Raw genomic sequence first — 226,178 nt, 5'->3', positions numbered from 1 at the left:
TTTGAACGGCGAGCGCCGCTCTATAAAGTACTGAATGAAGTCTACTACTTCGAATCCTTGTATGTACAGAATCAGCATGGAGCAGAAGAAACGGAGCAACGAGCGAACTGGTTCCGACAGAGTGTCTGTGAGACACTAGAGATGCTCTCGTAGCGCCACTCTGGAAAACGACTTCTCCTACCCCTATGATTGTGGTCTCTTACACTCATGCGGAAGAGAATGAGGGTTAGAATGGTCTCGACTAGCACATCAGAGGTTCTTTTTCATCTCCACGACTGTCCCGGTCACGACAATTGATTCGTGGCTAGAAAATTCGTGCATGTACTCTCTGACTCGTTCGTAGCCATGCCACTCGTAGAAGGGAACCGCGTGGAGCGTCACTGAGAGGCCGAGTGTTTGAAACCCAGCCTCTCGTGCAGCTCGCTCTAACTCGGTATAGAGTTACATTCCTACCCCTTGCCGAGCCACCGAGGGATGGACGTATACGCCAGTGACTTCGGCGTCGACAGTTGTTTCATACTCCGCAGGTGGTTTGAGCGTCACAAAGCCTAACCCGACGATCTCACTCTCGTCTTCGGCGACAACGAAATGGCTATCGTCTGCCTCGATTTGCGCGACATAGTCTGCAGATTCACACCCTTGGGCCCACGCATTGACTTGTTCTTGGGTGTAGCCGTCTCGCCCGAGTTCTGTGATGAATTCGGAGTGGACATTTCGGACGGCTTCACTGTCTGATGGCTCCGTTTCACGAACATCCATAGGCGAATGTGGAGGTCGACGTTAGAATGGCATCCGATTTGGCAGACGAGTGTGTACGATAGTCAGGCTGTGGTTTAGGTGTGATGATCTATGAATAGTGATGGTCTGAGAGACGTATCTCTTTCTTGGCAACGAGCGATGCTAACCGGTGTATCTACAGATCTCGGACGAGCACGATGTCGTCGACTTCCTGTTCAACGAATTCGACCGTCCGTTCGTCATGTACTTCGAAGCCGTGTTTGTCATAGAACGATCTCCTCACGTCGTTGTCAGCCATAATGCAAGCCAGACATATTCGTGATCTGCCGCCCGAAAACTGTCGAACAATCGGTCCAGGAGGTTAGTCCCCACTCCCTCCCCCCAGTACTCGGGGAGGACGTAGATTCGCCCGACGACTGCATCAGCAGGACCATCGTCACTCGGTCCTACCTGAGCGAATCCAACAACCGTCCCATCATCGACGGCAAGGAACATCGAGGAGTCGTCCCGACCAATGGATTCCACAAGTGATTCTCGGTCGTACCACATGTCGATGATGGCTTCGACCGCCTCTTTCCCGATGATATGATCATGCGCTTGATGCCATGAAGCTCGAGCAACCCGTTGGACCGACTCAATATCCTCAGATGTAGCCTCAAAACCTCCATGCGAACAAATATCAGAGTCAATGTAATATACTGGTACTCAATTAGACAAATTCACGAAGTAGTGAACACGATCTCGATCTCTATGAGTCTCTCATAGTGTGTGCTTGTATGTGCTAGGCCGTTGTTTCCCCTTCTTCAAAGAGTGCTGTAATGATCTTGCGTTCGCTCGCCCGGAGGTGCTGGTGGAGCGTTGGGGCTGAAATCCCGAGCGAATTGGCGACCTCTTCGCCAGTACTCTCACGTGGCCACTCGAAGTACCCTGCATAGTACGCCGCTTTCAAGGTTGCTCGTTGGCGATCGGTCAACTGGTGTATCAGCCGTACGTGCTGCTCCCAGGGTGGCTGAGAAGATTGCTCAACCTCCTGTTTCACTGTGAGGTCGGCGTTCGGGTAGAGCGATTGCACTGCCTTTGTGAGCGCTCGGATATCAGCATCGGCAGGAATTTCGGCGACAAGCGTTCCTGTCCCCTCTGTCGCCGTCGCGTGTTTGATACGAGCGCCCTGTTCGATCAGACGTTGTGAGGCAGTTGATCCCTTCATAAATACGACCTCAAGCAGATTCTTGTCTGACTCGGTACTGATGCAGCGGGCTTTTTTGATGGGTGCGTGCTGGCGTGCTAGCTCGAGAAATTGCTTTACTGTAGCATTCTCCAAGGTGACGTAGTAGAGGAGTTCTTTGTCTGTTGATGGTATAACTTCCTCGAGGATAATTGAACACTGTAAGTCAGCAGATGCAGTGATAAAAAACGCCGCCGTCTCCGTCAAATCAAATTTGAGTTCAGTGTAACTGTCTGTGTGGAGGAGTTTCTTACTCTCTGCAGCGTGAATTGCGTAGCCAATCGTCTTTCCCAATTCCTCGAAGATAGCTTGTTCTCGGTCACTGAATGCGTCAAGCCGAGACGTAAGAACGACCAACACACCGTACTTTGTCGCTCCATAGATGAGTGGCACACATACTACTGAGTGATAGCCTCGGGTAAGCGCTTCATCTCGTATCGACTCCGGAAAGCGTGAATCCGCCTTGATCGACTGGATGAGTTGTATCTCTCCCGTTTGTATCGCTTTGGCAGCGCCACCGGTGGCGGTCTCGGTCGGATCCGCTTTGTCAATCATCTCTACATAAGCCACATCGAGATTAGCGCCTGTGCGGGGGATGATTCCGCCAGTTGGTAACGATCGTTCACCGATGAATGCACCCTGATACAGATCGGACGCGGTGAGTCGTTCACAGACGCGGGTCTCAATCTCGTCACGCGTTGCGGTTTGCACGAGTGTTTGGTTGATTTCACGAATGAGTCGGTTGATCTGATTAAGTGTCTTGAGGCGGTCACGCTGCTGTTCGATAGCGTCTTCGCGCTCTTTCCGTTCCGAAATATCCTCGCCAACAAGGACGATATACTCGAGCTCTCCCTCTGGAGACCAGAGTGGAGCAGCACTCATCGAAACCCAAAACCGCTCCCCGTCTGACCGCTCGAGAATGCCCTCGAAATCATAGACCGGATTACCAGTCTCACGTACCTGGGCTAACAGGCCGTCTTCTGGTGCGATGGGCTCGTTCTTGGAATCATAGAGGGTGAACTCTTCGTTTGGAGAGGAAAGGCTCGTCAACCGATCGACGGATATACTGAGAATCTCCTCAGCTTGTTCATTTGCCCGAATAAATCGTCGCTCTGGTGTAAAAACACCAATTCCGATTGGGCTTGTTTCGAAGAGTCGGTCGGTGAGATCACGTTCTTGCCGGAGCTCTTCTTCTCGCTTCTGTCGTTCAGAGATATCCCTGAAAATCCCCTGAATAACTGTTTTATCACCTAGTTCGGTGACACCGGAGCTGACCTCAACGGGAATTCGATGGCCGTCATCATGGACAACGTGCTGGGTAATACTACGCTGAATCACATCCGTCGAATCATCGTCAACATTGCCGCGCTCAACATGCTCGTGGAAGTTTGATATATACTGCTCAGCCTGCTCCGGTGGATACAACTCCGACTGACGCATTCCACAGAGTTCATCATGTGACTTACCGATGAGCGATACCGCAGCTTGATTTGCGTCCTCGATTATGCCGGTTTCAACATCCGCAACGAAGATCGCGTCAGGAGCGGTTTCGATGAGCTTAGCATACTTTTCTTTAGTATCTTCGAGTTCTTTCTCTCGCTGTTTTCGTTCCGAAATATCGCGGATGATCGCCGTAAAGAGTCGCTGCCCATCGTACTCATGCTCGTAGAACGAGAACGCTAAAGGCAACTCAGACCCGTCTTCGTGCAATCCAATACGTTCGACATGCTTACGGTTCAGTTCCTGTGCATCATCGTGAACGCGTTGATAGAATGATGTGGAATAAGCTTTGCAGTGGCGCTCGGGGAATAATTGCGTCATTGGTTGGCCGATGAACTCATCATCAGACCACCCAAAGAGGCGTTCAGCTGCGTGATTCGCATAGACGATAGTTCCTCCCTGATCAAGGGTAAGAATACCATCGAGCGCGTGTTCGACGAGGTCACGAAAGAAAGTGGTTTCCTCGCCGCTGTGTATCGCGAGCTTCTCTGCATCTTGAGTGTGATTTGGTTGGTGAGTCATAGTGGTATGTGATGACGTAGCGCTGTTCGGTCAAAGAAGTGGAGAGTGAGAACCAGTATAACACTTTGGATGGCTCTATCTACTTGCAGTCTGAAATACGAATGATTACAAAACATTTAGAGGAATGTGAATATTGAACACAAATACTTGTTTCCCTCGCGTTCGTCGTCTCATCTCGAAGACGCCAAATACTATTCGCAAATCTATTTGTGAATCCCTCTCAGGTGGTTCTACTTCCGCTGGATTTACCACTTATTGCTACGAGTCAACTGATGCTCGTTTGAGTTCAAACGATTCAAGCCTGAACCTTTGCAGTCAAGCTTTACCCATAGCAAGCGACATCTCTGCATGAATATTTCACCCGACGTTGACGAACTTATCAGGGATGCGAAGCTCATGGCCCATCTCGCCACGTCGGTCAATGATCGACCACACGTTGCCCCCGTCTGGTACGCATACAACGATGAGACGCTGTCCATCCTTACCGATGGTAAGAAACTCGCGAATATTCAGCAGAACTCGCAGGTCGCAGTCTCCATTGAGAAAAACACTGATGGAGATGCAGAGTGGATGGTTACTCTGTTAGGAACAGCAACAGTGCAAGACGATCCTGCGCGTATCAACGACGCAGCACGGAAAGTATTCGCGAAATATCTTGGTCCTGATGAAGAGACGTGGCCGGAGTACCATCGTCAGGCACTCACCAATGAGCCACCAAACCCACAGATCGAAATCGAGGTCGCGTCTGCAACCGCGACTCAATTCTAACTGTGTCACTTGATCATTCGGAAAGTAGTTGGCACGCGCATTCCTTCGACCTTTTTCGGTTGATTCTTCCGCCCCTCAAAAAGTCGGTTGGCAAGCGCTGCCCCCCATCCCGACCGGAACAACTTCGAGCCTTCCGAGGCGCACCACGACTATCAGTGAGTCGCCCCATGTCGAGAGGGCGGCGACCTGGCCGATTTCACTTTCGCTTATACTCTCAACCGGCAGTTAATCGCCTCAAATCAAGCAAATTCAAGAAATCGATCTCGCTGCCGTCGCACGTTCTACTTCGGTTATAGAACCAATCAGTCATCTTAAAACAAGCCAGATTATCAGAAAACAGACTTCTTTTCCTGCGATGTGAGTTGAACGGTGTCTCAAGTATCTCGAACTGAAGGAGATCGAGTGGACATTGGTACTTCGTTGTCATTTACTGTTGCCCTCAATACGAAACAATCACCCACAATCACTCCTACGGCACTGGTCAGGATTGTGAACTATCTTCGAATGGCGATAATAGGTAATCTGGCTGCCGTAATCCTCACAGTAATGAGTTGGGAAACCGCGTCAGCAATGCGGTTATCTGAATGAATGCTCGATACCACTCGCCGTGATAGTGACCCGATGAGCATTCGCGAGAGTACCGTCGTTAGTGATTCGAACCTGTGTCCCAGTCGTACCACGATCTTGAACCCAAATGTCGAGACGATACTGCCCTGGGTCACCGACAAAGACCTCTGGTTGTACCTGCTCGCCAGGAGCAAGTCGATAGAGTTCTTGAAAGAGAATGGTATTGTTCCACTCTGGTGGGGTCGTACTTGAGCGGAGATACTGGTCAAACGAATACGTCCCCACGGTAACGGAGATTGTTCGTCGCGTCTCTGGCTCCACGTCTCCAGTACACTCAATGATGAGTTTTCCGGAGCTAGAGAGTAGATGTAGTGGGTTGAATGTTGCGAGATAGCCCGCGATTCCTGCGAAACTAGATCCAGCTGCGAAGAGGTAGCCACGACGGTTCATAGTATTCATATCAATTGAAAGAGCAAAATAGTACTGGTCAACACATGGTAATTTCTTTTTAAACGTTACCACAAAACATATGCCACTCTCAATGAAGCGACTGTATCTGGTATTCGACCGTGTATTCTGCATCGAATACCCACCGATAGCACGGATGAACCCAGTCAAAATACTCCCGCCTGAGCTGTTGCACTGATTCGAGTACGTGCCCTTCCGTTCGCCGACGGTCGATCTACCGACGTCCATTCCCATCTAGACTATCACGCTCGATCGGTGTTCGGATGATCGAATTCATCAGCCGATTGTAGGTGAGAACCACTGTTGGACCCTCAGTGAGGCCGATCATGAGCCATTTGCCCCCGTCACTGTCGAGCATTCGTGTGGCGAGCCGCTCAGCAGTGATCTCGTCGTCCCGCGTCTCCTCCAAGACGATCGCAAGCTCGCTGTGGAGCGTATCGAACAGGGGGCATCTCACGGAGCATAGAAGACGCTTCGCTAGAACCTATAAGACACAGACGCCAGTCAAAGCGAAAATGAAGAACACTTCATGTAGATAGCAACGTACTAATCAGTGTCACGATGGCCAGTTTATTTTTGTAGGTGGCAAATGATCTAATTATGGAGGCACACAGCAATGCCCGACCCTACTGACAAACTTCCTCTCAATCATCCTGCCGCAGATCGGCGCTCATTCCTCCAAGCAATGGGAATCACCGCCGGAGTCGGAGCGCTCGGTACATCAAACGTTATCGCGACCTCGTCGAACTCACAATCCATGCAATACGAACTTCCACCCCTCCCGTACGACTACGATGCACTCGAACCGCAAATCGATCAACACATTATGAAGCTCCACCACGACAAGCATCACCAAGGCTATGTCGATGGTGCAAACCAAGCGTTGAAAACACTTTCTCAGATGAGACAAGCGGGTGATTTCGAGGAGGTTAAATCAGTTAAACGTGATCTCTCATTCAACCTTTCCGGGCACGTCAACCACTCTGTGTTCTGGAAAAATATGTCGCCTGATGGTGGTGGCAAGCCAGACGGCGATCTTGCTGGTGCAATCCAATCCGATTTTGGTTCGTTCGACGCATTCAAAGACGAGTTCGCGGCCGCTGCCGAAAACGTTGAAGGCTCCGGCTGGGGAATGCTTGTGTACGATCACCTCGCAGATGAACTTCTCACGATTCAAGCAGAAAATCATAACAATCGCGCCATCCAAGGCGCGACACCATTACTCGTACTTGACGTCTGGGAGCATGCGTACTACCTCCAGTATGAAAACGATCGCGGGAGCTACATCGATGCGTTCTGGCAGGTAGTTAATTGGGATGACGTTACAACACGATATCAACGCGCTCACAATGCCGAACTCTTCGATGGTAGTGAGTGTCAATAGTAATCGATTGATCTGATCAGCAGTGGCTGCCATCTCGCGCAGCCACCATTGTTTCGTGCTACACGGGCATCCAGTAACTGGGTACTTTAGCGTGGATACGCGAGTCAAAATTTTCTGCTGTGACCGCCCGTGGATGGCGGATACGCTCGATACTAAACAGCCGTTCGCGTATCGACGGCTTGAAGCCCGTCGAAGACTATTTTTCGAGCCGACAAATCCTCCAATCATATATAAAGTAACCGACTACTAGCTGTTTTTGAATGGATCGACAGCTGGACTTAGCACCTACTTCAATCACTGAAGATATGTGATCAGATTTTGGCACCGCTGATACTCAATCCGTTCATGAGCCATTTGTGCCGTCATTTTTCGGGCAGTCGCGTAGCAACCCTCTCGGCGTGGATCGCACCGTCTCGGGTCTCAGTCAAGACATCGGCAAGCTTACTGAAGAGTGTATTAAATAGGTCTGTTTCACGGAGCAGACATGGAGATTTCGCTCCGAATTGGTGGAAACAATCGCCAGCCAGAGCGAAAGTAGATACGCTGGGGCTAGTATAGTCTACTAACATGACCGTGTTGAAACCCTCAAGACGTGAGAGGTTCTAGCGGTTGTACTGAATACAGGGCGCGTATCGGTTACCGAGCAATTGGCCTCCTGTGAGGGGTCGAAGTGGTAGACAGAGATGACTCAAATACCACTCAGTGGAGAGGAGGAGACTTTTGTTTTTCTTCGCCAGCTGCGCCGACTCCCGAGATGGACTTCGCTCGTGCGACCATACGCGCCAAACGTGGCTTCTATTGGTATCTATGGTTCGCGGCAGCGAGAAACCACACTGGGGTCACTCTTCGCGATTGCCGTACGTCTCCTCACCCCAACCATAATCGGACGCTTCGTCGTTCCGTTCGAGGTAGTCCTCCAGTACCTCCTGCACAGCCCGGCCGAGATCATCTAACGCGGCATCGATCATCGAAACCGCACTCGAATCGAGCGATTCGGTCGCCTCTCGCTCCCGCCAGTCGTCCGGAATCGTCGGGGCATCGAAGCGAAGACGATCTTCGGTTGGGTCCCAGTAGAAGTCGAACGTCTGGAACAGGCCGAGATCGCTGACAATTTGGATCTGCTCTTCATCGAGATTCGTGTACTCGGTCCACTCGTTGAACCCCTCCTTCCACGCACCCTCCTGAAGTAGATCTTCGATGTCCTCGCGGTAGAAGTCCTCTGATCCCAGCGTCTCTTCCTGCCACTCAAACTCGCGCGGCATCCCTCGGTTCGAGAGATCCGGTGATTCCGGAACCTCTACATCAAGCGTCATACCAATGATTTCACTGGCAAACTAATAAAGCCCCATATCAGTCCCCAACGAGAGACGAGATGCTCTCAACAGAGCAGCCCGTTCCTGGATAGATACTCTGTTTTCAGCGCACTGTATTCGACAGACAGAGATTAGTTTACTAAATAGAAAGGCGCGATCGTGCTGAATACACCCTCTCTATTCAGTACACCATTCCTGTCACGCTCTGAGGACTTCAGCAGAACCGTGTAGGTTAGTATACTATACTAGCCAGTGTGAGCGCCTGTACCAAGGAAAAACGAACGAATGAAAGAGTGACGGAGAGCCGAAAGCGTCAGCGGGAGTCAGTGAGATTCACCGAGGAAGTCCGTCACCCACACATCAGGGCGTGATGGGTGCAGATCGCCCACCTCAAGCAATTCATCAGGGGCAGCAATCCGATGTCCGCACGGATTCGGATAGACCCGCGACGGACTAGACACCGTTACAGGCCCAACAACCCGCTGACAGCGGGGACCACGATACTCTGTCCTCATTGTCCGGCAGTCTTCTCGACCCGCAGCGACCCATCGCACTCACCACAACTGTACTTCTCGGGGTGTTTCACGACCTTGGAACGCTGGTAGCGCGCCAGTTGCTCACCGCAATCCTCGCAAATCATCCACCAGTTCGGCGATCTGAATCGCTCGCAGTGCTGGGTTGTGTCGAGCGCATTGGTCCAGCGGGCGAACGTTCGCCCGTGGTCAGCCTCTCCGAACTCGTGGTACTGCCATGCGTGGATCAACTCGTGGCGGACGGTCGAACACCGACGATGCATACAGCTCTTGGTGAGTCTTGGAATTAGTTTCCTTGGTGAACTCGCTCATGTAGCATTTCTTGAAGTAGAAAACGAGTGTTTGGCTATTGACTTGAGAATAAAGATCTGGAGAGGTTTAGTTCGGAGACTCGGACGTTATTTTCACCGAACAGATTATTATCTCACAAAGAATATTAGGAGTATGTCTATAGAAAATCGGAGACAAACATACAGAATCGGCCTCATCGTCGTAGCGATCATTACTCTTCTGTATAGTATTCTGATTGCAGGTTCGCCACTGCTCTGGCTTGGGTTGGCGTCGGCGGCATTGGCATTCTATCTGGTATGGCGGGCAGTCCGTGCGCTCGAACGAATCGCATTGGCAACAGAACGCATGGAATCACAACGCCGTGATGGTGGTAAGGACTAAGGTCAGTAACTCCATAGAACGGGGAATTGCCGCTAGAGTGATACTTGCGGCCAATATGCAGAGGAATCGTTGACTCCCGATATGTGAGATCTATTTGAACTGGCACCTCCGTTGAAGTACTGTCCGGTATACGCTGATTCTCATTTTCTACCTATCCCAGCGAGCCACCCTGCCAGTGCGAACAGAATGAGGCTCGTTGCAATGGTAATAAGGACAGGCGTTCGCTGAGATGTGCCGATGAGAACGAATAGCGCAAACAAAAGTGAGAGGACACCAACCATGGCGAGAGCACTCGCCACGCCAACTCGCCACCAGGAAAGCGCACGTTCAGATGCGCGTTCACGAAGACGATGAGCGAGAAGAGCGCCGAGTATTCCGAGTCCCATGAGATACAATGCGAACAGGAGGTAATAATTGGCTCCTGCAGATCCGAACGTCACTTCCAAAACGTCAAACCCGACAATGAGGAGGTAACCCGGAATTTGAAGCCATTGGAACTGAACGTTGAGGGCGAGTCCGTAGAGACAGACCATCACCACCGTTGCGACAATTATGTCGCGGATGAAGGTAAGGCGCGGGTTCGTAGAAGCGAGTACTAAGCTCATACGTCAACTTGGCGTTACGAAAGCAAAACGTCATTGTGTGGCACCGATGCCACCGGTTGTCGTGAAGACAGTGAGATATGGTTACTGTCTGTTACCCTCCTCGACACGGAGCGACCCATCACAGCCACTACAGCAGTATTGCTCGGGGTTGTGCACAGTCTTCGAGCGTCGATACCGGGGAACCCGACCACCTCAGTTCTCGCACACCAGCTACCACTTTGGTGTAGCGAAGCGTTCGCAGAGTTTCGAGGTGTCGAGGCAGTCTGTCCATTGGGTGAATGTTGCTCCGTGATCCGCTTCGCCAAACTCGTGATACTGCCAGGCGTGGATGAGTTCATATCGGACTGTCGAACTGAATTGCTCCCAACTGTGGTGTTCGTACGCCGCCCATGTGAGCGCAATCGTGATCTCACCCGTTTTGGGATCGTATTTCGTGACGCCCGCTTGCCGTTGTGCTCGATATGAGAATTCCCAGTCGATCGTTTCGACCGGCAGGTCAGGAAAATGCTCAGTGGCAAAATTCGTTGCGTGCTGTTGTGCTCGGCCGAGCAGGTCTGTCGGTGTCTCCGGTGTATCGTCGGTCGCAGCATCCGCGCTTTCCGTCAGCGTTCGGTGGGCGGTGATCTCCGAGAACGTCACTTGGCGTGCCATGGATAAAAAAGACTGAAGCGTGGATTAGTTCGGCAGTTCTGTCCGTCCAGTTCGCACGCATGGCCAGCACGGGAAGCCATTCAGGCCGTCACACTCGCACTCTGCCGGTTCAGCATCGTCGTCCGCCTCGTCGTCGTCCGATAGGAACGCCGTCAGGGTATCGTCGTCCCTCGCGGTTTCGACGGCGGCCATGTGCTTATAGAAGGCGTTGCGGTGAACGTGATGTGGCAAGTGCAGGCTATCAGTTCTTTGGTCACATCGTCTATGGACACGGTGTACTGGTACTCTGCGGGGTGCTCGTGGCTCTGGTTAGTGACTTCGACCACTCCCGGGGACATCGACGTCAAATGAGAAATGTTCCCACTTGGCACCCGTCTGTGCCGGCCGTCTGTCCACCGTTCGGGCGCGCTTCATTCGGCCCGATTTAGCCACCGAAGATGGAGATCAGAAATTTGCGAAGTGTGTGGGCGAGAGACGGATCAAGGACACGAATGATGGAGCCGATTGATCCGAGAATGAGTCACCCAGAGCTATCTTAAGCATTTGTAGGTCTTACAGATTATCGGCTCTGCTGAAACCCTCATCGATTGATACAAACAGCGTACTTAATTGAGAGCGTATATCTTGTACGGGGTCTTCTCCAGCTTTCGGGTGAGCAGAACGACCAATACAGGTAGAATGTGTCGGTAGATTAGATGAACCGTTTATGCTCACATTTCAAACAACCGGGCGTTGGTTTGGCCTGGCGAACTGGAGAATTCGGGGCTATATCGGCGGCGAGCGGCTTGGATGCCGGCCATAAAAAGGGCCGCGGTAACCGCTACGACAAGTGACTGGATAGTCGGAAGCGCTCCAATCGCTGTCGTAAACGCCGCGACAAATGCCATCGGCTGGTGCGTGTGCAGGATATAAAAGACGGTAGTCGTGCCAGCGAACGCAACTAATGCACTCCCGACCAGACGGAGCCCTGGTTCCGACATCGGTTCGATTGTCGTGGGAGCAATCCCCTGCGCTATCGCCTGGTATGCGACCCAGCCGATCACCAATGCAGCTCCGTAGCTGGTAGCCACCTTCGCCGGCGCGTTGTCCGAGCTGTGAGCGTCGAGAACGAGGAGATACGCAGCAGGTCCGAGTGCGGGGAGAATCGCCCAATAGCCCGAGACGAATGCGATCCCCGCAAGCACGAGGAGGAGAAGTACTCCGTGCCCGCCGGTCCACAGCATACGCTCGTTTGAATTCATGGGTTCATCTTCGTGTTCGTCGTGGATGTACATTACGCACTGGGGCTCTCTATACTACTTTCAGATCGGCGTCAGGCGGTGTGACGAAGATGTAACCAACGGTTTAACGTGCTATGAACTACCATTCTATAGGGAGAGAACAGCGTATGTTCGACCGAATACTTATCCCGACCGACGGTAGTGATCCAGTCAAGCCTGCAGTGGAGATGGCACTCAACCTTGCTGAAGCCCACAATGCAACACTGCATGTACTCTATATTGTTGACCAGCCCACGTCCGTCTCTGGCATGGGGGAAGGGTTCTCTGGCTTAGATGATCTTCTGGATGCGCTTGAAGAAAGAGGCCAGCAGGCAACGAAAGCCATTGTCGAGCAGGCCAGAGAGCGGGATATCGAGACAACAGCAGCAGTTCGTCGCGGGAACCCTCACGACGATATTCTCACGTATGCAGATGACCACGATACCGACGTCATCGTCATGGGGACTCACGGACGGGCTGGCGTCAAACGAGCCCTCCTCGGAAGCGTCACCGAAAAGGTCGTGCGTCACTCGGAGATTCCAGTGTTAACAGTCCACCGGAAGCCTGAAAAATAAGGACCAGACGTTATTCTTCACGATACTGAATTCGCTACCCGGTGAAACCCGGCAGTTAGAGGGGGTTAGTGGAGAGCAGCTTCATCAGCAGTCTCTTTGGGGTCTGAAATCAGCCATTTGAGGGCTGCTGCAACGATGACACAGAGCAGGCTCAATACGATGAAGACGGCAAAACCTCTCGCGTAGCCGAGGAGTCCGTATATGTCCACGAAAAGTCCCATTAGTGGGAGGATGACGAGCGTTCCGCCGCCGCCGATGCCACTGATCCACCCCGATGCCCCACCGACGGCTTCCGGGACGAACTTCGGGACTAGCTCGAACACAGCTGCGTTGGCGAATCCCATCCCGGTTCCGAGTACCATCATCCCGAGGATGGCCGGCCAGAAGCCGGTAGCGACGGTCATGATTGCGCTACCGAGGGCCATAACGCCGAAACTGATTATAGCAACAATTTCGCCGCCGAATCTATCACTGACACTTCCGGCAGGTACCCGGATAAGCGATCCGTAGACGATAAAGATACCCGCGAGAAGCCCCGCTGTGGTGAGTGTGAGTTCGTGGAACTGTTCCCAGTAGGTAGGGAACCAAGCAGAGAGGGAAGTGAACCCACCACCGAAGGAAACTGTGTAGAGGAAGACGAGAATCCACGTTCGGCGGTTTCTCGCGGATGTCTTCAGCGAATCCCACGTGCCACCCGACGGGAAGATATCTTGGCCGAGTTCTTCAGCGATTTCTTGTGATTCCTCTAGAGATTTACCCTTCTTGCGAAGCTGGAAGTAGTACGGATCGACAGCGTACACCACGTAGATCGCGGTGACGACGAGAAGGAATACTAACCAGGTCGAGTATGCCATGGTCAGTCCCCAGATACCGATAAGGACGGGGAGGACGTAGACAATCATCCCGGGACCGATATTGCCGACGCCAGCGAACGCGCCGAGTGCGAACCCCTGTTTATCACTAGGGTACCAGTAGGAAGTTTGTGTGATTCCGGCGGAGAATGTCGCACCACCTGCACCCGCGAGGAAACCGAAGAAAACCAAGATGGGGTACAGACTCATGTCGAAATTCTCTGGATAGGTCAGAAACAGCGTAATAACTAGACCTGTCGTTCCAACAATTGTCGACGCCATGAGGATGAGGAGTGGTTTCCGTCCGCCGACTTCGTCCACCCACGCACCGAACGGGATTCTGAGGATTGCCTTACTAAGGTGCGGTGACCCTAGCAAGAGTCCGTGCAGTACGCCGGCAAGCGCCAAGTGTTCTTCTAATATTGGCCCTGCCGCACCGTAAAAGACAATGGTGGTGAGGCCCGCATAGAAGACGAGCGTGGACATGATGAGCCCGCGTTTGGGCGTCCCCGTAACGTCGTGTTCGTCCGCTAGTTGTCCTGCTTGAGTCATATTACTCAATAGTGATTTGCTGTCGTCTACGATATGCGAACAGACCTTCATCGACATTTTCAGCTATGCGGCATTGCCTTCGCTCGATATTTGGGTATTGTGTCGTCGCCATCTTCGTACAGTTTGTGTCACGGCGACGGCCCCTTGTCTTTGTCGAATTGTTTTTTGAGTATCAATTTTTGAAGACTCGAATTCTGCATTCTCAGTTCCTCACGGGTAGTGATAAACTGCTGTGGATTGGCGTGTTATCAGATATTTAATATTTACCCGCCGGGAGTGTCTAGTTGGCTATAGCTCCCGAATTCAGCAGCTAGGGAAAATTAGTTGATGACATCGTATACCCCATCCACCTCTGTTTATTCACTAATAATGTGTGGCGATGAGCTTGTCCCCACTTCAGACGTGGATCGCACTCTCACCATCTACAATTGAGAAGCAAGAACGGTTTTACTAATGTAGTCGTGGTACCGAGAAGATATGACACATCGACGAACGTATGCGCAACTCGTCTTCGTTGGCCAGCTAGTCCGAGTATATTATGAGTTGAAGAACCGACAAACCAACAAACAGGACAAAGAAGCCCCATTCCATATGAAATTGTTCGCTATGGAGTTGCACTAAGCAGGTGTGGGCATACAGACACGCTACCAGACGACCTCCTCAGTAGGTGTTTGTGGGCTGGTGCTTCGTTTTTGTCAGTGTTCGTGCTCGGGTGTACGAACTATGAAGCAGGTTTTCTAAACAATCTCCTCACAAAAGGTGTCATGCGAAAAATCGCAGAAAGCGTTTTCGCATGCGAGTGAAGAGAGATACTATGGATTTTAAACATTCTCGTCGCTCATTCCTCCGACATAGCCTTTTACTTGCCGCTAGTACTACTCTCGCCGGTTGTAGTGCCCAAACAGCACCGAAAAGTCCCCCACAGAAAATTGAGTTTGACAGAGCTAACTGGACACACCCCTACCACGATGCTGCTAACACAAATCATTCACCAACAAGTAACACACCGGCATTTTCAGTTCTCAGTAAGCAATGGCAAATCAATCAAATTGCATCCTCAGCAGTTGTGTCCATTGATGGTGCCCTCTACACTGTTTTCAAGAAACATTCAGATGAAGCCTTATGCGCATTGAATCAAGCAACCGGAGCGGTACAGTGGACATTCACTCCATCTGTAAAACAAGCGACCAACACTCAAATTGAAGTCCCGACAGTAACGAAGACAACCGTTTATGCAAGTGTACAGTTTCGTCACCAAGGAAAACGCAAGAACTTCGTTTACGCGATCGATCGTCAAGAGGGTACACTCGAATGGAGAACCGAAATCGTCGCTGGAGCACTCATACGCCTCCACCATTCAGGTGTCGCAATTGCCACGAAACAAGCACCCAATACCTTTCTGATCCACGCAATGGATGCGAACACAGGTGATATTCTCTGGGAACTCCCAGAAAATGGCCAGTCGTTTTCAGCCAGTGATCAGCAGACGGGACGACAGCAGTCGATACGCTCCACTGCGATCGTCGGAAACAATCTGTACATCCCCATTACTCGGGGAGATGAGACAGAAATCCAGGTTGTAGATATTGTCTCAGGAGATCGTCAAAAACAGTTCACAGTCCCGGCTTCGGTTGAGTTCACACTCGTCGCAGCAAATGGTCTTCTCTACAGTACGACGCATTCGCTGATTCCAGGGACAACAGTTCCGTCCGGTGTGTATGCGATTGATCCTGAACAAGAACGCCTGGCTTGGACGACAAAGACAACAGAAGATGTCTATTGGCTTGGCGTTTCGAATAGTGTGGTCTATTTTGTTGATGGCGGGGTTCGGAGCGTGGATGCGAAAACTGGGAAAGAGCTGTGGAAAGTTAATTCAGAACAGGTTTTCCCGGCAATTCTCGGAAACACGGTCCCATCATTTGACCCCGCAACAAATCGGATTCAGCTGCGAAAGCAGCGTACCGGTACGTCTGTGACGACGCTCTCGCTTCAGAAGAAAGGCTACATCAACTTCGTCTCATCAGATGAAAATAGCGTGTATATCATCAAAGGTCAAACACTGTATCGGTTTAGCTGATTTGTCAGAGATACTGTGTAGCTGGATTTTATCAAGCAGTAATCGAAGAGATCGAATTACGGAGTGTCCACGTACTTGTGCCGCTCATAGAGATACAGGTAAGGAAGCACGAATCCAATTACGGGAATAATCATCCAGTAATACCAGCCAGATGGATTCCAGTCGGAAACGGCAGTAACATATTGCTTATCGAAGTAGATAATGAGCGGAGAGAGGAGCGTCAAAAAACCGCCAAGCAGGGCAAATGGAGTGGTGATCAACGACGTGTAGGCATCTGGTGGCAGAGCAATTGCAATGAGAGCAATAATTGGGACGAGGGCAGCAAGCATTCCAATTGGAATCCACCACTTGTCGTTGGGAGTGTGCTCGGATGTCGAGACGATCGTTTCGCTCATGGCATAGTAAACGATGCGATCAATTATTGATTTATGTACGACCAGAAGTAGCAATCTGAAACCGATGCTATCGAGGTGAGGATACCTTGAGAGTTGCCAGTAGTTGGATCACACATTCAGTTTCTATGCCGGAAATGGGGCTTTAAAACGTAGTGAGAACACTATCGTTGCTCGTCGCGCTCGTCTTGGAGGTGCTCAACATGCGCTTCTAACCGACCAATCTTCCGTTCCATGCGGTCAAGGCGTTCGTCAACACTACCGCCCGACCGGACTCGAAGAATGAGGTACCCGAGGCCACCGAGGACTCCGAAAAGGATGGCGGCATACACGACTAGCATCAAGACTATAAATAGGAGCTCAAAACCATCAACAAGCTGAAGCAGTATCATTAAGTTAGATATAGTAAGAAAACAATATAACAGTTGGTTCCGCTCTCATCATTGTCGTTGAGCTCTTCACTTTACTACCCGAGTCGGAGCGTCTTAAGCGTCCCGACCGTTTCGTACTCCCATGTCCGAAGACAGTCCCGGGTGATCATCCTAACCATGCCTGTCACGACTGTTCGTAATCACACGACAGACAAGAAGAGAAAATTCAGTACGAGAAACAAAAGATAGTATGACATACTAACATTGGCGAATCAAACTTAAACCTCAAAGATCGACGCGCTACTCTGCAAGCCAACGGTATCACGTGAAAATCTTTCTCGTATCTAATCCTTGTCGCGAGAACTACTTAAACGAGAGTCGATCAGTGACCACCGCCCTCCTTGACGCGGATCGACCCACCACACTTGCTACACCTATACTGCTCGGGATTGCGGACGGTCTTCGAGCGTCGATACCGAGCAGTGCGACCGCCGCAGTCCTCGCAAACAAGCCACCACTTCGGCGCGGTGAATCGCTCACAGTGCTGCGAGGTGTCGAGAACGTCGGTCCAGCGGACGAACGTTCGCCCGTGATCCGCCTCGCCGGGCTCGTGGTACTGCCATGCGTGGATCAACTCGTGGCGAACGGTCTCGCTGAATTGCTCCCAGCCCTGTGAGTCGTAGGCGTCCCACGTGAGCGAGATTGTAATCTCGTCCGTCTGTGGGTCGTATGTCGTCACTCCTGCTGTTCGTTGCGTGCGTTCCGAAATTTCCCAGTCGATGCGTTCGACGGGCAACGCAGGGAAGTGGTCGGCCGCAACCGTTGCGGCGTGCTGGCGGGCACGGTCGAGCAGCCCTGCCCGCGTCGTCGGGGCGGTGTCGTCGCCGACGGCAGTCGTCACGGTCATTTCCGAGAGCGTTCGCTGGGCGGCAACGTCGGAGAAAGTCAATTGGCGTGACATAAATTGAAAGGAGGTGTGAACGGTGATTAGCAGCAGTCGCCGAATTCGCCACCGAGCGCGCGTTTGTCGGTGGATTCCCGTCCTCACTCCTCACACCGCCAGTAGCGATGATCTGCGTTCCTATACTTATCGAAGCCGATATGTGGACCGATCACACGCGGCCCATCGTCGTCGGTGTCCTCCTCGTCCAATAGGAAGGCGTCGAGATGGTCGTCGGCAGCGGCGTTTTGGGTGGCTACCATGTGCTTGTAGAAGGCGTGTCGGTGGACGTGGTGCGGGCAGGTACACGCCATCACGTCGCCGCTCACGTCGTCCAGCGTGACGACGTATTGGTGGTCAGCGGGGGTGTCGTGACTCTCGTTGGCCACTTCGACCATGCCGGGGGCTTGGACCTCGTAGGAGAACTGTTCGGCCTGTGCGCGTTTCTGTGCCGGCTCGTCAACTTCAAGTTCCGTAGTCGGTTTCGTACTCATGGTCTTCTGGATCTCATTCAGGAAGACCAGTGCCGGGTGTTGGCGCACCCGGCGCGTTTCCACACGCCCGAGGGCACCGTTCTTCCCACCATATTGTATACGCCACATGGCCATAAAGGTTGGTATTCACCACATGGCATACACCAACAGGACTATACTTCGGTAGTGTGTACTGTGGCGTATGTCCAAAGACCGCAGTGATTCAGGGCGGTACGTCGAGACGGTGACACTCGCCGACGTACTCGCTATCTTCGAGGAAGTAGAGGGACCAGTAGTGACCTCTGGTGATGTCGCTGATGCCCTCGAGTGTTCCCGCGAGACCGCTCGACGGAAACTTGGGCAACTCGAGGACCAAGGCCGAGTGAAGAGTCGTCAGACTGCTGGACGAGTCGTCTGGTGGCTAGTCGATGAGGATTCGGTGAATGAGGTTGATCCAAATGATCCGATTTTTACGCGGACGACCTACAGCTCTGGAGAGTCCACTGATGCGTCCGAGCACGTGGATGACATCCTCTATGGAAACCGTTCGAGATGAGTCGCCCACTGCCACTATTCGTCGATACAGGAGGGTTGTACGCTACCTTTGACGAGGATGATGTGAATCACGAACAGGCGAATGCTGTGTTCGATGGAATGGAAGAAGGCGAGTATGGGCCGGTATTCACCAGTCGGTATGTGCTTTCGGAGTTTGCGACGTTAATGTTGTACCAGATTGGGTATACAGCGGCTGTTGAGGCGCTTTCGACAGTTCGACAGTCGAAGACGTTCAATATCCTGCCGGTGGGCAAGCAGACGTTCGACGCGGCGTGTGAGGAGTTCGAACGTTTTGACGATCAGCAGATTTCGTTTGTCGATCACACGAGTGCAGTGCTTGCCCGAGAACACGAGATAGAGCATATGTTCGCCTTCGACAGTGACTTTTCGACGATGGGGTTCGAGCGGGTGCCAGTCGATACAGAATCGTAACTCTCCAGAATTCTTTTAGCTGAGCAGTCCCTGTGTTGTGATATGCACCGCTCACATCCGTGCATCAATACGACCGTGCAGTCGATGAGCGGCATCGCTCTATTTTCATAGCTGGTGGCAGGGGTCGTTAGGTCGACCTCACGGAATTGCCAATCAACTACTCACAAGCCACCAGTCTACAATGTCGCAAACATACGACCTTCGCGAACAGATCGAGCAGCTCAAAGCGCTCACAGGGGATGGCACTGAACTCGTCACCGTTACCGTTCCCAACGGCAAGTCGTTGGGCTCGATCCGAGAGCGAATCGCCCAGGAATACGCTAGTGCCGAGAATATCAAATCTGATCAGACACGAGACCACGTCCAGCAAGCGCTCAAGCGCGTCCAGCGGATTCTTCGTCGATACGAAAGCACACCGGAGAATGGACTCGTGGTCTATGCGGGTGTCGTTGGAGGTGAGTTAATCTCGGCTGCCTTCGACGACTTGCCTACTCCAGTTGCTGAGTCTACGTACCGATGTGACGATCACTTCGATCTCTCTCCACTGAATGAAGCAGTAACGCCGAATGAGACCTTTGGACTCATCGTCATCGAACGCGGTGGTGCTGCCATTGGACGACTTGTTGGAGAGCGTATCATCCCGATTCGAACATTCGAAAGCCAAGTGATGGGAAAGTCTAGAGCTGGTGGGCAGTCGGCCCAGCGGTTCGAGCGCGATCGCGAACGACAAGTCCACGAGTTTTTCCAACAGGTCGGTGATATCGCTACCGATGCATTCACTGGTGACGAAGGAACGGTCACCGGCCTTGTCGTTGGTGGCACGCTTGGGACTGCAAAGCGGTTCGTCGCCGACGGCTACCTCGATCATCGGTTGCGCAATCGGCTGCTCGGAACGTACTCGGTCGAGTATGCGACCATGCAAGGGTTAGACCAGCTTGTCAAGAAAGCGGATGAACAACTGCTAGATGCCGAACAACGAGAAGGACGCGAGCAGCTCGATGAATTCTACTCGCGGCTTCGAGACGGAGAGCCTGTTGCGTATGGTATTGAGGAGGTAGAGCAAGCGACCAAGTTCGGAGCGGTCGAGTCGGTGCTCATTGCATCAACAGTGCCGCGAGACCAACAACAAGAGTTGGAAACAGCTATTGAACAGCAAGGTGGTGACGGGTATGTGATTTTGAGTGATACTGAACGCGGATCACAGTTCGTGAATGCCTTCAGTGGTGTTGGGGCACTACTTCGGTTTCCAGTGAAATAAGATCGCTTTCAGTTTCTAATTGTACGATGTCACTCGGGTAGTCACTGACACTGACGGAAATGCACAGCTGTCGAAGTTAGTAGACACAGCTGACGACAATATTCTTGCGGCGATGCGCGAGTCAGAGTTTCCGGCGGTGACCGCTCGGTGGGTGGCGGATACGCTTGAGATTGAGCGACCGTCCGCGCATCGACGGCTTGAGGAGTTGCACGAAAACAGAGAGGTCGAGCGGGGGAAGTTGAGTCCGCGTGTGGTTATCTGGTGGATTCCAGACGATAAGGAATGAAATCTGCTTGTAATCTCGATACCCAATTCGGCAAAATACACTAATCAATACTCAGCTCAAATATTGCAATGAATCGGAGATAAGTCCTTGTCGTTCGGGTTATAGCGAGGGCGGTTTCCAGTGAAAGGTTCCTCAGTGGACGACGGGCAACGCGAGGTGGTCGAAGGACGGTGACTTGGGTTCACACCGGGGCGATGGACACACCGATGAAGAACGCCACTAGGACGATGGTGGTGACGGCTCGGCGCGACATCGGCATCCCTTTGTCCCGTAGTTGCGGGCCGAAACGGTCGCGCACGATCGGCAGTACGAAGGCCCCCGTGGCGAGGATGATACTCCCGCCCACGAGGGCGCGAACAATGTTGCCACCCCCGGTGAGTGTGCCAATCCCACCGAGGATGAGAAACACGCCACTGACCCACGCAACGTAGGGGGCCAGTTGCGCAACGAGGTCATCATCGCCGGTTGACTGGGCAAGATCCTCGAAGGGATCATCCCGTGCCCGCCCCGATGGTGGGCGTCTGCCAGCGGTCGATTGCTCGTTCCGCGTCCCGCACTCGGGACAGAGCTCGGCTTCCTGTTTGATGGCGTTACCACACGAACCGCAGAATACTTCGTCCGCATCCTTCCGTCGTGGCATGCCTTTACCACCCTGCACCATTGCGTTCGAGTTCCGCTCGTGCGTCCTTGATGATTTTTCGCGTGTGGAACGGAACGATAATAAACCCGAGCACATACAGCATTGTCAATAGGAGACAGCCAATTGGCGTCAAATGCCGTCTTTAGCAGGAAAGGGGCTGAACTCGGTGCATTTACCTTTTCCAGGGATCGAAAGTAGTTGCAAACACGATTTTACACGCGGAGATCAGTCCTCCATTGTTATATGCAATTTTAAGGCCGTGATATCGCCTTTCGTACCTCAAAGATCGTCCAAAGAAAGGGGTAGGTACGAAGAGCGAACAAGCAGGTGTGACGAGAGCGTATCCACGGAAACACAAAAATCACTGAAAATCGCAGAATAGTCAGTTTCAGAGTATAAATCAAAACAGACGATGAACGCGATGCACAAACTTTCGAATGGCCGTCTCGGGAAGATCAAGCGCCAACGATCCAAGGACGGCTTGAGTTACAAAGAGACGCGGCTCGTCCTGAAAGCTGATATCGAACTTCCCGGTGAGGTGACGAGCAAGAACACGGACGATAGTCCGACCACAGACACGGTTGCCGGTGAGTAGCGTGGTCGGGACGAACTCACGCCCGAGAGGGCAGCATATCTAACACGAATCCCCACTCAATCGCGGATATGGACGCCTCGAATTGATACAGTTCGGGACTGACTCGGTACGGCTACTCGTGAGTACGGCAGTTGTATCGGCGTCTATCGGCTACAAACCAGCGGGAGGGGGAGAGCTGATACCGGCCACCGCGTTTGTGGTCGGGAATGCGTGATTGGGTCAATCGAGTTAGTTGGCGTCGAACTATGAATGACGATGATGTTTAAGTGACGCGACCCATATTCTCTACTATGGCAGCTGAAATCTCCGATCGTGTCCGTGAGATCGCCGAGGCACGGGGAGTCCCCGAGTCGGAGGTTTTCGAGCAAGCCCTTGAACTTGGAATCGCGGACCTCTGGGAGAACGTCATCCTCGGGAAGTACATCGACGGTGAGCTATCTCGCGAGGAGGCGATCGAACTGGTTGGGCTCGAAAACGTCCAGCAAGCCGATCGCGAAACAGCGGCCGTTGAAGAGGATGTTGACTGGGGTCTCGACGCGTGACGATCGTTGCGGTCGCGGATACCGGCCCACTCATCCACCTTGCAGAAATCGACGCCCTCGATTTGCTGACAGCAATCGACGAGCTACTGATTCCTGAAACAGTGTATGCAGAACTCGAAGAAGGAGGAGTTCCGCCGGAGTTCTCAAACCTTGAGTGGGAACGGATCGAGGTTGCACAACCAGTCGAGCGGGGTGCTGAACTGGATGCAGGCGAACGAGCGGCACTGGCAGTAGCTCTTGAACGAGATGAGATCGTCTTTCTCACCGACGACCTGGCAGCACGAGAGTTCGCTCAGGACCAGAATATCGAAGTCCACGGTTTGATTGGCTTGATTGCACTTGCGTATCATCGAGATGTTGTACCCAGCGATGATGCTGCGTCGCTTATGCGGGCCCTTCAAGCGGAAACAAGTCTCTTCATCACCGACGCGATCGTCGAACGTGGGATCAAACTGCTACAGTCGAATTCCGACTAAACCGCGAATGCAGGTCGTCAGCTCTTCAAGACGGTCCAGCGCTCAGAACAGAATACAGAGCTTGTGAACTTCCGCGAGAAACGCGCTGAGAGCCAGCGAGTCGAGGATAAGTATCTCAACGTCCTCGAGCACGCGAAGAACATCGCCAAAACGAATGACGTGATGGTCGCACGGTTAGGCTATCGCGAGGTTGCGACGCACTATGGCTGTGCGTACAAGAACGACGGCTATCGCGTCAGCCCCAAATCTGCCGCCCGCTCTAATGCCGCCACACTTCGCGTCGATTACGTGTAATCCTCTCGCTGCTTCGAAACCCAATTCGTGATTACCAGCTCACTCGGATCGACCGCCCCACGTTCAAGGCGATCAATCCATGACCGCAATTCCTCACAAACCGCCCTGGATCTAGATACTCATCGACTGCTCGAATGAGCTCTTTCTGCGCATCGTCGAGATACGACAGCGTACTCCGTTGCCGACACTCGATCCCCCGATACTTGTTGATGAGTATTAAAGAAGCGCACTGCAAGGGCGAGAAGGGTTAACTCGCTATGATACCTGATCTCAAGTACGATGATCGACAGCATAGAAAACGAAGTGGAGATGATTGGTCGGCACATAGACATTCTTGAGATGGTTATTAACAATGAACCCATCGGAATTGTCAAAATGTCGAACGAATTAGGCTATGCTCACCATGAGGTCCGTTATTCCCTTAGGGTCCTTGAAGAAGAGAATCTAATCAATCCGACAAACCAAGGCGCAGTGATAACCGATCGGGCGGGCCCGTTCATTGAGGATCTCGATGAGCAGATCAATGATATCAGAGCGAGACTTGATGCGCTAAGAGTTAGCGACTAATAATCAGTGAGTCGGAGCTTCCTCTCAACCTCATAGAGATGGCCTTTCATATAGAGGCGTTCGATAATATCCTTGGCAGCTGGCCGCTCAAGGTCTTCTTCCTCCTTGAGAATCGCATGCGCGTGCTCGTACGTGAGTTCTCCCTCATCCGGGAGTCTTCTCGCGAGTGCGTCGAGCACTTCTTGCGCAAGTGGTGTGAGAGGCGACGTCTCGTTTGGAACCACTGCTATTACAAAATTCACATTCTCGATAAGTAAACCCTCGGGTGACGTTTACTTCGTACCACTGTATAATTCGCTGCGACAAGAGGAATGAGCACACGGCGTGGGAGGATGGGTTGGGTTTTCGACGACTATATCAATTGCTTGATAGACGATCGCCAGCTCAGGAGGTTAACTAGACAGTGCCTTCCGGAAGAACCTCTCTCAGCGAACTGCCTCGGGGTCGACGACTGGCAGCCCGATCATTGCATTCACAGCCATTCGAAACGACCTCAAAGGGGTGAACCTGAGATAGATCGGATGAAATCAGCTTCGACAAAGTATCACGGTGGCAGACGAGGTGCCGATTGAGGCCGTGATTTCGGTCGTTTAGGCACCGAACCCGAGGAAGATCGTCATCGTAATCGCCATGATGATGAACCCGACAACCATCGCGACAGTGGTGTATCCGAGGATGTCCCGAGCCCGAAGTTTTGCGAGCGCAAGCGCCGGCAACGCCCAGAATGGCTGAATCATGTTTGTGAGTTGGTCACCCATCATTTCGATGATGACAGCAGTGTAAAGCGGCATCCCGAGTTCGCGCGTCGTCTCGAGAAGAATCGGCCCTTGGGCGACCCATTGGCCGCCGCCAGACGGGACGAAGACGTTGACGATGCCGGCACTGATGAGGCCGAGTACAGGCCACGTCAAGGGCGACGCGATATTTGCGAAGAAATTCGCAATGGTCGCGGCGAGGGCCGTCCCAGTGAGGAGACCCGCAATGCCGGCGTAGAAGGGGAACTGGAAGAGGATCCCCGCAACGTTTTCGACGCTCTTGTCCATCTGATTGACGAGACGCTTTGGCGTCACCCAAAGGATGATCGCACAGAAGATGAAGAAGGCGTTGATCGTATTGAGGTTGACTGCGCCAAGACCACTTTGGACAACGTCCGTAAGGAAGTAGTAGGCGGGGAAAATGGCGATTACTAACCCGATAACCCGCGAGGCGTTCAGTCGGTCGGCCAAGGTAGCATGTGCAACTCCACCATCGGTGGTGACGGCGGGGCCGGGAGTCTCGTCTTCCGTTGTCTCCAATCCGGCTTTGATCTCATTGTAAACGTTATCCGGTAGTTCCGAGATCTCCTCATTCTTATCGGGATGGAGACTCGCCATGATCACCGGGATAACGAGAAGGAGGAGTACGACGGTGACGATGTTGACGGTGCTCCCGATAGTCGCGCTGAGTGGGATGCCACCCTGTGCATACTTAGGGAACGTCGATGGAATAGCGTTTGGATCTGCCATAATGAGCCCGCTCGACGTCGTGATACCGGAGTGCCAGATCATCAACGCCGTGTATCCTGCTGCGATCAATAGCGGATAGTGTAGTTTGAGACCTTTCTCCTTACCCCGGAATGCGACCTGTCGTGCGATGACTGCACCAACAATCAGGCCGATAGCCCACGATATGAGTCCAGCGATCATCGCGACGAACGCCGTGAGTACGACGGCAGTGAATTGCGAGTTTGGGATATCGGCGAGTCGGCGCAGGAACCGAGACACCGCTGGTGATTTTGCGATTGCATCACCAACCAAAAGAGTCACTGAGAACTGCGCCATGAAGACGAGAAGCGTCCACACGCCACCTACCCAGGCATCCATCACGCCCGTAGGTGACGTACCGACGAGTAACGCCCCCACTGATGCAATAGCAGTAAGAAGTATGACGAGAACGTAGGGGTCGGGAACGTACTCCAAAGCAATGTCAGCAAACATTTCACCTAACCGCTTCACTGGATCTGTTATCGCCATCTCTGTGTTCCGTAAACGGATAAAACATATTTAATTGTTTGCCATGCTGTTGCATCCCACACACGGAGACAGATGGATTAAGTGAGATCAGTCATCTAGGGCCTTCACGCATCATCCTGAGAACGTGTGTTGTATACCGAAAATCGGCTGCGGAACGGCGCCGTGTGATCGTTCGTTCTCTCATACCTTCCCCGACACTGTCAAACAGGCAGAGGGCTAGTCGACTGGAGAAACGATCGGAAGAGGCTCTCTGATCGCAAGCGACGTGACGATTAAGGGCACGATGCGCAGATCTGCGCCAATGAATGACGTGTGCGTGAAGAGAGCTTCCTCGGGAAGCTGGTCGTCGTTCCCTGATCGGGTCTCTCTTGCTTCGAGCTACGCTTCTCGTTCACGAAGTTCGATTCGGCGTATCTTTCCGCTCGATGTCTTGGGGAGGTCGTCAATGAATTCGATCTCTCGTGGGTAAGCATGCTTAGCGAGACGGTTGCGGACAAACTCTCGAATCGAGGCGGCCAACTCATCGTCGGCATCAGTCTCCTCGGTCGTGACGACGTAGGCTTTTACGAGTTCACCCCGAGTCTCGTCGGGTACACCAACGACGGCCGCTTCCGCCACCGCTTCATGTTCAAGGAGCGTGCTCTCGACCTCGAACGGGCCAATCCGGTAGCCCGAGGAGATGATGACGTCGTCTGCGCGGCCGACGAACCAGAGATAGCCGTCCGCGTCTCGTTCGGCGGCATCACCCGTCAAGAAGAGGTTCTCGCCGTCGTGTTCGACCCACGCCGCCGCTGTCTTCCCTGGGGCGTTCCAGTACCCATCAAAGTAGGTTCCTTCCCCGCAGGCGACCGCGAGCTCGCCAACTTCGTCGACGTCAGTCTCCATGCTAGTCTCGGGGTCAACGACGCGAACGTCAAATCCAGGAAGTGGTCGACCCATGCTCCCCGGTTTGACCACCATCTCGCACGCATGATGGTTCCCGGCGACCATCCCACACTCGGTAACGCCGTAGTGATCATGGACCGTTACGCCGAGTTCTTCATCGAACCAGCGCATCACTTCTGGATTGAGTGGTTCGCCCGCGCTGTTCCCCTTTCGAAGCGAGAGGTCGTACGACTTGTGTGCATCACCGCTCGCCATGAGCCCTCGGTAGGCTGTCGGACTGGTGGCGAGGCTCGTGATGCCGTACCGTTCCATCACTGTGTACCACGCATCGGGGTCGAACTTGCCTTCGTAGAGGACGTTCGAGACGCCCATGCTGATGGGTGCAATGCCGGCGGTCAACAGTCCATACATCCAGCCCGGATCGGCCGCTCCCCAGACCGTCTCGCCCTCATGGAGCGCCATCGAACACTGGAGGTAGGGAGAGAGTGCGGCGAGGACGCGGTGAGTGAGTTCACAGCCCTTGGGCGGGCCAGTCGTGCCACTGGTGTACTCTAACGTACAGAGGTTCTCGGCTGACGTCTCGGCCGTCTCGTACGCCGCTGGCTGGTCACCGACGAGCGTCTCATACGCGAAATCCGCATCGTCGACGGCATCGGCGTCGCCATCGCGGTCGATCACGACCACGTTCTCGATTCCTATATCTGCCTCAACGGTGGTGATCTTCTCGCGGTACTCGACCGTCGTGATGACGGTCTTCACGCCTGCGTCGGCCGCACGGACCGCGATCGCGTTCGGACCGAACGCAGTGAACAGCGGTACGTAAACCGCGCCACGTCGCCAGATTCCAAGAAACGTCGGATAAAGTTCGGGAATCCGGGGGATCAGCGTCGCCACTGGCTCGCCGCGTTCGACATCAAGCGCCTCCAGTGCGTTTGCCACCCGCCCGCTTCGTTCGTCAAGGTTGGTGTAGGTCAGCGTCTCGCGTTCACCGTCTGCAGCACCTTCCCAGTGAATCGCCACGCCGTGGCCAACATGCCGACAGACGGTCTCGTGTACGATGTTGAATCGCTCGGGTCCATCCCAGTCGAAGCTATCCCAGACATCGTCCCATGAAAAGGCTGCCCGGAGTGCCTCGTATGTCGTCATTGGTGTGTCCTCCGATAGTTCACGCCAGCTCGTCGACCCACGTCATGACTACCCATACCATGCTACTCCTGCCATAACGACATAAACCTCAGTGTTGAGGCGGCCGTATGTAAGCGTCACTCAGCGAACGTTGGGTCGCGGTCTTCGAGAAATGACAGTGCACCCTCGCGGGCATCCGGCCCCAAGAACAGGTAGCCGAGTCCATTTCGCATGGCGTCGTCTTCACCACTGAAACGCAACGATGCGTTGAGCCAGGTCTTCGTCGTCTCGAGAGATGCCGGTGAGGAGCGCTTGAGTGCTGCCACGATCTCTTCGACAGCATCATCGAGATCGGTGTACTCGACGGCTCTCGCAAACAGCCCCCATTCGACAGCCTCCTCGGCGCTGAGTTCGCGGCCCGTCAGTGTGAGGTCGGCGGCCCGTTGGCGACCGATCAATCGTGCGAGCCGTTTGGCACCATAGAAGGGATACGCACCGATGCGCGTCTCGGGGAGCGCGAAGACGGCATCACGCGGAACCACCGTCAGATCCGCAGAGATTAGGAGTTCGAACCCCCCACCATAGGCCGAACCGTTGGCCTTTGCGATCACTGGAACGGGGGAGCACTCGATCGCGTTGAAGCAGCCGAGTACCGTATCCACGAGTTCACGAGCATCTCGAGGCGTCTCGATCTCTGCAAGCGAACTGATGTCATCACCGGCGCAAAACGCCCGCCCGCGACCGGTAAGCACGATCGCCCGAGCGCCGTCCTCGTCGGCGCGCCGAACGCCGTCGGCGACGGCCGTCCACATCTCGAGGGTCATTGCGTTCAACTTCTCGGGTCGCGCGAGTCGGATGGTGCTCACATTATCTTGTGACTCGTACTGGACCGTATCAGTCATACGTTGACTACCAACATCCCTCTCAATAGATGATCCGTTTTCGGAAAACTGCATCTGCGCCGGGAAATCGCTCGACGGGAGGCAGAATCGATCCCAAAGCGTCGCCGTCACCGGTTCGCCGGGGCGAGCACGTCCATGGTCTCGACGGCCAGTTCATCGTCGACCTGTCTTGGTACGGTCAGCATCGGTCGATCGATGACATCGGCGTCGAGAATGGCGTTAAGTCGGTCGATGGCGGCGTCGGTGTCCCGGCGACGCCGAGCGCATGCACCATCTCGTCGGTCACGGCGTCGCTCGCGCCCTCGCGGTCGCCGTTTCGCCAAGCGGTTGCGATGCGGTCGGCTTCCTCGAAGAAGGCGATGGCCCGCCGATACCCTTCACCACTCCCGATGTAGTACGCAAGGTGTCCGCGAAGCGCGTCGTAAGCCGCTGCCTCATCCGTACTTACTGCCGCTGGTATGTACGGAGCGACGGTGATCTCATTAGGATCCCGTCCGGTGTCCCTCGCCGCATCAGCGATGACTTCGAACGCATCCAAGAGGTGGTCGAAAGGAATGTTGTGTGGGATCCATCCATCACAGACGCGCAGGTCGCCCGCCGGTTGGCAGGACCGAGTGCCGCGTTATACACCGGAAGGTCCACACCAAGTCCGTCACACGTAACAAGTCACCGTCGTAGGTGACGCTGTCGGCGTCACTAAGATAGGCGTGGATGATCTCGCTGTCTCGTGAATTCGTCGAACTGGTTGGTCATAGGCAATTCCGTGGAGGTCTTCAATGGCTTTCGGCGTACTCGGTCCGACCCCGAGTGTGAGCCGTCCCGGCGCTATCCGGTTGACAGTAGCCGCGGCCATTGCGAGCACGGCCGATGATCGGGAGAAGATGTTGACGATGACAGTTCCGAGGTCGATCGTCGCTGTCGCCATGGCAAGTTCAGTGAGCTGAACGAACGCGTCGGTCCCCAGAGTTCGTTGACCCAGACGGAGTTGTAGCCGAGTTCTTCAGCCCGTTTTGCCACCGTCGCTGGTGATTCCGAGGTCACCGCCGGCAGGAGTAGTCCAAGTGCCACCTTGACGATTATCCCTGGTAGCGTGTGACGTTTGCTACCTCGGCGTCGTCAATGTCGGAAAACGAGTTACGGGCAATGACGCGCTTGTGCACCTCATCGGCTCCGTCGACAAACCGGAACTGGCGGACGTTCTCGTAGAAGTCGGCGATGGGCAGATCCTTCCCGATCCCGTTCGCGCCGCAGAACTGCATCGCCGTGTCGATTGCCTCCTGCACGACGTTCGACGTGTAGAGCTTACTCATCGACACCTCGATTCTGGCTTGGTTCCCTGCCGTGATCTGGTCGGCAGCGTGTCTCACCATGCAGCGGGCCGCGTGAAGTTCGGTCTCCGCCTCGGCAATCGCGAATCGAACGCTTTGTTTCTCGGCGATCGGTGACCCAAACGCCTCACGCTCCATGGCGTAGGCCTTCGCCACATCTAATGCACGCTGCGCCATCCCGGAATAGCGCATGCAGTGGGTGAGTCGAGCGGGACCCAGACGCTGCTGGGCGATGGTGAACCCCTCGTTCTCCTCACCCATGAGATTCTCCACGGGCACACGAACGTCTTCGAACCGAATCTCAGCATGACTGGTCCCAAGCATGTCGTCGGCCATATGCGGGATGCCACGCTCGATCTCGACACCAGGCGTGTTCGCGGGGACGAGGATGATTGAACAGCCCGAATAGGGATGCGCGTCGAGGTCGGTACGTGCCATCACGAGGAAGATATCGGCCTCCAACCCGTTCGTCGTCCACCACTTGTGGCCGTTAATGACCCACTCGTCGCCATCTCGTTCGGCCGTCGTCCGGATCATCTTTGGATCCGAGCCGCCGCCCTGCATCGGTTCGGTCATACAGAAGCCTGACCGAATCTCGCCAGCGACCAGCGGACGGAGCCACTCGTCTTTCTGTTCCTCACTCGCGACGAGTTCAAAGGTATGCATGTTCCCCTCGTCTGGAGCGTCGACCCGGATCGCTGGTGGGCCGAGGAGGCTCCGGCCTGCGGCCTCAAACGCTGGAAGGACGTCTCGAAAATCCATGCCCATTCCGCCGTACTCAGTCGAGATCTGTGGTGCGTAGATGTCTCGTTCGCGCGCTTCGGATCTGAGCTCAGCAAGTCCGTCGTCGGATATCGATTCCCGACCGAGGAGATCGCGCTCCGCTGGAATCACGATCTCGTCTACGAACTCGTCGACACGTGCCGCGACCACTTCTGCACGTTCAGAGTCGTCGTACTCCATATTCGTTTATCTTCGTTCTATGCTAAAAGTTCTCTCACATCGGCGATCTGCCCGGCAGTCTACCGAACGGACCGGTTCGGGTCTGTCATCCGTCCCGTCGAGCCGGTCTTAGCGAGCGGTCCAGCCACCGTCGACCGCGAGGCAGGTACCAGTCACGTAGCTTGCAGCGTCGCTTGCAAGGAAGACTACTGGGCCGGCCAACTCTGCGAGATCGGCGAAGCGATCCAAGGGCGTTCGATCGACGATCGACTGTCGGAGCGTGTCGTTCTCGCGCACCTCGGCCGTGAGCTCCGTCGCCACGTATCCTGGAGCAACGACGTTCGCGCGCACATCAGGTGCCCAATCGAGTGCAATGCTCTTCGTGACGCCGACGAGCCCGTGTTTCGATGCGACATACGGATGCTGACGCGGCAAGCCAACCAAGCCACCGACACTCGCGATGTTGATGAGCGACCCCCCGTCGCTTTCCCCCAGGTAAGCAGCCGCCTCCTGCGCACAGCGAAATGCGCCTCGGAGGTTGACGTCAAGGACGAAATCGTAGCCCTCGGGGTCGACGTTTTCGGGGCGACCGAGTGCGGACGCCGGGTTGACGCCGGCATTATTTACGACGACGTCAATGCCGCCGAAGGCGTCAGCCGTCTGCTCGAATAACGCGCGCACGTCATCGTCGTCAGTCACGTCTGTCGGCACGGCAAGCGAGTCGACGCCGTGAGACTCAACGGTCTGGATGGCCGCCTCCACGTCTGATTCCGTCCGCGAGGTGGGGACGACCGTCGCACCGGTGCTCGCCAGACCCTCAGCGATGGCGAGCCCGATCCCTCTCGTTCCGCCGGTGACGACAGCGATGCGCCCCGAGAGATCGAACTGATCAGGGACGTTCATCTGCTCGCCTCCGTAGCCTCGCGATCCCAGTGCTCAGGGTCATTCTCGCGCTCGCGCGTACGGAGCTTCTGTTTTTGGATCTTCCCGGTCGGCGTGTACGGGAACTCATCGACGAATTCGACATACCGCGGAATCTTAAACGGTGCGAGATGGGATTGGCAGGTGGCGATGATCTCCTCTTCGGTCAGTTGATGACCGTCTTTGACTCGGACGAGCGTCTTGACGACCTCCGTATAGAACTCATCAGGACTGGGGATGACCGCCACCTCATCGACCGGATCAAGTGCCTTGATGACGCCCTCGACCTCATAGGAGGAGATGTTCTCGCCACCACGGCGGACGATGTCTTTCTTTCGGTCAAGGAAGTAGACGAAGCCGTCCTCGTCCATCTTTCCGTAGTCGCCCGTGTAGAACCAACCGTCGACCACCGCCTCCGCAGTCTTCTCGGGCTGGCGATGGTAGCCGGCCATGAGCGCCGGACACTGCTGGACAATCTCACCCCTCTCGCCCGTTGAGACGGGCTCTCCGTCGTCGTCGACGATCCGAATCCGCTTCTCCGCCGGCGGCAGTCCGATGCTCCCGATCCGGCGTTTCTCAGGCTCAGTTGGATTGAGCAAGAGGAGCGGATCCTCAGTGAGTGAGTACCCTTCGACGACACGAAGGCCGAATCGCTCTTCGAACGGTTCGATGAGCTCCGGCGGTGTGCCGGCCGAAAACACGAGTTCGACCGGATGGTCGGCATCATCGGGTGACTCGGGCACATTGTCGAGCATCTTGAGCATGCTCCCCATCGCGTTGAACTCCGTCACGCCGTGGTCACGACACCAGTCCCACCACTGTGATGAGGAGAACCGTTCGTAGATGACGACCTCCGCCCCCGCCGCCGCGGCGCCGAGCGTCGAATAGATCTGCGCGTTGGCGTGGAACAGGGGCAAGGCGCTAAAGAGTGTATCCTGGAACATGAACCCCATCCGCTTTTGAAAATCGATGGCGCTGCGCGTCCAGTTCTCGTGTTGGCACTCGACGGCCTTCGGTGGTCCCGTTGTCCCGGAGGTGTAAATGTGGAGGCCGACGGAGCTCTCATCGCCATCGTGTGGGTCGACCGCGGTCAGCTGGTCGGTCGTAAGCACCGACAGTGATTCATAGTCGGGGATGGGGTCGGTCGTCAGAATTCGCGTCACAGATGTCTCTGTCGCTGCTTGCTCGGCGACCTCTATGAGTTCGGGCGTCGTGACGAGGATATCCGGCTGTGAGAGCTCGAGCGAGTGGCGCAGCTCGTTTGGTGTGTACTCCGGATTTGACGGCGCCGTGACGCTGTCGAGGTATGCGTTCGCGAACATGAGAAACAGAAACTCCGGCCGGTTCGGGAGGAAGAGGCCGACCGCATCGCCGGCATCAACGCCGAGCGACGCGAGCATGTTCGCGTATCGTTTCGAGATCTCGGCTGTCTCCTCATAGCTGTAGCGATCGTCGGAAAACGTCAGAAACGGCTTTCCTGGCGTCTTCTCTACGCGAGCGTCAAGCAACTCTTCGATTCGCATTCCTGGATTGACGTACGTGCACCCACCACATGTATATTGCCATTAGTCAACATATGACCAGGCGAGTACTACATCGGACATCGTCATGACAGAAACCATTGCCAAGCAACATGCAGCTCGCCTCACCGTGGCAGCTCCACCAGACCGGTAGTGGGGGTCGTTCCACCGATTTGGTGTGTCGTGTTAACATTCATAATCGCGCAACGCATGGCAGTCATATGATACGCGACCATCGATATGAGACCGCTCGATTTTTGTGGGGCGACGGTGCGCTCGGCCGGCTGGCGGAACTGCTACCGGATGTGGGCGTCGAACGGGCGATGATCGTCTGCGGGGAGAACGTCGGCGCGAACGAGGCGCTGATCGGGCCGATCGTCGACGCGCTCGGTGACCGGCATGCCGGGACGTACGCCGGAGCACGGAGCGACACTCCATTGCAGACGGTGGAGGCGGGCGTCGAGGCGTTCGACCGTCACGATATCGACGGACTCGTGAGCGTCGGGGGTGGAAGCGCCAGCGATACGGCGAAGGCGATCTCCGTTTTCTCCGCCGAGAGCGAGCGGACCCTCCACGAGATGAAGACGCGGACAACCGCCGCTGGGGAGTCGTACATACCTGACCTACCGGCGGAGAAGACGCCGGTCTTTGCGGTGTCGACGACGTTGTCAGCCGCGGAGGTGACGGACATCTTCGGCGTCACCGACGAGGGGGCCGGAGACAAGGCCGTCGTGCTCGACGAGCAGATCCGGCCGCGTGCCTGTATCTACGACTCGGCCGCGACAGCGACGACGCCGCCGGCGATCATCGCCAGTACTGGGATGAACGCGCTCGACCACGCGGTAGAGATTCTCTACTCTGACGGTCATGCCGAGAATCCGTTCTACCAGGCGACCGCCGAGAAGGCCATCGACCTTCTCGTCATGAACCTCCCAGCGGCAGTCAATGAGCGCGACCCCGAGGCACTGGTGGCTGCACAGCTTGGCGCCGGACTCAGCGGCTTCGGCATCGTCGGCGGCATTAGCATCAATCACGGAATCAACCACGCCCTCTGCGCTCGCCACCCCGTCTCACACGGCGACGGCAACAGTATCCTGCTCCCCCACGGCATCCGCTTTACCTTCGACGCGGTTCCCGAGCGGATGCACCGTCTCGCAAGTGCCCTAGGTGTTGAGGTGACCGACCCCAATACGATGCTGGAGGGGATGTGCGAGACGATTCGAGCGCTGCAAGAGGAAATCGGTGTGCCGTGGCGACTCCGCGACGTGGGCGTCGACCGCGACGATTTCGAGGCGATGGCCGCGGTCGCCGCTCACGACTCGGCGATGGCTAATAGTCCGAAACGAGTCACCGAGTCGGACATCGTCGACCTACTTGAAGCGGCCTGGTAACGGCCGCTTGAAGTGGATCTAACCGAGAGCACCGTCTGAATCACGATGGCTTGGATGAGACCGCTGGTAATGAGGTTGTGGACCATTGACTCTTGCTGGCATTTGCGGTGCCGTGAATCGGTTGAGGGAGGGAGCGATGAACGTGATGCACTCTGACGCTTGCCCGTCTTAGTGGACGGGTGTGATTTGATGGGATCGCCAACACTCAGATTTCTTGAAGGAGCGTGTTTCTAAGCTCGTTACCACGCCCGGGAGCCACGGATGGCATCGCGCGCGTACGCCAGGAGCGTCGGCGTTCCCTCGTCCATGGCAGCATAGAGCGGATCGTCGCTGTCGCCCGCGAGATATCTCGCATAGAACATTTCACAGACACCTGCCAGCTTGTACGTTGCGAGTACCTGATAGAAGGTCGGATGTTCGAAGGTAAAACCCATCTGTTCCTCATACCGTTCGATGAGGTCACGACGGCTCAGATATCCATCGCGAGCCGTGAACGCGGGCATCAGCTCCGGGATTAGCGGCTCTGCATCTGGGTCGTCGTGCCAAAATAGCAGCATCCAGCCGAGATCGGAAAGCGGCGCACCCAACGTACAGAGCTCCCAATCGACGACGGCGTTCACGCGAGGCGGCGTTCCCGGCGCGAGAATGACATTGTCGAGCTTGTAGTCGCCGTGGACGAGTGTCTGCTCCGCCGGCTCAGGACAGGCATCGTCGAGCCACGTCTCTACCTCCTCACGGCCTGGTAGTCCCTCCGGGCGGTTCGTCCTGCCGGTTGCCCACTCGAGTTGTTTCCCCCAGCGATCGACCTGACGGCGGAGGTAGCCCTCGGGGCGCCCAAAGTCGCTGAGCCCGACCGACTCATAGTCTAAGTCATGAATTGCGGCAAGTGAATCGACGAGCGTCTGTCCAACCTCCGCGCGCCGCTCAGGAGTCGCGAATCGGTCTGGTTCGACGAGGCGGACGACCTCACCGTCGACCCGCTCCATGAGATAGAACTCACCCCCAATAATGGACTCGTCCTCACAGTAGAGGACCGTCGGCGGGACTGGCACGGCTGTCCCCTGGAGCGCCGCCATGACACGGAACTCGCGACCGACGTCGTGCGCCGTGTCCGCGGTTTCGCCCGGCGGCGGGCGTCGCAGGACGAGTTCCCGATCGTTCCAGGTCACAAAGAGTGTCTCATTCGAGTGGCCTTCCTGATGCCATTCAATAGCATACGTCTTAGACTCACCCAGCTTAGAGGCAAGGTACGCTCGGAGTCGTTGCTCATCCACGAGCCGATCCTCGTAACTTCCGTCCTCGGCCATCGGTCTCAGTTCTCGGACCAGCACCTAATATTCTCGGACCATCTGAGCGACCAAGTGCAAGACGAATGCCGCAATGCAACCATCCTCTAGATACTGCTAATGCCATCTCGAAGTCTGGCCACGATACATGACAGAATTTTCTACGCTCTGTATTGCCGCTGTAAGTATGTCTACTCCGATTTCGAACGCTTCCTCGTCGACGTCGAACCGCGCAGTATGATCTATCAACTCCTCAGTGGACGAGCGAGTGAGGTGAAGGCATACGCCACGTTCCCGATCGAGAAATCGCCAGACGAGTTAGTAGACGCGGCGGAATGGCTGGCGGAGAAGGGCTTTGAAGCGATGAAAATCGGCGCCGGGTTTGGCGTCGCTGAGGACCGCGAGCGCATTACCACAGTGATGGAGAACATCCCTACGGACTTTGGACTCGCCATCGATACCAATACGTCGTATACATACGATGAGGCTCTCACCGTCGCCAAGACAGCGAGTCAACTAGAACTCGAGTGGTTCGAATAGCCCATCTTCCACACAGATATCGAAGGCCAGGCAAAATTAAACTGCCACGTGTCAGTGCCGATTGCAGGCTATCAGACCCACACACCGCACTACCCTGCAGTAAATCACCTCCGCGCAAATGTACTGGAAATCTACCAACCCTCACTCGATTATGTTGGCGGTATCACCAGCGCGATGCGTGTTGCACATCTCGTCGAAGCGTTCAACAAGCGCCTTCTCCCGATGCATTGGGTCTGGCCATCAACTACGCGGCTAGTCTTCACGTCTCTGCGGCCAGTCGCGCCTGTTTGCTCAACGATTTGCTGTCCTTGGCGAAGACGCCGAGGTCCGGGTGAATACGTCGCTGGCCCCATACATCGAGAACCCCGAAGCGATTTATGTCCATAATGGTGGGAACATTCCTGCCCCTGAGGAGCCAGAACTTGGCGTTACACTCGACGAAGATACCCTCGAAGACTACCGTCTCAACTCCGCCGATATTTGATAGAATACTGGCCTGTCCGTTGAGGTATCATCGGTACCATCGTTGAAAACGAGTTTCTGGGAGTTCTCTATCAGGAAATCCGTATCTCCCTCAGTAGCTAACTCTGGCGTTTGAGCCTATCTCGTCCTTTCGTGATCTGCAACCACACGCTTATTCGAGCAGAAATCACATGTCATGGCATGCCACGGATCCCCTACGTTGACCAAGCAGAACTCCCTCTAGAGAATCATTCCTTGCTCGACACCCTCTCCGATGAGCCCGAGTCCATTGCAGATCGCGCCCATTCCTTACGGGGCGAGACCTTGAACGTCTATCGTACGATGACGAACAACGTCGACCTCTTAGAGGCGTTCCAGACGTATGGTTCGGTAGTCTGAGATGAGACCGGTTTGACCACTTGAGAGCGGTAGTTCGTTATTCTGTCTGTCGCGTATCATACTGGCTCAGTGACCGAGTGGTACCAACACGTCCGCGTTGCACTTGATGAGGGGCTAACACCGACGGAGATCAGGGCGATCTCCAGTGGTGACGTCGATCGGTTCGATGCAAGCATTGCGTCCATCATCGACTACACGGAGCGTTTCGTCACGGGATCAGTCGACGATGCGACTCACCAACGGCTCAGTACCTATTACACCGACGAAATCGGCTTGGCATCGGCATGCTCGCAGGGAACTATCTCGGTCTATCTCGCGTACTTGATACACTGCAGGTCGACACCGAGGTTGAGTTCGTCGGATGGGGCTCGAAAATTTGTAAGCAGATCTGCTCAGCACCACGGTAACGGTAAGTGTGACATGGTTACCAGCAACCGACGCTTTCTGGGAAGAGATCCTCTCCAATTTGTCCGCGTGTCACGGCGTTAAACGATAATGTTCACCGCTCGGCTGCGCATCCAGAACGTCGCTCACGGAGAATCCTTAGCACCGGGCATCGACGATATCAAGAATATCGCGTAGATCGTCGACGCGATAGTCGACAGCCGGGCCGTCGTCAGCGCCATACGCGACGGTCTGGAGACCGACATCGGCCGCCCCTGCCATGTCGTGTTTATACCGATCCCCGATCATGAGGGCGCTTGACGGGAGAACGTCGGCCTTCCCCAGTGCCGTCTTGAACATTGCCGGCGCGGGTTTCGTCTGGCCGACCGATTGGGAAGTCGTGATCGAGTCGAACGCGTCTTCAAGGCCGAAACACTCTAAGATAAGCTGCGCTTCGGCACCGTCGATATCGCTGATAATTCCGACGTGGAGATCGGTCGTCGCGAGTCGTTCGACCGTCTCGACGGCTCCGGGATTTGGCCGAAGCGTCTTTCGTTGGACCTGCTCGAACAGCGACCGCCACTCGTTCTGAGGAATGGGTTCGCCGATCACCGCTTCGACGGCGATTCGATACGCAACCTGCGACGAGCGGAACTCCGTCCCCTCCCGTTCGCGGAAGTAGCGGCCGATCTCGGTTCGCCATGTCTCGAGCGCCTCGTTGACAGATGCCAGAAGACCATGCTCACGGGCCAATGCCTCGATGAAACGCCGATGCGATGTGCGTGCCGACTCGATAGCTAAGAGCACGCCGCCGATATCCCAGAACACGGCTGCCCAGTCGGTTGTATTGTCGTTCACGCCCATCGTTAGTGGGCCGCTGGGATGAAACCACCGCCGGTTAACGTATCGAGTAAACTGTCACAGTCGCAAGGATTAATGATGAGGGATACCATCTATCACGGCAGACCATGGTGTCTACGGATCTCACATTACAGCCATTTTACTGGCGCGCAACGAATCTCTTTCCTGAGAAAGAGATCGTCTCTCGGGGTCCAGACGGCAAGACGCGCTACACCTACCAGAAGTTCGGTGACCGAACGCGGGCACTCGCGGGTGCGCTGTCGGCGCTTGGCGTCGAATCGGGCGACCGGGTCGGAACGGTCGGCTGGAACACCCATCGCCACTACGAAGCGTACTTCGCGATCCCGTTGATGGGCGCCCAGCTTCACACGATCAACGCTGTCCTCCCCGACGACCACGTCGAGTACATCGTTAACGACGCTCAGGACGAAGTGCTTCTCGTTGACCCCGGTGAGCCGTTCAAGACGATCGAGCGGCTCTGGGACCGCTTCGACGACGTTCGTGAGGTCATCGTACTTAGCGATGAACATCCCAAGACCGATCTCGATTGCGTCTCTACCGTCGAGGAGCTAGTGGCTGATGCCGATCCACTCGAGTGGCCCGACCTCTCAGAAGACCAGCCGGCGGGCATGTGTTACACGTCTGGAACGACCGGGAAACCGAAAGGCGTCGAGTACACCCAGAAGATGATCTACAGTCATGCGATGATGGTGGCGACACCGTCGGCCATCGGCGTCGACGAGAGCGACGTAATCATGCATGTCGTCCCAATGTATCACGTCAACTCCTGGGAATTTCCGTTCTCTGCGGCGATGGCGGGAGCGAAGCAGGTTTATCCCGGACCATCGCCGGATCCGGCGACGCTCGCTCGCCTCATCGAGGAGGAGGAAGTCACCCTGACCGCCGGCGTGCCGACCGTCTGGATCAACCTGCTCGACTACCTCGACGATCATGACGCCGACATCAGCAGCCTCGATCGCATCGTCGTCGGCGGGAGCGCGGCGCCGAGCGCGGTAATGCGGCGCTTCGAGGACGAGTATGATGTCGTCCTCGAGCATGCGTGGGGAATGACCGAGACGATGAGCATCGGGAGTGTCTCACGTCCGAAGAGCCATATGCACGGATGGAGCCGGGAGAAGCGGTTCGAGAAGCGAGCCAAGCAGGGACTGCTCTCCCCGGGCGTGGAGATGAAACTCGTCGACGATAACGGCGAGGAGCTGCCGTGGGACGGTGAGTCGGTCGGCGAACTGTACGTTCGTGGGCCGACCGTCGTCTCCGAGTACTACAACCGACCGGAGGCGAACGAGGAGGGCTTCGAGGATGGCTGGCTGCGGACTGGCGATATCGCGACGGTCGACGCAGACGGCTATCTCGAACTCGTCGATCGCGCAAAGGACATCATCAAGAGCGGCGGTGAGTGGATCTCCAGCATCGATCTAGAGAATGAGCTCATGGAACACGACGACATCACCGAGGCAGCTGTCATCGCCGTCCCGCACGACCGGTGGCGCGAGCGTCCGGTCGCGTGCATCAAGCCGAAATCAGGGGCGGATCTCACGGCCGACGACGTGCTGGCGTTCCTTGAGGAGTCATATCCGCGTTGGTGGCTCCCGGACAACATCATCTTCGTCGATAGCGTGCCAAAGACCGCGACCGGAAAGTTCGACAAGAAACGGCTCCGCGAGAGCTATGAGGATGCTGACCTCCCCCGTGCCCCTGGAGGGAGCAGTGAGGGGAATGAGAACGTCGGTGACGATGATTGAGATTGAGTCGCCGACCGCCCCGCTTGGCCCGCCGATGAGCGCGTGGGTTACCTATCCGTCGATCTCGCCTTGCGGAACGAGAACCGCGATCCGACTGCATGCTCCCGATAGGTGTGAATGTACTCGCGAATAACGCAATCAGACGTCTACTATGGGTGGTTCGTGGTCGGCGCGTGCTTTCTCGGCTCGCTGGTCGTCTTCGGCATCTCGTACTCGTTCGGCGTCTTCTTCGACCGGATGCTCATCGAGTTCGGCCGCTCTCGTGGCGAGACGTCACTTGTCTTCGGCGTCCAGACGTTCGTGATGTACGTCGGTGCGGCCGTCATCGGAGGCTTCGTCGACCGCTACGGGACTCGACGGCTGCTACTCGGCGCGATGGGGCTGCTCGCAGTCGGCTTAGGTGGCGTCGCCCTCAGCACGTCGTTCGTACAGGTCATGCTCTTCTACGGCGTCGTCACGTCGCTCGGATTGAGCATTGTCTACGTGGTCGCGTTCGCGACCGTCCCCCGGTGGTTCGGCCGGCGCCGGGGTTTCGCCGGCGGTCTCGCCAGTGCGGGGACGGGCGTCGGGATGTTACTTGCCACGCCCGCGGCCTCCACGCTCATCGTCGCCATCGGGTGGCGGTCGACCTATGCGCTCTTCCTGATCGTCGCGCTCGCGCTGCTCGCCATCGCGGTCACGGTCATCGCCGGCGATCCGCACCAGCTCGACATCGACGCGACGGGCGAGTTTCCGGATGGTCTCGTCACCGAGCGCCGGATGACCTCTTGGCGGGATCAGCTCCGCGAGACCGTCGGCGTCGCCCGGACACCGTCGTTCCTCCTCGTGCTGCTCGGGTGGGTCGGCATCTACGCGACGCTCTACGTCGTCTTCGCCCACCTCGTCGTCTACACGACGGATGCCGGCATGGGCCGCAGCGTCGGCGTATGGGCGCTCGGCCTGGTCGGGGGTGCGACGAGCCTCTCCCGACTCGTGATTGGCCTCGTCTCCGATCGGTTCGGCCGGGTTCGCGTGTTCGTCACCTGTTCGGCCGTGATGGGCCTGTCGACGCTTGCGCTGACTGCAACCGGCTCCGCGCTTGGCGTCTACCTGTTCGCACTCGTCTATGGCGCTGCCTATGGCGGGAACGGAGCGTTGCTCTCACCGCTCACCGCCGATCTGTTCGGTGCCGACAACATCAACGTCGTCTTCGGGCTCGTCTCCGTCTCGTTCGCGATCTCCGGGTTGCTCGCCCCGCCGGCCGCGGGCGTCGTCTACGATGCGTTCGCCAGCTACGCTCCGGCGTTCGCGGTGGCGGGGGCGCTCGGTGTGCTTGGGGCCGGACTCGTCGCGGGTGCAAACCGCCTGGAAGCCGCGTAAAACATCCGATCACGAGTGCTCACAACACTGATGAACCCTGCTCTGGCGAGTAGACCTGTCGTTCGCGTGCTGTTCGCTGGGTGAAACGAGATGTCTCTTGCTGTTTGTTCTCGAATTGCGTCCATTGACCTTGTGACCCAACCATCGGATCGTACCCATACGTGTAGGGAACCGTTTTCAGTCCGGTGTCGATTCTGATCCCACCGAAAATATAGAGTATATTATTGAGAACTGCAGCTCCCATTGAGAGTTTCGACATAGGCATGGTTTTGGGTTCTATGGAGATGCAGGTATGCAACAGATCCATCCTCTACACATGAAATCATTTTTCTAATGATTTAAGACTGATTTCGTCATGACTCGAGAGGGATTGCTCAATGCGTTTCCCACGCCATCCCAACGGCGACACCACACTCGCTGCTGCACGAACCAGTAATTCTCGATAAAACTCAGTATCTACTCACTCAGCTCCTCGCTGGCAAGCATCACTCGCTCACGCGAGTGCTTTGCATCGTCCACCACCACATACGACACACTTTGACCAGGCGCACGCGTCAACCCTAAATCAGCCGCCCGCTCCAGTGCCGCCACACTCCGCGTCGATTGTGAATAGTCCTCCCGGTGCTTCGAAACCCGATTCATGATTACCAACTCGCTTGGATCAACCGCCCCACGCTTCAATCGATCAACCCACGACCGCAATTCCTCACAGACCGCTTCCGGATCATGATACTCATCGACTGCTCGAATCAACGCTTTCTGCGCATCGTCGATATACGATGGCGTACTTCGCTGCCGACACTTGATTCCTCTGTACTTGTACTCGTCCTCCCCAGCGACCTTCCCGAAATACTTCGTCAGCGCACCAGCATCCGAATCGCGCAACGGAACGAACGCAATCCAGTCGTAGTGGGCTTCGTGTTCCAGGCGGATTTCCACCTGGTCGGAAATCTCCGATGCAAGCTCAGACAGCGATGTCTGGTCCTTCCCTTCAATCGGTGTCACCCACACGCTATCAACGATGCCGTGCAGAATCCGCTACCCATTTGCTTTGAGTATCATTTTCATCTCCAAGAATTCCAATTCTGGAGCATCACTTCCTGTCCCCTTCTTCGGGAGCGGCTTGTCAACTGTATACACTGAACAATATCAGTATAATTCGAAAATATTTAAATAGCAATCCCGATATTGATTTTACACATCATCCATCTGGTGGACAATCGCCAGATGTCACACGGTGACGCGTAGAAAGAAGAATAACTATGACCTATCCATCACACCGGATATTCGCTCTCAAGCACAACAGTAGGGCGTCTGTCTCCGGAATGCATCTGCCGCTCCTCTGGAATCGCATCCAGGCTGGGGTTGGCAAAGTGCCTGCGTGTGGTGGGTGGGTTATATCGATTCCTGCGCCTCACCCTCACGCTCAGCCTCTCCCTGCCTTCGCCGCATAGGATATGCGCTTCGGAGGCGGCCTTGGGCTGGGTTTCAGGTTTCGATCTTCGTCCGTTCGAAGCTTCGAGGCGAACCCTATTTCCCCAACAGCAGGTCACTATCATGAAATCCTGAGCGTGAGCACAGGTTTCTTGATACACTCTGTCTGTTGACACCGCTTCCAATATGTATCCTATACTGGTGAGCCAATGGAAAGGCTCGCGTTTGGTGACGGAACGCCCCACACCGTAGGCTATCGCCGATCGTGTGGAGGCCAGATCATGAATTGAGGATCTCCCCTCGGTTCACTGGCTCATCGAACTCAACTCCAACCCATAGCGGTACTCGCTATGGAGGTACGCACCTCCCTGAAGACCGACCTGCAACATCGGTCTTGGAGGCAACCGTCTTCGCCCAGTAACCGGCGAAAGCGCTGCCTTCGAGATGGATTCATAGCGTCTTCGTAGAGGCATCGCTGCTCCAGGAAGAGCATTCGCTGTATCGCCCGCAAACCGACTCAATCGACTACACAGCTATGAGACAACCACCCCCAAAACGATCGTCATACGACCAGAGTCAACATACTACCAGCCGGTCACCCCCTAGCCATCATGACCAGATACGCCCAGTTGTTGTGATCCTGCTTGGACTACCTGCGCTCATAGTGTTTGGGTTCATGCTAAGCACTACTCCCGTCCTTGCGGCAATGATCGTGGCCCTCGCTGGTATATCAACACTTTCAGTCGTTGGGCCCTACATCGTCGTCCGACTCGTCACTACAGTGCTTGAGCGACGGGATCCAAGCCGTCGGGTGATACCAAGCATCACTCAGCCAAGCACGAACTCCGAGTCTGATCAAACCGACAACTGAATCACGCATGAAGGAGATGACCGAGCGTGTCCCCGGTGTGAGCGACAAGACGTCACGACCACTATCGATCAGTGACGCAACGTGCGTCTGTGGGCATCACATCGAACTCACGGTCGGCCCTCCCGACGTAGCTGGGTGGATGCGAGCCCACGAAGCCAACGCGGGAGGGAACGGAGGGTGCTAATTATAGCGTTGTAATCACGGGGGTTCGCAGAACCCCCATTTCGGCGGCACCACCACAAGAGATTCACACCGCACTGCCGGTGACACATGGTGGTAGTAGTGTGTTGACTACGGTGGAGTGCGTTTTTTTCTGCGTCATTTTCTGCGAAATGGAGGGGTCGCTCTCGCGATCCCCCTCTATTACAACGGTATAATCGAATCCGGACTATAACAACCAGCTGCAGTAGAATCGGGAATCTCGAGCAGTTATCGCAGCGCGTGAGATCACTCAGTGAGATCCATCTCTCGAAGAAATACAGCAACAGTCCCAGCATGGAGTACGCCGGCGAGTGCACTCCCCATTGCACCAATGATCGGAATACTTGCTAATAGGTGGTTGAGTCCACCCACGACAACGATTACTCCAAATAACGTCCACCCATTCCCAGCTACCAGGTCCCAACTCTGCCGAAGTGCCGATCGAATCGGGTATCCAGCGATGAGCAATCCAGGCAGAGGGAACAAATGCACTGCCAGCACGAACAATAGAATAGCTACTGGCACAAACAGTACAGCGCTGCCGCCTTCGAACTGAATGTCTCCAGTTGCGACCTGAAAGAGCGTGACAACCACCGCATATCGAATAACTGCAGTCGATGTGAGCGGAACATTAAGAAGACGAGCAAGCGCAAAGGCACCAGCACCGATTATAACGAGGAGACCGAGTGCTTCTAATCCGATCGCCCAGGCGAGCCACTGAGTTTTGAGGTCAACAAGCGCCGACAGAGGAACGTTTGCTCGTGAGAGAATCGTAATGACGATTCCATATGAGATCGAAAAGTCTCCTTCCTGAACGCCACTAAAGCCGACCGTCGGAATTGGATCATGTAGCTGAAGCCAATCAATACCGGAGATGATGACACCAGCGATAACAAGTGCAAGGGCTGCAGATGGTATCGATCTGAGACGAGTAAGTGCCATCGTAAAGAGCGATCGAACCGAAATTGGATGTCCTCTCTCCGGAGACACTGTCTCATCAACACCATCAGTCGGCATGGTACTCATGTTTCCTCCAGTGCGTAGAGATGACCATTTCCAACCGCATAGAGTGTCTCACTAACAACCGCCGCTGGCGACCAGGGAAGTCTTTGATCACCTTCCGTAAACCGCCACCGAGTATCGCCGGTAGCAGCATCGATGGCTACGAGTCCATCGTCTTCAGTGGGAACGTATACAACACCGTCAGCAACCGTCGGTGGCGCAAACTGTGGCTCTTGCTCCGGTGCCATTTTACTCCGCCAGCGTTCACTCCCATCGGCAATATCGATAGCGACGAGCCAGTTCTGATCATCACCACGGAAGCCTGCGTACGCGACATCCTCAGCAACAGCCACCGCTCCGTAATCACGATCGAGGCCGCTAGGTTTGTACTGCCAGCGAGTCGATCCATCGTAATTTGCCCCAGCTAACCCACGATCAGTACCGATAACAAGGCAATCAGGAGCAGCGGCGACAGAGAGTGGCCGAAACGAACTGGTACCAATCGAGGACATCGCACTCCCTGTCTCAAGGTTATACCTGATGACCCCTTTACTGAACGATGGGACATAGACGGTGTTATCCCGAACAGCTGGCCGTGCTTCGCCACCAGTTCCATGCCATCGAATATCACCACTGCTAGCATCGATCGCGAGTAAGTCGTTGAGGGCGGTGACAAGTACAGTGCCATCAGCCGCGACAGGAGGGATCTGTTGTTGACCACCGCCAAAGAAGTAAACAGTGTTGTCCAGAGAGGCCTGCCATCTAGTACTTCCAAAATGAATGCCTGCAAATGAACGCCCACCCGTCGGATGGAGACCCTCTGCACCCGATTGTGTTGCAAAAGCGAGTGTCGGGGAGCGGTATGCTTGAGCAGTTATGACAGCTGGTGGTGCTGGATATGAGCGGTCAGCCCGAAAGATTTGCGTGCCGTCGATGGCGTCAACACACAAGAGTTCTTGATCAACGGCATACACACGACCTTCAGCGATAATCGGTGTGGACTTGTACGTAAACCCAAGTCGGGTGTTGAGTGGTCGTTTCCAGCGAACCCGAGGATTCTCCTTGGGACCACTCGCAGTCCGAGAATAGCTTGTTCCGGCTGCATCGTATTGTTCCATTGGCCACTCTCTTTCACTGGGAGTTCGGTTGGTAGTTGGAGGGTGGTCTGCTGTAAGAGGTGAAATTGCAACGACCGACCCAGCCATTGCACCACAGACAGAAAGCATCCGTCTGCGGGAGATATTGTGATCCATACAGTGAACATATTATTCCCTACATAAATAACATACAGAGAAGAATAGAAGAGCACAAAGAGCACAACTATATTCCATTCCGAATCAGATAGGAACGCATGAATTCTACGGAATCCATATCGATCGATGACCGAGAGCTACAGCTCTACATCACCTCGCCAGGGTCGGACTCTTATCCCGGAATACTCCTCGTCCATGCGTGGTGGGGATTCAACGAGTGCTTCAGAAACATCTGTGACCGATTGGCAAGGGAGGGCTTCCTTGTTGTGGCCCTGATCTCTACTACGGGAACGTCGCCTCGACCATTGATGACGCGGATGCCATGTCATCAGAACTCGACGCAACACGAGCCATTGAGGATGTCTTCGCTGCATTCGATTACCTCCGTAATCATCAGCAGCTCGCCAACGGACTCGGAGTGATGGCGGCCTCGATGGGCGTCTACTATGCACTCAGGGTGGTCCAAGATCGACCGAGCGACATCGATGCGACCGTCCTCTTCTACGGAACGAGCGATGGGGATTACGAAGGGACATCGACTACTGTTCTCGGCCACTTTGCAGAGAACGACCAGTTTGAAAGCGAGAGCGATGTCAAAGCACTTCGGGAGCGATTGCAGGCTGGAGACGGCTCGGTTTCCTTCCAGACGTATCCTGATACCGAACACTGGTTCTTCGAATCCGATCGGCCGGAATACGATGAAGACGCCGCCGAGTTAGCTTGGTCCCGAACGGTTGAGTTCCTTCGGGCTGAGCTGTGAGTTGCTACTAAATATGCGCCTTGCCTTCGGCACGACTACTGAAACCTACCATCGACTGAGGGTTCTCAATGTGGCCGTGATTTTTTCTTCCATAGTTATGAAACATCGGAACAAATGCCTCTCTAAAGGTATGATCGTCAGAGAAACGATTTGAGACTGATTTCATCATAACTCGAAAGGAATTGCTCAATGCATTTCTCACGCCACCAAGTTGACCGCGTTGAGGTCAATCACATCCACTTGGAATTCGTTCCGGGTTGTGCCGAAAGTTCACGGTTCATTCACAACAGCAACCTGCACAACAGCGGAATTGAGGATAAGAGATGAGACAATTTAAAAAAGCTGGATTTAACCGCTGGGAGATCAGAGAGTTCGATATGTCATCAATCGAGCTGACAGCAAGTCAGAAGACGATTCTGACTGCCCTCGTAAATCTGCATAGCGAGTCCGAAGACACGGTGAAAGGCGAAGAGATTGCAGACGAAGTCGATCGCAATCCAGGGACGATCCGCAATCAGATGCAATCACTGAAAGCACTCCAACTCGTCGAAGGAGTGCCTGGACCGAAAGGTGGATACAAACCCACAGCAACTGCTTTTAATGCCCTCGATATACAGACGCTGGATGAAGCAGCGAAGGTACCGTTGGTTCACAACGATGAACCAGTAGAGAACGCAAACGTTGATCAGATTTCGCTGAGCAGTGTGCATCATCCAGAGCGCTGCCGTGCGGAGGTACATATCCAAGGATCTCTGAGTGATTTCCACAGTGGTGATGCAGTCCGTGTTGGACCGACCCCACTCTCAAATTTGGTTATCGAGGGCGAACTCGACAGCACGGATACGACAGAGAATATTCTCATCCTCAAAATTCAAGCGATGCAAGCATCGGCCGACGACTCAGACCACTAACGTCGACCGACCCGAGTTTTCATTCAATTACCGCCCCCACAATAAGGAGCCACAAAAGTGTATAACAGAGTACGATAGCGGTTCGCATTTATTGTGATATTATTCTAACTCGTTGCCTGAAGATCAGTAAGTCTCCCCCAAAGTGCTCCGCCTGTAGAGCACACATGTTTCGAACAATCCTTACCGCAGTCCTGGTGGTCTGCGTCATCACTACGTCAGTTGCACCTGCTGTGGGGGTAACCAGCAATTAGGGACCTCTCCAGACGGAGCAGCCGATGAGTGTGCAAGGGTGGCTTGATACCGTTGGGGATCTTCTACACCAGCCCGACCGCGTCCTTGATAATCTGGCACAGGTCACGGAGCATTTCAGCGAGAGTGGCGAGTCTGAAGCTGATGATTAGCTAATGTACGATAATTAAGCGCTAACTTCAGGCTATGACACGGCTCAGCAATCCTAATTACATGTCCCAATCAACTGAATGACTGCAAACTAGGTTCGGTATACTGCCTTAACTCCTGCTCAATATCTGACTCCCGCCACCCAAGTGGCGATAACACACTCACTGCAGCACGAATCAACAACTCCCGATATAATCCAGTATCATACTCGGTTGTCCCCTCGTTTGCTAACGCCACCCGCTCACGCGATCGCTTTGCATCGTCGATCACCACATACGACACACTCTGACCAGGGGCACGCGCTAACCCCAGATCCGCCACTCGCTCCAATGCCGCCACACTCCGCGTCGATTGTGTGTAGTCCTCCCGTTTTTTCGAAACCCGATTCGTGATCACCAACTCATTCGGATCGACCGCCCCACGCTCAAGTCGATCGACCCACGACCGCAGTTCCTCACAAACCGCCTCTGGGTCACGGTACTCATCCAACGCTCGAATCAACGCTTTCTGCGCCTTATCAATATACGATGGCGAACTCCGCTGGCGACACTCGATGCCTCGATACTTGTACTCGTCTTCGCCAGCAACCTTCCCGAAGTACCTCGTCAATGCACCAGCATCCGAATCACGTAACGGCGCAAACGCTATCCAATCGTAGTGGGCTTCGTGTTCAAGCCGAATCTCCACCTGCTTAGAAATCTCCGATACAAGCGCAGACAGCGACGTCTGTTCTTCTCCTTCAATCGGTGTCACCCACACGCTATCGACGATGCCATGCACAATGCGCCATCCGTTCTCCTCGAGTACCCCTCCACAGATGACAAGGAGGGCGCAAATTGCGCCCCCTTCGATGCGGAAACAACGGTTAGCTACTGTGGGGTGTAATTACTCCCGCTTTTTTCACCGAGATTGCGAGATGGAAAAATTCGGGAGAACAGGTCTGGCGTAATTACGCTTCACTTCCGGGTGTTAATTACGACAGTGTAATCTTGGCTGGGACAGTTTCGCTGAGAACCGTGCTCCGGTTGGAGTCTGTTGTGGCCGAACGTGTTTGTTTGAACAGATTGTTCAGCATCGTGTTCTTCGATGAAACGCGTTCTGGACACGGAGGTTCGTCGTGTTCTGGAAGCCGTTGTCGGCACGTCTGACGGCGTGAACTTGGATGTGAGTAACGCCCGGGACGGACGTGAGAGCAGCATCACATTGCAATTCTATTATGGTTCGACTGACGACTCCACTGGGTGCAGGAGTCGGTGACAAGTATGCGTGCAACTGAGCCTTGTGATGGGGCTTCGGCTCCGAAAAGTGATTAGCGAAGTGGTTGTCTCCATTTCGGTGAGGAATAACGGGTCTGCATCAGTGGGATTCTCATGGAGTCATCTTCTAATATACTCGCTCGGCTGTGTTTCACTCCGTCAGGTCAGCACGGTAGACAGGGCGACCGTTCGAGAGGCTCGCCACTTTATGAAATCCTGCGTGCTCAAAAGCAGGAACGAGGCCCATATAGTCCGGTGTTCCCGACGTCCCTATCTCCGCCGGTTCCTCCGGGTATCCTTCCACCGCTGTCCCACCGTTCGCCCGGACGTGAACCTTCACCGCCTTCAGCAGGTGAGTGGAGAGTCCCTGTCCGCGCACGTCCTCGCGTAGATAGAAGCAGGTCTGAGGGCTGGAAGCGGACGGTTCGCAGGCGGAGATAATCAGCAGCGCCGAGCAGTAATTTTCTACTTGCAGTTCCAGAGGTCATACCTCGCGCTCTTTCTCTCCTCGCCGTCTTTCGCGTCGCTGTTGCCGCCGCTTTTTACGGACCTGCCGCCTCGTCTGGCGGACGATACGGCGCGCCAACCGACGGAGCTGCCTTTGGTTGCTCATGATGTCATTCTCCCATCATTTACTACCGGAAGGACACGGATAACCGTAGCGGCCGTGTCACCCCATGATGGGCAGGTACGATTCGTCATGCATAGCCAACCGCGGAATTTAGCTTGACAGTCCAAATTTCGCGGGAGACTGTGCATGACGAATCGTACTGAGCCGACTTCAGGTATATTAATTAGCTCCCTAGTCGGCATCAGTTCCAGGGGATGCTCAAACTCTTCCTTTACCGTGAAGTGACTGGGTTGGGCTATCACAACTCCAGAGAATGGGATTCTGATGCGTGTCTACCGGCAAAATAAGAGGTGTATAGTTCCAGTGGAGAATCCGTAGACTCGACGCTATTCAGAGTGGGCAGCGTGAAAAGAAGGCATGCATCACTGGGCCAAACTCCGAGGTTGTGGTCATATGCGTTCCTGGCAGTAGTTGAGACTGGCCTTCTCAATGCATATAGGATGAGCTACCCGGGATATGTTCAAAACAATCATTATTGAAACATCTGGTAGGATGATGTGCAGATCGAACAATCTTGGGTGTCGATGTCCAGTTTTCCTCTCGTTCGGATAGTTACGTCGTCTGTGGATAATGCGCGCTTTTCTGCCTACAGCCCGTACGCCTCTTATGAGCGATCAGGCCGAGACATGGTTCGGGTTGCCGCGGCGAGCCAAGCCGCTCGTGCAGGCCGGGATTCTCCTCGGCTTGGGACTGGGCGGGTTCTTCGACGGCATCGTCTTACACCAGATTCTCCGGTGGCACCACATGGCCTCCGCCGTCACCGATACGACGACCGTGAGTGGCCTGCGACTGAACGTATTGCTCGACGGGCTCTTCCACGCAGTGACGTACATCTTTACCGTTGTCGGAATCGTCCTGCTGTGGCGGGCGTGGCGAACGCCGAACGTCCCGTCTCGGGCCGGACACTGTTCGGGTCGGCCGTCCTCGGCTGGGGGTTGTTCAACGTCGTCGAGGAGATCATTGACCACCACCTGCTGGGCGTCCACCACGTCTAGCCCGACGGCCCCGGTCCCGTCCTCCTGTGGGACCTCGCGTTCCTCGCGTGGGGCCTGCTGTTCGTCATCGGCGGCTACACCATCGTTTGCGGCGATGACGCCTTAGTCAAATCTCCTGGACGGAACCAGCCACAGGCAGAATCAGAACCTGCACCGGATCCATGAGTTCTGCCGAACGAAGTGACGGAGAATGCAACGCTGTGGTCATGTTCGAATCGGACGTGGAACGAGCGACTCCAATCGATCGCGTGTCGGGGTCACGTCTCCACCCCGTCCTTTTTCGACGTGCCACCCGTGATACTCGGTATGCCGTCCCACACGCCAGAACCATTCCGATACGAGGGTGGAAGCGTCGATCCCGGCGAGACTGAGCACTTCCGGTTCGAAGTTAGCGAGGCGTACGTGAGCGACCCGATCCGCGTCCCCATCACGGTGATCAACGGTGAAGAGGGGGGATCGACTGCGTTCCTTACTGTGGCCGTTCACGGGAACGAACTCAACGGTATCGATGTCCTGCGGCGCGTCGTTGACGACCTCGATCACGACGACCTCGCCGGGACCCTCGTCTGCGTCCACGTCGTGAACGTCCCCGGGTCCAATGTGCAAGAGCGTGCCGTTCCGGCCGAGGACGACCTGAACCGTTCGTTTCCCGGCAGCGAGGACGGAACGACCTCAGAGCGGATCGCCCGCCAGGTGTACGCCAATTTCATAGAGCCGTGTGACTTCGGCATCGACTTCCACACGTCGACGGGTGGACGGACCAACGTAATCCACGCTCGCGGTGACCTCGACGACCCTGAGGCGTCGCGACTGGCGCACGCGTTCGGCACGAATCTCATCGTCGACGGGGCGGGACCACCGAACTCGCTCCGACGCGCCGCGACCGAAGCGGGAACGCCGACGATCGTCGTGGAGATGGGCGAAGCAAACCGGTTCCAAGACGAGGTGATCGAAGACGGTGTCAGGGGCGTCCAGAACGTGCTCGCCGAGTTCGAGCTCCGTCCCGCCGACGCCGTGGAGTGGCCGGGATGGCGATCGATCGTCGATCCCGACAAGCGGGAATGGCTCCGTGCGGACGCGGGCGGGATCGTCGACATGGACGTTTCGAACGCCGATCCCGTCCGCGAGGGCGAGTTCCTCTGCACGATCCGGAATCCCTTCGACCGAGAACTGACGGACGTCGAGGCACCCTTCGCGGGGATTCTCTTCAGCAGGCTCGAAAACCCGGTCGTCTACCCGGGTAGCCCCCTCTGTCACATCGCAGCCGTCGACGACTCGACGCTACGAATCGTCGAGACCACGAGGGGAGCGCGGTGAACGGATGACATCAATGATGGGTCGCGTAATCGACGACCGGACGGAGACAAGCGGCGGCGAGACGGCCCTCATCACTGGTTGTTCGACCGGAATTGGCCGGAAGACGGTTCGCGCCTTCCTAGCGGCGGACTGGACGGTGTATGCGACGGCGCGCGATAGGCACGACCTCGGTGGGCTGGCCGATCGGGGCGCGAAGACCGCCGCTCTCGACGTGACGAACGAGGCGAACGTCACCGCCGTCGTCGATGGTGTGCTCACTGCGGAGGGTCGCATCGACTGCCTCGTGAACAACGCGGGCTACGGGCAACTCGGGGCCGTCGAGGACGTTCCCACATCGGATGTTGTCCGGCAGTTCGACGTCAACGTCTTCGGCCCTCATCGCCTCGTTCGCGCCGTCCTCCCGCACATGCGCTCCCGAGACGCCGGCCGGATCGTGAACGTCTCCAGCGCCGTGGACCGATTCGTCCTGCCAGGGACAGGCGTCTACTGCGGCTCGAAGTTCGCGCTGCGAGCGATGAGCGACGCGCTCCGACAGGAGCTGTACGGGACCGGCGTCGACGTCGTCGTGATCGAACCCTGGCTGACGGCGACGGACTTTTTCGAGCGTGCCGTCGATGAGACTCGTCGGCTCAAGCGATCCCAGCACCATACCGGACTCTATGACCTCCTCGGACGACTGGAAGCCGTCGACGCCGACGTTCCCGGCGTCGCCGATTCGTCCGTGGTCGCGAAAACGATACTTCGCGCGGCGACCGAAGAGAATCCCGACGCCTACTATCTGATGAGCCTCCTGGCGAGGTGCTGGATCGCCGCGGGGAGTCTCCTATCCGATCGTCGCCGGGACGCCGTCACGAACCTCGCCATCAGCCTCCTCGCGGGGGATGGCGAGTCCCGACGGCCCCGGTGATCAGCAGTCCGTCTCGTCGGTAGCTGGCGTCCGCGAAACGATTCACGCGTGTGCTGACGCCCACCAAGGCCGACACCGAGTCATCTCTGCGCAGACGCCGTGACTGTAGTAGGAAACTGGTCCCTCCGGAGGTTCGCCGAACCCGTTGGCGCGAAACAATCTGTTCCGCTCGACGGTCGCCTCGGCGCGACGCAGTGGCCACTGCTCGTGTCGGATCGCGGCGGAGTACACCGTCTCGTCGAGGGTCTCCGTGAAGAACCGGTGTCGCTCGGTGAGGAACCAGGCGAGCGAGTCCGGTTCCACGTCGAGTTCGCCACCGGACGGCCCGTACCGGGCGTCGAAGTGGAGGGGTCGACTCCCCGGATGCCGCCGCCGACACGTTACTCGCTGGCCGCCGTCGACCGGCTGAAGCTCGACGTCTGCGTAGTGATAGGGTGCATGGTAGAACAACCGCGGTAAGGCCGTCCCGAGTATGGACCCCACGTCCACGCTGAAGTAGTAAATGCCGGGGACTCCCCCGCACGTGACTTTCGTGTGGAAGTTGACCTCCGGGATGTCGAAGCCCACTGCGGCGGGGAGGCCGCGCGGTCGTACGTCGACGTTCTCCAGTGCGACAGCCGTGAGCCACGCCCGCCCGTCGAAGGTGTCGACGGACAGCGACCGTGGGAGGTGCGGGGCGACGACGGCCGGATCAATCGCCCAGTTCACGAAGAGCACGCGTTCCATTCCGAGAGTCACCGGGATGACCATGTGATATTTCGGGGCGCGACCGACACGACTGTTCTGCCTACGCACCGCCTCTCCCCGGGACCTCGGCGGACCATCACCGTGCGTTGGTACTGTATAGCGGTTCGCTTCGACTGGTTTCCACGTCAACGCCGGGACTGTAGTAGAGTTCTGGCTGGGTGTTTGGAGATGGGAGGCTGTTCGCTTTAAATAAGGTGTTTTCGTCGACCGCCATCTCTGCGGGGTAGAGTGTCCACCGCTCGTGGTCGACGTCTGTGTAGTGGACGGTTCCATCGGGGGCTTGCGTGTACAGTCGTCGTCGTTCGGTAAGGAATTCTTCGAGGGAGTCGGGCTCGGCCACGAACGGTTCACCCGCCGGCCAGTACGAAGCTTCGAAAGCCGCGGGTCTGTCACCCGGATGGCACCGCCGGCTTACGACGTTAACCTGTCCGTCTGTCCACCGAAAGCGACCCCGTGCATAGTAGTACGGTAGATAGTGGGTGAGGCGAGCACCGAGTACACTAAGAAGTCCCTGCGCGTCCAAGCTGAAAAAATAGATGCCTGGTTCGCCGCCGTAGGTAACGTACGTTCGCACGTTCAACTCAGGAAGGCGAATACCAGTCCACGCCGGAAGGCCACGCGGACGGGTCTTGACGTTGACAAACGGAATAATAGATACCCAGCCGGTGCCGTCGTATTCGTCGACGGCAAGTACATCGGGGAGGTGAGCGGCGAGACGGTCCGTGCTTACGGGCCAGTTTGCAAACAGGAGATGACGCCAGCCGAAGGCGAGGGGAATACTCACGTGCATGGCGTGTCCTCTCGACGGGCGTCCCGGCCCCCGAGTTCAGTCAGTGGTCCATCCTCGTATACGACGACCGTACCTGCGGCGAGATCACCGAGCCGCTGTCGACGCTTGGTAACCGCCATCGACGTTAGACCTACGAGATATGCCACCGGCAACCAATCGACGACCCGGAACACAGTACGGATCGCTGCCGCATGATACGTACAAGGTTCGCCGCTTTCCTTTATCACGGTGATTCGAAACAGTTTCTTCCCGAGCGTCTGGCCGGCCGCTCCTTCCAGGAAGATGTGGTACGGAACCGCGATGAGACCGCTTATCGCTGTGCCGACGGCGATACGCCGTCCGATGGATTGTTTGGACTCATTCCGGAAGGCCGAGATAGCCCCCGCGATCAGGAGAGTATCCGCGATGTACGCGAGTATGCGCCTCCGAATTATCTCTCGGTCAACCGCGTCGGTCCGGGAGAGAGTCATATCCGGAGTTCGGCCTGGCGATTGAAAGATCTTCCTTCACCGTAGGATCCCCTGCCTCATCGTGCGATCATTCTTCGATCCGTCGACGGAGCGAGATAACAACAATACCGCGCCAGACAGCAGTAAAGACTAGCTTTCAATGCATACGGGACGTTGCGAACCTCAATCGTCAGCGGTGTATACACCACTTCGGTGTTCGATTCGATGGACTTCGAGAACGGACTCGTCGTAGTTGACGATGCAAGCGAGACGGTACTGGCCGATGCGGAGTTTCGAGAATGGGCCACACGTAAGGGGCTCAACGAAGTTGTCTGGGTCTCGTCACTCTGAGTCGACGATGGGAAGTCGAAGTCCTCTTTCCTTCATAAGCGCCAGTGGAAATGGCCACCGCGGTGTCCTCGACGAATCCTAAAACTTGCTCCCAGCAGCACGGTGCCGTCTTGCTGTGAACAAGCGGGTTACTTTGCCGCTATAGTAAAGAGCGATGTACTCGTAGACCTCTGTATGTCTGATTTCCAGTCACATGTGACGTTTAAACAACGTACAGAATACAAAACAGACCAACCAACACTCGTCGAAGGCCTCCCAGGCCATGGATTAGTCGCTGCAATCGCAGTCGATCAAATCACACGACAACTCAACCTTGAGCAGTACGGAACAATTCACTCTGAAGAATTTCCGCAGATCACATCCTTTAATGACGGGCGTGTTCAGGATCTTGTTCGTGTCTATCGAGGTGAGGATCCAGCGGTGATGACGCTCCAAAGTGATATTGCGATTCCTCCGTTTAGCTATCAAGCGCTCAGTCAATGTGTCTTGGACGATTTAGCGAATGAATTCAAGCGGGCTATTTTTCTGGTTGGTGCGCCGGCGCAAAATGAAAGCCAAATCGGAGACGTCACAGGGGTCGCAACGACTGACACTGTCGAGGCAGAACTCACCGATATTGGAATACCACTTGCGGAAGAACCAGGTCTCGTTGGTGGGGCAACTGGTGCATTAGTCAATAACTGCTATCATGCCGAGATCCCAGCAGCCGTGCTTATTGTCCACTCGAATCCGTTTTTCCCGGATCCAACCGCTGCCCAAGCGGTTATTGAGACTGCACTGGAACCGCTCGTTGAGTTCGATATCGACACGATTGAACTTGAAGAACAGGCCGATACGATCGAACAACAGCTCCACCAAGTTGCAGAGCAATATCAACAAATGGTGCAAGATCACCAGATCGCACCACCTTCGTCACCAACGCCAAGCATGTATCAGTGATATCTGACGGCGAATCTGCAGGTTTCGGTCCTGAACTGATCGTCCTCAAACTTTTTGGTGGTAAATGCCTGGCGTTGAATACATAGTACTGTGAAGCAGAAATTAAGTTCTCATCAGTACTCATGAGTATTCGGGGGTAAATGACGATGGGGGTAAAAGACCACAGAGCAAACGCGTTTATCGAACGGTTCGAGACGTGTAATCAAGAGACCCTGCATGACGTCTCGATCGAAATTAAAACGGAAAGCAAGAAGCGAGAGAACGCAAAATTTTCTCGTGAACCATATCGAACCACGCAATGCCTTATTTGAGGTAGCAGATACAGCCAACGAATGAACAATGCCTAAGCAGGATTCTATTCGTCGTGTTATTACTAGTAGCAAAGATAAGCAGCTGATCTTCTCACCAAACTCATAAAGAGCAAACACCCACGTTGACTCTACGATCACTTCCAGAACTCGAACAACTGTCGTCCCAGCATCCTATTCATATAACGGTGTGATCTCAATCCGGCCATCTGCACTGACCATCACCAAGTGATCATTTACAGTAAACGTGATGTGGCCATTGCTTCGGGGTGTCCCATCGTACTGGGGCTTAAAGAGCTGATCGAGGGCATCTGGATTCACGCTCCGATAGAGAGCCTGCTCGCTCTCGGTCACATCGATACCTATAGCATCGGCTAATGCATGGGCGAGTGTTGTCGTGAGGGCTGTTGCTCCGGTCTGACCGTAGTAGGTGACGTACCGGCGGGTCGGATCTGGTGTATTGGAGGTCTCTGGAATCATCGGAACTACTCGTATTGGACGGGTTGGTTTGCGGTACTAGTCCTTCGTATAATATATGTTATAGACCGACGGGTTTTCTGCGAACAATGAATAGTGCTGAATGGGTATAAACTCACTGCTGAGCCTGACTAATCGCTCGATTACGGAGGTTGTGAAGCTTCACTTACCGATGTTCGTCTGATATTCCGAATCGACACTCTGTGGCGGTGCAAGAGAGTAACTCTACACTTCCATGTTCGACTGGGGCGATAAACTCCTCAGAGGTTGAGCCACCCATCACGCTGTTATCTGCCTCGACGATTGTAAACTCAAGGCCGAGATCTGTGTGAGTGCGCTCGTATGCTCCTCGGACGTCGTTATACGTCGTATCGAGACTCGTTTCATTCGCATGGAAGCTATAAGCGTCCTTCATCGTGAACTCTTTACAGCGAATCAGCCCGTTGTAAGCGTGATCATCCCGGAATTTCGACTCAATCTGATACACCAACAATGGTAGATCGTCGTACGAACGAATCTGCCCATCCATGAGATGTACCATCCCCTCTTCGTGGCTGGGTGCCAAGCACATCACTTGGCCATCACGATTTTCGAGCGTGAACATCTCGCCTTCGAAGGTTTTCCACCGCCCGCTCTGCTCCCAGCGCTGGCGATGTTGAAGGCCCGGAAGACAGACTTGCTGTCCGCCAATCGAATCCAATCCAGTCTGGAGCCGATGGATCACCTTCTGCCGAACCCGCTGCCCAGCAGGTGTGAATCCCCACAGCCCACTACCAAAGGGTCGAATGAGGCCCGCTCGAACCAGTAGTTGCGTCGTATTTATTCCTCCACCGTGTGTCGCTCGACTCGTGGGGAGGAAAAGGTCGCTACGACGCATCGCACTCACCTCTAGCGATGATGCTGCTTGTGGGTATGTCGTATCGATCAACTGTAGAGAACCAGCTCTTTGTACTATACTCGGATCGGAACGCGCCCACGGGCCGTGCTTGACCCGCAGGAAGTACGTGTACAACGCATCCACTGGAATGTTGAGTAGCTGGGTGAAAAGTGTTTCCTAGCTATGAGAAGCGAAATGGCTAATTCCTGGTACCCCCGAATCAATCTATGCGCAGGCTGTAGTGCGTATTCAGCGTGCCAACAGTCGAACGAGAGCACGTTACAGCATGGAATGTAGTCGGCTCATCACTAACGACAACGCATTTGGTCAGCAGCATTCAATAAGAATGGTATATCGGTCACCACCTGTCTCATTTACGAGGAAGAAACCCCGAACATGACGATCTCAAATTGGCTTGAAGAAGGTTTGCGTGGTGCTATCGCCGCCGTATTTTTCGAAGGAATCCGATGTCGAAACCCAGGAGCAATCGTGAATGCAGTTCTCGCCTTCGCGGCCACCTATTTTCCAGTCGTCGTCGAACATCAGTACGGGGTTACACTCCGACCGTGGCAGCGTGTATACGTGAAGACGGGGATGCTCATGCATGCCGTGGGGATGCTTGGCCCGTACGACGACATATGGTGGTGGGACCACCTCACCCATACTCACTCTGCGACTATCCTTGGTGGATTCATTCATGTGATTTCCCGTCAGCGCGACCGAGATCCTCGTCCCCACGTTCTCGCTGGTGTGTTTGCTATTGGTGTCCTCTGGGAACTCGCGGAGTACGCCATCCACTTTCTCTCGCGCCGGATGGGCCTCGATCCCCTACTAGTGTCTTATGGTAAGAAAGATACTTTTCTTGATATTGTTTTCAACCTCTTTGGTGCGTTCCTCGTGATCGTGTTCGCTGATACCTTCCTTGAAAATCTCACTCAAAGCGACGGTGACTCATAATGAAGGTGATCAGACTCGAACAAAATTACCAGCTACGTATTCGAGAGGCTGGAACTGACGGGTTTCCAGAAGGAGAGTCGTGGAGTTGTTCAGTATCATAAAAGAACGTCTGTGAAATCCGGGTGGTCGTACCGGGGATCTTCGTCCCGCCGAAATGTTGTGCGAAGTAGTTACGGACAGATAGACAGGTAGCTCAAATACACCGAGAAAGGTCGTGAGTTTGGAGAATCGAAATTGGAAAGAGATCGACGGCAGTTGTTCCGAACATAAATCCGACCATCCCATCGAGCAGATTGGCAGCAACACGTCCAATCGTATTCTCAAGGATCCTAACGGCGGAAAGGAGCTCATCCAAAAGCTTCGCAAAGCCGAGAAATAAAGAACTATTACCAAGACAAAGCTTACACCACGTTGAATATATGTAGGGATTAGAAGAATGCAACAAACACGCCGGAGGATTCTCCAAACAGGTACTGGTGGGATCGTAGCCGGTCTCGCTGGCTGCAGCAGTTTTAAACGAACGCTTCTAGGCCATCAGTTGGCTCATCAAATCACGATCGCAAACGTTCGGTACTCACCACTCCGACTGGATCTCACAGTGCGGGATGACTCCGGGAAAATTCTACTAGAAGAACACTTCCGGATCGCCTACGATCATGCCCAGACCAGTAAGCCGTTTCGTGGAACACCAGCGAAGATTCAGATGGACATTAACGGGGAAGAAGATCAAACATACGAGTGGCCCCGACCACAACAGGGCCAGTGCCAGGGAGAAACTGAGTCAACGACAATAGTCTCTTTCATGCCCGAGAAAACGTATGTACAGGGCAATTGTGAGACGATTACAACACGCTGACAAACCATCTCGGAGAATAGCGGATCGTCTACGTTGATCGAATGCTTCCTCCATACGTTGATGCATCTGTGGCGCGTATCTGAGCTATGTGTGGGCGAACCGCGCTCTTCATCAAGCAACAAGACCTCGAAGATCGCTTTGATGCGCAGGTTGTCACTGATGGTGGGTATACACCGCGATACAACATCGCTCCCGGAGAGCCGCTCGAAGTCATTACAAATGAAGCAACTGACGAAATCAATCAGTACCACTGGGGACTGATACCGTTCTGGGCGAATGAATCCGAAGAAGGGATCATCAACGCTCGCTCCGAAACAGCTGGCGAGAAACGTGTCTTTCAGAATGCGTGGAAATCACGGCCGTGTCTTGTCCTCTCATCCGGATTTTACGAATGGCAGCAACAGAATGGTGGCCCAAAACAACCGTATCGTGTGTATCGCGAGGATTCTCCAGCGTTTGCGATGGCTGGCCTCTGGGAAGTCTGGGAAAGAGATGAGCAGGCGATTCCATGTGTGACGATTCTAACGACCGAACCTAACGACGTGATGAAGCCAATCCACAATCGAATGCCCGTTGTACTCCCGAGTGAGGATGAAGATCGGTGGCTCTCCGCCGGACCGGACGAGCGCGAAGCGTTGTGCCAGCCGTATTCTCGTGATGACTTGGCTGCCTACGAGATCTCGACGCGAGTCAACAATCCCAGTCACGACGATCCATCGGTCATTGAACCACAGGAGCACGAACAATCGGGACTTGGTGAATTTACGTCAGAGTGAATGGGTGAGGAAGGAGTAGTGAAAACGGACAGACTGTGCTTCCCAAAAGGCGGTGATTCGAGCGATGCTACCGTCGGTTAGTGAATTGGGCGAAAATGAACCGAGAACCACTTGCACATGAAGAGTAGTTAGTTGAGATTCGGTTGCTCCACTGCCGCCTCTTGCACTAAGGAGACGTGGACAGGCTCGCAATTAATTTCAAATTAGTCTACTCGAGATTAAGTGTGGTCACAATTCTGTGCCAGCAATTGAAGGTCAATTTCCATCTCTGAAGAGACGAACGTCGCATAGCTGTTCTTTGCACAGTCCTGTCCGGTGATTTTCCACTGCACTGTTTGTTCTAAGGCAGGAGTCATATCATCAGTGGCAACTCGCAATTGATACGTTGCCTTTGGCACCTTCATACCGAGTTTCTGAACCACCCCGGGATCCACCAGAACCGATTCCTCCGGCTTGGTCATTGCCAGTATCAATATCGGTCAGCTGTATCCATGCTTCGATATTTTCGTTGGTAGTATTCAAGATATGAATTTGGACTGGAATCCGAGAATTGAGTCCCGACAGTGACTGACACCCTGTTAGAGCAGTTAGCCCTCCAACAGTGACAGTGAGCAGCCGACGGCGAGTGACAGAGGAAACCATATACAGAGATATGGTCATTTAGTAAATATCTTCTGGTGATATTCACTGACAATGTGATGAACCACATTTCTTTGACAACTATTCTGACCTATGAGCAACCAATTGGGTATTATCCTTACCTAGCTAGCGCGGCTAGTGTGATTACTTATACTGATACCAAGTCGGTAGTTATCATTTCACTCTTGATACCAGATGCGCTTACAGCACGAATCCCGTACCTACGGAATCTACTTGGCGGAACAGTGTCAACCCATATGGCTGCACGGAGAGGGACGGGGGTCAACCGCTTGGCCGGTTTTCCATCTTCCACCGCATACACTTCGTACGAGTAGAAGAATGGCTCACGATTTGGCTCCCATTGCACGATGACGTTTTCATTTTCGACAGTGGTTTCGATCCAAGCTGGCGTTGCAGGTGTATCTGGGATGACTGGCGTAATCCAATAAAGTACCGTCGTGAATGGGTCGAGAGTAAGTGTTGCATCCAATCGACCAGCGGTAAGTTCGACTCCTCGTTGAATCGGCCTTGAGACACTCAACTCTTGCAGTTTTCGAATTCGGCGGGCCTCGGCTGGTGTGGGAGATGGGTGAGAAAGTGATCGTCCTGCGGCCGTATACGCGTTCGAGTGATACCGATCAATCTGAAACTGGGCGAGATTCACCGTTTGCCAAGGGATATCGGTTAACGTATACTCGATCTCCCATGAGGACGGCTGATGAGTTATAACGTCGGGGTACACGGTGAAAAGCAATCCAAGATGCGTGTCAGCACTGGTGAGTGCATGAAAGAGATCAGTCTTCGGGAAGTAGTACTCTGAGCCTCTAACAAACGTTCCGTGCCGATTTCCTAGTAGACGCAGAAGTTCATAATAATTGTAGGCAGGGATTTTGAACAGATCGGTCGGTGATCGAGATGTGCGTGTCAGGATTGAACGCCGACCTCCGAATGATTCTTGGATAAGCTGCTGATTTGCGTTGTCGGACGCAGCGAGAAAACGAATATTGTTGGCGCTATACTGCTGGCTCAGCGCGTCATATGCGATACTGACCGCACTAAGCCACGCTGGGAACTGTTCCGTCATCCGGGGTTCATACGGTGTGTTGAACCCGAGTCTCATGTCCGATTCATTGTTGATTATCGAAATACCGTTGAATCGTTCTTGATCGATAAAGAGCGCCATGTCAGCAATTTCCTTTGCCGCGTTGACGATACGCCTGAGATTTGGTTCGGTATCCCCAGTTGATCCCTTTCCGTGGAACGAGATGAAATCACATTTGACCTCCGGTTCATCGCTGAGAAATCGGAGAAAACGCTCCATCAGTGGCGCACCAGCATTTGGATGTTTATGTGGAAAATATGCGATCGTTGGCCCACTGAGCTGGATATCTATGACCCCCGCATCGGTAACTGCCTGTGACGTCGCTCGATAGAGGTCGAGATACGCCTCGAAATCATCCTTCCAAAATGTCGTGACGTTCGGCTCATTCCAGACGTCGAACCACCACTCAGAGATCGATTCACTGAACCGTGGGTCGGCACTCAACTCCGTGAAAAACTGCTGAACAAGTCGCTGCCAGTTCGTAAACGATGTGGGTAGCGTTGTTGGGTTGTCCGAGACTGCCGCTGGAAAGAAACTTAGAACAATATATGGTGTAAGTCCATGAGAAGTGAGTGCTTCAAGTGCATCAAACGTCGTCGAGAAATCGACCGGCCAGATTGGCAGGGGCCAGACCGTCCCACTCCCTCCTGGAGTAGCCGTTTCGTTCGTCCCACTATTTAGGACTCCGAACATTCGAACGGCCTCGATCGTGTCCGGTGAGGCGAACACGTAGTCAAATACTCGCTGAAACTCCGGGGTGAGAAACCAATCAATATCGAACACACCAACGATACCGAACTCCTCTGATCGAAAGGATCTCCGGGAAACGGCGTTATCGCGTGGGAGAACACGGGCTGAGGAAAGTAGCCTCGCGTGGCGAGTCGTCTGTCGTTGGTCGGTCACGGCTCTGGCAGATGCGATGGGAGTGATGGCTATTGTCCTGAGCAACTCACGACGCGTTAGGTGTCTACAGTGTTCATCCCCCATATGATCAGTAGATAGGGTCGAGAGTGATGAGTGTTGCTCGGTTTGAGCGGATTCCAATAGTAGGACACAACGACTGACTCAGACGCTCAATACCCATACTCACGCTGAAGGGCGCTCGCACGGTATCGCGATCTGTGGGAATACGTTGATTCACTTGATGAATGGGAAGCTCGAATCGACGACCAGTATGAAGCTCAAAAAACGATCGCCTTAGACAGTAATATCTCCGAGGAAGAGTTCGAGTCGTACATTCACCCAGAAAACGCCGTTTTGACGCCCGTTCGGCTTCGCGACCAGTCGCCGACAGTTGAATGGCGAGCACTGGATATATCGCTTCCGAGTCACTTACTTCGGCTAATAGAGGATGTCTCGGTACTCGTCAGTCAAGTAGATGAAAAAGAGGTAGTGATTGGCGTCCCTGGCATCCGTGACCACGAAATTGGGATTCCGCCGTTTGGGAAACTTCGCACGTTGAGTGCGACTGCAATTAGCGATGGATTAGCCTCTGAGGAGGTTCGTGACTATCTGACGGAGATGGGATTTGACCTTTCGAAGTATGCTCCAATCGCCGAGCGAGTTATTGGCCCCTATCATATCTCAGAAAAAACAGCACAGGCGATTCGATTAGAATACGCAGGCGCGCTCCGTGCGGACGTTGAATTACTACGGGATGCATTCCGAGTACCTAACCCACAGGTGGCGATTGAAATCAATACGGGAATGTCTCATTGCAACAGTGAATCAGCGGACAGGACATCTAAGACAACAGCTAGTGGAGAACTATTGAGTATCGAGATACTCACCATCAAGCGACTATGTCCAATTTCATTACCCGTTATTTGCACACTGGAGGGTGTTGAATGATAAAAAACACAGGCGGGTCAGATGTTACAGAAGCCGGTGAGATAGGACATAACGTCTCGTTCCGGGAAGCGTTTTGGATTTGGGTGAAAGTCGCGATCTATAGCTTCGACGGTCCTGCAGGCCAAATTGCTGTCATGCATAAGTTACTAGTCGAACAAAAGCGCTGGATTAGCGAGAATCGCTTCCTACACGCAATGAACTATACAATGTTCCTCCCAGGTCCAGAAGCCCAACAGCTCACCATCTACATCGGGTGGCTTCTCCATAAAGCAAAGGGCGGGATTGTTGCTGGCGTATTGTTCGTTATTCCTGGCTTCGCCAGCATCCTTGCACTGAGTATCCTGTATGCAATGTATGGACAAGTGCCAGTGGTCATTGCCCTCTTTTTTGGGCTCAAGGCAGCTGTACTCGCCGTGGTTGTTGAGGCAGTCCTCCGTATCGGGCGGCGTGCGATCAAGAATGTATTGATGGTGAATGTGTCCGCAATCGCATTCGGTGCGATCTTTTTCTTCCAAATTCCGTTCCCAATTATTATCATTGCGGCGGGTGTTTGCGGCTACATTGGTAGCAAGGTGGCCCCCGAGACGTTTGTTGTTATTAACCAACAGGAAGTGATAGATATCGAAACAGAGGGTACTGCACCGGTCATCTCATCCGGCTTCCGCCACCATACCCAGCCATCAACAAGTCGGGCGCTAAAAGTGGCAGCGACGTGGCTTACGATCTGGTTTGCGCCACTCCTTATCTTGATACCCATATTAGGATTCAACTCGGTCTACGTCACTGAGGCGATTTTCTTCAGTCAAACCGCCGTTGTCACGTTCGGCGGTGCGTATGCGGTACTTGCATACATTGCTCAGCAGGCCGTTCAGACGTATGGCTGGCTCGCACCTGGAGAAATGCTCGATGGGCTGGGGATGGCTGAGACCACTCCAGGACCACTCATTCAGGTCGTTCAATTCGTTGGATTCATGGGTGCATATCGTAATCCAGAACCATTCAAACCACTTGTTGCTGGTGTCATTGGCTCATTTATTACCGCTTGGTTCACGTATGCGCCGTGCTTCCTCTGGATATTTCTTGGCGCCCCCTATATCGAATATTTCCGCGGTCATGAATCGCTCACAGGTGCACTTTCAACAATTACCGCCGCAGTTGTTGGCGTGATTCTCAATCTCGCGGTCTGGTTTGCACTGCATGTTCTCTTTGGAACGTTAAACGAACGATCTGCGTATGGGGTGCACTTACTGATTCCTGAGTTCGCAACGCTAAACGTCGCAGCACTACTGATTTCGGTTGGAGCGTTCGGTGCACTTTTTCGGTTCAAGCGGGGGATGCTTCGGACACTGGCTGCCGCAACCATAGTCGGGATGTGCTATCAGTTCTTCCTTGGCTGATCCGGGTTTGCGACTGTATTTGGAACAGAGCGTTTCGGTTCTTTCTCGTCTCTGTTTAGGACAGCTGATAGAGATTATCGACAGAATCGTCCAGCACGCTTGGTCGAGTAGGGCTATCGGTGTCTCAGGTGTATCATCGGTCGCAGCTTTCGCGCTTTCCGTCAGCATTCGCTTGTCGGTTATATCCGAGACCGTCACTTGGCGAGACATGGAGAAAAACAGCTGAAGCGGTGGTTAGTTCGGCAGTTCTCTCCGCCATGTTCTCACACATGGCCAGCACGGAAAGCCACCGAGGCCGTCACAGCCGCACTCTGCCGGTTCGGCATCGTCTTCGTCCGTCTCGTCGGTGTTCTCGTCCTCTTCCGACGGGAACGCCGTCAGGGTATCGTCGTCCCTCGCGGTTTCGACGGCGGCCATGTGCTTACAGAAGGCGTTGCGGTGAACGTGATGCGGACACGTACGGGCCATCAGTTCTTGGGTCACGTCGTCGATGGAGACTGTGTATTGGTGCTCTGCAGGCGTCTCGTGACTTTCATTGGTCACTTCGACCATTCCGGGGGCCTCAACCCGGAACCGGAACTGTTCCCACTGTGCGCGTTTCTGTGCCGTCTCGGCAGCTTCAAGGGTTGCGGATTGTTTTGTACTCGTGGTCTTCTAGCAGGTTTCGGAAGACCGGTGCCGGGTGCTACAACACCCGGCGCGTTTCTACACGCCCAAGGGCACCGTTCTTCCTACCGGGTACTATGTGATACGTGGTATTAAACCTTCCGGTGTACTACGTAGTGTGTGGGTTTAAGATGGTGGATAATGAACTGACGGCTACGATGACAGACGAGAGAGAACGCGATACTCGTGGTCAATTTGCAGAGGAAACGACTGACGACGATATTCTGACGGCGATGCGCGAGTCAGAGTTTCCAGCGGTGACCGCTCGATGGGTGGCGGATACGCTCGACATTGAGCGGCCGTCAGCCCATCGACGGCTTGAAGCACTGCATGAGGATGGAGAAGTTGAGCGAGGGAAGTTGAGTCCGCGGGTTGTTATCTGGTGGATTTCAGAGGAATAGTGAGCCCACTAGCGTGTTTCTCACAGCAACGGACGTTGAGTCCCGAGGCAGCAGTCCTGTTGACCGGTGCATCAGTTGGATTGGGCCGCACTCGCATCGACGATACGACCAAGGAAGAGTACGGTGTCAGTTGGTCGATGTCGGATCAGCAAGTAAAACGGTCGATCGACGGTCATTGTGAACGGATCACGTGCTGCTCCCGTCGCTACGGCCTCGACAGCAGTCGCAGCCGCCGCCTCAGTCCCCTCCTCGTCAACTGCGATGTAGCTCTTGTGGAGTACATCGTCAATTCGGAGGTGTTCACCAGTCTTTGCGGGATCAACCATTCCACTGAAATCAGCATGATTCGAGAACACAACCGGCATCCCGAGTTCAGCGAGCGTCGTTGGGAGTTCAAACGACGATTCAATCGTGAATCGGGGGAGTGAAATCGTGCCCTGCTGCTGATCCATTCCACTTAGCAATGATGTGAGACGATCAACGTCCAGTGATTCCATGAATTCCTCGAACGTTCTCTCTTTGGGAAGGATGACGACCATTCCGACTTCATCGCCGACGTAGGGGAGTTCAATGACCTGATGGCCGTCAACGGTCGCGTAGGGAAACGATTCAGATTGGCGCATCATCGGTACCTCTGCAGTTGTCCCATCAAGCGCAGTGAACGGCTGCGGTGTGGTTCGACCTTTCTCGAACGGTTCTGCCCATGTTGCGCGGAAGTAGATGGCGGTGGTGAGGACGAGGCGGGTGAGGGAATTGAGGGCCCCCTCCGGGAGGAGATCTCTGATTTTGTCTTCAGTCTGATCGGCAACCCATTCGTTGATGGTCTGAGTCGCCTCAGCTGAGTTCTCCTTGAAATCTAAGACGTGGAGTCCAGCGTCGTAGTACGTTTTGAGCGTCGTGAGGAAGTCGTCCCGCCAGGGGTAGTTTTGTTGTCCCCAAATAGCGTTCGCAGTCGTGAGTTGGAATGGGACGTTTTTTTTCGAGTTGGCATCGTCATTGCTCGCGGCTAGTTGGTCTTCGGTTTCGCCGAATGCTGCGTGAAGTGTTGCGTCTTCTAACGAGAATCGGAGTGTCTCGGTCATCTGTTTCTGCGTTTTGCCACGGGCACCAGCATAGGTCATCGCCAGTGCGACCGAGATACTGTAGGGTGAGATGAACTGGTTTGTCGAGGGTTCATCCTGGGCGAGTGACGAAAGGAGCGTTAGTCCGAACTCGGTGTTTCCGCGGGCAAGTGTTCGGATTTGCGTTTGATTTGCAGCGGTCGGATTTGGGTCTTTCTCGCCGGTCACTGTTGGGGCGTTCATAGTGGAGTCGTTTGAGGAGAGTGGTGAAAGACAGCCGGGAAGAAGGGCACTCGCTAGAAGCGCGTTCGAGAGGGCGAGAATTGTACGTCGAGTCGGCGACATATGGAGGCAGATGGCTATCAGTGAAGAAAGGTGTTTGGTAGACTCAAAGAACGATTTGACACTACAGAAAGCACTTACCCAATCTTATCAATTGTATCTCATGCGTTCCCATCCCAGCATCCTCGTTGTCCTTGTCGTTGTTTTTGCTGGCTGTCTGAGTGGCGTCCCATTCAGTTCTAACCCTCCAATGAGCAGTGAGGCATGTAATGGTGCGACATCACCTGCGTTCTATGCTCTTGGAACCCAAGTTGAAAAGAATATCTGGGATACGAAGAGCGTCGTTGTTGGCTTCGAACTTGGCGACAATGCCGACATCCTATTGGTCGCCTACGAGAACGAATCACGTCTCGGTATTCAACCGTATAATAATACGCAAGCAGTCGCTGTTGATGGCCTCCGAATTCCACTTTCGCACCAACTCACCGGCAATCATACGGTTCGTGTTGTGATGTATGGAGACACAAACGAGAATGGGAAGTACGACCCAGATGTTGACACACCCTGTCAACACGATGGGACCATACTCCAAACAGAGAACCGGACGATCAATTTCAGTCGATTTACCGCGAACAGCACGACGAACGCATAAGTCAAATGATTCCTAGCGAAATACCGTCGTCAGAACATAGACGGTGCAATAAAGTCAAAGAGGCCGATTACCATGTTTTCTTCCCATCTCAAAACTGGATTCTAATCCGTGATTCATTGGATTTCAAGACGGGAGAGAGGAGAAAGAAAGAAGCGTCAGCGCGCCGAATATCGAGTAATGAGCATCCTCCCTGAACACGAGGGACACTTGCGCTAGTTGGTGGGTTCCTCGTGTTCATCGGGATTGGCCTGATTACGCCGTCTGTCTGTGCGAGTGTCGGTTTACATGACGCAGAACCAAGTGGGCTGCATCTTACTGGGTTTAGCGGACTGGGGATTCAGTATACGTACACCACTGCTGGTGGAAAAAATGACCTGCAATATTGGGGCTGGCATCATCTATGTGCCGCTCGGCATCGTGCTCGTTATCGCTGGACTGTTCCGGTGAAATTCCTCGCTCAATTCAGTTGGCTTTCTTTGATTGAGAACCAGCGGTATTTCTGTGGGGTTGCGAGGAATTATACGTTCTACCTCCAATTACCTCGCCATTGGTGTACTTGTAATGTCCCTTCTGCCCAGTAAAACCCCGGAGATAGACACTGAGCAAGCCGGAGATATCCAGATTCTCGGGGTTGATGAACAGGACACAGACGTAGTCTTCAACACACTCTCGTCTCAGACTGCTCGAAAACTTCTCGTGGCAATTAACGAAGAGCCAGGAACACCGTCTGAACTCGCAAATCGCCTTGACACGTCAATTCAAACCGTTTCCTACCATCTTGACGCACTTGTCGAGGCGGAGTTGATCCGAGTTGCGGATACGCGATACTCCGAGAAAGGCCGAGAGATGAAGATCTATGCACCAGGCGAGAATCTAGTTGTGCTGGTTGTTGGTACCGAAGAAAGCGCGCATGGGATTCGGTCGTTGCTCAAACGGTTTCTTGGCGCGATTGGTGCACTTGCACTTCTCAGTCTTATCGTCCATTCTGTTGTTGAAGAATTCCCATTCATGGCTCAAACCGCAGCTGGTGGTCAGCCAGAGCCGACCGGGTGGCCGACTGGGATTGCTTTCTTTGTTGGTGGGTTTGTGATTCTTCTAATCGTCTTCTGGTGGCAAGGCTCACAACAGTGACGAAGTGCTCTGAAAGCACAGGAATAGGTGATGACTGAAAATCGATTTTCAGTCTAGCCAATATTCATCTCCTTTCTCAACGAGATACAGGTATGCTGTTTAGTGAAAGCCAATCGCTCATCAAGGGTTCTGATGGAAAAGACCACTTCCAAACGGTTCTCATTGCGATCGGGCTGTTTGTGTGTTCTGCTGGGTTTCTCGCGATGGTAAAACGGTTTGATCTGCCTGTATTCCTATTTCTTCGTTTAGAGTATTTTGCGCTCGGGCTTCTCGTCGGAAGTGCAGGGCTTGCGGTTCATGATCAAAATCTCCATCGTGTCTGGCTGTTCGTCTTTGCATTCGCCGCAGGATTTGGTATCCCCCTTGTGGGAATGGGCATCACTGGCGAAATGCCAGATCTTCCATTCCGAATTATCTGGGCAGGTATTGTTGGCCTTGTTACTGCCGCTATTTTGGGGACAATTGATGGGGCAGTCGGTCTCGGCCTTCGTCGGATATTCGCTAATTCACAACTAAAGAAGAGGTGACAAGCAGGGACGGTAGTAATAGAGGCTGTCATCGTGAGTCGCTTTGACATCCTCCCCGCCCTGAAGGGCGAGGATTCCCACAACGTCGGTCGCTGGTTCGGTGGGAGTTTACGGTTTACACACCGACGAGGTGCTGGCCATGCCAAGTAGCCGTTACTCCTCTCCCGTGAGGGATTCGGAGGTACTTGGTTGTTTAGCGTCGGTACCCAACCGATCCCGAAGGGGTACTTCGAGCCTCGGCCGGGAAGTCCGAATTTGTCCGATTGTCCCGGTATGGGCGCGGATGTGCCGCGTCGGATACCCAGAAAAACGCACGGAGAGCACCGAAGACTGTACCGTACAGTGAAAGTGAACAAAGACGGCGATTCATCCCCGCCCTGAAGGGCGAGGCTTTCTCGCCTGCAATTACGTAATCGCCTCTAATAGTCCATTCCTGTGTCATTGGTGGTCAACCACGACGTATGTCAACATCAATCATGATAAAGATATCTGCCGAATGATTGTAGTAGTCTTCGCATCTGGCTCCGCTGGCTTAGAGGATAACAGGATGAATTCATCCTCTCTATTCAGCACACCATTCCTGTCACGCTCTGAGAGCTTCAGCAGAACCGTGTAGGTTAGTATACTATACTAGCCTGTGTTAGCGCCTGTACCAAGGAAAAACGAACGAATGAAAGAGTGACGGAGAGCCGAAAGCGTCAGGGGAAGTCAGTGAGATTCACCGAGGAAGTCCGTCACCCACACATCAGGGCGTGGTGGGTGCAGATCGCCCACCTCAAGCAATTCGTCGGGAGTGGCGACCCGATGCTCGCATGGACTCAGATAGACTCGCGACGGGCCAGCCACCGTTACAGGCTCAACAACCCGCTGACAGCGAGGACACCAATACTCCGACCTCATAGTCCGGCAGTCTACTCGACGCGGAACGATCCGCCGCACTCACCACAACTGTACTTCTCGGGGTGTTTCACAACGTTCGAGCGTTGGTAGCGCGGAAGTCGCCCACCACAGTCCTCACAGACGATCCACCAGCTCGGCATCTTGAACCACTCGCAGTGGTGTGTTGTGTCGAGGGTGTCCGTCTAGCGGGTGAATGTTGCTCCACGATCCGCTTCACCGAATTCGTTGTACTGCCATGCGTGGATCAGTTCGTGGCGCACGGTTTCGCTAAATTACTCCCAATCGTGGTGTTCGTAGGCCGCCCACGTGAACGTAATCGTAATCGCGTCCGTTGCTGGGTCGTACTTCGTTACCCCTGCCTGCCGTTGCGCTCGATGTGAGACCTCCCAGTCGATCGCTTCAACCGGTAGATTCGGGAAATACTCGGCGACGACGTCTGCCGCATGCTGTTTTACTTGCTCGAGTAGAACCGCTGGTGTCTCGGGAGTATCGTCACTTGCTACATTCGCACTCTCCGTGAGCGTTCGGTGGTCGGTGTCAACGCCAAGAATCTTACAAAACATTCGAGAAGGAAAATGAGTCAATAATCACAGTCGACAATGTCTCTTCACAATTGATTCAGACCACCTCGAACCTCAACGCCGAGGTAGCTCGCTGCTTCCCTAGCGATCATCTCGACTGTCTCCTTGACGAGCTGCCCCTCCTGGCCGTGAATATCCGCATGCCGGAGTGGGGCAACTGTCCACGGGTTAACGTAGCTATCACATGGTAAGCCACCTGCTCTAATAGTCGTTAGGCGTGAATGGGATGGCGATTGACCGGCGGGTTGTTGTCACCATTGCATCCAGTGCTTCCTCGTCGCTGAACAGGTGTGTCGTTCAATACTGATTAGACTTTAGCAAAGAATTTAACAAACGATCTCACATGGTTCAGCCATGGTAGAGATACTCTTTCTCGTCGGACTTGCTGTCGCAATTTTCGTTGGTTTCAATGTTGGCGGTTCGAATACGGGAGTTGCTTTCGGTCCTGCAGTTGGAAGCCAAACTATCTCAAAGCTCGGAGCTGCTGCCCTCATGAGCATTTGTGCGCTTGTTGGTGGATGGACTGTTGGCCGAAACGTCATCAATACAATGGGTGGTGAAATCGTTCCGAGTCGATTTTTCACTCTGGAAGCAAGTATTGCAATTCTCTTTTTCATCGGACTCGCGTTATTCCTCTCGAATATCGTGGGTGTCCCCGCCTCGACTTCGATGACGGGTGTCGGCACGATTGCTGGCCTTGGTCTCGCAACAGATGCGCTGAACTGGGGTGTAATGGGGCGGATTGTCTCGTGGTGGCTCGTCTCTCCGGTGATCGCCTTTTGGGTAAGTGCTATTATTGGTCGATACTGGTACCCCATCCTCCTCGATTGGTTTGCAATCACGCAGAGCAAGGGCGCACTGGTTCAAATCGATCGGTCAGGATGGACTGTCCGGCCAGCACTTGGCCCGAACACAACTATGCGAGAATTTACGGGGACACTGTTGGTCATTGTCGTCGGCTGTTATACTGCGTTCTCGGCTGGTGCATCGAATATGGCGAACGCAATTGCTCCCCTCGTCGGTAGTGGCGCAATGGAGATGAACTATGGCATTCTGATTACAGGGAGTGCCATTGCGGTAGGAGCGTTTACAATTGCTCGACGAACCCTCGATACGATGGGGAATGAACTCACCGATATGCCCTTGCTTGCAGCATTGATCGTCGCAGTTGTGAGTTCCACACTCATCACCATCCTTTCAGAGCTCGGAATCCCCGCTAGTATTGTCATCGTCTCGACAATGAGTATTGTCGGTCTTGGATGGGGCCGTGCCACACGTGTGAAAGAGTATACTCGACGTTCTACAATGATCGAGGAGGGGCCACCAGGAATCACTAGTGGCGCACTTGCTGTAGATACTGCAGACACACCGATGATTGATAAAGCCAGAAGAAAATCGACGAGTGAAGTAGATAACAACCCATACCCAGATATTGATTCACTGTATGAACCATGGACGACTGCCCGCGTTATCACCATGCAGAATATTGTTCCAGGAATTGCAACAGTCTCTGCGTACCTGTTGTTCGAATTCGTTCCCCTCTTTAGTTAGCCCAGTTCTCAGATGAGACCGTCACAGTCGCAGTCCTTTTGCTCACTATCGTCTTCCTCCTCCGAAGGGAAGGCCTCGAGCGTCCCGTCGTCAGTTGCGTAATCGACGGCAGCCATATGCTTGCAGTAGGCGTTGCGGTGGACGTGATGCAGACAGGTGCAGGCCATCAGCTCGCCGATCACGTCGTCGATAGACACGGTGTACCGGTGGTATGCGGGGTTGTCGTGGCTCTCGTTGGTCACTGCGATGAGTCCGGGGGCTTCGATGTCGAAGGAGAAGTGTTCCTGTGTGCGCGTTTTGGTGCCGTCTCGTCAGGGTCGCCTTCTGTGGGTGGGCGTGCTGGAATCATTCACTCCACTGCGATTCTTGTGTTGTCTCGCCTGCCACAACGGAGGAGACGACACAGCGCAGGGAAGCGGTGAATCCAGAACCCAGACGCCTACTGAGACTGGGAGTAAAATGGAGTGATACGAAAGGATCATTCGCTCTGATCGCAATTTCTTTTGAAAGCCAGTATTCATCGTACAATACATCTACTTCCGTGGAAATATATTATTGATTGCCAGTGAGTATCTCTACTATTTCTCTGGAAGCAGCGGGTTCGGTCGCAACAAGCAGATTCATTCCTGGCCTAAGTGTTGTCGCAGGGCTGACCACCGTTTTTTCATCCATGTCTACAACAATTGAGCATCCATCCGGAACTGCGATGTCTCGAATAGCCGTCCCGGCAACCGGGGCATCCTCGGTCACTTGTATCTGCAAGAGTTCAATAATGCCGGTGAGTTCATTCACGGCATCCGGAAGGCTTCCTCCTGTAATTGCACTCACTGTTGCGAGTGCGCCAAGTCCTTCGGGGAAAATGACTTGGTCAACGAACTTTTCGTATTCATCTCGTGCGCTTGGTGAATCAACTCGGAGTACGGTTCTCACGCCTTCCATCTTCGAAGCAACCAAACAGACTGCCAAATTACTACCAATGTCGTCAGTGAGACCGGCAACGACATCAGCACAAGCTAAATCGGCCCTTCCAAGAACATCAGGATCGACAGCCTCTCCATGAAGAACTGTATCAAATCCAGCTTCAAGAAGCAAGTCACATCGTGTTTGATCGCGTTCGATGATGGTGAGATTGTGTCCCTGTTTAACTAGTTGTTCTGCGGTATAATATCCGACATGTCCTCCCCCCAGAAGCACGATTTGAAGAGCGTCATTCGACATCTGTATCTCTCATACCCATAATACAATTTGTATCAATAAATCAATCGTCCATTAATACTCCAAAAAGGATGCTCACATTAGACGTACCATGCAATTAGACAACCGTTCGCCTCTGTGGTAACCGAGTTTTCGTTGTGTATTGCCGACGGCGAGCAACACACGACGGGTCTCACGATACGTTAGTAGGTTATACTAACATAGGAAAAGACGTGAGGTCACCCATGACGCAACCCCTATCTGTGATGTTCGTCAGTTGCATTCTTACCGGCAGCACGTGCAGAACGCGCTTACACCGAAGCGAGAATACGAGACTAGAACCCCATTCGCCCGAAGACTGATAGCAATTCACATGCTCTGTCTATTTAGAACTTGTATGGCGTCTACAGAACACCTGTGTGCCCGGTGTGGTGCTCCGCTTTCAGACGATGCACCGCATGTCTGGTTAACCATTCAAGGTGTTAATCTTGAGTATGAATTGCTTGATGGTGATCTGATTCTGTGTGAAGATTGTTTTGCGGCCTACCGCAACTTCATCAATCAGCCAACACAATATAATAAATAGAGAGATCCAAGAGACGTCCTAGTCAGACTACAGCAATAACAGACCCGTAATTCGGTTTTTCTATCTTCTATTCAGAATCTATCGCCATTCTTTACGCAAAGTAATCTACAGTCATTGCAACGCTATTGCCCAGGTTATGTTCTGGTTTCGGGCATCAATATCAGACACGTAAACTATAGCAAGTCTCCTCCACGAGCCACGGTTATCTTAAGGCACCGATCGCTGCATCCACGTGTTTTATCGGGATTCGCTGTTCGGTGCTCGCTTAGAAGATTGATCGTGTTTCGTCCTCGTCATCCGTGTACACGTCTTCGTTTATGATTGCATGGAGATTGCCGTACGGGATGAATGCAATCAAGTCGTCGTTGTCAGTATATAAATTCACACCAGTCTCTGTCGTTTCGTAGCGCTCACAACTAATCTCCCCCTCTGTCAGGATGGTTCGGTACATCGTTTTTTTATTCGTTCCGACGCTACTAAAGAGTACTCTGCACTGACAGCCGTCGAGTAGCGTTGCGCTGAGTCGGGGAGGCCGTCTCCGTTATTCGACCGTCATTGGTTCGTTACTCATTTCATCCACACATTCCACGAGCGTTCGGTGAACAGTGATATCCGCGACCGTCACTTGCCGTACTATGGAAAAAAGGGCGGAAGCGGTGGTCAGTTCGGCAGTTCCGTCCGACCCGTGCGCACGCACTCCCAGCACGGGAAGCCGTTGAGGCTGTCACAGTCGCACTCTGCCGGTTCGGCATCGTCTTCGTCCGTCTCGTCGGTGTTCTCGTCCTCTTCCGATGGGAATGCCGTCAGAGTCCCGTCATCCGTCGCGGTTTCGACGGCAGCCATGTGCTTATAGAATGCACTCCGGTGGACATGGTGCGGGCAGGTACACGCCATCACGTCGCCGCTCACGTCGTCCAGCGTGACGACGTATTGGTGGTCAGTGGGGGTGTCGTGGCTCTCGTTGGTCACGTCGACCATTTCGGGGGCCTCGACCGGGAACCAGAACTGTTCCCACTGTGCGCGTTTCTGTGCCGTCTCGTCAGCTTCAAGTCCTGGGCTCGGTTTCGTACTCATTGTCTTCTGGGTAGCATTTAGGAAGACCGGTGCCGGGTGGTAGAGCACCCGGCGCGTTTCGACACGCCCGAGGGCACCGGTCTTCCTACCAAGTACTATATGGAATATGTCAGTAAAAATGTCAATATGCAATATAGTGAGACTGCGGTCAGCCGCCATCTCGCAGGTGCCCGTGCTCTCGTGGCTATAATGCGAGTAACCTGGGAATCGTGACGACGAGTCCGGCTACGAGGAAGACCGCCGCTGGGACTGATGCCGAAGGCGGATCGTCGACCCGGACGAGGTGTGTCAAGATGGCCCCGATCATTGTCACGGCGATCAAGAGGCCACCGAAAATACCGAGTATAGGTGCGAACACGAGCCCAGCGAGTAGCCCGAGACCGCCGATAACTTCGACACCGCCAGTCACGACGAGGAACCACTGTGGGTACCCGAACTGATCGAATTGCGTTGTATGGAAGTTAGTACGGAGGAACTTCACGCCACCCGAGGCCAACATGATGAGTCCAAGTAGTCCTTGTACGACGAGGATGGCTGTTTCAATTGTGCTCATAGGCATTTGTGACTAAGGCAGCAGCGGGAATCAGGATGCTCCACCATATATGGGGTCGGCTATATACGGAGAGTCAACTCGCTATACGAGTTGAGGCCAAATAATAGAGTCTCTAACACCGAGTGAGGACTACTCTCGTGAGATAGTTCACGGGACGAGTTCAGCAAATATCGTCGCCTGTGCTTTTCGGAGGTGTTCGCCCACCGTTTCAGGCCCACAGCCGAGTTCTTCGCCGATATCTTTGTATGTGGCTGTTCGTGGATCTCGAAAGTAGCCTAGTTTGAGTGCAACCGTCACCGCCTCCTGTTGGCGTTCGGTCAATTGTTCGAACAGCCGTGTGGTCGATGGATTATACTCACCGATGGCTTCGACAGTGAGGTCGAAAGCCACGGGTATCTCTGTGAGCACCGTCTGAATCGTCTGTTGCTCTCCCAGCAGCGTTACCCGTAGGTCGTCGTCTTCGGTATATGTCATCGGAGTATCGACGACAAGTCCGTGCGTCTGCACGATGGAATGGAACGTTGTAGCAATCTCGCTCCATTTCTGGTGAACGTACGCATAGAGGCTGTTATCCACCTCGGAGATATCATATGCGAGAATATCAGAATGAGCATCCAATAGGGCTTCCGCTCGCTCGCGCTCTCCGTCAAATTGGACGAGAAGCACACCGGTTCCGTCATCGAGCATCCGTATGTGATCCAATGTTCGCCGTTTCACTGCCGAGTCGTCGGCAAACGCTTGCACGGTAGGATCAAATGCAGACTCCATTGGCGTGAGAAGTATTGTCACAAATCTCATGTTAAAGAGAATGATCTGCAGCAGCAAATGGTTTTAGTGAGGCCACTGTGCCTCGATTCTGTCGTCGATCCCGTGGCATTCGATGTCTTGGTAAATGTCCCTATCCAACCAGGCTCTGAGATCAGTTTCCTCCCGTTATCGTCCTGCCCAGCCCGCAGTGCCGACACCGGCCGCGTCTGCGGTAGTAGTACGCGAGCGTTGCCGCCCCGAGTGCGACTCCCCAGATAGGCCACAACAGTACCGGCCCAATGGCTGCCCAGCCATCAGTAAGCGTGAAGAAGGAAGTACCGAGCACCGTTTTGCGTACGAACATTAGGCCGGCCATAGCCACTAAGACGGAGACCAACGAGGCAGGAACGACCGCCAACCAAATGGGAACCCGCTTTCCACCCAAAAGTGGGAGCCAGCGGGGGAAGATCTCGCCCCATGGCTGGATGAGTCCGAGTGTGAGAATCACGCCGCCAACTGCCACCGTGCTAAGTGCTACCCCTGACCAGAGCCCCCCACTGGCCTGGCCCGTGCGAAGGATTTCCTCGGAGATACCTAACGGGATGCCCAGTTCCCACGCTAAACGTGTTGTGGCATACACGAGGGGCACAATGGCTGCGACGGCGGTAGCCCATCTGCCCCACTGGGCCGCCGCGGCTGGCGTCGTCCATCCAGTGTCAGTGTCGGTGCGGCCGCAATTCATACAGGCGTTTCTGCTCCGGCGCTGGTAGGCGACGGCCGCTGCAACCCACAAGAACCCACCGCCAATGAGGACGAACTGGTTCATCACGGGCCAGGGTATGGCGTCGAAGAAGTTCTCTGACGGCCAGCCGAAGGGCGCGCCGATCAGCACAATCGGTACGAGGGCCATGGCGAGGAGTCCGCGGGCATCCGGCACCACCAGCAATAGCACGGCAGCGAAACTCCACGCGATGCCGAGCAGCACTGTCCGCGAGAATCCGCGCCCCCACGTCCGGGCCATCGCAAGACCCACCACCGCACCGACCAGCCCCATCGCAGCGATCACTGGTGCAGCAGTCTCGACCTGTACACCCGCAAGGATAGACAACGCAGCCCCTTCCGGATCGTTCGTAGCCCCGAATGGAAATCCACTACCACCGAACGTCCAGTATATTCCGAGCGCGCCGTATATCAACGACCAAGCGCTGGCTGCATATGCGGCCCACGCTGGCCACCTTAGTAGTGTGTGAGAGACCCTTCTCGCGCTGTTTGCCATCCTGTCGCGGAAGAGGTCAGTCATCAATTGTTTCCTCGTCATCTCTTATCAAAGCTGATCTGGTTTGCACAGCGTGAACCGTGCCTGTGTAGAGATAGTGAACAGTTTCATTCATTATGGTTAGCTCTCTTGTAGACACAAAGAAATCTGGAAAGAGCAAGGAGATGATGCCGAAGTTCTTCGGCAGTTTTTAAGTGATTTACGTTGTTCGTCTTTCTAAGAGATAGTAATCGGAGGATAGAGACCGAGCTTCTTCGCAGAATAATGATTTACCGACAAGCAGAATTCCGCGTATCGACGCCCATCCGTACGAGAAACTACCCATGAGATACGTGACTGTTTTAACAGATCCGGGCGAGCGGAGATTTGTCTCTGCTTTTGCTACTCTGAGTAGAGATGTTGTAGCACGCGAATACTTGTACCATTTCAATTTGTTGCATGACGGGACAGTTGTCCTTCTCTATCAACTTCAGGGGGGATCTCGACCACGCAAGAGCAACATTCGATGCAAGTTCGGCTGTGATACACTCTGATGTTCCGGAGCAGGGAGATGGACTTGCATACCTCCATTGTGAAATGAGAGAGCCACTCACGTCCTTCCTTGCGATACTACACGAATCGGATGTTCTTATGCCTATGCCGGTAAAGTTCCTGAGCGATGACCGCTTACGGGTAAAGTTTATCGGAGAACACAAGCCGCTGCAACGAATTTTGGAGAGGGTGTCTGAGTTCGTTGACATCGAAATCGAACAAACCGGCGAGTATGTGTCTCAAGGTCACCTCGACTCGGTGCTCACTGATCGTCAGCGGGAGATCCTTTCCATAGCCATCGAACATGGGTACTACGAAGTCCCACGACAGGCAACAATACGAGAAATCGCTGACGGGGTAGGGCTAAGTCAGGCAACAGTTGGCGAACACTTCCAGAAAATCGAATCGAGAATTCTCTCTCAAGCCGTGCGATAACTCAACTCATCAACCGAAGCAACGACGTGTTTGTATGGGTTTCAGTTGGAAGTAGGTATCGTAGTTTCAGTACGGTTCAGCAGAACCAAACTCCACTTAGCCGGAGTTGCGTACTTTTTCGGTGCAGTCTACGAAGTGTTCGACGAATTCCGGAATGTCAGTTCGGGCTTTGATTTCATCATAAGAAAGCCAATGCACTGCAGCAACTTCGTCGGAAGCTCGAGGATGGGCATCACCCGCCACGAACTCACAGAGTACAACAATATTGAGACAGCGAGTACCGTCGTCGGTCTCAAACGTTGTACTACAAATATACTCGACATCTCCGATTTCAACATCGACCTCCTCGTTGAGTTCACGGGCAGCCGTTTTCTCAATCGTTTCTGTGCCCCCGGGCGACTGTTCGACTTTGCCTCCTGGAAACGACAATAGACCGGCAGCGTGGTCTTCATTTTCACCGCGTTCGATGAACAGGTACTCATCGTCTTTGACAACGACACCATCAATGTTTACGACGTACCCATATTCTTCAAGCATTATCGACAAGATAGTAACAAGATTTGATAAATATACTGTTTACTTCGTACGTATAGCCAGGGGTTGTGTTTGGCACTAATAGGAGGATCATCATTCGCAGCATCCGCACTTTCCGTGAACGTTCGCTGATTGGTGATATCTGAGACCATCTATTATTGTGTATAGATAAAAACGGAAACGTAGGTTAGTTCAGAAGTTCCCTACGCCTCGTTCTAACACACGGCCAACAAAGGAAGCCGTCGAGGCCATCACAGTCACAGTCTACTGATTCGGAATCGTCTTCGTTGTCCTCCTAAGGGAAGGCGTCGAGCGTCCCGTCGTCGGTTGCAGTTTCGACGACAGTCATGTGCTTACAGTAGGCGGTGCGGTGGACGTGGTGCGGACACGTACAGGCCATTAGATCGTACGTCACGGCATCCAGTATGACAACGTAGAGGTGGCTTCTACCCACATTGATTCAACACTGATCGAAAGAATTTTAGTTTGAGGATCTATAATTTGGCATGGATCGATTTTCTCTCTACCATGTCTCTACGCTCATTGCTGGCGCAGCACTAGGCATTCCTGCATTGATATCTACGACTACTGGTGAGCAAAGTCTCCCATTATTACTTCAGACAATTGGTGGGTGTGGCATGGCGGTTGCGGTGGTTTATGGACTATTTACAAAAGATCCAGCTGAGTTCACTGTTGGGAAGTAGACAGTCTGGACGATCGTCATTAGGATACTACTTATCCTTCTTGCAGGTACTATTCGGTTAGCCAACTGAACTTCAAAGTAGACGATTGAACACGTATACGACGGAGAGCCCGCCGATCAGTGGCGTTCTGACTTGTCGTTGAACACCTCATGCTCGGCAGTCTCGATGACAGATCGACCCTCATTCGTGACTTCGACGTATCGACGCCACAGCCCGGAACTCTCGCAGTAGTTCTCCCGTATGAGGTGATTGATGACCGGAATCAGTTTGATCGGAGCGAGGTCGACCGACAGCTCTTCGAGGATGGGCTGAACCGTACAGGAGCCGACGTTAGCGACGATTTTCAGAACCTCATAGTCCAGCTCCGTCAGGTTGTACTCGGCGAGCTTCGCGTCGATTTCTGAGATCGCCGGCAGTTTCGCCTGGCCCTGACTGGTAATCAAAATCGTGTAGAGCTTCTTGCCGGTGTAGCCGTCCCTGGCTAGATCACCATTCTTCTCGGCTTCTCGAATCAGGTACTCGGTCTCTACGCCGCTCAGACCGAGACCGTCGGCCAGCTCGTCGGTTCGATTGCGACCGGAGTGGACAAACTTGAGCAACTCCTCGTATTTCTCTTCGACCGTCTCGTCCCCTTCGAGTTCGAACCTGTCGTGGATCTCCTCGAGGTCTGGTGCGAACGTCTCACTCATTGCGACCATCCTCCGAAGCGGACTGGGGTTCGTAGCGAAGCAGCGTCGGGAGGAGTCCGCCCTTGACCCCGCGGTTCTCGACGAACTCGTTCCACCGGCTGCTCGGCGTCCACGGTTTCGACAGTTCGACCGCGAGACCTTGCAAATCCGGCTGAGGTTGACCCTCGCCGGGAGTTATCGTATCGGAACGGGATTTCTCCTTCCAGTCCGCCTTCCCGTAGTACGGTGGTTCAGTGACCAGCGAGACCGCCATGGCGACGATCGCAGGTATAAAGATCCCGACCCATGTCTCGTGGGCGTAGGCGCTGAGTCCCCACGGTCCGTACTGCCAGAGCAAGACAGCGATAATTCCGGTGGAGATCCCGTAGAAGGCACCGGAGGCGGACAGTCGCGGCCACGCCAGACCGAGGAGTATGACTGATACCAGCGGAGCGATGAACGACCAGCCGAGGGCGAGCATGAGCGCGGCCGTCTCCTGCCACGTGACCGCCCAGACCCACGCGGTAACGCCGATCAATACCGTGAAGAATCGGCTTGGTCCCATAAGTTCATCAGATGTCGTCGCCTGTCCGACGAGCGGCTCCCACACATCCCGAATTAGGATCGAGACGATGCCAATGATCGCGGTCGAGGCCGTACTCATCAGCGCCGAAATCAGCGCGATGAGGACGAACGCGTCCATCAGCGGTGGCATCTCGAGCAGCAAGACCCCGAATACGCCGCCGGAGTTATAGCCGGCCTCTTTGGGGGCACCGTACGCCGCGACCGCGTACGCTCCAGGCAGTGCGAGCAGCAGCGAGAAGAAGATCGCCGCCAGGACACCGCCCAGCATGGTTCCTTTCTTCGCGGCATCCTCACTGCGGGCGCTCACCAGCCGGATCCAGTAGTATTGATTTCCAATGATCAGCGCGCCCCAGCCGATGAACCACGTAACCGGACTGTTGAACGTCAGTGCAACAGGCTTCATCGCCCCCGTTCCAGAGAGGCTCGTCATCTCGGGCGCGGTTTCGGCCAACCAGGCGGGCGAGCCGAAGTAGACAAACATCCACCCCGCGATGACAATCATCGCGATGCCCCCGATAACGATCTGGATAACGTCGTTCACCGTCACCGCCCACAGTCCGCCGAGGTACATGTAGACGAGCGTGATCAAGAGGATACCGAACGACGTATACAAGTATGAGAAGTCGGTTAATTCGGCCATCACGAGGCCAAGGCCGACGAACTGCGCCGCGACAACCCCGATGATGCCGAGGGCGCTTCCGACTGCGGCGACCATTCGCGTCCGTCGATCGAACCGCTGTTCCATCCACTCAGACGTGGTGTACACCCCGCTCCTTCGGATGTACGGTGCGATCTTCCACCCGAAAATCACGAGGAACACACACCACGTGAGCATGAACAGCGACGCCGGAAGGAGACCGAGATTGATGGCGAACTCCGGCAGAGCCGAGACCTGAGACCCGGCTAACCCGATCGCGGCGAACCCGGCCCCGATCACGAGGTAATTTATCTCTCTGCCCGATACGATGAAATCCGACGTGGACTCGATCCACTTCTCGGTTCTGTAGCCGACGTACAGCATCAGACCGAAAAAAAGGATGACTCCCACCAGCAACGACGCGATTTTGGCGGTATCCAATGCGCTTTCCACCATGCGAGTGATTCGCAAACGGGGTGACTTAATAATTACGTATGTTTTTACCGCCTGGTAATATAATTTAAACGATTTTTCTATGAGTAGTTGTCCAAATAGTATTCACTGATGGAACGATAAAATACAATAGTTTTCTTATTATTTAAATAGTTCTATACTGTGTAAATCATCCGGCAGTACAGATCACGAAGTGCGTTCGGGACTGCTCGCGAGTTTCACGTCGAGTCGACGACGCGGTGTCGCAGCACTCCGATCCCCTCTGCCTCAAGTTCGATCTCGTCCCCGGGTTCGATCCACCGATCTAGTTCGAGGCCACAGCCGTTTCCGACTGTGCCGCTGCCGAGGACGTCACCGGGGTAAAGCGGTTCCGCATGCGAGACGTGTTCGACGATGTCAGCGAACGAGTGGTACATCTCCCCCAGAGAGCCGTCTGACCAAATCTCGCCGTTGATCCGGGCAGACACCGTCAGGTTCTCGACGTCGATTTCGTCAGGAGTGACAAGCACTGGGCCGAGTCCGTTCGCGAAGTCCTTTCCTTTGGCGGGACCGAGCTGTGCTTCCATCTCCCGCAACTGGATATCCCGGGCGCTGAAATCGTTGAAAATCGTGTAACCCGCGATGTACTCCTCGGCTCGTTCGGCCGGGATGTCGCGGCCGCGTTTTCCGATGATCGCGGCGATCTCGAGTTCGTAATCGAGTTTGTCCGAATACGCTGGCCACTCGACGTCGGCTCCCGGCCGGACGACTGTATCCGGGTTGCCCTTGTAGTACACTGGCATCTCGTACCAAGCATCCGGTGGCTCATCGAGGCTGTTACGAACGTGTTCCTCGATGACCATGAAATCGCGAATCGAGTTAGGTCGCGGGAGTGGACTGAGTAACTCTACCTCGTCCCGCCGGTAGCGAAGTCGTGCGCCGTTGGGACCGACCGACGATTCGGTCTTATCTGTAAACTCGACCGCTTCCCGGGCTGCCTCGAACGCCTTATCACCATGGTGCAGGAACGCAAGCATCTCTGAGGGCGCCGTAACCGCTGCGACCTCCGCAGGTCGTCGTTCACCTCGATCAGCCAAGACCGCCCCGTAGCTCGCGGTGACGTCGACCAGCCACTCGTCGTCAACGACGCCGATCCGTTGGACCGGTCCGACTGGCGTCTCAACTTCGAAGCTGGCGAGTTTCATATGTCCTCCTCTACGAACGCGACGGGTCTGACCCACCCGGCACTACCGTTTTTGACGTTCACGGGAAACGTCATGAGCGTTGCCCCTTTCTGAGGGAGTTTTGCCAAGTTGGCCATTTTTTCGATCTGACAGTATTCGGCGTCACGACCGGCGAAGTGCGCTGGCCACAATTCCTCCTCATCACCTGATTCAACGTATCGGTGACCCATCTCAGCGAACGGTTTATCGAAGCCGTACGCATCCGTCCCGATCACCTTTACACCCCGGTTAACTAGATACGTGGTCGCGTCGGCGCTCATGCCGGGAAACTCTGTGAGGTACTCGGGCGTTCCCCAGAGTTCATCGAGCCCGGTTCGGATAAGGACGATATCCTCTCTTCGGAGCGAATGATCGATGGTGTCGAGTTCAGTCTCAATCTCCTCTATACCGATTTCGCTGCCAGGTTCTTTCTCGGTGAAATCTAGAACGATCGCCTTGCCGACGCACCACTCAAGTGGGACCTCGTCGATCGTCCTCGATTCGTCGTCCCCACTGGTCGGACCGTAATGCCACGGAGCATCCATGTGCGTCCCGGCGTGGGTGATTGCGGTGACCTCTTCCCAGGCCAGTCCGATCCCCTCCGGAAAGTCGTCCGCATTAACGTCCTCGAAGCCGATTTCGCGAAGTCTCTCCGCGAGCAACTCCGCGCCGCGGCGATGGTCAAACCGCTCGATAGACGGTGGAAACGGCTCGCTCGGCGAATCTGATTCGAGACCGACGCTCAGATCGACCAGTTTCGTTCGCTCGTCTTGAATTGCCGGCAACATTTCAAACTCATATAGCTGCTCTACATTATTATAGAAGAAGGTAGGGTGAGTTACTTCCCAGTAGGATCAATCACAGCTGAAACCTACGAAGATAATGCAGGTCGCTGACTTGTACGTCACCTCGTCACTGAATTCAATGGCAAAAACATGATAAGTAGCGAGTTGACGACGGCGAAGAGCACTCAACGTCGATTCTATCGTTGAGCAGTGATTTCGCTCATTTTTTCAAGGAGTATATGCGCACTGAGCCAGTCGTTTAGCTGATACAGCATTCGGTGACCACAGCATCTATTGATATAATTCGTGTTGATATAGTACACCATGCAAGTCGCAGTTATCGGTGCAAACGGTGGAATCGGCCGCGAGTTAGTTCCTCGACTTTTGGATGCTGGACACGACCCAATTGGGGTAATACGAGACGAATCATAGTTTGATGCTGTCCGCGAACATGGCGAAGTACACATTTTGGCGATCTCGAAGGGGAGTTTGCGCCGGCACTCCAAGGGGCCGACGCTGTTGTTTGCACAGCTGGCTCCGGCGGGGGAACCGGCTGGGACAAGACGCTTCTGATCGACCTTTGGGGAGCGCGACGGAGTATCGACGCGTGCGTCGAGCATGGAATCGATCGGTTTGTTATGATAAGTTCATACAATGCAGGTGATCCAATGGCTGTGCCGGAGGCAATCCGTCCGTATCTGGTGGCCAAGCGATGTGCTGACGACTATCTCGAATAGTCGCCACTCGATGCCACGATTCTTCGGCCGACAACACTCGCTAGTGAAGAGGAAATAGGGCGTATTTCGGCAACCTTCGAAGATCGTGGCGAGGATGGAGAAGAGATTCCGCGCGCCGACGTCGCTCAGACAGCCGTTGTCTGTCTAGAAAACGAAGTTACAGTCGGCGAAACGGTCAGATTATTCGGCGGCGACACCCCTATTGAGAAGGCGCTCAGTCCTGATGACTGATTGTCATAGACTCTGTCTCGATCCCCCTCATTGATTCTGTGTGACTTCCCAGTCAATCACACCGACCAGCAAGTCCGGAAAGTGCGTAGCTGCGACGACCGCCGCATGGTGTTGTGCGCGGTCGAATAGCTCGCGCTCAGTTGTCGGTGTGTCGTCGTTATCGCTCGCGGTATCCGCGCACTCGGTGAGCGTTCGCTGGGCCACATCGAGCAGCGTCGTTTGGCGTGACAGAAATGAGAAGAGTGAGACGGGGTTAGGCTGGCAGTTCTTTGCGACCCGCACGAACGCACCGCCAATACGGGAAACTATCGAGGCCGTCATAATCGCACTCTGTCGGTTCGGTATCGTCGTCGTCCGTCTTGTCGGTGTTCTCGTCCTCTTCCGATGGGAACGCCATCAGAGTGCCGTCGTCCGCCACGGTTTCGACGGCAGCCATGTGCTTACAGAACGCGCTCGGGTGAACGTGATGCGGACAGGTGTAGGCCATTAGTTCGTCGGTCACATCGTCGATGGAGACTGTGTACTGGTGATCTGCGGGGTTCTCGTGGCCCTCATTGGTGAATTTGATAAGCACGGGAGTAGGTGTATCTGTTCAATATGGAAATGTTATTTTGCCAAATATCGCTTACCACCCTCATATCATATATAGATAGGAATTTGTTAGTCATCTATTTTAGAGATGAATAATTATCAAGAGAGGCAGTTAGACACGCCGTTTGGCCAGCTATGCTCGAGCATCGTAGGGAAAAGGGCAACGGTGAATCCCTACTAGTATTGCGCATATCTGTTAAATTGAATTCACGGCAACGTGGGTTGGGCAGTATTTCTAGCCAGAGTTGAAACTCCGAGACTTCGAGAAGCATGAAAATACGATATAAAATTCACTCAGTCACATGGAGCATAATAGGATGGATATAGGGCTCTATGGACGTATTCAATATGGCTCTGTGCATCGCATTTCCCATAGATATGTGAAATCAATAGCTTCGATACCGTTTGTCCGATCAATATGTGCTAAGAGTTTCTCATACTGCCCGACATCCATCATGTTCTCGGAATCAAAGTTGTGGAAATTGAGAATGGTGCATTGACGGTGGTCAGCAGCAAGACTCACGGCTCGCTTGCAAATATCGAGATTTTGACCTATCGTTCGCGGAAGCACAAGTGGATCAAACCCAGATACACCGGTGGTATTCACATTGCCGGACTGATTCATTCCACCCATGTAGTGGTACTTGCTAATCACGTCGAGCGCGGCTTCGTCAAAATTGTTTCCCGGGTATACTATGAAGTCTGCGCCTTTAAATTCATTGTCAATTAACCACTTCTTATTACGCTTGAGGAGGTTATCCAGCTGCGACGTAGATATTTCGGCGAACGGCTCGTTGGTACTGCCGTGTGCGACGACTTCATCGCCTGCGTTTTGTCGTTCGTGTAATTCCTCGAGCGACATAAAATATGAATCGGCTGTTTTGCTGGGATATACTGGCATTGTGAGGACAGCTGGGAAATCATAGTGATCATGGACTGATGCCGCCTGTTCATAGTAACTCCGGTTACCATCATCCCAGCTTAACACGACATAGCCTATATCGGGTTTTGGGTGGTGTCGCATATCGTCCACCCATGACACTGCGTTGCCATCCGATGCGTTCGTTACCTCGATTTCAATTCATTTAATATTCGTGAGGTCTGGGTCAGCATCACTGGCGGCAAACACACCAGGACACGTTCGAAACCAGCCAGTATCTGGGGGACGATATGTCACAGACCGGAGTTCGAGTACTGCCCAGTTGTCATTGGAATCATATAGGTAGACAAGCAGGGCAACATCGTCGGGATTTTCTGATCGAAATGCCATTGATAGGTCGTGATCGGAGAAATCCACTGGTGATGACAACGTCCGAACGGCTACCACATGGTCGCCCGAGTTTCCAACCAACTTCAGGCTTTGCGAACCTGTGAAATTCTGTGCCGTGTCCGCTGACACTGAACCCTGTACCCGCTTCCAGCGAGATGAATCCTCAAAATTGTCGAACTCTGTTCCGGGTGAACCGAACTTTTTACGGCTGTTGTACTTTGTCCGTAGTGTTTGCTTTGACGTGGTTTTTGTAACCTCGGTAGTGTCCTCCACTGTTGTTATATTCGTCGTAGATGAGACCTGAGTACCTGAAGTTGACTGTGAGGAAGGCTCGTTCTCGGAACAACCAGCGAGTATTCCCGCGGCTACAGTGCCAAATAGATGAAGGAATTGACGACGAGCAGTGGTAGTAGGTTGACTACCCGGCATACTGTCGTTCACCTATCTGTCTAGAATTTTGTAGTAAGTGTAAAGCGAAACTGGGTGCGGGAAGACTATGTGCTCCTCTTGTTAGCAGTGACTGCCATGAGGAAACTTCTCTATTGATTCCTGCTGGTTCCTGTCTATTATCAATAATTTTTAATTTATTTAGTTTGTTCTCTTCTTTCTTTTGACTCATCGCCAAGAAGGACAACCAGATTTGAAGGATTAGTTATGATCCACCTGGCTATAATTTGTGGCTCGTAATCATTGCCTAATAGTATGAAATTAGTGCCGAGTATGCCACCATTTGGCGCGTTTCCACACGCCTGAGGGCACCGGTCTTCCCACCAGGTACTATATAGTTCATGGCATTAAATCCATCGATGTACTACGTAGTACATAGTTTTAAGATGGTGGATAGTGAACTGATGGCTACGATGCCAGACGAGAGAGAGCGCGATACTCGTGGTCAATATGCAGAGGAAACGACTGACGAGGATATTCTCACGACGATACGCGAGTCAGAATTTCCGGCGGTAACCGCTCGGTGGGTGGCGGATACGCTTGGCATTGAGCGGCCGTCCGCGCATCGACGGCTTGAGAAGTTGCATGAGGATGGAGAGGTTAAGCGAGGGAAATTGAGTCCGCGGGTGGTTATTTGGTGGATTCCCAATGAATAGTAAGACGGATTACCCCGCTCAAGAGAGATCCGTAGGCGAAGATTCTACCGTGAAAACAGGCGACAAAGAATGACCGACTTGGACTATCCGGATGCAGTACTCGTCGTGAACGAGGTCATCAACTCTGCCCAGGTTTGTCCCGTTTCAGATCACTTTGTAGAGCCGTTTGAGCATCCGCTCGTTCTCGCTCGTAATCGCCACGGGGTACCGTCGATACTACCGTAGCAAATTTCATGAACATATTGCCATGCCTGTGAGTTGACGATAGACGGCCTAGCGACTACGTTTAACTAAAGAGTTAAGTATATGCTCGTTGTTCATTCAACCGGATGGTTGAACAACTGCCGGACGACCTCGATCTCGACGCGGTCTTCCAGGCGCTGGCACACCCCATCCGTCGGGCCATCCTCGAACAGGTGGCTGACGGGCCGGAGAACGTCAGCGAACTGGCTGAACCGCACGACGTTTCCTTAGCCGCCGTCTCCAAGCACCTCCATGTGCTTGAGGACGCTGGTCTGATCGACAACAGGAAGGACGGTCGAGTTCGGCGCTGCCACCTAAACGCCGCACCACTAAGCGCCGCATTTGGATGGCTTACCCGATACCGTGTCTTCTGGGAAGACCGGTTCGACGCACTGGCCATCCACTTGGTGGAAGATAAAGAATGAATAACAATACTAACACCGCATCGTCCCAGCGAAACCTGATCGTCTCGGAGTTCCTGACGCTCGACGGCGTCATTGAAGCGCCGGAGGAGTGGTCGTTCGCGTTCTTCAGCGAGGAACAGCAGGAGTACAAGCACGACGAACTATTCGCGTCGGGCGCGCTCCTGCTGGGCCGGACGACCTACGAATCATTCGCAGACGCCTGGCCCGACCGGACGGACGAGACGGGCTTCGCCGACCGAATGAACAACCTTCCGAAGTACGTCGTCTCGACGAGTCTCGAGGAAGCCGAGTGGAACAACTCCACGATCATCGACGGTGATGTCGCCGAGGCGGTCGCCGCGCTCAAGCAAGAGGATGGACAGGACATTCTCGTCAACGGGAGCGGCGAACTTGTGAACACGCTGGTGGAACGCGACCTCGTTGACGAGTACCGCCTCATGGTTCACCCGGTGATCCACAGCAGCGACAAGCGCCTCTTCAAGGGCGCGAACGCGCCGACGACGATGAGCCTCGTCGACACGAAGACGTTCAGCTCGGGCGTGGTCGTGCTCACCTACGAGCCGTCCGAGGAGGAGGACGACGAAGAATGACCGACTTCGATCCGACCGAGTACAACATGACGATCCAACGAACGTTCGACGCGCCACGTGAGCGGGTCTGGCAGGCGCTTACGGACCCCGACCAGGTTCGACAATGGTGGGGACCGGAGGGCTTCACGATTTCACGGTGTGAGATGGACGTACGTCCCGGTGGCGTCCATCGTGTCGACATGCGTGCGCCCGATGGCACCACCATCCCGCACGAAGGCGAGATCGAGGAAGTCGTCGAATCCGAGCGGCTCGTGATCCGAAGCCCCTCAACCGAGGACGGCGAAGAGCTCCAGCAGCCCGAGATCCGCAACACGATCACGCTCGTCGATCACGACGACAGGACGGAGCTCACGTTCATAGCCGAAGTCATTACGGCCACGCCTGACATGACCGACTCGCTAGAGGGGATGGAACCGGTCTGGAGTGAGAGCTTGGACTCGCTGGCCACTCACCTCGGGGAGGAGGTCTGAACGATGCGGAAGCTAGTCGCAACCGAATCCGTGTCGCTCGACGGCGTTATGGAATCGCCTGAGGAGTGGTCTCCAGCCTACTCGACCCAGGAGCTAGAGGAAGCAAACGCGGCGGGGATGGCGTCGTCGGACGCGTTACTGTTGGGACGAGTCACCTACGAGGAACTCGCCGCCTTTTGGCCCACGCAACCCGACGACAATCCGATCGCGAAGTTCATCAACAACGTCCCCAAGTACGTCGTCTCGACGACACTCGAGGACGTCGAATGGAACAACTCGACGCTCATCGCCGGGAACGTCGAGGAAGAGATAGACGAGCTGAAGCAACAGGAAGGTGAAGGAATCGGAATCGTCGGCAGCGGCACGCTCGTCCGTTCGCTGTTTGACTATGGCCTCCTCGACGAGCTCGTGCTCAATGTCCATCCCCTGGTACTTGGGGACGGGAAGCGTCTCTTCGATGAAGGCGGCGAACGGACTGCTCTGAATTTGGTCGGTTCGACAATGTACGACTCGGGTGTCGTCTCGCTCACCTACGAGCCGGCGGATGAGGAGGAGGACGCCAAATGACCGACTTCAATCCGACCGAGATCGAAACGATAGAGAGGACTCTCACCTTTCGCCGAACACTCGATGCCCCGTCCGAGAACGTAAGCCAGTCGATCACCGACTATCGGCCCACCGTCGTAGGAGGGCGATCGTCGTGAGTCAAGTGATTCTGGACATGAGCGTATCCCTAGACGGGTATATATCCGCTGAAGGAGTCAGTCCAGAGGAACCGATGGGAGACGGCGGGGAGAAGCTGCACGAGTGGGCTTTCGGCGATGACGAGTTGAACCAGCAGCTCCTCGAAGAGGGCGTGAAATTCCAAGGAGCCGTAATCGCGGGTCGCAGTACTTACGACAATTCGGTTGAGTGGTGGGGCGCAGACGGCCCCACGGGGCCCGTTTGCAATCCCGTATTTGTGGTCACTCACGAACCACCCGCCGACGCTCCTGCCAATGGAGTGTACACCTTTGTCACCGAGGGAATCGAACGCGCCCTCGACCAGGCGAAATCCGCCGCAGACGGGAAGAACGTGGTCATCATGGGTGGTGCCGACCTTGGCCGGCAATTCCTCAACGCAGACCTAATCGACGAGATTTCTATCCACCTGGTTCCCGTGCTGTTCGGTGGCGGGACGCGGCTGTTCGAACCCTTCGATGGAAACCACGTCAACCTCGAGACGGAGAGCGTCATCGAGACGCCTCAATCGATCCACCTGCGATTCGACGTCGGCGATCAATCGAACGAGGGAGACGGGGAATCGGAGAGAACACCATGACGTCTAACACCGAAGGAAAACACGAGCGAGAGACAATGACGCTACCATACACTAAGACCACCCCTATCGCGATGAATGGAGACGAACCATGAGGAAACTCGTCGTCGAAAACAAGGTCACGCTCGACGGGGTCTTCGATAAGCAAGCGGAGTGGCAGATGCAGTTCTGGGAGGACCCCGATGAGCTGGTGTGCCACTCGAAAGACCACATCACCGAGTTCGACACACTCCTGCTGGGACGCGTAACGTACCAGGGGTTGGCCGCTGTCTGGCCATCCATGACGGACGACGTGGGGTACGCCGACTGGATAAACAGCGTCCCCAAGCACGTCGTATCGACGACGCTGGCTACGGACGAGATGGAGTGGAACGCGCGCCTGATTACAGAGAATGTCACCGACGAAGTCGCCGCGCTGAAACGACAGCCCGGTCGGGACATCCTGATGGTCGGGAGTGGAGAGCTGCTGGAGACGTTGATGCAGCAGGATCTGGTCGACGAGTATCGGCTGATGGTTCACCCTGTCGTCCAGGGCAGTGGCAAGCGCCTCTTCGAGAATGCGAACGCGCCGACGACGATGAACCTCGTCGACACGGAGGTGGTCGGCTCGGGTGTCGTCGTGCTCACCTACGAGCCGTCCGAGGAGGTGGACGACGAATGAGCGACGACTCAAACGGCGGCAGTGGATCGCCGAACGCGTCGGACGAGGGACGGAGTATCACCGTGAGCCGCGTCATCGAAGCACCGCCCGAGCGGGTCTACGAGGCCTTCCTCGACCCGGATCAGCTCGCTCAGTGGCTCCCGCCGACCGGCTTCTCCGCCGAGGTTCACCATCTTAAACCCAAGGTGGGCGGGACGTACCGCATGACGTTCACGGGGGAGACCGACGAGCTCGCCGAGTACGGCTCGACCTTCGGCGGCACCTACCTGGAGCTGGTGCCTGGTGAACGCATCGTCTACACCGACGAGTTCGAGACCGACGACCCCGAGATGGCCAGCGAGATGATGGTGACGGTCACCTTCGAGGCGGTTCCCGAGGGAACCGAGGTCACTGCCCGCCAGGAGGGAATCCCCGAGGCCATTCCCCCGAGCGACGCCAACGATGGGTGGAACGACTCGCTTTCGAACCTCGCGGAGCTGGTGGAGGAAGCGTCGTGACCATCGAAACGGTCGACCCGGATCCTGCCCTCCTGCCCGTATTCAACGCGTCACCGGCAACCAGCGGGGAATCGAAGTGATGCTGGAAGACAAGGTCGCAGTGATCTACGGCGCTGGCGGGTCGATCGGCGGCGCCGTCGCCCGCACCTTCGCTCGTGAAGGGGCCAGGGTCTTCCTCGCCGGTCGCACCGAGGCGACGCTCGACGCCGTCGCCGACGACATCCGTTCGCACGGCGGCGAGGCGGACACCGCCATCGTCGATGCCCTGGACAAGCAGGCCGTCGACGAATTCGTCGACGCGGTGGTCGAGGAGACCGGCCGCCTCGACATCTCATTCAACCTCGTCACGTACGGAGACGTCCAGAAACCGTTGATGGAGATCTCGGTCGAGGACTTCACCTACCCGATCACGACTGCGACGCAAACGCAGTTCCTGACGACGAGGACGGCCGCACGGCACATGATCGAGCGAGAATCTGGCGTGATCCTGACGTTCGGTGGCGGGGGGCCCCAGACGCCGCCCAACCTGGGCGGCTTCAAGGTCTCGCTCGACGCCCTGGAGAGCCTTCGCCGGCAGTGGGCGGTCGAACTCGGTCCCCACGGCATCCGTGTCGTCACCCTGAAGACGGGGGGCATCCCCGAGTCGATCCTAGACGACCTCCCCGGGCGTGAGGAGATCGTCGCCGAGACTAGAGCGGATGCACTACTGTCCCACACGGCGACGTTATCCGACGTGGGCGACGTCGCTGCCTTCGTGGCCTCGGATCGCGGTCGCACCATCACAGGCACGCCGGTGAACGTATCGTGCGGGGCGCTGGTGGACTAAGATGACCGACGCTGCCTCCGCACGAGAGCAACCGCAGCCACGAATCGTCGTCGATCTGTCTACGTCGCTGGACGGGTTCATCGCCGGGCCGAACGACGGTCTGGGGAATCCCGTAGGCGACGGTGTCCGCCCCTTTGAGGGTGTGGGCGGTGGGCACGTCGAGCTGAAACGGGCGGGAGTGATCGCTTCCACCGACGTCACCCACCTGCGATACGACGTCGTGAACAGACGTGGAGCAACTGAACACGAAAATTATGGAAAAATAATACAATGAACGACAATACCGACATCGAAATGACCGAATCGAGCCTGACCGTCCGGCGGACGTTCGACGCGCCCCGCGAGCGCGTATGGCGGGCATTCACGGATTCTGACGAACTGCCACAGTGGTTCGTTCCGGAGGGCATGGAGGCGGAGGTTCACGCCCTTGAGCCCGAGCCTGATGGCGCGTTCGCGGTGAGCTGGACGGATGGGGAGAACCGCATCGATAACGAGGGGACCTACGTTGAGGTAGTCGAGAACGAGCGCCTTGTCGCGGTTGAGGAGACCATGGGAGGAGAGCTTCGTCTGGGCTATGAATTTCGGGATGTCGACGACGGTACCGAGGTCGTTATCACCCAAAATTTCCCGGGTTCGGTATCCGACAGTGTCAGTGAGGGCTGGGCAGGCATGCTCGACACCTTAGCCGAGGTGCTCTAAGAAATGAGCGCACGTATCACTGCCCCCGTTGAGACACCGGACGACGAATCAGCGCAGAGGAGACCCACCCTGTCCCATGCATTGTGGCTTAGTCAGGGGTTGCTCGCGCTCGTCTTTGTATTCGTAGGGAGCATGAAATTGATCACCCCGGTCGAGGTGATGCTGGCGTCGATGCCAGTCACGCTGCCAGGCCTGTTCGTGCGGTTCATCGGTATAGCCGAGGTACTCGGCGCGATCGGCCTGCTCCTCCCCGGGATCCTACACATTCGGGAAGGACTGACACCACTGGCCGCCGTCGGGCTGGTGATCATCATGAGTGGGGCGACGGTGCTCACGGTGGTGGGCATGGGTATTGGGCCAGCGCTGTTTCCAGTGGTGTTGGGGCTGCTCGCCGCGTTCGTCGCCTACGGCCGCTGGCGGCTGGCACCGCTCGGGGTCTGAAGTCCAGTAGGTCAGTTCGTCATGCATAGACTTCCACAATATTGAGGCTGCCTGGGTTGATTTCACCGCTCGTATCGTATGTACAGTAAATGCTGAAACTGTTTTATTGAAAATGAGGAACATGCCATCCGTCCAGGTTATAGTCCGATGGAATCGAGGGAGCCACCGAGGGACACGTTCGCAATACTGTTCGTACACCTCGCCGTACTTCTCCACTAAGTGTGGTTCCTCGTACTCAATGATCCGTAGATGTGTGGCCAGCCACAAGACAATTCCGTACCAGAGAACGAGTGCTGATTTGTACAGGAGTGCTTGGCCACCGATACACAGGAGTAATTCGAGATACATTGGGTTTCGCACGTGGGCGTACACGCCACCTGTGACGAGTTCCTCCGGTTCGTCATACGGGGACGGTGTTCCCATCCCCTCAGTCGCAAATCGCCACAGTACTCCGTCGTCATTGTCCGGCAGCCTCCTCGACGCGGAGGGATCCGCCGCAGTCGCCACAACTGAACTTCTCGGGGTGTTTCACGACGTTCGAGCGCTGGTAGCGCGCCAGTTGCCCACTGCAACCCTCGCAAATCACCCACCAGTTCGGCGATCTGAATCGCTCGCAGTACTGTGAGGTGTCGAGAACGTCGGTCCAGCGGGCGAACGTTCGCCCGTGGTCTGCCTCCCCGAACTCGTGGAACTGCCATGCGTGGATGAGTTTGTGGTGAACGGTGGAGCTGAATTGCTCCCACCCGTGTTATTCGTAGGCCTTCCAGGTCAGCGCAATCGTGATCTCCTTTGTTGTAGGGTCGTAGAAAGTAACCATAGAAGGTACAAAAACAGTAGTATCGGGACGAGAACTGGATAAGCGACGTTCTATTTTTGCTGGAGTTTAATCTTCCCGCGCATCGATTGCGAGTGATATTCACAGTAGTACTGAGTCATCTTTTTCGAGGCGGTAAAGGTCGTACTCACGGTTTTGCCTTTCTCTTCAGCGTCTTCGCTTTTGACGACCGGTTTGTCCTTCTTATTGACGATGTAGAGTTCGTGCTCTTTGCCGTCAAGGTTCTCCCAGGTGAGCGTGTACTTCTGTCCCGGTTGAAGCGTGAGTGTCGGGTTTTTCTTACCTTTGATGGACTTGGGAGCGCGTCCTTGCCAACCGCTTTGTTTCGCTCCCAAGCGAATCTCTTTCCCTTTCTTCTTGTTCTTTGGACCGCTTTCTTGCTTGCTGTCACCACTGCCTGGTAAGCTGCCGGTACAGCCAGCAAGGCTGGTTACGGTGAGTGCACTACCGGTCAGTTTGAGTGCGGTGCGTCGGCTTGTGCGGGGTTGGTCAGTCATGGGCGAGAAAGAGGCTACCAGCGGTGGCGTTAGATAGATTTTGGCCACAATATGAAATTATGAAATAAAATTAAGGAGCTGCTTTGTTACGGCAGATATTCACCTTCAGACGAGCAGATCTATCGGTGCCAAGGAGTATTGACGGTCACCGGAACGAGACACAGAATCAGTCTTCAAGAGCGATCAAGTTGACAGCATGCGCCAGTCTCGAGTTCATTATTCTCGATGTGCTGGGCAAGACACGCATAATTACAGAACTGTCCAATAGTGGTTCGTTCTCCCCTTTGTTCTTCGTCGACAAAGACAGGCTCATGCGCATGCACGTCACTTCCACAGTACGTACAGGCTTTGTTCATATGATATGGAAACGAGCTACAGAGGGAAAAGAGTAGTCTCAACGAAAATGAAGCCTGATTAGGGGGGTATCACAAATTAGGGTCGCAGAAATAGTATCGGGTTGAAGGGAGGTTAGTTCGGCAGTGTCTTCCGCTCTGTTCTCACGCACGGCCAGCACGGGAACTCACCGAGGCCAGCGCAGTCGCAGTCCTCTGGGTCGGCATCGTCTTCGCTGTCCTCCAATAGGAATGCCTCGAGCGTTCCGTCGTCGGTTGCGTTTTCGACGGCGGCCATGTGTTTGCAGTAGGCATCGCGGTGGACGTGATGCGGGCACGTGCAGGCCATCGCGTCACCGGTTACGTCGTCCAGCGTGTAAGATATAGTGGTGCTCTGCGGGGTTCTCGTGGCTCTCGTTGGTGACGTCGATGAATCCGGGGCTTCGATGCCGAAGGAGAAGTGTTCCTGTGTGCGCGTTTCTGTGTCGTCTGGCCGTTCGGCTGAATTTCTAGTGATACGCTATTACTCTCACCTTGGAGATGGTCTGATGAGTATTACCAGTAGAGTCAACATCATCATGCAAATATCAATATACTCATTCGACGAATAACGAGTATGCCCTCAACCTCAGATCGCTTGAAACTTGAAGCGAATACCACCCCTCGCTCGGGGATTTACGGTGCCTGGGACCGACTCGTTGGTCCTGGTACTACAGCTGTCGAATCAGCACTCATTCTTGGAGTTAGTCTGGTATTCACTGCTGGTATCGTCGGGTATGCGATGTTCGCTAATCTCGGATGGGATCTTCTGCAACTACTGCTCGTCGCAGCCTTCGCATTCGATCTCGCCGGAGGAATTCCTGGAAATACAACGCTTGCGAGTACGCGGTGGTGGCACCGCCCTTCTCAGAGCCGTCGTGACCATTTCTTCTTTGCTGCTCTCCATGTCCATCCATTAGTACTCGCCGCAGTGTTCACCACTGTCTCGTGGGTAGCAGCCGGTCTCGTCTATGGGTACCTTCTCGTCGCTACGGCCGTGGTGTTATCCGTGCCGGAACACCTACAGCGGCCGGTAGCAGCGACCATGGTCACCGGTGGGATTGTCCTTACGCTCTATGGGCCCTCTCTCGGAGCGGTATTCGCGTGGGTAGCGCCGTTTCTCTATCTGAAACTAGTACTCGGTCACTCAGTCAAACTTCCCGATTAATTTATCACCGGCTGCTTCGATTTGCCACAATCCAACGGTAATCACCACACCCGTGTCGTGTATGGTTTGACCGTCTGTTGGAAGTTGGTTACTTCGCATCGACTTCTTCATAGTGATGCTGATCGAGCCATACCTGGTATGGAATTGATGAATGCATGACTCTTCCTATTGGTAATCTATATTTAACACTATCTTCTATCTAAGATCGGTTAGGAAGATTCGTCACATATATCTCCAAAATTTAGACCGTCGAGATTGGTTTCAGTATCTACCGTGCATGATGAAACCACCTGCTTGAGTTCAGTGTCTAGGAGGATTCTTTCGCCATGATTTTTAACAAAATGCAGTTCTCTTTTGACGGTTCTGTTGAAATCCTCAGACAGCGACAAGCCCCACCAATGGTTTAATTGATGCAGTTCCTCTCAAAGTTCTAGTGGCTTAGTTTGTCGAGCAGAGGAAATATCCATCACCGCTGTCGATTATCTATCAGTAAAACAACCTTCGGAGGCATCTACATTGTCGCCAGCCAGTAGGTAAAGAGCTTCTCTCGAGTCATAGTCTGTGTAAGCCTCATAGTTGCTCGCCTTCTCATCGTCGCGGTCGACGTGGACGCCAAAGAAGCGTGGTGCCAGACCAGCGGCTGTCCAGAAGCTCTGGGTGTCTTGTAACTGATAGTGTAGGTGTGGTTCTGTGGAGTGCCCGGAGTTTCCGCACTGACCGATCACCTCCCCGGCCGTAACAGAATCACCCTCGGAAACAGTCGTGCTTCCCGCCTTAAGGTGCGCGAGGAACGAGTATTCACCAGTCTCGTGTTCGATGGTGACGTGATTGCCTGCGATATCCCACGTGCGCCACTCGATCCGCGCACCTCCTGGGTGCGGGTAGTCGCGACGCCGGTCGCTCACAGCGACCACAGTGCCATCGGCCGGCGCACGAATTGGTTTTCCGAAGGCATAGTAGTCGTCCAACTCCTCGCCGTCGCCAGTATGGGTTTTACCCTCTTCGTCAGTGATGACGAAGTCGTACGCATAGCGTTGGGAAAGTATCTCCCATGAGTGGGAGGTGTCTTCGGTGACGCCGCCGTTGACGACGGTCCACTCACCGTCAAAGGGGAGAGTGAGGGCCGTTTGGGGAGTATGGAGCTCTATGCTCGGCACGCCATTTCGGTACCGGAAATAGGCGATGAATTGCCCACCGAGCTGGAGAATCTGGGTGAGAATGCCCCATGGTGTGGTTGCCCAACAGAGCATGGATAACACATAGACGGCCCGCTCGCGGTTGGTCATCTCAAATTCGTCACTATCCACTTCAATAGAAACGGTCTGGAGGACAATCGGGAGTAGACCTGCAAGGAGGAAGCAGAGGAATACGAGCCACCACGGGCCTCCGAGGTAGTCCGTGAGCCCACCAAGGGCAACTCCGACACCCATGAGAGTCCAGATATTGACGTCGGCCAGGCGAACGAGCAAGCGTCGTGGGAAGGACTTTGGAGCTGAGGCAGGACCGTCGCTCTCATCCACCGCATGTTCTTCCATGGTGCTGGATGGACGATGTAGTGTATATTGTTTTTGTGAAACACAGTTCACAGACCTATACATTCATTGGCTCAAGCCAAGAATCATAGCCAATGACGACCGACGACTTGGCTGCTCCTCGGGTAGCCTTCTCCGTTCTCGCCCATGAGATCCGTCTATACATTCTATTATCCTTGTTCGAAGAATAAGAGGGAGGATGGATAGAACCGCGGGGCTACGCCGAGTTGATGCGTACCGTTGGCATCGAGGACAGCGGCCGGTTCAATTATCACCTCGACGAGTTACGCGGCAATTACATCCGACGCGTTGATGATGGCTACGTTCCGACAGCGGCTGCGACGGCACTCTACCGGGCAGTGCTAGCGAATCGGCCCATGGAGGATACCGACCGCACTCTCGACATTGATTCCCCGTACCCGATGTGTGATAACGAACTGGCCGTCCAGTATCGGAGAGGGTTCCTCTCGGTGCGTTGTCCAAGCTGCAAATCGCCGGCAACCAGGCACACCTATCCATTCCCAGCAAACGGCTTCATAGAACGGAGTGACGCAGAGATCTTGTTGACGTTCCATCGACGCCTGCGCTCGCATCTCGCTCTTGCGCGAAACGGGCAGTGTCCTTTCTGTGCTGGCCGAACCGACTGCGAGCTCGTTGCTGGCACTACCGACAGACTCGGCCATTACGACATTCTTCGGCGTACTCACCGTGATCGTAAGAGGGGAATGCGAAAGACACAGGCGAAATGTGGCCAACGAAGTAAGTGACTAAAACAACTCAGTAGTGTGTTTTGTGAAGGATCAATGTGTCTGAGCATCACCTTCACAGCTATACAATCACAGCACGGAGAGAAATACGATGACTGCACGAGAGCCATGACCAACGAAAGGGTATGAAGCGAATTTTACGGTGGTCTAGCTGTACCTCCTTGTCACTGCAGGGCTTCTCATCCTCCTTTCCATCTAAATTCCGATTACTGGTGACGCATTTGTTATTGCGGCGGTTCTCGTCGCTGGTGGGATGTTAGGATTCTTCTGGCCGCTCTTTCGGCGTATCCATGCAACCCATGAATCAAAACGTAATTATTGCAGGTGATCGATTATAGATAAATATGAATCCACTTGGTCTTGTGTTTCTCATGATTGGTGTGGTTTTCATACTGTATCCGGAGCGGATTGCTCGCAATCGGCTGAAAGGTGCAAAGGATCCCACTCCCACACAGGGAGCGACCAACATGGTTCGTTATGTTGGCGGGCCTCTCTTGGTGATTCTTGGGTTTATCATGGCGTTTGTGACGATACAATGAAATGCGGAGTTCACGTCCGACTTATCGATGGTGAGATTCGCAAGAAGAAGCCTGAAGCTCGTCGCGTAATCTGAATTCGCCCCGAATAGTGGTCAGTCGCTAGAAAACTGAGTTCTGTGTAGCGACAAAAATAGGTTGATGCTACATCGAGGCGGTGAACCGTTACAAATCGCGCGGTTGGACGGTTTTGCGATCATTTTCTTCAGCCCGTCGGGCGGCGTTTTCGAGGACTGAAGCAACTTCTTCATCGAGTGCATCGTAGAAGTCACTCGCTACATTGTGTTCTTCGAGCTGGTTTTTCACTGCCGCTTTGACAATCAAATCAGCCATACAAGCGCCCAGACGGTATAATACTACAAAAGACCAGTGGTGAAATGATTGAAAAAGGACCAGTAATTGGGATCACTGATAACGATATTCTGCGGGAGATTCGTGAGTCCGAGTTTCAGGCTGTGACCGCTCGGTGGGTTGCAGATTCAGTTAAAATGGAACGGCGGCCAGTGCATTAGCGGCTTGAAAAGATTCATGAAAGGGGTGAGTTAGAACGTGGAAAATCGAGTCCACGAGTGGTTATTTGGTGGATACCCGAGGAGTAACTGGTCAAGGGGAAGTCGTTATTGGTAGCAGCAATGGGGCTCAACACCCCGATTAGGGTTACTTTTGTGAACGAGGATCGGTCACATGATATTGGTCATTGGGTACGTAACTATAGCCATATTTATTAATTCATTTCCAAAAATATTCACATGTGGCGATTAGATATTTTAGTTCAGGGTGCGAATCAGCGCAGTGGTGTAAGAAAATGCCAAAGAAAATCATATTTTATCAAGATTAACCCAAAATACTCGAAAGATACTGCAAAATTATCGAAACATACGATTCTGGGGACAATCTCGTATCAGCAGCGTATGTGCAGTATAATACTGAATACGAGTCAAAGTTACAAGCGGATGAACAAATTATTGGTATCGAAGATAATATCACCGCTACACTTCGATACGAACCAGATTTCATCAGCGAAGAGCCGGCAGACGTAGCGACAATTGAGGATGTCCGTCGCCTTCATAACATCCCACAATTAGCAGCACCTGGTGAGCAACAGACTGTTGTCATCATGGACTCGGGAATCGATACGAGTCATCCGGTGTTCGCAGAAACCTCGGTCACACAAATTGATGTCACGAAGACGGGAGGGAGTGATGATGCGGTCGGTCATGGGACAGCAGTTGCCGGGCAAGTAACGCGGCTTGCACCTGCTGCAGATCTTATCTCCCTTCGAATATTTGGAAGTGAGGGAAGAATCAAGATGAACATCATTCTTCGAGCGTATGAATGGCTTCACAAGAATCACGACCAATATAACGTCGTCAATATGTCGTGGGGGAACCAGAAGCGATCGAAGCGACTCGATCGAATTCATACAAAGCTCATCGAAAAAGGAGTTCGAGATGTTGTTGCTGCAGGTAACACGGGGGCGAAAAGTGGAAGCCCAGCGACAGCAAAAGGAGCGTTTAGCATCGGCGCATGCACGAAAGACGGCAAAATGGCCGAATTCTCCTCCTATACTCCAAACGGTGATAATCCAGACGTCACAGCGATCGGGAAAGACAACCGGTTGGCGCAAGCCACTGGAACCAACATGGGCAAATCGCTAGACGGACAATGGGTGAAAGCCTCCGGGACGTCGTTTGCAGCACCAGAAGTTTCTGGAAGGATCGCCAAATATATTGACATAAAAGGTGACTGATCTCCGAAGAGCATCCTGAAAACATTTGAAAGAGTGGCTCGAGATAATGAAGGACAACCGAAAGACGGTGCCGGAATCGCCGAATATCAAGCAGCAGTTGATGAAGGAACATCTGATCCGCCGGAACAAGAGTCCGATCATATACTATAAATAGTAAAGCTACTTCCGAGTTGTTTCGAAAGTCTAGTTTTGTTATAATGACTACTTTAGTTTTGTCGTTATCTTCGACAAGTGGTCACAACATTCATTGAAGATACGTTCTATTCCCTGGTCGAAGTATGGTGTCACAGCTCGAGTTAAATATGATCCCAATCATCCCATTACAGCAGAATACCACATCACTCATTAGTAAGTATGCGATTCCAGCGATACTGTTCGTGGTAACACTCGTCGTCGTGTATCTACTCGGTCAGAATGTTCTCATTCCTGTGGTTACCCGAGCACTTAAACGGCAAGGGCATGACCCAGCCGTGCGAAGTCTAGGCGAGAATGTTGCTAGCGTGCTCGTTTGGGCACTTGCAATCGCGGCAGCATTCACGGTCACCGGATTTGGCAGTGTGATTGCCGCGTTCGGTGTCTTCGCTGGTGCTATTGTGCTCGCCATCGGTTTTGCTGCACAAGAACTACTTGGCAACTTCGTCGCAGGGATTTTCATTCTGAAAGACCGTCCGTTTACGGTGGGTGATTGGATCGAATGGAGCGATGGCGAGGGGCGAGTCGAAGACATCGATCTGCGTGTGACACGCGTTCGGACATTCGATAATGAACGCATTACAGTTCCAAATGGCGACTTGGCGAATAATGCAGTAAAGAATCCGGTTGCGTATGAGAAACTCCGACAGAAATTCGTCTTTGGCATTGGCTACGATGACGACATTGATCACGCAAAGGACGTGATTCTCGACGAAGCACGGCAACACGAGGAGATTCTTGCAGATCCAGCGCCGGATATTCGAGTGACGGAGCTCGCAGACTTCTATGTCGGTCTGCAAACTCGGTTCTGGATTGGCGATCCTGCCCGATCGAACTTCACACGAATTCGGTCTGAGTTGGTACAAGCGGTGAAAGAACGGCTTGATGCTGAAGCTATCGACATGCCGTATCCATATCGAACGCTAGAGGGATCACTTAATGTCACTGACACACAGGTGACAACCGAAAAATCACTGTTTGATGAGTGAGATGAGAAAATAACCTCACTCTCCATTTCAGTCATATCACATGAGGCAGACACATACAGGCCATTAACTCATGGATCACATCGTCGATGAAGACGACGTTCTGGTGGTCTGCGAGGTGCTCGTGGCTCACATAGTGACGTCGATGAGTCCAGGGACATTGACGTCGAAGGCGAATTGTTCGGCTTGTGCGCGTTGCTGTGCCGTCTCGTCAGCTTCAAGGGTTGCGGATGGTTCCGTTTGTATGGTCTTTCGAGCCTTGGCAGACGAAAGACCAGCGTCGGATGGTTCAGCATCCGGCGCGGTTCTACGCTGATCAAGCCGTGCAGCGATACGGCTACATCCCATTGCAGCAAGTCGTCTACAACGGGTTGGACGCCATCGATTTTTGGAGATGGTGTATGAAGCTTCCTGAAATCCGTGAAACCAACAGTTAACGCGCTCTCGAATAGAGTTTGCATATTGCTATTTATCCGTAGATTTTTCCCGGTATGCACGAAGAGTGTAAATCACCACTCAATGAGACTCATCAACAAACTCAAACAGCTATTCACGACGGAAAGTGATGCATCCTTTGAATGCCAGCTGTGTGGTGAAACCTTCGACACCACGGAAGGAATTTGTCCCAAGTGCGGCGGTCAAGTCACGAAACAGGATCAACAGTCATCCGACAAGCGACTCGATCGGTGATGGCGTGTGCCTTTGCTGTTGGCGGGTAGCTAATGGCCAGTTAATTCGTCTTGTGTTTAGTTTTAAACTAGCCCGTTCACATCAATCATGGGAAGTATACAGAGAAAGCCACTAACGACGATATTTTTATGGCGATACGCGAGTCGGAGTTCCCGGCTGTGATCGCTTCCTGGGTGGCGGATACGCTTGGATTGAGCGGCCCACCGCGCATCGACGGCTTAATGATATCCAAATATTAGATGGAATATAATTTCGGCACACTCTTGTGACGCCACTGTCTTCCAATGTGACGCATGGCACGCATCGTAGAACAATCACACCCTCAGACCTGGATATACCGCCCTGATAGTACCACCCAGCACCAATTTACTAGAAGAGAATATCGATGATTCTTGCATCGTTTCTCCAGTGGGTCGTCAATCAATTTCCGGGTTCCGAGGGCCAATTTTTCCTGTCTCTCATTGTTGGTATTGGACTTATTCTTGGTGAATGGGTGCTTTGGAGGCTCTCACGGATTGCAAAGCATGACTACGCATCTCGCCTGGTAAATGTTGGTCTACTCGTTGTCAGTCTGTTTCTTATTGGGGCAAGTGGCAGTTTGTTCGTTATTATCTGGGAACAAACGCACCACGCAGTAGAGAGTGTGAAAGCACTCGGCGCAGTTAGACGGACCGGGTTTCAATTCGTGCTGACACTTGGCGTGTATGCGGCAGTGTACGTTAGCGCCGGAATGGTCGATCGAGTCATTGATCAACTCTTGCAACAGACCGAGGAGATCACACGTCATCAGGGAAAGGTCGTTTCCCGATTGTCTATTATCGGTGTGTATGTTGTTGGTCTATTCGCTATATTGAGTGTCTGGAAAATAAACCTCCAAGGGTTGTTTGTGGGTGCTGGACTGCTTGGTGCTGTAATTGGATTAGCAGCAAATGAAACGCTTGGATCGCTGCTTGCTGGCTTTCAGCTCATGTTCTCGCGACCGTTCGAAATTGGTGATTGGGTACAAATCGATGAGCATGATGGGATCGTGACTGACATCACGATTTTCACGACTCGTATCGAGACGTTCGAAGGAAAATACATCATGCTCCCAAACGATGTCGTCAGTAGTAGTACAATCATCAATATCGGGCGGAAGGGACGACTACGACTCGGTGTTGAGGTGGGGGTGGACTATGAAGCCGACCCCGATCATGCGATGGCTATTGCAAAGGAAGCTATGAAAGGTATCGACGACATTTTGACGGTGCCGAGTCCAGACGTCGTCTTGAAGCAATTTGGGGATTCTGCAGTCCTCCTTGAGCTTCGATTTTGGATCGAGAAACCGAGTAGTCGCCGGAAGTGGCGCGCAGTAACAGCTGTGGTTCGTGCGGTCAAACTCGCCTATGACCGTGAAGGAATCAAAATTCCGTATCCACAACAAGAGGTGTCTGCTCGAGAGGAAGCTGGCGGCTTTCGAATCGTTGATGGCGAGTCGACGGTTACCATTCCCGAACAAGATTGAGGGATTAGTAGCAACAGACAACTACCAACCCTCGATTGGTCAGTAAGGTCTCTTCTCTCGGGAGTTCTAAGACTAAAAAAGATACTCTGATTTCGTCTCTACAGGTGGAAAAGCTCGAGAACCACGAGCTTACTTCCAAGAGGATTCAGCCACATGTTGTTGCGGCAGTTTGATTATCCTCGAAAATGGCGGTCTGCATAGTACATTGGTAAGTGATGCCGTCTCCATCGGGAACACGAATCGGCTTGCCGACCCCGAGTGGATCAACAACGAGTTGTGTGCGCATTACTATGGTGGAGCGTTCGCCATTCTTGACGTGTGATCGGAACCAATCATCGACTTTGTCGTTGTCCATCGTAATAGGGAGAATAACTTCTCGGGTTTCCCCTGGAAGCAGAAGCTTCTGTCTGGTCGAGTTCGCTGAAGCGACACCGCTTTCCGAGTGAAACATCGTCACGCCGTTTACGACATTCAAGGCCATCTGTATCGGAGCAATCTTTAGTGTGGTCGGCGCCGCCACGGCTGATAGTCCCTTCTAAAAATGACTATGGTTTGGAGCCCAACTCTTTGCCCAAAACACCTATTCGAGTGATTTGAGATAGCTACTCACGATGTCCAAAAAGATACTTAACGAGGAGAAGATCTCGCGAGAAGAAGTCGCCGATCGCTTGCAAGCAATTGCACACGAATTTCGAGAAGGTGGAGACGCCAATATCGATGTTGGCAACAAAACGGTGACCCTCTCGCCATCGAGTTCTGTGGGCTATGAAATCGGTACTCGTGAATCGTCGTCTGTACTCCGTGGGAGTCGCGAATCAGTGACCATTAAACTGGACTGGAAACCCGAGTAGGAGAGGGATTATGTAGTGTCGGTAGAACCTTGAGGCCAAACCACTGTTATCGATTATGTCTCCATCAGTTTAGAACAGTATCACAGTTGCTCAGTCGGTTCGAACCGAATACAGGAAAAGCAGGTAACGTTTCTCGCAGGGAGTATCGCATACCATGCATTCATCTCTCTTCTACCTCTATTGCTCCTTGCATTTCTAGCATTTGCAACGGTTGGAAGCAACAGCTTACAGACCCAAGTAATCGACTATGCGCGCTCTCTTTCTCCTGCAATAGGTGATCTTGCCGAAACCACTCTTGAAAGTGAACAGGGACGAGCGAGTGCGTCCATCGTGGGGATACTAACGCTCACATGGGGGGCGTTGAAGCTCTTCCGTGGATTGGATACTGCCTTTTCCGAAATCTATGCAGCTGAAACAGATGAATCCATTCTTGATCAAGTACGTGATGGGCTTATCGTTCTGTTCGCGATCGGGTTTGCAGTGATTGCAACGATTATTGCAGGCGCGCTGCTTGCCCTCTTTCCTGCAGTTCCATTCATCGAACTTCTCAACCCAATTGTGTTGGTCGTAGCACTCGTCATTGCATTTTTCCGATGTATTATCTCTTTCCTGGTGTCGAAACCACTCCACGTGGGGTTCTTCCTGGGACAGTATTTGCGGCAGTGGGATGGACAGCAATCCAGGCCTGTTTCAGATCTATGTGCAAGTGGTTGGATCAAGTGTCTCGGGTGTGCTTGGTGCAGTATTTCTTTTGGTTACGTGGCTCTATTTCAGTGGGCTTGTATTGCCCATTGGGGAAGTGCTGAACGCCGTCCTTTCACACCGAACGGAAACAGCAGATGAACAGAAAGAAACACAGCAGCAATCACTTACCCGTGATGAGGCTGCTCAGTATTTTCGTCTCTTTCGCGAACGGGTATTCGGACGCTATGAGCGAATGGAAGCTGTAGAAGTACCGATCGACGAATCATTCTTAAACTCGATTACGGATCGACCTGCTACAGTCGAGCTGATTGAGGAAGTCTCGAAAACGGACGATGGCAAGCAATACGAAATTCAAGTGCGGTGGAACGAAGGCAGCGACGAGAATGGAGAATAATGTGGGCAAAACGTTCATTAGACGGCTCTTCGATTTTCGATTCGAATTATGGTACCTTCATTCGTGACTTCGATGAGTCCAAGTGGGTCTTCTCAGTGCAGATTGGCTCAATCAGCTCAATACGAGTAGTCGAGATTGTGCCGCTATCGTTGCTTGCCTTACTTAGTAGAGGATGTAAGAAAGAGATATTAGTAAGAACCACATAGTCAGAGATAGAGAGAGCATGTCAGTTGAAAAATCAGCCCGGGTAACAAGCAAAGGGCAAGTTACAATCCCAAAGCCAATTCGAGATCGGCTCGGTATCGACGAAGGGACAACGGTCACTTTCGAAATTCACAGTGATGGCACAGTGACCATCTCACCAGAAAAAGACTCGTGGGAGTTACTCAAAGAAGTCCAGCAGACGCCGCGGAAGACCGATAAGAGCGTTTCAGAACTACTTGCGGAATCCAAACGTGCATGGAGCAAATACGACTAGATGCTTTTTGTCGATTCATGGGCCTGGTTGGAGCTGACTCTTGAGGGTGAAAACGAAGCGCAAGCACGTGAGGTGATCAAGCGTGGAGAAGAAGAAGGGATGATTGTCGCAACAACAGTCCTGGCCGAGGTATACTACATTCTTGACCGTGAGAAGGGAACAGCCACTGCTGAGAAGGCAATGGAGATGATCAGTGGCTTCGACCATCTTGACATCCTCCCAGTTACACCCTCGATCGCCATCCGTGGCGCACAGCTTCGGCGGAAATATTACTCTCAAGCTGATGAGAGAACCCCATCCTATGCAGATATGATTCATCTTGCAACCGCTGAAGAAGTAGCAGATTGCGATTTGCTATGTACAGGTGATTCTGACTTCGAGGATATTACCGAAGTAGAGTGTCACGTATTCTGAACATGCAACTGCACTTCGTCAACTCATAGTCCTTCACTGAGCTGAAACGAGGGTGAGTTCGGTAGTTCTTTTCGTCCCGTTTGCACGCATGGCCAGCACGGGAAGCCACCGAGGCCGTCACAGTAGCAGTCCACTGGTTCGAAATCGTCTTCGTTATCCTCATCAGGGAATGCCGCGAGCGTCGCATTGGTGGTTTTCCCCATCCTTTCCCGCCGGTGCCAATCGCGCGCTTTCCCTTAGAAGGACCTTACATGCGCAAAGCGAATGGCCAGGATTGTGGAACCGCTACCGATATATATGGAACTCCAACTCCGAAACCGCGTACGCGAGATCGCCGAGGACGCGAAGGAGCAAACAGAAGCGGTGTCGCACGTAGGGCATAACGTGGGAAAAACCGCCGCACGAGAGACGGTCAGAAGGGGGACAACTGCATACGATGAGCTATCGCGCGCCGCTACGTCGACAAGGGAAACGGTCGATACCGTTCGGGAACGCGTGAACAACCGAGGTTCCGAACCAATACCGGACCCATTGGCGATTGCGGCAGCGACGAACCGATCGGCGGCGACGCTTGCAATCGAAATCCAGCAGTTCGTCGACGCGGTTGATCACCACTACGCAGCTAAGAGTGGACTTCAAGGGGCTCGACGCGGGTACGTCGCCGGACCGTACGGCTCGGTTTTAGGGGGCGGTTTGGGAACAGTGTACGGTGCCTACAACAGCACCCGTGCGGCGTTTGATCCCGACGAACCACCGCAACCGTTCAGCGAGGTGGGTGATATTGAGTGGTATTTAAACAGTGTTCAGCACGCAAGGACGGGATACGAGATCGGAAAACGGTTCGGGACAAAGGGGAAAGTCACGGGAGCGGCGATTGGTGCCGGAGTTTCGACCCTCCCACAGCTCATCGAGCGAGTAACTGCAGTCGCGAATGGTGACAATAGTGGGAATGAGTGCGACGATGAGCGAACAAATACAATTACTGAGTGGATGGCCGACCGCATGACGACCTTCCCGCTCCTTCATCTCGGTTGATGATTCCCATAAGCGAGACGATTGTACGAAGAGTGAACCTGTATCAACAAGTGTTTTTATTGCACTATGATGCCTCTACAGTAGTAGAAAGACGAAATTTAGAGTCCTCCTCGATGTTAGTATATAATACTAACACTACCACTAGCGTCGTATCAAGAAGTGCGACTGAGGGATGGTGAGGAGAAATTTGCTTGATGAGGAGGAATGAGAGGTAGTACTCTCAAACAAAGAAGTCGGTTAGAGTGTGACCTGTTTAGGCTCCGATTCGGGGTTCGTCGTGGACATGTGTGGTGTGCCACGTGACGAGTGACGGTCGGCCACTTACAGCCGAGTGCTATCGCTACGGCCGAAAGAAGACGTCTAAGAGAGTGACGACGTACTCAGATTCACTGGCGAGAAAATAGTGGTTAGTACTTTGTGCTAACATCTGATGCTACTGACTCTCGTTCACGGTCATCGTCTATCTTTAAGCTTATCTCACGACCTCAGTAGTCAGGAAAGTTGTCCTGGTCGTCCCGATCCTCGGTCAGCAAGTAATACTCGAGCACCATCGCCATGCCAGCACACAGTATCGCCAGGCTCGCCACGGTGTCGAACCACAAAGATAGATCGTCCCGATGAAAGATCATTTCAACCGCTCCACTGGCGATTATGGATACCACGAACACCGCGAACAGTGCCCGAAGGTAGAGGGCATCATCATGGGCGTCTCCCCTGAGGATTATCATAAGGATGACTAGCGCAACACCGAATAATCCCAACGTGTTGGGAAACAGCGGTGTGTTGTGATTGAGTGGAACGACCGGCAGGGCCATTAGCCAACCTCCGGTGGTGCTTCCGTCCATTTTTCAAGCGGATCGAACGCAACGTCCTTCATTCGTCACACACCATTTAATCTCTGCTTTGAATTCGATAGTACATATAATCTACCTTCCTCAGTATTAATGGTTCGAACTGAGAATGATGAGTTAGTCAAATGACGCTATTCGAAAAGGGCGAACAATATGGTACTCTTGTTAGGAAACGACGCTAAGGAGTGCCAACAGTGGAGGCACGCCGAGCGCAAATAACCTCGCGAGCTTTATTAACGTGTCAAGCACGAGATTGGCATCCTTCAGCCGCCGTCGTTCCGTCTGCCAGGTTGTCGAGGTCGTCGAATCGTCTTCGTCTTTCACAGGTGATTCGCTCTCTGTGACGTCGAGGAGTGGACTTGGTTGAACCAGGAACCCCCCCAGACGACGTCACACTTCGTGTGTGAACCATCGTTCAGTGTCCATCCTGTCCTCAATCCGAACAAAAAACAAGTGAGAGGAGGATCAGTATCTGTGGTGGACCTGAATTCACCAATTGGATTCGTCGTGAATCTGTCGACCCTCGTCATTCAGGACGGGGCCAACGACGTCGGTGACGTCCTCGAGGATGTCTGCCGAACGAACGGATGGCTCAGTTCCTGTAAATTCCGCCATTTCATCGCTACCAACACTATAGATCACTCGTTCGAACCCAGCCATAACCATTCCACCAGCACACATCGGGCACGGCTCTGTACTTGTGTACATAACCGTCTCAGCCCGTTCCTCCTGATTCAGTTCCTGACACGCTCGGTAGGCGAGGTGGAGTTCGGGATGCCGACGAATATCATTCTCTGTGAGGACACGGTTCGAATCAGCCATGATGACTGTATCGTCACGGACGAGTACGCTACCGAAGGGTCGATCACCGCGGCCGGCAGCCTCACGAGCAAGCTCGAAGGCGCGGCGCATATGTGAGTTATGATCGAAATTTTGGTGAGGCATGTTTACATGTTAGTCTGGGTGAGCAGCCAAATGAATTGGGGTAGTAGATGAGAGAGTAGTTTCAGATTGGTGTTGCGGCTGTCTCCATATCGGTTCATGTCTTAAATGATATTTGTAGGTTCTCAACCACAGCCGAGGTCACTAAACTATTCTTACGCGATACACGAATTGGAGTTTCCTGCAGTGACCGCTCGGTGGGTGGCGGATACGTTTGAGATTGAGCGGCCATCCGCGCATCGACGGCTTGAAACGTTGCATGAGGACGGTGCGGTGGAGCGTGGGAAGTTGAGTCCGCGGGTGGTTATCTTGTGGGTTCCCGAGGGATAGTTGGTCAGGGAGAGCCGTTGTTGTCGGCAATAGTGACAGAAATAAACATCTCGATTAGGGATACCTTCGTAGAACAGGACCAGGCAACGCCGTCCGCAGCAAGCGACGGGCGAGGAGCTTTTAATACGGTAGGGGCGACTAGTTCGTGAGAAAGCAGTGGTCATTATCGAACCAGCGTGCCAAGCGTGTCGAGCCAACGCGTCACCTGTTCGAAGACGAGATACTTATCGGCGACTCGCCTTTGGGCATTGTGCGACCACTCATTCCATTGGCCAGGATTCTCAAACACTGCATCAAGCGTGTTGGCGACCGAAACTGGGTCGGCAGCATCCGGCACGAGCAGACCGTCTTCGTCATCACGAATTTGCACACCGATACCGCCAGTGTCGGAGCCCATCAAAACAGCACGTTTCCACATCGCCTCCGTAACTGTGAGGCCGAACCCTTCGCGGAGCGAGTTTTGAGCTACAACCGTAGCACAGCGTTGTAGCGCATTGATGACGAGTGCGCTTTCGTGTTGATCTGGAGGCATAACGATAATGGCGACATCCTCCTGAATCGAAGATTCAAGTGAGCGCCACGTTTCCTCTATTTTTTCAAGTGCCGCCTGTCCTTCGGGATCGTCGGCGACTGACGATGGATTGGGACCAGCGAGGACGAGTCTGGCATGTTCGATTCGTCGTTGATGGGCATCGGTGCGAATCGACTCACTCATATTGTCGTCCTCGTTCGGGGTCGCTACCTCCCCGCCGTTCGGCGCTTCTCCTACCGCTTTCTCTGACGACATCTTGGACTCGTCCACGATGGTATCGGGTGATGGCTGAACATCGCTTTTAAGATGGGCGAATCCACGTAATAGAGGAATAAACCCTTTGAGGCTATCCCAGCGGGAGATCTGGCAAACGATAGGGCGAAAGAGTAGCCCAAGATCTGCTAAGTCGGTCGCCGGCGCGAAGGTTCCATCAGCCTGCAATCGTCGCGCTGGTTCGTCGAACGACTCCGTCGGGTGGTTCGTGGCGACAAGTTCGGCACGCGTGAGGATGCTAGCGACTTCCTGTGTTCTGAGGCGTCGGTTTTTCGCATTGAACGGATCGATAGCTGGTGGGATAATGGTCGTGTCGTCCTGCAGGAACTCAGGGACGTATGCGGGGAGCGTGAAGATAGTTTGGTCATAGTTGCATAGCCACGGTTGCAAGAACTCCCATGCAGCCTGTGATTTGTCGGACTGTTGCTCGGAGCCGATGTGACAGCGCCAAACAGCAGGAATTCCGAGTTCTTCGATGGTCATCGCACCCGCTGCAAGCGGTTGGGGATCGTGAACGACAAGAACATCTTCAGTGGAAAGCCGTCCGGCAAGCTCGTTGGCCACTGAACGGCTCACTTGCTCGTAGAGTGTGCGTTCCTGATCTACAATTACGGGATCACCTACACCGTGAAGGAGGTTGTGGATATCCTTCGTAAATTCGAAAAACGCGGAGTCGTCAACGTCAATGACTGCCCATTTAGTCTCAACGCCAAGTGCACGGAAGAGACTGATGAGTTTCGGCATCATTTCGGCAACGCCGCCGCCGCTCGCTGTCGAGTTCACCATCCAGACCGTGTGGCCGTTGAGTGCCGCAACGTCGTCAACGACGCTGTTTTGCATTTCTTGAACTGGTTTCCGGAGGACGAGATCGGTCGTGTATTCGCTAAGCGTATGTTCCATCTCGACATCGATAATTCGAATCATGGGGGATCTCCGAGGCATCACGTTAATCGGTACCATACATTAAACAAATTTTGTAAGGTAAATAGAACAACAGACTCACCGTTCTCGCTGGTTATTTTTCATTATCGTATTTGCTACCCGTAATCCGTCTGTAGTACCACAAATCGGCATATATTGTGATCGAGTTAATTCGGAAGTTCCTTCCGTCCCGTTCTCACATACGGCCAGCACGGGAAATCACCGAGGCCGTCGCAGTCGCAGTCTTCTGGTTCGGCATCGTCTTCATTCTCCTCCGAAGGGAAGGCGTCGAGCGTCCCGTCGGTTGCGTTCTCGACAGCAGCCATGTGTTTGCAGACGGCGTTCCGGTGGACGTGGTGCAGACAGATGCAGGCTATCAGCTCGTCGATCATATCGTCGATGAAGACCACGTACTGGTGCTCAGCGGGATTCTGCTGACCGTTGATCTTCACTTCGTCCCGACAACGACGCAAATCCGTCCTTCTTCACTTTCACTCTGCGGAGAGTTCTTAGTACCAGTGCAGTCGGATATGATTATGAGATGAATGCCGGGGGACATTCGGTGTTCACATGAGACAAGAACTAGGGTTGTACCTGTGGGCTAAACGTTAAACCAGTAGAAGTGAAGTGCTCTGAACCACTCAGGAAAGGAAAAACAAGAGGTGAAGCAAATGGCTAATTCGAACGGGATCATTGGGGAATATTTTTCGTTAAAACAGAGAACAGAGGCAGATTTATTGACAATGCAAGTCGGAGACTTCTATGAATTTTTTGCTGATGACGCCGAGACAGCTGCTGATTTACTCGACCTAAAAATATCCCAGAAATCAGTACAGAACCGAAGCTATCCGATGGCAGGAGTACCAGTAGACGATCTCACACCATACCTCAAACAACTTGTTGAGCGCGGATATCGAGTTGCTATTGCCGAGCAGTATAAGACGGAAGATGGATACTGCCGAGAGATAACAAGAACCGTCACACCAGGTACTCTATTGGAGACGAATTCTACAGATGCTCGATACATTGCGTCGGTAGTTCAGATCTCAGACGATCACTACGGCCTTGCATTCGCTGATATTACTACTGGACGTTTCTACGTTACAGACATAGCAGACGAAAATGCGAATGCTCGGTTATTCACAGAATTCTATCGGTTTGATCCCCTCGAAGTACTTCCAGGACCAGAACTTCGAAATGACGATCGCTTCCTTGAGCAACTGCGTGGACAGACATCTGCCACTCCATCAATTCACGATGCAGACTCCTTCGCACCAGGTCGTGCGACACATACAATGCGTGAACACTTTGGTGAAGGGATGCTTTCGAGCCTGAGTCTCGACACTAAGAGTAAGGCAGAGATTCGCGCAGCAGGTGCAATCCTCTCCTATATTGAGGAGACTGGAACAGGTGTTCGCTCGTCAATGACACGCCTTCAGTCGTACCACGCAGATGATCATGTCGAACTTGATGCAACCACTCAACGAAATCTCGAACTTACCGAAACAATGCACGGGAACGCTGTGGGTTCACTGTTTGATACTCTCGACCATACAGTGACAAGCCAAGGAGGGCGATTACTCAAAGAATGGCTACAACGTCCTCGGCGCTCCAAATCAGCACTGGAACATCGCCATAAGAGCGTTGGAGCGTTTGCAAACGCTGCATTGCCCCGTGAGGTGGTTCGAGATATACTCAACGGTGTATACGACCTCGAACGACTAGCGAGTAAAGTCACCCATGGAAGTGCTTCTCCTCGTGATCTACTTCGAGTTCGTGACTCGCTAGAATGGCTGCCGGAACTGAGAGAAACGATCACGGCCGCCCCTGGACTCGCCGATTCACCCCTTTCTGAAATTGTTAATCGTCTTGATGATGAACAGGTCGAGTCCCTTTATTCGGAGTTACAAGATGCACTTACCGAGGAACCACCAGGATCACCTTCAGAACGAGGAGTGTTCAAGCAGGGCTATCACGATAAACTTGACACACTTATTGAACAGCATGAGAGCGCAGTTGAGTGGATCAAGACACTTGATCAACGAGAGAAACGACAACACGGGATCGCACATCTCCAAGTAAATAGGAATAAGACAGACGGCTACTTCATCCAGGTTGGCAAGTCAGATACTAATAAGGTTCCCTCATTCTATAAGGAAATAAAGACCCTTACAAACTCAAAACGATATACAACTGAGGAACTAAAAGATCGGGAACGTGAAATCCTCCGTTTAGAGAAACAACGAGGCGACTTAGAGGTTGAACTCTTCACGGAACTTTGTACGATGATTGCCGGTCATGCGACTTTGCTACAAACTGTCGGGCAAGTATTTGCAGAAACTGACGTTTTGACAAGTCTAGCTGTACATGCGGTAGCGAACAACTGGATCTGTCCGGACCTGGTTGATTCTGATGCATTGAGAATCGACCAGGGTCGGCATCCAGTCGTCGAACAAACCACCGAATTCGTGCCAAACGATGTTCGGTTGGATACCAACCGAAAGTTGCTCATCGTAACTGGTCCGAACATGAGTGGAAAGTCTACGTACATGCGACAAGTAGCGCTGATTACTCTCCTTGCACAAATCGGCAGTTTTGTCCCTGCGACGGAGGCGACGATTGGTATTGTAGATGGGATCTTTACTCGGGTCGGTGCGTTAGATGAGCTGGCACAGGGTCGCTCGACGTTCATGGTTGAGATGCAAGAGCTTAGTAATATTCTTCACTCTGCGACGGAGCGCTCATTAGTCATTCTTGACGAGGTTGGCCGTGGGACAGCGACCTATGATGGTATCTCAATTGCGTGGGCTGCGACCGAGTACTTACACAATGAGGTACGAGCAAACACTCTCTTCGCTACTCACTACCATGAACTCACAATACTCGCAGACCATCTCAACTCTGTTGAGAACGTCCATGTCACAGTTGATGAAACAAACGGGAAAGTAACGTTCCTACGTACAATTAAAGAAGGTCCGGCCGATCGGAGCTATGGTATTCACGTGGCTGAGTTAGCAGGTATCCCTACACCAGTTACGGTCCGTGCCCATGATGTGCTCGCAAAGCTTCAAGCAAACAAAGCTATCGAAGCTAGGAGCGGCAGGTCGATACATGAGTCACAACAAGCTATATTCAATCCTGGATCGAACCAAGTACAAACCTCGGCGAAGGCTACTACCACTCCAGACACGACCAAAGAAAGTGAGTTAGAAGCGAGTTTTGGGCCAGAAGCTAAAGACGTGTTAGAGGCAGTTACGGATACTCCGATCGATGAAATAGCTCCAATTGAGCTACTGCAAAAGGTTGAAACCTGGCAAACGAAGCTTGAAAATTCTAAAGAGGGGTCTCAGAACGATGACTGACGATTCAAGAGACGAAACACGAATTCAAAAACTGGATGAGAGGACAGTACACCAAATCGCAGCGGGGGAGGTCGTAGAACGTCCTGCATCCGTTGTGAAGGAATTTGTCGAGAACAGTATTGACGCTGATGCATCGCGAATTGAGGTGACAGTCGATGCGGGTGGGATAGAACGTGTCGCCGTCAGTGACAATGGTCGTGGTATGAGTGAGACGGACGTCCGTATGGCTGTGCAGGAGCATACTACGAGTAAAATAACCGATATCACAGACATCGAATCTGGTGTGACGACACTTGGATTCCGCGGCGAGGCATTACACACGATTGGGGCCGTCTCACGACTGACAATCAGAACGAAGGCTCGCGGATCAACAGATGCCGGAACTAATCTCCAGATGAGTGGTGGAACTGTCGAAGATGTATCGCCAGCTGGCTGTCCAGAAGGAACAACTGTCGAAGTAACGGATCTATTTTACAATACTCCAGCACGGAAAAAATACCTTAAGACCAATGCAACTGAGTTCTCGCATATCAACACAGTTGTGACAGAATATGCGCTTGCGAACCCTGATATCGCATTTTCATTGAAACACAACGGTCGTGAGGTATTTTCTACAACTGGCCGGGATAACCTCCAGGCGACTATTCTCTCGGTCTACGGTAAAGAGGTCGCCACATCCATGATCGAAATCGATCAGGAAGATGAGGATCTCATGGATGGACCGGTGAACAATATTCGTGGATTTATTAGCAATCCTGAAACGACTCGGAGTACTCGAGAGTACATGTCGACAAATATTAATGGTCGGTACGTAAATTCGGCTGCCGTTCGAAACGCAATTTTGTCGGCCTACGGTAATCAATTGGACGTCAATCGCTATCCATTCGTGGTACTCTTCCTCAACGTCCCAAAGGATTCAGTGGATGTGAATGTTCACCCACGAAAGATGGAAGTGCGATTTAATGACGAGGAAGGTGTCTGTGAACAGGTTCGTGAGACGGTTGAGAGCACACTCCTTGATCATGGTTTGATCCGAACATCCGCACCACGTGGACGGTCTGCTCCCGATGATGCCGAGATTATACCGAGTAGTGAGCAATCCGAATTAGCGCCAGAAAGAGACAAGAAGTCCAACGAGAACGTACCCGATACTGGATCAGTAACTGTAGAGTCCGATAGTTCGCCAAAACACAAACGCCAAGACACGGCCACCAATGCTACGGCTGAAGCATCCGAAAACCAGCATACCGAGTGGGATGTTTCTCCGGTAGAGAAAGATACACCAGTAACATCAGAAGGAGTTAGTGAGGATCAGCTAACGGAGACGGTCTCGACTGAACCAGATACGACTTCCACACCGCTGGGAGACGAATCGACGACACAACCAGAGACATCGTCTACGAGTGACTCACTTGATGGCAAACCTTCACAAGATCAGCCCAGCCACCATCGTCACACGGAGCAGACGCTGGAGTCAGGGCAGAAATTCTCTGGTTCGACTGAAAGTGCCACACTCAGTGATGATACCGAAACCCCTGAGTACGAACACCTCCCTCGGATGCACGTTCTTGGTCAGCTACACAATACATATATCATTGCGGAGACTCCGGATGGGTTAGTACTGGTTGATCAGCATGCCGCAGATGAACGGATCAATTATGAGCGACTCAACGAACAGTTCGCAGGTACTACTGAAACGCAAGTGCTTGCTTCTCCAGTTACACTTGAACTCACGGCCGGTGAAGCAGCATTATTTGATGAGTATCAAGACGCACTTGCCCAGCTTGGGTTTCATGCAGGACGGACTGATACCGATGAAAATCGGACAGTGACGGTGACAACGGTTCCAACGGTGTTTAACGAAACGCTGGAACCAAGGTTGTTACGAGATGTTCTTGGTGAGTTTCTCTCAACCGATCCAAACGAAAGTGAACATACCACGATTGAAGCAATGGCTGACGCGCTGCTTGCCGATTTTGCGTGTTATCCTTCGATTACTGGAAACACATCATTGCGAGAGGGATCAATGGTTGAGCTCCTTTCGACACTTGACGATTGTGAAAACCCTTATGCGTGCCCCCATGGTCGCCCTGTGATCATTGAAGTTACTACGCAGGAAATAGCCGATCGATTTGAACGTGACTATCCAGGGCATGCTGGGAGACGAACCGAAGAACAATAAAATCGCCTAAGACTATTAATGATCTTAGCTGATAAGACGGCTTTACGCTGAAAACTAAGACCTGTGCCGAGGGAGCGTCACCTGCAGCAAGTCATAGTATTTGTTTTCGAAGCACCAGATACGTTTGGAGCAACATTGTTTACGACAGTCAAGGCTATCTGTATCGGAGCGATCTTTAGTGTGGTCGGTGTTGCTACCGCTGACGGTCTCTTCTGATGATAGAGATCACCCCGATTTAATCAAAACTTCATTTCCGGAACGAATATATAGCAGCATTGACATCCTCCCCGCCCTGAAGGGCGAGGATTCCCACAACGTCGGTCGCTGGTTCGGTGGGAGTTTACGGTTTACACACCGACGAGGTGCTGGCCATGCCAAGTGGCCGTTACTCCTATCCCGTCCGGAAGAGGGACGGGATTCGGAGGTACTTGGTTGTTTAGCGTCGGTACCCAACCGATCCCGAAGGGGTACTTCGAGCCTCGGTCGGGAAGTCCGAATTTGTCCGATTGTCCCGGTATGGGCGCGGATGTACCGCGTCGGATACCCAGAAAAACGCACGGAGAGCACCGAAGACTGTACCGTACAGTGAAAGTGAACAAAGACGGCGATTCATCCCCGCCCTCAAGGGCGAGGCTTTCTCGCCTGCAATTACGTAAATCCGAGGAGAAACCGAATACATAGATTGCCGTGACGACCACGACTGCGCTTGCACAGATCGAAGTGAGCGCTCCTTGCCACGTTGCTCGTTTCCAGAAGAACGCGCCGAAGATCGGGACGAAGATACAACCAGAGAGCAAATCGTACGCCAGAGTGAGGGCGCGGACGACATTCCCGATTTCGATCGCTGAATATGTCATGACCGCACCCAATACGATGATGACAATTCGAGAGACGTTCGAATACGTCTCGTCCGACGCATCGGAATTGAGAAACCGTTTGTAGACGTCGCGCGTGAACAGGGTACTCGAAGCTAGCAACGCGGAGTCCGCCGTAGACATCATCGCCGAAACGAATCCGGCAAGGATGATCCTCGAGAAACCGACGGGAACGATTTCCAGTATCAGTCGCGGCAAGGCAAGTTCCGAATCGGAAAGCGGCGGAAGGAGAACGAGCGCGATCATTCCAAGAAGCGCGGTTGCAATACCGTAGACAATCGCATACCCACCAACGCGGCTACTCCATCAAGGGACGAACCGTCCGACTCCTACTCTCGGAATTGGATGCGGACGGATTCACCGAAAAAATACCAGGCCGAGGCCGCGGTCTGACCGAGAAAGGTCACTCCGAACTGCGACTCGGTCACGTCAGCGGCCGACTTGAACAGGTTCGAGAACACATCGCTATGCTGACCGGGCAAGTCACGTACAATCCGTTCGAGAACACCGGTGAACTCGTCACCTCCGCTATCGATATTCCCGCTTCGAAAGTTGAAGCGGCCTTGAACAGGGTATGTGCCTTGGACGACCTGCCCGTTGGCCCCGTCACCGTCGCAGTCGAGGAAGCCCCGAGCGAAACACACGACGATCTCGTTCGACTATTCTTTCCGTCGAGCATCACTATCGATGGTATCTTGCTGTCACGGGGGATCTCTACCCAATTGCAGGTTGCTGGAATCGTGGAGTACCATCCGGATCCGGATTCGGTACCCGGGCGATTCACGCACGAAGGGACTGTTTCGAGTGAGCATGGCGGTGCCATTCTCCGCTACACCGATGCCATCAGCGGGGAAGGGTCAACCGTAGACGTTGCGGATCTCCTCATCGAGGCAGGGCGACCGTCAATTAGCCCGCTTCTCGAGGGCGATGCTCCCAGCTTATTGGTCGTGGATAACCGAGAATTCCCCGTGGTTCGATACGAGGAGGCGTTCGACATCGCTGCCGCGAGTCGAGCACAACTCGGCGGGGTTATTAATCTTAGAAAGCCGCGAGAGACGGGTCCGTTTCCGTGCGGCCAACCGGGGTGGGACTTTGCCTCCATGACGTATGGAGCGATCGGTGAACTTGCGATCTCCCTCCTTGTCGAAAAACACTACGGTGAGTCCTGGGCAACGTTACACGGGTTGAAAGAACGGTCGGCGTTTCAATCCGTCGCAACTGCACTTCCCTCCGAACAATGCTAAGTGTTATTCGGCGAACTGCCGTTCGAGGAGCGTGACGGCAAGGTATGCCCCGAGCGTCTGAGTCGATTCTGTCGGGTCGTACTTCGGCGAGACTTCCATCACGTCAGCAGCGCCGACCGCATCGTGCGTGCCTAGGATTTCCATCACCTGCAACGCCTGATGCGCGCTCAACCCATCCGGTTCTGGCGTTCCGGTTCCTGGTGCAATACCCGGATCTACGCCATCGATATCGAATGTCACATAGACCGCGTCCGTGTCTGCTGCTGCAGCTTCAACGGCCTCGACGACCACATCTGTAATGCCACGGTCGTGAACGTCACGCATCGTATAGAGGTTGAGACCAGATTCCTCGGCGAATTCGAAAAAGTTCGGACTCTCATAGCCGCGAATACCGATTTGGCTGATGTGATCGAAATCACTGTACTGTGACTCGGCAATGAGCCGCGTACTTGACCCGTGATAGTGCTTTCCGAATGTCGCGCTCTCGTTGGAGGTGTCGGTGTGGGCATCGATCTGAACTAATCCGACGGAGTCTGCACCCGACCCCTTGGCAAAGCCGCAGAAAGCCGGGTACGTACAGTAGTGATCGCCTCCCAACACGAACGGGAACGTCCGTTCGGCGACTGTTGCGACGTGTGATCGGATGCTCTCTGCGGTCTGTTCATAGTCCATCGGAAAGACCGGTGCGTCGCCACAATCGGCGACGTGGAGGTCGGAAAAGTCCACCTGAGCACCCGTGTTCATGTTCGTGAGTCCCCCTTTGTAATTCGATAGGTACGCCCACCAGGCGCTTGCCCGACGAATCGCTTCGGGCCCATAGCGAGCCCCCGGTCGATTCGTGAGTGCGCCGTCGTACGGGACTCCGAGAACACCGACGTCGACGTCATCGAGATCGTCGACGTCGCGGGATTCTCCCTTAAGAAACGTGTTCTTGCCTGCGTATGCCATCTCTACGTCTGCACCTGGATGAGCGGTTCGGAATTCCCTAGCAGGTGTCGGATCGGAATCAGTCATTGGCGACCACCTGATGGTTTTGACGATTACATTTGTAAGTGATAACATCGAACTCATGCATGGCAATGTGTTGCCACCCAATTATCATACAAATTTCGGTCAAATTCTTGACCGGAACCAACTCCATTATCGCACCCTCACTTTGTCTGGTGAACCATTGGCTTAACAAGCAAAAACAAGCCTGCAGCGACCAGACAAAACGTAATCGCAAAAAGAAGCAGAGCCACTGGGCCAATTACCCCATCGTACCATAACACTGTCATCACACTCAAATCCACTCCTGTAATCTCGACTCGGCTGAATTCAATACCTAAAAAATCCGGACTGAAGACTTTACACCCTCGCTGTGTACTCGCTCTAGCGAAAACGTCAGTGACATCAATCCCACTCCGAGGGGCACAATCAAGAGACCGACGAAGACGCCTCGTAAGTATTAAAATACATATGGTATTTCGTATGTAGCAAAGCTTTAGCAGTGACTCAAGATTAATTTTCAGATATCCTGCAACCGTGTGTACCCAATGAGGGTTGATTACTGCTGGAGTGTTTGTCACCGAGAAACGAGCAACTAGACGACGAATTCACTGCTGAAAAATGCATTATTACTCGGGCATCAACTGCGGTTTGAGTCAGAAACAGTGAGTTACTCCTCCGGAATCCACCAGATAGCAACCCGTAGACTCAATCCCCCGCTCGACCTCTCCATTCTCATGCGATTCCTCGAGCCGCCGGTGAGCAATTGGCCGCTCAATCCCAAGCGTATCCGCCACCCACCGAGCGGTCACCGCCGGAAACTCTGACTCGCGCATCGCCGTCAGAATATCGTCGTCAGTTGTTTCCTCTGCAAATTGGCCACTAGTATCGCGCACTCTCACCTGTCATCGTAGCCGTCAGTCCATTTTCTCTGAATTACATCTTTTACACGAAAACTCACAGCTTTATTCCTGGTCGTTTATTGGCCGTGTTATCACGCAGTGAATAACTCTCTCGGGAACTCTGCGAGTACTTCGGCTCCGTTGGTAGTGACACGGAACGTCTCGCTCATCTCGACACCAAAATCATCAAACCAGCGACCGGGATAGACGTAGTTTCTCGTCATTGGTGCGTCTCCATGATGTACATCTATCGTCGGGAACGACTCGGCCTCCACGTAGTGTACCGTCTGATCGCCACTCTCTGAAGCGTACACTTTTAATTCCCAGCAGATGAACCAGGTTTCGGGTACCCACATCACAGCGTCCACGCGGCCACCGTTGGACGTTGATACTTCCGTCTTTATCCGGATATTATCTATGTCGAAATAGGAGAAGCCGAAATTCATATCGGTCCGTTCGGAGAGTGTCGTAAGGAAATGTCCGAGCGATTTGTGATCCAAGCCGTGGGATTCCTCCGGAGACAGAAAGTGAAACAGGAGCCGTTACCAGTCCCGTTCTTGCTGGTTCCGGCCCAGAATATGGAGCGTCGTTGGCGGGGGTGCTTGAGCTTCAGAGAGACGGTCCAGTCTATTTTTTAATTCGGCAATATGCCGCTTGAGGCTGTCTGGCACGTCCCATGATTGCTGGAGTAACCAAATCAAACTAACCTTGGTTCTCGCTCCCAGAACGGAATAGGATGGTTTCGTGGATAACGAAAGAGGAATATTCTCAGTGTGGTGGTGTGAACGCGCTTCTGTAGTGCTGAATATATCCTCTCAGTCGATCGCGGTCGTTGTGACGAAGATTGAGGAATTCAGTCAGTCGGTGGTGAATCCACAGCGCGTATTCAGCAGTTCAAATCTTTCAACAGGATCCGCTGTATTCCTTTCCACTGCCGAATCTCCCGTCCAACCGAACAGTAATGACCGTTCGCAGTCACAGTTCGGTATGCTTCGGATCTGTAACCCGGCACCAGCGAACGATTCGAGGAACGGTGGCACCAAGCGGATCGACCCAATGCGGAGTGAGTTCCGATGACGCTCTCGGACGTGGACGCGCTCGTGTTCGACGTTTTCGGCACGGTCGTGGACTGGCATAGTGGGGTCGTCCGCGATGGTGAGAGCCTTGGCAAGTCCAAGGGGCTGGATGTCGACTGGGCAGCGTTCGCCGATGCTTGGCGCGAGGAGTACCAGCCTTCACTGACCCGTGTCCGACAGGGAGAGATACCCTGGCAGAACCTTGATTCCCTCCATCGCCAATCGCTTGAACACCTCCTCGACCGCTTCGGCGTGGAAGCGTTGACCGACGAGGAGATCGAGCATCTCAACAGCGTTTGGCATCGTCTCGATCCCTGGCCGGACGTCATCCCCGGCCTCAACCGGCTCCGTTCGGACTACCTTATCGCTCCACTCTCGAACGGTCATGTTCGGCTCCTCACGAACATGGCCAAGCGGGCTGGCATCCCGTGGGATCTAATCCTCTCGGCCGAACTCTCGGGGCACTACAAGCCGGACGAGGAGGTCTATCTGACCGCGGTCGACCTCTTGGACCTCCATCCAGAGGGGGTAATGATGGTCGCGGCTCACGAAACAGATCTCGACGCGAGCCGTGAGTCGGGGCTTCGGACCGCATACGTCCACCGACCTCTAGAGTGGGGTCCTGAGCAGGCCGAGGTTGTTGAGAGGCCTGACGAGTCGACATACGATATCGTGGCCGAGGATTTCGTGGACCTCGCAGAGCGACTCGGTGCCGGACCCGTAGTCTGATCAGCCACCATTCGGTGTGGGATCGGTGGTCACAACACTGGCCAGATCACGATGGGCGAGCGCTCGATGCGCGACCACATCCACGACCTTGCCAGCCACTAAAGCAGCGCTGACAAGCCTTCCGAGGAAGGCTCCAATGGACGGCTCGGCGCTGGAAGCGCGTCCCGACAGGATACTCGTCGTCGAGGTGAAGGCGGTTCGTATCGATGAGACCGTGCTCATCGAGCCCAATCACTTCTGACCGCCGTGTGGGGTCATCGAAACCGATGGTGAGACAATTCTGTTGTGGGCGCGGGAGGTAATCGAGTCATATGGGGAACGGACGAATGATGGATACGCCCTCTGTATTCAACACGCGATTCGTATCATCTGTTGAGGGTTTCAACAGAGCCATGAATTCGACTATGACGGACGCTCTCCGGAGACGATGGAGATCGGTGGTATCACCCGAGAGTTAGATCTCATCATCGGTGGGCCTGTGAGTGAGTACGATGATGGTGAGAGCGAATTGCTCTATGCGCGTTCCAACGAGGAATACGAATGTGCTTTATTTTCCACTGGAGCGATCATCGTCATCAATTGGGAGTTCGTCCTCGCTTACGAAGATCAGGGAAAGTGGATGGAGTTTGCGGTCTTCGAAGGAAACAAATGTCTCATCGTCAAGTCCTTTAATGAGAGCATCAACGCTCAGCGCTATTGTATTGGATTCGTCGTGTGTTTCAATTCCTACATCTGTTAGTTCCAACTCGTGACCGTCTTGCAACTCAATTGAGACCTTCATCCAGACTCGGGTTGATATACTAGCGATAAAATATTTTGGGCTGTTGGAACAGGGGGTATATCAATGAGTTCCGATAATACGGTGTGGCTCACCCCATCCCCGTTTGTCGGCTAGGCTGGGGGAAGATACAGATACATCGACTAGTGATAGTCCTCAATGGTTTACTGTCCAGCCGTTTTCCTCAAATAGTGAAAATACAGATCTTCAGTAACGTTTTGCTCTCATAGCATTCCCGTCACTGTCGATCCTCGTTCCATTTGTTTGTACCCCCCCTATTACTTTGGAAGAATTTGGAGGTGCAGATCGGCATTTGACGGCTTTAAAATTGCATAGAATTGCTTAAGGCTGGTTTCCACCCGTAAGATCCAGCCTTAGAATCCTAAGGCTGGAACGAAATCATAAATACAGCCTTCCACGGCTTCACACGACTGAAAACTGGACTTTCCCGTGTCATCTCTTTTTCTGTTACACATCCAACCTTAGGCTCTCTTATTCATGTTACTATTCCAACTTTAGGATCACGGATCGATATTGGCTCACACAGGTATTATCGCGGAAGAGAACGCCTCTATCCAGCCTTAGACCTGAACTATTACAATTCTACAAATATATCCAAATATACTTGATCCCTCGTAGACATTCCCGTCGATTCGGTCGTCGAATCACGACACCGCTTGCGTTCCTAGATGAACTCGCCACCCTCTCCTAGAATCGAGTCAATTCCTACAATACGCGTCATCAAAATAGAAAATCCCACCCTCATAGAGCGAGCCGAACGGTGAGCGAGTAACGTGGGTTAGTTCACCGAAGCCACACAATGCTACCGACTGCGACAGCATTAATCGCCCCTAACAACAGGAATCCACTACTGTATCCGCCTGACGTGGCTCGAAGTATCCCGGTAAATGTTGGTAAGATGAGTGCAGCGATATTGCCGGCAGCAATTACTATCGCGAGTGCAGTACCTTCCTCTGTGATTGTCTCCGTGGCGATGTGATAGATCACGCCAAAAGGAAAGGATACTGCGAGCATCACCACAAACGGGAGGATGATGATATACGGAGGCGATTGAACGATGGCTAACAGCATAAATCCAAGAGTTGCCGAGACGGTGGCAAAACGAACGATTCGACGGTCTCCAATTGACCACCACTGGACGATCGCTCCCCCTAATGCCCGAGCGACGGAAGCGACAAGTAGTACAAAGACATTTAATGGTCCAATTACCCCCAGATCGTCAAAATATGCAGTAATAAACGTCGAGAGCGTCACATACGATCCGAGCGATGCAATATAGCAGAGCGAGGCAACGATGATAGCTGGATGAGTGAGGATGTATTGTGCCGATAGATTGGCATCTGAATCCGATAGTGAATGAGGACGTTGCGGGGCAGTCGTTCGGTCACGACGATACCACCATAGTATGCCGATTGTAGGAATACCAAGGAGAGCGCCAGGAATGAACAAGTCGAACGGGGCGAATGGGAGCCGGAGATGCGGTGCGAGGAGAAAACTGAGTGCACCGCCGAAAGTCAACATTCCACCGTAAATTCCTTGCTGGCGTGTGGCAGCTGACCCTGAGTATAGGCGTGCGATATGTGTTCCACCACTCGTTAGAATGATGCCTGCGGCCAGTCCCCAAACAGCTCTGAGCGCGAGAAGAGTCCAAAAGGTCTGGGCAAAATCAAGTGCAATAGCCAACAAGACATGCATCACCGTCGCTGCGAGAAGTATGTTCGTGGTCGAAATACGTGTCGTAAGGCGGCTACAGAGGGGCTGTGCGAGCACCACAGAGAACAGTGCAGCACTCATTAACAGCCCGAGGGCGGTGAACCCCATGGCAAAGCGGGTCATAAAGATATTCGGGACGGCTGCGTACACGAACAGCACGTACCCCACGCTGAAAACCGCAATATGAGGGCTGTAGCGAAATATCCATGACGCTTCTGCTGACGATCCTGGCATTGCCACCTACTCGGTCCCAATCACTTCAGATATTTCATCGAGATCAATTTCTGAGAGAGAGTAGTGTTCCTTGGCAGTTTCGACCGAAAGTTTTCCGAGTTCGATATCGCGTATGATCGCGTTTCGATCTCGCTCTTCAGGCTCGCCGTAGCCGCCAGCACCGGGCGTACGGATGCTCACAGTTTTGCCTGAGGAAAGCGTTCGTACAGTCTTTTCTGGGAGTTGTTCCCATTCGGTCTCGGTACTACGCGTCTCGCGCTGGTCGCTCTCAGTGTTGCAATCAGGCGAGTGCAGATATGCAGCGCCTGGCGTACCGTCCAGACCACCACAGAGTCCATACGGGGTATGCTGATGCCGCTCTGCGAGTAAACTAAACGTTGCACTATGGTTGCACACTCGAATATCGCGACGTAATCCGAGCCCACCGCGAAACTCACCAGCACCGCCTGAATCCTCACGGAATTCGTAGCATTCAACTCGAAGTGGGTACGCCGTCTCGAGAACTTCAATGGGTGTATTCATTGTATTTGACATATGAACGTGTACCCCGTCCATCCCATCTTTGCCGAGACGTCCGCCAAAACCACCACCCTGTGTTTCGTAGAACGCGTACGGCGAATCGTCACGAGGATCGATCCCCCCAAATGTAACGTTGTTCATCGTTCCTTGACATCCGGCGAGAACACGTTCAGGAGCAGCTTGGGCGAACGCCCCAAGAACAACATCAGTAACCCGCTGTGAGGTTTCGAGATTGCCGCCAACTACTGCTGCTGGTGGTTTTGGATTGACGATGGTGCCCTCTGGAGCATTGATCTCGACTGGCCGATAACATCCATGATTTGGTGGGATATCCGGATCGGTAACGCACCGAACCACATAGTATGTCGCCGACGCTGTTACCGCGAACACGGCATTTACTGGCCCCTCGGTTTGGGCCGCTGTGCCGTCAAAATCAACACGAACCGTGTCACCGTCGATTGCTACCTCGGCAACAACGCGAAGATTCTTGTTACCACGTCCGTCATCGTCGAGAACATCTTCAAAACGATATGTGCCATCCGGTAATGACATGATCTCAGCACGCATCCGCCGTTCAGAGTAATCTTTAATCTCTTCCAGTGCTGCCGTAAGATGGGTCTGGCCGTACTTCTCAACGAGCTCTTCAAAGCGCCGGCGTCCAGTCTCGTTCGCCGTCTGTTGGGCACGCAAGTCGCCTCGACGTTCATCCGGAGTACGAACATTCGCTCGGATGATATCCATCACCATCTCGTTCATATCGTTACGCTCGTAGAGTTTGACCGGCGGGATACGGATGCCTTCTTGATATATCTCAGTTGAATCTGCGGCGACACTGCCTGCGTGTGAACCACCAACGTCTGCATGGTGTGCGCGGTTCGCAGCGTAGGCAACGACCGTTTCATCTACGAACACCGGCGTAACAAGCGTTAAGTCCGGGAGATGAGCGCCGCCACGGAATGGATCGTTAAGAAGAATCGCATCACCCGGTTCAAGATTCTCAGGCGGAAATCGTTCAATCGCTGCTGCGACCGAAAATGGCATCGCCCCAAGATGGACTGGCATGTTCTCGGCCTGGCTAATCATTTCACCGTGAGCGTCGAAGAGTGCGCAGGAACAATCGCGACGTTCTTTGATATTTGGCGAGTATCCCGTTCGGATCAAATTCGCATTCATTTCCTCGGCGACTGCGGCACACGCGTTTCGAATGATCTCGAGCGTTACGGAGTCGATATTCGGGTTCTCCGCTGTTCCTCCCTCGGTTCGCTGGTCATTATCGGCGTTTCTGTTTGTCATTGGTGCTTACTCACCCCCGGATTGTGTCTCGACGAGTAGATTCCCGAGTTCATCCACCTGAACATGCTGCGAGGGTAGGATGACAGCTGTACTCTCCGGTCCTTGAACAACGGCCGGACCATCAAATTCCGATCCAGTTGGTAATTGACTGCGGTTATAAATCCACGCCTCATGGGATTCTCCATCGTAGATTACATCTCGTGTTTCGGTGACCGCGTCCTCAACAGTCCCTTCAGGACTCTCAACTCCAAGTTCAGGGGGTGGAACCTGACCACGGGCCTGCAGCCGGATCGTTACTAGCTCGATTGGCTCCTTGGTATAGGCATGACCGTACCGTTGTCTGTGCCGTTCGTGAAATCGCTTGGTCACTGTTTTGATACTTTCACTACTAAGCGTTCCAGTGTCAACTGGAACCGAGAGTTCAAACGATTGACCAAGATATCGTAAATCAACCGTTCGTTCGAAATGCATTTCCTCTCCTACGAAGTTTTCCTTGGCAAGCCGGTTCTGGCCCTGTTCCTCGAATGCTTCGAAGGTTTCTTGAAGCACTGCCGGATCGAGCTCGCTAAAGCGACGAACTCGTGATGTACTATAGTCGTAGAGAACATCGCTCATAAGCAACCCAAGCGCTGAGAGCACACCAGCGGTATGTGGGATTATAACCCGTGGGATATCGAGATCACGTGCAATTTCGCAGGCATGTAACGGTCCTGCCCCACCGAATGCGACGAGTCCGAACTCACGCGGATCGTGTCCGCGCTCAACACTCACTACTCGGAGTGCACGTTGCATATTCGCGTTCGCAACGTCGATGATCCCCTGCGCAACTTCTTCGATTGATTGTTCGAGCGGCTCGGCGAGTTTCTGCTTAACGATTTTCCTGACGTCCTCGGTTTGGACGTCGAGTTCTCCAGATAGAAATTGATCAGGATTCAACCGACCAAGGAGAAGTTGTGCATCGGTGATTGTCGGTTTTGTCCCTCCACGACCATAGCAGATTGGCCCTGGATCGGCACCCGCGGATCGTGGTCCGACGCGCAACGCACCTCCGGCGTCAAGCCACGCGATCGAGCCTCCACCAGCGCCGATCGTATGGATATCTATCATCGGAATACTTACCGGATAATCGCCGACTTCTACGTCCGTTGTGACGAGTGGATTGCCATCTTTGACTAGCGAGACGTCGCACGATGTCCCGCCCATGTCCATTGTGATCACATCAGCGAACCCGCGTTGCTTTGCGATCGCAGCTGCACCTTGAACGCCTGCAGCTGGTCCTGAAAGAAGCGTATTTACTGGTTGCTCACGAGCCACAGCAGCCGCAATTATCCCTCCGTTCGACTGCATGATCTTTAGATCTGCTGTGATATCGGCATCATCGATTTCGACCCCGAGATTGCCGATATACCGATCCATTACAGGCTTGAGTGCAGCATTCATTGCCGTGACGAGCGTCCGCTCGTACTCACGAATTTCTGGGAGGACGGTACTTGAGAGTGACCATGAAGCATCGATCCCCGCCTCTTTGAGGCGGTTACAAACCTGACGCTCGTGTGTATCGTTTTCAAACGAGTAGAGGAGACAGATGGCGACGCTTTCAACGTCTTCAGCATCAATCTGCTGAGCGACTTTTTCAATGCCTTCTTCATCCAAATCCTGAAGTACATTCCCTCGTTCGTCGAGACGCTCTGTAATCTCGAACCGTCGATCGCGTTCGATTATTGGTGTCGGTTTTTCAGCCTGGAAATCGTAGATATCGGGTCGCGCCTGCCGCCCGATTTCTAGCACATCACGGAAGCCAATCGTCGTCACGAGTGCAGTGTCAGCCCATGTCTCTTCGAGAATTGCATTCGTTGCGACAGTCGTTCCGTGTCCTAAGAAGGACACCGAATCGAACGAGAAATCCTCTTGAGTGCGTGCTTTCTGTAATCCATCCATGACACCATTTTCCGGGGCATGTGGTGTGGAAGGGGTCTTTGTGACGCGAATAGTACCGTTGCTGACGGTTACGATGTCTGTGAATGTTCCTCCGATGTCAATGCCGATTCGAAGCGTCTTTTCGTCCGTGTCGTTATCCATTAGTAATCACCTGGGTTTGGAGCTAAATTATTTGTGCATACAGCGTCTGGCTCTATCTGATAGTTATCGACACATCCGGCAAGGAATTCAATCCTCATTGGTGCTTATTTGTTCTGTCTGAGCATCAGTCTGCCAGCGGCGAGCGGTTGCATACTCAATATACCCCTGTATCCGGTCACGGGTTTCGTCCGAGACGGCACTTGTAACGAGACTGACGCCGATGAACATGACTGTATTGATGATTAGTCCGTAAAATCCACTCACGAATTCTGGAAGAGGTGTTGGTAAGGTGACGAATCCGAACTCAAGGGCAACCGTAACCAGTATCCCCAAAATGAACCCAGTGAGTGCTCCCTCTCGTGAGGCGCGCTCCCAGTACAGTGCACCTAATAATAGTGGGAATATCTGAGCGCAGCCATAGAATGTGACAGCCGTGAGAAGAATGATGAAATCGAACTGCTGTATTGCGATAATATATGATATGATGCCAAGGATAGGAATGAGATATTGACCGAATCGAGTGGCAGTACGATCGTCGACGTCTTCACCGGCAAGCGGTTGATACCAATCGCGTGTGATGAGTGCCGAGATGGCATGCATTTGAGAGTCAGCAGTACTCATCGCGGCCGCAACGGCACCAGCGACAACGATTGACGCAAACCATGACGGCGTGAATCGGTAGAGCGCTGAAGGGATCGCTGAGTCGGGCTGTGCAAGATTTGGAAATGCGTCTACGGCACCGAGCGCAAGGAAGGCTGTTGGCACATAGAACAAGATAAGGTATGCCGTTCCGAACGCTGCAACCCATTTTAGCACCCGAGGAGACCGTGCTGAGATGAACCGGATAAAGATATGTGGCGTCATCATCACCCCAATACCAGTCATTACGGCGAACGAGAAATAGAATGCAGGAGTGATCGCACCAGCTGGGCCAGGGAAAGTCACATAGGCGCCAAATTCGTTTACGATCTGCGTCCAAAATTGTTGCGGGCCCTGATAAGCAGAGAACACAAAGTACCAGCCAGCAATCCACATTGCACCGAACATGAAAACGCCCTGTACAACGTCTGTCCACGCGACTGCACGGAGCCCACCAAGCCAAACATAGATGACCCCGACAATCAAAAAGATCGCAGCACCAACCTCAAAACTTATCACACCTTCAGTAGCCGTTTTGAAGATGATCCCACTCCCAATCAACTGGACGGCGATGTACGGAAAGGTAAAGACGATCAATGAGAGACTCACGAGTTTTCCGAGTAGTGGTGATTCGTAGAAATCACTCAGAAGATCCGATGGTGTAATATAGTCGAATTTCTTTCCAAGAAGCCAGACGCGTGTACCGACAATCCAGAGAATGATTCCGGATATCGCCAGATAAAATGTTGATGCAGGAAGAATACCGATACCGTTCGAATAAATGAAACCACCAATGCCGAGAAAAGCGAAAGCCGAGTGATAGGAAGCAGCAAAGGTGAACAGCAACACAACAATCCCAAGTCCTCGACTCGCTGCCATCCAATCGTCAAGGTTGAGTTTACCAACCTGCCAACCGCGGTAGCCTAACGCGAGCATTATTACTAAGTAGATTCCGATGGTCGCTAGTGCAATCGTTGCTTGCAGTGAAACCATCAGTTTATGTCCCTCCCGTGGGGGTATCCTCGCTGCTGATCGTTTGTGCTGTTGTTACTTCGTCATCTTCCCGAAGCTCAGGTGGGACCTGGTCTTCAGTAATTGCAAATGCGTTACGCCATGCTGCCCATATCAATACGAGAGAGACTATTAGCCCCCATACGACTGACCAAAGGTACAACAGAGCGTTTCCCGCTGTTACTGTTTGTTTGTTAACTAAAAGAATGACTGGCGGGTTCATTACGATCGTGAACAATATGAAAAAGCCAGTTGTTAGCTTCCCAGCACGTGTTTTTGGTAACATACCACAGGATTTGCTAACGTAGTACTTGAGTATTGTGTCCAAATATTTCTTGATTCGGGCACACAGAAAATCTACTCGACTCTACCATCAACAATCTCGATTTCCCAACCTTACTGATGAATTCAAAGCTGGGGTCAAGAATCTATCAGCTAAATAGGTCACCATCAATCAGAAACACAATCGTTAGATTCGTCTCTCACTTACGCTTTCGCGGAGAATTACTATCTTCTTGGAAGCAAGATTGCGCCAACTGACCATATTCCTGCCGAATACAATCATCAATGCATTAGATCACCCGACACGCTCCAGGCTTCTTTTTGCGAATCTCTCCGTCTTCCGCAAGTCTGTACGAGATCTCATACGCTGTCCAACGAGGCCACCCAAATTCCTTTTCAATCTTACTTATCATGTAGGGTTCAATCGGCTTCATCACCCTAGTATATCTGCTGGGTTACGCTCCTGGACAAACTCCCCTCATTCTCCTCGTTTTTCAGGCATAGTTCTCTCTTTACGTCACCCAGTGATTAAAACAATGCCTTACTGACATAAGTAGGAAGATTGGAACCGGGTGCTGATCTACCCAGTGCGTTTCGACACGCTCGAGAGTACTGTTCTTCCTAATGTAAGACCATGAGTACCAAAACACCAGCAGACCGTGACGCTGACGAGACGGCACAGAACTGCGCACAGGCCGAACAGTTCTCCGTCGACATCGATGCCCCCGGAATAATCGAAGTGACTAACGAGAGCCACGAGAACCCCGCAGACCACCGTACGTGGTCGCCATCGACGACGTGACCAATGAACTGATGGCCTGTACGTGTCCGCATCACGTCCACCGGAGCGCCTTCTGTAAGCACATGGCTGCCGTCGAAACCGCAACTGACGATTGGACGCTCGAGGCTTTCCCCTCGGAGGCCGAAGACGATACCGAACCAGAAGACTGTGACTGCGATGGCCTCGGTGGCTTTCCGTGCTGCCGTGCGTGCAAATGGGACAGACGGGACTGCCGAACTAACCACCGCTTCAGTCTTTTTATCGAGGTCACATCGGTTAACGTTCTCAGCTATCACTGATCAGATTGGTCTTATTATAAGTTTACTTCCCGTCTTTATATGGTTGCGAAAGACGATAACCTCTAGCGAATCTTGAGCTTTAGGTGTGAACACGGACATCACTAGCAAAATATCCGAAATTCTCACCACGTAGCACTGCGTGCCAAGACAAATACTAATAATGCCGCGAACAACGACCCAAGAATCGCCTCAATTCCGGATAGAAGTTGTGTCCACGCCCCAACCGGATGAAGATTACCATAGCCGAGCGTGGAGAAGGTGATCACACTGAAGTAAATACTTCGGAACAAGACTTCCCCTATCCACCAGAGGGGAGCAGCCTGAGGGCGCTCAAATGTATATGTAATGGTTCTCTCTCCACTTACTTGCTGAACACCACCAATTAACGGATATAACAAGCCACACAAGAAAATAAATGCCGCTGAAACAGCAAGAACACGATACGGGCTCGTACCATACAACATCACCCATCGTGAGAGTTCATACTTGATTGCATGCCCATACTCACCCTCATCCCAAGCGAGCCGGCGGCGGACGTCCTTCTCTTGCTGGTAACTACGCCGAGTCAATGCAGGAAGTGAGTTATCCTGGTAGATCTGTTGGAGTTCACGATATACCCATGCGGCGGCCTGTAGTGGATGAGTTTCATAGAGCGTTCTCGGTGCTATCTCTCTCTCTTTTTCATAAATCGAATATTCGCCAAAATCCGTATCCCTATTCACATAAACATTCGAAAATATTGCTCCGTTAAGCTGAGTATTGACGAGATTTGCACTTCGAAGATCTGTTTCAGAAATAAGTGCACCCTCGAGATCTCCACCACTAAAATCGGTATATATTGCAGTTGTTTCTTTCAATCTTGCCAATTTTAGATCCGAATTCGAGAAATCAGTTGCCCGAAGGTCCGCTCGAGTGAAATCAGCATTAACCAACGAAATATCGTTAAGCCAACTAATATTTCTAAGCGCCGCTTCTTTAAGGTATGCTCCATCAATATGTTCCCCCGGTTCCGGTTTTAATTCCTTTAAGTTTTCAATTGATTTTCCCAGCTCTTTTGCGTGCCAAACGCAGCGATCACGGTCACCCCAAACCGGCCGATAGCAGACCGATTCTGGAATACTTTCGTGTATTAACGCGATATCAGGGCTGTACCCACACCGGTTAGATGGTTGCTCATTGGATGTCATCTGTTGGTCAATGCGATACCTATGCGCCATACCGTTATTGGTTTGACTTCGGCACTTGTGAATGACAGGAGCGGTTTAGCTGACTACAGACGCTAAGCCCCTTCTTTAACGAGTGACCGATAGGAGCGAGTAGGATACGATAGTTCATTGGAACCACATAGCTATTAGAAGATCATGCCGTGACGTGGTCGAATCCCTCGTGGAAGTCGTGTATCGAAACACGTCCGGTTCCCAAGGTCGTCGCCTTCTCACGTAACCGCTGGGCAATTTCCTCACCAGGGTCACCATACACGTCAATCGATTCGAGCTCAATGAACTCACCGATCGGGGGGAATTTGGGGCCAGTAACGTCCATGTGATATTCCAGCGTTGCTGGATCGTCGTGTATGTGGACAACCGTCATTTGTTCCCCGTCGCTGTTGAAGTAGACGTCGTACGACAGGATGTCTGGCTCGTTGGCTTCGACGAAGTCGGCCAACTCCGCCATGGCCGGCTTGAGCTCGTCCAGTTTCCCGTCATGCACCGATGATCGGTCAACGTAGAGGATGAGATTAGTCATTCTGGTACCACCGGCGGAGTTCGATCCGTGGATCGATGCGTGTCATGTGTGACCACCGATCAGATTTCGACGGGCTAACTAATAATTCCACCTGCACGCAGTAATCGCTATGTGTGCGGCAGATGGTCAGCAGAGTAAGTTTAGCAAGGGACCGGGGGGACGTACGATGATGCGACGGGGAAAAGTACTGCTGAAGTCTGAACGGGATGAAGTACAAGTCACGCCGTTCAACGGAACGTCAGCAAGGGAGACGTTCAACATGATACGCCAGACGGCCATCTCCAAGCGGTCGAATACTTTACAGAGTGTCGATGATGCAGGGATCGAGCCGAGATTAAGGGCGTCACGGATGCGGGGCATCTCGATGAGTTCGTCAACGAGGTCACGGTACGTGGTCGTCTTTTTGACCTTCAGACAGAGCAAGACAACGTATTGGCGGAATATGGAACCGTTTCCGCGAATACCGGGTCGAGAACCGTACCACAGCACGGCGAGCTATGATCATAGCACGTTCAACAAACCGAAGGAGTCGTGACTTTGGGAGAGCATCCATCTTACCTCGCGCTACTTACTTGTCATGTTTCTCAGCAAGGGTTTCAACAAGGCCGGACGGAAGGAACTGCCGAACGAACCATCGCTTCAACCCTTTTTAGTCATGTCATGGTAATTGACGCTCTCGGATCTAATCGACCAGCGAACGTTCACAGAGCGTGTAAATGCGGCGCCCGACGATATCTTCATGCGTCGAGGAAGGCAATGACCAACGACAAATACCGTTGTTCACAGTGTTATGACGCGAAAGAGCTACAGTGATCCTAACCAAACTACATAGGAAGACCAGTGACCCGAATAGCCTCTCATGCACAAGAACACGACCAAGCTAGCCTCACAACAGAACTCCGGAGATGGGGAATTACTAGCATTGGTGTTCTCTTAGCAATATTGATCATTGTAGAGTCATTGCTGCATGTAAACGGTGTTTGGCTAATTCATATCGTAGAACTGTGTCTCGCTGGAACACTCATCTATGGCGGCTATCAGCTCACACAGGGCAATATCGACTCACAACGGCGCCAGACAATCGAAAAATGGTGTTTTCTGGGAATCATTCTGTTCAGCAGCGCTACCACGATAGCGATTTTTATTGACGAGATCCGTACCGGTGACCTCACTAGTGGTCACTTTCGAATCCAAACGGTACTGATCAGCAGTGCGTTGTTAGGTTTCGTTGTGGGCACCGTCAATACAATTGGGTCATCCTATTCATCTCCCTCAAAGGCGAAAAAAGCGAGTAGACATGATGTAAACGAGGATATCAAAGAGCACATTTCACAGGAGGTGCTTGAGCGGTGGCTTGTTCTTTTAGCCGATCAGCATTATCGGCATATCCTTCGAGTAGTAGCGAAGGCACCGGATGGTGTGATGACAATTGATGAGTTAGGTAATTCTCTCGTTAACAAAGAGTTCGCAGAACCACAACAAGCAACGATCCGTCTCCGTCACGCTATCCTCCCTAAACTCTCAGATTCTGGGCTTTTGGACTACGATGAGCGAACTAATACAGTTCGATATTGGAGGCAACCAGCATTTGAGCAGTTGTTTGAACTCGTCAATAGTTATGAATCGGATTCAGACGAAAACCAGCGGCGTAACTGATACTATATTTATTACTTCTCGTTGAGGGCTAGTGCCGTCTCTGCTCGACCGGGCGCGAACATATAGCAGTGGACGTCGCTGCTAAGTCCCCCCCCAATATGGCGTATTTTGCAAACCAATCAAGCCAATCATGGCGAATGGGCAGTCAGTGGATCCTTCCAAATGGCAATTACCGCTAATGAAGATTGAGGCGGTTCACTCCCTACCGATGAGCCATCCGCCCCATGCGTACAGACTAAGTGCAGCAAGCACAGCCGCCAAGTGCAGTTCGGATACCCAATACGGTAGTGCAATCGTATCTCTAAGTCCAGCGAGTAGTAGTGATAGAATCGGAATATCCCTCCCCCGTGTTGTGTCAGGATCTATATTGTCTGATGCCACCGGATAGGGGTTTCTCGCAGACTCACCGACCGGGAGACGGTCGGCCTCATAGGGTAACGCTTGCACGGTGTAACTTGCGACGACACTTCCGTTACGATGGACTTCGACGACCCTGTTGTTCCGGCTATCCGTAATCAGGGTATTTCCGTCCGGTAAGCGGTCAGCGTCTCGTGGCCAGTCGAATGCAATACCGTCCGCCTCGGTGAGCACCCAAACTACTTCCCAGTCACCATTGTCGTTACGATGGAGCTCAACAACTCGATCGTTCTCACTATCGGCGACCACCACAGCGCCATCGCCGAGCCACTGCGGATTGTGTTGTTCGTACATGATTGACGGATCTCGATCTTTATTGATCACCTCGACGACCCCCTCCCCACGTTCGATTACGAGAAGTTGATTCGCGTTACGCACGGAGACGAGGTAGCGTCCCTCACCAATACGGTCAACGTCGTTGATATGGAGCCAGTCCTCTCTCGTAGGATCATCAGGTGCTTCGTAGTAGCTACTCGCGTTCCATGTCCACGTCCGTTCTCCGGTCGACATATTGAGCGTGAAGATACTCTCGTACTCCATGTCGGCCACAAGCAACTCGCCGGAGGGTGTGATCTCTGCGTCATGTACCTCGCTATCCTTGCGCGTCCGCACTGGGTAGGTCCACTCGTCAACAACGTGCGGTTCGGGTTCTGGTTGAATGATGCGCACGCCTGTCCGCTTGCACGGTGGTTCGTATTGGCCACATTCTTTGTAGCCACCGGCGGCGAATGTCGCAAGCACTGATCCATTCTCGAGGTAGCTGACATCAGTGTAGCCAATTGCGTTTCCAATCGACCATGAGACAGTACCATTGCCATCAAGCATCGTCACGTTTCCGCCTCGGCCAGGCCCTTGAACGCCGACGAGCGTACCGTTTGCGGTGTCTGCGTCGGGAGTGACGTTCGTCGTGTCGGCTGCAAATATCCAACTACCGCCGAACGTCAACACGACGAGCAGCGTGCCAGTGGCGATTAGAATTATCCCGCGTCTGAAAGGGTCTGTGAGCAGGTTTATGGGTGAAGGGTTGTCAGGGGCTGCTTTATCTATCACAACGGGGTACCTCCGTTTGGACTAGATAATTTGCCAGAAGGTAAATAAACGGCCTTTATTTTAGGAGCACAAATGATAAAGTGTGATAATAGAGAAATGCTGAGAATCACGTATCAACGACCTCATCCCCGATAAAGGCGTCAACGTGATCACGTGACAGTCAACGGTGTGAAAGATGCAACATACCGATTACTCAACCGTCGACGATTATCACGTCCTATCTGAGAAATTCGACATTAGATGATTTGACCGTAGCGTCTGCACTGACCGGACGAACGGCGAATTGGGCGCCAAGTGAGATAAGAAACCGATGAATTTTCTGGCGCTCAATCTTGTCCACATCATGATAGACGAGACATTCGTCGACGATGCTTGCCAAGGGTACGTCATGACCCCACTGAAGCAGATAGTGAATCTGTAAACTTCACTCAAAATCTTCAGATCCCCATCCCCGAGGATAAGCAACGCAACCCCGGCGAGACCATTGTCACCGGTTCGATAAAAGAGGGGGTCAAAGATATGCTTGAAGGCACTATCGAGGCCGAAGAAGAGTAAGGATAGGAATTCAGCTAGTGGTGTTCCCCCACCGATTGAACAGCCACATCGGCGGAAGAGATACGCGATGATCGCGATCTGCATGCCGATGTTCGTGATTATAAATCATTATCTCCCCCAGCGATCGGATAGTCTCACCCAGGGCGAATACCCAGTATTGCTTCGAAGATTCAATTGAATTCATTACTGATAAGAGAGGTTATATCTCGTTTGGCAAACTCGACGTCTCGGAATGAGGGTAGGTTATAAATTAAGATTACATTTGCTTTTCACAATCGTCGGTCAGTTCCGGCGTCGCTGCTCATTCTCGGTGAAATCCGGGATGTCTTGTTCCTTGGTCTCGCCTTCTCTGACTTCCGATTGATCGATTTCTTGTTGTCGCTCTTCTTCGGCAGCGCGCTCGCGGGCCTCCTGTTGAGCCTTCTCGACTTCCTCTTCTTCCTCGTCTGTGGTGTACCAATACTGGGCGGTATAAGTAACTTTTCAGGCTACTCTGTGCGCTGCTCTTCATCGACGGGTTTTTCCTCTTGGTCAACCAGTACGAATAATTCATTCCATTCGCCGGTGGAGGAAATCTGGTCACGAAGATCTTCCATCGCACCAACGGTGACTGCATCTCCCACGACGTCCATCACAACCCGGGCGTGGTGCACAGCATCCCCACGTTCATCCTCAGGACTATAGTCGCCCTTCTCGACGATTCGGTCGATGAACTCATCCCACTCGAATGACTCGACGGTGTCTATTTTTGAGAGATGATGTCCAACCTCGTCGGGGAGCAGTGCCGCGATGTTCTCAGCTCCACCTGGCTCAATTCGTTGACTGAGTGCCTCAAGTGTAATTCGCGTCGTCTGGACAGCGTCCTCACGCGATGAGAGTTGTCCTCGGTTCTGTACTTCGCCGATGAAGGTGTTGTAATCCATACAAGTTTTAATTCGGGCTGGATTTCAATAGTTACTCTGCCCAATTCTTTTCATGGACTCGACAGCGATCCCCAGGCAGACTCCAATAAGACACTACAATTGCGCCTGATTGGATCATATCAGCAGATCGCCTTCGAACGAACGAACGGTCAACACGGAAATCCAGAAGACATTCGACGAACACGATTAGGCAGAGGTCGTCATCGTGCAAATCCAATACAGCCGCGGTTAATTCGAATCGCCTGAGTCAATCACGGTAATCGCAAGTCGAACGGCCGACGGGAGTAATCCTCCGAGGATTGCTGACGATCTCGACCAGCGGATCAGTGAGGCAACCAAGAGAGAGGTAGATGTACGTGTTCGTTTCATAGAGTATCAGCGTCCCATTAGCGATGACCGTGAACGGACGAATCCGATTCCTCTCTCTGACGTATTCCCGAAGATCTACAATTGATATGTACGGCGGTTTCGTTACATCTGTAATATGTTTCCGCCGTAAGGGGAACGCCGATACGGGCTGAGCTGAGCGAGATGACGATCTGTTATTCAAGGATTTGTTACTGAAATATATAGTTTCAATATATGTTAATTTTTTATTGCATGTGTGGAGGGTACCTTATCTATTTGAACTGCAAGAGTCGAAAGACTGATCATAACCTTCCGCTTCTACTCACTTCCGTTGATCCTCAGAACGAAGTTGTTGTGAATCCTGATCGTCATCATCGGTATCGGTAGATTCACTGAATTCCAACGCGTTAAGCGCCTCTATAAGATGCTTTTCCACAGAGACTATCATTAATCGATATAGAAGATATGCGGATCCGGCGAAAAGCAGTAATTCGAGCAAATACCACTCGATAATTTCGATCAGTGAAAGTTCCTCAAGAACAATACTCTGTGCAATCAGAAGGAAGCCGAGTGCGAGTACGAGTATAACAACCGGGGTTAATATCACCAATAAGCAAATGACAAAGATCGTGCTCTGAGTGATGACTTTCGAGATTTCGAACTCGGTCATATCAGTCTTCGCCATTTCTAACTCCCCTTTTCTAAACTGGAGAAAAGCTACGTCGTGGATTGTTGTAAATCCCCCTATAAATTCCGAATTTGACTCCGCTAGTCATTGGAAGAGCAACGATCGAAATCGTTCGATGATCCGGATTCTGAGATCCACCTTCTTCTCCTTCACTGTAAACCCTCTGTATAAGTTTAAAATATAAAAAATAAACTCTGCTTTACGGATGGGATAAAAGAGACGAAAGTGTTGAGGTCAAACCTATACCGAATCGTATTACATTTGGCTCCTAGGTAGACACTGAAATTACAAATGAGTCCACTTGTTGATCCACATTTTCGAACTATCCTTATTATCTAATTAACTATTGCTATCACATCAGCGATTGATGTGATCACCGCTCTTGGTCTTGCCCTCTTAATCGACAATCCATCACTAACGGTTCCTGAGCTCCTCTTTTTCGAAGTAGAGGCGTAGGTACTCTGGGTCGGTCTTATTATAATTTTACTACTTGTCTACATTCGAACGCAATAACAGTAACCCCTAGCCAATCCCAAACCCTCCTTGTTTCTTGTGACCGCGCCATAGAACTAATTGGAACTCAGCACTTATGTCCCATATGACTGCGAAAATTGGTCGGAGTCAACTCCGGATTGCGATACTTCTGAGTGGATTTGTGTTCGTCCTAGGTGGCATCACGTACGTCGGTATCCAACTCGTAGAAACAGGACCCACTGAGGTACAAAACCCGTCAGAGATCAGTTCGTGTAAAGCGATCCACGAACCTGGCCGATACGAACTCACAGCAGATATCAAGGACAGCAGCACTAACAAATGCATTAGAATTATGTCAAGTGACGTCGTGCTCAATGGAAACGGACATTCGATCGACGGGACAGGCGCGTTCGGAACCGGAGGCGTACTTGTCGGATCATTCGAAGCACAGACCTCGAACGTCACCGTTCGGAACGTGAACGTGACTGACTGGGACGATGGCATCCGCTATATTCACGTTACAAACGGAACGGTCGCAAACACAGTCACCGAAAACAATCGCGTCGGTCTTACATTACTCAGTTCGAACCAGACCACAGTTTTAAACAATACCGCCACTGAGAACGCAGTTTATGGGATATCGCTTCAGGAAACAAGCCATAGCAACATGGTCACGAACAACACTGCGGCATCAAACGCGTTGTTTGGCATACATCTCGTTCGGAGTGGGGTGAGAAACAATACGATCGTATCGAACGCTGCTTTGAACAACGAATATGGTATCGTTCTCATTGGTGCTAACACGAACGCAGTTGTCAACAACGATGCCACTGCGAATCGGATTGCTGGCATCTGGTTGTCCGAAGCAGACGATAACCGGCTTTCAAATAATACCGTCTCAAACCGATTCTATGGGATCTATCTCGGCGATCAGTCGAACCGGAATTTGCTTTCGACTAATACCGCTACTCGAAATGCCGTCGGCATTCGTCTTCTTCACAGCGACGGCAACGCTGTCACCGGCAATACCGTTACGGATAGTGGTGTGCAAGGAATACTCCTAATTGCAAGTAATGATACCATCGTCACTGACAACCGACTATCGAATAACTCCGCCGCCATCGTGCTGATACGGTCGAAAAACAGTACCCGGTCAAACGATTTGAATGAGAAACCCATAACTCCTCGATAAGGGTAGGGTACCGGGGTAGTTGTACTTCCGCTTAGTACAGTGTGAAGTATGTTCTTGTTCCCGGAGTTAAACAAAGTGAAAGTATCTCATGCTTTATATTCGTGTGTTCCGACTTCGCCGACGAATATACCGAAAGCTGGGTTACGAAGCGCTCACGAGGTGTTTGAACGAATTCGCGTTGCGGCTGTCGGAGAAGGCCGGCTCAAATGTCGAGAGAGCTTGTTTGAACCACGGCGGGAGACGAGTAACCCCGAGCACAGTATGAAAACATCAGGACTGCACCGGGAACCACCGTTCGATCTCATTACCTACTGCTCGCTGACCAGTCAGCGAGCGCAGGGAAAAGTTGCCAAGCCGAGAAGGCCACTGGGTTAGCTATTCCTCTCCCTCCTTGACCTCAGTATCCGGGGTCTGTGACCGAACTATTCAGTGCTTTGATAGCATTAGTTCGGTTGAGAATACTGGAAATGCTGGGTTTGCTTACTCAAGTCCGTCCTGCCATCGGCAAAGTGGCTTCTGTGTAACCTCAGGGAGCAGAGTGTACTCGTACACTTGACTTTGTCGAGTACGCGAAGTGCGCCATCTTCCAGTCAACGTTGGCAGGTCGCACCGTTTCTGCGGTCATCCTTTGGATGAGGAAAATCTCCGCCCCTGATTTTCGAATGGTAGGAACGAGCCGTTCCCGAACGCCCATGACCTCAAATTTCTCAGTCTATCTTTAGACAGTTTCATTGGATATCGTCTATTTTCATGTTGAAGGTATGCAAAGCATGCGTGAATTCGTGGTAAATGAGATCCTCGTCCGCAACATCCAGTCCAAGTTCGTTCAAATCTCGCCCGATACGGCTGAGGTCACCCTTATTACTCCCGACAGCCGCGATGTGAATGTTCTCTTCACCGGTCATTATCTCGCGAACTTTGACCACGCCTGGAACTTCACGGGCTTCCTTTGCCAGTTGTTCGCGCTTCGGGATCGGGGCAGTGCAAATGATAAGCGCGTACAGATCATACCCTACCTTCTCATAATCAACGTCGACATCGTAGCCCCGAATGATCTCTTCATCCTCGAGGATTTTGATTCGATTGCGAACGGTACTCGATGAGACATCCATACGCTCGGCGATATCGTTTGACGACGTGTGGCGGGCGTCTTTCTGTAGTTCGTAAAGGATTAGCTTATCTAATTTGTCGAGTGTACCGTTTTTCATATGCTGATTATCTTGTAGAACGGGAATGAAGGTTTTGGATGGAGAGGAGTACTCTCGTTTCGACGTGAGACGAATTTGGATTCTGACGTAATATACCGCTGGTCTATGCCGTCACCACTATCTCAGCTCTTTACTAGTCGTTTCAGAAAGGGTCGCGGATTCAGGTGGACGGCAATCACTGGTTTGATATCGCCAGCGGCGTTACGCAGTATCTCGGTATCGGTTCGTCAGTACTCTGTCTCCTACCCGCCAAGGAACTCCGTACTTGCTGTGCGTTCACTGCAATCGTCAACGACACTGAGAAGGACCACTGAGGATTGGATTTATCTCAGAAATCACGAGCGGCTTCTCCACCGAAGATATCTTTCTCCAGTCTCAAACCGAGTTGGGGACAATCTGTGAAATTTATCGCCTTTATTTTTCGAAACGGGATTAAAATAGGTCATTTTTTATGCTTTCGTCCCCAACCATGCCCATGGCACTCCCTCACGACTTGATCGAGGTGAAAGGTAATCAGGACATGAAAAGCATGAATCGACAAACAATTAATATGAGCAGCACCAGACGACGACCGGAAGAAGGGGACATCTGTATCATTGGCGGCAATCACGTCGGTCACAATATCGCAAATAGACTCGCCACCAGAGGGACATCGATAACCCACATCGACCCGATACCGCCGAGTGACCCGCCCCCTGACCTGACGGTTCACGAAGTCGTATCGCTTGATGCCACTGCACTCGTTGACGCGGATTTGAGCGAGAAGACAACCGTTCTCGTCGTACAACCGAAAGACAGGACAAATCTATTGATGGCACAGCTGGCCCGAACACAGTACGACGTGAGTCGGATCATTGCTCGAGTGAACGACCCGCGACGGGTCGTAGCGTTCGACGACATCGGTATCGAGACGGTCGATGCGTCGGCCGCCCTCGGTCGTGTGATCTCAGAGCGATTGTAATGCCCCGATACACAGTCCAAGCGCTTATACGAATGGTATCGATCGCAGAAGCCACCGTGGAGGGGACACAATGGTGAAACATCTCGAACGGGATCTCGGACTCGGCTCTGTGTTCGCCATCAGTATTGGTGCGATGATCGGGAGCGGCATCTTCATTCTGCCCGCACTGGCGCTCAAGCTCGCTGGCCCCGCAGTAGTTTTGGCGTATTTACTCGCTGGGGCATTAGTCGTCCCCGCCGCACTCTCGAAATCTGAAATGGCGACCGCGATGCCTGAAGCCGGTGGTACGTACATCTATATCGAACGAGGAATGGGGCCGCTACTGGGGACGGTCGCGGGCGTTGGAACGTGGTTTTCGCTGATGTTCAAGAGCGCACTCGCACTGGTCGGCGGGGTTCCGTACCTTGTGTTGCTGTTTGACCTGCCAGTAAAGCCCGTCGCTTTGGGTCTGGCAGCGTTTCTTATCGGCGTGAATCTGCTCGGGGCGAAACAGACGGGCCGACTTCAAGTCGGCATCGTTGTCATCATGCTCGCTGCGTTAGGCTGGTTTGTCGCGGGAAGCGCCGGGAGCGTCAAACCGACTAATTACGAACCGTTCTTCGTTGGGGGTTGGGAGGGACTCCTCGCGGCAACTGGACTCGTGTTCGTTTCCTACGCCGGCGTCACGAAGGTCGCCAGCGTCGCTGAAGAAATCGAGAACCCAGGGAAAAATATCCCGCTGGGAATCATCGGATCACTCGTCTTCACGACGTTGCTGTACGTCGCGATTGTCGCTGTGATGGTTGGAGTGACGGAGGCTGGCAGTGTAGCGGGGTCACTCACGCCGGTAGCTGTCGCTGCGGAAGCAACACTGGGGAACAAGGGCGTGCTCGCGGTCATCGGTGCGGCGATTCTCGCCCTCGTGTCGACCGCAAATGCGGGCGTTCTTTCTTCGTCGCGCTATCCGTTCGCAATGAGCCGCGACCGCCTCGTCCCGACCTCGTTTGCAACAGTCAGCGAGCGCTTCGGTACACCGACGAAGGCCATCACGCTAACTGGCGTTATCGTGCTCGTTCTCATCGCCTTTGTCCCTATTCTCGAGATTGCCAAGCTGGCGAGTGCGTTCCAGATTCTCGTGTTCGTGCTGGTGAACCTCGCAGTCGTCGCCTTCCGTGAGGGAGGCACCGACTACGCCCCCGTGTTCGAGTCACCGCTCTATCCGTGGATGCAGGGGTTTGGCGCACTCAGCGGCCTCGTGTTGCTCACGCAGATGGGGTTCGTTGCACTCGCAGGAGCCGTCGTCATCACCCTCGGGAGTTTCAGTTGGTATGTCGTCTACGCGCGGCAGCGCGTCCGGCGCGAGGGGGTCGCCACTGACGTTGTCAGGCGACGAGTTGGACGCAACGTGCTTGCGGAGACCGAAACGCTCGTCACCGGAAAAACGGAAGATGGTACCCTCGTCGAGCGAGACGGTAACGAGGTGTTGGTCGCGCTCACCCGCGAAGCGAGTATCGAACGCGAACGATCACTATTGCGATTCGCCGCCGATCTCGTCCGATCACGTGACGGTCGCGTGGTCGTAATCCGGTTCGACGAAGTCCCCGATCAGGCCCCACTCGACCACGCGGCAGAAGTCCAATCGCCGGCCGATGTTCGATTCGAACAGCAAACTAACGCGCTCGCCGCCGAATTGGACGTAGATGTCGAGTATGGCGAGATCGTTAGCCACGACACGAAACGTGCTATTGTCAATTTCGCAGGTTACCGCGGCGTTTCTGCCGTCGTCGCCGAGCACGAGCGGCTTCGTCTGCGGTCGCGGCTGCTGGGCGATCCGATCGATTGGGTCGTCAGACACGCTCCTTGCAATGTGCTACTGATCGAGAATCGGGGCTACGACCGACCTCAGCAGATCGTTCTTGCCAGCGAAGGTGGGCCGTACGACCCCACGATGAGCGCTATTGCCAATTCCATCGCTCGGGAGACCGACGGTCAGGTCATCTTCCAGTTCCCAATGGGTGACGAACAACCAAATCAGCGGCGACAGACCATAGAGACCTACCAGGCGGAACTCGCCGAGTTGTTCTCGGTTCCAGTCAGCATGCACGTCCTTCGGACTGACGGCGGCGATAAACTACCGGATCCAGATATTGTGATTCGCCGGGGTACGGATAATCGGCTGCGGGGTGGCAGCGAATCCCACAAAAGAACCGCGGTTGACTGCACCGAAGTGACAGTTTACCCGCATGAGTCGCGGAGTCCTGGCCTCCTCCGACGACTGGTCGAACGTATCGTCTTCTAACTTACTGAACCGCCCCGGTCTTTTGGCCAGCGATTCACAGCCAGTTCATCAGCGACTAAGTACCGTCCATCGAAATCGCAGGCAAAACAACCTCGCGTTCTCAAATCATAGTATCAATATTTCACGTTCTCACCATCCATGGCTGGTACCTGCGACTGAACTAGGGTATCCGCCGTCGGCCGAAACCGAAGCACCTGACATGTGTTAGCGTCAGGTGCTACCTGCCAACCGACTGCATCGACATGGGCTTCAACCCTCTTCTGGAACAGCATGAGCAACGACGATGACGAATTGGAACAGCGGAAGGAGGATATGTGGTGTATGGACGAAGTCCGAAGTGGAGGTGGTGCTTGACTAAGGATATACTTGTATCTTGGTCCCCAAGTAGGAGTATGGGGGTTTCACACGTGCTCGTCCCACTGGACGGGTCACCGTTAGCTGACGAGGCGCTTGTTCATGCACTCGATACCTTTGATTGTCGAGTGACGGTACTTTATGTAATTACGCCCATCGATAGTTCGATGAGCGAAGGTGGTGTTCTTGCCCCCGGCAAGACGCGTCACGATGCAGCCCAAGAGCAAGCAAATGACGTAATTGACCAAGCGAGACGACGTACCGCCGAGGCCGATCAGCGTGTTGACACAGTTGTGGAGACCGGTGACCCTGCTGAGACGATCATCACCTACGTCGACGAACACGACATCGACCACGTTATCATAGGTAGTCACGGTGGTGCACAGAACGAACTTACCCGGCGTCTCCTCGGAACGGTCGCAACGGTGGTTGTTAGCAAGACGACTGTACCTGTGACGGTCATCCGATAGTCAACATACACGCCATCGTTTCTCGTGGTTATCTACGGCTATTTGACCGCTCTCACGAAATATGATTTAAGTAGTCAACTTGACTATGTTGATCAGAGCCTGATCGATAAGTAGTTGGCAGTGGCGTAGAATAAGTCTCAAGGTCTAGTTCGGTGGATTCCAGATGGGATGGTTCATATAAACTGAGGGTAATTTGGCTATTTTATCCCTTCTATAGTGGTGAAAATCATCCACTCCGTGGAATCAAGATCGGATAGTACAGCGTTTGTGAATAGTTCTGCACCACTGCCCAAGTAGTTCCATACATTCACAATGTGAGTTGACCGTTTTCATAACCCCTGGAACGGCGGGCCAGCGCTCGGCGCTGGACTGGCCGTCCTCGCCGATCATTACAACCAACATCGACCGAATCAGGCACTCAACCACTACACCCAGTCGAAGAAGTTCTCAACCGATGACTTATTAGTGTCGAAATCACCGAATTACTTAATGAAGTGGAGTTCAAATGTATGCATACGAACTCCAATGGTAACTGATCCCCTTACTACCATTGTCGTCATCCTAGCAATAGGGATCGGAGTAACGTTCACGTACTTCGGCTATTCGTTTGTGACACGACTCACATCGCTCTTCGGCGGGCTGGGCGGAGCTCTGGCCGGTAGTTTCGTCGCGCAGCATTTTCTTCCATCCACGTTCGGCACTACTGCCGCCTTTGACTTAGTTCTCATCTCGTTCGGTGGGGCTATTGTTGGCGGCATAGTGGGTAGTTACGTCGCTCGCTCGCTCCAGCGAGTTGCCATCATCGTGGCCTGTTTCACTATCTCTTCATCCATTTTTTACTGGTTGCTGACCCATTCTGAACAATTTGGATCAATTCCCGGTCTGTCGCTCTTCACCAATCCGTTCCCTCCGCTTGCCGCTTCGGTACTCTTCGGTGGATTTGTGGGTCTTCTCGTCTGGAAGTTTTACTTCCTGTTTCTGGTCGGCGCGACGAGTCTTGTCGGGGCGAGCCTTCTCCAGCAGTTCGCTCTCCACTGGAGCACACAGCTTCCAGTTTTCCAGGGAGATACCTGGACGACACTTGGAACAAACTTCGTATTCTTGCTTCTTCTTATTGGGTCAGGCATCGTCGTTCAGTACCGACGATACCGTAGTATCCATCCCCGACGGTATCTTCGCCGTGCAACGACCTACCGACTGCACTAATTCCCTCCTGTCTTTCCTCCACTTCAGTGGCGTGTCGTTCAATGACGTGATGCCCTGTTCAGGGTGGTTGAATCCAAACTGCTCGGCATCGATGATCTGGCCATCGACGAGAGTGAGTCCACCGTCGGCGTTCTGGACCTTGTAGCTGGAGAGCTGCTGTAGAAAATGCGACTAACGATAGGATGCTTGAAGCCTTTCCCTCGGACAACGACGACGAGATTCCGAATCGGCAGAGTGCGACTGTGACGGCCTGAATGGCTTCCCGTGCTGGCCCTGCGTGAGAACGGGACGGAAGGAACTGCCGAACTAACCTCGATCTCTTATTTACATATCGTCGATAACCGCTACCGGAACTCACCGATCAGCGAACACTATAGTGTCTACAGGGGAGCGACTGAAGAGCAAGGTTTCCACTCTTTTGTGTCACAATCACACTACTGGATTTAGCTGTTCGTCGCTGATTCAGCGTGCTGGAGAGTGATCGTCCCCCGGCTGTCGACCGTGACGTGATACGAGTCGTAGATGAATTCAACCTGACCGTCGGTTTCACGCGGCGTACCATCCATTTGTGGCTTAAACAGTGCATCAAGGGCTTCTGGATCGATAAATCCCGCCAAGAGTGCCAGCTCGGCAGGATCGGCGTTGTTAAGTGATGCAACAGTCTTGATGAGTTCCTCGCTGACGCTGTCTGTGATGGGATCAAATTCCAGATAATGGGGGGTAGTGGTTACCTGCTCCCTTTTCTCGGTATCCAGCGGAGTGTCATTACTCATGGTAAAATACGGACGGATAGTTTATAGCATGGTACTTAAACAGAATACCGGATATATTTGGTGGTGTCAACACTGTCCATTAAATTGGGATCTGTCGCGCAAAACAGTCCGTTAAATCTAGAATATAGCAACTATCATAGAGGCAGCTACCAGGTAGGACTCTTAATTTGATGGCCTGTTGCATGATGATGCTGGATAGCACATCGATTTACCTCATCAGACGAATTATCTTTGGTGCTAACCATCCACCAACACTCCACGCAACAGAGGATCCTCTCTTCCATCGTAGGCTCCATTCCAACAAACCATAGGTTTCTACACGGTTCTGCTGAAGCTCTCAGGGCGTGGCAGGAATGGTATGCTGAATAGAGAGCATCTATATCGCACGACGATGGTGTTTATTTCAGGTCTTTTGTTCTGGATCAGCTGGTCATGGGTTTGCGGACAGATCGTTGTCTTTACACAACGTTACAGTGGAAATTCGGATAGAAGGACGCGCAAAGGATGGTGCTGACCGAGATCACAGTTCAACTGGTATTTCAAGATCGGGATCGGCATCGATGAGAGCCGAAAGGTGGGGCTGTAACTGGTCGAACTGCGCCGTTGGTTTCACCAGTCGCTGCTTCGGATCGTATTCGATGACCCCTGTATCTTCCAGTTTTGGGAGATGTACGTGATACAGCGAACTCTTGATCTGTGTGAGTTCCTCGTCAGAAGCCTCTGAAAGTGGCGTGTGATGATTGTATTTAACGATCATCATTGTGAGTTCGTTCAGCGTTACTGACCGCTGTTGATCTGCGAGTACGGCAAGAACAATGCGACGGTGTTGGTCTCCACACGCTTTGAGAACCGTGTCGACTTCAATACTATCCCCACTCATTACGACAAACTCAGATGATTTGCGATATTCAGAGTGACTTTTTACTATACAAATCGTTTTTAAGGCTGTCTATTGGGGTCAATCCTTTGTTTCAGAAAGCGTCCGTCCGAGGATGTGATTGATACCACGTCGGAGTCGAGACGCAACTGCCTGCTGTGTAATCCCGAGGTCGTCCCCGAGTTCTTCCATTGTCACCTCACGTGGTGAGTTGAAATATCCGCGATCGTAGGCAAGCACCAGCGCCTCCTGTTGCGTCTCGGTCAGCGCTGCCTCTGTCTCCGACTCTACCGGAGTGAGCGCCTGAAGTTTTGTCAGTGTAATTGGGATATCTAACTCTCGACAGCGTTGCTGGAAGTCCGCAATATCGCTTCGATCGTCGCCACGAATGTCGAACGTCCACTGATGTTTAGTGCCGACTGCTTTAATGAGCGGGACGTCCGTCTCGATCAGCGTACTCAGAACGCCGTTATACCCCAGCGCCCACTCGACACGCAATAAATATTCATCCTCGACGGAATCGACGAGGTGGATGCTCTTTACTCCCGGATGGTTGATAAACGCATCCTCGATGTCATCAACTTTTGTCCCTCGAACCCAGAAGTAGGGAATCACCACGTCTTGCGCCGGGATAAGGCGCTCCAATTCGACTGTCACTTCCGGAAGCTGATTGAATACGCTCCCCAAAGGGAATTGGTCAGAAGGGATCGTAAACGTCGCTTCAGTAGCCATTGTCCAAATTGATGCACGCCGACGTACATACCTATCACGGATGTCACTGACACTGAAAGCGAAATGAGAACTGATAGTAGCCCGAAAAGCCTCGAAGGTGAGCACATCCAATTTCCTCTGGTTCTTTCACCGTGACTGAGACATAGACCCTCCATATTGAACGATTTGTATCCTATGAGAACCAGTACGCTGACTGCTGAATGTGCGCCCTGTATTCAGTCCAACCGCTAGAACCGATCACCTCTTGGAGGTTTCAACACGGCCATGTTAGTAGACTATACTACCCCTGGCGTCTCCACTTTCGCTCTGGCTGGCGGCTGTTTACACTGATTCGGAGCAAAACCTCCTTGTATGCTCCGTGAGACGGCCCTGTTCGATACACTCCACAGCGAGCCTGCGATCGTCTTGGAGGAAACGCGGGCCAATGAGATCGACGCCGAACAGATTGCAACGCGACTGCTCGAAAATGACGGGGACAAACGGCTGATCATCGGCCTGACTGAGAGTGCAACAGCGGTTCTCACCTACATCGATTGGTGAACTCGATCTTGCGAACGCCAATCAAGACTGACAGGTTGAAAAGGGTGAAAGCAGATTTATATCCACAGTTTGAACAGTAACCTCTGCACTAAAGGCCCAGCATCGGACTGTCATGACTCATGCGATCAGTTCAAAATACAGCATCACAGAACCGGCGAAGATGAGAAAGATGCCAGCAACACGCGTGAGCCGAACGTTCCACTCTGCTGGCTCAACTCTTCCCGCTGGTTTTCGTCCAATCGAATCGATAGTCTCGGTCCATTTTGCAGATTCATATGGCCAAATCGCCATGATTGGGCCAAATAGAATGCAGGCTCCAACAATAGCAATAAATTCGCCCTGAGACATACCACTGGAATCTGGTCAACCAGTATTAAACATTTCGTGGAAACCCGCTGTATCCTGGAGAGTCTCCATTTACGAAATTGCTTAGAGCGATTCACAGGCAACGCCGTCATCATCAGCATCAAGGCGATGGGGGTCGCTTGGATCCTGATCATACACTGCCTGCGCTTGTTCGTGTGTATCGAAGTGACTGCAATCGTAGTCGCCATCCGACGGCAGTGGTGGGATATCCACTCCATCAGACGGCGCCTCGGTCATTTCAGTCGCCGTCGGAGTTGGTTCTGGCGTCGAGGTTGGCTCGTCGAAGTCCCACAATCCAACCTCGTTCTGCTGGGCGTTCGCTTCGGCAGTCTCGAAGTCGCTCCGTTTCGAGAACGAACTCTCGTACAACCGAGCATAGCCGTCCGTCAATAGCTGTCGGTTGAAGTTCTCACCATCGACGTAGATATAGACTAAGAGCCGTCCAAAGCTCCCCCGGCGATCGGCTTCCGGGTCGGTCTCAATCCGAACCGTCTTCCCATCTAATTCGTCCGTCGCAAACTGACTTGCCCGCTCTCCCCATTCATACAGATGGTCGCGTCCAGCCGTTGAGTCTGGGATTCCCTCGAACTCACTAGGATTTGTCCGGCTCAATGTTGTTTCGGGCGTGTCGACTCCCAAAAGGCGGAGTGTGTCCGTTTCACCGTTCGGGAACTCGACTTCCATTGTGTCCCCATCGATGACTCGAGTGACAGTAACTGTCCATGCAGTCCCGCTCTCTGGCCCTCGAGCTGCTTGCGTCGTTGGTTCTAGTGTAGTTGTCTGCGTTGGTGTCGGAGTCGACGCTGTGGATTGTGTTGGAGTTGGTGTTGGCGCCGATGTTGTGATTGTTGTCGGTTGCGCTGTCGTGGTTTGTGTTGTGGTCGTACTATTTTGTGCTGCTGTTGAAGATGTCGCTACTAGTGTTGTCGTGGTCTGTGTTGCGGTGGGAGTTTCGGTTGTCGATGTTTGCGTTGTCGCTGATGACTGCGTAGTGTCGGCTGCAGGTGTTGTCGATGTTGTTGTTGTTTCGCTAGTAGTACTACATCCTGCGATAACAAGCATTAGAGCAAGCGCCACCGCGAGAAGTGTCTTCGAATAGTTCACAATATTTATGAAAGGTGCTGAGATAGATAAAACCTATGTTTTCTAGAACGGATTTCTACTTCATTCTTTTCGAAATAATGGGCGACAGAGAATTTCGCACCTCTTGTTGTCATATTAGCACCTATTTGGGTTAGCATATCCATCCGTTGATGCTTCGAGGAATTCACTCGGGAAAGTGGATATCCGCAGGAACACGAGTGAGCCCAAGCGTCGTGAAATCCCGATCAAAGGCAAAGATATGATCGATCTCGTATTCACGCGCAAGCACCGCACTCGTGTGATCAACAAACGAGATTTGCTGGTCGTCATATCGCTCACTTGCTCCTGGCGAGCAGGTGCAACCAGAGGTCTTTGTCGGTGACCCAGGGCAGTATCGTCTCGACATTTGGGTTCAAGACCGTGGTACGACTGGGACACAGGTTCGAATCACTAACGACGGCACTCTCGCGAACGCTCATCGGTCACTATCACGGCGAGTGGTATCGAGCATTCATCCAGGTAATCATATGTCTTCATTCAGAGACGATATACAAGCCTGAGCAGTGCCTTGAGGCTCTCGGAATGGTCGACGTGACCAATGAGAGCCACGACAACCCCGCTGAGCACCACTACGTCGTGACGCTGGACGACGTGACCGGCGAGCTGATGACCTGTACGTGTCCGCACCACCTCCACCGCAACGCCTACTGCAAACACATGGCTGCGGTCGACAACGCAACCGACGATGGCACGCTCGAGGCATTCCCATCGGAGGACAGCGAAGACGATGCCGAACCAGAAGACTGTGATTGTGACGGCCTCGGTGGTTTCCCGTGCTGGTCGTATGTGAGGACAGGACGAAAAGAACTGCCACACTAACTACTCCTTTGATTTATTAGTCAATATCTAGTCACTGACGCCGAAGAGTAATCCAGAGGATGTTTGACTGGATAGTCGATTTCAGAACGGCCCTCAAAAACAGAATTAGGAGCGATGCGGTTCGAACCGGGCAAAAAACGGTTCAGATCAGCGACTGGCCGGGCGCCCTGCCCTGCGTTTGGCCGAGCGACCCTGCAACCACGCCCCGAGCGCACCACCCACAGCGCCGGGGATTGCGGCGACGATGACGAACAGCACGCCGAAGGCGAACAGACCCATCGCTGCAAGTGGGCCAGCCATCAATCCCGCAACGGTCAGGACGACGAGGGCAATGATGGCCCCCGCGGCGCTTGCGACACCGCCGTTAAGCGCGCCGTCATTGAGTTTGGTTCCGGAAACGTATCCGGCCACGAGACCACCGATGATGCCGGTCACCAAAACACCGGTGACGGGGAGTGTCATATTCGTGAATGGGACGACGGCACCGCTCAGGAGACCGACGATGATCGTTGCGACGATTCCGTATACGATGGATCTTACTTTGAAGTCCATACCTAATATGAGACCCACAACCTCTTAACTACTTTTCATAATTCAAATATACATTTCAAGGTTGGTACAATCAGAGGGTTGGAATTTCGTTATAAAACGGATAGTTACGGTCACATCTCAGCTTGGCAATTTTTCCCTGCGCCCGCTGACCAGTCAACGAGCAGTAGGTAGAAACATCGAACGGCGGTTTCCGGTGCGGACCTGATGTTTTCGTACTGTGCTCGGGGTTACTCGTCTCCCACCGTGGTTCGAACAATCTCTCTCGACGTTTGAGGCAGCCTTCTCCGACAGCCGTAACGCTGATTCGTTCAAACACCTCGTGAGCGCGCTGATTCTCGCCGAAACGCAGCGGACTGTTAGTGGACTCTCCCGAGGGATTTCGCGTCCCGACGGGAGCGCGAAATCCCGCAAGGCTTACGACTACTTCGTCGGCGGTGCTGACTGATCACCCACCAATCTCGCTCAATGCCACGCTGAGTACGTCTTCGACCAGCTCCAGGTCGGTGCTGGTGACGACGTGCTCTTTTACATCGACGATACGTTCGCTCCGAAAACCGGCGACGCCACCGATGGCGTCGCCCGGTTGTACAATCCCGTCGTTGCTGAAACGGAGCTGGGCAACAAGCTCGTCACTTCCTGCCTTCAAATCGACGACATCTACGCTGGTGACGTTCGCTGAGCGGGCGAACGAGGCGTTTTGGGAAGAACGAGGCGGACTAAGCGTCCGCCTCGATCACGCCAAGGAAGCGTATCTCGTTGAGACGATGCTCGAAATCACCGGGAAGGTTACCCCGTCGCTCCGCTCGCGGAAGCGACGGGAGCAACTGTATGAACTGATGCGTGAGTTCTCGTGGTCTTCTCTCGCGAACCCGTTTGTTCCAGCTAAGTGCTGCAAGAATCACGTAATTGCAATGATTGCTGTTGTCGCCAGTCTACCACCTGTTTGGAGTGGATCTATTGAATTACTGTTTAACACGGAATGTATTGATATACTTCGAACCGAGAGTAGAACAGCGATTACATGACCATTGTGTTTACATACTTCTCAGTGGTCATCGTTGTTATCGTCCCACCGAATTCGTAGTTCGTATTGCTGGCCATCGTCCATTTCCCTTATTTCCTCCACGAGCTCAATTGTAGCAGGTCGATCTGTAATCGAGTTCAAGAACGATTCGTCCGTCGATATCTCCACTGCTTGCATTCGTTCATAGCGTCCAAATGCTTGTTCCCGAAGGATCCGAAGATATCGTGCTGCCTCATCACGGGTAAGTGACCGCTGTTGTGTTTGTACTTGTTCACCCGGTGTTTCAGTTCTTTTTGCGAGAACGGCGTTCAACACCACTCCAATTAGCAATATTAACCCACTAAAATAGAGCCACGTCACTACGAGAAGTACCGCGCCAAGAACGCCTGAAGCACTCGGTCCAACTACCCAAACATAAATCTGGAAGAGACCCTGAAGTGCTGTCCATCCCGCTGCTGCAAATACTGTCCCCGGAAGAACACCACGGGGCGAGGTTTCGACCCCAGGGAAAAGATAATACATCGGGAAAAAGGCGATGATGAGCGCCACGATCAACACAATTGGGTTAAGCAGTTCGATAAACGGAACTGCAGGAAAGAGGGCAAGCAGTGCGCCTGCAACGATTGTCGCGATTATTGCGAATCCGATCGCGAACAGGACAATGAGGCCATCACGGAGTTGATCGAGTATCGATTCATCTCCTTCGACTGCATAAACTTCGGAGAATGCGGTATCCAATCCGCGGAACAGCTTCAACGCACCCCAGGTGAGCGTTATGATCCCGACAACTGAGGCGCTTGCTCTTCCCTGTTCACTTTCAAGGGTAGTCTTCGCAAGCTCGCCAATCGCTGGTGCAAGAGACCTTGCAAACCGAATTACTTGAGCTTGGAGGTCATTGTTGCCAATGGCTGCAAATAGAAGAAAGGTAAGGAGTAAGATGGGAAGCAATGAGATAATGGCGTAATATGCGATACTCCCTGCAAGAAACGTTACTTGTTTTTGCTGCATCTCGGTTCGAACCGATTGGACAACTCCAAGAACACTCGAAAATGATGGTGTCATTTAATTCAATAATTTATAGTATTAAATTATTAGTTTTGATCCTACAATTTGTTTATTATTCTGGTTTCCAGTCGAGTTTAATCGTTACTGATTCGCGACTCCCCCGGAGCACCGATGATGATTCTCGGATACCAATTTCATAGCCAATAGTACTCGACGGCAAGAGAGTAACCGTTTTATTGCCGACATCGATATTGGCGTTACCCTCTCCTCGGAGTTCGTGTGCGATTTCTTGTAGTTTATCTGCCACTTTCTCTCGCGAAGTTTTCTCTTCGTGCAGCGTTTTTTCGGCCATCAAGAGTAACAATCTCAAATCGCTTGTATAGGTGTTTTGGACAAGGGGATCGGTCACTTAACTACTGAACACTCCTCGACCTGCCGGTCGAAACGATCGACTGAGGGGTGTCGAAGAGTTTGCAGACAATGTCCAAACTGTAATAGATGGCCGTCGATTGGTACAAGGACTATCAGTCTTGATTGTCCAGATATTCTTCTATAGTAGTGATTTTCTGCTTGAGGAGTTCGGGGATGTCATCTCGGATCAGCGACTCTTGACACCGGACGGTATGAGTCCGAGCGTCATAATCGATGAGGCCGGTATCGGCCAATTTTGGGAGGTGTCGATGGTGTAGCTCGATAGAGGTTCGCTGTCGATGCTTCTCTAACTGTGGAGCACTGTCTTGCCCCCGTTCTCGCTCTAGTACCCGCTCGACGAGCTCATCGAGCGAATAGACATCCTCGCCTGATTGTAGTAGGTGAGCACACAGATACTGGCGTCGTTGATTACTCAGAATGCCACAGCATGCATCGAGGGTTTCCTGCCCAGAATTCTTGACTCCCATCGCAGGACTTTGTTTACGCTACTGCAAAGGGAGATTGCGTGAATTTTCACGGTTTTTATCTGTACCTCGGCCCAACCCCGTCATAGACATCCAAACAACACAATGCGACAGGCAAGGTGATGCCATGATCATCGTGGAGTACACTATAGACCATCCGATTCTACGTGACACATCGGAACAAGTTCTCAATATGGAACTTACGTGGGAACGATCCGATCCATTGGAGGATCGCATCCGTGTGCTTCTCTGGGCAGACAGAAACTTCGACGCATTTGAGGATGCTCTCAAAACGATGTGATTGACTCGATATCAGGACTAACTGATACACAACGAGAGACGCTCTTATCGGCTGTTGATTATGGTTACTTTGAGATTCCTCGAGAGAGTTCACTTGCCGAGTTAGCTACTCAACTGGGGATCTCCCAAAACGCTGCATCAGAACGAATCCGCTGTGGCGTAAAACAGCTTGTCACTGAGACACTCAAGTCAGACCGTGAGTAACACTCAGGATCAGAGCATACGTTGGAAAACTAAGTAGAGCACCTACCTCTCACGTCGCGGTGACGGGCTCCAGTGCCCAGACTGTGGTGAACAAACAGAGGTGTCGTGTGGGCGTTCGCTCGCGCCCCGTCAACACCTCTCTCCTGATTTCCTGATCGGCGCCCACGCCGCCGTCGACGCTGGCACGATCATCACGTTCGATGCGGGCTTCTATCGGAGCTATTTCGACGTGAACGTCCAGCCAGACCGAGACAACTGAAGACGACGTAGTCCGTTATGCCTGCTGAAGGTCGTTGAGCAACTGCCTAAGAGCAACTGTCACCTCGTCAAATTGATCCATGGTCAGCGAATCGGTCGTAAGATAAACACCGCAATCCTCGACAAGCACTCGGACGAGATACCCATTATCGAACGCACGAAGGGTGAAGTTGTATTCACCGAGTTCGGACCAGTTATAGCTACGCTGGGTCTCAAAGCCGTGGCGCTCAGTCTCGACAAAGCCCAGTTGATCACCGCGTTTAAGATCCTCTCGGAGTTATAGATGGGTCACCTCTGTTGGCGTGAAGAAGGTCATGCTTCGAAGTTCATCACCAATCTGTGTTCGACATACACGAATCAATTGGTCGGCCGTTTCGTCCGATAGGTGGGGGCTCATACTGGCTGGTACGGAATTGTCTTCTAAGTAGATAGTGGCGGGTTGCGCCCTTTGTAGAGGATCACAACGACTGGCGATTAAGCGCGATCACGCAGCGTGACTTTTTCGTAGAAGAAATTGCACTCGTTGGTCATTGTTGATATAGTGCTGGATCTATGGACTACTACGAACGGAAATGTGAATGGCCGAAAAGGCCATTGTGAGGGGGGTTGAATCCTTTTCGATTAGGAACGATGAGCGGAGAGTTACCATTATATGACACGATTCTTCTCCCGGTCGATGGAAGCAATCGAGCGGAAGAAGCGGCCGAGCATGGACTACAAGTCGCGAAACTCTGCGATGCTACGGTTCATGTTCTCTACGTCGTCCAACCACTGCAGCAGTCGACAGTTGACCCCGCTCACGAACTGGGCCCGGTGTCTGAAGCGGATCTTGAAGAAACACGGATTGCGTTCGAAAAAGTTGGTGAACAAGCGACGGCGGCCATTGCAGAGACAGCCAACCAACTTGACCTTGAGACGGTCACAGCAGTGCAACGTGGGTTCGCTGACGAAACAATTCTTGACTATATCGATGACCACGATATCGATCTCGTTGTAATGGGGACCCACGGCCGCACGGGGTTGTCTCGATATTTCCTTGGAAGTGTGACCGAACGCGTGATTCGCTCCGCGCCAATCCCGGTCTTAGTTCTTCGGCCATCAGAGCCCGAGTAAGTAAACATCATGCTCCCGGCTGGATGACCGCTCCGGATGTTGATGATGATCACTGCTTCAGGGATGACCGACGTTAGCGATCTCTGTCGTCTAAACATGCCGGAGTGAGACGGACGTTTCAAGTTGATGTTCTCGGTGACTGAGTCAGACTGGCTCCGCCATTCCGACAGCTCCTCTGCATGCTGTTCGCGCACGAGATTGTCAACACCCACGCACGTGAACCACCCCGCGCGAGCATCTCTACGAGAACAGCCACTTTGCGCACTGAACTGTTCGATAAGGTAAGCGGGGATCCTATATTTTTCAACAGGACAATGCCCAACACCATGATCAGATCCCACTCCTCTTTTCACTCGATTCTCACCTCCAGCAACGCCTTTTCCATCGATTCTGTCTCTCAACCGAAGATTGTTAACACATCCCATACTATATCTCCACGACCGAATATGGTGTCTTCTGAACAAACCTGTATCCGGTGTGGCCACCACCTTACCGATGGGGATCCACGCGTGTGGCTAACACTTCAAAGTGCGAACCTCGGCTATGAACCGCTCGACGACGAGCACGTCGTCTGCGAAACGTGCTATGATGCCTACCGCGACTTCATTGACCAATCGGTGCAACAAAGCGGAGAATATGAATAGGCCCAGCCGAAATATATCCAGTGTTCTGTATTCCTCATAGCCAATCAGTCATGATATTGAGTATACTCATCGCCAGCGTCTTCTTCGCAGAATTCTAGGTACTTGGAATGAGATGGATGAGAAGTTGCGTATGATGGTAGCGCTGTCTGAACAGCCATCGTTCACGCAGAAACTTCGGAAAAATAAGGTAAGAGTGATAATGTCCTGCCCGGTCGCAGCGATGGAGTGTCGCCACCATTGAGGATGGTGTCGACAATCCCGTCGATATCCGGCGCAGGCTCGTCTTCGGGATCGTCGGAGGGGTAGTATGGAATTGGCATCTATCTCCACCTCCTCCAAACAGGAAAACGGCCATCACTGCAATAATTGTTTCTCATACTCAATTGAAATTTATTTAGGGACTGTCCTGCAGTCCCTTATTTTCCGTCGGTACGACCGAGTCTTGGGCTTCTCTACAAGATTATTTTGCAAAGAGTGGTCGTTGATATACCACTGAATATTGTCGTTTGGTTAGCGACGGAATCGGAACAGCTACTATTCATGCTCTCCGTCAGTCGGCTATGGAAATTGCACTTCGGCTGCAAGACGGTGCACACTTAGAACTGACAGACATCGGCGTCTCAACGACGGACGAGAAAATTTCATTTAGTATCGATGGCCGTATTACGGATGTTGAGGACGAAATCCTCCACCAATTCAGTGGCAAACACGTCACACCCGTCGAGATCGTGTTTGCCGTAGAAGAACCCGACGAATAACGTCCCTGGAGTATTCACGACGAGTTGTATTGTGACTTGCCAGCATTCTCGTTGTTCCCCATGATGACCGTGTTGTTGTACTCGTAGAACGCACATGGCCAGGACTTCGTGCTGTCCCTTCCTCTGAAGCGTTTACCACGGGTGATCGACGCTTCAAAACAGCGATATGGTAAGTCGCTACAAATCGCGGGATTGGACGGTTTTCCGGTCGTTTTCTTCGGCTCGGCGGACGGCGTTTTCGAGCACGGTTGCAACTTCACCATCGAGTGCATCATAGAAGTCACTCGAAACATTCTTGTCGTCAATCTGGTTTCTCACTGCCGATTTGATGATTAAATCGGTCATACAGGCGTCCAAACGGTAAAATACCACAAAATATTACGGTAACAATCGGTTGCACGAGTTCGACGGCAAATAACCAAACGTGGGAGGTGCTCTAATAGCTCACCTCTCCGCAAAAATCACCGCTTCTCACATCCTTTCATGCCCTTCAGTCGTCCTCCCTCTCTCATCCTCACCTGGAAAGAGTTCGGAGAAACTATCAACTAGTGCATTAACCTGCGGATGATCAGTATGCGCCACGTTTTTAGTAGACCGATCGTATTCGATGAGCCCTGCATCGGCAAGCTTCGGGAGATGGCAGTGCTGGAGTGAGACGGTGACTTCGTCCACTCTGTCCGTCAGAGCGGTTTCAGGGGGTGGCGCATCTTCCCAGGCACTAATGTCGGCCACTAACTCCTCAAGAGAGATCGGTTGGTTCGCCGTTTGGAGCCGTTGCAATATATATCGTCGCCGTCGATCCGCAAGAATATTGAAAAGGCGATTCGTCTGCTCGGCGGTGGCATCTTGAGGAGGTATCTTCTCGAACTGGCCTTCCATAGCTATGTTTTGACCCTCGAACCAATAACAATTGTTTATAATTATTCCTAGGCATTGTGGGAAGCGCAGCTCAGCGCGGAAGGATTGTGTATAGTTGAGGGATACGGTGTGAGATGCCTAATTAATGCAGTTAAAACTGTGATTTCCACAATAAAATCGAGTGGTGGTCAGTCTTCACGCTCGGCGTCGTCGTCAAGCGCACCCGTGAAAAAGAAGTGATTGAACGGTTGGACGCGCCGCTGACGCATGATCTCTGAACTGTTGATCGTCAACCCGAGTTCGTGCAGTGCGTCCGTGATCCGCGTGATATCTTCCGTGCTCGTCCCCACAACTTCCACATGGATATTCCGACGGTCGGTGAGCATCTCGCGCACATCGACGACGCCCTGCACGTCAAGTGTTTTTTTTCGACGAACGCAGCACATTCAACTGCCGGGGCGGTACACACGAACAACACGCGGAGTGAGAGGTTCGCTGCCTCATAATCAATTTTGGGATGATAGCCCTGAATGATATCGTCGGTTTCGAGCTGCTCGATGCGGTTGGCTCTGTTGAAATCCTATTGGTTAGACACGTTTCCCGGTAAAATCGTTGGTAAACCGAGCGCACTTGCCTATCGATATAGTTGTACCAATCCTAAACTATCGCGTGTTCGGGACATATCGACGATTTATGTCACCCGTGCACGATTCGTGAGGTAGATTCCCACCAGCACGACGACGCCGCCGAGAATCGTCACGGCTTCCGGAACCTCACCGAGCAACACGAGCGCGAGAATCGTGGCTGCAACTGGGTCGCCCAGTAGCGAGACGCTCACGACACTCGACTCAACGTACTTCAGCGCCCAGTTGATGACTGTTTGGCCGAACATGCCTGGAATGAGCGCCATCGCGAGGAAGAGTATCCACTCCGTCTGCGCATAGCCGAGCAATTGTGCGCCGGTCCCGATGGCGAGCCAGCCGAGGGCAACCGTACACACGATGTAGATGATGAACGTGTAGACGAACAGCGAGAGCTGCTGGCGGAGTGAGCGCCCTGTGAGGGTATAAATGGCGCCTGCGATCGCCCCACCGAACGCAAGGGCGTTGCCGTAAAGTTGGGCAGGGCTACCTGCGAATGCGGTGGCGAGCGACGCGACGATGTCCCCACCACCGAAGAGCGGATTGACCACGAGTGGTCCGACCGACATCGCGAACGCCCCTGCAAACGCGACAGTCATCCCGACGACCGTCCTCGAAGTGAGTCGTTCGTTGAGGAGGAACGCCGCGCCAACACCCACGAATATCGGTTGAGTGGTGATTAGCGTCACTGACGCTGCCACCGATGTCCACTCAAGACTCTCGAAAAAACTCCCGAAGTAGGCCGCGAGCGCCAACCCTGAGACTACAGCGAAGCCCAGGTCACGGCCCGAGATAGCCCTGAGGCTATCAACGTCGCGGAGCGCGAACGGCGCGACCGCGCCCGTCATGAACAGCACACGGTAGAACGCCTTCACGATGCTCGGCGCCCCGCTCCACCGGACGAGGATCGCGCTCGTGCTGATGGCGATGATTGCGACCGCGACGCCGACCATCGGGTCAACCCGCTCTTCCAAAGATGCTGTCCACTAATTCATACCGGGAGTTCGATGAACCGAGACAGTTCTCTCATGCCGAATTCTTCCTCGGGCAGAAATACCCTGTCAAATCCGCGAGGAGCTCTCCATTCATTGGTCTGACACCCGCTTCCGTTCAGTCTGTTGCACGGCATAGCTTTCGACCCACTCGAAGTTATATCATACCTGGAAGTTATTCGCGCCGGTGAAAATGTTTCACGAATGAAAACCCCGAGATACTGGCCCTTATACTGACTTGTAGTCTTCAGTCCATATGGATCAGTCACTCTATGGAATCGAGTATCTGTCCCGGTCGGAGAATCGGGTTCAGGTGCTCAAATTACTCACGAGAGACGCGTTCACCCGCCGTGAATTGCAGGACGAGCTCGGTGCTTCGCAAGCGACTCTCAGTCGGATTCTCCAAGATTTCGAGAGCCGTCAGTGGATATAGAAACGGGACGCCGTCTACGAAACGACCGCTCTCGGCTTGTGGGTCGCTGACTGTCTGAGTGCCCTCCAACAAGCTCTCAGCGTGAGCGACGATTTGCAGGAGTTTGAGCCGTGGCTTCCAACGGGTATTGATGGATTCGACGTGAGCTGGCTCGCTGATGCCGAAGTAATCACGCCGACGCCAATTGAGCCGAATGCACCAATGGATCGAGTCGAACACTCATTGCGTACTGGACAGCATGTTCGCATACTCTCGTATGCATACAACAAGAACTGCCTTGAGGCGAACGTGACTGCGGTCCGAGAAAGCGGTCAACGGTACGAGGCCGAATATAGTGACGACGCGATTCAGTTGCTGTATGACAACCCCGAGTGGCGTGACCAGTTGGAGACGATTCTCGACGCCGATACGACGGCAATCTCGGTTTATAACGGGGAGATCCCATGTGCCGTCGAAATCGTAGACGAGGTGGTTCGGCTGATTCTCCGAGACGAACACGGTGTTATCCGCGCGGTGATCGAGTCCGAGTCAAGCCCGCTCCGTGAGTGGGCAAATTCCCTGTTCGAACGGTATCTCGATGATGCTCAGTCGGTCAGTTGCTAGAATACTTTCACCGCCAATAAGATCTCTCGAATTCCCGACTCTGTGCTGAATACACCTTATGTAATCAACATGCCACTCTTGACAAGTACCGAGAATGCATTGTGCGAGAGCGATAACTCACTCCTCTGGCCTTGTTGAAACTCTCAATCGGTGATAGGTTTCAGTGGTCGTGCTGCATACACGGCGCGAAGTCAGCACAGAACTGCGTGGCTCCGTCGAAACCCTATTAGACAGATATTATTACGAGTGACACTGTTGATTGGTAGATCTACGTATTTCTGACGATTCTTCGCCGTCAACGGGTTCGCTGAGATCCTCAACGAGATCCGGGTGAAAAACGTTTCCACTCCGATGATTATAACCATCCATTTTTCGCGGGTTGAAGGAGTATTATTTTTCCATCAGTACCGCAGAAATTCCAACACAGGTGGGTAACCATAATCCTTCCGAGATCCTAGAGATCCTCGTAATTGCTAATCGCAGTTCTCCAATCCACCGGGATTGTAGCAGCCTCTCCCGTTTCGGGATCAGTATTAACCTGGATTGTTTCCGCTGTGGCTGCAATCGTCGTTTTCCCAGAATTAGATCCAGTAGTTCGGATTTCGTACTCCATAGGAACACTGGAGTCACCTAGCTGAGGGACGCGAACTCCGACGTCAACCGATTGATTGGGAGTAATTTCGCTGTGATACTCGATCTGTAACATAGCGATGACCGTATGGAGCGTTTCGAAGGGAACACCGACAACATCGTCGTAGTAGCCTCGCCGTGCCTCCTCGAGATACTTGACGTATGCAACATTGTTCACGTGGCCAAGCGTATCGAGATCGCCGAATCGAACGGCGATGTTCTTGACGTAGTTGAATTCGTTCATGTGATTCCTATCTTCCGTACGCTAGTGTCAGTAGGACCCACAACGCTGAGAGCGAGTCGTTTGTACAGATTCGTTGGTTGGATCACGTTTTCTTGGTAGTTATAGTCGTCTATTTTCTGGGGTTGAAGCGGTGCCAATCTTGACCAGTCCTTTAGACAGTTGCTTCGGTAAAGATGTAGCAGTCCCGGTCTCCTCTATGAAGTGAGCACATCAGCCAACTCTTCGGTGTCGGCAACGGTAATATCCGGCTGGTGAATCCAGCTACCGTATGGATTCTCGTGCCTGTTCAGGAATGCTCCACGCATTCCGATTGCCTTCGCCCCCACGAGATCGAATGTATGAGCAGTTACAAATACTACCTCGTGAGGTGCAACATCGAGTTCTTCACAGCACAGATCGTATGATGCGCGATGTGGTTTGTACGCTCCAGCATCAGCAACTGACACGACACCATCTAGCTCTGTTTCGAAGTTTGGACGTACTGCATCGAGCATATCCGGATCGCCGTTTGAGAGGCCAACCAGTTTGTACTCCTCAGCTAAGCGGTCCAAAGCGGCGTCGACATCTGGATATGGCTGAAGGGTTTTCCACTGCCGGATGACCCCACGAACTTCCTCATCTGGGACGTCAAGACCTATTTGTTTCAAGCGGTAGCTGAGTGCCCGACGGCTGATCTCCTTGAATGGAGTGTGGGGTCCAGGAATCAACGAATCAATCATCGAGTCCCGGAAGTGCATTGCCAGATACCGCCGAAGCAAGATTTCCGGATCGTGATCGCTTCCATGGTCGTTAAGCAATTCATCCAGCGCAGGGACTAGTGTCGCTTCACGATCGAGCAGCGTGTCCCACAGATCGAAGGCGAGGACTTTCACCTCCTCTTGTATCGTCTCTGCAGCAATATTGGACATACGACGATTAAATCGTTGATTTGTGGAGTGATAAGGTTATTGGTCAAACTAATATTGTGAAATTGTTCAGAGATATCGAATATAACTCTCAAGAGTACAACTTTATTCACCAATGACGAATGCTCCTCAGATATTAGAATTACATCGAATGTGTTGTCTACCTAGGTCAGCTAAGGCAAATCCAGGATTCAATCAACAATTTCGATTATTCGCTATCGTTGAATGGGATGTTTGAGTGTTGCAAGATAATTATCATCTAGATCATGAATCTGGGGTAGTGGATGACAGTGTAGCCAATGATGATAACACTAATATTCTATTTTAGATACCTCCAAGATTGTTTCGAGATTTTCAACTACGTATAGTCAGTGCTGTTATTCGCCGACTCTATCTTCGATTCGCTTAGATGATGGCGCACTAATTACCGGTAGTGTAACAGCAGTTGATCAAAAGAAGAGACCATCATTCGTGACGAGTGGTCGTCTAATGACGGCTCGTGCTTGGGAGGGAAGAATAGTTTCTCTATAACTGAATCCTTGCTCGATACCGGCACTTTCGAATGATGTTAGCAGCTCAGGGGTATCTGAGGTTAAGTGTAATGTCCTCGGTCGCACCAATCAGTTTGTCACGATAGACCTTTTTTACTTCTCCGTTAGTTGATATCCTGTGTGCTGGCCCGGAGATGCTAATAGACCCAATCACCCGGTCGTCGACCGATAGAATCGGTGCACCTACAGCAATTAATCCATCTACGGTTTCGCCCTTATTCGTCGCAATCTCTTCTCTGACTTTTTCGAGTTCTGAAAAGAGCGTTTCTTCGTCGGTAATAGTATTCTCTGTCTGCTTCGGAAGACCCCAGTAATCGATGATCTCAGTAACACGTTCTTTCGGCAGATTCGCTAATATCGCCTTACCTGAAGCGCACATATGGAGGTAGCGAGGTTTTCCGAGGAACGTGTTATTCGGTGCCCCGTGTTTGCCTTCGGCTTTATCGATGTATATTCCACGTCCATATTCCTCAATCATGAACTGTACACGTTCGTCTGTCTCTTCAGCTAACCGTCTGACGTTGGCCTTGATCACATCAAGTCCATCCACTCTGGTCTGCGCATGTCTCGCAAAGTATAAAAACCGATTCGAGATATCGTACTCTCCGTTGACCGTGATAAGGTAACCGAGTTGTTGAAGAGTGGTTAGGTGGACATGGACTGTGCTCGGTGAGTAGTCAAGTTCTTTGGCAAGTTCGTTCACTCCTACTCCGTCCTTTCTCACAAGACACTCAAGTATACGAAAGGCCCTCTCGACCGATTTAATCGTCTTTCTGTCCTCTGATCGCATATCCCCATATAGAACACGAAAATAGGTAAGTTATCCATCTTGGAAGGATATGGCATTAATATATCAACTCCACAACCCTACTTCGCTCAGTCTGACGACTTCGCTCGTGGCAGGTGGGGCTTGTCCCTGTATTCGGCCTCGAACCCATCTGGGTAGGCGTTGAGGCGAATTAAAAGGAATGACGCTTCGGGCTCAATTGGAGACTCGTTTGGGCCGTTACTTCACTTAGAGTTGGGCGTGGGGAGGAGATTAGGAGATGCATTCGTACCACGAACTCCGCATAGATTGAGAGTGGGGTTCCGGGGATGGTCTACTTCCGCTTACGATTTTAGCCAGTAGTAACAGCAATTTTGATAACGCTCATATTTATGGTTTAAGATAAAAATATCTGCATTTCAAATCATGTGCATATAACTGGTCAACCCTGTGAACTCACACATACCGTAAAGGATTTCATAAATATGTGGCAATGGCTAGTGGGAGAACAATGCACGATCTGACTGGCTTTCAACGAGACCTGTTGTACGTGGTGAAGGGGTTAGATGAACCACATGGACTTGCCATCAAAGATGACCTAGAAGACTACTACGACAAGGAAGTCCATCACGGGCGACTCTATCCAAATCTGGATACACTCGTCGACAAAGGGCTGATTGAGAAGAGCGAAAAAGATCGCCGGACGAACATCTATACGCTGACTCAGCGTGGCCAGCGAGAAATCGAAATGAGAAGAGACTGGGAACAAGAGTATCTCGAGCAGGAAGCGCCGACAGCCTAACAATCGCACCCCGTACCCTGCCTTTTCGCAAACCGCTACGCCGACAACTCGACCTCTGAAAAGACAACTGTACTTCCGAGAAGATGCTTTTGCAGTCCTGAACAGGCGCTCACCCTCATGATGATGAAATTGATGTCTTGTTCGTGCTTTACTCAGCGATTGCTTCGTGGGGGATCCCTTCGAGAACAGAGCGTTCGAACGTAATGCTCGGTTCTTCGGCCCGAACGTCAGCTGTGCCAAGCACGTCTTCCGCTTCTTGTTCGAGTGTTTCCGTAAGTTTGTCCGCGATAGTTCCGATACCGGGTGCGGACATCTCCATCCTACATCCACGACGTGCAGAAAGTGATATCGCCGCCGCATCTGGTTCTGCGATTGAGACGCCGTGATCCATCGCAACCGCGCTTGCATCGTATCCATCCACCGGAATCAAATTATCGTGTTGCGTATGTTCGAACCTGGTATCCGGGATTGTGATCGACCTACCACAATTCCGTTACCCAGACAGATTGGCATCAAGCTCTCACTGACGTACCGCTCTTCGCGAGAAGGCCAGTGGATTGATACAGTTGCTGGGTGCAAACATGCTATGACTACGAACCAGCGACGAGTCACCGCTGTTGGATTCCTTGGTACCCTCGTCATACTAAGTGGGATACTTTATCTTGTGGGTATCGAGGATCTCCTCCGAGTATTGTCGCGCGCTGATACCGGTCTCGTCGTTCTCGTCGGTGCAGTCACAGTTGGATGGCTCACCGCATGGGCACTTGGTCTTCGGACAGTACTGGCAGTTCTAGGTGTGCGCCTCTCGGTGGTTCGATCGTTCCTTGTCCTCAACGGGGCCATATTTTCGAACAATGTAACCCCGTTCGGACAGGCAGGCGGAGAACCTGTTGCAGCCCTCCTCATCTCGAAGGTTGCCGAGACCGAGTACGAGCGCGGCCTCGCAGCGATTGCGAGCGTCGATACAATTAATTTCCTTCCATCGATCACGCTTGCGCTTATCGGAGCGGCGTACTTCGCCACTGAAATCACCTTTAGCCAACGGTTACGGGTTGCGACTGGTCTTGTGGTCGGACTCGCCGCTGTTGTCCCTGCGTTGATTTACCTCGGATGGCGGAATCGAGACGCCGTTGAACAGAGACTCGAATCCGTGCTCACACCACTCGTCCAGCGACTTACGAAAGTTCTGCCTGGTATCTCACCTCCCGACGACTCCGATGTCAAATCCAGGATTGAGGGATTCTTTGTCGCAATTGAACGTATAGCGACCAATCGCCGAGGAATTGTTCTTACGCTCACCGCCTCAACTCTCGGATGGGTTTTACAAATGATAGCACTGTGGGCGGCGTTCTGGGCAATCGGGACATCAATTCCGTTCTCGGTGATGCTGTTCGTTGTCCCGATGGGTGCCCTCGCCAGCATTACACCGCTTCCGGGTGGTACTGGTGGCATTGAGACTGTCCTTGTGGCGATTCTTGCAAGCTTACCGAGTATCGCAATTGGATTAGAGACGGCGCTTGCTGCAGTCGTGATATTCCGTGGATTTGTGTACTGGATTCCGATTCTCATCGGCGGATTCGTCGTGAGTTGGGTCGGTGTCGACGCGTTCGGGACAACTGCCAGTTAAAATCCCGGTTCCCTCGGGTGGATCACCGTATTGATACCGGCGCAGTTGAGCTCGTAGCTTTACTGAAATCTCAGGAGTAATAAACCATGTAAAATAAACGAACAGGTGATAGAAGTCTGAATCTCAACGACTATATGCATTGTCGCTGGACAACCCGAACAGCGAATGCATATCTTAGTCCACGATTAAATACGGCCAACAGTAGTGAAATCAGCCAGATACACAAAGACATGTTGAAAGAGTTCTCACGACTCGACGGCGCATTCGTTATTTCTGATGCAGGGAAGATTGTGAGTGCATATCGATATCTTGAACCGTCGATTGACGATCTTGATATCCCGAAAGGACTTGGGACGCGGCATAATGCAGCAGCGGCGATTACGGGTGAAACCGATGCTGTCACGATTGTTTTGAGTGAGGGAGATAGTCGCGTTCGTGGATTCAAAAATGGAGATTTAGTTTTCAATATCGATCCGGATCAGTACTGATCTTTCTGTACTTACGAGGGTATTCCAAGAGTAATATCGAAGATATGGATCTGTGCCAGACTATTCCACCATACATTGATATTTAATACACGAACGATTGCTCGGAAACTCTTAATCGTCTCCAGGGATCTCTGATTGGTTCCCGACTGCATGTCCTTTCGTGAGGTCGGCGTTCCGCCAGGTTCCGCGACGGAACCAGAGGTAGGCAATGACCCCACCGATAACGTTTGAGACGGCAAATGCAAGCCAAATACCAGATGATCCAACCACATCTGCACCAATCCACGCGAGAGGAAATCGGATCACTCCCAATGTGAGAATAGCAACGGCAGCCGCGAGAAGCGTCTTTCCAGCGCCACGGAACCCACCACTATATGCGCGCATCACGCCAATGAACCCAAACGTCAATGCAGTATATCGCATAAACGTTGCGCCGATATCAACGACCGTAAGATTCGTCGTGAACACAGCGACGATGGGTTCGGCTGCAAACAGTACAAGCAGACCGAACGCAGTGAGCGTCACTAGCATTACCTTTGCACCGTAGTGATTTGCCTGCTCAGCACGGTCAATTTTACCGGCCCCAATGTTCTGGCCAGTCATCGTCTCAATCCCCTGTGAAAACGCGATTGCCGGCAAGAAAATAACCGAAAACACTCGCGTTCCAATCCCATAGGCAGCGACCACTGTCTCGGGAAACGCAGCGATCACCACCAACATGAGATTGACCGAGAGGGCACGACTGGTTCCCTCTACTGATGCAGGCAGTCCAATATCGACGAGCCGCCGGGCATAGGCGAAATCTGGTACCATCTGGTTGAGGTGAATTTGGACACCCCGCGTTCCCTGAAACATAATGACGAGGCCAACGCCAAGCGCTAGTACGCGAGAGAACACGGTCGCGATGGCAGCTCCCTTGATACCAGATCCAGTATAGCCAGTGAGTGCGAACAAGTGCGTCTCTAAACCTTGGAGGCTAAGGTATCCGAATACTGGGTTCTGTTCAAACCCGAAGATGAGGAATGGGTCAAGTATGATGTTGAGCACAACAGAGCCAAACATGACAAACATTGGCGTCACTGTATCGCCATAGCCGCGCATCAATGCGATGAACACGGCAAATCCAAAGACAGCAACTAATCCAAGGGAAAAGACTTGCATGTAGGCCGTCGCGAGCGGAGCAACACTCTCGGAAGCACCTAAGAGTGCAAGGAACTCATCGATTAGCAGGTAACCAGCGCCACCAAGGAGAAGCGAGACAACAACCGAGAAGATCATTGTCTGCGATGCTGCGTACTCAGCTTGCTGTTCTTGACCAGCTCCTACATGCTGCGCCACGAGCACGCTCCCTGCCACCGACAATCCGAGTGCGAGTGCAATGAGTAAGAATACCATCGGGAATGCGAAGCTGATCGCGGCGAGTGCAGTCGTACTGTATTGACCGAGCCAGAATGTGTCCGCGAGGTTGTACGCCGTCTGGAAGAGGTTCGTGATGACGATCGGAAACGAAAGGTACAGCAATGGCTTCGCGATACTTCCTGATATGAGATCTAGTTCTTCAGGAGATTTGAACAGCCCACGTAGGTGTGTCTGGATGCTCACTCAGCGACAACCTCCTCAGTATCATCGATAAGAAGCTGTCGGACGATGTAGTCGATAAGCTCCTGTCGTGTTCGGTCGACTGGATGACCGACTGCAACGTACCGTGTCTGTGCGCCATTGAGGACAGTCACGATGAAATCAGCAGTATCGTCGGCATTGATATCCCGTCGGAAGACTTCTTGTTCTTGTCCATCCTGGAGAATCGAGTGGAGCCGGTTGGATAGTAATTGGTCGAACTTCTTGAGTTCCGTTCGATAGGTTTCGTCGTATGGTCCTTGTGCTTTGATTTCGAGGATTGCCGTCTGAAATTCCTGATGCTTGTCTCGATCACGTGGAGTCAGAACTATCTCGATAAATGCGATAAGTCGCTCTGTCGGTGTTTCACCTTCGAGAGTTTCGATACGCTCGGCGAACGACTCATAAAGATACTCCAGAAATGCATGTAGTAAGTCGTGTTTGGTGTCATAGTGGTAGTGGAGTGTCGCCTTGCTCTTTGAGGATTCGTTGGCGATATCCTGCATACGGAGGGCTGCGTAACCGTGCTTGCAGAGTGCCGTATACGTTGCTCGCATCAATTCATCGGTTGTGTTATCATTCATCTGTTAGTTCACCTATGGCTGACTAGCGAGTCAGTTAGTCTCTATCCTAACTGACGATCTGGCCAGTCAAATAGATTGCGTGAGGGTTACTCCCACGACTAAGAAACCAATGGCTTGTGAGTTCACAGTGAACGATTACCGCTGCCATCACAAACCCCATATTGTGTACAAAGTATACAAAAAATTTAACTACTACATCTGGGCAAAATGGTGACGTACACCAGTACGGAACTGTATCCGACGTGCACCGGCGGGATGGCAACAGCTGGATTTAGCCGTCGTCTATAGCGTCGGTAGTGATGAGATCCCCGAAACCACGAGGAACGTAGTCGTCGATTGTCCTCGAAATCGAAGTTATTCGTCCCGGTCGCTCGCTAGGGCAATGAAAGCGTTACAAAGCAGATGGCAGCCACCGCGGAGATGGCTGCATTCGGAAGAAAAAGTATAACGACACCAATGAAGGTGATTGGCTTGAACGTGACCACCCAGAGGGACGCATTTGGTATGCGAGCGACAATATTGACAATCTATAAATTGAAGTCTTACTCCTCCTCATAGAGTAAGATCTTCTATCCCACCGGTCTTTTTCGGCTTTTCTCCTATTTTAAGTCTTGATTATGGTATATTTCTCAAATGAAGAGAATTGGGTCGGTTTTAAGACGACAGATTCGAATGGTTATTAGGGTCTCTCCACCAACTTTGAAATAGATCACTGTGGTGGAACACCGAGCAGTCTCTATCGCCTCTGAGGCTCTTCTCCTTGCACGTGAACAGGGCCACTTCCGGCTCTCTGAACTCAAAGCTCGCTTATCGAGTTCGTTCGAAGACCCACCCTCTGAAAGTCTTATTCGAGCGGTGTTGCGCCAACTCGAAGCCGCTGACTGGCTCAAACGCGAACATCCACAAGGACGTGTTTGGCACGCCGGTCGGCATTTGAAATAGATTGGTAGCTGAATCCCGCTCTGACATTCTTTTGGCGTTCAGTTATCGTTTGATAGCTGGTGGTAATGCAGAGTACGGTTCGCGCTAACCCTGTATATGAACTATTGATTTTGACAGTTGCTCAGGTAACAATGTGTATAACCCGATAACTGGGGATTGACTGTGAATAAAAAGATTGAATTGACTTAGAACGACTATAAGCCAGAAAGAATGATTGATCGTGAATTATAAGATCACCAGTGGTGATGGAGAGTTCTATTTCGTGTGGAACGCTCCAGTTGCACCAAAATAACAAATAAACGGTTGTTTTCTTGAGAGCTGTAATTAGCAGCGTTGATTTTGAAAGCTGAGCAGGACTCGAAGTTTATTTCGGAAGAAGTCAGTAAAGTCAAATTGGACTCTTCAGAGGCCACGCAAACATTATCAACGGATATGCGTGTTTATTACTGCCACCATAGTGGCTGGGACGTGGGTGGGCGAGAAAGCAAGACTCACCCATAGAAGAGAGAAAGACGTGAGAACCTACGAAACGGACACTACACATCTTGATGGCACTGGCAGTCGTCGCCACCGTGTTTAGCGGTGCCTTTGCGACGCCCGCGCTGGCTGGCGGATCCGATTACAGTGCAGAGAAACCCGCTGATGGATCGAGCAGTGGAGACACGCAGTCGAACGAATGTACGCAGTCCGGTGACAGCGCATCCGGAAGTGGCAGTGGCTTCGTTGGTGTTGGAGTGGGCGCGAACGCGAACGTGCTCAACTCCGGTGACAACCAAGAGCAGACCTGTTCGAACGTCGACTAAGACAGGAAAGCCGCTCTAACGACTGGGGAGCGCTTAATTCCCTCGCACAGTTCTTTTATTGGGTGTCAACGATTATAGACGAAACTTTACCAGGCGAGCGAACGCTCTGAGATATACCTCAAAACTTACGTGCTGAATGCATGGAATTGGATGGGATGAGCACAGTATGGAATCTAGTATCAATTCACCCGACCTCGCTCTGATATACCTCGCCGTGAGACTCGTACTCCATCTCGGTTGCCACACGCGTTGCTATGTCCTGTCCGAACTCTCGCTCAACGAGATGGAGCGCAAGATCGATGCCTGACGTGACGCCGCCCGCCGTTACGAGGTCGCCGTCGTCAATAACACGTGCCTCAACTACTTCGGCGCCCGAGTCGCGGAGATCTGCGAGCGCGTCATGGTGCGTCACAGCGGGTCTGCCGTCCGTGAGCCCCGCCTGTGCGAGAATCATCCCGCCCGTACACACACTGGCGACCGTCGCACCGCCATCGTGGAGGCGTGTCAGCGCTTCAGGGAGGTCACCCCGCTTAGCTTCGCCCCAAGTGCCCTCCTCGGCCCGGTTCCCCCAGCCACCACCGGGCACGACCACGAGATCCGGGACACCAGAGAGTACATCGGGACTTCCCTCCGTTTGCGACGAGTTCTCACTCGTTTTACTCACTAAAACGCCATCGGGTTCGACTTTCAACCCATGGCTTGACGTGACGACCTCCTGTGGGGCGAGCGTGTACAGGCCGACCTCTACTTCGGCACCGAAGGTACGAGCGTGGTTGAAGACCTCGAACGGCCCGATCGCATCCAGGTTGTCGAATCCGTCAAAGATGACGATAGCGATACGCATAGATGATATTCACGGCGTACCGATAAAGCGATTAATCCTTGTGGCAAATCGGAGTCCGTTATATAGTCTGATCTCAGAATCTCTTGAATACGCAATAGATGCTCGCCACCCTCGTCGTGGCCCTCGGCTATCTCTTTCGCCGTTAAAGGATGAGTGAGATGGAAAATAGGTGGCGACCGAGCGCCGGTACAACAATCTATCCTCGTCTGTTAGCACAGGATACTACCTGACAAGCCAAGCGATAAAGAGTATATTTCTAATTATTCACATGAGATTGAAGTTCATCGGTTGTCGCAGTCATGGCAAACTCCTCACGGAGATTCGCTAATGCAACCTCATGGATTGTCGCGGCACCATATTTTTGCCCATCAGCCCCTTGCTGATCAAATGCGGCTGTAGCGTCAGTGACCACAATCGGCTTAAATCCAAGATTTTCAGCCATCCGTGTTGTCGTTGAAACACAGTGATTCGTGGTCAGACCGGTGATGACAAGCGATTCAATCTCCCGCTCACGAAGGTATGTTTCTAAGTTTGTCCCGATGAATGCGCTATTCACGTTCTTCTGGAAGACCGGCTCATCAGCCTCGGGTGCGGTTTCCGGCTTGAATTCATTACCCGGATGGTTCGGACGAAGCGGAGACTCGGCTTCCTGGGACATATGTTGAACGTGAATAATTGGTTGCTCTGTTTCGCGCCAGGTCTCAAGCAACTGCTGAATCTGAGTTTCAGCGTTGGGATTATTTCGGTCGCCCCAGACGGGATTCTCAAAGCCCTGCTGAACGTCAATGATAAGCAAGGCAGTGGTACTGGAAATTTCGATCATTGAGTTTCCTCGGCTGATTGAGTCGCTGTTTGATATTGCTCTTGTGTGACCGTATAGCGGTGATGGTCGATGATATCACCTGTCGGACAAACGGGAACGGTTGTGTTTCGGATCATCCCTCCTTTCTCTCGGGGAAATCATACATCTTTGAGGAACGTGCGTAACTCTGCATAGGCTGCGTCGTATTGATCACGGAAGATACAATGGCCGGCTCCAGGAACGTGAACCAAGCGCCCACTGTCTAATGCATCGGCGATGTCGAGGTCGGTTGCCCGAGTTTGTGGGTCTGCGTCAGCCTTCAGCACAAGCGTCGGGCACGTAATCTCTGCAAACGCGTCTCCCAACTCAGGATATCCCTCGCGTGCGATTTCAGCGATCTGTGGACGGCACTCGGTATCTGCGACTGCGAGACGGCGGGCCAACTCTGGATCGCGATCGCTATATTCAGATGCAAGCTCTTCGACTGATTGGGTCGCTAAGTCCTGCACGTTCTCGCGAACCATCCGTGCTCGCTCATCGGGACCCGTCTCCGGATCACCATACATTCCAGCGGGATCTTCAAGAACAAGCGCACGCGGGAGATCTGGATGCAGTGCGGCCGTCCACGCCACGGTTGACCCACCCATTGAGTGTCCCAGAAGAATCGGATCAACGAGGGAGAGTGCATCCATGAGTCCGACGAGATCGGCAACTCGATCCTCAATAGCGTAATCCGTTTCGGGGGCATCAGAATGTCCGTGCCCGCGTGCATCGTACATCACAAGATCGTAGTCATCTGCAAGGTCTGCGGCCAATGGTGTCCAGCACCGTCCATTATCAGAGAACCCGTGGGCCATGACCAGCGGCGGTCCATCGCCAGTTCGGTAGTACTGTAACTCAATCCCATTCGCGTCGACAGTATCCGTCATCCAACTAGCAGGGAGATTCATATGAAAACAGATCAAAGACATCAGACAAATCAATGACGATGGGATTCTGGCAGCAACGGGACGAGATTGAACCGGTCGTTACCAATCGAACAGGCCATGACTCGTGGGCGAATGGGCGTGACTCGTATCTCACGTTTGTAGTCGATAATCTGCGGAGAGCGCTTACATCAGCGGGGCAGGAAAGAGAGAAACCGGTAGATTACTCAACAATCAATTTTCCGACCATTCCGGCGGATTTGTGTGGCTGGCAGTAGTACTCGTACTCGCCGACCGTCTCGAAGGTGTGCGTATAGCTATATCCCGAATCGAACGTCTTGCTCGGCGCGCTCGGCGTCCCATTCCAATTGGCTTCATCAGGCTGACTCTCGGGGACGACGTTATGGGTATTCGATTTCCATGCCCACTTGATAGTCGTCCCACAGGAGATTCGAGCCCCTGCCGGATCGAATTGGAGCGTGCCATCTGGGCCAACAGCGACCGTTATCTCACTTTGCCCAGTTAGATCCCTGATTGTTTGAGGTTCGTTCAGCAGTGTATCTTCTTCCTCTTCTGAGTCAGTGGGCGGTTCTGACTCTGACGTGGTGGTTTCACTTGGTGACTTCGTTACGGCGACTGTCCCGGTCATTCCCGCAGCCAGGTGGGGTTTACAGTAGTATTCGTATGTCCCAAGGACATCGAAGGTGTGCGTGAGGCTATAACCAGTATCGTAAACTTTGGTTTTCGGGCCGGGCGATCCGTCCCAGCTAGCGTCTGTCGGCTGGCTTTCCACGACAACGTTGTGGGTGTCAGACTCCCAGACCCATTGGACGGTAGTCCCTGGCCGAACTTCGAGTTCGGACGGTTCAAATATTAAATTCCCTCCTGGGCCAACCTTGACGGTTACATCGGGATTGGTATTGGCATTCTTGGTTGATGTTTTGTTGTTGGAACTGCCGGGAGCTGCCGATGAGAGACAGCCGGCGAGCGAGGCACTGGCGAGGGTTGCGCCGGTTACTGTGAGCAACGTTCGGCGGTCGGGATCGTGGTTCATGACTGAACTCCATTTTAGAGTAACACCTTGGTGGCAAAAAATACCGACTCCTTATTCTCAAACACCGAGAATGGATTGATCAATTATAAATCCCTGTTCATGACCTAGATCGAACGTGGTTGCTTCTGCGTCAAAAATCACTCCCCTATTTCGCTATAAACATGCTCAGTTGTCACATTTTCCAAACCATGTTTGATTACCGCCGGATAGAAACGGGCGTTCTTCTCCACATCGTCCATCGGGACATCGAGCTCTCATGAGAGTTCGAGTTTAAGTATAAGTATCTCTCTCAGTTGGGGCCGTATGCAGAATAATTTAGTGAGGTAACTGATCCTCGCCGATGCTGATCCATCACCGGTACGTGAGGATCGAAAACTGGTAAGAATCTTAACCAACGCTGGCGGGCTAACTACTACCGTTGTTGGTTAAGAAGACCGCTCTAACGATTTGCGCATCGATTACGCCGGCATTCCCGGGAGGTGGGGAAAACAAGGTCGAACTGGCTTAGAGCACTAGACTTCCGATGTTTCTCAGACGAAACTCATTCACACTTTATCTTCTTCGTGACTACCCGGATACGATCTCTGAAACGATAGCTCAAACAAGGGTAGGATCAACGCGATAAACGGCTGAAGCCTACTAGCGTCCTCTCACTACCGAATTAGGTGTATAAATATCTTATGCAAAACTGCTGGTTCAGCGGTTGTGCTTCCGCTCTTATCGATATTCTCTCCGTCTGTGTACTCGTGAGACCCATAATGAACAGAGAGAAACTTGGTTTCGCATTCAGCCTCATCTATTTGTGGGCAGTAATGATCCTACTCGGAGCGATTGTGTTCGAGACATTCGTTGTGTATCCGAACATCTTCCATAATGTTCCGGATTCATTTCAGACAAGTATGAATTTCATGGTCGTGAGCGGTCCAAGCGACTTTTTCCCACCAGTGGGAATGCTTGCAGTGGTTACTGGAATAGCTGCGGTACTCCTAAACTGGCGAGTGGAGAGCGTTCGCTACTGGCTTGTAGCTAGTGTAGCTCTCCTTATCGTGGGTGAATTCTTATTATCGGTGTTCTTCTTTTGGCCACGAAATACCATTATGTTTGAGGAAGGAGTAGCAGTACATTCAGTTGTAGTATTAAAACAGACCGCATGGGAGTTCCAGACCGGACATTGGATTCGACTTGGAACGAATATCGCCACATCCGCGCTAGCGTTTATTGGATTGTCGAGATTCTATAAGTACAAAATTCTCGCTCAACAGTAGATAAACGTAGATGATGATTAGAACCTAGCGTGAACAGGAGATATCGAATACGGTGGCATTTTTGTCAAGACATTCTCGCGATATAAAATACTGGGAGTTGACGCGAACGAACAGATGCTCATGGTAGCAAAGAAAAAAATCACGCATGCAGACGTCCTCAGGGCGAACTTTACGGAGTGGTCTGCTGCTGATGAAGGTCGAGTATTCGATATTGCCATTCTCATGGGGGGACTTCTTCATCTTACCGACGACCACAGTCTCGAATCAGTTGCCGAGAATACCCACGAGAGTCTCCGAGAGGAAGGTGCATTCGTGACCTTCTTCTAACCTCTGTGTGATGACATGGATAACGGAACTAAAGACGTTCAAACTGCCGAATCTGAACGATATGCTGTTGAGCGTCATTCTATCAGCGCACTCACCTCATCCGAGGGGCACTATACGACCACGTATCTCTTCATTATCCGCGATAAGATCCAAGAAACGGAAGCAAAGATGGGCACGGTATTTGACGGCCGATTCCACGACCCGAACAACCTCAAAGATACCTTCGTCAGTGCTGGATTCAACGAAGTCGAAGTCATCGACGGTGATGGCCCAACGATCTTCCACGCTGTGAAATAGCTCTAATTCATCTGTAAGCATGCTAAGTACGCACCACAATTTTACAATTCACCGAGGATATACAGACAATAGAGCGTGTACTTACCTATTGCGGGGTTATTCTGATTCGGTAAGGGCGATCTCGGTTGAATCATTGATGTAAACGTGGGCTTCAGGGTTAGTTTCAGTGACAGTGAGAACGACGGCCCGATTAGCGCTCTCATCATCTGGCATGATGGGAACAATATCTCTCCTCGAGAGATAGCGATTCCTGACTTGTCTGTGAATCACTTCCGTGGCGTCAGTTCCCAAGTCCTCAAGCCCTGTATCTGGAAGGTCGAATGTGACCGCGTTAGAGGCGGTTCGTTCGAAAGTGACTGTGTCTGCGTCGGGGATTCCTGATGCTCGCTGGACACGGGCACTCTCGTCCACATCCACACCTACATTTTCGCGGACGAATCCATCCATTCGAATCGTTGCCGGATTGGGATCTGCTTTCTTCATCTCTTCTGCAGTGGCTATCGTCGTCTGCTTACCAGTGATTTCAACAGGGCGGCCAGGAGGAACGTCTAGTTGTTGGAACGTATCTCGGTGAAGGCGAACAATGTTCCGGCCCGAATCATCTGGATACGACTTACCGACGAGGAGGCCAACTTCCTCAACGAGTTTGGGCGTCGCCATCTCAATGACGGTGGCAAGAGCTTCTTGGAAACTTCCGGCCTCGTATGATTGCCGGTTTTCGTGGAGCGATTCAACTTCTTCGATGAGTCGATCGGGTACATTTGGGCGTGGCATGCTCATTGTCGTCCCCAAGAAGAGCATTTTTCGGCTCTTCTATGTACATATTTTGCATATTATGGATGCTTATAAATTTCCCCCGAATATTATATATGTCAAGAAATGCATCTCACACACACCACGTAGATTGAGACAGAGGTACCGGGGAATCGCCACTTCCGCTTATCGATTTTGGACAATGTCCAATTCAGGATTCTGAATAGAATAATTTTCTGATATGAATCCGGAGAGTTCTAATATAATCGTCAGGTAAATACCGCTATGGAACAGACCGAGGCAATCCTGTTTGATCTCGATGATACGTTAGTGGAGTATGAGAGATCTCCTGGTGAGGTGCTACAGGCGTCCTTCAAAATCGTGGGACGTGAACCAATTTTCTCGGTTGAAGAATACTATGCCCGGTACGATGAGTTTGCAGAGAAATGTGATTCGATGGATGAACTTCGTTCTGAATGCTTCGCAGTGCTTGCTGCTGCAAACGGGTACGAACGACAACGTGGACGGGACATTGCGCAGATATTCAGTGATGAGCGCGATCAGACAAACGTCAAGTTACTCCCATCTGTCACTCGCGTCTTGAACGAACTCAGCCGAGAGTACCGACTTGCTATCGTGACGAACGGAGCACCGGATGCACAACAACAGAAAATCACCGCTGTGAACCTTGAACGGTGGATTGATACAATTGTTATTGCGGGTCACGATGTCCCGCCGAAACCCGATACAGAACCGTTTGAACGAGCGATGCAGTCGCTCAATGCAACATCCGAGACCACAGTACACGTCGGTGATTCACTCGAAACGGATATTGCTGGGGCAACTGCTGCCGGGCTTGACTCTATCTGGATTTCTGATCGTGATGGCGACAAGGACTATACGCCGACTCATCAAATCAAGTCGATTGCTGATCTTCTTTCCCTCCCCTGGATAGAGGAGCCACGATCAAGTACCCGGTAAACCGCTTAGCTCACTCTACCGTTCAGAGTGTCTGGTCACGGTTGTGAAATTATCCATAGAAGTGCCTCTCTTCGAGATCGATTGATTCAATGCTGTCTGCAATGCTGCCAGACTAATTGCACCCAAAAAGATAACTTTGAGAATAGCACATCAACGACATGGGACAGTAGCTTCTCATCACACTTTCCGGACCACCAGCCTCTGGCACGTCAACGCTTGCTAAAATGCTCGCTGATGACTGTGGGTTCACAGTGATGAATGGTGGGGATATCTTTCGAAATATGGCCGAAGACCAGGGGATGACGATTGCTGAATTCGCTACTGTGGCTGAAGACGATCCTCGCATTGACCGAGAAATTGATGACCGACTCGAAGCAGAAATCAACGCACATCTCGAAGGAAAACGAGAATCGGGTGATACCGGCTTGATCGTTGAATCTCGACTTGCGGGATGGCATGCAAATGGCCAAGCAGATCTTTCCGTGTGGTTGGATGCGCCAGTTGAGGAGCGGGCACAGAGACTTGATGAGAGAGCAGAGACGCCCATAGAGCTGCGAGAACGTGAGATGAGTGATGCCCAGCGCTATCAGGACTACTATGATATCGATATCGCTGATTTGTCGATCTATGACCTTGTGATAGATACTGGGACGTTGTCTGAAGAGGGAATGTTTCAGACAGTCAAAGCAGCAATCAACGATGTTCAGCGTCGCAGTGCATCGAGTGTGAGCTAAATCCGGAGGCTGGTCCAGAATAGAGCAGAGTAATTATTGACTCTCAGATCGGCGGGGATTTACCTTACCCAGCTGCTCCTGTGAAGCCAATAAGAGACGAATATCAACTATCGGCCGACAAGATGAATGTAGAGAAGTCGGTTACACTCCTTCTCGTTGCAGACGGGACACACATCATTCTCTGTTCCTTCAGTTGCTTCGGCAAGTGCCCGAGCACTCTCAGGATCAACATCAGCAGCGGCAAGGATGACACGTTCACCAGCATGCCCAAGATCATAGCCATCGTCGGTCTCACGGACAAACCGCTCTCGAAGCTTTGAGAGATGATAGTTGAAGCGGCCAGTATCGTGGATGCCGACCCGCTCACGCAGTTCCGAGAACGTGAGTGGTTTCTCGGCCGTCGCTAGTGCACGCAGGATTGCAATGCGATGTTCGCTTGCGAGCGTGCTGAGTGCATCGACGGCAGTCTCACGAACACCATCACTAGGAGCCTCAGAGGCGTGCTTTGTGGGATACATAACTACCTGTCCAAGAGATGGTGTGACATACTTTTGGGGAATTATCAGTATTACAATAGAAAGATTGTTCACGGGAACAATATGTTCGTCCCGCCTGCGAGTAGTTGATATGGCAGGTGCAGACATTGAATTCCGATTCGAATCGTCCATGGATGTATCTCTATGAAGAGCTATCGCCCTGATTCGACGTTTCAGCGAATGGGTTGGATGAGTCATCATTAACGTCTTTTCGATTTCATCATTGAGGGATGGACGTACCTGTGTGAATCAAACCAGCACTGGTTAGCTCAATTGCCGACTAGAAGAAAAAATCGATCTGATCGCTCGGTACTTAATCAAGCCAAAGCCAGCAAATATGATGAGAAAACCAGCGTACGTCGTGAGCGTAATTGATTCTCCAAGCAATAGCCAGCCAAAGAACGTCGTGACGATCGGGATTGCATAGTTGATCAAATTCGTTTGAATCGCTCCTGTTTCAGAAAGGAGCGCAAAGTAGGCGGTATATGCTACTGCCCCGGCGAAAATGCCGACATAGATGAGTGTCAATAACGCAGTTGGCGACCATTCGACCGTTTTGATCGACTCGCCGGTTAGAATGCTTGTCAGGTGAAGTACAGCTGCTCCTAGCGGTAATCCCCATGCAGTTTCGGTCGTACTCGGCAGTGGGGCATCCACGCGTTGAATGAGCACGCTCCCAAGTGAGACATTGATCGCGCCACACAGCAAGATCACTTGGCCAGTGTTCTGGTTCAAGAGAAGTGCTGTTGGTGACGGAGCAACGACGATGCCGACACCGAGCAGTCCGACAAAAAGACCGACGGCACCCCGAATGGAGAGGCGTTCATCTGATAGGAGGATGAGCGCAAAGATAGGTGTAAGAATCGGAGCGAAACTGTAGATGATAGCCGCAACAGCGCTTGTGGTAAATTGTTGACCGATGAAAAGCAACGCGTTGCTCCCACCAAGTGCCATGACTCCCGTCACGAAAATCCCGATAAAATCGTGCCATGTACGAGGCCGCCAGTCATCCTGTGTGAGAATCACGTATGGGAGAAGAACGAGGGCTGCAAGATCGAACCGGAGTGCGACGAACAATAGCGGTGGAAAGAATTATAGACCGGCTCTAGCAGCGACGAATGTCCCTCCAAAAAGGACGGCGGTGATTGTAAACAATCCGAAGTGTCGGTTTAGAATTTTCACTTGTTTTCGATTGATTCGCCTCACTGAAAAGCTGCTCCATTTGACGGATGGCTCCGATCATTATTTGCTCTTTGTGGTCGTGATGACGCAAAACACCCACATGAGCGAGCGGCGGTAGCAGCCTGTTTACAACTGAACCACGTTGATCCGCCATCAAGCCAGATTTCCTACCTACTGACACGCTAGTCGCGCGAGTTCCACCAGAGTCACTTCGAGCAGCCCAGATAGGATGATACCAAGGAATTCGTTGGGAAAACATTTAGTAATTTACATTTATAACGATTATTTACGCTATCAATTCTTCAGCTAAAACGGTTTCGCCGCGGTCATTGGCGCACAATGGAATAACACCAACAGGGGTGGTTTGGGATCGGCGTACGTATCCATCCTGGAGATAAGTCCGTTCGTCGAACCGATCACACTGCCGAATGGGATGCAACTTCCGCCAGTGGAGCATGATGGAGATGGCTTGTTCGAGGATCTGAATGGCGACGGCAATATTGATGGGCAGGATGTCTCTCGACTGGCGCAGCTCGTGAACGTCTATCGGCGGGGCGAAATTACATTGACTGACGCGCAAGTCGCTGCGCTGGACTTCAACGGCGATGGTGAGCTGACGCAGGCGGATATTGCGGCCTACAATAGAATGCATCGGTGAACTGCCTCGGAATCAAGCCCCGACGCACCGATAGACTATCACCGAGAGCCTAATGAGAAGCAGTCACGCATATTTTCTCACGCATCTCCCGGGGCGCTTCTACTTCCGCTTATGAAATTCAGGAGTAGTGATTCTCGGCCCTTGATTGGCCAACCACAACTCAACGGCGCTCATCGATTCAATGATATTCGCTTCTGTGAGTGCAGCGAGATACGGCTCAATCGCGTCATAGCTCAACCAGCCACCGAGCGCCATGACAATCCGTGGTGACACGTTCTTCTCAACAAGTAGGTGGTTCACCCAGCAGCGGCGCAAGTCGTGCGTAGATACCCGTCGATAGTCCTCATTATCTGTCTCCTTTCTAGGGGACAGTGGTACGCGATACCCTTGTGACGACAGCGTCAGAATGGTGGTTGATCGAGAAACGTGTGTCGAGACACGATGGAGGACACGTTTCTCTGTTTACCACCATAACCGCCGTGACGATGGAGCGACAGCTAGTGTTTGTCATGCGATGATGGCGTTCGCTCCTCCCACCTATTGTCTTCGCCTACCGCACAACAACTACTAACATGAACGATAATGACTTAATGACTCTGGTTACATAAGCGTGCAAATAATATAGTTTTGACTAAATGGCTTTCTTTGAAACGTGGGTGATAGAGGTAGGTGTTGCTCCGTCGTAGCCCACGTTCATCGGGCGTCAGTGGCACAGTCCATTGTTCTCACTGATACCCGATAGTAAAGAGTATGATATAATGTAACATGGTTATTTGGGAAGCGGCAAATAGAATCGATGGTTCTCGTCTCCTGTATAAGAAAGTCAAAATTGTGACGATACTTCTCGTGAGCAACAGCGTTAGCAGTCGGGTCGTGGGGAGGGGGAGAGGTGAAATTGGGTGCAGTATGAGTTCGATGACCGAGCTGCGGCCTCCCCACGGTTGGCGGTGTGTGCTGGAGTACCATGAATCTCGGGGATATCTGAGTTAGTACAGCATACTAACCTACGAAAGCACTGGAAATGTTTCCAACCCAGTGCGCAGAGATCCATTCGGGGGTACCGGGCGGTGTCCACTTCCGCTTAAGAGGAAGTTCATCGCGTTCCACTGCGATAGACCCCGAGGGGTTTGTATTCTAACGCTATAACCCCGGAATTCCCATCTGAACTTATTGATTCTCTATCATTCGATGCGCTTGCTGTCGGAGAGCAGCTTTGAGGTCATCGCCGCATCGAAGACGCTCAACTGGTGCCCAGGAACAGGGGCGTAACTGGTGAACCCAGTCATGTGGTGTTGCAGCACCGTTCTCCCACTGCTCGTCTGAGTCGTAGAAGAGATAAATATCCCAGGCAATTCCGTTCGTCGCACCTAATGCCTTCGCGATGTGCGCATCTGCGATTCGGTCTGTATCGACAAATTGTGTGATGTAATTGTGTGATGTCATATCGGCGAACCGTCGCGATGTCTGCTCAATTTCGTCTGGTGTATCCCCGTCGAGCATCGGGATTCAAATGATCGCGACGGCCAATTCTGTGTCTTGCTCTTCGAGTATTGCTTCTCGCACTGCGTCAGCACCATTGATACAGCCTGGGCATGTCGGAGAAAGAAGAGCGATAAATCGTGGAGTTCCGGCTGTGTCCGCAAAGAACGCTTCGAGCTGCGAGAGTGATCCGTCAAGCTTGGCTAGTGAACGGGATAGTTCTTTCATCGCTCAGTCCTCTCTGACGATTTCACAGCCGAGTACGCTCTCGATATTCTGCCGGATGCACTCATCAGCGAGTTCGAGCAGCTGAGTCCCTTCGGATCGAGCGATTTCGTAGAATCGCTGGCGGCCATCGCGTTCAACCGTGACGAGCTGGCAATTCTTCAAACACTGGAGGTGATGCGAGACGAGGTTCGCCGAGAGATCAGTGCGCTCACAGATCTCAGTGACGTTCAGTGGGTCGTCGGCTTCGATAATTGTCTGATAGATGCGAAGCCGCGTCTCGTCTCCCAGTGCGCGGAAGATGGTTGCTCGGGCTTCATTGACGTCATCAGTTGATTGGAAGAGTGAGATACTCATTATAACCTGTATTGATGTATAGTAGTATAGGTGTTACGGAGAGACGTAGTTGGCGAAATTCGGCATCACTTTAACCATCGATATCAAAACAAACGTTGAAATGAGTTCTGATCGTGAATACGATCTCGTCATTCTAGGTGGTGGGGCCGCCGCGTTCGCCGCGATAACCGAAGCCAGTCGACGCAAGCTCTCAACTGCCCTCGTGAACAGTGGATTGCCGCTTGGCGGAACCTGCGTGAACGTTGGGTGCGTGCCGAGTAAGCACCTCCTTGAAGTTGGGAAGACGGCGTTTGAACCGCCTCTAAACCCATTTGATGCGGTGCAGTACGGCGAGAACGAGTCGACGACCGACTGGGCCAACGCCCTCGACGAGAAGGATCGGCTCGTCGCACAGTTGCGCGAGCAGAACTACGTCGACGTTGCCGACTACTTCGAGACGGACATCTACGAGGGCTCCGGCCGATTCACCGACAGTACGACGATCGAAATCGTCGACGGAGACGCCGAGGGTACCACCATCACGGGCGAGAAGGCGCTCATCGCCACGGGGAGTTCGCCCTGGATCGCACCTTTCGACGGAATCGAGGATGTCGCCTACGAGACGAGTGAGACGATTCTTGAGCGACGTAATCTCCCTAAGAGTATCATCATGATCGGTGGTGGCTATATCGGTCTCGAGTGGAGCCAGATTCTCCATCACATGGGGACGGACGTCACGATCCTCCAGCGCTCCGAGCACGTTCTTTCGACGATGGAGGGCCAGCTCGGGCGTGAGCTCCAGCGCTGCTTCGAAGCCGAAGGTATCGAGGTTGTTACTGGCGTCGATATTAGGTACATCGAATCCACAGCTACCGTCGCAGCGGACGGTGGGACACAAGCCGTCGAACACGGTGTCGTCGTCACTGCCGACGTCGACAGTGAACACCAGGACTTTACCGCGACCGACCTGTTCGTCGCCACCGGCGTCCGCCCGAACAGCGAGGATATCGGCCTTGATGCGATCGGCGTCGAAATCGACGAAGCAGGGGCCGTCGTCGTTGACGAGCACTTCCAGACGGCGAACCCTGATGTCTATGCGGCGGGCGATATCATCGGCGAGCCGATGCTTGAAACCGTGGCAGCGAAAGAGGGTAACCACGCGGTGAAAAACGCATTCGAGAACGAAGGGAAGACGATTGACTACAACACGGTACCGAAGGTTGTCTTCACGAGTCCTGAGGTCGCCGCCGTCGGGACGACCGAGCTCGAATACATGGCCGAACACGGAACCTGTACCTGCCGGACGGTCGATATGGAAGACGTGCCGAAAGCGAAGGCCGTTGAGGACACTCGGGGCCTGCTCCAAGTGGTCAAGCACCACGAAACCGACAAAATCGTCGGCGTCCACATGATCACGCCACGGGCGGCTGATATGATCCCCGAAGCGACGCTCGCCGTCAAATTCGGGCTGACCGTCGACGATATCATCGACACAATCCACCCCTTCCCGACGTTCAGTGAAGCATTCAAACACGCTTGCCAGGCATTCCGGCGTGATGTCTCGACGATGAGTTGCTGCGTTGAGTGACCACCAGGAAAAGATGGTTAAACAGAGCATAATAAATCAATATCTCAATATACATTGAACTATGAGACGACGAACTCTACTCACCATGATCGGTGCCGGCACAGTAACTGGGCTTGCAGGCTGTTCCGGAGGCAACGACTCCTCTCAAGAGCAGACTCAACACCCCGACTCATCGAGTGAAAACGGTGGGGCTAGTAAGTCCGCAAGCTCAGAGGCAAAGACGGAACTACATGTTGATCAGAAACTTCCGAACTTCAGCCTACAGACAACGGCAGGGAACACAGTCTCACTCCACCCCGTTGAGAAGCCAACAGCGCTGTTTTTCATGGCTGCCTGGTGCACGTCCTGCAAGCAAGAGGAGCACAATCTGAAGCAGGTGCATGAGAAATTCGGAGAGGATGTTCGTCTGATTTCCATCGATATGGACCCGGATCGAGACAGTATGCAAGATCTCCAGACATTCAAGCAAAAATATGGTGGTGACTGGATTCACGCAATGGGAACGAAGGAACTCATCCAAAAGTATCGTCTCACGTCGCTTGACACGACCTATATTATCAATCAGGACGGCGTGACCGTCTATACGGACTCGGACGTCACGTCGGTCACGCAGTTCAAGAGAGAATTAAAGAAGCTCCTCTGAATCATGAGCAGCGAATTATTCTCTACTGTCGCACCACTCGCGATTAGGAGCGTAAGCTGGAGTCTGTTTACGTGGGGGCTTTCCGGCGAGATTACATCGTTCTTCTCGCCGTGTGCACTTCCGATGCTTCCCGCGTATCTCTCATATTACCTCTCGGCGGACGCATCCTCGACATCTACCTCGCTAGAGACAACGACGAGCGCTGACGGCGGGTCGGTCACGGCGAGTCTCCGGCGCGGCGTCCTCTTCGGTGGGTTGGCGAGTGCGGGGATGCTGAGCGTGTTTGCCGTCACTGCGGCCATTGCTGGCGTCCTCGGCGATGTCCTGACGCGCATTATACCAGTGTTGATTCCAATCGTCGGACTTGTCGTCCTCGGTCTCGGCGTGCTCATGCTCATAAATCGCGCGACATGGCTCTCACGCTCAGTGCAATTACCTGAGTGGGGTAAGGCCTCGCCAAAACAGTTCTTTGTCTTTGGCCTGCTGTTCGCTGGGGCCGCCCTCGGGTGTACTGCCCCCGTGTTCTTCGGCATTACACTGACAGCGCTTTCCACTGATGGAATTCTAGGCGCGATCACGGTCTTGACGGGATACGCAAGTGGGATGATCGGGCTGTTCGTGGTGATGACGGTGCTTGTAGCTGTGGCGAAGGAGGAGACCGCCCGCCGCATTCAGCCGCTTGTTCCATACGTCGAACGGGCGAGCGCGGTTCTGCTGATTGGAGCCGGGGTATACATGCTCTACTACTACGCACAGATCCAAATGCTGTGAATTGCCTCGACCATACAGGTTGGCTCACCTCAACTCTTGAGGATGCCCTCTTGGAACCTTTGCCGGTGACTCTTTATGATTCGATGTACAAACAAGTATTAGAATGAGTACCACCGACACCTACGACCTCATCGTTCTCGGCGGAGGCATGGCCGGACTGCCAGTGAGCATCAAAGGCGCACGAAAAGGGCTGAAAACGGCGCTAATCGAAGATAGCTATCTCGGCGGGACATGCCTGAATCGCGGGTGCATCCCGACGAAGACGATGATCCGGAGCGCGGAAGTCGCAAACCTCGTCGACCGCGCGGAGGTGTTCGGGATCAATCGTGAAGGAGAAGCCTATACCGACATGGAGGCCGTCGTCGAACGGAAGCAGCGTATTCTCGAAAGTATCCGCGAGGGTGCCTACACCAATGTTGAGAACACGGAAAATCTCGACCTCATCGAGGGACGCGGTCGCTTCGAATCGCCGACCGAAATCACAGTCAATGACCGCGTGCTCACCGCGGACAAGATCGTAGTGAACACTGGCGCTCGACCAGCAAAACCGCCAATCGAAGGACTCGATGAAGTATCAACCCTAGACAGTACGAGTGCAATCGAGCTCACGGAAGTCCCGCGCCATCTTGCAGTCGTCGGCGGTGGATACGTCGGCTGTGAGTACGCCCAGATGTACGAACGATTCGGCACAGAGGTGACGATGTTCCAACGAGGTGATCGCCTGCTCCCACAGGAAGATTCCGACGTAGGCACCGAGATACAGGAAGTGTTCGAGTCCGAAGGGATCGACGTGCGAACGAATGCAAGCGTCGACCAACTCGAATCCACCGAGTCAGATATCAAGGTTTCTGCAACTGAAGACGGGGAGACGGTAACTGTCGATGCCTCACATGTGCTCATCGCGGCTGGCCGCCAACCCAATAGTGATACTATTGGCCTTGAGAAGGCGGGCATCGAAACCGACGAGAAAGGCTTTATCGAAATCGATGAACAGTTCCAGACCACGGCGGATCCTGTTTGGGCGCTCGGTGACGTCGTCGGTGGACCGATGTTCACGCACTCTGCACGGAACGACGCAGACCTCCTCTATCGACACCTGATCAAGGACAAGACGATCGAAGCTCACGACCGAATTGTCCCCCACGCCGTCTTCACCGACCCGCAGGTTGGCCGCGTCGGGCTGACCGAAGAACAAGCGAAAGAGCAGGGATATGAAATCGCGGTTGGTCAATCGGACTATGCTGACCAGGGGAAACCGAAAGCGCTCGGTGAGACCGAGGGCTTCGTCAAAATCGTTTCTGACGCAGACACCGGTGATATCCTCGGCGGTCATATCGTCGGTGAGCAGGGTGCCGACCTAATTCACGAGATCGTCATTGCAATGAAACTCGGCGGATCGGCTGAAGATATTGCAGACATGATTCACATTCACCCGACGCTACCGGAGGTTATCAACTCAGCTGCTGGCGGCGTACACAAGCCGTCGTAAAGATTTTCCATTACATGTCATACCGATCTACCACGGAAGTCACAAACAAAATTGTTCGTCAACGGCCACCTAACAAACGATGAATGGGACTTAGGTCACCTTCCAGCGTCGATGAAATAGGAGGTAGCGACCTGCACATCGCGTTGTCCTCCTGCCATCCGATCCCGCACACGACGTGTTAGTGGTGTTCGCGACACGATAGTGAACAACGTCTGCAAAAAGAGTCGCTTGAGTGAATCCGGCACACGATCACCGAAGAGTACCAGAGCGGTAAATCCGCGTTCAGCACGACGCTGGAACCGGATGACACCTTCAACGGCTGGCTTGCGCACATCCTCAACCTGTTGGAGTGCTTGTGCCGGCAGTGGGCCGTCTGTCTGCGATAGTGTGGTCATGATGATCGGGTGAGCAACGACTGCGTCTTGGATGGCGAGACTATTGCCCTGCGCGCCGACGGGACTTGCAACGTGTGCTGCATCACCTATGAGGAGAAGTCCGTCACGTGCCCACTCCTCGCTCAACCCCGGTTCGATATGCAAGAGCGAACAGTCTTCGAAATCAGGGAGATGCTCGGGAAGCGCGCCAGCGAGATTCGGGTCAGTCTTGATGAGTTGCTCATGAAAGTGCGTGATACCGCGCTTGCGGAGTGCGGGATAACTGCCTTTCTTGATCCCCCAACCGAGTTGTGCCTCGTTCTCACCCAATCCAAAGTAGAAAAGCTGCCCACCGGCACCAAACCGCACTTGTGAAGCCTCGTTAATGACCGCTTTTGGAAGCTTGAACCATAGTAATTCGAGACGCGACGTGAACATGCCTGGATCGATATCGGCGCTCTTCCGAATCGTCGAATACCGACCATCAGCACCCACGACGAGTCGACTCTCAATGGTGAGATCAGTGCCCGACCCACGATCTGTTGCACGTACACCGACGACTTCTCCATCATGGGTGATCAAGTCCTTTGCTGGTGTTTGGTCGCGATACTCGAACGTCGGATAGTTGTTCGCCTGTTCGAGAAACAACTGGAGAAGCGGTGGTTGCTCCATCAGGAGCCCATAGTTGTGCGGCCCTGGCATCTCCCGAAAGTCAAACATCTCGTACTCACGGCCATAGATGACGACGTGTGGATTCAGTATCTTCTCGTGGGGCAGCGCGAGGACATCCTCGAGGATGCCCATCTCATCGAAGAGTCGGCCGACAAGCGGTTGCCAGAAGAACCCTCGAAACTCGCGGTGTAAGTCACTGTGGCGCTCCAGCAACACAGTATCGACGCCGCTGCGAGCAAGGAGATAGCTTAGCACACAGCCGGCCGGCCCTGCTCCGACGACGACCACATCACACTCAATCGAAGACTCACGATCTGCATCGGTTGTTGCCATCGTCGGTCGCTATCCAGCAAACACGTTCTCCCTACTCATTAAGCTATAGTATGAGCGTTGTTGGGGGAGCAAAATCACTGGTTCACAACTTGCTCGACCCTGTAAACTCACTAGTAGTCGAATCAGCCGCGCAACAGCTATACACATTCCACTCGAGTTATTGCATGGAATGCGCGAAGCCGTTGTTCGGATCCCAATGTCGGAATTCAGGGCTCTCGGACTCGAAGAGTTCGTCTCGCTGTGCGGTGAGGCAGGACTCAGAGGGATTACAGAACTTGTCTGCACTGGCCCGGGCGGCATTCTAGCCGTCCAAGTCGAGCACCCATTCCAGGAGGAGCAATTGTCCGCGCTTGACTACGTCGAGTGGTGGGAACGCGTCGACCAGCTAGATGCAGGCATCGTCTATCTACTCAAACTCACGATGCCCGGCCTCCCTAAGACGCTGCGCCCTCAACACGAATTAGGGATTGCAAACCGAGGAATACGAATCACCAAGGACGGACTCGATATCTCACTCATCGGCGATCAGAAGGCGCTCAATCGCCTTCTAGAGGAATACAATGAAGCAGGTTTCCACGTCTTGCTACAGAAAGTCTCTGACTATCGCGGCCCTGAGTCGCTGTTAGACTCCTTGACTACTCGCCAACGCCACGTCGTCCGCACTGCATTCCGGATGGGGTATTTCGACGTACCGCGCCGTATTTCGATTGCAGACATTGCGGCTGAACTGGAACTCGATTCATCGACCGTTTCGGAGCATCTGCAACGCGCCGAGCGCAATCTACTGACGCAGATGCTCGGTTCCAACTAACGAGGTTCGTGCCGATGGATATCCTGAATACACCGACTGAAAATTGACGCTGAGATCAGGGAATCTCGGACGATGCGGGAGTGTTAGCTTTCACTCGTCGTGAACCGCCCGGTCAAGTGCACGAGCTAGCTCGTATGCCTCGTCGGTTGAGATTGCCATGGTTTCGGCATCCGTCTCCTCGGCCCATTGTTCATACTCAGTCCGAGATGGGAATGCATTCGTGTAGGGACAGAATCGTTCATAAGCAATTTCAGAGATGAGTGCATCTGCATCCGGCTCGGTGGTGTCTGTTGCCACACCAATAGACACCACCGCCTCCTCTGGAGTGCTGATCATTTCATCGTGAGTCACCTGTAGCTCGACGATGCTTCCCGTCAACGGACTCGTCGCGCGAATCGCAATCTCATCGAGCTCATCCACCAGGAAGGGAACAACGATCGCGTCAAGAACGCAGTGGAAGTGGTGAGTAGTTTCACCGATACGTGCTGTGTTCCACGATGAGTCATCGGTGCAGAGCGCATCGAGGTCGACAGTAATATCATCCTCACGGAGCAGCATGACGGTCATCTCAACCCACTCGTCCAACGTCGCTGGTGCATCATCGAGGCTGAAGATGAGTTTGAGTTGTTCACTAAGCGCTGGTAGGATGTCGGCTCCTCGGTATTCCGTGTCGGTTGCGTGCGTCGCCATGTGGTAGACCACCTCATATATCATTGGTCCGCCAGCCTCGAGGAGATGACTCCCATCTACGTGGGAGTGTTTAAGTGGTCACTTACAGGGTTTATCTGTTCTCCGTATCAGGATATTCCTGTGAAAAACATTAGTAGTGTGTGATAACTAGCACGGTAGTTGTGAGTGCAGAGCGATAGAGGGTAAGTAAAAACGAGATTAGAGGGTGAAACGTAATTCTACAGATAAAGCAGACCAAGTGCCTCGGGACTTAACCCCGAGGCACTTTACCAACAAGGAAGAACGACGCTAGTATCATCGATGAGTAGAAACCCAAACCCAGATAGATACTGTAAATCCGTGTTTACGTGGCTCGTTCACGGATGCGTTCGCGATCTGCTACGTCTTCAAGGATTTCCGTCTCTAGCAATTGGTCGAGCTTCCGTTCGAATTGCTCGTCCGTCAGTTCGCCACGGGCATAGCGCTGCTGGAGTGTTTCGAGCGGCGTTTCTTCGCTCTCTTCGACCTCAGTGGGTACCATCTCGGAGGATCTGTTCGATAGCATTCCCGTGCACCAGCTAGAGCAGGTATTCCGCCACGTTTCTCGGTCAGATTCGTCACCGGAGAGTAACGCAACAAGTGGAACAATTGCCACGTAGCCGACGAGGAGTGCTGCAAGCCACCAGTCTTGTCCAGTGAACAATGCCAGCATCCACACGAGTGTTACGAGCAGTGAGGTGACATCTGTGATGTTGTTCTTAAGCCGGTGCGACGGCATACGGAGGGTTTCCATGCGAGTTCACTGCGGGAGACTACGTGATTGAAAGTGATTGAGCTGACTCCCACTATACTGGGGATATTTATATACTCTCGTAACCCTCGGCCTAGGCGCAGTTGTTACCGTTGCTGACTGATTCAGCGACGTCATAGTCAAGTATCTCCTCCTCAAGTTTGACGCAGTTATTACATAGAGTGGTCTGCAGACTAGCGTCGAAGGTAGAAGTAGCGTCCATACTGTAGGGTTGTAATCCTATGGCTGGGGTTATTTCTTTGAATCAGGGGTGAAAATACCACTGTGTCCGAGTTTAGTCCTGACGGACTACGCCACCAGCTCCGAGTCAGGCGACGGGCTGGAGAAACATGACGTTCACACGACCAACGGCATCGAAATCCCGGAGTTGATACACCAACTCACGAATGCGGTCTGCTGGCCCGGTACAGAAAATCGTCTCTAAACACCAATCGCCGTGATGCATATGTTGCATTGTTCCGATCACATCCTCAAATTCGTGCTGAACCGTATGGAGTTCACCAATAACGAGGGTGTGTTCGTAGTCGAATGCAACCACTGCGATGGCATTTCCCTCGATATCTTCGAACTGTGTATGGCGCTCGATGTATTCCTGCATCGCTTCGCGAACGGCTCGGGAGCGCGATTCCATTCCTTCTGCTTCCCACGTCGCATCGAACGAGTCCAAGACTTCCTGCGGGACGTTGAGGCTAGTTCGCATACGCGTTCTTGTTGCGAGCGATACTTAGACCCCGTTATTACGCCCGTCCAAGTTCAGTCATAACAACCCCTAACTGTTGGGATTCCCTGTGTTCTTCACGGATGTTGCAATCGGATGCCTTTGGGCTGCTGATCGGTGCTATTGCACTCGGAGCAGTTCATGGCATCGAACTAGGTCACGGGTGGCCAGTCGCTGCCGCGTATGCGCTCGATCAGACGAACAAGTGGTTCGCGGGCTTCGCTGCGAGTTTCATTCTCGGTGTTGGCCACCTCATTAGTAGTCTCGTGATGGTTGCTCTCTTCTTCTATGCAAAATCCCATTTCAACTTCACACAAGTCAACGAACCAATTCCACTTGATCTGTTCTCGACGACGATCTTTATTGGCGGGCCGGTAAGCCTCGTTGCTGGCGTTCTCCTCATCCTCCTCGGGATTCGCGAATACTACGGCGGCCATTCCCACGGCACGAGTCACTCTCACGGCGATGACTCTCACACTCACGATGAGAATACGCAGACAAACCATTCTCATGATCACGATCACGACCATGACGATCGCATACACGATCATGGAGTTCAGAAGTACGTTGTTTACACACGTGAGCTCGACGAGCCGTCACACCACCACGATGGTCATACACATCACCACGAATACCTGGCTATCTCTGACCGCCCAACGAAATTACATTGGACTGTTGTTAGCTGCGCCACTTCGCCGTTTCCAGAAAGAAGATCCCCATGATCAAGCCAGTAGTTTTGGTTAGTATGAGATACTAATTTTTAAGATAGCTCAAAATTACGTCAATGAACCAGAGTCCTCCGATTGCCGCTAAGATGAAGACGGAAATATAAAGCGCGAAGATAATCCCGCTCAAGTTGCTATCCGTGAACGCCCAGTGAGCCACTGCAACCCCGATGAGGAGAACCATACACGCCGTGAGAAAACTCCGGACGCCCGTGAACGGGCCGGAGTCTTTTGATGCCTTTTCGTCTGTTTTAGTATCTGTCGTCGTCATTTGATCTTACTCCTGTTCGAACAATTCTCTACACCGGTAAATATAATTGCCCGTCAAAAATCCTCGAATAGCACCTGCGCGTATGTTCGAGCGGTGGTACCAGGATTGTTGGTGAAGAGCGACGCCGATTGGCTAAGGCACGCGAGAAACCAGGGGGAAAGGTGGGGGAAGTGAGTGACGTGTGGATGACAGGCAAAACACTCTCCCCACGAGTGTGTGGTATGTGCTCCAGTAGCATGAATCCAGAGGGTTGATCCCACTGCCGGTTGCGTCGAACCAACGCGCACCGATTACAGCGGCACTCTTGGGGTGGTGAAGAAGATATTGAGCTGATTTAGCCAGACTTGATCGAAATTTTTGGGCAGAAGAACCATTCTATAATACCTTCCTACGTGCTCAACGAAGTAATCGCTCAGTTTCGAAGTCACAATAGTATATTGTGACGTGCAGTCAGTCGGAGTGTCTGATAAGCTCGTCGTGATAGAGACGCTCAACCTCTAAGAGGTCAGCGTCAATGTGCTGTACCTCATCACCGGCCTTCATAGCACTCTTGGTATCTTTCAGCCCATAGCCGGTGACAACGACTAGGACCGTTTCGTCCTCCTCGATAATGCCGTCCGCCAGTGCAGCTCGCACGCCGGCGACCGGTGCCGCTCCTGCCGGTTCAGCGTAAATACCTTCGGTGCTCCCAAGGATTCGTTCTGCGTCCAGAATCTCTTCGTCGGAAACGAGCACGGAGGTTCCGCCACTCTCTTCGAGGGCACGACAAGCCTTCACCGTGTTTCGTGGACGGCCAACGGCGATGCTGTCGGCGATAGTCTCTGCAACGTCACTAGCACTTTCGTGTCTATGAAACGCGTCGTGAATCGCGCTTGCACCCTCTGCCTGCACGCCCAGCATTTTCGGCGTGTCGTCAACATATCCTAGATCATAGAATTCCCTGAATCCTTTCCAACCGCCGTAAATCGTACAGCCGTCGCCCATCGAGAACACCAGCCAATCTGGAACGTCGTCCTGAGTCTGCTCGGCGAGCTCATGGCCGACGGTTCGCTTGCCCTCAACCTGAAATGGATTGATGGCCGCGTTGCGGTTGTACCAGCCGTACGACTCGGTCACTTCAAGGCTGAGGTCATAAGCCTCGTCGTAGCTGCCGTTAACGCCGAGCACGTCGGCACCATAGACGAGTGGCTGAGCGAGTTTTTCCTCGGGAGCATTGCCGGGGACGAATATTCGACAGTCCATCCCGGCGCGGGCGGCGTATCCCGCCAAGGAGGCCGCAGCATTCCCGGTTGATGCACACGTGATGACGTCTCGGCCAGCGTGTCGCGCCTTTGTCACGGCTACACTCGTCGCACGATCTTTTAATACGCCAGTCGGATTGCGACCGTCGTCCTTAACTCGCGTCTCAACTCCCAGTCGTTCGCTGAGTTGTGGCGCGTTGTAGTGATCTGTTCCGCCCTCCTTCAAAGAAATGATGTCAGCGTCATCGTCAACGGGGAGAAATGCCGAATACTTCCACTGACTTCGAATGTCACCATCCAGTGGAGCGTCGAAGTTGTCCTGAATACTGTCGTAATCGTAGTTGACCTCTAAAATTCCCTTGACCCCCTCGTGTTCCGGACAGGTATAGATGACCTGATCAGGGTCATATGTGGCGCCACACAGCGTGCATTCTAATGTGGTCACATGGTTCATTGCCATAGTAGTGTTAACGTGTGCCATATATAAACGGGCGTCGGTTTAGAGGAGCGGAGTTGAGACCATCACATCGGTTCTTGTCGGTGACATCGAGACGGCTAGACAAATCTGCGGTAGCCGCCTGTAGATAAAAACAGGCTGAGTACCTCGAAGATATACTCCGAGGTGGTTCACGGATACGATTAGGCCACAAATCTCAGAGAGTGATTCCGAGAGGTTCACTCCTGACTTAACAACACTTTCCCATGGAGTTCGCGGTTGGCCATCTTGCTGAAGGCACGATCGAACTCCTCCAATGGGTAAGCCTCTTGCACAATAGGTTCGATAGTGCCGTTCCAAACGTACTCCAGAACCTCTTGAAAGTCTTTACGACTGTTCTGAGTGCTACCGATTACTTCGAGTTGCCGAACGAAGATGAGACGAATCTCCGTTTCGGGATTGGGGCCGGCCGTCGCACCCGAAACGATGAGACGGCCGCCATTACGCAGTGACCGCATCGCCGGCACCCATGTATTCCCACCGACGTTGTTGTACACGACGTCAACGCCGCGCTTGTTGGTCATCTCCCAGATACGCTCATCGAAATTCTCCTCAGTGTAGTTGATGACGTGATCGACACCTATATCCCTGAGAAACTCGGCTTTTTCCTCCGTGCTGGTTGTGGCATACAGCGTGTTCACATTGAAGACATTCTTAGCGATTTGAATCGCATACGTCCCGACGCCACCCGTTGCACCGACGATCAGGACATCTTCGAACGGTTTGATTTGACCACGTGTCGACAGCGCCCGCCAAGCTGTGGCGGCCGCAAGTGGAACAGCTGCAGCTGTGACGAGGTCATAGTTCTCAGGAACTCGTTCCAAGTTTTCCGCCGGTACTGTGACGTACTCGGCAAATCCGCCTTTCCGATGTTCGCCGTAGACCTGGTAATGTTTGCACATAGAGTGCTCGCCCTGAATGCAGAACTCACATTCCCCGCAAGTTACTGCGGGGTTCACGACGACCGGATCACCGATAGACCACCCATCCACATCCTCGCCGAGTTCAGTGATTCGCCCTGAGATGTCACCGCCACCCCAGAATGGGTACTCAGGGACGTAATGGTCAAGTTCTCGAACCGCAAACAAATCTTGATGGTTGAGTGCGGCCGCCGCAACGTCCACAAGCACCTCGTCATCCGTCGGTACAGGTCGTTTGACTTCAAGTAATTGAAATTTTTCTATATCCCCGTGTTCGTGAAAGCCTACCGCATGCATCATCCGTTCTCTACTGCTTTCGCCACTGACTGTCTCCCCCATGTGGTAGCCTATCATAGCATTAGATATAACGGTTTGTGCAATTTCACCCCATGATGACCGATTGTCAGGCTACTTGACATGATATTGCAAGGATTCTAAAAATCATACGCAGATTGCGAAACTCAAGACAGTTTTCTCGTCCTCACCTTGGTAAAACACGCAATACGTTTTTATGTGTCCATGGGGAACTGTGACTTGATAGCATGTGCGCTAGGGTGGGGAATTCCAAGAAGAGGATTGACGTCGTTGTCAACGGCGAAAACGAGAAATTAGAATTTGACGAAGGGGAGTCACTCATGGCGGCCCTTCGGCGAGCTGGATACTACAGTGTCAAAAACGGATGTAGTGAAGGAGTGTGTGGAGCGTGTAACGTTCTATACGGAGAAAATCAGATCGTCAGATCGTGTCTCGTACCGGCGGAACGGTATGAGGGCGAGGAACTGACGACAGCTGAAGGACTCGTCTCTGAGGACGGGGAACTCCATCCTCTCCAAGAGGAGTTTTTGAACTACGGCGCCGCGCAGTGTGGATTCTGCATCCCAGGGATGATTCTATCGGGTGTCCAGCTTTTAGAGAAGAACGACGATCCGACGGAAAGTGAAATCCGGAGTGCACTAAAGGGAAACATCTGCCGATGTACGGGCTACATCCAACAGTTCGAGGCCATTCAGGCCGCGGCAGATCAGATGCGTTCCGAAGGCGAAACTGAAGCAAGGAGTGACTAAACGATGGCAGAATCTGAGATAGAGACAGGCCAAGGAATCGATTCCGAAGCGATAGAGGCTCATGCTGAAGGGGAGACCGAAGTAGGAAAGAGTGTGCAGAAGGTCGATGGCCACGGGCTCGTAACGGGACGAGCCCGCTATACCGACGACGTGCCGACCGAGCACGCCTTGGAGGTGTGTGTTCTCCGGAGTCCGTACGCACACGCACGAATCGCGTCGATCGATACGAGCACCGCCGAGGAAGTCGATGGAGTTCACGCGATTATTACACACAAAGATGTACCGAAACGGCGCTTCACTCGAACTGGGTTTCCGTATCCCCAACCAGCTCCATTCGACGAGTTTATCATCAACGAGAAAGTTCGATTCGTCGGCGATCCAGTCGCGGCGGTCGCAGCCGAAACTGAAACAGCGGCCGAAACAGCCGTCGAGAAGATAGACGTAGAGTACGACGTGCTCGAGCACGTTCTGGATCCAGCGGAGGCGATGCAGGATGATGCGCCCGTTATCCACGATCAAAACGACTACGAGAACGCCCAGAGGAATGCAGATATAGAGCACAACATCGTCTGTGAAACACGTCACGAAGAGGGTAACGCCGAAGCTGGATTCGAGGAGGCTGACACTATCGTCGAGGGTGTGTACGAGACCCAGATCGTTCAGCAGGCCCCGATGGAGATGAACACGACAATTGCCTGGATCGACGACCGCGAGAGGCTCGTACTCCGTACGAGTACGCAAATCTCCCACATCACTCGGAACACCATAGCGAGAGCGCTCGGAATGAATCGAAAAGACGTGCGGGTAATCAAGCCACGCGTCGGGGGCGGCTTCGGCGTTAAACAGGATATCTTACCGAGCCAGCTCATCGCAGCGGCGCTCGCATTGGAGACTGGCGAGACCATTCGCATCGAAAATAGCCGTCAGGAGGATCTCCACGTTGCGCAGACCCGACATGCTCAGACGCTCTCGGTCAAAACCGGCGTCAAAGATGATGGAACCATCACCGCGCTTCATTTCGACATTACCTCCAACACTGGTGCGTACGGATGTCACGCCTACACTGTGCTGTCGAATGCTGGACACGAACCGATGTCCATCTATCCGTGCGAGAATCGGCTATTCACCGGTCGTACAGTCTACACCAACGTCACTCCGGCAGGCGCGATGCGCGGCTACGGTGCGGTTCAGGGCTCGTTCGGACTCGAGAGCCACATCGACGATGTGGCGGAGGCCATCGATATGGATCCCACAGAGCTCCGACGGCGTAATCTCGTCCAAGAGGGCGACGAGGGCTTTGAACCGGGATACAGCCAGAGTGCGGGAGCGCTTGAATCGGTCGGTGTCGGCGAATGCCTCGAAAAGGTCTGCGATGCAGTCGATTGGGACAATTATCCGGAGCAGGATGTAGACGAGCGGTATAAGCGCGGCCGTGGCGTCGCGCTGACGATGCACAAATCAGGTGTCGCAAGCAGTGAGTTTTCGGGTGCCGAAATCACATTGGAAGACGACGGTACGTGTACACTCATGGTCGGCGTGGGGGATGCCGGACAGGGTGCAGAAACGACGATGGCACAAATCGCCGCTGGGGTCCTCGGACTGGAAACCCACGAGATTCACGTGAAAGCCGACGATACGGACGCAACACCCTGGGACAACGGTGCGTACGCGAGTAGCACGACATATGTAAGTGGCAATGCGACCGAGAAGGCCGCACTTGATCTCGCCGAGAAGATCCGTTTGGTAGCAACGCGCTGGCTCGACGGCGACCCAACGTCATTCGAATTGGCTGAGGGAACCATTAAGGCACCGGACGGCGAGGAGTTGGCTCTCACAGAGTTCGCAGAGAGAGCGTTCGTAGGCATCGATGGACCGAAGCGTCGACTCAAGGGCTATGGGGAACATTTCACACCGATCTCGCCCAAGCCCTTCGCAGCTCAAGCTGCCGAAGTTGAAGTCGACACGGAAACCGGCGAGTTCGAGGCGCTGAGCCTCATCAGCGCTGCCGATTGTGGCTACGCCATCAACCCCGAGAATGCCCGCGGACAGGTGATTGGCGGCGCAGTAATGGGACTCGGACAGGCACTCTCAGAGGAGCTCACATTCGACGAGGACGGTACACCACAGGTGGACGGGCTCAAGAACTACGGCGTACTTCGGAGCACTGACATCCCCGAACGCGTCGAGTCAATCTTGGTCGAATCGTATGAACCAACTGGACCGTTCGGCGCGAAAAGTGTTGGTGAAGTAACGAACATGGGTCCACCGGCAGCGGTCGCGAACGCTATCAAAGACGCCGTCGGGGTGAGGATTAGCGACCTGCCCATAACGAAAGCGAAAGTCGAAGCCGGCCTAAAGGAATCGAAAGACTACTAGACTAGATCGTTTCACCGGGGACAGAAATGGTCGGGTCGTACAATTCGTATCCGGTGGAGTAGCGATGCCAACGATACATCTGTTCAAGTGTATCGATAGCGTCGAACGCAGACTCGAATACCGGAACGTCCGTCCCCTCTAAGGACTCGATCCACCTGTGTTTCGTTTCAGCGCCCATGATGTACGAGAGGACGGGTTTGTCTGGATGGGAAACCATCGCTCTTCGATACATCTCACCGACCTCATCGAAGTCGGGCTCCTCGCTCGCGAGGTGAATAGTAACGATGGCGTCGACGTTATCGTCAGCGATCACCGCTTCGAGCGGAACCGCTTGGGCTTTGCGCGGCCCACTGGGCAGCGCAAGCCACTGATCGACGGGGTTGCGAACCGGCTGCCACTCGGGAACGAGTTCCTTGATTCGCCTGAGCGTCGCCTCGGAAAGTTCGGCGAGCTCAAGCACCGACTGGGAGATGTAATCGGAGGCGAGCACGGCGTTCGCCCCACTCAATGAGAGTACCGCCACTTTCCGTCCGCGGGGTGCCGGTTGGTAGTCGAACCCTTTTGCATAGTTCGTGAACTGAGGAATAGTGTTGGCCCGGATGATGCCACTCATACGGCACGCCTGTTCGACTTCCGCGTCGACGGTCGGTGACGAGGCTGTATGCCATCGGGCCGCGTCACGTCCCGCTGACGTACGTCCGGACTTCAAGAGAATGATGGGCTTCTGCTTTGCTACATGGGCGGCTGTGGGGAAGAACTCCTCGGGCTGCCGGATGCATTCAAGGTACAACTGGAGGATGTCGATCGAGTCGTCCTGGCCAGCGTAGCGGACAAAATCAGTTTCGTCGAGATCCATCTTGTTTCCCAGTCCAACGCTGTAGTTGTACCCGAGTTTTTGAACCTCCCGTGCCATCAGTTCCTCCATATACACCCCAGCGAAGATACCCGTTTGGGCGGCGATAGCGATTCGGCCATCGTGCCACCGGGGAAACGGCATGAAGCTTGCGACGAGATCCTTTTTCATCGAGACCATCCCTGTCGTATTCGGGCCGACCGCACGGATCCCATACTCCATACAACGTTCAGTAAGTTTGCGCTGGAGTTCCTGCCGCGATTCGTCGACGGCTTCGGCAAATCCGGCCGACACGATGACGATACTTGTGACGCCTTTGGCAGCACAGTCGGGCAATATAGTCTCGATGACTGACCCAGGAACACAAAACACCGCTGTATCGACCTCCTCCGGAACGTCGGTGATACTCGGGTAGGCGTCGAGTCCGAGCACAGTATCAGCTGACGGGTTGATCGGATAGACATGACCGTCGAAGTTATTTTGGAGAACGTTCCGCAGAAGAACGTTCCCGGGCTTACCTTCGGTGTTGCTTGCGCCGACGATAGCGACTACGTCAGGCTCAAGCAACGAACCAACTTCGTCTTGTGCGTCTTCCCAAGCGGCCTGTGATCCATCCGGTGGTGTAACAGATGACATGATGATTTTATCAAGTAATTACAGAAGCGATCGTTCAAACAGCGTGCCTAAATTGACTTCCTCGGCGCTGACGTCAAGCAGGTTTAACGATGCCCAAAGAGTTGCGGAGTTGCTGGTGACGACTGGCTTGCCGAGATCCGCCTCTAACTGCGGAATGATCTCGAACGTTCTGAAATTCGTGCAACTGATAAATACTGCATCGGCAGCCGTGCTATTGACATCGGCGGCCAACCGATACGCGGTTGACGGGGTTTGCTGGCCGATTTCGGTATTCGGTTCGATATCAAGTCCGACGATTTCAGTAATTCGGTACCCATTCTCTTCAAGGAATTCTTTCTCTCTTTCGTTCATTGACTCCGTGTATGGCGTTGCGATTGCAAGTGACCGGGCATCAAGAATATCGAACGCTCTTCTGATTGCCGTCGAAGTGGCGACTGCTGGCACACCAGCTTCAGTCTCTATCGTCGCCTGTATCTGCTCATCATACCCCTTCCCTTTCACTAAGCTTCCCGTCGTACAGCCGAACGCGATAGCATCGACATCTGCTGTTTTCAGCATCGAAATACATGTTTCGACGTCTGCAGCCATCTCGACGAGTTGCGCTTCGTTTACGTCCTCAAGTTGCATTCGTGCGGTATGAACTGATACACCGTTTGGTATCCATCTCCAGAACTCCGATTCATTCGTCGTGTTTGATGAGGGAACGATGAGACCTAACCGACCACGGTAACCGTACATACTGCCTAATTCGGGAGATTCCAATATAAACCCGATGTTAACAATGGTCATGCAGATCCGCTATTTAGCGTTTGTCAACCCACCTATCTGCTTTAAAATCGAACCGTTCGAGCGTCTCGGGAGCTACGAATTCAACCATGACTGTCAGGCCACCAAACGCTTTTTCGAAATCGCGTTCGAGTTGGTCTTGTATCGACTCGTAATGCTCCTCGGAAAGATCTGCTTCGGGTTCGAGAACTACCGTCAGTCGGTCGAGTGACCCCACCTGTTCGAGCACGAGACGGAACTCATCGGCTACAGAATCCGTTTTTCTGATGATCGACTCGATAGCCTGCGGGAAGACGTTAACTCCCCTTATTGTCTTCATATCGTCTTTCCGAGATTCGATCTTGATTCGGCGGGTCGTCCGCCCGCAAGCGCACGGGTCATCCGTGAATCGAGCGAGGTCACCGGTACGGTAGTGGAACCCCGAGGCAATGTCTCGCTGTTCAAGGGCAGTGACGACGAGTTCACCTGTCTCTCCTTCTGAAACAGGGTCTCTGCCATCCGGGTCGACGACTTGGCAGAGATATAGATCTTCGAGGACGTGCATTCCGTCGTGTTCCTCACATTCGATGCTGCGACAGTTGAATGCTTCTGACAGTCCATAGTAATTGAAGACCCGTTCGGAGACCCCCCACGCCTCTGCAATGGCGGTACGCGTCCCATCTGGGAGCGGTTCGCCACTCACTATGACGCGTTCAACATCAAGCGCGTGCGGGTCGAAACCGTTCTCACTTGCGACTTCGGCTAATCGAAGTGCGTAGGAGGGTGTCGTCATTATCGTCGAGGGCTGATACGCTGCGAGCTTTTCGACTCGATATTCTGAACTGTACGACGGCCCTAGCGGAAAGACAGTCATCCCGAGTTCTCTGGCAGCATCCACGATTCCGTGTCCGACCGCCCAGAGCGTCAGCGGCCAGAACATTGCGACGGTATCTCCTGGTCGGAGACCTGTCGTCCACAATATCCGACACGTGGCTTCGACATCGACTCTGAAGTACTCGTTCTGAGAGCACAGAAACTGTACCGGCTCGCCGGTCGTTCCGCTGGTTTCCCACACGAACGCACCGCTTTCGTACAGATCCTCGCGCGAACGACACAGCAATCCGCCGTACGGTGGGCGTTCCGACTGCGCCGTCCGATACTCAGCCTTCGTCGCGAAGGGCACTGCGGTCAAATCATCCACGCCTGAAATCGCGGACGGTAGGCAGTTCGCCTCGTCGAACTTCTCTCGCCAGTACGACGAGTTCGTGTATACCCATCGGGCCTGTCGGCTTACTTTTTGATCTTGTACTGCTCGAATCCGTTTCCGGTCAGCGGTATCTATCCACCGACTCCAGTTACCTGGGTGAGTGGTGACGTTGCGTTTGTCCATTCATTTACCTCGTAAATCGACGACGGTAGAGAGAGGGTACTCGGTCGGTGTACGATTCATCGTGCCAGTTCACCGCCACCACGATCGTGTACTGACGATCGGGAGATTTCGTGTAGCAGTTCGATTATAGCCACGTGAACGTGTGTCGGGAGGCCGTCACACCATGCGTTTGTTCCACCGACGATTCCATCGATACTACCAGCCATACTGGCTTCGATAAGCATCCGACGTTCAAGTTCCGCGTCGTGAAGGAGAGGTGTTCCAACTAACTCAGAAAGGCAAGTTGCGATGGCGTGGCCACCCCAGTTGGAAACAGTAGCTGGAACGAGAACGTCAGCCGAAACTGCTGCCGCGATGCCTTCATCGCAGTCACATTGGCATGAAGACCCGTACTTGATTTCGCGTCGTACTGTTTCCTCTACGACGCCCATGCCGACTTCGTTGCCCGCATCACCGACAGCTATCGTCGTTACACTGTCATCGAGTAGTTCGTAGAGTTCGTCCACCTTTGCCGTGTGCTCGGTGATATTGTATCCAGCCATATTGTGATACACCCCAACGCGATTTGGCCCAACCTTTTCGATTGCGATGACGACAGCGGGATCGAGTTCCGAGATTACTTCCTCAGCGTACTCGCGCGCCTCATCTTGGTCAGCCGGGAATGCCTCGACACTCACGGTCTGCTTACTCTCGTAATTCGACATTCTATCGAGGACGTTCAATCCTCCGGCAGTTGCAGTTGCCTTGCAAATTTCGACAGCATTCGGTTCACACGCTATGATGGCGTTAGCGTCCAGGCCTATATCCACAGCGCGAGCAACCGACACCGCACCGAGCGGGCCGTCGGTCTCCTGGATCATCGTCGGCGGAATGAGAAAACCGGTTAAGACGAGTACGACATCTCCTCTTCCGACGTCAGTCGTTAGTCGCTCTGCAGCCTGCATTGCAGGATTTGTACCCTGCTTCTCCCTTGCTGCAGCCGCGATGGGATAAATCGTATCCCGTCCCCCTATATCGGTCGTAATGAGATCGTCGACGATAGTGGCCACATCCTTCTCGGGTTGCGTCATTTGTTACCTCATATCACCATTGGTGGTGGGTTTCTAAAAAGACCAATGTCAGATTCGCAAGCTCAATCCATGGAATCATAGTTCAGTTGACAGAGAATATGGAAATCAACCACGGATCTGTTGGACGCCGATCACTCGGTGGACGGCATATACCAATCCTAGCGCGACGAAGAGCGTGACCGCCGAAATACTGTAAGTCAGCGGCGTCACACCGAATCGTAGTTGATCCCACATCCATATCGGAAGCGTCGACATGAACGTCCCACTGACGAAGTACGTAATGACGAACTCGTTGAGCGAGAGCGTAAAGGCGAGAATCCACGTTGCGAAGATGCCGGGAACAATGAGTGGGAGCGTCACCTTGCGGAAGACGCGAAATTCCGAGGAACCGAGATCCATCGCTGCCTCCTCAAGACTCCTGTCGACCCGGGCGATAGATGACGTGATGATGATAACGCCGAAGGGAAACGTGTAGGTACTGTGTGCGATGATCGTCGTCCCCATTCCGAATTGGATCTCGAAGAACGAGTAGAAGATGACGTAGCCAATTCCGGTGATGATTAGCGGAACGATTATTGGTAGCAACGCGATCGACTCGAAATATCGCTTGCCTGGAACATTGTACTTGTTGAGTGCGTATCCTGCGAGGATGCCGAGCATCGTGACGATTGACGCCGCGGTGACCGCGATTATTAAGCTATTTTTAACCGCCCCATGAATACTGGGCGCGTTGAGCAGTCCCCAGTAGTATTTTAGCGTCCAAGTCTTAGGTGGGAAGATTATTGTGCCTGAGCCCGAAAATGAGTAAATCACAATAACAACCAGTGGGAGCCAGAGAAAGAAGAAAACGAGCCCGAGAACGAGTCCGAGACTCGTTCGATTGACGAACTGGTCGAGGAAGTCGGTGTACTTCGGTCGACGATCCAACTCCGATTTCGATGACGTTTTCGTATTCATGATTCTTGCACCTCCATGATGGTCGCGTACCGCTGGACTATCAATAAGCTAGCAAGGACGATGACCAGCATGATCGTTCCAAGCGCCGCGCCGAGCGGCCAGTTGAACGCTTCCTTGAATTGCTGACCGATGATGTTCGCAACCATCTGGCTACTGGTCGTCCCGCCCAAGAGGATGGGGGTCACGAACGAACCGAACGAAGGTACAAACACGAGGATCGACCCTGCCAAGATTCCCGCCTTGGTTTGCGGAAAGGTCACTCTCCGGAACGTTCGAATTGAGTTCGCACCGAGATCCTTTGATGCTTCGAGCAGCGAATCGTCGAGGTTCTTCAGTGAAGCGTATAGCGGAAATACCATGAGCGGGAACCACGAGAAGATTAGCCCGATGACGACCGCCTCGGCGCTGTAGAGCAGACTGATATCGACGCCTAATCCGAGGAGTGCCACGATATCGTCTAACACACCGTCGTTTTTCAGAATCGCGATCCAGCCGAACATCCGGATGAGGTACATCACCCAGAACGGGAGTACTGACAGGAGGAGGATGGGTATTTCGTATCGTGGGAATACCTTGACGGCGGCGTAAACGACCGGATAGCCGAGTAGAAGACACATCACCGTCGTTGCCAGGCCATACCAGATACTTCGGAAGAAGGAGTTGAGGTAGATCGGATCCAAAGCCACTTCGTACGCTTCGAACGTGAATTCGTTCGTTTGGGCGCCCGTCACACCCGGATACACCGATGAAACGACCATGAGTGCCACCGGAACGAGGAAAAAGACGGTGATGAACGCCACCGGGAGACCGACGATGAGTGACCGCCACAGCCACGATAGGTCTACCGCTTCGGACGTCCACTGTATCCGGTGGCGAACGACGTCACTGAGACTCATGGTAACCAACGACGAGGGCGTTTTCGTCTTTCCAGTCCACGAAGACGGAGTCACCGACGTCGATTCCATCGACGACCTCTAGGTGCTCCTCTGCCTCGAGCTGGAGCGTCCGAGAACCGGTATCGATGGTTACGAGGAGGTCAACCAGCGCCCCTTTGTACACTCGGTCGGTTACGGTACCCGCGAGTCGACCCTGGTTTGTCGACACCGAGACGTGTTCGGGACGAATGACGAGGTTAGCGGTTGAACGTTCGTCGGTCGGCATCGATTCGGAGACTCGGCCTCGGAGGGTTTGGCCATCGATGGACACCGTAGCCCATCCATTGTCGCTCCCGTCCAATGACGCTTTGTAGATATTCGTCGCGCCGGTGAAGTCCGCGACGAACGAGTTGGTCGGATTGGAGTAGATTCGTTCCGGCGAGTCGATCTGTTGAATCTTACCGTCATTCAAGATCGTTATACGGTCGGACATGGCCATCGCGACGCTCTGGTCGTGGGTCACGTAGATGAACGTCGTGTTCGTCCGCTCCTGAATCCGTTTCAGCTCGAGTTTCATCGTCTCTTTGAGCTTTCGGTCAAGTGAGCCGAGTGGCTCGTCAAGGAGAAGGACGCTAGGTTCATTTACGAGACCGCGAGCGAGTGCGACTCGCTGTTGTTCGCCGCCGGAAAGTTCGGTGATTTTACGGTCCTGATACCCTTCTAGGTCGACCGTTCGAAGAACCTCGTCTACCAACTGTCGCCGTTCTCCCCTGTCGACTCCGATCTCGACGAGGCCGTAGGCGATGTTCTTCCCTACATCGAGGTGTGGGAAGAGGGCGAGGTTCTGAAAGATCATGTTCGTGTTGCGCTTATACGGCGGCTGAGCGGTGCAATCCATACCGTCGATTTTGACGGTACCGCGAGTCGGCACTTCGAATCCGGCAAGCATCCGCAGTAGCGTCGTCTTTCCCGAACCGCTCGGGCCGATGATCGAAAAGAATTCGCCGTCCCGGACGCTGAAGCTGACGTCGTCCACGGCGATGATGTCGTCGTAGTGTTTCGACAGGTTCGTTACCTCGACAATGTCCGTTTGCTGGTTCTCGCTCACCTCCGTTTCGTCAACTTGTATGTTCGAGTTAGTCATATCTTCTTTTATGTTTACTTGTCTATCTGGTCGTTTACTAAATAACGTGGGCGGGAATCATCCCTTGACTCGCGTCCAGATTTGGTCGTACTGCTGTAGAACCCGCTCGTCCAGCAGGCTCTGCGTGACCAAGTTCCAATCCGGCGACCAATCGTACAGTTCCCGTTGGTTCTGGGGAACGGTTTCGGTCAGGTTCGCGGTGGTAGCCCGGTATCGCTCCAATTCTGTGAATCGGGGACCACCCTGTTGGAGGTAGTCGTCAATCCAGGCGTACGCCGTCCCGACGTTGTTCGCGTTCTTCGGGATGGTGAACTCGTCGAAGTACGTCATCGCTCCCTCCCTCGGCACGGAGTAGTTGACGTTCGCGCCGTGATCGACGATCGCTTGGACGGTACGACCGAACGTAATCTGGCCGACGTCTACCTCGCCGTCGACGAACAACCGCATCCCGCTCTCGAACGTTCCCCAGTAGGACTGCACGAGTGGCTTCTGTTGCATCAGTGCCTCTTCGATCTCTTGGAAGTCGTCCGGGTTGATTGGATTCTGGCCCGTGTAGAGGGCCGCGTTCTGGCAAGCCTGAATCGACGAATCCTGCATTGTGATGCGGCCTCTGTACTCCTCGTCCCACAGCACCGACCAACTGTTGGGTGGGTTCGAAAACACCTCCGTGTTGTAGGTGATAGGGTAAAGCCCGACGTCGTACGGGATGCCCCACTGCCGGTTCTGGCCGACCTCGTTCATCGTCTGCCACCGATCGTCCAACCTATCCAGATACTGGAGTCTGGTCGTGTCTATGGGTTGGAGTAGGTCGCTCCGCCACGCCCGTTGTCCCCAGTCGTGCAAGAACGAAATGAGGTCACCGGTGTACTGACCAGCCTGAAGCTGAGCAAACGGCTCTGCCGGATCCTCGAACCCTTTGTTCGTGGCGCTGATGTTCCACTTTTGCGCGAACTCCTGGAGCCGCGCACCGGCATAGTCTTCGTGCCACATCCGAAGCCTGAATGGTCCGGTAACTCCTCCGTACGGATTCTGATTCTGGTTCTGCGCCCCCACTCGCCCCGCGGCTGCCATCATTCCAATAGCCCCGGCTGCTTTGAGAAATCGCCGCCTTGAGGCCGTCTCATGTGTCATTTGCCAACACCTGTTCCTCAATATGGGAGAAGGCAAGCTACACTATAAAAATATTGGCGTTTATACAACTCAACATCAGTTATATGATGTAAATATTTCCAATAATTCAATGAAATAGTAGAGATATGCAAATATAGATTTGGTCATCCATTCCTTGGTTCCCGAGTACCGCTTACGATACACGTCGTACCCACGCGCCGGGCATGCCCAGCACGGCGTGACGAGAGTGAGTGGTGACGGTTTCTCGGTGGTAGAGTGCACGACACATCTTATGTTGATGCGTCGTATATGGATAGTGAACATGCTCACACTCGAAGAGAGCTTCCGTTGTGAACGCGCCCTCGTCTTCGGTATCGGCGGGAGCGGCGATATCGTCGGGAGTATACCTACTGCTCGCCTCCTTGAACTTCATGGGGTCGACGTACTCCTTGGAGGAACAACGTGGGAACCAGTTCCGAAGGATTCGAAACCAGGACCGAGAAGTTTTGACGAGATACTCAACCTCGACAAAATCAGCACGACTGTCGGACTCGCAACTGGCGAAACACGCACTCACGATGGGTTGGAATTCACGGAAACGTACGTCGCACGTCACTACTCGACAGAAGTCGCCCTTATCGATATGAGCAAAGGGGCAGAAGGGATGCGTGTAGGCGTCGAGGAAGCATGCACCGACCTTGACCTCGATCTCGTGGTTGGCGTGGACGCCGGAGGAGACGTCCTGGCTCGAGGGGACGAATTAGGACTCCGAAGTCCCGTTACGGATGGGTTCGGGCTCGCAACCCTCGAAACGTTATCGGCCAAAACCCTACTCGGGGTGTTCGGATACGGAAGCGACGGCGAACTTACGCTGGACGAACTGGAAGCGGGAATCGTGCGTGCTGCCGAGCGCGATGGCCTACTCGGGGCGTGGGGATTGACACGCCGTGTCAGGGACGAACTTGAGGCAGTTCTCGAAACGGTCGAAACAGAGGCGAGCAGATTACCGGTCGAAGCGGCACAGGGAGCATACGGGCAGAAACAGATTCGCGGCGGAGATGTTTCTCTACGGCTCACTCCGCCCAGTACGGTTACGTTCTATTTCGATCCAGCTGCAGTCATATCGACATCCAAAATCGTCTCCTTGGTCAACGACAGCCGGAGCATCGACGAAGCTACAGCAGCGCTGAAGGAAGCGGGATACAGAACAGAATTTGAGATTGAGCGCGACCGACTTGAATCACATTCATAGCTGAACAAAAGATCGTCCATCAATTCGGGTGAGAGTTGTTGATATCCATTTGACTGGCACTTTCCTCATATGCATGAGCGGGTTTCGCCGTGGTCTCAAAAATCTTCGGTGTTTGGTCGTATGAATGGTAACCATCTCCACAACAATACTTGACCGAGTGGAGCAATAACCAGTTCCCCTCCTCTGCTCACTCGATTGCCAGATACGGAACGACGTCGATGGTCTCACCCGCGTTGAGAGCAGTCGTCGTCAGCACGATGCCGTCAGCACGAGTCGCCCGCGTCGAAGAGGACAGCACGCTTGGGTTGAACGCTTCTCGGTAAACGGCCAGCGCTGAGTCTGCATGGCCAAGTGGCATTGCCTCTTTACCGTTCAGCGCGACCGGGATAGCGTACTCGAAATCTGCAGAACCCAGACCAACATCACGGGTCAGTGTCGCTTGGATGGTTGGCAGCGTCGCCTCACCGGTGAAAAACGGGCGCGTGATGAGCGTCGCGACGGTGTGTGCGCCGACGGGTTTACCCGGGATGGCAATTGCTATCGCGTTATGGTCGGGCAGGCGGGCGAACGCGATAGGTTTTCCAGGCCGGAGGCGAACACGGTGGAAAAGCACCTCTCCGAGGGCGTTGAGTGCCCGAATGACGTGGTCTTTATGACCAACGCTAGTTCCCCCCGTCGTTACCACCACGTCGTGCTTGCGGGCCATCTCGTCGACAAGGCCATCAATACGTTCGTACTCGTCTGGCGCAGTTCCCTCGTAGGTCACTTCGTGACCCCACGAACGGATTAGCCCCATCAGCATAGACGAATCGAGGTCGGTCAGCCGACCCTCATGGATTTCGGTACCTGTCGCTGCGACCCCTACCGAGAGGCGCTGGTGAACCGAAACCGACTCGTATCCGAGATCACCCAGCAGGATGGCATCCTTCGGCGAGAGACGCTCACCTGCCTCGAACAGGGTTTCTCCCGCAGCGACATTGCTCCCGCGCTCGTAGACGTAGGTTCCTGGTGATATCGACGGTCCGTGCAGGTGACCCTCCTCTACGTTCGATTCTTCCCGCTTGAGTACAACGTTTGCACGCCTGGGCAGGGGTGCCCCAGTCGCGATGCGGATCGCCTTGCCGGAACCGAGCGCTGGTGGTTCATCCTCGGGAAAGACTTCACCCTCAAGGATGGTCAGAGGATAATCGTCGGCTGCGTCGAAGGCGAAGCCGTCCATCGTTGCGCGGTCGTGAGGCGGAATATCGCTGGGGGCCTGGACATCGTTAGCGAGGACGCGTCCCGAAATGGCATCGAGCGAAATGGTTTCGACGCCACAGTCTGCGAAGAACGACGATCGGAGAGAACGCACCCGCTCGACGGCCGCCTCCCGCCATAGCATGACGTCGTGGTCATAGTCAGTCATACCATCGGTTTGGGGTTCAACATCGATAATGATTGATGCTCCGGCGGCCGGAAACGGTACTATTCATGCTTGTCGCTCCCGGCAGTCGGTTGACGGTCGGACAAGTAATTTATGCGTGGAGAGACCACAGCCGCACATGGACGCGCGTGTTAACTCTATTCTGGTGGTCTTTTCAAGGCTGAAAAGTGCCAGTCAGATATGGTTTTCTTCATGGAGGCAGGCAAGCAGAACTCCTACGTCGTTTTCGCTTACCGTGCAATTACCTTCCATAATCATCATGTTCAGTAGATCAAGAGAGCGTCCACTTGTTCGAGTACTTTTTAACTGGCAGAAACCTACATCAGCCGAGCTCGATATCGACCACTCGGTCGCGGGACAGGTGGTCACCACCTCCCGTAGAACCAGAGCGTGTACAGAGCAGATAACACGATGACGAACTCGACGGTAGTCGGCGTCCTACTCGCGGCCGGTACGAGTAGCAGGTTCGGTTCGCCGAACAAGCTCCTGCGCAAGCTTGACGGCGTACCGGTCGTCAGACGGGCCGCTTGGACACTCACAGCCTCATCGGTAAATAAGGTAATCGTCGTCCTCGGCTACAACGATGCGCTCGTCGCCGACATCCTCGCCACCGTCGAGAAATCCGTAGTTCATAACCCACACTACGAAGAGGGACAGGGAACCTCCGTCGCTCAAGGCGCACTCGCCGCCGAAGATGTCGGAGCGGATGCGGCCGTGTTCCACCTCGGCGATATGCCGTGCGTCGACAGCCAAACGGTCGACGCGCTGGTTGACGCCTACGAGAAGACAGACGCGACCATCGTCGTCCCGACCTATGACGGCGAGCGGGGCAACCCCGTGCTATTCGACGCAAGTCATTTTGAGACGCTCCAGCGTCTTAAGGGCGACGACGGCGGTCGACTGTTATTCAAAGCAAATCCGATCGAGCGCGTCCCCGTCAACGACCCTGGTATCCACTTGGATGTGGACACGCCTGAGGATCTTGAGGAGCTTCGAGAACAGTTCCAATTCGAGGAGGAGCTGTAACGCTCAATCCCCCGATAGCGGTGTCCGCTCGCCGTGAATCGGTCCCTCCCGTTCTCGGAGGCGGCCGCCCTCACGGCCGTTCTCGACGGCGACGATCTCAGCGACGATACTGAGCGCTATCTCCACTGGTTCACCGCCACCGAGGTCAAGGCCGACCGGCGTAGCTACGCGGTCGAGAAATCCGTCAGGGAGTTCAATACCGTCGTCACGGAGGTCCGCCCGAATTTTCTCGAAGCGTTCTCTCGGACCCATCAACCCAAAGTAGGGGATTTCAGTGTCAGCGAGCGACGCGAGTGCTAGTTCGTCGTCCAGTAGGTTGTGAGTCATCACGACGACGAATGTCCGCGCGTCAACGTGCTCGGCCAGTTTGTCAGGATGGGTGGCAAACACCTTGCTCGCAGGAGGGAAACGCTCCGGATCCGCCCGTGCCCCTCGGCCCGTAGCTACCTCAACGCGGAAGCCGACCTGCCGGGCCAGCCGCGCCACCGGCAGCGTGTCGGGTTGCCCGCCGAAGATGAGCAACCGCGAGGGCGGTCGGACACCGTCGAGGAACACCCTGACTTCGTCGCCGCCAAGGTCAACTGTTCGTAACTCCGTTCCGTCGGACCCACAGAGGGCTTCGAGCGGGTCCTGAACTGCTTCCAGCAGGGTATGGGGAAGCCCTGGTCGAGCGTTCGGTTCCTCGATACCGCCATCGTGAAACGTCGAGCGAGCACCCACCGGAGCCCAATCGGTCATCGAGGCGACGATCGTCGCGGTAACAGCGGGTGCTCCTGATGCGAGTGCCGCGAGCGCGGCATCCCAGCCGTCGTCGACCGGTTCGACGAGGACATCGATAACGCCGTTGCACCCGAGGCCGATCCCCCATTCGTCGTCGTCCACAAGATCGAAGCGTTCCAGAACCGATTGTTCAGTCTCGAACACTCGATCCGCGAGCTCGCCCACTGGCCCTTCAAGACACCCGGCGGTGATACCCCCGAATTGGTCGCCCTCTGGAGTGAGCACCATTTTCGCACCCGATCGGCGGTATGCAGATCCGCGAACGTCGACGACAGTGGCGATTGCTGCGGTGGCCCCGATGTCGCGAATTTCTTGCAAACGCTCTTGAACGTCGAGTGCCGTCACACTCCAAGGATCAGGATTCCTGGTTGTCATACATACTAGTAGCGGGCTTACGCTCTTAAGGTTCCGCTAAAGAGGTGACAATGTTAGAGGAGTGAAAGCAATCTATTTGGCTATTGAATTGCACAGCTGGTGCCATAGTAATCAAACTCTGACTGCATTCTAGCGTAAAAAACGCTGATTTGTGCCTGGGTCGGCAGTACAAGCGTCACTCGCATTTGCGTCTTATTTGCTTTATGGTTCAAACGCAATATTCGTGACGGTATCGCCAACGCCAGTAATCGAATGTATTTGGTCGGCGACGACCTCCGGCAAGTCGTCTAAGGTATCGAGATCTAATTGGGCGATGATGTCGTACTCACCAGTAACGATATGAACGACACTGACTGCGTCCAATTCGGCAATTTGAGTCGCAGCCTGTGAGACAGCGCCAGCATCAGCAACAATATGGACATATGCATTCGTCATTGTTGATCAAGATATGTTCGGTGTGGAATAGCATATCTCGTCCCAGTCTGGTCAATTTTTGCCGGCATTTACGACGCCGTATGCCAAACACTAGTCGGTGACCGTCACACTCCTTAGTACCGGCCAACAATAGCACGAACTCCGACATCCCGTAGATCACCCGAGAGGAACCGTTCTGCACTTTCTTGGTAGCGTTACGGGGTGTTGGGTGCACGGTCGCCGGCTTTTGGCAGGCGTGCCACGCTCTTCCGATTGGAGGGAATTAGAGTACTCGACCTCTCGTAGGCGATCAATCGTGAATTCAATTCGATTAGCTGCCATATCTCACGGTTTCTGGTTCTCTAAGGGAGCAATCAGTACTTGCTGTGAAAGACAGCTGACTCGCGTTACAGATATAGTTTTGTAATGAATAGTTTCCAGTTAGTAATATCGCGTGGAGAGAGCGGGACAGAATACTAGTCCCGGTTTTTGTTCACGTATAACGATGTCACACTACCTCCGGTATTTTTCGGTCAGCAGATTCAGAAGCAGCGGATGAACTCAACATTTAAGGAACTCATTTCGATAGGCCTATCAACCTTTCTGTGCCGTCTTCAATACTTCGTGGAATCAAAAGTGGAAAGCGTTGTGATTTCGAAGGAAAGGGTATCGTATCGATACTTCCCCTTTTAAGACAATAGCTACGAAGTATCACATCAGCAGAACGGGGATATACGGAAGCCTGTTCGCTGATCAGCACCCAATCCTATTGATGACACAATGTCTTCTAAACACTCTCTCGGACATAGGACAATCCTTATTTCCTTCACTTAGAAATTATATAATGAGTATTTGATAGAGGATTTATAATTTTCCGCGTAGTTGATCTCATTAATAGCAATTAACGATGGGTCTTCAACCCGGCAATGGAGACCGTTATCGGCCCACGCAAGGAACTCGGGATACGGACGATTTTCAATATCCTTGGGCCACTGACCAACCCCGCCGGTGCTGACGCTCAAGTATTCGGCGTTTACGATCCAGAGCTGGTGTCAATTATCGCTGAACCGCTGACCCGACTAGAGATCAAGCGTGCACTTGTCGTACATGGATCTGGACTCGATGAGGTTGCAATCCACGGCGAGACGACCGTCTCTGAAGTCACCGATGACTCCATTGAGGAATACACGGTTAGCCCGCAAGATGTTGGGTTAGAAACCCATGAAATCGGAGCGATCGCAGGTGGCACCCCAAAGAGAATGCAGCTGATCTCCGCGGGGTACTCACAGGAACAATCACTGGTGCGAAGCGTGATATTATTCTCGCAAACGCTGGCGCGACAGTATACATTGCTGGCCTTGCAGAAACCCTAGAGGAAGGAGTCACTCATGCTCGAGATGCAATCGATTCAGGTGCTGCCGCCGCTAAATTTGAGGACTTGTGTACATAGTAGCCGAGGAGGTGCTATCTACAAACTTGGTTTTACAAACCACACAGATTTGACCGTAGCCGAGATTCCTGTCTTCCCAAGTTATCATACTTATCTTCGGAAATTGCCGATATACAGGAGAGACATGATCACTATGTAGATGCTGGGGAAAGCGGACTACACACAAGTAATGGGTATTCTGAATGTTACACCAGATTCCTTTTCTGATGGAGGGCTGTATACGACAATTGAAAACGCCATTGCACGTGCTCGTGAAATCGATGAGGCAAGAGCAGAGGTGATCGACGTGGGAGGAGAAAGTACCCGTCCAGGTGCTGATCCAGTTTCGAGCGAGGAGGAACTCGAGCGTGTCATCTCTGTCACTGAGAGGATTACAGAAAGCTCTGAAATTAATACACTAGTTTCCATTGATACATATAGACCGGACGTTGCCGAGGCAGCACTTGATGCCGGTGCCGATATCATCAATGACCAAAACGGTCTTAACGATCCCGAAATGCGGTCACTCATCGCTACTCGTGAGTACAAAGCAGTGCCCATGGATGCAGTCAATCTTCCAGTCGAACGTGAGTATCGATCGGACACGGAAGATGTAGTTGCCGAGGTCTGTGACCGTCTTCAGAAAAACGTTGAACGTGCTCATGCTGCGGGTGTCGCCTCTGACTAGCTCATCCTTGATCTGGCATTGGATTCGCAACTGGGGAAGTGAGGATGGAGAGTTGATTGCTCGAACCGATGAAATTACTGAACTTGGATTTCCAGTGCTTGTTGGAGCATCACGTAAATCATTCACTACAGAGGTGGTTGACCTTCCACCGAGTGATCGAGTCGCATCGAGTATTGCCGCTCACCTTATCGCCGCAGCGAACGGAGCGAACATAGTACGGGTTCACGATGTTGTCGAAACCGTGGCTGCACTCCGTACCGCCGAATCGATCTGGGGATTCCGTTAAAAAGAATAATGTGAGTCGTCAATAGAAAAAATTTGGACTCTAAATTAAACTATCGTTCAGGGGTCTAGCTGACGATGACAGCAGTCAAAACGATCAAATTCTCCCATACTATTCGCCGGTAACCATTACGACACCAGTACTCGTGACAGTTACTTCATAGCCACAATACATGAATTCGACCACCCCTGGTGTTGGTGCTTCATCCTTCATAGTGTGAAAGAGAGCGTCTAAAGCGTCGGGATCGATCGCCTCGTAGAGCGGCTTAAGAACAGTGTCTCCTTCATTTCTGTCTGTCACAATTGGGCTTATGTTAGCGAACGCTGCTACAGCTTGAATAACTGCTGCGGATAAGGATTCGTTCTCTGCTGCGTGGTAGGTGTACGCATCTTCAGTTAGCCGTTTATCTTTGCAGTCACTGACAAGCGTCATCACCCAGTACTAATCCTGTGCTATCCGTATCACTTCGGGTTTACGCGGTTAGCGATTTAAATAGGAGAGTCTTGAGCGAGGGTATGACGAAGTAGTGTTTCTTGTCCGCGCCGGAGCCTATTGGATAAGGCAGCGGTCGAGATACCTAGATTGTCCGCGATTATTTCCATTTTTGTTTCACGTGGTACACTGAAATATCCTTTTTCTAATGCAGTAAGAAGAGCCTCGCGCTGAGCGTTTGTCACGCCATATCGACCGCTCCCCCCACCGTCATTCTCAGCCACGTTCTCCTCATAAAGATTTAACAATTTAAATGCTCGGCCTCGTTCACGACAGGCATCTCGAAAGTTGGTCAACGCTTCTCGTGACGGAAACCGAGCCAGAAGTTCCTCTCGGTGAGAAGTCATCACAAGATTGATAATCGTTATGTCCTGCTCTACGATGATCGGATGTGGCGTTTTTTGTTGTGCCCTATCTGATAGAACTATACGATACAAGTGTCGGTCGGGTAGTTGAGTGAGACATTTATAGGACGCAATTGCCGGATCAGCTTCCAGAGCAGCCTCATAGATCTCAAAATCGTCGCCTGAAGCCCAAAAGATGAATTTCCATGGTTCATCCTCTTTCGAACGAATATCCTCTAAATGGAGCACCATGTCAGGAACAGTGTTCAGTGCCTCTTGTCCGGGTGGGGGTCCGACCTCAATCCGTCCAATCAGAGTCATTAGCGAATGCTTAGTTTTCTGGGGAAATGAATGCTTTGACTACTAAAAACCGCGTCCTCAACCGACATTTGTTATCAGTGGCGGCTTGACCGAGAAAGATGGAGTGCACACCATGAAACCGGATGTAAAATACTAGATTAACGAAGTCTTCAATAGATTGGATAAACGTGGGAGATGGTTTACGTTTCCCTTGATTCCGAAACCAGAATTGGCTTACGATGAGGCCCAGTGATATGAAGTATGACTCAATTAGAAGCAGTCCTTTTTGATATGGATGGGGTGCTCGTCGACTCAGAGCCATTCTGGCAGCGGTTCTGGCGCGAGAAGGTTTTCGCTCATGTTGAGAACGGGAACCCACAGTTGGAGGAAGTAACAGCCGTAATTTTCGTGAGAGTCTCGTGGATCTTTCACAAACATATGATCTTCCTGGTGGCCCAGAGCGCTATGAAAGTCGATTCGAAACCGCCGCAGAGACAGTGTACAGTGAGCAGGTATCAATGACTTCTGGTATTCCAGAGCTTTTTGAGTCGCTTCGAGAACGAGAGATCGATGTCGGAATTGTCTCTTCAGCACCCGTTGATTGGATTGATATAGTCATCAAGCGCTTTAAGCTCGATCCAATTTGAGGATTCTGTAAATGGTGTTCGGGAGGGAGCACAGGCAGAGAGTACGGTTATTCGATTCTGTCAAAACAGTGACGTCCAAGTTACAGAGGACACTGATTTCATTGCTAACCCTCCCCAGGAACTCCAAAAAACAATTCTCGGATTACTCCCCTGATGATTTGCAAGATAGTCCGTTAGCGATTAATATCGCGATAGTCTTATATCTGCCTTATCGAGGAAGGGGGACAGTCCTCCAACTGCGCCAAACTCAATACTCTTTCCAAATTTTTACCTTTTGCCCATCGATCGTTTAGAGACAGATAGCTTATGCGGAAGTGCACTCAACGAAACGGTAGTACCGAGTGAATTTTACAAACTCTGGGAAATCGTCGACATAATTGACGCACTCGGACTTATTTCCTTCTAACGATGCAAGGTCAAACTGGATGCTTTCGTCAAGTTCGTCATAGTGACGGACAGTGGCATCTGCTGGCATTTCGGCTGGTTCGACGGGTCTAACTTGCAGTCTCACTGTGATATTGACTATGGGGGAAGAAGTTAAACCAACCATGGTAGCGGTACGCATTGCCTCGATCACACCCCATCATTTTGATAATGAAATCAAATGGAGTTCAGTGTTATACGGTGAATTCCTCTGGGCAGTAGCTTTTCTCAAGAAATAACTGGACACCCATTGCGTGAACGTACGTATTACTTCAGAATTCATCTAGTTTGACTCAATCGGAACGGCTTATATCCAGTCTGTGTACTTTCGAATCATCGAAATTAAAATTCGAGAAATAATATGGAAACTCAGAATAGCTAAATTTTAGTTGTGGATTAGAATATCTGTGGTATGACTGCCCATAGCTATCAGGATGAAGGCGGACGTAGTTCAGGGCTTCCGAATGTTGTACCGTTCGATTTACCGAGCGTATCCCGAATACATTGGGAATTAGGGGAACGTATTGTCAAGGATGCTAATTCAATTCTTCACAGTAAGTGGGAGCAAAGGAGTGCATCGTGGACGCTGTGGATTTTCCAAGTAGCAAGTTCAATTGTCATCATTTGCATCTTTACACCCGCTAGAAGAGAACGGTTCTACAAAGTTACACAATCCGATTTTAATTCGATAATATCGAAGCTTGCTGCAGCGCCGCGCTGGCATCAGTTTGCGTAATTGTACCGTAATACGTCTATGGTGGACTCCTTCGTCCGATCGTGGCATCTAACACATAAGAGAAAATAAGACATTTAATTTATATAATATTCTCAAAGTGCGTCATCGAAACAGGAAGCCATATCCTCAGCGAAGCCGCCAACCCCGTTGAGTGGGGCTGTTCACCAACTATTCGAAGGTGAGTGAGTAACAACGCTTGCGCGCATCGACAAAGGAGAAGTGAAACTCAACGAGGTCGTTCTCCTCCAGTCGGGTGAGCGCATACCGGATGGTTCGAGGCGGAAGCATAGTTTCTACCTCAAGTTGCGCTTGGGTGAGTGTCTCGTTGTATTCGAGTACTTTAGCGACCAATTTGGCACTCGGCGGCAGTTTGGAGAGTACCTCGATGGCCTCACTCTCTTCTAAATTGTGTTCGCCCGTCTGTACGGACTCGGATTGCTGCATTATGCGACGGGTTTTGCATGCGCTTCTTTAATACTTCCGGTGTTAATTATTCCCATTAGTAATCAAAAAGATAGAATGCTTGCACTAACCATGTCTGATCACTTTATGTAAAAATTGTATATTATTAATTAGATAAGCTCTCGATTGAGAACTTGGTGTTCGAGGCTGTACCTTCCGTTCCCGTATACAATGAGAACGAGAAATGCTGCGACATAAAGTAGGCCGGGCTCCCCGCCGTTCTGAATCGGAATTAGTTCTTCTGGAATGTGAGCAATAAACTGGGCAGCAACCATCTCTCCAGTCGTAAGGAATGCAACAAGCCGAGTTAGCACTCCAATGGCAATGAGAAGACCACCAAAAAACTCGATGACGCCAGCAGCTCCATACATACTAAAAAGGGACGCAGTGTTACCGCTGCCATCGACACCCCCGAAGAAGCCGAACAGCTTCTGGGCGCCATGTTGTGCGAATAAAAGCCCAACAAGTACGCGAAACACTGAATAAATTGTCTCTTCGTACGCTTCGATTCTGCGACCAATTAGAGCGGACATACTTTGTTATTGATTCTCACTGGTATTCAATGTCGGGCCATCAGCCAGTATTGCCAGCAGAACGGACTTGCTGGCTATTTACCCTCGCCATCCATTACAGAATTCCGTTGGCTCAGATTAGTTACCGTGCATTGGAATGATCGCACCAGAATTCGATTCTTACGTGTAATTACGCCTATCCAGGGATGTAACTCAATCCACGAGGCGGCGCTCGGTTTTTCTTTCGTTCGATTTCTAGTCCTTCGAGAAAGCAATCTTAATGGGGGATGGTTATACACTGAAAGACGATGCGTGTTACCATACTTGGTGCTGGAACGATGGGTCACGGAATCGCTCAGGTGTTCGCAACGGCGGGCAATGATACCGTAATCAGGGATATCGACGAGTCGCTC

Annotated in this window: 243 protein-coding genes and 15 pseudogenes (2 of these 258 cut by a window edge); 120 read left to right on the top strand and 138 right to left on the bottom strand. The window is 52.9% G+C overall.

Annotated elements, in window-relative coordinates; genetic code table 11:
- Positions 1-153, top strand: the 3' portion of a protein-coding gene (locus LIW51_RS18440) for a phosphotransferase family protein (RefSeq protein ID WP_227377919.1). 765 nt of this gene lie to the left of the window's left edge; 153 of the gene's 918 nt are visible here — the last part of the coding sequence; its start codon lies beyond the left edge, outside the window; its stop codon occupies positions 151-153.
- Between the two features lie 288 nt (positions 154-441).
- Here LIW51_RS18440 and LIW51_RS18435 read toward each other — a convergent pair whose 3' ends face one another.
- From LIW51_RS18435 to LIW51_RS18425, 3 genes are all read right to left on the bottom strand, one after another.
- Complete coding sequence (locus LIW51_RS18435; RefSeq protein ID WP_227377918.1) at positions 442-759, bottom strand: GNAT family N-acetyltransferase; 318 nt, start codon at positions 757-759, stop codon at positions 442-444.
- 258 nt (positions 760-1,017) lie between these two features.
- The gene (locus LIW51_RS18430; protein ID WP_227378271.1) at positions 1,018-1,320 is read right to left on the bottom strand and encodes a GNAT family N-acetyltransferase; all 303 of its coding nucleotides are present in this window, start codon (positions 1,318-1,320) and stop codon (positions 1,018-1,020) included.
- A 199-nt stretch (positions 1,321-1,519) separates the two neighbouring features.
- Positions 1,520-3,985, bottom strand: a complete 2,466-nt coding sequence (locus LIW51_RS18425) for a PAS domain S-box protein (RefSeq protein ID WP_227377917.1) — start codon at positions 3,983-3,985, stop codon at positions 1,520-1,522.
- Positions 3,986-4,333: 348 nt separating this feature from the next.
- Here LIW51_RS18425 and LIW51_RS18420 point away from each other — a divergent pair, with 348 nt between their 5' ends.
- A complete protein-coding gene (locus tag LIW51_RS18420; protein WP_227377916.1) occupies positions 4,334-4,753 on the top strand; it encodes a pyridoxamine 5'-phosphate oxidase family protein in 420 nt (139 codons plus the stop codon).
- 1,720 nt (positions 4,754-6,473) lie between these two features.
- Complete coding sequence (locus tag LIW51_RS18415) at positions 6,474-7,172, top strand: superoxide dismutase (RefSeq protein ID WP_368411823.1); 699 nt, start codon at positions 6,474-6,476, stop codon at positions 7,170-7,172.
- An 839-nt stretch (positions 7,173-8,011) separates the two neighbouring features.
- Here LIW51_RS18415 and LIW51_RS18410 read toward each other — a convergent pair.
- Positions 8,012-8,485: a DUF7992 family protein gene (locus LIW51_RS18410; RefSeq protein ID WP_227377915.1), complete on the bottom strand. Its 474-nt coding sequence runs from the start codon at positions 8,483-8,485 to the stop codon at positions 8,012-8,014.
- Positions 8,486-8,996: 511 nt separating this feature from the next.
- Complete coding sequence (locus tag LIW51_RS18405) at positions 8,997-9,281, bottom strand: SprT-like domain-containing protein (protein ID WP_227377914.1); 285 nt, start codon at positions 9,279-9,281, stop codon at positions 8,997-8,999.
- Positions 9,282-9,462: 181 nt separating this feature from the next.
- On the opposite strand from LIW51_RS18405, the gene LIW51_RS40460 reads away from it, so the two are divergent.
- Positions 9,463-9,690, top strand: a complete 228-nt coding sequence (locus tag LIW51_RS40460; RefSeq protein WP_497007399.1) for a DUF8066 domain-containing protein — start codon at positions 9,463-9,465, stop codon at positions 9,688-9,690.
- 140 nt (positions 9,691-9,830) lie between these two features.
- On the opposite strand, the gene LIW51_RS18400 is transcribed toward LIW51_RS40460, so the two are convergent.
- From LIW51_RS18400 to LIW51_RS18385, 4 genes are all read right to left on the bottom strand, one after another.
- Entirely contained in the window at positions 9,831-10,295 is a 465-nt protein-coding gene (locus tag LIW51_RS18400) for a hypothetical protein (RefSeq protein WP_227377913.1), read from the bottom strand.
- A 210-nt stretch (positions 10,296-10,505) separates the two neighbouring features.
- The gene (locus tag LIW51_RS18395) at positions 10,506-10,946 is read right to left on the bottom strand and encodes a SprT-like domain-containing protein (RefSeq protein WP_227377912.1); all 441 of its coding nucleotides are present in this window, start codon (positions 10,944-10,946) and stop codon (positions 10,506-10,508) included.
- A 24-nt stretch (positions 10,947-10,970) separates the two neighbouring features.
- Complete coding sequence (locus tag LIW51_RS18390; RefSeq protein ID WP_227377911.1) at positions 10,971-11,177, bottom strand: hypothetical protein; 207 nt, start codon at positions 11,175-11,177, stop codon at positions 10,971-10,973.
- 479 nt (positions 11,178-11,656) lie between these two features.
- Positions 11,657-12,187: a hypothetical protein gene (locus LIW51_RS18385; protein WP_227377910.1), complete on the bottom strand. Its 531-nt coding sequence runs from the start codon at positions 12,185-12,187 to the stop codon at positions 11,657-11,659.
- A gap of 146 nt (positions 12,188-12,333) precedes the next feature.
- Here LIW51_RS18385 and LIW51_RS18380 point away from each other — a divergent pair, with 146 nt between their 5' ends.
- The gene (locus LIW51_RS18380) at positions 12,334-12,780 is read left to right on the top strand and encodes a universal stress protein (RefSeq protein ID WP_227377909.1); all 447 of its coding nucleotides are present in this window, start codon (positions 12,334-12,336) and stop codon (positions 12,778-12,780) included.
- Between the two features lie 65 nt (positions 12,781-12,845).
- Here LIW51_RS18380 and LIW51_RS18375 read toward each other — a convergent pair whose 3' ends face one another.
- Positions 12,846-14,183 carry an MFS transporter gene (locus LIW51_RS18375; protein ID WP_227377908.1) on the bottom strand — a complete coding sequence of 446 codons (1,338 nt, stop codon included), beginning with the start codon at positions 14,181-14,183 and terminating at the stop codon, positions 12,846-12,848.
- Between the two features lie 814 nt (positions 14,184-14,997).
- Between LIW51_RS18375 and LIW51_RS18370 the strand changes: the two genes are divergently transcribed.
- Complete coding sequence (locus LIW51_RS18370; protein WP_227377907.1) at positions 14,998-16,260, top strand: outer membrane protein assembly factor BamB family protein; 1,263 nt, start codon at positions 14,998-15,000, stop codon at positions 16,258-16,260.
- Positions 16,261-16,316: 56 nt separating this feature from the next.
- On the opposite strand, the gene LIW51_RS18365 is transcribed toward LIW51_RS18370, so the two are convergent.
- The 4 genes from LIW51_RS18365 to LIW51_RS18350 all read right to left on the bottom strand — a co-directional run bounded on the left by LIW51_RS18365 (position 16,317) and on the right by LIW51_RS18350 (position 18,565).
- Positions 16,317-16,655 (bottom strand): hypothetical protein, encoded by a 339-nt coding sequence (locus LIW51_RS18365; RefSeq protein ID WP_227377906.1) that lies wholly within the window; start codon positions 16,653-16,655, stop codon positions 16,317-16,319.
- A 161-nt stretch (positions 16,656-16,816) separates the two neighbouring features.
- Positions 16,817-16,993 (bottom strand): hypothetical protein, encoded by a 177-nt coding sequence (locus LIW51_RS18360; protein ID WP_227377905.1) that lies wholly within the window; start codon positions 16,991-16,993, stop codon positions 16,817-16,819.
- A gap of 412 nt (positions 16,994-17,405) precedes the next feature.
- On the bottom strand, positions 17,406-17,984 hold the full coding sequence (locus LIW51_RS18355; protein WP_227377904.1) for a SprT family zinc-dependent metalloprotease: 579 nt from the start codon (positions 17,982-17,984) through the stop codon (positions 17,406-17,408).
- An 83-nt stretch (positions 17,985-18,067) separates the two neighbouring features.
- Complete coding sequence (locus LIW51_RS18350; RefSeq protein ID WP_227377903.1) at positions 18,068-18,565, bottom strand: DUF8118 domain-containing protein; 498 nt, start codon at positions 18,563-18,565, stop codon at positions 18,068-18,070.
- Positions 18,566-18,638: 73 nt separating this feature from the next.
- Here LIW51_RS18350 and LIW51_RS18345 point away from each other — a divergent pair, with 73 nt between their 5' ends.
- The 4 genes from LIW51_RS18345 (at position 18,639) to LIW51_RS18330 (ending at position 20,967) form a co-directional block, all read left to right on the top strand.
- On the top strand, positions 18,639-18,992 hold the full coding sequence (locus LIW51_RS18345; RefSeq protein ID WP_227377902.1) for an HTH domain-containing protein: 354 nt from the start codon (positions 18,639-18,641) through the stop codon (positions 18,990-18,992).
- Complete coding sequence (locus LIW51_RS18340; protein ID WP_227377901.1) at positions 18,989-19,423, top strand: type II toxin-antitoxin system VapC family toxin; 435 nt, start codon at positions 18,989-18,991, stop codon at positions 19,421-19,423. The genes LIW51_RS18345 and LIW51_RS18340 overlap by 4 nt, the downstream gene beginning before the upstream one ends.
- A 181-nt stretch (positions 19,424-19,604) precedes the next feature.
- Entirely contained in the window at positions 19,605-20,681 is a 1,077-nt protein-coding gene (gene prf1, locus LIW51_RS18335) for a peptide chain release factor aRF-1 (protein WP_227377900.1), read from the top strand.
- 112 nt (positions 20,682-20,793) lie between these two features.
- Positions 20,794-20,967, top strand: a complete 174-nt coding sequence (locus LIW51_RS18330; protein WP_227377899.1) for a hypothetical protein — start codon at positions 20,794-20,796, stop codon at positions 20,965-20,967.
- Positions 20,968-21,148: 181 nt separating this feature from the next.
- Here the strand turns inward: LIW51_RS18330 and LIW51_RS18325 are convergent, their stop codons facing one another.
- A complete protein-coding gene (locus LIW51_RS18325; RefSeq protein WP_227377898.1) occupies positions 21,149-21,607 on the bottom strand; it encodes a zinc ribbon domain-containing protein in 459 nt (152 codons plus the stop codon).
- Positions 21,608-22,019: 412 nt separating this feature from the next.
- Here LIW51_RS18325 and LIW51_RS18320 point away from each other — a divergent pair, with 412 nt between their 5' ends.
- The 5 genes from LIW51_RS18320 to LIW51_RS18300 all read left to right on the top strand — a co-directional run bounded on the left by LIW51_RS18320 (position 22,020) and on the right by LIW51_RS18300 (position 24,081).
- Positions 22,020-22,202, top strand: a complete 183-nt coding sequence (locus LIW51_RS18320; RefSeq protein ID WP_497007398.1) for a DUF8008 family protein — start codon at positions 22,020-22,022, stop codon at positions 22,200-22,202.
- Between the two features lie 290 nt (positions 22,203-22,492).
- A complete protein-coding gene (locus LIW51_RS18315) occupies positions 22,493-22,744 on the top strand; it encodes a hypothetical protein (RefSeq protein WP_227377896.1) in 252 nt (83 codons plus the stop codon).
- Positions 22,741-23,220 (top strand): PIN domain-containing protein, encoded by a 480-nt coding sequence (locus LIW51_RS18310; RefSeq protein WP_227377895.1) that lies wholly within the window; start codon positions 22,741-22,743, stop codon positions 23,218-23,220. The genes LIW51_RS18315 and LIW51_RS18310 overlap by 4 nt, the downstream gene beginning before the upstream one ends.
- A gap of 63 nt (positions 23,221-23,283) precedes the next feature.
- Positions 23,284-23,514 carry a hypothetical protein gene (locus tag LIW51_RS18305; RefSeq protein ID WP_227377894.1) on the top strand — a complete coding sequence of 77 codons (231 nt, stop codon included), beginning with the start codon at positions 23,284-23,286 and terminating at the stop codon, positions 23,512-23,514.
- A gap of 279 nt (positions 23,515-23,793) precedes the next feature.
- Positions 23,794-24,081, top strand: a complete 288-nt coding sequence (locus tag LIW51_RS18300) for a hypothetical protein (RefSeq protein ID WP_227377893.1) — start codon at positions 23,794-23,796, stop codon at positions 24,079-24,081.
- Here the strand turns inward: LIW51_RS18300 and LIW51_RS18295 are convergent.
- From LIW51_RS18295 to LIW51_RS18255, 8 genes and pseudogenes are all read right to left on the bottom strand, one after another.
- Positions 24,078-24,305, bottom strand: a complete 228-nt coding sequence (locus tag LIW51_RS18295) for a hypothetical protein (RefSeq protein WP_227377892.1) — start codon at positions 24,303-24,305, stop codon at positions 24,078-24,080. The two genes, LIW51_RS18300 and LIW51_RS18295, sit on opposite strands and share 4 nt — an antisense overlap.
- A 366-nt stretch (positions 24,306-24,671) precedes the next feature.
- Positions 24,672-26,093 carry a TIGR00366 family protein gene (locus tag LIW51_RS18290; RefSeq protein ID WP_227377891.1) on the bottom strand — a complete coding sequence of 474 codons (1,422 nt, stop codon included), beginning with the start codon at positions 26,091-26,093 and terminating at the stop codon, positions 24,672-24,674.
- A gap of 378 nt (positions 26,094-26,471) precedes the next feature.
- Positions 26,472-28,124, bottom strand: coding sequence for an acetate--CoA ligase (locus LIW51_RS18285; RefSeq protein WP_227377890.1), 1,653 nt, complete (start codon positions 28,122-28,124; stop codon positions 26,472-26,474).
- A 116-nt stretch (positions 28,125-28,240) separates the two neighbouring features.
- Positions 28,241-29,005, bottom strand: a complete 765-nt coding sequence (locus LIW51_RS18280) for an enoyl-CoA hydratase/isomerase family protein (RefSeq protein WP_227377889.1) — start codon at positions 29,003-29,005, stop codon at positions 28,241-28,243.
- A 178-nt stretch (positions 29,006-29,183) separates the two neighbouring features.
- Positions 29,184-29,930: pseudogene (locus LIW51_RS38615) on the bottom strand (LLM class flavin-dependent oxidoreductase).
- Positions 29,931-30,081: 151 nt separating this feature from the next.
- Complete coding sequence (locus LIW51_RS18265) at positions 30,082-31,296, bottom strand: acyl-CoA dehydrogenase family protein (RefSeq protein WP_227377888.1); 1,215 nt, start codon at positions 31,294-31,296, stop codon at positions 30,082-30,084.
- A gap of 108 nt (positions 31,297-31,404) precedes the next feature.
- Positions 31,405-32,178, bottom strand: coding sequence for an SDR family NAD(P)-dependent oxidoreductase (locus LIW51_RS18260; RefSeq protein WP_227377887.1), 774 nt, complete (start codon positions 32,176-32,178; stop codon positions 31,405-31,407).
- Positions 32,175-33,719: a class I adenylate-forming enzyme family protein gene (locus LIW51_RS18255; RefSeq protein ID WP_227377886.1), complete on the bottom strand. Its 1,545-nt coding sequence runs from the start codon at positions 33,717-33,719 to the stop codon at positions 32,175-32,177. The genes LIW51_RS18260 and LIW51_RS18255 overlap by 4 nt, the downstream gene beginning before the upstream one ends.
- A 218-nt stretch (positions 33,720-33,937) precedes the next feature.
- Between LIW51_RS18255 and LIW51_RS18250 the strand changes: the two genes are divergently transcribed.
- Positions 33,938-35,107, top strand: coding sequence for an iron-containing alcohol dehydrogenase family protein (locus LIW51_RS18250; RefSeq protein ID WP_227377885.1), 1,170 nt, complete (start codon positions 33,938-33,940; stop codon positions 35,105-35,107).
- Positions 35,108-35,346: 239 nt separating this feature from the next.
- Here LIW51_RS18250 and LIW51_RS18245 read toward each other — a convergent pair whose 3' ends face one another.
- Positions 35,347-36,414 (bottom strand): phosphotransferase family protein, encoded by a 1,068-nt coding sequence (locus tag LIW51_RS18245; protein WP_227377884.1) that lies wholly within the window; start codon positions 36,412-36,414, stop codon positions 35,347-35,349.
- A 99-nt stretch (positions 36,415-36,513) separates the two neighbouring features.
- Between LIW51_RS18245 and LIW51_RS18240 the strand changes: the two are divergent.
- From LIW51_RS18240 to LIW51_RS18230, 3 genes and pseudogenes are all read left to right on the top strand, one after another.
- Positions 36,514-37,320 (top strand): annotated as a pseudogene (locus LIW51_RS18240) (enolase C-terminal domain-like protein).
- Positions 37,265-37,417, top strand: a complete 153-nt coding sequence (locus LIW51_RS18235) for a hypothetical protein (protein WP_227378323.1) — start codon at positions 37,265-37,267, stop codon at positions 37,415-37,417. Before LIW51_RS18240 ends, LIW51_RS18235 begins: the two are co-directional and overlap by 56 nt.
- Positions 37,418-37,596: 179 nt before the next feature.
- The gene (locus LIW51_RS18230) at positions 37,597-37,794 is read left to right on the top strand and encodes a hypothetical protein (RefSeq protein WP_227377883.1); all 198 of its coding nucleotides are present in this window, start codon (positions 37,597-37,599) and stop codon (positions 37,792-37,794) included.
- A gap of 543 nt (positions 37,795-38,337) precedes the next feature.
- Here the strand turns inward: LIW51_RS18230 and LIW51_RS18225 are convergent.
- Positions 38,338-39,042 (bottom strand): HAD family hydrolase, encoded by a 705-nt coding sequence (locus LIW51_RS18225; RefSeq protein ID WP_227377882.1) that lies wholly within the window; start codon positions 39,040-39,042, stop codon positions 38,338-38,340.
- A gap of 104 nt (positions 39,043-39,146) precedes the next feature.
- Between LIW51_RS18225 and LIW51_RS18220 the strand changes: the two genes are divergently transcribed.
- Together LIW51_RS18220 and LIW51_RS18215 are read left to right on the top strand one after the other, a co-directional pair.
- A complete protein-coding gene (locus LIW51_RS18220) occupies positions 39,147-40,802 on the top strand; it encodes a long-chain fatty acid--CoA ligase (protein ID WP_227377881.1) in 1,656 nt (551 codons plus the stop codon).
- A 117-nt stretch (positions 40,803-40,919) separates the two neighbouring features.
- A complete protein-coding gene (locus LIW51_RS18215; protein WP_227377880.1) occupies positions 40,920-42,161 on the top strand; it encodes an MFS transporter in 1,242 nt (413 codons plus the stop codon).
- 456 nt (positions 42,162-42,617) lie between these two features.
- Here LIW51_RS18215 and LIW51_RS18210 read toward each other — a convergent pair whose 3' ends face one another.
- Positions 42,618-43,166 (bottom strand): hypothetical protein, encoded by a 549-nt coding sequence (locus tag LIW51_RS18210; protein WP_227377879.1) that lies wholly within the window; start codon positions 43,164-43,166, stop codon positions 42,618-42,620.
- A gap of 1,316 nt (positions 43,167-44,482) precedes the next feature.
- On the opposite strand from LIW51_RS18210, the gene LIW51_RS18205 reads away from it, so the two are divergent.
- Positions 44,483-44,650 carry a hypothetical protein gene (locus tag LIW51_RS18205; protein ID WP_227377878.1) on the top strand — a complete coding sequence of 56 codons (168 nt, stop codon included), beginning with the start codon at positions 44,483-44,485 and terminating at the stop codon, positions 44,648-44,650.
- Positions 44,651-44,913: 263 nt separating this feature from the next.
- On the opposite strand, the gene LIW51_RS18200 is transcribed toward LIW51_RS18205, so the two are convergent.
- Both LIW51_RS18200 and LIW51_RS18195 read right to left on the bottom strand, forming a co-directional pair.
- Positions 44,914-45,684: a hypothetical protein gene (locus tag LIW51_RS18200; RefSeq protein WP_227377877.1), complete on the bottom strand. Its 771-nt coding sequence runs from the start codon at positions 45,682-45,684 to the stop codon at positions 44,914-44,916.
- 5 nt (positions 45,685-45,689) lie between these two features.
- Positions 45,690-46,787 (bottom strand): PQQ-binding-like beta-propeller repeat protein, encoded by a 1,098-nt coding sequence (locus LIW51_RS18195; protein WP_227377876.1) that lies wholly within the window; start codon positions 46,785-46,787, stop codon positions 45,690-45,692.
- Positions 46,788-47,020: 233 nt separating this feature from the next.
- On the opposite strand from LIW51_RS18195, the pseudogene LIW51_RS18190 reads away from it, so the two are divergent.
- Positions 47,021-47,682, top strand: a pseudogene (locus LIW51_RS18190) (dienelactone hydrolase family protein).
- 377 nt (positions 47,683-48,059) lie between these two features.
- Positions 48,060-48,593 carry an Rrf2 family transcriptional regulator gene (locus LIW51_RS18185; RefSeq protein ID WP_227378267.1) on the top strand — a complete coding sequence of 178 codons (534 nt, stop codon included), beginning with the start codon at positions 48,060-48,062 and terminating at the stop codon, positions 48,591-48,593.
- 471 nt (positions 48,594-49,064) lie between these two features.
- Here LIW51_RS18185 and LIW51_RS18180 read toward each other — a convergent pair whose 3' ends face one another.
- Together LIW51_RS18180 and LIW51_RS18175 are read right to left on the bottom strand one after the other, a co-directional pair.
- Positions 49,065-49,772 carry a DNA polymerase domain-containing protein gene (locus LIW51_RS18180; RefSeq protein ID WP_227377875.1) on the bottom strand — a complete coding sequence of 236 codons (708 nt, stop codon included), beginning with the start codon at positions 49,770-49,772 and terminating at the stop codon, positions 49,065-49,067.
- A 627-nt stretch (positions 49,773-50,399) separates the two neighbouring features.
- Positions 50,400-50,627, bottom strand: a complete 228-nt coding sequence (locus tag LIW51_RS18175) for a hypothetical protein (protein WP_227377874.1) — start codon at positions 50,625-50,627, stop codon at positions 50,400-50,402.
- Between the two features lie 858 nt (positions 50,628-51,485).
- Between LIW51_RS18175 and LIW51_RS39230 the strand changes: the two are divergent.
- From LIW51_RS39230 to LIW51_RS18160, 3 genes and pseudogenes are all read left to right on the top strand, one after another.
- Positions 51,486-52,039: pseudogene (locus LIW51_RS39230) on the top strand (DUF2243 domain-containing protein).
- A gap of 141 nt (positions 52,040-52,180) precedes the next feature.
- Positions 52,181-53,191, top strand: coding sequence for a succinylglutamate desuccinylase/aspartoacylase family protein (locus LIW51_RS18165; protein WP_227377873.1), 1,011 nt, complete (start codon positions 52,181-52,183; stop codon positions 53,189-53,191).
- Between the two features lie 4 nt (positions 53,192-53,195).
- Positions 53,196-54,098, top strand: a complete 903-nt coding sequence (locus tag LIW51_RS18160; RefSeq protein WP_227377872.1) for an SDR family oxidoreductase — start codon at positions 53,196-53,198, stop codon at positions 54,096-54,098.
- A gap of 42 nt (positions 54,099-54,140) precedes the next feature.
- On the opposite strand, the gene LIW51_RS18155 is transcribed toward LIW51_RS18160, so the two are convergent.
- From LIW51_RS18155 to LIW51_RS39225, 4 genes and pseudogenes are all read right to left on the bottom strand, one after another.
- Entirely contained in the window at positions 54,141-54,893 is a 753-nt protein-coding gene (locus tag LIW51_RS18155; RefSeq protein ID WP_227377871.1) for a YqjF family protein, read from the bottom strand.
- Positions 54,894-54,921: 28 nt separating this feature from the next.
- Complete coding sequence (locus tag LIW51_RS18150; RefSeq protein ID WP_227377870.1) at positions 54,922-55,635, bottom strand: YqjF family protein; 714 nt, start codon at positions 55,633-55,635, stop codon at positions 54,922-54,924.
- Positions 55,626-56,105 carry an RDD family protein gene (locus LIW51_RS18145; RefSeq protein ID WP_227377869.1) on the bottom strand — a complete coding sequence of 160 codons (480 nt, stop codon included), beginning with the start codon at positions 56,103-56,105 and terminating at the stop codon, positions 55,626-55,628. The genes LIW51_RS18150 and LIW51_RS18145 overlap by 10 nt, the downstream gene beginning before the upstream one ends.
- 162 nt (positions 56,106-56,267) lie before the next feature.
- Positions 56,268-56,426, bottom strand: a pseudogene (locus tag LIW51_RS39225) (type II toxin-antitoxin system RelE family toxin); the annotation flags it as partial.
- Between the two features lie 183 nt (positions 56,427-56,609).
- Between LIW51_RS39225 and LIW51_RS18140 the strand changes: the two are divergent.
- Positions 56,610-57,374, top strand: coding sequence for a proteasome assembly chaperone family protein (locus LIW51_RS18140; protein ID WP_227377868.1), 765 nt, complete (start codon positions 56,610-56,612; stop codon positions 57,372-57,374).
- Between the two features lie 146 nt (positions 57,375-57,520).
- Positions 57,521-57,685, top strand: a complete 165-nt coding sequence (locus LIW51_RS39960; RefSeq protein WP_438267390.1) for a DUF7835 family putative zinc beta-ribbon protein — start codon at positions 57,521-57,523, stop codon at positions 57,683-57,685.
- Between the two features lie 171 nt (positions 57,686-57,856).
- Here LIW51_RS39960 and LIW51_RS18135 read toward each other — a convergent pair whose 3' ends face one another.
- Complete coding sequence (locus tag LIW51_RS18135) at positions 57,857-58,162, bottom strand: HalOD1 output domain-containing protein (RefSeq protein WP_227377867.1); 306 nt, start codon at positions 58,160-58,162, stop codon at positions 57,857-57,859.
- A 163-nt stretch (positions 58,163-58,325) separates the two neighbouring features.
- Positions 58,326-59,036 (bottom strand): aminoacyl--tRNA ligase-related protein, encoded by a 711-nt coding sequence (locus tag LIW51_RS18130; RefSeq protein ID WP_227377866.1) that lies wholly within the window; start codon positions 59,034-59,036, stop codon positions 58,326-58,328.
- Between the two features lie 396 nt (positions 59,037-59,432).
- Between LIW51_RS18130 and LIW51_RS18125 the strand changes: the two genes are divergently transcribed.
- Both LIW51_RS18125 and LIW51_RS18120 read left to right on the top strand, forming a co-directional pair.
- On the top strand, positions 59,433-59,993 hold the full coding sequence (locus tag LIW51_RS18125; RefSeq protein ID WP_227377865.1) for a DUF2238 domain-containing protein: 561 nt from the start codon (positions 59,433-59,435) through the stop codon (positions 59,991-59,993).
- Between the two features lie 942 nt (positions 59,994-60,935).
- On the top strand, positions 60,936-61,625 hold the full coding sequence (locus LIW51_RS18120) for an SOS response-associated peptidase (RefSeq protein WP_227377864.1): 690 nt from the start codon (positions 60,936-60,938) through the stop codon (positions 61,623-61,625).
- Positions 61,626-61,843: 218 nt separating this feature from the next.
- Here LIW51_RS18120 and LIW51_RS18115 read toward each other — a convergent pair whose 3' ends face one another.
- Entirely contained in the window at positions 61,844-62,086 is a 243-nt protein-coding gene (locus LIW51_RS18115; protein ID WP_227377863.1) for a hypothetical protein, read from the bottom strand.
- Positions 62,087-62,412: 326 nt separating this feature from the next.
- Complete coding sequence (locus LIW51_RS18110; RefSeq protein ID WP_227377862.1) at positions 62,413-64,149, bottom strand: GH39 family glycosyl hydrolase; 1,737 nt, start codon at positions 64,147-64,149, stop codon at positions 62,413-62,415.
- A 609-nt stretch (positions 64,150-64,758) separates the two neighbouring features.
- Here LIW51_RS18110 and LIW51_RS18105 point away from each other — a divergent pair.
- Positions 64,759-65,217: a hypothetical protein gene (locus LIW51_RS18105; protein ID WP_227377861.1), complete on the top strand. Its 459-nt coding sequence runs from the start codon at positions 64,759-64,761 to the stop codon at positions 65,215-65,217.
- Complete coding sequence (gene chrA / locus LIW51_RS18100) at positions 65,214-66,614, top strand: chromate efflux transporter (RefSeq protein WP_227377860.1); 1,401 nt, start codon at positions 65,214-65,216, stop codon at positions 66,612-66,614. Before LIW51_RS18105 ends, chrA begins: the two co-directional genes overlap by 4 nt.
- A 234-nt stretch (positions 66,615-66,848) precedes the next feature.
- Here chrA and LIW51_RS18095 read toward each other — a convergent pair whose 3' ends face one another.
- Entirely contained in the window at positions 66,849-67,166 is a 318-nt protein-coding gene (locus LIW51_RS18095) for an SWIM zinc finger family protein (RefSeq protein ID WP_227377859.1), read from the bottom strand.
- A gap of 272 nt (positions 67,167-67,438) precedes the next feature.
- On the opposite strand from LIW51_RS18095, the gene LIW51_RS18090 reads away from it, so the two are divergent.
- Positions 67,439-67,681 carry an ArsR family transcriptional regulator gene (locus tag LIW51_RS18090; RefSeq protein WP_227377858.1) on the top strand — a complete coding sequence of 81 codons (243 nt, stop codon included), beginning with the start codon at positions 67,439-67,441 and terminating at the stop codon, positions 67,679-67,681.
- Positions 67,682-67,752: 71 nt separating this feature from the next.
- On the opposite strand, the gene LIW51_RS18085 is transcribed toward LIW51_RS18090, so the two are convergent.
- On the bottom strand, positions 67,753-68,985 hold the full coding sequence (locus LIW51_RS18085) for a serpin family protein (protein ID WP_227377857.1): 1,233 nt from the start codon (positions 68,983-68,985) through the stop codon (positions 67,753-67,755).
- Between the two features lies 1 nt (position 68,986).
- Here LIW51_RS18085 and LIW51_RS18080 point away from each other — a divergent pair, with 1 nt between their 5' ends.
- The 4 genes from LIW51_RS18080 to LIW51_RS18065 all read left to right on the top strand — a co-directional run bounded on the left by LIW51_RS18080 (position 68,987) and on the right by LIW51_RS18065 (position 71,334).
- Positions 68,987-69,676 (top strand): hypothetical protein, encoded by a 690-nt coding sequence (locus LIW51_RS18080; protein WP_227377856.1) that lies wholly within the window; start codon positions 68,987-68,989, stop codon positions 69,674-69,676.
- Between the two features lie 285 nt (positions 69,677-69,961).
- Positions 69,962-70,123, top strand: a complete 162-nt coding sequence (locus LIW51_RS18075) for a hypothetical protein (protein ID WP_227377855.1) — start codon at positions 69,962-69,964, stop codon at positions 70,121-70,123.
- Between the two features lie 114 nt (positions 70,124-70,237).
- Complete coding sequence (locus LIW51_RS18070) at positions 70,238-70,807, top strand: ArsR/SmtB family transcription factor (protein ID WP_227378266.1); 570 nt, start codon at positions 70,238-70,240, stop codon at positions 70,805-70,807.
- A gap of 92 nt (positions 70,808-70,899) precedes the next feature.
- Complete coding sequence (locus tag LIW51_RS18065) at positions 70,900-71,334, top strand: hypothetical protein (RefSeq protein WP_227377854.1); 435 nt, start codon at positions 70,900-70,902, stop codon at positions 71,332-71,334.
- 1,172 nt (positions 71,335-72,506) lie between these two features.
- On the opposite strand, the gene LIW51_RS18060 is transcribed toward LIW51_RS18065, so the two are convergent.
- A complete protein-coding gene (locus LIW51_RS18060; protein ID WP_227377853.1) occupies positions 72,507-72,797 on the bottom strand; it encodes a hypothetical protein in 291 nt (96 codons plus the stop codon).
- 372 nt (positions 72,798-73,169) lie between these two features.
- Between LIW51_RS18060 and LIW51_RS18055 the strand changes: the two genes are divergently transcribed.
- Positions 73,170-74,366 (top strand): inorganic phosphate transporter, encoded by a 1,197-nt coding sequence (locus tag LIW51_RS18055; protein WP_227377852.1) that lies wholly within the window; start codon positions 73,170-73,172, stop codon positions 74,364-74,366.
- Between the two features lie 8 nt (positions 74,367-74,374).
- Here the strand turns inward: LIW51_RS18055 and LIW51_RS18050 are convergent, their stop codons facing one another.
- The 7 genes from LIW51_RS18050 to LIW51_RS18020 form a co-directional block, all read right to left on the bottom strand.
- The gene (locus LIW51_RS18050; RefSeq protein WP_227377851.1) at positions 74,375-74,608 is read right to left on the bottom strand and encodes an SWIM zinc finger family protein; all 234 of its coding nucleotides are present in this window, start codon (positions 74,606-74,608) and stop codon (positions 74,375-74,377) included.
- 310 nt (positions 74,609-74,918) lie between these two features.
- Entirely contained in the window at positions 74,919-75,584 is a 666-nt protein-coding gene (locus tag LIW51_RS18045) for a potassium channel family protein (protein WP_227377850.1), read from the bottom strand.
- 827 nt (positions 75,585-76,411) lie between these two features.
- Positions 76,412-76,597, bottom strand: a complete 186-nt coding sequence (locus LIW51_RS18040; protein ID WP_227377849.1) for a hypothetical protein — start codon at positions 76,595-76,597, stop codon at positions 76,412-76,414.
- Between the two features lie 209 nt (positions 76,598-76,806).
- The gene (locus tag LIW51_RS18035) at positions 76,807-77,220 is read right to left on the bottom strand and encodes an SWIM zinc finger family protein (protein WP_227377848.1); all 414 of its coding nucleotides are present in this window, start codon (positions 77,218-77,220) and stop codon (positions 76,807-76,809) included.
- A 184-nt stretch (positions 77,221-77,404) separates the two neighbouring features.
- A complete protein-coding gene (locus LIW51_RS18030) occupies positions 77,405-77,773 on the bottom strand; it encodes a DoxX family protein (RefSeq protein ID WP_227377847.1) in 369 nt (122 codons plus the stop codon).
- Between the two features lie 147 nt (positions 77,774-77,920).
- Positions 77,921-78,571, bottom strand: coding sequence for a helix-turn-helix domain-containing protein (locus LIW51_RS18025; RefSeq protein WP_227377846.1), 651 nt, complete (start codon positions 78,569-78,571; stop codon positions 77,921-77,923).
- A 121-nt stretch (positions 78,572-78,692) separates the two neighbouring features.
- Complete coding sequence (locus LIW51_RS18020; RefSeq protein WP_227377845.1) at positions 78,693-79,838, bottom strand: hypothetical protein; 1,146 nt, start codon at positions 79,836-79,838, stop codon at positions 78,693-78,695.
- A 396-nt stretch (positions 79,839-80,234) separates the two neighbouring features.
- Between LIW51_RS18020 and LIW51_RS18015 the strand changes: the two genes are divergently transcribed.
- Complete coding sequence (locus LIW51_RS18015) at positions 80,235-80,762, top strand: helix-turn-helix domain-containing protein (RefSeq protein ID WP_227377844.1); 528 nt, start codon at positions 80,235-80,237, stop codon at positions 80,760-80,762.
- Positions 80,763-80,858: 96 nt separating this feature from the next.
- Here LIW51_RS18015 and LIW51_RS18010 read toward each other — a convergent pair whose 3' ends face one another.
- The 6 genes from LIW51_RS18010 to LIW51_RS17985 all read right to left on the bottom strand — a co-directional run bounded on the left by LIW51_RS18010 (position 80,859) and on the right by LIW51_RS17985 (position 86,330).
- Entirely contained in the window at positions 80,859-81,299 is a 441-nt protein-coding gene (locus LIW51_RS18010) for an NUDIX domain-containing protein (RefSeq protein WP_227377843.1), read from the bottom strand.
- A gap of 292 nt (positions 81,300-81,591) precedes the next feature.
- Positions 81,592-81,750, bottom strand: coding sequence for a hypothetical protein (locus tag LIW51_RS18005; protein WP_227377842.1), 159 nt, complete (start codon positions 81,748-81,750; stop codon positions 81,592-81,594).
- Positions 81,751-82,116: 366 nt separating this feature from the next.
- The gene (locus LIW51_RS18000) at positions 82,117-82,689 is read right to left on the bottom strand and encodes a helix-turn-helix domain-containing protein (protein WP_227377841.1); all 573 of its coding nucleotides are present in this window, start codon (positions 82,687-82,689) and stop codon (positions 82,117-82,119) included.
- The gene (locus tag LIW51_RS17995; RefSeq protein WP_227377840.1) at positions 82,682-84,346 is read right to left on the bottom strand and encodes a sodium:solute symporter family protein; all 1,665 of its coding nucleotides are present in this window, start codon (positions 84,344-84,346) and stop codon (positions 82,682-82,684) included. The genes LIW51_RS18000 and LIW51_RS17995 overlap by 8 nt, the downstream gene beginning before the upstream one ends.
- 215 nt (positions 84,347-84,561) lie before the next feature.
- Positions 84,562-85,527, bottom strand: coding sequence for a fumarylacetoacetate hydrolase family protein (locus LIW51_RS17990; RefSeq protein ID WP_227377839.1), 966 nt, complete (start codon positions 85,525-85,527; stop codon positions 84,562-84,564).
- A complete protein-coding gene (locus LIW51_RS17985) occupies positions 85,524-86,330 on the bottom strand; it encodes a cyclase family protein (RefSeq protein WP_227377838.1) in 807 nt (268 codons plus the stop codon). The genes LIW51_RS17990 and LIW51_RS17985 overlap by 4 nt, the downstream gene beginning before the upstream one ends.
- 542 nt (positions 86,331-86,872) lie before the next feature.
- Between LIW51_RS17985 and LIW51_RS39220 the strand changes: the two are divergent.
- Positions 86,873-87,298: pseudogene (locus LIW51_RS39220) on the top strand (NAD(P)H-binding protein); the annotation flags it as partial.
- A gap of 27 nt (positions 87,299-87,325) precedes the next feature.
- Here LIW51_RS39220 and LIW51_RS17975 read toward each other — a convergent pair.
- From LIW51_RS17975 to LIW51_RS17965, 3 genes are all read right to left on the bottom strand, one after another.
- On the bottom strand, positions 87,326-87,580 hold the full coding sequence (locus tag LIW51_RS17975; RefSeq protein WP_227377837.1) for a hypothetical protein: 255 nt from the start codon (positions 87,578-87,580) through the stop codon (positions 87,326-87,328).
- A complete protein-coding gene (locus tag LIW51_RS17970) occupies positions 87,552-87,872 on the bottom strand; it encodes an SWIM zinc finger family protein (protein ID WP_227377836.1) in 321 nt (106 codons plus the stop codon). Before LIW51_RS17970 ends, LIW51_RS17975 begins: the two co-directional genes overlap by 29 nt.
- Positions 87,873-88,232: 360 nt before the next feature.
- Positions 88,233-88,913 (bottom strand): polysaccharide deacetylase family protein, encoded by a 681-nt coding sequence (locus tag LIW51_RS17965; RefSeq protein WP_227377835.1) that lies wholly within the window; start codon positions 88,911-88,913, stop codon positions 88,233-88,235.
- Between the two features lie 1,106 nt (positions 88,914-90,019).
- Here LIW51_RS17965 and LIW51_RS17960 point away from each other — a divergent pair.
- From LIW51_RS17960 to LIW51_RS17900, 13 genes are all read left to right on the top strand, one after another.
- Positions 90,020-90,262 (top strand): MarR family transcriptional regulator, encoded by a 243-nt coding sequence (locus LIW51_RS17960; RefSeq protein ID WP_227377834.1) that lies wholly within the window; start codon positions 90,020-90,022, stop codon positions 90,260-90,262.
- 329 nt (positions 90,263-90,591) lie between these two features.
- The gene (locus LIW51_RS17955) at positions 90,592-90,930 is read left to right on the top strand and encodes an ArsR/SmtB family transcription factor (protein WP_227377833.1); all 339 of its coding nucleotides are present in this window, start codon (positions 90,592-90,594) and stop codon (positions 90,928-90,930) included.
- On the top strand, positions 90,927-91,520 hold the full coding sequence (locus tag LIW51_RS17950) for a dihydrofolate reductase family protein (protein WP_227377832.1): 594 nt from the start codon (positions 90,927-90,929) through the stop codon (positions 91,518-91,520). The genes LIW51_RS17955 and LIW51_RS17950 overlap by 4 nt, the downstream gene beginning before the upstream one ends.
- The gene (locus LIW51_RS17945) at positions 91,517-91,990 is read left to right on the top strand and encodes an SRPBCC family protein (RefSeq protein WP_227377831.1); all 474 of its coding nucleotides are present in this window, start codon (positions 91,517-91,519) and stop codon (positions 91,988-91,990) included. Before LIW51_RS17950 ends, LIW51_RS17945 begins: the two co-directional genes overlap by 4 nt.
- A gap of 3 nt (positions 91,991-91,993) precedes the next feature.
- The gene (locus LIW51_RS17940; protein WP_227377830.1) at positions 91,994-92,557 is read left to right on the top strand and encodes a dihydrofolate reductase family protein; all 564 of its coding nucleotides are present in this window, start codon (positions 91,994-91,996) and stop codon (positions 92,555-92,557) included.
- Positions 92,554-92,694 carry a hypothetical protein gene (locus tag LIW51_RS17935; RefSeq protein WP_227377829.1) on the top strand — a complete coding sequence of 47 codons (141 nt, stop codon included), beginning with the start codon at positions 92,554-92,556 and terminating at the stop codon, positions 92,692-92,694. The genes LIW51_RS17940 and LIW51_RS17935 overlap by 4 nt, the downstream gene beginning before the upstream one ends.
- A 17-nt stretch (positions 92,695-92,711) precedes the next feature.
- Positions 92,712-93,311: a dihydrofolate reductase family protein gene (locus tag LIW51_RS17930; RefSeq protein ID WP_227377828.1), complete on the top strand. Its 600-nt coding sequence runs from the start codon at positions 92,712-92,714 to the stop codon at positions 93,309-93,311.
- 88 nt (positions 93,312-93,399) lie between these two features.
- Positions 93,400-93,969, top strand: a complete 570-nt coding sequence (locus tag LIW51_RS17925; protein WP_227377827.1) for a dihydrofolate reductase family protein — start codon at positions 93,400-93,402, stop codon at positions 93,967-93,969.
- Positions 93,966-94,466 (top strand): SRPBCC family protein, encoded by a 501-nt coding sequence (locus LIW51_RS17920; RefSeq protein WP_227377826.1) that lies wholly within the window; start codon positions 93,966-93,968, stop codon positions 94,464-94,466. The genes LIW51_RS17925 and LIW51_RS17920 overlap by 4 nt, the downstream gene beginning before the upstream one ends.
- A complete protein-coding gene (locus LIW51_RS17915) occupies positions 94,411-95,292 on the top strand; it encodes an SDR family NAD(P)-dependent oxidoreductase (RefSeq protein WP_227377825.1) in 882 nt (293 codons plus the stop codon). The genes LIW51_RS17920 and LIW51_RS17915 overlap by 56 nt, the downstream gene beginning before the upstream one ends.
- Before the next feature lies 1 nt (position 95,293).
- A complete protein-coding gene (locus tag LIW51_RS17910; protein ID WP_227377824.1) occupies positions 95,294-95,566 on the top strand; it encodes a hypothetical protein in 273 nt (90 codons plus the stop codon).
- The gene (locus tag LIW51_RS17905; protein WP_227377823.1) at positions 95,563-95,991 is read left to right on the top strand and encodes an SRPBCC family protein; all 429 of its coding nucleotides are present in this window, start codon (positions 95,563-95,565) and stop codon (positions 95,989-95,991) included. Before LIW51_RS17910 ends, LIW51_RS17905 begins: the two co-directional genes overlap by 4 nt.
- 81 nt (positions 95,992-96,072) lie before the next feature.
- Positions 96,073-96,432 carry a DoxX family protein gene (locus tag LIW51_RS17900; protein ID WP_227378265.1) on the top strand — a complete coding sequence of 120 codons (360 nt, stop codon included), beginning with the start codon at positions 96,073-96,075 and terminating at the stop codon, positions 96,430-96,432.
- 210 nt (positions 96,433-96,642) lie between these two features.
- Here the strand turns inward: LIW51_RS17900 and LIW51_RS39215 are convergent.
- From LIW51_RS39215 to LIW51_RS17885, 3 genes and pseudogenes are all read right to left on the bottom strand, one after another.
- A pseudogene (locus LIW51_RS39215) lies at positions 96,643-96,855 on the bottom strand (methyltransferase family protein); the annotation flags it as partial.
- Positions 96,856-97,299: 444 nt separating this feature from the next.
- Entirely contained in the window at positions 97,300-97,764 is a 465-nt protein-coding gene (locus tag LIW51_RS17890) for a plastocyanin/azurin family copper-binding protein (protein WP_227377822.1), read from the bottom strand.
- Between the two features lie 468 nt (positions 97,765-98,232).
- Positions 98,233-98,445: an SWIM zinc finger family protein gene (locus LIW51_RS17885; RefSeq protein ID WP_227377821.1), complete on the bottom strand. Its 213-nt coding sequence runs from the start codon at positions 98,443-98,445 to the stop codon at positions 98,233-98,235.
- Positions 98,446-98,877: 432 nt separating this feature from the next.
- On the opposite strand from LIW51_RS17885, the gene LIW51_RS17880 reads away from it, so the two are divergent.
- A complete protein-coding gene (locus LIW51_RS17880; protein ID WP_227377820.1) occupies positions 98,878-99,303 on the top strand; it encodes a hypothetical protein in 426 nt (141 codons plus the stop codon).
- Positions 99,304-99,782: 479 nt separating this feature from the next.
- On the opposite strand, the gene LIW51_RS17875 is transcribed toward LIW51_RS17880, so the two are convergent.
- On the bottom strand, positions 99,783-100,838 hold the full coding sequence (locus LIW51_RS17875; protein ID WP_227377819.1) for a peptidoglycan DD-metalloendopeptidase family protein: 1,056 nt from the start codon (positions 100,836-100,838) through the stop codon (positions 99,783-99,785).
- A gap of 200 nt (positions 100,839-101,038) precedes the next feature.
- On the opposite strand from LIW51_RS17875, the gene LIW51_RS39955 reads away from it, so the two are divergent.
- Positions 101,039-101,602 (top strand): DUF7351 domain-containing protein, encoded by a 564-nt coding sequence (locus tag LIW51_RS39955; protein WP_438267405.1) that lies wholly within the window; start codon positions 101,039-101,041, stop codon positions 101,600-101,602.
- Positions 101,603-101,946: 344 nt separating this feature from the next.
- A complete protein-coding gene (locus tag LIW51_RS40455) occupies positions 101,947-102,141 on the top strand; it encodes a DUF6199 family natural product biosynthesis protein (protein ID WP_497007397.1) in 195 nt (64 codons plus the stop codon).
- 162 nt (positions 102,142-102,303) lie between these two features.
- On the opposite strand, the gene LIW51_RS17865 is transcribed toward LIW51_RS40455, so the two are convergent.
- Complete coding sequence (locus LIW51_RS17865) at positions 102,304-102,471, bottom strand: DUF1931 domain-containing protein (protein WP_227377817.1); 168 nt, start codon at positions 102,469-102,471, stop codon at positions 102,304-102,306.
- 580 nt (positions 102,472-103,051) lie between these two features.
- On the opposite strand from LIW51_RS17865, the gene LIW51_RS17860 reads away from it, so the two are divergent.
- Positions 103,052-103,888: a S8 family peptidase gene (locus tag LIW51_RS17860; protein ID WP_227377816.1), complete on the top strand. Its 837-nt coding sequence runs from the start codon at positions 103,052-103,054 to the stop codon at positions 103,886-103,888.
- Positions 103,889-104,199: 311 nt separating this feature from the next.
- A complete protein-coding gene (locus LIW51_RS17855) occupies positions 104,200-105,069 on the top strand; it encodes a mechanosensitive ion channel family protein (protein WP_368411842.1) in 870 nt (289 codons plus the stop codon).
- A 126-nt stretch (positions 105,070-105,195) separates the two neighbouring features.
- Here the strand turns inward: LIW51_RS17855 and LIW51_RS17850 are convergent, their stop codons facing one another.
- On the bottom strand, positions 105,196-105,414 hold the full coding sequence (locus tag LIW51_RS17850; RefSeq protein WP_227377814.1) for a hypothetical protein: 219 nt from the start codon (positions 105,412-105,414) through the stop codon (positions 105,196-105,198).
- 727 nt (positions 105,415-106,141) lie between these two features.
- On the opposite strand from LIW51_RS17850, the gene LIW51_RS17845 reads away from it, so the two are divergent.
- Complete coding sequence (locus LIW51_RS17845) at positions 106,142-107,260, top strand: mechanosensitive ion channel family protein (protein ID WP_227377813.1); 1,119 nt, start codon at positions 106,142-106,144, stop codon at positions 107,258-107,260.
- A 145-nt stretch (positions 107,261-107,405) separates the two neighbouring features.
- Here the strand turns inward: LIW51_RS17845 and LIW51_RS17840 are convergent, their stop codons facing one another.
- The gene (locus tag LIW51_RS17840; protein ID WP_227377812.1) at positions 107,406-107,780 is read right to left on the bottom strand and encodes an LEA/WHy family protein; all 375 of its coding nucleotides are present in this window, start codon (positions 107,778-107,780) and stop codon (positions 107,406-107,408) included.
- A gap of 91 nt (positions 107,781-107,871) precedes the next feature.
- On the opposite strand from LIW51_RS17840, the gene LIW51_RS17835 reads away from it, so the two are divergent.
- From LIW51_RS17835 to LIW51_RS17815, 5 genes and pseudogenes are all read left to right on the top strand, one after another.
- The gene (locus tag LIW51_RS17835) at positions 107,872-108,111 is read left to right on the top strand and encodes an amphi-Trp domain-containing protein (protein WP_227377811.1); all 240 of its coding nucleotides are present in this window, start codon (positions 107,872-107,874) and stop codon (positions 108,109-108,111) included.
- A 48-nt stretch (positions 108,112-108,159) separates the two neighbouring features.
- Positions 108,160-108,678 (top strand): annotated as a pseudogene (locus tag LIW51_RS17830) (YhjD/YihY/BrkB family envelope integrity protein); the annotation flags it as partial.
- 100 nt (positions 108,679-108,778) lie between these two features.
- The gene (locus tag LIW51_RS17825) at positions 108,779-109,210 is read left to right on the top strand and encodes a YihY/virulence factor BrkB family protein (protein ID WP_227377810.1); all 432 of its coding nucleotides are present in this window, start codon (positions 108,779-108,781) and stop codon (positions 109,208-109,210) included.
- A gap of 223 nt (positions 109,211-109,433) precedes the next feature.
- The gene (locus LIW51_RS17820; protein ID WP_227377809.1) at positions 109,434-109,688 is read left to right on the top strand and encodes an AbrB/MazE/SpoVT family DNA-binding domain-containing protein; all 255 of its coding nucleotides are present in this window, start codon (positions 109,434-109,436) and stop codon (positions 109,686-109,688) included.
- On the top strand, positions 109,689-110,102 hold the full coding sequence (locus tag LIW51_RS17815; protein ID WP_227377808.1) for a type II toxin-antitoxin system VapC family toxin: 414 nt from the start codon (positions 109,689-109,691) through the stop codon (positions 110,100-110,102). It abuts the gene before it with no gap.
- Between the two features lie 23 nt (positions 110,103-110,125).
- On the opposite strand, the gene LIW51_RS17810 is transcribed toward LIW51_RS17815, so the two are convergent.
- Positions 110,126-110,305 carry a hypothetical protein gene (locus LIW51_RS17810; protein ID WP_227377807.1) on the bottom strand — a complete coding sequence of 60 codons (180 nt, stop codon included), beginning with the start codon at positions 110,303-110,305 and terminating at the stop codon, positions 110,126-110,128.
- A 94-nt stretch (positions 110,306-110,399) separates the two neighbouring features.
- Between LIW51_RS17810 and LIW51_RS17805 the strand changes: the two genes are divergently transcribed.
- Positions 110,400-111,137: a hypothetical protein gene (locus tag LIW51_RS17805; protein ID WP_227377806.1), complete on the top strand. Its 738-nt coding sequence runs from the start codon at positions 110,400-110,402 to the stop codon at positions 111,135-111,137.
- Positions 111,138-111,622: 485 nt separating this feature from the next.
- On the opposite strand, the gene LIW51_RS17800 is transcribed toward LIW51_RS17805, so the two are convergent.
- From LIW51_RS17800 to LIW51_RS17785, 4 genes are all read right to left on the bottom strand, one after another.
- On the bottom strand, positions 111,623-111,952 hold the full coding sequence (locus LIW51_RS17800; protein WP_227377805.1) for a hypothetical protein: 330 nt from the start codon (positions 111,950-111,952) through the stop codon (positions 111,623-111,625).
- A gap of 525 nt (positions 111,953-112,477) precedes the next feature.
- Entirely contained in the window at positions 112,478-112,933 is a 456-nt protein-coding gene (locus LIW51_RS17795; protein WP_227377804.1) for a nucleoside deaminase, read from the bottom strand.
- 490 nt (positions 112,934-113,423) lie between these two features.
- The gene (locus LIW51_RS17790; protein WP_227377803.1) at positions 113,424-114,989 is read right to left on the bottom strand and encodes a glycosyltransferase; all 1,566 of its coding nucleotides are present in this window, start codon (positions 114,987-114,989) and stop codon (positions 113,424-113,426) included.
- A gap of 164 nt (positions 114,990-115,153) precedes the next feature.
- Positions 115,154-115,459 (bottom strand): SWIM zinc finger family protein, encoded by a 306-nt coding sequence (locus LIW51_RS17785; RefSeq protein ID WP_227377802.1) that lies wholly within the window; start codon positions 115,457-115,459, stop codon positions 115,154-115,156.
- A gap of 198 nt (positions 115,460-115,657) precedes the next feature.
- On the opposite strand from LIW51_RS17785, the gene mutS reads away from it, so the two are divergent.
- Complete coding sequence (gene mutS / locus LIW51_RS17780) at positions 115,658-118,348, top strand: DNA mismatch repair protein MutS (protein ID WP_227377801.1); 2,691 nt, start codon at positions 115,658-115,660, stop codon at positions 118,346-118,348.
- Positions 118,341-120,530 carry a DNA mismatch repair endonuclease MutL gene (mutL, locus tag LIW51_RS17775; protein WP_227377800.1) on the top strand — a complete coding sequence of 730 codons (2,190 nt, stop codon included), beginning with the start codon at positions 118,341-118,343 and terminating at the stop codon, positions 120,528-120,530. Before mutS ends, mutL begins: the two co-directional genes overlap by 8 nt.
- 347 nt (positions 120,531-120,877) lie before the next feature.
- Here the strand turns inward: mutL and LIW51_RS17770 are convergent, their stop codons facing one another.
- The gene (locus LIW51_RS17770; RefSeq protein ID WP_227377799.1) at positions 120,878-121,651 is read right to left on the bottom strand and encodes a sodium:solute symporter family transporter; all 774 of its coding nucleotides are present in this window, start codon (positions 121,649-121,651) and stop codon (positions 120,878-120,880) included.
- Positions 121,652-121,665: 14 nt separating this feature from the next.
- Between LIW51_RS17770 and LIW51_RS17765 the strand changes: the two genes are divergently transcribed.
- Entirely contained in the window at positions 121,666-122,649 is a 984-nt protein-coding gene (locus LIW51_RS17765; RefSeq protein ID WP_227377798.1) for an NrpR regulatory domain-containing protein, read from the top strand.
- A 3-nt stretch (positions 122,650-122,652) separates the two neighbouring features.
- Here LIW51_RS17765 and speB read toward each other — a convergent pair whose 3' ends face one another.
- Positions 122,653-123,663 (bottom strand): agmatinase, encoded by a 1,011-nt coding sequence (gene speB, locus LIW51_RS17760; protein WP_227377797.1) that lies wholly within the window; start codon positions 123,661-123,663, stop codon positions 122,653-122,655.
- A 1,156-nt stretch (positions 123,664-124,819) separates the two neighbouring features.
- Positions 124,820-125,074 (bottom strand): annotated as a pseudogene (locus LIW51_RS39210) (PD-(D/E)XK nuclease family protein); the annotation flags it as partial.
- 537 nt (positions 125,075-125,611) lie between these two features.
- Between LIW51_RS39210 and LIW51_RS17750 the strand changes: the two are divergent.
- The gene (locus LIW51_RS17750; RefSeq protein ID WP_227377796.1) at positions 125,612-126,343 is read left to right on the top strand and encodes a haloacid dehalogenase type II; all 732 of its coding nucleotides are present in this window, start codon (positions 125,612-125,614) and stop codon (positions 126,341-126,343) included.
- 547 nt (positions 126,344-126,890) lie between these two features.
- On the opposite strand, the gene LIW51_RS17745 is transcribed toward LIW51_RS17750, so the two are convergent.
- The 5 genes from LIW51_RS17745 to LIW51_RS17725 form a co-directional block, all read right to left on the bottom strand.
- Positions 126,891-127,124, bottom strand: coding sequence for a hypothetical protein (locus LIW51_RS17745; protein WP_227377795.1), 234 nt, complete (start codon positions 127,122-127,124; stop codon positions 126,891-126,893).
- 801 nt (positions 127,125-127,925) lie between these two features.
- A complete protein-coding gene (locus LIW51_RS17740) occupies positions 127,926-129,089 on the bottom strand; it encodes an MFS transporter (RefSeq protein ID WP_227377794.1) in 1,164 nt (387 codons plus the stop codon).
- Between the two features lie 6 nt (positions 129,090-129,095).
- On the bottom strand, positions 129,096-130,901 hold the full coding sequence (locus LIW51_RS17735) for a hydantoinase B/oxoprolinase family protein (RefSeq protein WP_227377793.1): 1,806 nt from the start codon (positions 130,899-130,901) through the stop codon (positions 129,096-129,098).
- Between the two features lie 6 nt (positions 130,902-130,907).
- A complete protein-coding gene (locus tag LIW51_RS17730; RefSeq protein WP_227377792.1) occupies positions 130,908-132,980 on the bottom strand; it encodes a hydantoinase/oxoprolinase family protein in 2,073 nt (690 codons plus the stop codon).
- 87 nt (positions 132,981-133,067) lie between these two features.
- Complete coding sequence (locus tag LIW51_RS17725) at positions 133,068-134,612, bottom strand: sodium:solute symporter family protein (RefSeq protein ID WP_227377791.1); 1,545 nt, start codon at positions 134,610-134,612, stop codon at positions 133,068-133,070.
- A gap of 934 nt (positions 134,613-135,546) precedes the next feature.
- Here LIW51_RS17725 and LIW51_RS17720 point away from each other — a divergent pair.
- Together LIW51_RS17720 and LIW51_RS17715 are read left to right on the top strand one after the other, a co-directional pair.
- Positions 135,547-135,714 carry a hypothetical protein gene (locus LIW51_RS17720; protein WP_227377790.1) on the top strand — a complete coding sequence of 56 codons (168 nt, stop codon included), beginning with the start codon at positions 135,547-135,549 and terminating at the stop codon, positions 135,712-135,714.
- Positions 135,693-135,992, top strand: a complete 300-nt coding sequence (locus LIW51_RS17715) for an SWIM zinc finger family protein (protein WP_227377789.1) — start codon at positions 135,693-135,695, stop codon at positions 135,990-135,992. The genes LIW51_RS17720 and LIW51_RS17715 overlap by 22 nt, the downstream gene beginning before the upstream one ends.
- Positions 135,993-136,114: 122 nt before the next feature.
- Here LIW51_RS17715 and LIW51_RS17710 read toward each other — a convergent pair whose 3' ends face one another.
- The 3 genes and pseudogenes from LIW51_RS17710 to LIW51_RS17700 all read right to left on the bottom strand — a co-directional run.
- Positions 136,115-137,179 carry a pentapeptide repeat-containing protein gene (locus LIW51_RS17710; RefSeq protein ID WP_227377788.1) on the bottom strand — a complete coding sequence of 355 codons (1,065 nt, stop codon included), beginning with the start codon at positions 137,177-137,179 and terminating at the stop codon, positions 136,115-136,117.
- Between the two features lie 172 nt (positions 137,180-137,351).
- Positions 137,352-137,738 carry a hypothetical protein gene (locus LIW51_RS17705; RefSeq protein ID WP_227377787.1) on the bottom strand — a complete coding sequence of 129 codons (387 nt, stop codon included), beginning with the start codon at positions 137,736-137,738 and terminating at the stop codon, positions 137,352-137,354.
- Positions 137,739-137,957: 219 nt separating this feature from the next.
- Positions 137,958-138,291 (bottom strand): annotated as a pseudogene (locus tag LIW51_RS17700) (IS5/IS1182 family transposase); the annotation flags it as partial.
- A 287-nt stretch (positions 138,292-138,578) separates the two neighbouring features.
- Between LIW51_RS17700 and LIW51_RS17695 the strand changes: the two are divergent.
- Positions 138,579-139,394 (top strand): hypothetical protein, encoded by an 816-nt coding sequence (locus LIW51_RS17695; protein WP_227377786.1) that lies wholly within the window; start codon positions 138,579-138,581, stop codon positions 139,392-139,394.
- A 195-nt stretch (positions 139,395-139,589) separates the two neighbouring features.
- Here the strand turns inward: LIW51_RS17695 and LIW51_RS17690 are convergent, their stop codons facing one another.
- Positions 139,590-140,861 (bottom strand): aryl-sulfate sulfotransferase, encoded by a 1,272-nt coding sequence (locus tag LIW51_RS17690; RefSeq protein ID WP_227377785.1) that lies wholly within the window; start codon positions 140,859-140,861, stop codon positions 139,590-139,592.
- Positions 140,862-141,233: 372 nt separating this feature from the next.
- Between LIW51_RS17690 and LIW51_RS17685 the strand changes: the two genes are divergently transcribed.
- Positions 141,234-141,416, top strand: a complete 183-nt coding sequence (locus tag LIW51_RS17685; RefSeq protein ID WP_227377784.1) for a hypothetical protein — start codon at positions 141,234-141,236, stop codon at positions 141,414-141,416.
- Between the two features lie 488 nt (positions 141,417-141,904).
- Here LIW51_RS17685 and LIW51_RS17680 read toward each other — a convergent pair whose 3' ends face one another.
- Both LIW51_RS17680 and LIW51_RS17675 read right to left on the bottom strand, forming a co-directional pair.
- The gene (locus LIW51_RS17680) at positions 141,905-142,339 is read right to left on the bottom strand and encodes a DUF2267 domain-containing protein (RefSeq protein ID WP_227377783.1); all 435 of its coding nucleotides are present in this window, start codon (positions 142,337-142,339) and stop codon (positions 141,905-141,907) included.
- A gap of 670 nt (positions 142,340-143,009) precedes the next feature.
- Positions 143,010-143,357, bottom strand: coding sequence for a hypothetical protein (locus LIW51_RS17675; RefSeq protein WP_227377782.1), 348 nt, complete (start codon positions 143,355-143,357; stop codon positions 143,010-143,012).
- Positions 143,358-143,964: 607 nt separating this feature from the next.
- Here LIW51_RS17675 and LIW51_RS17670 point away from each other — a divergent pair.
- Entirely contained in the window at positions 143,965-145,041 is a 1,077-nt protein-coding gene (locus tag LIW51_RS17670; protein WP_368411822.1) for a right-handed parallel beta-helix repeat-containing protein, read from the top strand.
- Positions 145,042-145,769: 728 nt separating this feature from the next.
- Here the strand turns inward: LIW51_RS17670 and LIW51_RS17665 are convergent.
- Positions 145,770-146,249, bottom strand: a complete 480-nt coding sequence (locus tag LIW51_RS17665; protein WP_227377780.1) for an Lrp/AsnC family transcriptional regulator — start codon at positions 146,247-146,249, stop codon at positions 145,770-145,772.
- A gap of 164 nt (positions 146,250-146,413) precedes the next feature.
- On the opposite strand from LIW51_RS17665, the gene LIW51_RS17660 reads away from it, so the two are divergent.
- From LIW51_RS17660 to LIW51_RS17635, 6 genes and pseudogenes are all read left to right on the top strand, one after another.
- The gene (locus tag LIW51_RS17660) at positions 146,414-146,563 is read left to right on the top strand and encodes a hypothetical protein (protein ID WP_227377779.1); all 150 of its coding nucleotides are present in this window, start codon (positions 146,414-146,416) and stop codon (positions 146,561-146,563) included.
- Between the two features lie 161 nt (positions 146,564-146,724).
- Positions 146,725-147,210 (top strand): NAD-binding protein, encoded by a 486-nt coding sequence (locus tag LIW51_RS17655; protein ID WP_227377778.1) that lies wholly within the window; start codon positions 146,725-146,727, stop codon positions 147,208-147,210.
- Positions 147,211-147,283: 73 nt separating this feature from the next.
- Positions 147,284-149,488, top strand: coding sequence for an amino acid permease (locus LIW51_RS17650; RefSeq protein ID WP_368411841.1), 2,205 nt, complete (start codon positions 147,284-147,286; stop codon positions 149,486-149,488).
- Positions 149,489-149,880: 392 nt separating this feature from the next.
- The gene (locus tag LIW51_RS17645; protein ID WP_227377776.1) at positions 149,881-150,312 is read left to right on the top strand and encodes a universal stress protein; all 432 of its coding nucleotides are present in this window, start codon (positions 149,881-149,883) and stop codon (positions 150,310-150,312) included.
- An 18-nt stretch (positions 150,313-150,330) separates the two neighbouring features.
- A pseudogene (locus LIW51_RS17640) lies at positions 150,331-150,423 on the top strand (IS6 family transposase); the annotation flags it as partial.
- Between the two features lie 378 nt (positions 150,424-150,801).
- Complete coding sequence (locus LIW51_RS17635; protein WP_227377775.1) at positions 150,802-151,518, top strand: hypothetical protein; 717 nt, start codon at positions 150,802-150,804, stop codon at positions 151,516-151,518.
- Positions 151,519-151,961: 443 nt separating this feature from the next.
- On the opposite strand, the gene ddfA is transcribed toward LIW51_RS17635, so the two are convergent.
- The 3 genes from ddfA to LIW51_RS17620 all read right to left on the bottom strand — a co-directional run bounded on the left by ddfA (position 151,962) and on the right by LIW51_RS17620 (position 153,900).
- A complete protein-coding gene (gene ddfA / locus LIW51_RS17630) occupies positions 151,962-152,291 on the bottom strand; it encodes a DdfA family disk-determining factor (RefSeq protein WP_227377774.1) in 330 nt (109 codons plus the stop codon).
- Positions 152,292-152,811: 520 nt separating this feature from the next.
- Positions 152,812-153,171, bottom strand: a complete 360-nt coding sequence (locus LIW51_RS17625; RefSeq protein WP_438267387.1) for a DUF7344 domain-containing protein — start codon at positions 153,169-153,171, stop codon at positions 152,812-152,814.
- A gap of 78 nt (positions 153,172-153,249) precedes the next feature.
- On the bottom strand, positions 153,250-153,900 hold the full coding sequence (locus LIW51_RS17620; RefSeq protein ID WP_227377772.1) for a helix-turn-helix domain-containing protein: 651 nt from the start codon (positions 153,898-153,900) through the stop codon (positions 153,250-153,252).
- 351 nt (positions 153,901-154,251) lie between these two features.
- Between LIW51_RS17620 and LIW51_RS17615 the strand changes: the two genes are divergently transcribed.
- Positions 154,252-154,440: a hypothetical protein gene (locus LIW51_RS17615; protein WP_227377771.1), complete on the top strand. Its 189-nt coding sequence runs from the start codon at positions 154,252-154,254 to the stop codon at positions 154,438-154,440.
- A 117-nt stretch (positions 154,441-154,557) separates the two neighbouring features.
- Here the strand turns inward: LIW51_RS17615 and LIW51_RS17610 are convergent, their stop codons facing one another.
- Both LIW51_RS17610 and LIW51_RS17605 read right to left on the bottom strand, forming a co-directional pair.
- Positions 154,558-154,788, bottom strand: a complete 231-nt coding sequence (locus tag LIW51_RS17610; RefSeq protein ID WP_227377770.1) for a DUF6199 family natural product biosynthesis protein — start codon at positions 154,786-154,788, stop codon at positions 154,558-154,560.
- An 81-nt stretch (positions 154,789-154,869) separates the two neighbouring features.
- Positions 154,870-155,490 (bottom strand): thermonuclease family protein, encoded by a 621-nt coding sequence (locus LIW51_RS17605; RefSeq protein ID WP_227377769.1) that lies wholly within the window; start codon positions 155,488-155,490, stop codon positions 154,870-154,872.
- A gap of 121 nt (positions 155,491-155,611) precedes the next feature.
- Here LIW51_RS17605 and LIW51_RS17600 point away from each other — a divergent pair, with 121 nt between their 5' ends.
- Together LIW51_RS17600 and LIW51_RS17590 are read left to right on the top strand one after the other, a co-directional pair.
- Positions 155,612-155,905, top strand: a complete 294-nt coding sequence (locus LIW51_RS17600) for a hypothetical protein (RefSeq protein ID WP_227377768.1) — start codon at positions 155,612-155,614, stop codon at positions 155,903-155,905.
- 362 nt (positions 155,906-156,267) lie between these two features.
- A complete protein-coding gene (locus LIW51_RS17590; protein WP_227377767.1) occupies positions 156,268-156,768 on the top strand; it encodes an SWIM zinc finger family protein in 501 nt (166 codons plus the stop codon).
- A 147-nt stretch (positions 156,769-156,915) separates the two neighbouring features.
- Here LIW51_RS17590 and LIW51_RS17585 read toward each other — a convergent pair whose 3' ends face one another.
- Complete coding sequence (locus LIW51_RS17585; RefSeq protein ID WP_227377766.1) at positions 156,916-157,320, bottom strand: DUF5518 domain-containing protein; 405 nt, start codon at positions 157,318-157,320, stop codon at positions 156,916-156,918.
- Positions 157,321-157,537: 217 nt separating this feature from the next.
- Here LIW51_RS17585 and LIW51_RS17580 point away from each other — a divergent pair, with 217 nt between their 5' ends.
- A complete protein-coding gene (locus LIW51_RS17580) occupies positions 157,538-157,765 on the top strand; it encodes a hypothetical protein (RefSeq protein ID WP_227377765.1) in 228 nt (75 codons plus the stop codon).
- Here LIW51_RS17580 and LIW51_RS17575 read toward each other — a convergent pair whose 3' ends face one another.
- The gene (locus tag LIW51_RS17575; protein WP_227377764.1) at positions 157,766-157,966 is read right to left on the bottom strand and encodes a hypothetical protein; all 201 of its coding nucleotides are present in this window, start codon (positions 157,964-157,966) and stop codon (positions 157,766-157,768) included. It lies immediately after the preceding gene.
- Positions 157,967-157,985: 19 nt separating this feature from the next.
- Between LIW51_RS17575 and LIW51_RS17570 the strand changes: the two genes are divergently transcribed.
- Positions 157,986-158,345, top strand: coding sequence for a hypothetical protein (locus LIW51_RS17570; RefSeq protein ID WP_227377763.1), 360 nt, complete (start codon positions 157,986-157,988; stop codon positions 158,343-158,345).
- A gap of 20 nt (positions 158,346-158,365) precedes the next feature.
- Here LIW51_RS17570 and LIW51_RS17565 read toward each other — a convergent pair whose 3' ends face one another.
- The 3 genes from LIW51_RS17565 to LIW51_RS39950 all read right to left on the bottom strand — a co-directional run bounded on the left by LIW51_RS17565 (position 158,366) and on the right by LIW51_RS39950 (position 160,248).
- On the bottom strand, positions 158,366-159,406 hold the full coding sequence (locus LIW51_RS17565) for a YihY/virulence factor BrkB family protein (protein WP_227377762.1): 1,041 nt from the start codon (positions 159,404-159,406) through the stop codon (positions 158,366-158,368).
- A 55-nt stretch (positions 159,407-159,461) separates the two neighbouring features.
- Positions 159,462-159,701 (bottom strand): amphi-Trp domain-containing protein, encoded by a 240-nt coding sequence (locus tag LIW51_RS17560; RefSeq protein WP_227377761.1) that lies wholly within the window; start codon positions 159,699-159,701, stop codon positions 159,462-159,464.
- Between the two features lie 172 nt (positions 159,702-159,873).
- On the bottom strand, positions 159,874-160,248 hold the full coding sequence (locus tag LIW51_RS39950) for a DUF7344 domain-containing protein (protein WP_438267386.1): 375 nt from the start codon (positions 160,246-160,248) through the stop codon (positions 159,874-159,876).
- Positions 160,249-160,542: 294 nt separating this feature from the next.
- Between LIW51_RS39950 and LIW51_RS17550 the strand changes: the two genes are divergently transcribed.
- Positions 160,543-160,749, top strand: a complete 207-nt coding sequence (locus LIW51_RS17550) for a helix-turn-helix domain-containing protein (protein WP_227377759.1) — start codon at positions 160,543-160,545, stop codon at positions 160,747-160,749.
- Between the two features lie 100 nt (positions 160,750-160,849).
- Positions 160,850-161,008: a hypothetical protein gene (locus LIW51_RS17545; RefSeq protein ID WP_227377758.1), complete on the top strand. Its 159-nt coding sequence runs from the start codon at positions 160,850-160,852 to the stop codon at positions 161,006-161,008.
- Between the two features lie 15 nt (positions 161,009-161,023).
- Here LIW51_RS17545 and LIW51_RS39945 read toward each other — a convergent pair.
- Positions 161,024-161,272 (bottom strand): annotated as a pseudogene (locus LIW51_RS39945) (DUF7522 family protein); the annotation flags it as partial.
- Between the two features lie 365 nt (positions 161,273-161,637).
- Between LIW51_RS39945 and LIW51_RS17540 the strand changes: the two are divergent.
- Together LIW51_RS17540 and LIW51_RS38600 are read left to right on the top strand one after the other, a co-directional pair.
- Positions 161,638-162,120 carry a universal stress protein gene (locus tag LIW51_RS17540; protein WP_227377757.1) on the top strand — a complete coding sequence of 161 codons (483 nt, stop codon included), beginning with the start codon at positions 161,638-161,640 and terminating at the stop codon, positions 162,118-162,120.
- A gap of 509 nt (positions 162,121-162,629) precedes the next feature.
- Positions 162,630-162,764: a hypothetical protein gene (locus LIW51_RS38600; RefSeq protein WP_255767539.1), complete on the top strand. Its 135-nt coding sequence runs from the start codon at positions 162,630-162,632 to the stop codon at positions 162,762-162,764.
- Between the two features lie 161 nt (positions 162,765-162,925).
- On the opposite strand, the gene LIW51_RS17535 is transcribed toward LIW51_RS38600, so the two are convergent.
- Positions 162,926-163,084 (bottom strand): hypothetical protein, encoded by a 159-nt coding sequence (locus LIW51_RS17535; RefSeq protein WP_227377756.1) that lies wholly within the window; start codon positions 163,082-163,084, stop codon positions 162,926-162,928.
- A gap of 240 nt (positions 163,085-163,324) precedes the next feature.
- On the opposite strand from LIW51_RS17535, the gene LIW51_RS17530 reads away from it, so the two are divergent.
- Positions 163,325-163,522, top strand: coding sequence for a hypothetical protein (locus tag LIW51_RS17530; RefSeq protein ID WP_227377755.1), 198 nt, complete (start codon positions 163,325-163,327; stop codon positions 163,520-163,522).
- Between the two features lie 177 nt (positions 163,523-163,699).
- Here the strand turns inward: LIW51_RS17530 and LIW51_RS17525 are convergent, their stop codons facing one another.
- The 4 genes from LIW51_RS17525 to LIW51_RS17510 form a co-directional block, all read right to left on the bottom strand.
- Positions 163,700-163,867: a DUF1931 domain-containing protein gene (locus tag LIW51_RS17525; RefSeq protein WP_227377754.1), complete on the bottom strand. Its 168-nt coding sequence runs from the start codon at positions 163,865-163,867 to the stop codon at positions 163,700-163,702.
- A gap of 126 nt (positions 163,868-163,993) precedes the next feature.
- Positions 163,994-164,401, bottom strand: a complete 408-nt coding sequence (locus LIW51_RS17520; protein WP_227377753.1) for a DUF7344 domain-containing protein — start codon at positions 164,399-164,401, stop codon at positions 163,994-163,996.
- Positions 164,402-164,568: 167 nt separating this feature from the next.
- Positions 164,569-164,793, bottom strand: a complete 225-nt coding sequence (locus LIW51_RS17515; RefSeq protein ID WP_227377752.1) for a hypothetical protein — start codon at positions 164,791-164,793, stop codon at positions 164,569-164,571.
- A gap of 278 nt (positions 164,794-165,071) precedes the next feature.
- Positions 165,072-165,974, bottom strand: a complete 903-nt coding sequence (locus LIW51_RS17510; RefSeq protein ID WP_227378263.1) for a DMT family transporter — start codon at positions 165,972-165,974, stop codon at positions 165,072-165,074.
- A 295-nt stretch (positions 165,975-166,269) separates the two neighbouring features.
- Here LIW51_RS17510 and LIW51_RS39940 point away from each other — a divergent pair, with 295 nt between their 5' ends.
- On the top strand, positions 166,270-166,446 hold the full coding sequence (locus tag LIW51_RS39940; RefSeq protein ID WP_227377751.1) for a helix-turn-helix domain-containing protein: 177 nt from the start codon (positions 166,270-166,272) through the stop codon (positions 166,444-166,446).
- An 81-nt stretch (positions 166,447-166,527) separates the two neighbouring features.
- The gene (locus tag LIW51_RS17500) at positions 166,528-167,049 is read left to right on the top strand and encodes a transcriptional regulator FilR1 domain-containing protein (protein ID WP_227377750.1); all 522 of its coding nucleotides are present in this window, start codon (positions 166,528-166,530) and stop codon (positions 167,047-167,049) included.
- Between the two features lie 454 nt (positions 167,050-167,503).
- On the opposite strand, the gene LIW51_RS17495 is transcribed toward LIW51_RS17500, so the two are convergent.
- From LIW51_RS17495 to LIW51_RS17485, 3 genes are all read right to left on the bottom strand, one after another.
- Entirely contained in the window at positions 167,504-167,923 is a 420-nt protein-coding gene (locus tag LIW51_RS17495; protein WP_227377749.1) for an acyl-CoA thioesterase, read from the bottom strand.
- A gap of 194 nt (positions 167,924-168,117) precedes the next feature.
- The gene (locus LIW51_RS17490; RefSeq protein ID WP_227377748.1) at positions 168,118-168,831 is read right to left on the bottom strand and encodes a haloacid dehalogenase type II; all 714 of its coding nucleotides are present in this window, start codon (positions 168,829-168,831) and stop codon (positions 168,118-168,120) included.
- A 573-nt stretch (positions 168,832-169,404) separates the two neighbouring features.
- Positions 169,405-170,169: an IclR family transcriptional regulator gene (locus LIW51_RS17485; protein WP_227377747.1), complete on the bottom strand. Its 765-nt coding sequence runs from the start codon at positions 170,167-170,169 to the stop codon at positions 169,405-169,407.
- 487 nt (positions 170,170-170,656) lie between these two features.
- On the opposite strand from LIW51_RS17485, the gene LIW51_RS17480 reads away from it, so the two are divergent.
- Positions 170,657-170,947 carry a PadR family transcriptional regulator gene (locus tag LIW51_RS17480; RefSeq protein ID WP_227377746.1) on the top strand — a complete coding sequence of 97 codons (291 nt, stop codon included), beginning with the start codon at positions 170,657-170,659 and terminating at the stop codon, positions 170,945-170,947.
- Positions 170,948-171,095: 148 nt separating this feature from the next.
- Here the strand turns inward: LIW51_RS17480 and LIW51_RS17475 are convergent, their stop codons facing one another.
- Positions 171,096-171,368 carry a hypothetical protein gene (locus LIW51_RS17475; RefSeq protein WP_227377745.1) on the bottom strand — a complete coding sequence of 91 codons (273 nt, stop codon included), beginning with the start codon at positions 171,366-171,368 and terminating at the stop codon, positions 171,096-171,098.
- Between the two features lie 165 nt (positions 171,369-171,533).
- Here LIW51_RS17475 and LIW51_RS17470 point away from each other — a divergent pair, with 165 nt between their 5' ends.
- On the top strand, positions 171,534-172,574 hold the full coding sequence (locus LIW51_RS17470; protein WP_227377744.1) for a lysylphosphatidylglycerol synthase transmembrane domain-containing protein: 1,041 nt from the start codon (positions 171,534-171,536) through the stop codon (positions 172,572-172,574).
- A 197-nt stretch (positions 172,575-172,771) separates the two neighbouring features.
- Positions 172,772-173,062: pseudogene (locus LIW51_RS17465) on the top strand (diadenylate cyclase); the annotation flags it as partial.
- A gap of 111 nt (positions 173,063-173,173) precedes the next feature.
- On the opposite strand, the gene LIW51_RS17460 reads toward LIW51_RS17465, so the two are convergent.
- Together LIW51_RS17460 and LIW51_RS17455 are read right to left on the bottom strand one after the other, a co-directional pair.
- Positions 173,174-174,664 carry an MATE family efflux transporter gene (locus LIW51_RS17460; protein ID WP_227377743.1) on the bottom strand — a complete coding sequence of 497 codons (1,491 nt, stop codon included), beginning with the start codon at positions 174,662-174,664 and terminating at the stop codon, positions 173,174-173,176.
- Positions 174,661-175,263: a TetR/AcrR family transcriptional regulator gene (locus LIW51_RS17455; RefSeq protein ID WP_227377742.1), complete on the bottom strand. Its 603-nt coding sequence runs from the start codon at positions 175,261-175,263 to the stop codon at positions 174,661-174,663. Before LIW51_RS17455 ends, LIW51_RS17460 begins: the two co-directional genes overlap by 4 nt.
- A gap of 1,490 nt (positions 175,264-176,753) precedes the next feature.
- Between LIW51_RS17455 and LIW51_RS17450 the strand changes: the two genes are divergently transcribed.
- Positions 176,754-177,008: a hypothetical protein gene (locus LIW51_RS17450; protein ID WP_227377741.1), complete on the top strand. Its 255-nt coding sequence runs from the start codon at positions 176,754-176,756 to the stop codon at positions 177,006-177,008.
- A 184-nt stretch (positions 177,009-177,192) separates the two neighbouring features.
- Here the strand turns inward: LIW51_RS17450 and LIW51_RS17445 are convergent, their stop codons facing one another.
- The 4 genes from LIW51_RS17445 to LIW51_RS17430 all read right to left on the bottom strand — a co-directional run bounded on the left by LIW51_RS17445 (position 177,193) and on the right by LIW51_RS17430 (position 180,634).
- Entirely contained in the window at positions 177,193-177,852 is a 660-nt protein-coding gene (locus LIW51_RS17445; protein WP_227377740.1) for a DJ-1/PfpI family protein, read from the bottom strand.
- Positions 177,853-178,108: 256 nt separating this feature from the next.
- Positions 178,109-178,675 carry a cysteine hydrolase family protein gene (locus LIW51_RS17440; RefSeq protein ID WP_227377739.1) on the bottom strand — a complete coding sequence of 189 codons (567 nt, stop codon included), beginning with the start codon at positions 178,673-178,675 and terminating at the stop codon, positions 178,109-178,111.
- A 137-nt stretch (positions 178,676-178,812) separates the two neighbouring features.
- Positions 178,813-179,604 carry an alpha/beta fold hydrolase gene (locus LIW51_RS17435; protein ID WP_368411821.1) on the bottom strand — a complete coding sequence of 264 codons (792 nt, stop codon included), beginning with the start codon at positions 179,602-179,604 and terminating at the stop codon, positions 178,813-178,815.
- 199 nt (positions 179,605-179,803) lie between these two features.
- On the bottom strand, positions 179,804-180,634 hold the full coding sequence (locus LIW51_RS17430; RefSeq protein WP_227377737.1) for a plastocyanin/azurin family copper-binding protein: 831 nt from the start codon (positions 180,632-180,634) through the stop codon (positions 179,804-179,806).
- A gap of 758 nt (positions 180,635-181,392) precedes the next feature.
- On the opposite strand from LIW51_RS17430, the gene LIW51_RS17425 reads away from it, so the two are divergent.
- Genes LIW51_RS17425 through LIW51_RS17415 form a run of 3 tightly spaced genes read left to right on the top strand, consistent with a single transcriptional unit; the run spans position 181,393 to position 182,523 of the window.
- Entirely contained in the window at positions 181,393-181,899 is a 507-nt protein-coding gene (locus LIW51_RS17425; protein WP_227377736.1) for a DUF1772 domain-containing protein, read from the top strand.
- Between the two features lie 42 nt (positions 181,900-181,941).
- Entirely contained in the window at positions 181,942-182,226 is a 285-nt protein-coding gene (locus tag LIW51_RS17420; RefSeq protein WP_368411840.1) for a methyltransferase domain-containing protein, read from the top strand.
- A gap of 15 nt (positions 182,227-182,241) precedes the next feature.
- Complete coding sequence (locus tag LIW51_RS17415; protein ID WP_227377735.1) at positions 182,242-182,523, top strand: hypothetical protein; 282 nt, start codon at positions 182,242-182,244, stop codon at positions 182,521-182,523.
- A gap of 96 nt (positions 182,524-182,619) precedes the next feature.
- Here the strand turns inward: LIW51_RS17415 and LIW51_RS17410 are convergent, their stop codons facing one another.
- Complete coding sequence (locus tag LIW51_RS17410) at positions 182,620-183,297, bottom strand: hypothetical protein (protein ID WP_227377734.1); 678 nt, start codon at positions 183,295-183,297, stop codon at positions 182,620-182,622.
- A 264-nt stretch (positions 183,298-183,561) separates the two neighbouring features.
- On the opposite strand from LIW51_RS17410, the gene LIW51_RS17405 reads away from it, so the two are divergent.
- Both LIW51_RS17405 and cmk read left to right on the top strand, forming a co-directional pair.
- Positions 183,562-184,257, top strand: a complete 696-nt coding sequence (locus LIW51_RS17405; RefSeq protein WP_227377733.1) for an HAD family hydrolase — start codon at positions 183,562-183,564, stop codon at positions 184,255-184,257.
- Positions 184,258-184,433: 176 nt separating this feature from the next.
- A complete protein-coding gene (gene cmk, locus LIW51_RS17400) occupies positions 184,434-184,991 on the top strand; it encodes a (d)CMP kinase (protein WP_227378261.1) in 558 nt (185 codons plus the stop codon).
- 107 nt (positions 184,992-185,098) lie between these two features.
- On the opposite strand, the gene LIW51_RS17395 is transcribed toward cmk, so the two are convergent.
- Together LIW51_RS17395 and LIW51_RS17390 are read right to left on the bottom strand one after the other, a co-directional pair.
- The gene (locus tag LIW51_RS17395; RefSeq protein ID WP_227377732.1) at positions 185,099-185,509 is read right to left on the bottom strand and encodes a winged helix-turn-helix domain-containing protein; all 411 of its coding nucleotides are present in this window, start codon (positions 185,507-185,509) and stop codon (positions 185,099-185,101) included.
- 282 nt (positions 185,510-185,791) lie between these two features.
- Positions 185,792-186,604: a DMT family transporter gene (locus LIW51_RS17390; protein WP_227377731.1), complete on the bottom strand. Its 813-nt coding sequence runs from the start codon at positions 186,602-186,604 to the stop codon at positions 185,792-185,794.
- Positions 186,605-187,073: 469 nt separating this feature from the next.
- Here LIW51_RS17390 and LIW51_RS17385 point away from each other — a divergent pair, with 469 nt between their 5' ends.
- On the top strand, positions 187,074-187,367 hold the full coding sequence (locus tag LIW51_RS17385) for a dockerin type I repeat-containing protein (RefSeq protein WP_227377730.1): 294 nt from the start codon (positions 187,074-187,076) through the stop codon (positions 187,365-187,367).
- Positions 187,368-187,466: 99 nt separating this feature from the next.
- Here LIW51_RS17385 and LIW51_RS39205 read toward each other — a convergent pair.
- From LIW51_RS39205 to LIW51_RS17375, 3 genes and pseudogenes are all read right to left on the bottom strand, one after another.
- Positions 187,467-187,724: pseudogene (locus tag LIW51_RS39205) on the bottom strand (hypothetical protein); the annotation flags it as partial.
- Between the two features lie 810 nt (positions 187,725-188,534).
- On the bottom strand, positions 188,535-188,810 hold the full coding sequence (locus LIW51_RS17380; protein WP_227377729.1) for a hypothetical protein: 276 nt from the start codon (positions 188,808-188,810) through the stop codon (positions 188,535-188,537).
- Positions 188,811-189,077: 267 nt separating this feature from the next.
- Positions 189,078-189,428 carry an ArsR/SmtB family transcription factor gene (locus tag LIW51_RS17375; protein ID WP_227377728.1) on the bottom strand — a complete coding sequence of 117 codons (351 nt, stop codon included), beginning with the start codon at positions 189,426-189,428 and terminating at the stop codon, positions 189,078-189,080.
- Positions 189,429-189,528: 100 nt separating this feature from the next.
- On the opposite strand from LIW51_RS17375, the gene merA reads away from it, so the two are divergent.
- The 4 genes from merA (at position 189,529) to lpdA (ending at position 193,898) form a co-directional block, all read left to right on the top strand.
- On the top strand, positions 189,529-190,995 hold the full coding sequence (gene merA / locus LIW51_RS17370) for a mercury(II) reductase (protein ID WP_227377727.1): 1,467 nt from the start codon (positions 189,529-189,531) through the stop codon (positions 190,993-190,995).
- Positions 190,996-191,080: 85 nt separating this feature from the next.
- Positions 191,081-191,638 (top strand): TlpA family protein disulfide reductase, encoded by a 558-nt coding sequence (locus LIW51_RS17365; protein WP_227377726.1) that lies wholly within the window; start codon positions 191,081-191,083, stop codon positions 191,636-191,638.
- A gap of 3 nt (positions 191,639-191,641) precedes the next feature.
- Positions 191,642-192,409, top strand: a complete 768-nt coding sequence (locus tag LIW51_RS17360) for a cytochrome c biogenesis CcdA family protein (RefSeq protein WP_227377725.1) — start codon at positions 191,642-191,644, stop codon at positions 192,407-192,409.
- Between the two features lie 103 nt (positions 192,410-192,512).
- Positions 192,513-193,898 carry a dihydrolipoyl dehydrogenase gene (gene lpdA / locus LIW51_RS17355; protein WP_227377724.1) on the top strand — a complete coding sequence of 462 codons (1,386 nt, stop codon included), beginning with the start codon at positions 192,513-192,515 and terminating at the stop codon, positions 193,896-193,898.
- A gap of 95 nt (positions 193,899-193,993) precedes the next feature.
- Here the strand turns inward: lpdA and LIW51_RS17350 are convergent, their stop codons facing one another.
- The gene (locus LIW51_RS17350; protein ID WP_227377723.1) at positions 193,994-195,277 is read right to left on the bottom strand and encodes an FAD-dependent oxidoreductase; all 1,284 of its coding nucleotides are present in this window, start codon (positions 195,275-195,277) and stop codon (positions 193,994-193,996) included.
- A 196-nt stretch (positions 195,278-195,473) separates the two neighbouring features.
- On the opposite strand from LIW51_RS17350, the gene LIW51_RS17345 reads away from it, so the two are divergent.
- Entirely contained in the window at positions 195,474-196,088 is a 615-nt protein-coding gene (locus LIW51_RS17345) for a helix-turn-helix domain-containing protein (RefSeq protein WP_227377722.1), read from the top strand.
- A 90-nt stretch (positions 196,089-196,178) separates the two neighbouring features.
- On the opposite strand, the gene merB is transcribed toward LIW51_RS17345, so the two are convergent.
- From merB to LIW51_RS17330, 3 genes are all read right to left on the bottom strand, one after another.
- A complete protein-coding gene (merB, locus tag LIW51_RS17340) occupies positions 196,179-196,778 on the bottom strand; it encodes an organomercurial lyase (RefSeq protein WP_227377721.1) in 600 nt (199 codons plus the stop codon).
- A gap of 343 nt (positions 196,779-197,121) precedes the next feature.
- Positions 197,122-197,550, bottom strand: a complete 429-nt coding sequence (locus tag LIW51_RS17335) for an SHOCT domain-containing protein (protein WP_227377720.1) — start codon at positions 197,548-197,550, stop codon at positions 197,122-197,124.
- Positions 197,551-197,875: 325 nt separating this feature from the next.
- Entirely contained in the window at positions 197,876-198,268 is a 393-nt protein-coding gene (locus LIW51_RS17330; protein ID WP_227377719.1) for a CopG family ribbon-helix-helix protein, read from the bottom strand.
- A 101-nt stretch (positions 198,269-198,369) separates the two neighbouring features.
- On the opposite strand from LIW51_RS17330, the pseudogene LIW51_RS17325 reads away from it, so the two are divergent.
- Positions 198,370-198,918: pseudogene (locus LIW51_RS17325) on the top strand (hypothetical protein); the annotation flags it as partial.
- 121 nt (positions 198,919-199,039) lie between these two features.
- Here the strand turns inward: LIW51_RS17325 and LIW51_RS17320 are convergent.
- From LIW51_RS17320 to LIW51_RS17310, 3 genes are all read right to left on the bottom strand, one after another.
- A complete protein-coding gene (locus LIW51_RS17320; RefSeq protein WP_227377718.1) occupies positions 199,040-199,282 on the bottom strand; it encodes a hypothetical protein in 243 nt (80 codons plus the stop codon).
- A 450-nt stretch (positions 199,283-199,732) separates the two neighbouring features.
- Positions 199,733-200,983 (bottom strand): threonine synthase, encoded by a 1,251-nt coding sequence (thrC, locus tag LIW51_RS17315; RefSeq protein WP_368411820.1) that lies wholly within the window; start codon positions 200,981-200,983, stop codon positions 199,733-199,735.
- 215 nt (positions 200,984-201,198) lie between these two features.
- Positions 201,199-202,278: a zinc-binding dehydrogenase gene (locus tag LIW51_RS17310; RefSeq protein WP_227377716.1), complete on the bottom strand. Its 1,080-nt coding sequence runs from the start codon at positions 202,276-202,278 to the stop codon at positions 201,199-201,201.
- Positions 202,279-202,481: 203 nt separating this feature from the next.
- On the opposite strand from LIW51_RS17310, the gene LIW51_RS17305 reads away from it, so the two are divergent.
- On the top strand, positions 202,482-203,003 hold the full coding sequence (locus LIW51_RS17305; protein WP_227377715.1) for a (2Fe-2S)-binding protein: 522 nt from the start codon (positions 202,482-202,484) through the stop codon (positions 203,001-203,003).
- A 3-nt stretch (positions 203,004-203,006) separates the two neighbouring features.
- On the top strand, positions 203,007-205,379 hold the full coding sequence (locus LIW51_RS17300; RefSeq protein WP_227377714.1) for a xanthine dehydrogenase family protein molybdopterin-binding subunit: 2,373 nt from the start codon (positions 203,007-203,009) through the stop codon (positions 205,377-205,379).
- Position 205,380: 1 nt separating this feature from the next.
- Here the strand turns inward: LIW51_RS17300 and LIW51_RS17295 are convergent, their stop codons facing one another.
- From LIW51_RS17295 to LIW51_RS17260, 8 genes are all read right to left on the bottom strand, one after another.
- Positions 205,381-206,868, bottom strand: a complete 1,488-nt coding sequence (locus LIW51_RS17295; protein WP_227377713.1) for a CoA-binding protein — start codon at positions 206,866-206,868, stop codon at positions 205,381-205,383.
- A gap of 18 nt (positions 206,869-206,886) precedes the next feature.
- Entirely contained in the window at positions 206,887-207,606 is a 720-nt protein-coding gene (locus tag LIW51_RS17290) for a maleate cis-trans isomerase family protein (protein WP_227377712.1), read from the bottom strand.
- Positions 207,607-207,670: 64 nt separating this feature from the next.
- The gene (locus LIW51_RS17285) at positions 207,671-209,023 is read right to left on the bottom strand and encodes a phenylacetate--CoA ligase family protein (protein WP_227377711.1); all 1,353 of its coding nucleotides are present in this window, start codon (positions 209,021-209,023) and stop codon (positions 207,671-207,673) included.
- Between the two features lie 56 nt (positions 209,024-209,079).
- Positions 209,080-210,093, bottom strand: coding sequence for a DUF4392 domain-containing protein (locus LIW51_RS17280; RefSeq protein ID WP_227377710.1), 1,014 nt, complete (start codon positions 210,091-210,093; stop codon positions 209,080-209,082).
- A gap of 105 nt (positions 210,094-210,198) precedes the next feature.
- The gene (locus tag LIW51_RS17275) at positions 210,199-211,050 is read right to left on the bottom strand and encodes an ABC transporter permease (RefSeq protein ID WP_227377709.1); all 852 of its coding nucleotides are present in this window, start codon (positions 211,048-211,050) and stop codon (positions 210,199-210,201) included.
- Positions 211,047-211,946 (bottom strand): ABC transporter permease, encoded by a 900-nt coding sequence (locus tag LIW51_RS17270; RefSeq protein ID WP_227377708.1) that lies wholly within the window; start codon positions 211,944-211,946, stop codon positions 211,047-211,049. Before LIW51_RS17270 ends, LIW51_RS17275 begins: the two co-directional genes overlap by 4 nt.
- Positions 211,933-213,069: an ABC transporter ATP-binding protein gene (locus LIW51_RS17265; RefSeq protein WP_227377707.1), complete on the bottom strand. Its 1,137-nt coding sequence runs from the start codon at positions 213,067-213,069 to the stop codon at positions 211,933-211,935. Before LIW51_RS17265 ends, LIW51_RS17270 begins: the two co-directional genes overlap by 14 nt.
- Positions 213,070-213,126: 57 nt before the next feature.
- Complete coding sequence (locus tag LIW51_RS17260; RefSeq protein WP_227377706.1) at positions 213,127-214,200, bottom strand: ABC transporter substrate-binding protein; 1,074 nt, start codon at positions 214,198-214,200, stop codon at positions 213,127-213,129.
- Positions 214,201-214,501: 301 nt separating this feature from the next.
- Between LIW51_RS17260 and LIW51_RS17255 the strand changes: the two genes are divergently transcribed.
- Positions 214,502-215,431 carry a DUF1152 domain-containing protein gene (locus tag LIW51_RS17255; RefSeq protein WP_227377705.1) on the top strand — a complete coding sequence of 310 codons (930 nt, stop codon included), beginning with the start codon at positions 214,502-214,504 and terminating at the stop codon, positions 215,429-215,431.
- Between the two features lie 187 nt (positions 215,432-215,618).
- Here LIW51_RS17255 and LIW51_RS17250 read toward each other — a convergent pair whose 3' ends face one another.
- Complete coding sequence (locus LIW51_RS17250) at positions 215,619-216,836, bottom strand: molybdopterin molybdotransferase MoeA (protein ID WP_227377704.1); 1,218 nt, start codon at positions 216,834-216,836, stop codon at positions 215,619-215,621.
- 429 nt (positions 216,837-217,265) lie between these two features.
- Here LIW51_RS17250 and LIW51_RS17245 point away from each other — a divergent pair, with 429 nt between their 5' ends.
- Positions 217,266-217,880, top strand: a complete 615-nt coding sequence (locus LIW51_RS17245; protein ID WP_227377703.1) for a nucleotidyltransferase family protein — start codon at positions 217,266-217,268, stop codon at positions 217,878-217,880.
- Positions 217,881-217,883: 3 nt separating this feature from the next.
- Here the strand turns inward: LIW51_RS17245 and LIW51_RS17240 are convergent, their stop codons facing one another.
- Positions 217,884-219,035 carry an XdhC family protein gene (locus tag LIW51_RS17240; RefSeq protein WP_227377702.1) on the bottom strand — a complete coding sequence of 384 codons (1,152 nt, stop codon included), beginning with the start codon at positions 219,033-219,035 and terminating at the stop codon, positions 217,884-217,886.
- 201 nt (positions 219,036-219,236) lie between these two features.
- Positions 219,237-219,470, bottom strand: a complete 234-nt coding sequence (locus LIW51_RS17235) for an Lrp/AsnC family transcriptional regulator (protein ID WP_227377701.1) — start codon at positions 219,468-219,470, stop codon at positions 219,237-219,239.
- 905 nt (positions 219,471-220,375) lie between these two features.
- On the opposite strand from LIW51_RS17235, the gene LIW51_RS38595 reads away from it, so the two are divergent.
- The 4 genes from LIW51_RS38595 (at position 220,376) to LIW51_RS39200 (ending at position 221,852) form a co-directional block, all read left to right on the top strand.
- Positions 220,376-220,822 carry a hypothetical protein gene (locus tag LIW51_RS38595; RefSeq protein WP_368411819.1) on the top strand — a complete coding sequence of 149 codons (447 nt, stop codon included), beginning with the start codon at positions 220,376-220,378 and terminating at the stop codon, positions 220,820-220,822.
- Positions 220,765-220,899, top strand: coding sequence for a hypothetical protein (locus LIW51_RS38590; protein ID WP_368411839.1), 135 nt, complete (start codon positions 220,765-220,767; stop codon positions 220,897-220,899). The genes LIW51_RS38595 and LIW51_RS38590 overlap by 58 nt, the downstream gene beginning before the upstream one ends.
- A gap of 139 nt (positions 220,900-221,038) precedes the next feature.
- Positions 221,039-221,566 (top strand): dihydropteroate synthase, encoded by a 528-nt coding sequence (gene folP, locus LIW51_RS38585; RefSeq protein ID WP_255767537.1) that lies wholly within the window; start codon positions 221,039-221,041, stop codon positions 221,564-221,566.
- Positions 221,541-221,852, top strand: a complete 312-nt coding sequence (locus LIW51_RS39200) for a dihydropteroate synthase (RefSeq protein ID WP_368411838.1) — start codon at positions 221,541-221,543, stop codon at positions 221,850-221,852. Before folP ends, LIW51_RS39200 begins: the two co-directional genes overlap by 26 nt.
- A gap of 108 nt (positions 221,853-221,960) precedes the next feature.
- Here LIW51_RS39200 and LIW51_RS17220 read toward each other — a convergent pair whose 3' ends face one another.
- Both LIW51_RS17220 and LIW51_RS17215 read right to left on the bottom strand, forming a co-directional pair.
- Positions 221,961-222,281 (bottom strand): HalOD1 output domain-containing protein, encoded by a 321-nt coding sequence (locus tag LIW51_RS17220; RefSeq protein ID WP_227377700.1) that lies wholly within the window; start codon positions 222,279-222,281, stop codon positions 221,961-221,963.
- A gap of 56 nt (positions 222,282-222,337) precedes the next feature.
- Positions 222,338-223,006: a helix-turn-helix domain-containing protein gene (locus tag LIW51_RS17215; protein ID WP_227377699.1), complete on the bottom strand. Its 669-nt coding sequence runs from the start codon at positions 223,004-223,006 to the stop codon at positions 222,338-222,340.
- Positions 223,007-223,246: 240 nt separating this feature from the next.
- Between LIW51_RS17215 and LIW51_RS39195 the strand changes: the two genes are divergently transcribed.
- Positions 223,247-223,507: an HAD family hydrolase gene (locus LIW51_RS39195; RefSeq protein ID WP_368411818.1), complete on the top strand. Its 261-nt coding sequence runs from the start codon at positions 223,247-223,249 to the stop codon at positions 223,505-223,507.
- Positions 223,405-223,632, top strand: coding sequence for an HAD hydrolase-like protein (locus LIW51_RS17210; protein ID WP_227377698.1), 228 nt, complete (start codon positions 223,405-223,407; stop codon positions 223,630-223,632). The genes LIW51_RS39195 and LIW51_RS17210 overlap by 103 nt, the downstream gene beginning before the upstream one ends.
- A gap of 1,327 nt (positions 223,633-224,959) precedes the next feature.
- Here LIW51_RS17210 and LIW51_RS17205 read toward each other — a convergent pair.
- Both LIW51_RS17205 and LIW51_RS17200 read right to left on the bottom strand, forming a co-directional pair.
- Entirely contained in the window at positions 224,960-225,235 is a 276-nt protein-coding gene (locus LIW51_RS17205; RefSeq protein WP_227377697.1) for a MarR family transcriptional regulator, read from the bottom strand.
- A 128-nt stretch (positions 225,236-225,363) separates the two neighbouring features.
- On the bottom strand, positions 225,364-225,786 hold the full coding sequence (locus LIW51_RS17200) for a DoxX family protein (protein WP_227377696.1): 423 nt from the start codon (positions 225,784-225,786) through the stop codon (positions 225,364-225,366).
- Positions 225,787-226,073: 287 nt separating this feature from the next.
- Here LIW51_RS17200 and LIW51_RS17195 point away from each other — a divergent pair, with 287 nt between their 5' ends.
- Positions 226,074-226,178 carry the 5' end (the start) of a 3-hydroxyacyl-CoA dehydrogenase family protein gene (locus LIW51_RS17195; RefSeq protein ID WP_227377695.1) on the top strand. Its footprint extends 771 nt past the window's final position, so the window shows 105 of its 876 coding nt (coding positions 1-105); the start codon lies at positions 226,074-226,076; the stop codon falls past the right edge of the window.

The sequence above is a fragment of the Haladaptatus halobius genome (assembly GCF_020618475.1).
In the GTDB taxonomy this organism is placed as follows: Archaea; Halobacteriota; Halobacteria; order Halobacteriales; family Haladaptataceae; genus Haladaptatus; species Haladaptatus halobius.
Note: the sequence above shows the minus strand (reverse complement) of the source record. Positions and strands in the feature narration are given on the sequence as shown.

Excerpts from the sequence above, each read along its gene's own strand:
- LIW51_RS18435 (WP_227377918.1), bottom strand. The coding sequence starts at position 759 with ATGGATGTTCGTGAAACGGAGCCATCAGACAGTGAAGCCGTCCGAAAT.
- LIW51_RS18425 (WP_227377917.1), bottom strand. The coding sequence starts at position 3,985 with ATGACTCACCAACCAAATCACACTCAAGATGCAGAGAAGCTCGCGATA.
- LIW51_RS18420 (WP_227377916.1), top strand. The coding sequence starts at position 4,334 with ATGAATATTTCACCCGACGTTGACGAACTTATCAGGGATGCGAAGCTC.
- LIW51_RS18415 (WP_368411823.1), top strand. The coding sequence starts at position 6,474 with ATGGGAATCACCGCCGGAGTCGGAGCGCTCGGTACATCAAACGTTATC.
- LIW51_RS18410 (WP_227377915.1), bottom strand. The coding sequence starts at position 8,485 with ATGACGCTTGATGTAGAGGTTCCGGAATCACCGGATCTCTCGAACCGA.
- LIW51_RS18405 (WP_227377914.1), bottom strand. The coding sequence starts at position 9,281 with ATGCATCGTCGGTGTTCGACCGTCCGCCACGAGTTGATCCACGCATGG.
- LIW51_RS40460 (WP_497007399.1), top strand. The coding sequence starts at position 9,463 with ATGTCTATAGAAAATCGGAGACAAACATACAGAATCGGCCTCATCGTC.
- LIW51_RS18400 (WP_227377913.1), bottom strand. The coding sequence starts at position 10,295 with ATGAGCTTAGTACTCGCTTCTACGAACCCGCGCCTTACCTTCATCCGC.
- LIW51_RS18395 (WP_227377912.1), bottom strand. The coding sequence starts at position 10,946 with ATGGCACGCCAAGTGACGTTCTCGGAGATCACCGCCCACCGAACGCTG.
- LIW51_RS18385 (WP_227377910.1), bottom strand. The coding sequence starts at position 12,187 with ATGAATTCAAACGAGCGTATGCTGTGGACCGGCGGGCACGGAGTACTT.
- LIW51_RS18380 (WP_227377909.1), top strand. The coding sequence starts at position 12,334 with ATGTTCGACCGAATACTTATCCCGACCGACGGTAGTGATCCAGTCAAG.
- LIW51_RS18375 (WP_227377908.1), bottom strand. The coding sequence starts at position 14,183 with ATGACTCAAGCAGGACAACTAGCGGACGAACACGACGTTACGGGGACG.
- LIW51_RS18370 (WP_227377907.1), top strand. The coding sequence starts at position 14,998 with ATGGATTTTAAACATTCTCGTCGCTCATTCCTCCGACATAGCCTTTTA.
- LIW51_RS18365 (WP_227377906.1), bottom strand. The coding sequence starts at position 16,655 with ATGAGCGAAACGATCGTCTCGACATCCGAGCACACTCCCAACGACAAG.
- LIW51_RS18360 (WP_227377905.1), bottom strand. The coding sequence starts at position 16,993 with ATGCTAGTCGTGTATGCCGCCATCCTTTTCGGAGTCCTCGGTGGCCTC.
- LIW51_RS18355 (WP_227377904.1), bottom strand. The coding sequence starts at position 17,984 with ATGTCACGCCAATTGACTTTCTCCGACGTTGCCGCCCAGCGAACGCTC.
- LIW51_RS18350 (WP_227377903.1), bottom strand. The coding sequence starts at position 18,565 with ATGTGGCGTATACAATATGGTGGGAAGAACGGTGCCCTCGGGCGTGTG.
- LIW51_RS18345 (WP_227377902.1), top strand. The coding sequence starts at position 18,639 with ATGTCCAAAGACCGCAGTGATTCAGGGCGGTACGTCGAGACGGTGACA.
- LIW51_RS18340 (WP_227377901.1), top strand. The coding sequence starts at position 18,989 with ATGAGTCGCCCACTGCCACTATTCGTCGATACAGGAGGGTTGTACGCT.
- prf1 (WP_227377900.1), top strand. The coding sequence starts at position 19,605 with ATGTCGCAAACATACGACCTTCGCGAACAGATCGAGCAGCTCAAAGCG.
- LIW51_RS18330 (WP_227377899.1), top strand. The coding sequence starts at position 20,794 with ATGCGCGAGTCAGAGTTTCCGGCGGTGACCGCTCGGTGGGTGGCGGAT.
- LIW51_RS18325 (WP_227377898.1), bottom strand. The coding sequence starts at position 21,607 with ATGCCACGACGGAAGGATGCGGACGAAGTATTCTGCGGTTCGTGTGGT.
- LIW51_RS18320 (WP_497007398.1), top strand. The coding sequence starts at position 22,020 with ATGAACGCGATGCACAAACTTTCGAATGGCCGTCTCGGGAAGATCAAG.
- LIW51_RS18315 (WP_227377896.1), top strand. The coding sequence starts at position 22,493 with ATGGCAGCTGAAATCTCCGATCGTGTCCGTGAGATCGCCGAGGCACGG.
- LIW51_RS18300 (WP_227377893.1), top strand. The coding sequence starts at position 23,794 with ATGATCGACAGCATAGAAAACGAAGTGGAGATGATTGGTCGGCACATA.
- LIW51_RS18290 (WP_227377891.1), bottom strand. The coding sequence starts at position 26,093 with ATGGCGATAACAGATCCAGTGAAGCGGTTAGGTGAAATGTTTGCTGAC.
- LIW51_RS18285 (WP_227377890.1), bottom strand. The coding sequence starts at position 28,124 with ATGACGACATACGAGGCACTCCGGGCAGCCTTTTCATGGGACGATGTC.
- LIW51_RS18280 (WP_227377889.1), bottom strand. The coding sequence starts at position 29,005 with ATGACTGATACGGTCCAGTACGAGTCACAAGATAATGTGAGCACCATC.
- LIW51_RS18265 (WP_227377888.1), bottom strand. The coding sequence starts at position 31,296 with ATGGAGTACGACGACTCTGAACGTGCAGAAGTGGTCGCGGCACGTGTC.
- LIW51_RS18260 (WP_227377887.1), bottom strand. The coding sequence starts at position 32,178 with ATGAACGTCCCTGATCAGTTCGATCTCTCGGGGCGCATCGCTGTCGTC.
- LIW51_RS18255 (WP_227377886.1), bottom strand. The coding sequence starts at position 33,719 with ATGCGAATCGAAGAGTTGCTTGACGCTCGCGTAGAGAAGACGCCAGGA.
- LIW51_RS18250 (WP_227377885.1), top strand. The coding sequence starts at position 33,938 with ATGATACGCGACCATCGATATGAGACCGCTCGATTTTTGTGGGGCGAC.
- LIW51_RS18245 (WP_227377884.1), bottom strand. The coding sequence starts at position 36,414 with ATGGCCGAGGACGGAAGTTACGAGGATCGGCTCGTGGATGAGCAACGA.
- LIW51_RS18230 (WP_227377883.1), top strand. The coding sequence starts at position 37,597 with ATGCCACGGATCCCCTACGTTGACCAAGCAGAACTCCCTCTAGAGAAT.
- LIW51_RS18225 (WP_227377882.1), bottom strand. The coding sequence starts at position 39,042 with ATGGGCGTGAACGACAATACAACCGACTGGGCAGCCGTGTTCTGGGAT.
- LIW51_RS18220 (WP_227377881.1), top strand. The coding sequence starts at position 39,147 with ATGGTGTCTACGGATCTCACATTACAGCCATTTTACTGGCGCGCAACG.
- LIW51_RS18215 (WP_227377880.1), top strand. The coding sequence starts at position 40,920 with ATGTACTCGCGAATAACGCAATCAGACGTCTACTATGGGTGGTTCGTG.
- LIW51_RS18205 (WP_227377878.1), top strand. The coding sequence starts at position 44,483 with ATGACCGAGCGTGTCCCCGGTGTGAGCGACAAGACGTCACGACCACTA.
- LIW51_RS18200 (WP_227377877.1), bottom strand. The coding sequence starts at position 45,684 with ATGCCGACTGATGGTGTTGATGAGACAGTGTCTCCGGAGAGAGGACAT.
- LIW51_RS18195 (WP_227377876.1), bottom strand. The coding sequence starts at position 46,787 with ATGGAACAATACGATGCAGCCGGAACAAGCTATTCTCGGACTGCGAGT.
- LIW51_RS18185 (WP_227378267.1), top strand. The coding sequence starts at position 48,060 with ATGTCATCAATCGAGCTGACAGCAAGTCAGAAGACGATTCTGACTGCC.
- LIW51_RS18165 (WP_227377873.1), top strand. The coding sequence starts at position 52,181 with ATGCCGTCCCACACGCCAGAACCATTCCGATACGAGGGTGGAAGCGTC.
- LIW51_RS18160 (WP_227377872.1), top strand. The coding sequence starts at position 53,196 with ATGACATCAATGATGGGTCGCGTAATCGACGACCGGACGGAGACAAGC.
- LIW51_RS18150 (WP_227377870.1), bottom strand. The coding sequence starts at position 55,635 with ATGCACGTGAGTATTCCCCTCGCCTTCGGCTGGCGTCATCTCCTGTTT.
- LIW51_RS18145 (WP_227377869.1), bottom strand. The coding sequence starts at position 56,105 with ATGACTCTCTCCCGGACCGACGCGGTTGACCGAGAGATAATTCGGAGG.
- LIW51_RS18140 (WP_227377868.1), top strand. The coding sequence starts at position 56,610 with ATGTCTGATTTCCAGTCACATGTGACGTTTAAACAACGTACAGAATAC.
- LIW51_RS39960 (WP_438267390.1), top strand. The coding sequence starts at position 57,521 with ATGGGGGTAAAAGACCACAGAGCAAACGCGTTTATCGAACGGTTCGAG.
- LIW51_RS18135 (WP_227377867.1), bottom strand. The coding sequence starts at position 58,162 with ATGATTCCAGAGACCTCCAATACACCAGATCCGACCCGCCGGTACGTC.
- LIW51_RS18130 (WP_227377866.1), bottom strand. The coding sequence starts at position 59,036 with ATGCGTCGTAGCGACCTTTTCCTCCCCACGAGTCGAGCGACACACGGT.
- LIW51_RS18125 (WP_227377865.1), top strand. The coding sequence starts at position 59,433 with ATGACGATCTCAAATTGGCTTGAAGAAGGTTTGCGTGGTGCTATCGCC.
- LIW51_RS18120 (WP_227377864.1), top strand. The coding sequence starts at position 60,936 with ATGTGTGGGCGAACCGCGCTCTTCATCAAGCAACAAGACCTCGAAGAT.
- LIW51_RS18115 (WP_227377863.1), bottom strand. The coding sequence starts at position 62,086 with ATGACCAAGCCGGAGGAATCGGTTCTGGTGGATCCCGGGGTGGTTCAG.
- chrA (WP_227377860.1), top strand. The coding sequence starts at position 65,214 with ATGATAAAAAACACAGGCGGGTCAGATGTTACAGAAGCCGGTGAGATA.
- LIW51_RS18095 (WP_227377859.1), bottom strand. The coding sequence starts at position 67,166 with ATGGTCGAAGTGACCAATGAAAGTCACGAGACGCCTGCAGAGCACCAA.
- LIW51_RS18090 (WP_227377858.1), top strand. The coding sequence starts at position 67,439 with ATGACAGACGAGAGAGAACGCGATACTCGTGGTCAATTTGCAGAGGAA.
- LIW51_RS18085 (WP_227377857.1), bottom strand. The coding sequence starts at position 68,985 with ATGAACGCCCCAACAGTGACCGGCGAGAAAGACCCAAATCCGACCGCT.
- LIW51_RS18075 (WP_227377855.1), top strand. The coding sequence starts at position 69,962 with ATGACGCAGAACCAAGTGGGCTGCATCTTACTGGGTTTAGCGGACTGG.
- LIW51_RS18070 (WP_227378266.1), top strand. The coding sequence starts at position 70,238 with ATGTCCCTTCTGCCCAGTAAAACCCCGGAGATAGACACTGAGCAAGCC.
- LIW51_RS18065 (WP_227377854.1), top strand. The coding sequence starts at position 70,900 with ATGCTGTTTAGTGAAAGCCAATCGCTCATCAAGGGTTCTGATGGAAAA.
- LIW51_RS18060 (WP_227377853.1), bottom strand. The coding sequence starts at position 72,797 with ATGTTTTGTAAGATTCTTGGCGTTGACACCGACCACCGAACGCTCACG.
- LIW51_RS18055 (WP_227377852.1), top strand. The coding sequence starts at position 73,170 with ATGGTAGAGATACTCTTTCTCGTCGGACTTGCTGTCGCAATTTTCGTT.
- LIW51_RS18045 (WP_227377850.1), bottom strand. The coding sequence starts at position 75,584 with ATGTCGAATGACGCTCTTCAAATCGTGCTTCTGGGGGGAGGACATGTC.
- LIW51_RS18040 (WP_227377849.1), bottom strand. The coding sequence starts at position 76,597 with ATGTACCGAACCATCCTGACAGAGGGGGAGATTAGTTGTGAGCGCTAC.
- LIW51_RS18035 (WP_227377848.1), bottom strand. The coding sequence starts at position 77,220 with ATGAGTACGAAACCGAGCCCAGGACTTGAAGCTGACGAGACGGCACAG.
- LIW51_RS18030 (WP_227377847.1), bottom strand. The coding sequence starts at position 77,773 with ATGAGCACAATTGAAACAGCCATCCTCGTCGTACAAGGACTACTTGGA.
- LIW51_RS18025 (WP_227377846.1), bottom strand. The coding sequence starts at position 78,571 with ATGAGATTTGTGACAATACTTCTCACGCCAATGGAGTCTGCATTTGAT.
- LIW51_RS18020 (WP_227377845.1), bottom strand. The coding sequence starts at position 79,838 with ATGACGAGGAAACAATTGATGACTGACCTCTTCCGCGACAGGATGGCA.
- LIW51_RS18015 (WP_227377844.1), top strand. The coding sequence starts at position 80,235 with ATGACGGGACAGTTGTCCTTCTCTATCAACTTCAGGGGGGATCTCGAC.
- LIW51_RS18010 (WP_227377843.1), bottom strand. The coding sequence starts at position 81,299 with ATGCTTGAAGAATATGGGTACGTCGTAAACATTGATGGTGTCGTTGTC.
- LIW51_RS18000 (WP_227377841.1), bottom strand. The coding sequence starts at position 82,689 with ATGAGTGAGACGTTCGCACCAGACCTCGAGGAGATCCACGACAGGTTC.
- LIW51_RS17995 (WP_227377840.1), bottom strand. The coding sequence starts at position 84,346 with ATGGTGGAAAGCGCATTGGATACCGCCAAAATCGCGTCGTTGCTGGTG.
- LIW51_RS17990 (WP_227377839.1), bottom strand. The coding sequence starts at position 85,527 with ATGAAACTCGCCAGCTTCGAAGTTGAGACGCCAGTCGGACCGGTCCAA.
- LIW51_RS17965 (WP_227377835.1), bottom strand. The coding sequence starts at position 88,913 with ATGCGACACCACCCAAAACCCGATATAGGCTATGTCGTGTTAAGCTGG.
- LIW51_RS17960 (WP_227377834.1), top strand. The coding sequence starts at position 90,020 with ATGCCAGACGAGAGAGAGCGCGATACTCGTGGTCAATATGCAGAGGAA.
- LIW51_RS17955 (WP_227377833.1), top strand. The coding sequence starts at position 90,592 with ATGGTTGAACAACTGCCGGACGACCTCGATCTCGACGCGGTCTTCCAG.
- LIW51_RS17950 (WP_227377832.1), top strand. The coding sequence starts at position 90,927 with ATGAATAACAATACTAACACCGCATCGTCCCAGCGAAACCTGATCGTC.
- LIW51_RS17945 (WP_227377831.1), top strand. The coding sequence starts at position 91,517 with ATGACCGACTTCGATCCGACCGAGTACAACATGACGATCCAACGAACG.
- LIW51_RS17940 (WP_227377830.1), top strand. The coding sequence starts at position 91,994 with ATGCGGAAGCTAGTCGCAACCGAATCCGTGTCGCTCGACGGCGTTATG.
- LIW51_RS17935 (WP_227377829.1), top strand. The coding sequence starts at position 92,554 with ATGACCGACTTCAATCCGACCGAGATCGAAACGATAGAGAGGACTCTC.
- LIW51_RS17930 (WP_227377828.1), top strand. The coding sequence starts at position 92,712 with ATGAGCGTATCCCTAGACGGGTATATATCCGCTGAAGGAGTCAGTCCA.
- LIW51_RS17925 (WP_227377827.1), top strand. The coding sequence starts at position 93,400 with ATGAGGAAACTCGTCGTCGAAAACAAGGTCACGCTCGACGGGGTCTTC.
- LIW51_RS17920 (WP_227377826.1), top strand. The coding sequence starts at position 93,966 with ATGAGCGACGACTCAAACGGCGGCAGTGGATCGCCGAACGCGTCGGAC.
- LIW51_RS17915 (WP_227377825.1), top strand. The coding sequence starts at position 94,411 with ATGGGTGGAACGACTCGCTTTCGAACCTCGCGGAGCTGGTGGAGGAAG.
- LIW51_RS17910 (WP_227377824.1), top strand. The coding sequence starts at position 95,294 with ATGACCGACGCTGCCTCCGCACGAGAGCAACCGCAGCCACGAATCGTC.
- LIW51_RS17905 (WP_227377823.1), top strand. The coding sequence starts at position 95,563 with ATGAACGACAATACCGACATCGAAATGACCGAATCGAGCCTGACCGTC.
- LIW51_RS17890 (WP_227377822.1), bottom strand. The coding sequence starts at position 97,764 with ATGACTGACCAACCCCGCACAAGCCGACGCACCGCACTCAAACTGACC.
- LIW51_RS17885 (WP_227377821.1), bottom strand. The coding sequence starts at position 98,445 with ATGGCCTGCACGTGCCCGCATCACGTCCACCGCGATGCCTACTGCAAA.
- LIW51_RS17880 (WP_227377820.1), top strand. The coding sequence starts at position 98,878 with ATGTTCGCTAATCTCGGATGGGATCTTCTGCAACTACTGCTCGTCGCA.
- LIW51_RS17875 (WP_227377819.1), bottom strand. The coding sequence starts at position 100,838 with ATGGAAGAACATGCGGTGGATGAGAGCGACGGTCCTGCCTCAGCTCCA.
- LIW51_RS40455 (WP_497007397.1), top strand. The coding sequence starts at position 101,947 with ATGAATCCACTTGGTCTTGTGTTTCTCATGATTGGTGTGGTTTTCATA.
- LIW51_RS17865 (WP_227377817.1), bottom strand. The coding sequence starts at position 102,471 with ATGGCTGATTTGATTGTCAAAGCGGCAGTGAAAAACCAGCTCGAAGAA.
- LIW51_RS17850 (WP_227377814.1), bottom strand. The coding sequence starts at position 105,414 with ATGGGATGTAGCCGTATCGCTGCACGGCTTGATCAGCGTAGAACCGCG.
- LIW51_RS17845 (WP_227377813.1), top strand. The coding sequence starts at position 106,142 with ATGATTCTTGCATCGTTTCTCCAGTGGGTCGTCAATCAATTTCCGGGT.
- LIW51_RS17835 (WP_227377811.1), top strand. The coding sequence starts at position 107,872 with ATGTCCAAAAAGATACTTAACGAGGAGAAGATCTCGCGAGAAGAAGTC.
- LIW51_RS17825 (WP_227377810.1), top strand. The coding sequence starts at position 108,779 with ATGGACAGCAATCCAGGCCTGTTTCAGATCTATGTGCAAGTGGTTGGA.
- LIW51_RS17820 (WP_227377809.1), top strand. The coding sequence starts at position 109,434 with ATGTCAGTTGAAAAATCAGCCCGGGTAACAAGCAAAGGGCAAGTTACA.
- LIW51_RS17815 (WP_227377808.1), top strand. The coding sequence starts at position 109,689 with ATGCTTTTTGTCGATTCATGGGCCTGGTTGGAGCTGACTCTTGAGGGT.
- LIW51_RS17810 (WP_227377807.1), bottom strand. The coding sequence starts at position 110,305 with ATGGGGAAAACCACCAATGCGACGCTCGCGGCATTCCCTGATGAGGAT.
- LIW51_RS17805 (WP_227377806.1), top strand. The coding sequence starts at position 110,400 with ATGGAACTCCAACTCCGAAACCGCGTACGCGAGATCGCCGAGGACGCG.
- LIW51_RS17800 (WP_227377805.1), bottom strand. The coding sequence starts at position 111,952 with ATGGCCCTGCCGGTCGTTCCACTCAATCACAACACACCGCTGTTTCCC.
- LIW51_RS17795 (WP_227377804.1), bottom strand. The coding sequence starts at position 112,933 with ATGCCTCACCAAAATTTCGATCATAACTCACATATGCGCCGCGCCTTC.
- LIW51_RS17790 (WP_227377803.1), bottom strand. The coding sequence starts at position 114,989 with ATGATTCGAATTATCGATGTCGAGATGGAACATACGCTTAGCGAATAC.
- mutS (WP_227377801.1), top strand. The coding sequence starts at position 115,658 with ATGGCTAATTCGAACGGGATCATTGGGGAATATTTTTCGTTAAAACAG.
- mutL (WP_227377800.1), top strand. The coding sequence starts at position 118,341 with ATGACTGACGATTCAAGAGACGAAACACGAATTCAAAAACTGGATGAG.
- LIW51_RS17770 (WP_227377799.1), bottom strand. The coding sequence starts at position 121,651 with ATGATCGCGCTCGTTCTCCTTCCGCCGCTTTCCGATTCGGAACTTGCC.
- speB (WP_227377797.1), bottom strand. The coding sequence starts at position 123,663 with ATGACTGATTCCGATCCGACACCTGCTAGGGAATTCCGAACCGCTCAT.
- LIW51_RS17750 (WP_227377796.1), top strand. The coding sequence starts at position 125,612 with ATGACGCTCTCGGACGTGGACGCGCTCGTGTTCGACGTTTTCGGCACG.
- LIW51_RS17745 (WP_227377795.1), bottom strand. The coding sequence starts at position 127,124 with ATGAAGGTCTCAATTGAGTTGCAAGACGGTCACGAGTTGGAACTAACA.
- LIW51_RS17740 (WP_227377794.1), bottom strand. The coding sequence starts at position 129,089 with ATGCCAGGATCGTCAGCAGAAGCGTCATGGATATTTCGCTACAGCCCT.
- LIW51_RS17735 (WP_227377793.1), bottom strand. The coding sequence starts at position 130,901 with ATGACAAACAGAAACGCCGATAATGACCAGCGAACCGAGGGAGGAACA.
- LIW51_RS17730 (WP_227377792.1), bottom strand. The coding sequence starts at position 132,980 with ATGGATAACGACACGGACGAAAAGACGCTTCGAATCGGCATTGACATC.
- LIW51_RS17725 (WP_227377791.1), bottom strand. The coding sequence starts at position 134,612 with ATGGTTTCACTGCAAGCAACGATTGCACTAGCGACCATCGGAATCTAC.
- LIW51_RS17720 (WP_227377790.1), top strand. The coding sequence starts at position 135,547 with ATGAGTACCAAAACACCAGCAGACCGTGACGCTGACGAGACGGCACAG.
- LIW51_RS17710 (WP_227377788.1), bottom strand. The coding sequence starts at position 137,179 with ATGACATCCAATGAGCAACCATCTAACCGGTGTGGGTACAGCCCTGAT.
- LIW51_RS17705 (WP_227377787.1), bottom strand. The coding sequence starts at position 137,738 with ATGACTAATCTCATCCTCTACGTTGACCGATCATCGGTGCATGACGGG.
- LIW51_RS17680 (WP_227377783.1), bottom strand. The coding sequence starts at position 142,339 with ATGGATTACAACACCTTCATCGGCGAAGTACAGAACCGAGGACAACTC.
- LIW51_RS17675 (WP_227377782.1), bottom strand. The coding sequence starts at position 143,357 with ATGACCGAGTTCGAAATCTCGAAAGTCATCACTCAGAGCACGATCTTT.
- LIW51_RS17670 (WP_368411822.1), top strand. The coding sequence starts at position 143,965 with ATGTCCCATATGACTGCGAAAATTGGTCGGAGTCAACTCCGGATTGCG.
- LIW51_RS17665 (WP_227377780.1), bottom strand. The coding sequence starts at position 146,249 with ATGAAAAACGGTACACTCGACAAATTAGATAAGCTAATCCTTTACGAA.
- LIW51_RS17655 (WP_227377778.1), top strand. The coding sequence starts at position 146,725 with ATGGCACTCCCTCACGACTTGATCGAGGTGAAAGGTAATCAGGACATG.
- LIW51_RS17645 (WP_227377776.1), top strand. The coding sequence starts at position 149,881 with ATGGGGGTTTCACACGTGCTCGTCCCACTGGACGGGTCACCGTTAGCT.
- LIW51_RS17635 (WP_227377775.1), top strand. The coding sequence starts at position 150,802 with ATGAAGTGGAGTTCAAATGTATGCATACGAACTCCAATGGTAACTGAT.
- ddfA (WP_227377774.1), bottom strand. The coding sequence starts at position 152,291 with ATGAGTAATGACACTCCGCTGGATACCGAGAAAAGGGAGCAGGTAACC.
- LIW51_RS17625 (WP_438267387.1), bottom strand. The coding sequence starts at position 153,171 with ATGAGTGGGGATAGTATTGAAGTCGACACGGTTCTCAAAGCGTGTGGA.
- LIW51_RS17620 (WP_227377772.1), bottom strand. The coding sequence starts at position 153,900 with ATGGCTACTGAAGCGACGTTTACGATCCCTTCTGACCAATTCCCTTTG.
- LIW51_RS17615 (WP_227377771.1), top strand. The coding sequence starts at position 154,252 with ATGCTCCGTGAGACGGCCCTGTTCGATACACTCCACAGCGAGCCTGCG.
- LIW51_RS17610 (WP_227377770.1), bottom strand. The coding sequence starts at position 154,788 with ATGTCTCAGGGCGAATTTATTGCTATTGTTGGAGCCTGCATTCTATTT.
- LIW51_RS17605 (WP_227377769.1), bottom strand. The coding sequence starts at position 155,490 with ATGGAAGTCGAGTTCCCGAACGGTGAAACGGACACACTCCGCCTTTTG.
- LIW51_RS17585 (WP_227377766.1), bottom strand. The coding sequence starts at position 157,320 with ATGGACTTCAAAGTAAGATCCATCGTATACGGAATCGTCGCAACGATC.
- LIW51_RS17565 (WP_227377762.1), bottom strand. The coding sequence starts at position 159,406 with ATGACACCATCATTTTCGAGTGTTCTTGGAGTTGTCCAATCGGTTCGA.
- LIW51_RS17560 (WP_227377761.1), bottom strand. The coding sequence starts at position 159,701 with ATGGCCGAAAAAACGCTGCACGAAGAGAAAACTTCGCGAGAGAAAGTG.
- LIW51_RS39950 (WP_438267386.1), bottom strand. The coding sequence starts at position 160,248 with ATGGGAGTCAAGAATTCTGGGCAGGAAACCCTCGATGCATGCTGTGGC.
- LIW51_RS17540 (WP_227377757.1), top strand. The coding sequence starts at position 161,638 with ATGAGCGGAGAGTTACCATTATATGACACGATTCTTCTCCCGGTCGAT.
- LIW51_RS17535 (WP_227377756.1), bottom strand. The coding sequence starts at position 163,084 with ATGCCAATTCCATACTACCCCTCCGACGATCCCGAAGACGAGCCTGCG.
- LIW51_RS17530 (WP_227377755.1), top strand. The coding sequence starts at position 163,325 with ATGGAAATTGCACTTCGGCTGCAAGACGGTGCACACTTAGAACTGACA.
- LIW51_RS17525 (WP_227377754.1), bottom strand. The coding sequence starts at position 163,867 with ATGACCGATTTAATCATCAAATCGGCAGTGAGAAACCAGATTGACGAC.
- LIW51_RS17520 (WP_227377753.1), bottom strand. The coding sequence starts at position 164,401 with ATGGAAGGCCAGTTCGAGAAGATACCTCCTCAAGATGCCACCGCCGAG.
- LIW51_RS17510 (WP_227378263.1), bottom strand. The coding sequence starts at position 165,974 with ATGGTCGGCGTCGCGGTCGCAATCATCGCCATCAGCACGAGCGCGATC.
- LIW51_RS39940 (WP_227377751.1), top strand. The coding sequence starts at position 166,270 with ATGGATCAGTCACTCTATGGAATCGAGTATCTGTCCCGGTCGGAGAAT.
- LIW51_RS17495 (WP_227377749.1), bottom strand. The coding sequence starts at position 167,923 with ATGAACGAATTCAACTACGTCAAGAACATCGCCGTTCGATTCGGCGAT.
- LIW51_RS17490 (WP_227377748.1), bottom strand. The coding sequence starts at position 168,831 with ATGTCCAATATTGCTGCAGAGACGATACAAGAGGAGGTGAAAGTCCTC.
- LIW51_RS17485 (WP_227377747.1), bottom strand. The coding sequence starts at position 170,169 with ATGCGATCAGAGGACAGAAAGACGATTAAATCGGTCGAGAGGGCCTTT.
- LIW51_RS17480 (WP_227377746.1), top strand. The coding sequence starts at position 170,657 with ATGCACGATCTGACTGGCTTTCAACGAGACCTGTTGTACGTGGTGAAG.
- LIW51_RS17470 (WP_227377744.1), top strand. The coding sequence starts at position 171,534 with ATGACTACGAACCAGCGACGAGTCACCGCTGTTGGATTCCTTGGTACC.
- LIW51_RS17455 (WP_227377742.1), bottom strand. The coding sequence starts at position 175,263 with ATGAATGATAACACAACCGATGAATTGATGCGAGCAACGTATACGGCA.
- LIW51_RS17450 (WP_227377741.1), top strand. The coding sequence starts at position 176,754 with ATGGCACTGGCAGTCGTCGCCACCGTGTTTAGCGGTGCCTTTGCGACG.
- LIW51_RS17445 (WP_227377740.1), bottom strand. The coding sequence starts at position 177,852 with ATGCGTATCGCTATCGTCATCTTTGACGGATTCGACAACCTGGATGCG.
- LIW51_RS17440 (WP_227377739.1), bottom strand. The coding sequence starts at position 178,675 with ATGATCGAAATTTCCAGTACCACTGCCTTGCTTATCATTGACGTTCAG.
- LIW51_RS17435 (WP_368411821.1), bottom strand. The coding sequence starts at position 179,604 with ATGAATCTCCCTGCTAGTTGGATGACGGATACTGTCGACGCGAATGGG.
- LIW51_RS17430 (WP_227377737.1), bottom strand. The coding sequence starts at position 180,634 with ATGAACCACGATCCCGACCGCCGAACGTTGCTCACAGTAACCGGCGCA.
- LIW51_RS17425 (WP_227377736.1), top strand. The coding sequence starts at position 181,393 with ATGAACAGAGAGAAACTTGGTTTCGCATTCAGCCTCATCTATTTGTGG.
- LIW51_RS17415 (WP_227377735.1), top strand. The coding sequence starts at position 182,242 with ATGGATAACGGAACTAAAGACGTTCAAACTGCCGAATCTGAACGATAT.
- LIW51_RS17410 (WP_227377734.1), bottom strand. The coding sequence starts at position 183,297 with ATGCCACGCCCAAATGTACCCGATCGACTCATCGAAGAAGTTGAATCG.
- LIW51_RS17405 (WP_227377733.1), top strand. The coding sequence starts at position 183,562 with ATGGAACAGACCGAGGCAATCCTGTTTGATCTCGATGATACGTTAGTG.
- LIW51_RS17395 (WP_227377732.1), bottom strand. The coding sequence starts at position 185,509 with ATGTATCCCACAAAGCACGCCTCTGAGGCTCCTAGTGATGGTGTTCGT.
- LIW51_RS17380 (WP_227377729.1), bottom strand. The coding sequence starts at position 188,810 with ATGACATCACACAATTACATCACACAATTTGTCGATACAGACCGAATC.
- LIW51_RS17375 (WP_227377728.1), bottom strand. The coding sequence starts at position 189,428 with ATGAGTATCTCACTCTTCCAATCAACTGATGACGTCAATGAAGCCCGA.
- merA (WP_227377727.1), top strand. The coding sequence starts at position 189,529 with ATGAGTTCTGATCGTGAATACGATCTCGTCATTCTAGGTGGTGGGGCC.
- LIW51_RS17365 (WP_227377726.1), top strand. The coding sequence starts at position 191,081 with ATGATCGGTGCCGGCACAGTAACTGGGCTTGCAGGCTGTTCCGGAGGC.
- LIW51_RS17360 (WP_227377725.1), top strand. The coding sequence starts at position 191,642 with ATGAGCAGCGAATTATTCTCTACTGTCGCACCACTCGCGATTAGGAGC.
- lpdA (WP_227377724.1), top strand. The coding sequence starts at position 192,513 with ATGAGTACCACCGACACCTACGACCTCATCGTTCTCGGCGGAGGCATG.
- LIW51_RS17350 (WP_227377723.1), bottom strand. The coding sequence starts at position 195,277 with ATGGCAACAACCGATGCAGATCGTGAGTCTTCGATTGAGTGTGATGTG.
- LIW51_RS17345 (WP_227377722.1), top strand. The coding sequence starts at position 195,474 with ATGTCGGAATTCAGGGCTCTCGGACTCGAAGAGTTCGTCTCGCTGTGC.
- merB (WP_227377721.1), bottom strand. The coding sequence starts at position 196,778 with ATGGCGACGCACGCAACCGACACGGAATACCGAGGAGCCGACATCCTA.
- LIW51_RS17335 (WP_227377720.1), bottom strand. The coding sequence starts at position 197,550 with ATGGAAACCCTCCGTATGCCGTCGCACCGGCTTAAGAACAACATCACA.
- LIW51_RS17330 (WP_227377719.1), bottom strand. The coding sequence starts at position 198,268 with ATGCGAACTAGCCTCAACGTCCCGCAGGAAGTCTTGGACTCGTTCGAT.
- LIW51_RS17320 (WP_227377718.1), bottom strand. The coding sequence starts at position 199,282 with ATGACGACGACAGATACTAAAACAGACGAAAAGGCATCAAAAGACTCC.
- thrC (WP_368411820.1), bottom strand. The coding sequence starts at position 200,983 with ATGGCAATGAACCATGTGACCACATTAGAATGCACGCTGTGTGGCGCC.
- LIW51_RS17310 (WP_227377716.1), bottom strand. The coding sequence starts at position 202,278 with ATGGGGGAGACAGTCAGTGGCGAAAGCAGTAGAGAACGGATGATGCAT.
- LIW51_RS17305 (WP_227377715.1), top strand. The coding sequence starts at position 202,482 with ATGTGCGCTAGGGTGGGGAATTCCAAGAAGAGGATTGACGTCGTTGTC.
- LIW51_RS17300 (WP_227377714.1), top strand. The coding sequence starts at position 203,007 with ATGGCAGAATCTGAGATAGAGACAGGCCAAGGAATCGATTCCGAAGCG.
- LIW51_RS17295 (WP_227377713.1), bottom strand. The coding sequence starts at position 206,868 with ATGTCATCTGTTACACCACCGGATGGATCACAGGCCGCTTGGGAAGAC.
- LIW51_RS17290 (WP_227377712.1), bottom strand. The coding sequence starts at position 207,606 with ATGTACGGTTACCGTGGTCGGTTAGGTCTCATCGTTCCCTCATCAAAC.
- LIW51_RS17285 (WP_227377711.1), bottom strand. The coding sequence starts at position 209,023 with ATGGACAAACGCAACGTCACCACTCACCCAGGTAACTGGAGTCGGTGG.
- LIW51_RS17280 (WP_227377710.1), bottom strand. The coding sequence starts at position 210,093 with ATGACGCAACCCGAGAAGGATGTGGCCACTATCGTCGACGATCTCATT.
- LIW51_RS17275 (WP_227377709.1), bottom strand. The coding sequence starts at position 211,050 with ATGAATACGAAAACGTCATCGAAATCGGAGTTGGATCGTCGACCGAAG.
- LIW51_RS17270 (WP_227377708.1), bottom strand. The coding sequence starts at position 211,946 with ATGAGTCTCAGTGACGTCGTTCGCCACCGGATACAGTGGACGTCCGAA.
- LIW51_RS17265 (WP_227377707.1), bottom strand. The coding sequence starts at position 213,069 with ATGACTAACTCGAACATACAAGTTGACGAAACGGAGGTGAGCGAGAAC.
- LIW51_RS17260 (WP_227377706.1), bottom strand. The coding sequence starts at position 214,200 with ATGACACATGAGACGGCCTCAAGGCGGCGATTTCTCAAAGCAGCCGGG.
- LIW51_RS17255 (WP_227377705.1), top strand. The coding sequence starts at position 214,502 with ATGCTCACACTCGAAGAGAGCTTCCGTTGTGAACGCGCCCTCGTCTTC.
- LIW51_RS17250 (WP_227377704.1), bottom strand. The coding sequence starts at position 216,836 with ATGACTGACTATGACCACGACGTCATGCTATGGCGGGAGGCGGCCGTC.
- LIW51_RS17245 (WP_227377703.1), top strand. The coding sequence starts at position 217,266 with ATGACGAACTCGACGGTAGTCGGCGTCCTACTCGCGGCCGGTACGAGT.
- LIW51_RS17240 (WP_227377702.1), bottom strand. The coding sequence starts at position 219,035 with ATGACAACCAGGAATCCTGATCCTTGGAGTGTGACGGCACTCGACGTT.
- LIW51_RS17235 (WP_227377701.1), bottom strand. The coding sequence starts at position 219,470 with ATGACGAATGCATATGTCCATATTGTTGCTGATGCTGGCGCTGTCTCA.
- LIW51_RS38595 (WP_368411819.1), top strand. The coding sequence starts at position 220,376 with ATGGAGACCGTTATCGGCCCACGCAAGGAACTCGGGATACGGACGATT.
- folP (WP_255767537.1), top strand. The coding sequence starts at position 221,039 with ATGCTGGGGAAAGCGGACTACACACAAGTAATGGGTATTCTGAATGTT.
- LIW51_RS39200 (WP_368411838.1), top strand. The coding sequence starts at position 221,541 with ATGCTGCGGGTGTCGCCTCTGACTAGCTCATCCTTGATCTGGCATTGG.
- LIW51_RS17220 (WP_227377700.1), bottom strand. The coding sequence starts at position 222,281 with ATGACGCTTGTCAGTGACTGCAAAGATAAACGGCTAACTGAAGATGCG.
- LIW51_RS17215 (WP_227377699.1), bottom strand. The coding sequence starts at position 223,006 with ATGACTCTGATTGGACGGATTGAGGTCGGACCCCCACCCGGACAAGAG.
- LIW51_RS39195 (WP_368411818.1), top strand. The coding sequence starts at position 223,247 with ATGACTCAATTAGAAGCAGTCCTTTTTGATATGGATGGGGTGCTCGTC.
- LIW51_RS17205 (WP_227377697.1), bottom strand. The coding sequence starts at position 225,235 with ATGCAGCAATCCGAGTCCGTACAGACGGGCGAACACAATTTAGAAGAG.
- LIW51_RS17200 (WP_227377696.1), bottom strand. The coding sequence starts at position 225,786 with ATGTCCGCTCTAATTGGTCGCAGAATCGAAGCGTACGAAGAGACAATT.